The sequence below is a fragment of the Rhizobium sp. 11_C7_N12_5 genome, assembly GCF_051811145.1.
In the GTDB taxonomy this organism is placed as follows: Bacteria; Pseudomonadota; Alphaproteobacteria; order Rhizobiales; family Rhizobiaceae; genus Rhizobium; species Rhizobium lusitanum.
The window spans coordinates 56,854-287,539 of the sequence record NZ_JBPWPY010000002.1 but is presented as its reverse complement, the minus strand read 5'-3'; the positions used below and the strand labels follow the sequence as shown (position 1 = coordinate 287,539).

Sequence of the window (230,686 nt, the reverse complement as noted above, 5' to 3'; positions counted from 1 at the left end):
GCATGTCGAAGACTGGCTCTCATCAATTTTCCTGGACGCCGGAGCCGGAACTGATGCCTTGCCGCTTGCTCGACAAATCATGCTGCTTCTTGATGGCTCGTTTACGATCGTCCTGCTTCATCGCGATCCAAGCTATATGGAGACCGCGGCAGACGCTGCGGCGCGGCTTATCGATGAGCGTTTAACAAACGCAAGAATGCCTTAGCGCGGCGGTCCCGGGCCGAAAATGTCCCCAAGAATGGCCATTGTTGCTGCGGGCATGGCATGTATCAGTAGGTGCAGGTTTTTCTCAAATAGACAGAGACGGGAAAATGGGGTTCTGGGAGTTGTTTACCGGAAAGACGTATCCGGCGAAGGGTGTGCCGCGCCGATCGGTCGACGCGCTTCGCGACGCCTTGCTCTCGGTCAATCATGACTCCGCACCCTTCCTCGTTCGCGATGGTGCGGCAGAGGGCGTGGACCTGGTTGCGGAGTGGAAAATCGTCGATGCGCAATGGTACGAATTCTTTGCCAAGGCCGGCCTCGAACGGGTCTTCAAGGTGCTGATGCGCTTTGACGAGGCCAAGGGAGAAGTCCGCTCCGTGGACCAGGAATGGTCCGTCGCGTGGCGCGCAGGCATCCCGACAATTGCGCTGGCGGCATCCGCCTTTCGTGGTCAAACCGCGGAGAAGAGCTTCGGGAAGTCCTATGGCTTCCGGGAGGACGGCTCCTTCGGCGCGATCTATGACTATGCATTCGACACATCAGTGATCAAGAAACCGCTGCGGAAGGCCGCATTGGACGCCGGCTGGATCTGGCGAAGTGTGGCCTTCGCCAAACTTTAGGAACGAGGCTCCGTCTAGCCTTGATGCATCGGTTCGCCCTGCAAGCCTTCTGGCGATTGTGATCGAGGGTCTGCGTCCACCGAAAGCCGTTCAGCCGATGGGATCAGTACATTCGTGTTGCACCGTGATCGCCATCCACCCCCGATTGCGTCCCCTACGCGAAAGCAGGGGTTTATTAAGCTGTCGCGCTCAAACTGCTGACTTATGCGGCGCATTCTGCTCTTGGACATCGACCCATTCGCATCGACAGCGTCGTCGAAATGGCGCTCATATCCGCGTAGATGAGCTGCGTGGCCGCAAACGGATGGAAAACCCCGGTCGCCCACGCCGGCCCGCCGCTGGGCATTTAGAATAGTTTCATTTCCGCGGCGCGATGCCGTAAGGGCCTTGTAAAAAGGGAACTTCGAGTTTGACTCGCTCCAGGGAACCGTGGCTACCCGATCAGGATAGTGCCGTATCCTCGCAACTGTCGGCGGATGCCCGATCCTCGGCAACTATCCTCGCCATGGACGGCGAGATCCTGGCTGCCAGTGACGGCCTGAGCGATCTGCTAGGACTTCCCTCATCATCGCTTGCGGGACGCAATATCCGCGATTTCCTGGAGGTACAGGATACCGGCGCCTTCGAAACGCAGTTCCTGGCAGCGATCGCAGCTCCAGACCGGAGCCAAAGGGTCCAGCTCCGCTTGCGCGCCGACGGCGGCATGTCCAAGCCTGTCGCGGTCGCTTTGATGGCCGAACACGATGGCACGCTGGCCTCGGCGATCGTCTCCGCTGCGTTCACGGAAGCTGGCGTCGCGAACGACCGAGACGGCGAACAGCCAGGCACGGACAATCGCGCCAGCCTCGCCCTGGTGGCTGCCAAGACCGCTATTTGGGATCACGATCTCGAAAGCCAGGAGACATTCTATTCGGACATGTGGCGGCAGATCAGAGGGCTCGCCATCGACGACCCAGTTCCTCGAACCATGGACGAACTATTGGAATTCGTTCATCCGGACGACAGGCAAACCGTGCTCGATCGCATTCACCAGCAACGACAGCCGAACCTGAACCCCACAATCTTCCAGTATCGCTACCGGCATCGGCTCGGGCACTGGATCTGGATCGAATGTCGCGGCAGTTGCATCAAGTGGGATCGGCACAATCATCCGCTTAGGGTTCTGGGCACCGACAATGATATCACGGCCAGGAAAGCCTGGGAGGAATCACTGGATCGCATGTCACGGCGTCTGAAGCTGGCGCTGGAGGCCTCGAAGATCGGCGTCTTCGAGGCGGACTTTGATCGGGGAACGGCGGAGTGGGACGACGGCATGTTCCGCCTCTATCACCTCGAATCGCAGGAGACCGTGAAAATCGGCGGACTGTGGGAATCGATGCTTCATCCCGATGACATGGAGCGTGTCTTCAGGAATGTCGATCATCATGTCGCCAACCTCATTCCATTTTCGGACGAATACCGGGTGATTTTAAACGACGGCAAGGAGCATTTCATCCGAACCAGAACATTGCCCTTCATCGACAGCGATGGCCATCGCAAGATGATCGGCGCCAACTGGGATGTGACCGCGGACCTCGCCCTTCAGCGCGATTTGGCGCAGGCTAAGACCCTCGCTGAAGCGCGCAATCAGGAGCTCGAGGCCGCCAGGAAGCAAATCGAATATGTGGCTCTCCATGACGCGTTGACGGGGCTTCCGAACCGTCGCTTCATGGATCGGATGATCCTGGAAATCGAGGCTGAGTGCAAGTCGAGCGGCTCCGGCCTTGCACTTCTCCATATCGATCTCGATCGCTTCAAGCAGATCAACGACATATATGGACACCATGCCGGCGATGCGTTGCTGCAGCATGTCGCCAAGCTTCTGAAGGAAAGCGTTCTCGAAAGCGATTTTGTCGCCCGCATCGGCGGTGACGAGTTTCTGGCGATCGTCGGCTACGACGGATCGACCGAAGAACTGCGGGTGACCGCCGAGCGCATGATACAGAACATGCGTCAGCCTGTTGTCGTCAACGGCATCGAATGCCGGTCAAGCGCAAGCATCGGCATAGCCCACGAAAGAGGGAAGAATGTCGATGTCGGCCAAATGCTTCTCGACGCCGATATCGCGCTCTATCAGGCCAAGGCGCAGGGGCGCAGCCGCTACCAGTTCTATTCCGCCAATTCGCGCAGCCGCTTTGCGAACGCACAACAGACGACGGAAGACATTCTCATCGCCCTGGAACGGGGCGAGTTCGTGCCCTTCTACCAACTGCAATTCGACGCAAAGACGCTCGCGATCGCCGGCGTCGAGGCGCTGGCCCGCTGGCAGCACCCTTCGCGCGGGCTGCTGACACCGGACAAATTTCTGCCGATCGCCGAAGACCTGAATATCGTCAGCGAGATCGATCATCTCATCTATCGAAAGGCGATCTCGGATCTCGATATCTGGAAGGCGGAAGGGCTGAACATCCCCAAATGCTCGGTAAATGTCTCCTCTCGGCGGTTGCGCGACCCTAACCTCAAGCAACTATTGGATATCCAGCCGGAGAAGGCACGATGGTTCTCGTTCGAACTGCTGGAGTCGATTTTTCTCGACGATCTGGACGAACAAATTGCTGAAAATCTGGCTCATCTCCGCCAGCTCGGCATCAGCATCGAGATCGACGACTTCGGCACCGGCCACGCCTCGATCATGGGCCTGCTTCGCCTGCGCCCGAGCGCATTGAAGATCGACCGTCAATTGACCAAGACCCTGGACACGTCAGCAGAACAGCGCGAACTGGTCGGCTCGATCATCAGCATGGGGCATTCGCTCGGCGTCAAGTCCATTGCCGAGGGCGTGGAGACCGAACGGCACGCCGAGGTCCTGCGCGACCTTGGCTGTGATACGCTGCAAGGCTTCGGTTTGGCGATACCCATGTCGTGTTCGGACCTGATCGAATTCGTCAGCCGCTTGGTCGCCAGCAGATCGGACGTACGGCATGATCACGCTAACTCCCCGGAAGCCAGACGGGCAAAAAAGACCGGTCTCCACCGCATGGGGCGCGGCGGAGGCAAGCGCGATCAGTGATATTTCAAGCGTTCCCGGCCGAGGATAGCGGAAGCGTCGACCCCCGCAATGGGCTGGGAGAGATCGCCCGAAATGTCACCGGCGAGCTGCAGGTCGAGATAGCGTGCGCAGCAGACGCGCAGGAACGACGTGAAATTGCCGAGGTCGTGGCCGGCATCGATCGATTCGTGATGCAGCCTGGTAATCAGCTGCACGACATTCATGCCGTCACGCCGGGCGATTTCTTCCAGTTTCGACCAGAAGAAATTTTCCAACCGCACGCTGGTTACCATGCCGTCTATGCGCAGAGAACGCGTCGTGCTTTCCCAGAGTTTGGCGTCAGCCTTGATGAACAATTCGCACATGGATGCCTCCCCGCTCAGCCTCAGGCTGCGTTGGCTTTCGACAGGGCGCCGGCATCGAGGACAGCCATGAACTGGCGCAGCCACGACGGATGCGCCGGCCAGGCGGGCGCGGTGACGAGATTGCCATCGGCAACGGCATCATTGATGGCGATATCGGCATAGATGCCGCCGGCAAGCTCGACTTCGGGACGGCAAGCGGGATAGGCCGAGCATGTGCGCCCTTTGAGAACGCCGGCCGCCGCCAGCAATTGCGCACCGTGGCAAATGGCTGCAACGGGCTTGCCCGCCTCGAAGAAGTGCTGCACGGCCTTGATGACTTCTGGGTTCAGGCGCAGATATTCCGGTGCGCGGCCGCCGGGTACGACAAGCGCGTCGTAATCTTCGGCGCGGATGCTGGCGAAGGTGGCGTTCAGCGCAAAATTATGGCCGCGCTTTTCGGAGTAGGTCTGATCACCTTCGAAATCATGGATCGCGGTTGCCACCGTCTCGCCGGCATTCTTGCCCGGGCAGACCGCGTGCACCGTATAGCCGCAGGCAAGCAGCGTCTGGAACGGCACCATGGTCTCGTAGTCCTCGGTGAAGTCACCGGTGATCATCAGAATCTTTGCTGCTGGCATTGTCTTCCTCCCTGAAAACCAATGGAACGACTTTAGCAAAGGACCGCGCCGCGTGGGTATTAGGCCAATACTACAAACATCCCAAGGATGCTTTATCCGGCGGGCCGGCGACCAATATCCGGAAGCGCGCAGGCCTCGCCGCCGCCGAAGAGGCGGGAGCGGGTGAGAAACCGTTTCTCCCGTCCATTGTCGAGGGAAAACATGCCGCCACGGCCGGGCACGACATCGATGATGAGCTGTGTATGCTTCCAGGCCTCGAACTGGCTGCCGCTGATATAGACTGGCACGCCGCCGATCTCGCCGAGCTTGACGTCGTTGTCGCCGATCATGAAGTCATCCGTCGGATAGCACATGGGCGAGGAGCCATCGCAACAGCCTCCGGACTGATGGAAAAGGATATTGGGATGATCCTTCTGGATTTCCCGGATGAGGTCGAGCGCCTTGTCCGTCGCCAGAACCCTTGGCTCTGTGCCTATGTCATCCATGTTGATCTCCCATCGTGGTGATTGAAATGCACGAAAGCCCCCAGCTTCCGCTGGGAGCCTCGTTGGCTTCTTTGGGAGGTCTCAGAAGAAACCGAGCGCCTTGGGGCTGTAGCTCACCAGCATATTCTTGGTCTGCTGGTAGTGATCGAGCATCATCTTGTGCGTCTCGCGCCCGATACCGGACTGCTTGTAGCCGCCGAAGGCCGCATGCGCCGGATAGGCATGGTAGCAATTGGTCCAGACGCGACCCGCCTGGATCTCGCGGCCGAAGCGATAGGCGCGGTTGCCGTCGCGGGTCCACACGCCGGCGCCAAGGCCATAGAGCGTATCATTGGCGATTTCGAGCGCTTCCTTCTCATCCTTGAAGGTCGTCACCGACACGACCGGGCCGAAGATCTCCTCCTGGAACACACGCATCTTGTTGTGGCCCTTGAAGATGGTCGGCTTGATATAGTAGCCGCTCGACAATTCCCCGCCGAGATCGGCGCGCACTCCGCCCGTCAGGACTTCAGCACCTTCCTGCCTGCCGATGTCGAAATAGGAGAGAATCTTCTCCATCTGCTCGCTGGAGGCCTGGGCACCGATCATCGTTGCGGAATCGAGCGGATTGCCCTGCTTGATCGCTTCGACGCGCTTGATGGCCTTCTCCATGAAGCGGTCATAGACCGATTCCTGGATGAGCGCGCGGCTCGGGCATGTGCAGACCTCGCCCTGGTTGAGGGCAAACATGGCGAAGCCTTCGAGCGCCTTGTCGAAGAAATCATCGTCCTCCGCCGCAACGTCGGCGAAGAAGATGTTCGGCGACTTGCCACCCAACTCGAGCGTGACGGGGATGAGGTTCTGGCTGGCATATTGCATGATCAGCCGGCCGGTCGTGGTCTCGCCGGTGAATGCAATCTTGGCGACGCGCGGGCTGGTGGCAAGCGGCTTGCCGGCCTCCAGACCGAAACCGTTGACGATATTGAGAACGCCGGGCGGCAGGAGATCGCCCACCACCTCGGCCCAGACCAGCAGCGAGGCCGGCGTCTGTTCGGCGGGCTTGATGACGACGCAATTGCCCGCGGCAAGCGCCGGCGCAAGCTTCCAGGCCGCCATCAGGATCGGGAAGTTCCACGGAATGATCTGCCCGACGACGCCAAGAGGCTCATGGAAGTGATAGGCGACCGTGTCGTGGTCGATCTCGCCGATCGAACCTTCCTGCGCACGGATGCAGGAGGCGAAATAGCGGAAGTGATCGATGGCAAGCGGAATGTCGGCGGCCATGGTTTCGCGGATCGGCTTGCCGTTGTCCCAGCTTTCGGCCTGCGCCAGCACCTCCAGCTTATCTTCCATGCGCTGGGCGATCTTCATCAGGATGTTGGAGCGCTCAGCGGCGGAAGTCCTGCCCCATTTGTCCTTTGCCGCATGGGCGGCATCGAGCGCGGCATTGATGTCCTTTTCGTCGGAGCGCGGAATTTCGCAGATCTTGCCGCCGGTGATCGGCGTGAGGTTATCGAAGTATCTGCCACCGATCGGCTCGCGCCAAGCGCCGCCGATATAGTTGCCATATTTCAGTTTGAACGGAGATTCGACGATCTTCTGATGTAGCATGCCATCCTCCCTTGGTCGGCAGGTCCGGTAGATGGACCCGATGGGAGGAACCTGCGCCCATATGCGCCAAGGCGAAACCACCGCCCAGCGATGCCGCAGCGCACAGTGTCGCAACTCTGCGACATCTGCAGCGCGCAAATGCGCATCGCGGGGGCATCAGTGCAGATTGAGCCGGTTCATCTTTCGATGCAGGGTCGAGCGGCTCATGCCAAGCGCCAAAGCAGCCTGCGACACATTGCCGTTGGCGCGGAAAAGGGCTCGCAGCAGGGCGGCGCGCTCGGCTTCCAGCAGGTCTTCGCCCGCTTCCCCTTGCTGCTCGCTCAATACATCGCAGGCGGGAATTCCGGCGGCGATACGACGATCGTCCAGCTTCAATGCGAGGCGGGCGGCTTTCGTCGCGCCGAGCACGAGATCATTGCGGTCGACCGCCAGAAGCGCCGAGGTGGAAGCCGTATCCGTCGGAACCATGACGAAGCGGGCGCCGGCAAAGGCGCTCCTGAACAGATTGAGTTCGATACGCAACGCCGCGTCGCGAACAGTTTGCGACAGGATTGCCAATGTCGCATCGTTGACGTCGTCGCGGCGGGTGGAAATGTCGAGCGCGCCAGCCAACTGACCGCGATGATCCCGGATCGGCGCGGTCGTGCAACTCAAGTCGATGTTGGAGCAAAAGAAGTGCTGATCGCGGAAAATCGCCACGGCCCGCTCGTCGGCAAGCGCAGTGCCGATGCCGTTCGTGCCGATACTTGCTTCCGTCCAGACCGAGCCGGTCCAGAGACCAAGATCGCGAAACTCCTTGTCGTCGCCGGCTGCGCCGCGGCGATCCAGCGCTATACCGTCCCGGTCGGTCAACAGCAGGCAGCATCCAGCTTTGCCGACAGCCAGAAAGAGGCGATCCAGTTCATTGGAAGCTTCCGCGATCAGTCGCTCCGAGCGCTCCACGGCAGTCGCGAATTCCTGCCCTGTCAGACTTACCGGCAAACGTTTCTCTTCCGGCGCGAGACGGTGCATCATCATGCATCGGCGCCAGGAAGCAACGACCGAAGAACTGGCCGCGGCCGACTGCGCTGACGCGTATACCTGGTCCGCATGCGCGGAATATTCGTGCATCTGGCTCCTCCCACCGAACGCAACATCGATTGTCGCTAAAAAAACACGGTAACGCAATCCTCCACTGGTTCTTTTACCGTCCGCCAGCTGCGCGCTCTGCCACCCTCTTGACGACGAAGCCCCTTTCGGCCTCGCGGTGGCCGACCTTTCATGCAGGATCACCCGGATACTGAGCGCCATTGCCCGATAATCCCCCTCGAGCGTCGGATTTCGGGTGCTCCGATCCGCCGTGTCATGCGCAGGCAATCTCGAGGCCCCTAACATCAGTCATGCACTATAGCCGCCCCTTTCAGGCGGTTGTCAGCGTGCTGTTGTAGCGATGACGAAGTGAGAAAGCGGAGTTTGAGGCGCAACTTCATGAGTGCCAGTTTCATCAGTAAGCGTGTTGCCTGTGATGGCAAGCTGGACTTCCGCGCGCGGGCCTACAGGGTTCTGACCCCATGAAGAAAACCCTCGCAACGGCTACCGACACCTGTCGCGCACGCTGCATCAATGGCCTTCGACGATTCTTCGCAGCACCGACGCTCACCCCCCCTGCAAATCGAGCGTTTCTCGAACGTCCGATCGTGATCATCTCCATCTTCCTTGCCCTGTCTTTGCTGGTCATGATGACCGCCGACTACCCCTTGGGCGTCTGGATGAAATCATTTCCGGAGCAGCTTCGTGGAACGGCGAAATGGATCAGCAGCTTCGGCACCGGCCTCCTGGTTCTTTCGTTCAGCGGTGCTCTGCTAATATTCGCTATCCTCGCGCCCGCCCACAAATTGAGGAAATCGGCACGAACAGGCGCCGATCTTGTTGCCACCGCCGCGGCATTCGTCTTCTTATCGGTAGCAGGCGGCGGCCTTGTCGACTCGCTTGCCAAGAACATCATCGGCCGGGCTCGGCCGGAGCTGCTGCAGACGAACGGCGCATTTTATTTTCGACCCGTCGCCTTCCACGCGGACTTCGCGTCCTTTCCGTCCGGACACTCCGCGACAGCGGGCGCCATGGCGATGTCGTTGGCACTCGTCTTTCCGCGCCTGCGTCCCATATTCATGCCGGCCGGCATACTGATCTGCCTGTCGCGTCAATGGGTCGGCGCCCATTGGGCGAGCGACACCTTGATGGGCTGGGGCGTCGGAATAGCCTTCGCCTTGTGGCTGGCCCACGCTTTTGCCCGCCGCCGGTTGCTCTTCACCTATGGCTCCGATGGCCGCCTGTGCCCGGGAGAGCGGTATAAAACAGTCCTCATGACCCTGCGCGCGCTCCTGCGGCGCAGGCCGGTAGCCGCGAAAGAAGAAGCAACCTCCGTACCGGCGACGGCATGCCCATCACAGTCAAACCTCGCCTCCCACACCTTGGAAATCCGATCCTGAGCCGGCGGTGAGCGCCGACACATCGGCCCCCTACGGAGAAATGCAAATATCGGACATGGGCAGCGACGGATTTACCGATCTCCGCCGTTTAAGCGCTGAAGGGACAACAACTAAGTTCTTTGGGAATAGAGGCTACATCATGAGAAAGATTACTTTATTGGCCCTGGCGGCCGCAGCTTGCTTTGCCGCCGTTGCACCGGCCGAAGCCCGTGACGGATGCGGTATCGGCTTCCATCGCGGCCCTTACGGCGCATGTCGCCCCAATCGCGGGCCGGTTGTCGTCGTGCCCGCCGGCCCACGCTATGGCGCCTTCTATCCGGGACGCGGCTATTGGGATGGGCGCCGCTACTGGATGCACCGCGAGCGGTGGCATGGCGGATGGCGCTATCGCTAAATAGATCCTGCAAGATTAGCGTGGCCCAACCCGGAAAGTAGGGCCACGCGGCCTTAAATGACAAGGCATGGGGGCATCCAAGCCACCCCTGGTCTTATGGCACGAGCAGTAGTTTTCCTGTCGTTTTGCGGCTTTCCATGTCCTCATGCGCACGGCGCGCATCCGCCAATGAATAGACGCCGCCTATGTTGACCCGCAGCTTGCCGTGCTCGATCCATTCGAAGAGGCGGGAAGAGCGGGCAAGAAGAAGCTCTGGCGTATGAACGTGATCGAAGAAGGTGGCGTAGCCGATCTTGATGCTGCGCGGCAAGCTCATGATATCCAAGGGGCCTGGGCCGCCAAGAACTGGCCCGAACCAGCAGAATGTCCCCGCCCGCCTCAGGGAATCGAGCGATCCTTGAAATGTCTTCGGGCCGGAGCCGTCATAGACGACATGGACTCCCTCCCCTCCGGTGATGCGCATCACCGTATCGGCGAATTTGCCTTCCGTATCTACGATCACATGGTCGGCACCCACGGATTTTGCGATACTGCTTTTGTCTTCGCTGGAGACGCGGCCGATCACCTGCCCTCCGCGCAGCTTGATGATCTGCGTCAGCAGCAAACCGACGCCGCCGGCAGCGGCGTGAACGAGCGCGATATCGCCTTGTCGCACGGGATAGAAGTCGGTCGCGAAATGGCTGGCGGTCAGCCCCTGCATCATGACGGCCGCCGCCGTCCGGTCGTCGATGGCTGCCGGTATCGGTACCAGCGCGCGCTCAGGAATGGCGATGCGTTCGGCATAGCTTCCCGGCGCATAGACCCAGGCAACGCGATCGCCGACCTGAAAGCTTTTGACACCCGCGCCAATGGCCAAAACATGACCTGCCCCCTCGACGCCAAGCGGCTTGGGATTGGGCATATCGGTCCAGGCCATGCCCTGTCGCACGCCAATATCCATGAAATTTACACCGGCCACATGCACCTGCACCAAGACTTCTCCCTCGCCGGGAACGGGATCCGGTCCGTCCACATGTTGCAGGACGTTCGAGCCGCCAACTGCGGTCATGACGATCGATTTCATCTTCATCTCCTTATTTGAACAATCATTCCAAAACTGGGCAAAAAAATTCCTTATCGCAGGCCCCGAAGCGCAAGGCGGGCAAGGGCGAGCAAACTATCGCCTCCGACCCCAGCTCGGGCAGCCAGACGGATCGCGGCGATGTTGGACGTCAAGAACTGCGCGGCCTGCTCGGGGTCGATGTCCCCGGCAATGCTGCCTTCGCTCTGCGCCTCACGTACACGCTCGATGACCGCTGCATGCAACCTGCGGCCGGCGGCTTCGTGAATCGTCGTCAACTCAGGCTGGCTTGTCCCAAATTCGCAGATCGAACCGACACCGAGACAGGCCTCGGAGGCCGTCGCCACGACGCGCGCCAGCAGGGCATCGATGCCGTCTATAGACTGTGGTCCCGTTTTAAGCGCAGTAAGGTGCGCCTCAGTCTCCTGTGCCGCATAGCGGCGCACCGCTTCGAGATAGAGGCGCCACTTGTCGCCGAAAGTGTCGTAGAGGCTTTGCCGCCCGATATGAAGGGCTTCCACAAGCATGGTGGCTGAGGTCGCTGCATAGCCTTTGTCGCGGAAGACCGAAATCGCCGCATCCAGAGCCGCCAGTTCATCGAATTCCTTTGGTCTTGCCATGAGCGGTACATAGTAATTATTGAATGATCAGTCAAGAATAATATTGTTTCCGTAAAGCCTGTCTTCTGAACGCATGACGATACGCCTCTCGCGTTTGGAAACACCCGACCGTTGCAAGCGACATCACAACCTTTTGTAGGTTCTGGCGGCGAGCGTGGAAGGCTTGCAATTGACGTATCGTCGACGAAAGGACAAAGCTGCCGCTAAAGCAGGCTTTGGAAGACACCGATGCACGCATGAGCGAGAGCAATACCATCGAACATCAAGGCCCCATCATCGTCTTCGATGCCATGTGTGTCCTTTGCTCGGCCAACGCCCAGTTCGTGCTGCGCCACGACCGCATCGGCCGCTTTCGCCTCGCCTCCATGCAGAACGAGACGGGAGCCAGGCTCTATCGGCTGTGCGGCATCGATCCCGCCAATCCGGATAGTTTGATCATCGTGGACGGCGAGAAGGTGTTGCGGGACAGCGACGCGGTGCTTTCCATCTATGCCGGCCTCGGCTGGCCCTGGAAAGCGCTCGCCCTGCTGAGCGTCGTGCCCCGGATGCTGCGCGATCCAGCCTATCGCTGGCTCGCCCGCAATCGCTACCGCTTTTTCGGCAAGCGGGAGACTTGCTGGCTGCCGACGCTGGAGCAGGCAGACCGTATCCTTTAAACAAGGTTCTCGTTTTTGGTCGGTATGGCGGGTTCGGCTCGCGCCTGTCGCGACAGCTGGCCGGTGACGGTTTCGAGGAGCGCCCTATCCTCTCTTCAATTCCTCTTCCGCCCCCATCGCAAACGCCGCCACCGTTCTGTTGCGCCCGCTCAGCTTTGCCTGGAGCAAGGCGCCATCAGCACGATTGATCAACGTCGTCGTCGGCCCTGAAACAGGAGACGAGGCTATGCCGACCGAGATGGAAAGAGGCCCGACGATGCGTCCGCGATAGGAGAAGGGTGTGGTGAACACACTGGTGCGCAGTTTCTCGGCGAGCCCGAAGCCTTCCTCGTCCGCAATATCGGTGGCGATCACCGTCAGTTCCTCTCCGCCGAACCGGTAAGCCGTGCCGGCGGCGCCGACCGTATCGGAGACGATCTGCGCGACATGGCGCAATACCTCATCCCCGGCATCATGACCGAATTCGTCGTTGAAGCGCTTGAAGTGATCGATGTCGATCATGATGCAGACGACCGTGCGGGCGGACTTATCCCTGTGAAGATTGTTCAGCGCCTCGTCGAGAGACCGCCGATTGAACAGGCCGGTCAGGGCGTCGCGCACGGCAAGGCTCATCAGCTTGTCGCGCAGCCGCAGGTTGGCGATGGCAAGGCCGATATTCTCGGCGATCAGTTCAAGATAGAGCCGCGGCGCGTCGGCGGCGGTTGCATCCTTCGAGCGGTCTTCGAAATAGAGGAGCCCGATCGCCTCGCCGAGCGCCGTCAAGGGAACGCAGAGCCCCGGCACACCGGAATCATCCAGATGCTGACAGGGAATATCGTTGTCCGCGACATGGCTCACATGCGGCCGTCCGCGGCGCAGCCCCCAGCAAGCAGCCGCCGGGAAGGAGGGTTGGGTATGGGCGGGATCCAGCCATCGGCTGACCTCGGCGAGCGCGGTCCGGCTTTCGTTCATCGTGTAGAGGCATCCGGCGATCCCCGGAAAGATTTGCGGCACGAAAAGGGCGACGACTTCCGCCAGTTCGTTCTGGGCGTAGCAGGCCTGAAGACGGTGCATCATCTGCAGGATGAGATCCTTGGTCCGCTGGTCCTGCTTGCGCTCGTCATCGAGCCGATTGCGCTCCAGGCCGTTCTCGCGGAAGATCTGGATGGCGTCGTTCATCTCCCCGATCTCGTCGCGCCGGCGATCGGGCGGCACTTCGAAGGTAAAATCCTGCTTGGCAAGCCGGTTGACGATTCCCGTCATCCTCATCAGCGGAATGGCGACGCGGCGCCGCAGCACGAAATAGAGCACGGCGAGGAACACCGCAGCGGTCAACGCCAGAATCACCTTGGCGATATCGGCCCAGAGGTCACTGCGTGCTTGAGCATTGCGCATCGCCGCCTCCGTGCGGGCGGTTGCCAGCGCGCGGAACTGAGTGACAGCGTCGAGGAGCGCCGTCTGCACACGCTCGTGTTCCGGTCCGAACAGAGTGTCGCGTGCACCGGTCTGGTTGCCCCCACGGTAGAAGGCCACCGCAGCTTCCTCTATCTTATCAAGTGCTTCAGCGTTGACCGCAACCTGCTCCACGACCTGAAGCTCACGATCGGGAACACCGAGCCCACGCAATGTGCCGACGGTGGCATCGCGACGGCGCTCCTCACCCTCGTCGACAGTGAAGGCATCAAGATGCCTGGCCTCGCCGCGCATGACATAGAGACGCGCCTCGTCCGTCGTCTCCTCCGCGCCCAAGGCAAGTTCTTCTCCGAGGCTGTTCAGCAACAGATGTTGCTCGATGGCTTGCCTTTCCTGGGTGGCGCTTCGAGCCGACAGAATGAAAGCCGCGGCGGACAGCACGGTCAGGACCACGGTAATGCCGTAGGCCCAATTCGTAATTGTCGTGATTCTCATATGCCGGCTTCCTTTGCAGTTAGCTCTCGCGGCCTTAAACTATTCTTTTTCGGAGCTTTAGCTATGGCATTTGCTTATTAAGATAAAGCTTGAATGAACTGCTGAAAGAGCCCGCTGGAGCGCATTGATCAGGGAGCGATGCGGTCGCCAGTCCCCAAGCGCTCAACCACCATCATGAAAAACAGCGTACATAGGTGATTGCGTAGGGCTGACGGGAATCCTGGCTCCGGCTATTAGGTCGGTTCCAAGACTCCCGGCTGTCGTCAGGGGTGAACACGACAGCGCGGTCACCAAATCGAGTTTCGGATTTGCAATCCATCTACTGAGCAAAAGCTGGAAAACACAAATTTAAGCTCCACAAGCGACTGCTTCATTTCGAGGCACTCGCCGCGTGATCAGGAAACCGATCAGCCGCAACAAGATTGTCTGCTGATAGACTTAGGCTGCCAGGACCAACCCAACCGTGCAATTCCTGAATAGCTCCTTGAGCTCTGCACAGATTCTGCAAATACGCGCGCCATCCTCGCGCCATGAACAACGCACCCGAAGAAACCGTCGCTCCACCCGTCCGCCTGCCCCATAGCCTTCTCAAGGAAGGCTGGTGGCTGGTGGAAGATCCTCAGCCTCAAACCGACCTCCCGGCTCGGACACCAAGGGTCATACCCTTTATCGCTGCGGGGCGAACCGTAGGGGGCCTATACGCATGAGTGCCTCGGATATACCGGCGCAGCCGGCTAACCCCACACGTAACGTCAGCCGCAAGCTCTTGATACTGATCGTTCTCGTAGCACTCGCCGACCTCCTCCTCTTCGGCAGAGAGCCGGGCCTCAACTTTTTCCTCTTCGTCAATGCCATCGCCGCGGGCGTGCTGCTTTGTTCGAGAAAGCCACAGTCTCTTCCAAAGGCTACAGGGCTTCCGGCTCTCGCTTTTGTCCTGTCGGCGCCGCTTCTCGAGACCACATCCTGGATGGGCATCGCTCTCAGCTTGCTCGGCATCACATGCGTCTCGCTTGCCGCCACGGGACTTTTTCCACGAAGACTGGTCCGTTTGCCGGTCGTGCTGTTCCGCTTTCTTCTGGACCTGCCGCTGCGGCCGTTCCGCCGAGCGACCTACGGTCGTCTCCGGCACTCCCGAAGGCCGACGCCGGAGACGATCTGGCATCATCTTCGCGGCTGGATCATGCCGCTCAGCTTTACAGCCGGATTCGTCGCCCTCTTCGCAATGGCCAATCCGCTGATCGACAAGGTACTACGCAGCTTCGATCTTGCGTATTTTCTGCAATTTCTGGATGCCTGGCGCATCGGCTTCTGGCTCATCGTCGCCGCCTTCGTATCTGTCTTGCTTCGCCCGCGCCTCAAACGCCTCGCTCGGCGTCGCCCAGATCAGGCCTCCGATGCCGTCAAACCCGAGAGCGCGTTTTTTGGACATGCGGCCTTGCTGCGCTCGCTCTTTGTGTTCAACGCACTGTTTGCAATGCAGTCTCTGCTGGATCTCACCTATCTCTGGGGCGGAGTAAATCTGCCTGACGGTATAAGCCACGCCGAATATGCGCATCGCGGCGCCTATCCATTGATGGTGACGGCACTTCTGGCCGCGGCCTTCGTGCTCGCCGCCATGCGCCGCGACGGGCCAGGTAACAGGAGCGCCCTTGTTCGCGGCCTCGTGCATCTGTGGATCGCGCAAAACATCTTGCTCTGCTTCTCCTCCATCCTCAGACTCGATCTCTACGTCGAATCCTACTCGCTGACGGAGCTGCGGGTCGCGGCCGGCATCTGGATGGGTCTCGTCGCCATGGGTCTCTTTCTCATCCTCCTGCGTATCCTGCTGCAGCGCTCCAACGAATGGTTGGTCGCGCTCAGCCTGGCGACGCTGGTTGTGACGCTCTACGCCATTGCCCTTGTCGACATTCCCGCCTTCATCGCCCGCTTCAATGTCGCCCACAGCAGCGAGGTGGCAGGCGAAGGTATGCCGCTCGATATCGATTATCTGTCGACGCTTGGGCCATCCGCAATACCTGCGCTCGATACTTATCTGGCATCGCTACCCGCCGAAGCGGAACGAGCCGCTCCTGCGAGCAAGGTCCGGAGCGCACTTGTAGTGGACGAATGGCAGCGATCGCGCGACTGGAGAAGCTGGACTTTCCGCGCCGCCCGCCTCGATCGCTATCTTCGCGACCACACAACCCTTGCAAGATGAGGCCGAAACGAAGAAAAACGAGCAAGAGAACCAAAGCAGGCATCGCATGGTCAAGCGTATCCTCGTCGTCGACGATGAACCCAATATTCGCGACGTGATTTGCTTCGCGCTCGATCGCGCCGGCATGGCGACGACAACAGCCCGCAACGGCACAGAGGCCATGATGGCTTTTCATCGTGGCGATCTCGATCTGATCGTGCTCGATGTCGGCATGCCCGAGATGGATGGTCTGGAAGTCTGCCGCCGGATCCGCAGGACATCCAATCTCCCGATCCTGTTCCTCTCGGCGCGCGACGAAGAAATAGACCGCATCCTCGGCCTCGAGATCGGCGGTGACGATTACGTCACCAAACCCTTCAGCCCGCGTGAACTGGTCGCCCGGGTCAAGACCATTCTGAAACGCTCCGGGCATGGCACGGGACCGGACGCCAAGGAAAACTCCATATCCGCCGGCTTGTTGCGCCTCAATCGCGGCGGCCGGACCGCGACCTTCGCCGATACGCCGCTGGCTCTGACGGGTCTTGAATTCGCTATCCTCGACACGCTGCTGTCACGTCCGGAGATCGTCTTCAACCGCGATCAGCTCATGGAGGCAGCTTACGGGGCCGATATCCAGGTTGCCGACCGCACCATAGACAGCCATATCCGCAATATCCGCGCCAAGCTTTCAGCCGCCGGTGGCAAGGGCATCATCGCCACGGTACACGGCATTGGCTTCAAATTGACATCAGGCGTGGAGGGAGGCGCATGATGCGCAGCCCACTGGTGAAGCCGAAGTGGCGGCCGCCGCTCTACCTCATCGTCTATGCCGTGCTTCTAACCGTAATGACGCTCCCTGTGCTGACCGTCATCTGGTTTCGCGCGGTGCGAGCCGCGTCCGGCGCCATGGCACCGGCCGAAATCGCTACTCTGGCCGTCGTTCTGGTCCTGACACTCGTGGTCGCCTATGTGTTGACGCGAACCCTGACGGTGCCCATTAACGCCCTGATCGCACGAACGGAGGAAATCGCCCGCGGCGGCAGAGCCGCTATCCGGCCGCTCGACAATTACGGCACGCGGGAGGTGGCGACACTTTCGCAAAGTTTTCTCGACCTTGCCGGCAAGCTGGTCGATCATTCAGACCACGTCCGCTCCTTCGCAGCGCACGTCTCGCACGAGCTGAAATCACCCCTCACCTCGATCAAGGGTGCTGCGGAGTTGTTGCGCGACGATGACGACGACAATCCGATGAGCCAGGCACAACGCAATCACTTCCTCGCCAATATCATCGCTGACACTGAACGCTTGGACACGCTGTTGTCACGCCTGCGCGATCTGGCGAAGGCCGAACTGCCGTCCGAGCCGGGCCTGACCAACATCGAGGATATCGTCGCCCAGCTGGCCAGAAACTTCCGCCAATTGGCTGTCATCGATGATGGAAATACCGAAAGCGCGATTGCTCTGCCCAGCGAGGTCGCCGGCATCATTTTTGCCAATCTGGCCGAAAATGCCTCTCAAAACGGCGCGACTATACTCGGGATCAAGTCGGCGCCCGACGGGCGTAAGCTGACGATCGAAATTCGCGACAATGGCTCCGGTATTGCCGAAGGCAATCGCGAGCGCATCTTCGAACCGTTCTTTTCGACGCGCCGGGAAGAGGGCGGCACCGGCATGGGCCTTGGCATCGTCCGGGCAATGCTCGCCTCGCATGGCGGCAGCATCGAGTTGCTGGAGAGCGGCGATGACGGCACGACCTTTCAGATTATCCTGCCGCATGTCTCGTAATGCTTGAACGACGCAGATTAAAAAGGGGGCGACGGTTGGATCCGCCGCCCCATTCGTGGGGTCATGAAGCGTTAGGCCGCTTGCGATTCCGAAATGCTTTCCAGCGCCATCGCCCGCGCCGTCACGAAATCGATCTTGCCGGAACCGAGGACGGGGACCTTGCCGACGGTCACCTCGGCCGGGACCATCATCTCGGTGGCGCCCTTCGCCTTGGCAAAGGCCAGGAACTCGCTTCGCGTGGCATTCGGCTGATCGGTCAGGAGAACGACGCGTTCACCCTTCTTGGCATCAGGCACGGCCGAGACCACGCTGAGCGCGCCGGGCCAGAGCTGGGCGGCAAGCGTCTCGACCGCGGCAAGCGAGATCATCTCGCCGCCGATCTTGGCGAAGCGCTTGGCCCGGCCGCGGATCTTCACGAAACCGTCTTCGTCGATGATGACGATATCGCCGGTATCATGCCAACCCTCCGGCAGCGGTTCGATGACACCGGGATTGTCGGCGCGCATATAACCGGCCATCACATTGGCGCCGCGGATGAGCAGACGCCCGCCCTCATCGATACCGGCAACCGGCTCGAGCTTCCATTCCATGCCCGGCATGATCTTGCCGACCGTCCCAGAGCGGTTGTACATCGGCGTGTTCAGCGAGATGACCGGGGCCGCCTCGGTGACGCCATAGCCTTCCAGGATGCGCAGGCCGAACTTTTCCATATAGACCTCGCGGGTCGAGGCCTTCACCGGTTCGGCGCCGGAGAAGATGTAGCGGATCGATCTAAGATCGTAGGGATGAGCGCTGCGCGCATAGCCGTTCAGGAACGTATCCGTGCCGAAAACGATGGTGGCGTTCGAGACGTAAATCAGCTCCGGCACGATGCGATAGTGCAGGGGCGACGGATAGAGGAAAATCGGCACGCCCGAGACCAGCGGCAGGATGGTGCCGGCCGTCAGACCGAAGGAGTGGAACATCGGCAGGATGTTGAACACCTTGTCGCCCGGATGGAAATCGATGCGCGAGGCCGCCTGGGCTGCGTTCGACAGGATGTTGCGGTGGGTAAGCACCACACCCTTCGGCGCACCTTCCGAACCCGAGGTGAAGAGGATCACGGCCGGATCATCGGCACTGCGCTTGACCAGCGGCCGATATTTGCGGATGAGGCCGAAGATCTTGTCGAGGAAGGTAATTTGCGTGCGCAGCTCGTCGAGCCAAACGAACTCGACCTGCTTTTCAAGCTCCTCGACAATGGGGCCAAGCTTGGCTTGCGTGACGAAGGCGCGCGAGCAAAGGATATGCCTGACTTCGGCGGTCTTGCAGGCGGACAGGATATTGGCGGCGCCTGCGGTGAAGTTCAACATGGCCGGCACTTTGCCTGCCGACATGACGCCGAGCACGGTCGCAGCCGTACCATTGGCGTTCGGCAGCATGACGCCGAGGGTCTTGTCGGCCGGGAACATCTTCTTGAATTTCGCACCCAGCACCGCGGCACCGGTGAGCAGCTTGGCATAGGACAGCTTGCCGGAGAGCGGATCCTCTACGGCCAGTTTTTTGCCACCGTATTCATGGGCGCTTTCGATGACGCGACCAAGCACGGTATTATCGGTATCCGCCGTGCGGAACATCAGCGCCGACATGATCTGGTAGAGTGCAGCACCGGCCGCGATGCGCCGCTTGCGGCCTTTCAGTTCCAGGGGAACGTCGAGCTTCACCGGCTCAAGGATCGTTACCTTGACCTTGGGGAAGAGGCGGCGGCGGACATGGCTCGAGGTGAGATAAGAGGCATAGCTCTTTTCCAGACCGTCGATACGAACGGGCACGATCATCGCGCCCGTCTTGTCGGCAACCATGGCAGCGCCGTCATAGACCTTCATAAGCGTGCCGGTAACCGTCAGGCGTCCCTCCGGGAAGATCCCGACCGGGCTGCCGTCCTGGATGACCTTGATCAGGGAACGCGTCGCCATCGGCTTGGTCGGATCGAGCGGCAGGAACTTGCACTTCGTCAGCAGAGGACGCACCCACCACTTCTTGGCAAAGGCATAGTCGATGGCGAAGACCGGCTCTTCCTCGGTGATGGCGAGCGCCAGCGCGCCGTCGAGCAGGCTCACATGGTTGAGGGCGATGATCGGCGCCGGGCCGGCCTTGCGGATGTTTTCCAGGCCCTCGACTTCCAGCCGCATGAACGCGCGGAAGATGATGGAGATGAGATCGCGGAAGGCATTGGTCGGCAGCGTCTTCAGCATCACCCAGGCGATCACGACGTTGAGCGCCGAGATGCTGAGGACGATCACCGGGATCGACAAGCCGACGGCCTGCAGCACAGCCACCAGCGCCAGGCCGACCGCTATGAAGAGTGCGGACAGCACGTTTGCCGCGCCGATGACGCGGGCGCGGCGGTCCTCATTCGCCCAGCTCTGCATGGCGGCAAAGGTGGGAACGGCGAGGAAGGCGCCGCCGATTGCCATGCCGGCCAGATCGACCGCGACACGGATTGTCTTCGGCCCTTCGAAGAAGGCGAGAATGGACTCGGCATGCGAGCTGGACTGAAGACCCCAAAGGTTCCAGGCGAGATCGAGACCGAAGAGCGCGACGATCAACATGCCCACGGGCGCCGGCAGGAGCACGATGCGGCCGGCGGCCATCCAGCCGGCGATGGCCGAGCCGATGGCGACGGATATGGCAAAGATCGCCAGATAGGCGGGAACGACGATTTCCGAACCGCCGAGAATGTCAGTCACCATGATCGGCAGCATCGACATGATGAAGGCTCCGACGAACCAGAACCAGCAATTCATCAGCGACGCACGCCAGATACGGCTGTCTGCACGAAGCTCATTGACGAGCCGATAGCTGGAGCGGATGACGTTCCTATCGACGACAAGATCGGGCGCCTTGGAGCCGGTTGAGGGGATCATGCGTGCGGCAAACCAGCAGAGGACGGAAAGCCCCATCATCATCGGGCCGAAGATCCAGACGTTGTCCCCCTGCCGGAAGGCGACGGCCGAGACCATCGTGCCGGTGAGAATGGCGATGAAGGTTCCGCCCTCGATCCAGGCATTCGCCTTGGGAAGGTCCCTGCTTGCGAGGTGATCCGGCAGGATGCCGTATTTGATCGGCCCGAAGAGCGAGGAGATGACGCCGAAGCCGAAAAGGGCGAGCATCAGGATCCAGATGGAAGAGAAGGCGATGCCCACCACCGAGATGGCTGCGACGACGAGTTCGCAGCGCTTCAGAAGCTCGGCTATCTTGGCCTTGTCGTATTTGTCGGCGAGCTCGCCGGCAATCGCCGAAAGCAGCAGGAACGGCACGATAAAGATGCCGCCCGCCAGCGTCACCAGCGCGGCACCCTCGGCTGCCATCTGCGCGAGAATAACGAAAATCAAAGTCTGCTTGAGAAAATTATCGTTGAAGGCGGTGAGGAACTGCGTCCAGAACAGCGGCGCGAATTTCCTCGATCTCATCAAATGGGTTTGCATGACGTTCCCCTTGTTCAGTGAACAAGACGCCACAGAGTGGTTACGCAAAGGTTGAGCGCGAATACAACTCTATGGCGTCGTTAATAAAGGTTAGTCTTGACCGTCACGATTGAACTTAACGAGAAGCTTCTCGGTGCGGGCATCCTCCACCTTGCGGATCAATTTGTCAGCCTCGGAATTATCGCGAACCGTCTTGGTAACGTTGACCGTCGTCTGCACCAGCATCAGGATGCCCATGGCGAGATAGCCTTTGCCCCATAGGTCGATCGGCATCATGTAAAGGCCGACGAAGAGCATAAATGCGGCGGCGGCAAAGGAGACATAGGAAAAGCTGACCCAAGCCTGGGAATGTTTCTGGAAGCTGTCGTTCATGATCGTACCCTCTCTAATATGTTTGGTGTGTTCGGTTTCAGGCTGCTGAATTCATGCGCTCGCGCAGGCGGGCAAGCACGTCGTCGGCCGAGGGACCGAGCGGTGCACCGAAGCCGGCATTGGCGAGCTTTTCGATGATGATTGCGGGCCGGTTTGCGGCGTCCATTTCCTTCAGGGCTGACGTGGCAATTTCGCATCGATCCTGATAGGCGCGAAGACGGGCCAGCGTCTCCTCGGCTTCGTCCAAGTTCGCCAAACCTGAGCCATCATTGCAGACTGCATTGAGCTTCTGTGTCTGCTCGGTCGCACGCGCCAGGCGCTCGCCGCGCTGTAACCCCTGCAGGCGCGCCTCCGAGGACCGGACCGTCGCCTTGAGCTTGGCGATCGTCGTGGCGAATTGCGCCTGTGCCTTCTCGGAGGAATCGCGCTCGGCTTCAAGCTCGGCAATCGCCTCGGCCGCTTGCCGGGCGAGTTCGTCATTGCCCTTCTGCAGGGCCGCGACGGCCCGGGTTTCCAGATCCGCGATGCGACCGACGATCGCCGCGTGCTGGCTGTTTTCCTGCTCATTCTGTGCGACGGCGATTGCCACCGCCCGCCGCGCCGACTGAATGGCGCCGGCTGCATCGCGGATCTGCTGGGCAAGCAGAGGCATGGCGTTGCGATCGATGAACGCCTGCTCCGTATCATAGGCCCGACCGCGGATGAGCGTCAGAATTACATTGAACATTTGTCGTCTCCCGTTTATGAACGATGTTCACGAAGAGAGATATGCCAGACTCATGAACGTTGTTCAAGGATAATTTTGAACAACGTTCAAAAAATCGGATCGGAATGGTTAATGGCGAGAAAAACCCAGGAAAAGCGCGAGGATCTGAAGCTGCGGCTGATCGAGGCGGCGCGCCATCGCATCGCGGCCGATGGCCTCTCCAACTTGCGAGCACGCGATGTCACGCAGGATGTCGGCTGCGCTCTCGGAGGGCTCTATACCGTCTTTGCCGATCTCGACGATCTCGTCATCCACGTCAATTCGGCGACATTGAAAGCGCTGGAGGCTTCTCTTGCTCTGGCTGAGGTCAAGGACCGAACGCCGGCGGATCGGCTGCGCAACCTTGCACGCGGCTATTTGCGATTCGCAGTCACCAACCGCAATCTATGGAAGGCGCTCTTCGACCATCGCCCGCCGGACGAACGCCCTACCCCCGAATGGCATCTGGAAGAGCATATGTTCCTGATGGGCATCATCGCCGAACCGCTTGCCGAGCTGCAGCCCGCCATGTCCGAGACGGCCCGCGCCATTCGCGCCCGAACGCTGTTCGGAGCTGTGCATGGCGTCGTCAGCATCAGCCTTGAGGGACGCTTCGTCGGCCTGCCCGTCGAAAGCCTGGAAAAGGAACTCGACGACTTCATCCTGACGGTCGCGGCAGGGGCCGCGGCGCGGTAGCGCTATGCGTGTTTGGGGCACTCACGGATTTGACGGCGCGTATGTCCTGATATCGCCGAAGGCGTAGCCGCGCTGACGAAGCGTGCGGATAAGCGCCTGCAGGTTTTCCTGTCCATTGAATTGATCCTGAAACATCTCATCATGCATGAGCAGGATCATCTTGCCGGGCTGGGTAAAGCGGCCGTACTGAAAGAGGTGATCGATTTCGTTGATCAGATGGTCCACCGATTGCACCGGCTTGCCGTCATTGCTGTGCACCCATTCGAAATCCCAGCCATAGAGATAGAAGCCGGCTTCGGCGACGAGCTCGTAATCCAGCCATTCGCGCTCCCATTGGGCGACGTTGATGGAAAGATCCTCCCTGGAAACAGTCGGAAGCCGAAAGACGTCCCTGCCCGGCAATCGCGCATTCACCATCGGCGTGAGGCCGAGCACCTGGTTGGCGTGAAGCATGTCCGCGACGACAGCCTGGGTGTTGGAGTAATACTGCCTGTAGCGATTGTTGGCGTGGGTGTAGCTGTGATTGCCGACCGTCACCAGCGGCATTGCCTTTGCCTCGGCCAGCAAATCGCGGCCCGCAGGGATGGTTTCCACATGCAGGCCGACCATGAACATGGCTGCCGGGACATTTTCCTTACTCAACACGGAAAGGACGTTTTTCGTCCCCGGCAAGGGGCCATCGTCAAACGTCAGGTAGATCGTCCGGTCGGCGGCCGAGGCGCCGATGGCGCAGGCTGTGAGGAAGAAGCCCGCAAGCAGCCATCTGAACACCGCATTCCACAGGGAATTCAATCCGCCCAAGCCTGCAACCTCCCGCTTCATTGCAGCAAACTGGCATATCGTTTCCGACAAGGAAAGCAGCATGGCGCCCCGAAAAGCAAAGGGCGCTCGACCCATTTCTGGGGAGCGCCCTTGCTTTTAACCCGGACAGCGAACACCGCGTCGACACAGAAATGTCAGCGCGGCAGGCCATCGATACAGGTGATGGCGTGCAAATAATAGCGAATCGCGCATTTTGCAAGAGCGAACTTCAGGGAAATGCTCAGGGTCCGCCAAAAGGGAGAATCCTTCGGCTTCGTCCTCGCATAACCGCGATATCGCGCTTCAATCAGGCAGCCTGAAGGGCTGCGTCCCTGGGAATCTCGACATCGATCTCTAGCATGGAGACATGCTCGTCGCGATCCATCTTGACCTGCACCTTATCGCGATCGACCTGAACATGCTTGGCGATGACGGCCAGGATTTCCTCGCGCAGAATGGATACGAGATCAGAGTCCACCGAGGCACGTTCATGGGCAAGGAGAATCTGCAGGCGCTCGCGCGCCATGGGTGCAGATTGCTGCTTGCGGAACAGTCCGAAAATGTTCATGCGGCCCTCCTTGCGAAGATCTTGCCGAAGATGCCCCGCTTTTCGCCGGGGATGGTGATCGGCAGCTGCTCGCCGGCAAGGCGACGTGCGGCTTCGAAATAGGCGAGAGCCGGCGCGCTGCGGGCATCCGCGAGCGTGACCGGTGAACCGATATTGGAAGCACGAAGAACATCCATGCTTTCCGGAATGATCCCGAGCAGGGGAATGGAGAGGATCTCCAGCACGTCATCGACCTTCAGCATGTCGCCACGCTCTGCTCGGGCGGCATCATAGCGGGTCAGCAGCAGGTGCTTCTCCATGCGCTCGCCGCGCTCGGCCTTCAGCGTCTTGGAGTCCAGCAGGCCGATGATGCGATCGGAATCGCGTACCGAGGATACCTCGGGATTGGTGACGACAACAGCGACGTCGGCGTGCCGCATCGCAAGCGTTGCGCCGCGCTCGATCCCGGCCGGGCTGTCGCAGATGACCCAGTCGAAGTGGTTCTTGAGCTCATTGATGACGCGCTCGACACCCTCGGGCGTCAGGTTGTCCTTGTCGCGCGTTTGCGAAGCCGGCAGCAGGAAGAGCGTTTCCAGCCGCTTGTCGCGGATCAGGGCCTGCGGCAGCCTGGCATCGCCATGGATGACGTTGACCAGATCGTAGACCACGCGCCGTTCGGCTCCCATCACCAGGTCGAGATTGCGGAGGCCGACGTCGAAATCGACGACGACAACCTTTTCGTTTCTCTGCGCCAGAGCCGCCCCCAATGCGGCAGTCGAAGTCGTCTTCCCAACTCCGCCCTTGCCTGATGTGACGACGATTACCTTGCCCATCTCGCTCTCCTGTTTTGGCCCGCTTCGGCTCAGATTAGTTTTTCTGCCATGATCGTCTCGCCATCCAGCCAGAGCTGGACGGGTTGTCCGCGAAGGCCGGGTGTGACGTCTTCCGCCATTTTGTAGATGCCATCGATCGCCAGCAGCTCGGCCTCGAGCTTGCGGCAAAAGATTCGCGCCGATGCATTGCCGATAGATCCGGCCATGGCCCGGCCGCGCAAGGTGCCGTAGATATGCACGGACCCTCCGGCGATGATTTCCGCGCCTGACGCCACCGATCCGATGACGGTGACGTCCCCCTCCGGAAAGATCACCGACTGGCCCGAACGGACCGGCTCGCGGATGATCAGCGATTGGGTCACCGGGCGAACCTCGGCGGGCGCCGGCTTGCTTTCGCTGTTTCGCCGTTCGACGACCGGGTCGGTCTCGGTCACCTCGAAATCGGCTGCCGGACGACCGCCCTTCAGCACCGGCGGCATGCCGGCCCCGACGATGGACGGACGTCCGCCCTCGATGCCCATGATGCTGACATTGCGGGCGGCAAGCTCGCCGATCAGCTCCTTGAGCTGCGCACGATCGATCGGCAGATCGGTTATATCGAGCACGACCGGCCGCCCCAGAAAGAAGCCGGCCGAACGGGCTGCAAGGTCATCGAGCCTTATCAACCACTGGTCCAGCGGCAGATCGGGCGAAAGCATGACCGCAAGAAAAGAGCGGCCCTTGATACGGATCGAGCGAGCGTCTGTTAGCACTTTGGTCATCTATGTGAATAAATCGTTGACCTTGTGTACCGTTGACATGGTTAACAGTTGGTTAACGTCCGCTGTGATTTAGGCTTGATCCGCCCCATACGGCAGCAATGCTCGCAAGCGGCGAAAGCTCTTTCGAACCAGGATCGTAGACGCACGGCGCGGCAAATATGGCTGCTGCGGCGAGAAGAAGAATAATTGGTCTCATGAGGCTCTCCAGATGCGGGGCCGGAACCGATCCGCATCATCCCGCGAACGCGGAGGCGGCCCCGCAGGTTAAATTTTGCGGTGTCGACAACGACATTGCGCGCCGCGCATTCAAGCGAGCGGCGCGCAATATCAACGCTTAAGCGATGCTCAGGCGAGCTTCAGTTCGACATTGATGTTGCCGCGGGTCGCCTTCGAATATGGGCAGGTCTGGTGTGCTTCTTCGACGAGCGTCCTTGCCAGGTCGGGTTCGATGCCGGGCATGCTGACAGTCAAGCGTGCCTGCAGGAAATAGGCACCTTCCGTAGTCCCCAGATCCACTTCTGCATCGACCGCAAGATCGGCCGGGAGCTTGATCTTCCGCTTGCCAGCGGCAAGGCCCATCGCGCCGATGAAGCATGCCGACCATCCGGCCGCGAAAAGCTGCTCGGGGTTGGTGCCGGCGTGGGCGCTGCCGGGAGGCGAAAGCTGGACATCCAGTTGGCTGTCATCGCTGCGCGCGGAGCCATCGCGGCCACCGATGGTATGGGTTTTGGCGGTGTAGAGAACCTTGTCGATCTTCGTCATGGAACACTCCTTTTGTTGCGTCGCCCGCTTTGTTGTGTCGTCTGGGGCGACGTCCGTTGACGGAGTGGTTTTTGATGGACCGACGTATCCTGCATGTTTCCGAAATCGCCGGAAATGTCACGGAACGTACACCCATATCGGCCGGACACAATTGCTTACAAAGACGCTGAAAATCTTTTGGCAGGACATCAGGCGATCGCGACTTCAGCAGCCAGTCCGCCGCCGTCGCGATTGTAGAGCCTGACGGAGCCGCCAAGCGTCTGGGCCAATTGCTGGGCTATCGCAAGGCCAAGCCCTGTGCCGCCCGTATTGCGGTTGCGCGATTGCTCCAGCCGGAAGAACGGCTGCATGGCCGATTCTATCTGGTCTGGCGGAATGCCCGGGCCGCGATCGAGGACCGTTATGACGACGTCGCCTGTATCCCTGCGTTCCACGGAAATTTCCGCTGCCCCGGCGAACTTCAGGGCATTGTCGATGAAGTTGGTGAGGATGCGGCGAAGGGCATGCGGTTTTGTCGCCACTGTTCCCTGAATCAGGCCGAGAATCTCGACCGATTTGCCGGTATCCTGATAGTCATAACAAATGCTTTCGATGAAGGAGGCGAGATCGATGCGGGAGCTCTTCTCGCCGTTGCCGTGGGCGCTGCGCGCATAGGCGATGCCATCCTGCACCAGCCGCTCGATTTCGCCGAGATCCTGCAGCAGCTTCGTTTTCTCGGGCGATTCGTCGGCGATGTCAGCGCGCAGGCGCATGCGGGTGATCGGCGTCTGCAGATCGTGGGAGATCGCCGCAAGAATCTGCACGCGCTCTTCAAGATAATGCGCGATTCGATCCCGCATCGCATTGAAGGCCTTGGCGGCATGGGCGACCTCGCTTGGCCCCCGATCGTTCAATGCCTCTCCCTTCTTATTGGGATCGAGCGCGTCGGCGGCTGCAGCGAGCTCGGCGAGCGGGCGGATCGCCAGACGAACGGCAAACCACGTACACAGCACGATGACCAGCATCTGCACCACGAAGACGTAAGGCAGCCAGGAAGCGATCGGCATGATGCCCTTCGGCGTGACGTCGATCGTCAAAGGGCTGCCGTCGCTCAAATTCAGATGCGCCTGCAGGCGTGCGATCGGGCCAGGTATCGATTCGATGTGAATCGGAAAACGGTGGCCGACGGCATCCTCGATCTTGGCGGCAATTTCTGCGCCATGACCCGAGGTATCCGGCACGCCCGGTAGCCCCGGCCCCAGCTCGAAATGGTAATTGCCGCGGCTGAGCCAATCGACGAAGCCGGCCCTCTCGTCGGCCGGCAAACGGTCAAGCACCGCGATCGACGTCGCGACATCGCTCTCCAGCGTACCGAGCATGACGGCCTTTGCCGACATGTAGCGCTCGAGATAGAGCACGCTGAAGGAAAGCCCGTAAGCGATCGCAAGTCCGACCAGCAGAATCATTGAAATGCGCGAGCGCAGGGTGCTGGGCCACGATAGGCTCCGGCCCAACAGGGCCGCCGTGCTCATGGGCGCAGCTCCGCGATCTCGACCGGAACGGAGAAGACATACCCCTCGCTGCGGACCGTCTTGATGTAGGTCGGTTCGCGCGCATCGTCGCCCAAACGCTGGCGAAGCCGGCTGACGAGCAGATCTATCGACCGATCGAACAGATCGGCATCCCGGCCCTGGGTGAGGTTCAGCAGCTGGTCGCGATTGAGCACCCGCTGCGGGTGATCGATGAAGACGCGAAGCAGGCGGTATTCGGCGCCGCTCAAGGCGATTTCCGTTCCGTCCCGATCGAGAAGGTGGCGGCCGACTGTATCGAGCCGCCAGTCGCCGAAGGCGAGCAATTGCCCGGCTTCGCTGATCTGCAGGTTGGGTGGCAGCATTCGCGTGCGCCTGAGCACGGCCTTGATGCGGGCGAGAAGCTCGCGGGCGGCGAACGGCTTGGGCAGGTAATCGTCGGCGCCCATTTCGAGCCCGAGGATCCGGTCCATCTCGTCGCTGCGCGCCGTCAGCATCAGAACAGGCGTCGCCTTATGCTTTCCCGAGCGAAGCTCACGGCAAAGCACCAAGCCATCGTCACCCGGCATCATGACATCGAGCACGATCAGATCGACCGAATTGGCCTCGAGAAAACTGCGCATCTGGCGGCCATCGGCCGCTGTCGTCGTCCTCAAGCCGTTCTTCGTCAGATAGCTCGACACCAGCTCGCGGATTTCACGGTCGTCATCGACGATCAGGATGTGGTCGATATGCTCCATTTGTCTTCTCACTCAATCACTATCGTAAGTGTCAGCCTACGAACATTCTTCGAGGCGCCGGCATATGCCAGCGCCTCCCCGCACACTATCGCCGAACTAGAAACGATCAACATCTATCACAGCCTGCGCAAACGCCTGCGGCGCTTCCTGGGGAAGATTGTGCCCAATGCCGCCGGTGATCGTGCGGTGCTCGTACTTGCCCGAGAACTTGGCCCGATAAGCTGACGGTTCCGGGTGAGGTGCGCCGTTCGCATCGCCTTCCATGGTGATGGTCGGGATCGAGATCACAGGTCCGGCGGCCAGTGTCTTTTCATAGGCATCGTACTTCGCCTCGCCTTCGACGAGGCCAAGGCGCCAGCGGTAATTATGGATGACGACCTCGACATGGTCGGGATTGTCGAAAGCCGCAGCCGACCGGTCGTAGGTCGCATCGTCGAAGGCCCATTGCGGCGAAGCGGTGCGCCAGATCAGCTTTGCGAATTCGTGCCGGTTTTCCTGGTAGCCGAGGCGGCCGCGCTCGGTGGCGAAATAGAACTGATACCACCAGGCAAGCTCGGCCTTCGGCGGCAGGGGCTTGCGGTTGATCTCCTGGCTGCCGATCAGATAGCCGCTGACCGACACCAGCGCCTTGCAACGCTCGGGCCAGAGTGCCGCCATGATGTCGGCGGTGCGAGCGCCCCAGTCATAACCGGCAACGACGACCTTTTCGATCTTCAAAGCATCGAGAAGCGCGATCATGTCGGCAGCAAGAGCAGCCTGCTGGCCGTTGCGCGGGGTCTGGCTCGAAAGGAACCTGGTGCTGCCATAGCCACGCAGATAGGGGATGATGACACGATAGCCGGCGTCGGCCAGCACCGGCGCGACATCGACGAAGCTATAGATATCGTAAGGCCAGCCATGGAGCAGCAATACGACCGGACCATTTGCCGGGCCGGCCTCGGCATAGCCGATATCGAGTACGCCCGCATCGATCTGCTTCAGCGCACCGAAGGACGTGTGAGTGCCGGCCTTGACGGCGGGTACGGCAACAGAAGCCTTCGGCTGCTGCGCGGCGGCGATGGTCGGGAGGCCGAATTCGGCGGCAGCAACGGCGACTGCGGCGACGCCAAAAAAGCGGCGGCGATTATGGTTGATTTCCTCGTACATCAGTCTCTCCTGTGGAATGGATGTTGAGGGCAAGAAAGCCGGCCGCATGTATCGCCGGTGTGTCGTTAGCCGCCCGATTTTGAATGCCCATGTAGCTTCCGGCGGCGCAGATACAGTCTGATACAATCGGCCGCCCCTGGCCGCGGGGTAATCGCTTATGAAATGAAGTCGTTGCGGCGCGACCCCTTCTCCCCAGCGGGGAGAAGGGGCTTGCTGCGCTGGCATCGTTTCGTTTGTATCGCAGTGTATCGAAGCCGAAGACATCGACGTTTCGGTACATTCTCCCCTCCAATCAGACACACTCGAGATACGTCGCCAGCCGCAGATAGCGTCACTGCTGAGCACGGCACGTCGCCGTCCGCAGCCGGTCAATCCGTTCTAAAGGAACAAAGACGATGACGCTCCTCATCATTGCCTATCTCGGTGGCGCGCTGACGATCCTCAGTCCGTGCATCCTGCCTATTCTCCCCTTCGTCTTCGCCCGTGCCGGGCAGCCCTTCGCCAAGAGCACGCTGCCGATGCTTGCGGGCATGGCGATCACCTTTGCCCTGGTCGCAACGCTTGCCGCCGTCGGCGGTAGTTGGGCCATTCGCGCCAATGAATATGGTCGCCTTGTCGCGATCTTGCTGCTTGCACTCTTCGGCCTCAGCCTGCTGTCGCCGCGCGTGTCGAGCCTGCTTTCCCGGCCGGTTGTCGACCTCGGCAACAATCTTCTGAACGCCGTAGGCAAAGGCGGCGCCACATCGAGCGTCCGGAGCTCCTTCGTGCTGGGTATTGCGACGGGGCTGCTATGGGCCCCCTGTGCCGGGCCGATCCTCGGGCTTGTGCTCACCGGAGCTGCCCTGAAGGGCGCCAACCTGCAGACGACATTCCTTCTGCTTGCCTATGGTGCCGGTGCGGCAACTTCGCTCGCCGTCGCCCTCTTCGCCGGCGGCAAGATCTTTGCCCGTATGAAGCACTCGCTCGGGATCAGCGAGCGCATCCGCCAATTGGCCGGCGCGGCCGTCCTGGCAGGGGTCGCAGCCATCGCTCTCGGCCTCGACACCGGCCTTCTCGCCCGGCTGTCCTATGCAAGCACCGGCTCGTTTGAGCAGGCCTTGCTGGAGCGGCTGCATGCGAAGTCCACAGATAGCGCGCCGACCGAGATGGCCAGCAATATCGAAGTCGGCGATGCGGCGCGACCGTTCCACAGCAATCTTCCGATTGAAGGACCGGCCCCCTCGCTCGACGGCGCCGTGACTTGGCTGAACTCGCCGCCGCTGACCACTGCTGAGCTTAGCGGCAAGGTCGTGCTCGTCGACTTCTGGACCTATTCCTGCATCAACTGCATCCGTACCATCCCCTATGTTCGTGCCTGGGCGGAAAAATATAAGGACCATGGCCTCGTCGTCATCGGCGTCCATGCTCCCGAATTCGCCTTCGAGAAGAATGTCGATAACGTCAAGAAGGCGATCGCCGACTTCAAGATCGGCTACCCGGTCGCTATCGACAACGACTATCGCATCTGGCGTGCCTTCGAGAACAACTACTGGCCTGCCCATTACCTGATCGATGCCAAGGGACAGATCCGCTACCAGCATTTTGGCGAGGGCAACTATCCCCAGACCGAGCAGGCGATCCAGGATCTTCTGCGCGAGGCAGGCAGCGACATGGCGCAGAGCGCCCCTGTCGTACCGGATGCAAAGGGTGCAGAGGCCAGCCCCGATCTCGGCGACATCCGCTCCGGCGAAACCTATGTCGGCTACAGGCAGGCGACGGGTTTCGTCTCCCCCGAGAACCTGAAGGCCGATACCGCCGCCGACTATTCGATTGCCAATCCGGGCCTCAACCAATGGGGATTGGCAGGCACATGGACAGTCGGCCCCGAGCAGGCATCGCTCGACAAGGCAGGCGGCGGCATAAGCTACCGCTTCAGCGCCCGCGATCTGCATCTCGTTCTCGGGCCGGCGGCGGACGGCAAACCGATCCGCTTCCAGGTGACCGTCGATGGAAAGGCGCCGGGTGCTGACCACGGCTCGGATATCGATGCTGCCGGAAACGGGACCGTTACAGGAACCAAACTCTACCAGCTCGTTCGCCAGTCCGGCGACGTCATGGCACGCAACTTCGAAATCCGCTTCCTCGATCCGGGGGTCCAGGCCTACGCCTTCACCTTCGGATGAACCCTCCCCAACCCCGCATCAACCTTTACCGACAGGAGTCCTACCCATGAACAACCGCTTTCTTTCCGTCGTCGCACTTGGCCTCGCCGCAAGCACCATGGCGTTTGCAGCCCAGGCTGCCGAGATCAAGAACATCGTCATCGTCCACGGCGCGCTCGCCGATGGATCCGGCTGGCGCAAGACCACCGAGATCCTCGAAAAGCACGGCTTCAACGTCTCGATCGTTCAGGAGCCCATAACTTCACTTGCCGACGACGTTGCGGCAACGAACCGCGTGCTCGATCTGCAGAACGGGCCCAGCCTGCTCGTCGGCCACAGCTATGGCGGCATGGTCATCACCGAGGCGGGGAACCGGCCCGATGTCGCGGGGCTCGTCTATGTCGCAGCATTTCAGCCTGAAAAGGGCGAGAGCCTGATCGGTCTCGCGAGCTCCAAGCCGGCGGGCAGCATGAATATCCGCGAGACGAAGGACGGCCAATATCTCTATCTCGACCCGGCAACTTTCGCTGCCGATTTCGCCGCGGACCTTCCCAAGGATGAAGCCGACTTCATGGCGAAATCGCAGGTGTTTGCCGCCAAGGCAGCCTTTACTGCAAAGGTTGATGATCCGGCCTGGCGATCGAAGAAGAGCTGGTCGATCGTGGCAAGCGACGATCGCTCCATCAATCCCGAGCTTGAGCGGGACATGGCAAAGCGGGCGGGCAGCGAGGTGACCGAAATCAAGGCGAGCCACGCCGTCTTTGCCTCCCAACCTGAGAAAGTCGCCGCCGTCATCGAAAAGGCGGCCAAGGACGCAAGCAAGTAAAGCCAAACCGGCGGCCGCCTCATGAACGGGGCCGCCGCCCGCTCTTTATACTGGATCGTATCGGCTGACTTCGATCCCTGAACCGACAGGCAGGAGCACGGAGGTTATTCCCGGCTTGGCGCGAACGGCCTCGCCATAGCGTTTTACGTCTTCGTTGCCCGGCATCAGCATGTTGTCGGCAACGATGATCGCGCCGGGATTGAGCTTGGGATAGAAAGCTTCCAGGCAGGGGACGTAGAGATCCTTCCACAAGTCGACGAGGACGAAGTCGACGCCCGAAGGCAATGCCTTGATCATCTCGACCGCGTCGCCGATCTGGAAATCGATATGTTCCGACAGGCCTGCCTTGTCAGCCATTTCCTTGGCGAACTCGGTCTTGTAGGCGTGGAATTCCATTGAGATAAGCCTTCCGCCGCTTGCGCGCGCAGCGTCGGCGAGCCAAATGCCGGAATAGCCGAAGGAGGTGCCGAGCTCCAGAATGGTAGGAGCTTTCAGGCTTTTCGCGACTATGTTGAGAAAGCGGCCGGTCTCCGGTCCAACGGCCCTCAGCCGGCGATCTTGACCGCCATCTCGCCCGCCCGGCGGCATCTCTCTCGGCTTGCTTTGCTCTTCGCGAATAAGGACGTGGTAGCTCTCGAGAACGGCTTTGATCTTCTTGTCCATGACAAACTCCTGCGTGAGTTGATTCTTCGCCAGCGGTCGCCGACGTGTTCTAACAGCGCGCCATGGTGCAGGCCGCCTCATCCAAAGCGGCAACGATCGCGTGAGCAGCAGTCGCTCGCCGCAGTCAAAACAGCTGCTTGCCGCCCGTCTACTATGGTGATGCTTGTGTCTGCGACGCTTGAGGAACTCGCGCTCATCCTCAGAGGGATCGTCGTGATGATGTTTCAGGCGATAGGGATATATTTCTATATATCCGCACTCAAGATATATCGAGATATATGTCTGAAATTTAATCTTCCAACCGCGACCCACGAGAGAGATTCCGCTCACGAATGAGATCTATCAGGACACGAAGCCTTGCCGGCATCTGGCGCCGCTGGGCGAAATAGGGGCTGTGCCCCGGATAGGGCGGGCTCCAATCCTCCAGAACGGTGATCAATTTGCCTGTCGTGACATGAGCGGCGGTGACTGCTTCGCTGATATAGGCGAGCCCCGCCAACCGCGGCGGCCGCCACCATGGTCATCAAGCTCATCGGAAATGAGCGCGATCGAGGCGGGCCGCGTCGTCATCAACGGTGCACCGCATGAACCGCTCGCACCCTTTGGCGGCTTCAAGCAATCCGGCATGGGCCGCGAATCCGGCTCATACGGCCTGGAATCGTTTCTCGAACCTCGTGCCGTCTTGAGTTGATACCGATGCGGGCGTCGCGGATGGCAACCGCGGGTCAGGTAGATCGCGTTCAGGTTCCTGTTATAATCATGCTCTAGTCGTAGGGTAATTCCAATCTAAGGGAATCTGATGCCTGCCCGATCCGCTTATTCCGTTCCGCAGCGCCTGCTCCATTGGCTTGTTGCCCTACTCGTTTTTTTCAATCTGCTGTTTCCCGACGGCATGAATGCATGGCGTCACCTGGTCCATCGTGGCCAGACGCCCTCGCCTGGCGACATCGCCAGCGCCAATATCCACGCCTATGCCGGCATCGCGGTCCTGTTGCTCGCGATCGTTCGGCTGGCTGTGCGCTTCTCCTCCGATGCTCCCGAAAAGCCGAATGGTCAGCCGGCATTCCTGCATCACATCGCGCACGTGACGCATGTGTTGCTCTATGTCCTGATCTTCGCGATGCCGGTGTCGGGGATTGCGGCTTACTATCTCGGCGTCGACACGGCAGGCTCCGTCCACGGCGGACTTATGAAAATGTTGCTTTGGATCGTCGTCGTCCTGCACATATTCGGCGCGCTCGTTCAGCACTTCTATTTCAGATCGGACGTCCTGCGGCGGATGACGATCGGCGAGAGCAATTCCAGGAAAAGTGCGTAGCGGTTTTCCGCCCGGAATTGCGTAAAAACAATAGCATAGAGCGGTCAGGCGATCCCGTGAAACGCGTAACCGCTCTGGAATCCTCGGGATGGCCGCTTATATCATGCGGCCGCCAAAATGCTTCTCGAAAGAGAACAAGTCCGTCGGCAATGCGCTTGCGCCCTGAAGCGCCAGATCGGCGAGAATCTCGCCGACAATGCTTGTAAACTTGAAGCCGTGACCGGAGCAGGCCGAGGAAACCACCACGTTCGGCTGCCCCGGCAGCGTGTCGATCAGAAAGTCTTCGCTCGGCAGCATGGTGTAGCGGCAGGTCGTCGCCCGCACCCGAAATGATGCTGCATCCGGCAGACGCTTGGCGACGAAGCCGTCAAGCAGCGCCGTATCGGTGTCGTTGACAGCCGGATTGGGCGCCTCGGGATCGATAGGTTCCCTGAAATGCGCATGGCGGCCAACCTTGACGCCATCGATGCCGATCGCCGGAAAACCGAAGAAGGAACCGTTGGCGCCCTCGTCCCGCAGAAAGCAGGGCATGCGCTGCGGCTCGGCGACGAAGCCGTCCCTGGGCTGATACCAGGCGACCACTTGGCGGATCGGCTGGGCATGGGGCCTCAGTTGCGGCACAAGTTCGGCAATCCATGCGCCGGTCGCGACGATCACCTTGCGAGCGCGATATCGTCCTGTCGTGGAAACAATCGTCACGCCTGCATCGTCAGGCTCAATGGCAACGACCCGCTCGCCGAAATGTAGCGCCGCTCCGTCTTCGGCCGCAAGCTTCAGATAGCCCATGATCGCGGCCTCGGGTCTGACATAGCCGCCCTGCGGGTCGAGCAGGCCGACTTCACCATCCTCAAGCTCGAAGGCCGGGAAACGGCGTTTCATGGCACCCTTGTCGAGCAGTTCATGAGGCAGTCCATGCATCTCGCAGGAAGCGCGCGTGCCGCTGACGATCTTGCTCTCGGGCGCTCCGATCTGCAGGACGCCGGTAACAGTCAATATTTCGGCGCGCAGCCGTGCCGCCAGCGAGCGCCAGTTTTCATAGGCGCGTTTTAGCAAGGGGACATAGGACGGATCCTCGAAGTAGCCGAGGCGGATCAGCCGGCTGTCGCCATGGGAGGAACTGAGCGCATGCGCCGGAAAATGCGCTTCTATGCCGATCGCCTTTGCGCCACGCGCAGCGGCAGACGACAATGCCGCGCTCCCCATCGCGCCAAGACCGATGACGGCGACGTCGAATTCCACGGACATTCTATGCTCCAGTTTCACTGTCAGCGGGCGGTGCGGTCTGAGCGATCAGATCCCGCAAGCTCTCCATGTCAGCATTTAGCGGCCGATCGTCGCCATAGAGAGGAACGCGCGAACGGACCACAGTGTAGAGGCGATCCGTTCCCGGCGCTCTTGTACCCTCGGAAACGAGGAAATCATGCGCCTGCGCCGCCGCCATGAGTTCGATCGCCAGGATATATTCGGCATTGTCGAGGATGGTGAGCAGCTTGCTGGCAGCAGCCGTCGGATGCGCAAGAAAATCCTCCTGCTGGCCGGAGGTGAGGCCGCCGTCGAGCGATGCGGGGGCGGCCAGCCGCCGGTTGTCGTTGCTCAGGGCCGCAGCCGTATACTGGGCGATCATGAAGCCGGAATGGCTGCCGGCATCGCTTGCGAGGAAGGGCGGCAGGCCGCTGACCAGCGGATTGACGAGGCGATCCATCCGCCGCTCGCTCATGGCGGCAATCTGCGCAATCGCGATCGCCAGACTGTCGGCCGCCTGACCGAGGGCCGGTGCGACGGCATGCGCCTCGGAGGAGACGACGGGTTGCTCCGGCGTGCCCGAAACAGCCGGATTGTCCGTAACCGAAGCCAATTCCTGATCGACGATGCGGGCGGTCTGTTCGAAGACATCCCAGGCCGCGCCATGCGCATGCGGAACGGCTCTCAAGCTCAAGGCATCCTGCGTTCGCCTCCCGAAGGCTGCGGCGACGAGACCGCTGCCGTGCAAGCGGCTGCGCAGCCTGCGGCCGACCTTGGCAATGCCCGCCGATGGGCGAAGTGCCAGCACCGCCTCGTCGAAAGCCGCGATCTGGCAGCCGGCCGCCTCCAGCGTCAATGCGGCGATCGCATCGGCCCAATCAAGCAGGCGCTCGGCTCGGCAAACGGCAAGCGCCGACAATCCCGTGGCGCAGGCCGAGCCATTGACAAGGCTCAGCCCCTCCTTGGCGCCAAGCACCAATGGGCTCAGACCGATCGCGGCAAGCGCCTGCGCTCCGGTCATCGACTTCCCCTTCACGACTGCGCGGCCTTCGCCGATCAGCACGAGGGCGGTATGGGCGTTGTGGGTCAGATAGCCGGCAGAGCCTTTGGAGGGGACCTCGGGAATGCAGTCCCGCTCGAGAAATGCTGCAAGATGGCTGACGATCTCGGGCCGCACGCCGGAATGACCATGCGCGAAATTGGCGATCTGCGCCGCGATGATGGAGCGGACCTCGCGGACCGGCAGCAGAGGTCCGACGCCGCAGGCATGGCTCATGATGATATTGCGCGAAAGCCGGCTCTGCGAGGCGCGGTCGACGACCGTGTCGGACAAGGCGCCGACGCCGGTATTGACGCCATAAGCACGCACGCCCGTCTCGACGATGCGCTCGACGATGCGGCTTGCCTGCGCGACACGCTCCCAGGCGGCCTCCGATAGGGGCAGCGGTTCGCCGCCACCGACGCGCGCGACATCACGCCAACGCAAAGACTTGTCGATGGTGACAGTCATTGTCCGGTTCCGAAATGGCCGATGAACTGACGGAAGGCCGGCGACGCGCCGCCGCCGAACATCTCGTCCGGAGCGCCGCTGCTTTCGACGAGCCCTTCTTTCATGAAGACGACGCGGTTGGAGACGTTGCGGGCAAAGCTCATCTCGTGAGTGACGACCAGCATGGTCATGCCCTCCTCGGCAAGCGCGCGCATGACGCGCAGCACTTCCCCGACGAGTTCGGGATCGAGCGCCGACGTCGGCTCGTCGAACAGCATGACCTTGGGCTTCATGGCAAGGGCGCGAGCGATCGCGGCACGCTGCTGCTGACCACCGGATAGATGCGCGGGATAGGCATGGCGCTTGTCGGCGATGCCGACTTTCTCGAGAAGCGCTTCGGCTTCGGCGATGCACTCGGCGCGCGGGCGCTTCAAGACGTGAACTGGTCCCTCGATCACGTTCTGCAGGATCGTCATGTGGGACCAGAGATTGAAGCTCTGGAAAACCATGCCAAGCTCGGAGCGGATGTGATCCACCTGCTTGTGGCTTGCCGGGCGGCTGTATCCGTTCTTGTGGATCATGCGGATCTGCTCGCCGTCCACCCAGATCTCGCCGTCGGTGGCGATCTCAAGCAGGTTGATGCAGCGAAGGAAAGTCGACTTGCCCGAGCCGGAGGCGCCGAGCAGCGAAATGACGTCGCCGTCCTGGGCATCGAGAGATATGCCACGCAAAACTTCATGGGTGCCGAAGCTCTTGCGGATGTTGCGGACTGAAAGTCGGGTGACACCTGGCATGATTTGCCTGCTCCAATGAAGTTTTTAGGCCTTCAACGCCGGCGGGATAGCTCGGTGATGGCGGGACAGCGAATATTCCAACAGGGCCATGCCCTGCAGAATGATGAAATTCAGCACCAGGTAAATGATCGCCGCGCAGAGAAAGACTTCCATCGTGCGATAGGTGTGCGAGATCAGCCGTTGCGCAACGCCTGTCACCTCCCAGACCGTGACCAGGCTGGCGAGCGCGGTCGACTTCATCATCAGGACGATTTCGGTCGAATAGGCCGGCAGCGCGTGTCGGAAGGCGATCGGCGCGATGATGCGGCGCACGAGAAGGAGGCGAGACATGCCGATCGAGCGCGCCGCCTCGATCTCCTTCGGCGAAACGGCCCGGATGCCGCCGCGAAATATCTCGGCCGTATAGCCGGCGGTGCACAGCGCGAGCGAAAGGATCGCACAGACCACGGGCTCGCGCAGAAACGGCCAGAGAAACGAATAACGGATGAAGGAAAACTGCGCCAGGCCGTAGAAAATGAGGAACATCTGGATCAGCAATGGCGAGCCGCGGAAGACGAAGATGTAGCCCTTGGCAAAACCCATCAGGATCGGATTGCCGCTCACACGCATGGCGACGATGACGAGCGCCAGAACACCGCCTGACACGATCGACAGAGAGAACAGCAGCAACGTCATCGGTACTGCCTGCAACAGGGTGATCATGGTGCTCGAGAGGAAGGTGAAATCCATGTGCCGCTCCTCAAGCCTGGCCGATGGTCGCGGCCGGCATGCTGCGATTGGCGCGTCGTTCCGCCCTGTTGAAGACGCGATCCGACAGGCTGGTCAGGATCAGGTAGAGCGCGCCGCCGACGATGAAAAACAGGAAATACTGGCGGGTGGATCCGGCAGCGACCTGGCTGGTACGCATCAGCTCGGCAAGGCCGGTAACGGAGATCAAGGCGGAATCCTTGAGGCTGAGCTGCCAGACATTGCCGAGGCCGGGGATGGCGAAACGCACGACCTGCGGGATGATGACACGGCGCAGGCGCAGGCCGCTGTGCATGCCGATCGCCGACGCCGCCTCCAGCTCACCCTTGGAAATGGCAAGATAGGCGCCGCGGAAAACCTCGGCCTGATAGGCTCCGGAAATGATGCCGACGGCAAGCGCCCCCGCTGCAAAGGAGGGCAGGCCGAGAAAACCCTCATAGCCGAGCCATTTGCCGACCGAGGTGACCGCTGAAGAGCCGCCGAAATAGATGAGATAGATGATCAGCAGTTCCGGCACGCCGCGAAAGACTGTCGTGTAGACATTGCCGAGCGTTTTCAAGAGCAGATTGCCGGAGAGCTTTGCGGACGCGACGATTGCGCCCAACACCGCCCCGATCGCCAGCGCCGTCGCCGTGACGGCAAGCGTCACCAAAGTAGCAACGAGGAGCAGAGCGCCCCACCCGTTCGAGCCGAAGCCCAGCAATTGCAAGCTTGCCATAGCGTCCATTCCCCGTCCGTGGCAGTTTCAGGCGTCAGGATATCATACGGTCTCCAGCCGCAAAGCCGGAGACCGATGGCAACGACCCGAAGGTCGTTGTGTTTATTCCGGGCTGACGTCGACCTTGAACCATTTCATCGACAGGTTCTTGATGGTGCCATCGGCAAGTGCGGACTTGATCGCTTCATTGAACTTGTCGCGCAGATCGGTGTCGGCCTGGCGGATGCCGAGACCCTCACCCTCGCCCCAGATGGAGCCGGCGACTTCCGGGCCGGTGAAAGCCAGCGTGTCGTTTGCGCTGGCGAAGGCATTGCTGAAATAGACAGCATCGTCGAAACCGAGATCGATACGGCCGTTCTGCAGATCGAGATCGCGGTCGGCGCCGGTCTTGTATTCACGGATCGTGGCGATCGAGCCGAAGTTGTCATAGACGAACTTGGCATAAACCGTTGCTGCCTGGATGCCGATGGTCTTGCCCTTGAAGGCTGCCTTCAACGCATCGATTTCTTTGACGCCGGTCTGGCCGGGCGTCATCTTGATGGTGGTGCCGGTGCCTGCAGCATTGGCAAGCGGGCTGTCCTTGGCGGTCGCGAAAGCGGCCGGCGTTGCAGCGTAAGGAACGGTGAAGCCGATGACCTGCTTGCGCTCATCGGTGATCGAGAGCGCGTCCATGATCACGTCGAACTTGCCGGCATTCAGCGCCGGGATCATGCCGTCCCAATCGGAGGCGACGAGTTTGCAGTCGATCTTGGCCCGCTCGCACAGGACCTTGGCGAGTTCCGGCTCGAAGCCGCCGAGCGATCCGTCGGCGTTCGTCATGTTCCAGGGTGCATAGGCACCTTCCAGAGTGATCGTCGCCGTCTTCCAGTCCTTGGCGACAGCCGGCGCACCGAAAGCGGCGGCGGCCATGGCGCCAGACAAGAGAATTGCACTGAATTTCATAGTGTAGAGCTCCTCTGAGGTTGAAACGGGCCTTGCGGCACTTCCTACCGATCTGCGCCGGCTTGCTCGCCTCTCCTATTTAATTTTTAGGATTGATTGCGAGGTTGTATAGGGTACCATATGAGATAATTTATGATATGCAAGTGGGAAAGTTGTTTTTGAGGCAGATTCAGTCCGTGCAAAGGGAATAGGCAATGAAACATTCCGGCGAGATGAAACGCGAACTGGCGGAAAACGACGCCGCGCCTCTCTATGCTGGGGTCAAGCAGATGATACTCGATCGCATCCATAGCGGCGAGTGGCCTCCCAAATATCGCGTTCCCTCCGAAAACGAGCTGGTCACCGAACTTGGCGTCAGCAAGATGACGGCCAATCGCGCGCTGCGCGAACTCGCCAATGAGGGCGAACTGGTCCGCATTCAGGGCGTCGGCTCCTTCGTTGCCGAACGCAAGGGCGCATCCGCCTTGTTCGAGGTGCGCAACATTGCCGAGGAGATCGCCGAGCGCGGTCATTCCCATGAGGCAACGGTGATCGTACTGGCGCAGGAGGCAGCATCACCTGAGGTTGCCGACGCATTGGGGCTGGCTATCGGATCGCCCGTTTTCCATTCGCTGATCGTTCACAGCGAGAATGGCGTGCCCGTGCAGATCGAGGACCGCCATGTCCATCCGGAGGCCGCGCCCGACTATCTGCAACAGAACTTTACGGGAATGACACCGAATGCCTATCTTTCGGACGTCGCCCCGCTCAGCGGCTCGGAACATGTGGTCGAAGCGGTCATGCCGCAGGCCTGGGAATGCAAACTGCTGACGATCCTGAAGACCGAGCCCTGCCTGACCATCAGACGTCGGACATGGTCGGCGCGCGGCGTCGTCTCCGTGGCGCGTCTCGTTTATCCCGGAAACCGATACCGATTGGAAAGTTACAACGGCAAGACTTCGGATCGTTAGTTGTATATGGAACAGCGGTGGTTCTTTGCGGCAGCGCTAGGAAACCAGGTGCGTGAACTGCACGAGCAACGCGCCCACCAGCAGGCCTGAAACCGTCGCAAGCACTTTCAGGAGCGCGCGCTCGATCCGCAAATGCCGTCCGGGCAGGACCAATGCCAGCGACTCGCTTGCCGCTGCGGTCACTATGCATAAGAGAGCAACGACGCGGCGATCCTCAGGGTAAGCCATGACGAACAGAAGTCCGAGCAGGCCAAACGGGATCACGCTGTCGATATTTGCCATTGCCATGAACGGATGCTTCGCCCCGACCGGGACGACCGTCGTAAACGCGACCAGACCAAGGACGATCCAGCCAAGAGCGTAGGCTAACAGAGTAAGTTCCATACGAAATCATAACAACAAGCAACGCGTTTTCAAGCTGCCCCGTACAGCGCGCGATGGGTCGTTGCTCAGCCTATCTGAATGTTGCCATCAACCGGGTTGCCCTTGCCGAAAAGAACCCAATAATGGATCCTGAAACCGGCTCCGTATCCACGACGTTCAGCCTCCTCCCTCATTGACAAAGCGCTCCTGCAAACGAAGATTCATGCTCGGCTCGGTGATTGTCGACGCGCTCTCGCCGCTATCTTTCAAAGACACGAGGAAATCCGATAATGCCTGACACAGAAGCCGTGAAGCAGCCAGCCACGTGGCGCATCGTAATTGCCGCCATCTTTGACTTTCTGACTGCCTTTTTTGTTTTCGGCTACATCATTGCCTCGATCTTCGGCGGGAGGACGGAGGACGGTTTTAAGCTCAACGGTCCGCCGGCCCTCCTGCTTTTCGCCCTCATCTTTGCCTATTTCATCGTGTTCAACCGATATCTGGGCGGCACGATCTGGAAGCGCATACTCCGCGCCCGGCGCCCGTAAGCCGGGCGAACGCATGCCAGGCCATCGCGATCGGCCGCGCGGGTAAAGCAAACCCTCAAAGGCTGCTGAGCAGCAGACTGGTTTCGCTGTTCGCAACGCCATCGATCATGCGCACCTCGCGCAACACCCGATCGAAATCCGACAGGCTGGTTGCCCTAATATTGGCGACGAGATCCCAATTGCCGTTCGTTGTGTGAAGCGAATAGATTTCTGGCAGACCGCGCAGCTTGCGTATGACCTGCGTCGTCGATTTTCCCACCACTTCGATCATCATGACGGCATGTACCGTCTGCTCGTCATAATCCTCCCGCACCCGAATGGTGAAGCCCAGCAGCGTGCCGGTTTCGATCAGCCGATCCAATCGGTTCTGCACCGTGCCGCGAGCGACACCCAGAACATCCGACAACTTGGAGAGCGAAGCACGACCGTCCGCGCGCAGATGAGCGATGATGCGCCGATCGAGATCATCGGGAATATATTTGGCAGGGGCCATTGCAAAATCCGGACTCTGTCATTTTCACAATAAGTGCTATACAATTTGTATAATAACATACCAGAACTGGCACAGTTTTGCGATTTCAGTCAATCGGCCCGCTTGTTACCCTATAGGGAATAATCTGATCGAGGACACCAGAATGCCCGCACTGCTTCCGTCGGAAAAAGCCTTCATCCCCTTCGTCAGCGTCGAAAACATGATGCGGCTCGTACACCATGTCGGCATCGAAACCATGCTGATCGGGCTGACCGAGGCCGTCGAGGCGGATTTTCGTCGCTGGGATCTTTTCGACAAGACGCCACGCGTGGCCTCCCATTCCCTTGACGGGGTCATCGAGCTGATGCCGACCTCGGATGGCGCTGTCTACAGCTTCAAATATGTCAACGGGCACCCGAAGAACATGGCGCAAGGGCTTCAGACCGTGACCGCCTTCGGCCTGCTGGCTGAGGTGTCGACCGGGTACCCCGTGCTGCTCACTGAAATGACGCTGCTGACCGCGCTGCGCACCGCCGCCACCTCGGCCATGGCCGCACGCCATCTCGCGCCGGCAAAGGCTCGCTGCCTGGCGCTGATCGGCAACGGCGCGCAAGCGGAATTCCAGGCGCTGGCGATGAAGGCGGTTCTCGGGATCGAAGAGGTCCGTCTCTATGACATCGATCCGAAGGCAACGGAAAAGACCATGCGCAATCTCGCTAACATGGGCTTGCGATTGGTTCCCTGCGCATCGGCGCAGGCGGCCATCGAAGGAGCCGACATCATCACGACCTGTACGGCCGACAAGCAGTTCGCCACGATCCTGACAGACAACATGGTCGGTGCCGGCGTCCACATCAACGCGATTGGCGGCGACTGCCCCGGCAAGACGGAGCTTCATCGCGACATTCTGCTGCGTGCCGACACCTTCGTCGAATATCCGCCGCAGACCCGCATCGAGGGAGAGATCCAGCAGATGGATCCCGATTATCCGGTCACGGAACTGTGGCAAGTGGTGAGCGGCCGAGCACAAGGGCGCCGAAGCGAGGCACAGATCACCCTGTTCGACAGCGTCGGCTTCGCCATCGAGGATTTCTCCGCCCTGCGCTACGTCCGCGAAAAGCTGGTGGGCACGGACTACTTCCAGAAGCTTGATATCATCGCCGATCCGGACGATCCGCGCGACCTGTTCGGCATGTTGCAGCGCGCCGGTTGAGGGAAGGCCGATGACCCATGCAGCCTATTCCGCGCAGGCGCCGTCTGCCGTCGTCATGGTCCGCCCGCATCATTTCACCGTCAACACCGAAACTGCTGCCGACAATCGCTTCCAGCTTTCGACTGATTGGAGCGACGAACTCGCATCAAGGGCTTTCGACGAGATCACGCTTGCGGCGGAGACGCTCGAAAGCCATGGGGTGACGGTCCATCTATTCGAGGATAGCGGCAGAGAGACGCCTGACTCGGTCTTTCCCAACAACTGGTTCTCCACCCATGCCGGTGGCCATATCGCGATCTACCCTATGAAGGTGCCAAGCCGGCGTCGCGAACGGCGCAGCGACGTCATCGAGATGCTGAAGCAAAACTATCGCGTCCAGGACGTCATCGATTATTCCGGGCTTGAGCCGGACGGTATCTTCCTCGAAGGGACCGGCGCTATGGTGCTCGACCATATCGATCGCGTGGCCTATGCCGCGCGTTCGGACCGGACCGACCCGATCGCGCTCGAACGCTTCTGCACGCATTTCAATTTCGAGCCGATGGTGTTCGACGCCCGTGACGGAGACGGCGTGTCGATCTATCATACCAATGTGCTGATGTGCGTAGCGACAGGTTTCGCCGTGATCGGAACCGGCATGATCACGGACGCAAGACGGCGTAACGAAGTCGTAGCACGCCTGCAGCGCTCCGGCCGCGACATTGTGCACTTGAGCAACGCGCAGATCGACAGTTTCGCAGGCAATGCCATCGAACTGCAGGGCAAGGAGAGCCGAATTCTGGCACTTTCGACGACGGCGCTGGCCGCGCTCGGCGATGACCAGCGCGCTACGATCGAAGCAGATGCCAGGATTATCGCCCTCGATATCCCCACAATCGAGCGCGCCGGAGGCTCGGTGCGATGCACCCTTGCGGGCATCCATCTCACCCCGAGAAACTGATATTTTAAAGATCGGCCGATGGGCAGCGACGGCGGCCAAATTCATGACCGCCATCGAATTCGTTGGCTACCGCTTCGGACGATTTCAGCCCTTGCTGCCTGCAACCACAAGTTCCGGCTCACGCACTCGGCCATTCAACGAAAAGGCCAGCAACGCGGACAACAGCATCAGACCCCCCACAATGAACATGGGCAACTCGTAGACGCCGGTCGCATCCTTGATGAGGCCGGTCACATAGGGTGCCGCAAACCCGGCGATGTTGCCGATCGTGTTGATGAGAGCGATGCCAGCTGCCGCAGCCGGTCCCGCCAGAAAACGCGACGGAATGGCCCAGAAGTTCGGCAGAGCCGCGAAGATCGCGCACGCCGTCAGCGTAATCATCGCGATCGTCGCCTCCGGTGACCCCATGTAGAGCGCGGCGGGGATGCTGAACGCTCCCACCAGGGCCGGGATGCCGATGTGCCACGGCCGAACGCCGCGCTTCGATGCATCGCGGCTCCAGAAGAACAGGACGACAGCCGCGGGCAGATAGGGGATCGCCGTGATCAGGCCCTTGTCGAAGACATCGAACTTCGTGCCGAACTTCGTCTCGAAACCACCGATGATCGTCGGCAGGAAGAAGGCCAGCGCATAGAGCCCGTAGATCAGGCCGAAATAGATGACCGACAGCAGCCATACCCGGCCGTCGGTCAGCGCCAGACCCGTCATCTTGCCATGCGCCGCGGCCTTGGCCTTTTCTTCACCGGCAAGTTCACGGTTCAGCCAATCCTTCTCTGCCTGGGTCAGCCACTTGGCATCATTCGGCCTGTCGGCAAGATAGAACCAGGTGATGATACCGATGACGACGGCAGGCACCGCGACACCGAAGAACATGACGCGCCAGCCCTCGAGGCCGAAAAGGCCATGCATCTGGATCAGCATCGCGGCAAAGGGAGCACCGATCACCGTCGTCAACGGCTGGGCAAGATAAAACAACGCTAGGATCTTGCTACGATGCCTCGCCGGCACCCACATGCTCAGAAACAGGATGGCTCCGGGGAAGAAGCCGGCTTCGGCAACGCCGAGCAGGAAACGCAGAACGTAAAGCTCCGTCGCGCTCGATACCCAGGTGAACAGCAGCGCGACGATGCCCCAGCTGACCATGATGCGGGCCAGCCACCGGCGCGCGCCATATTTGTGCAGCGCCAGATTGCTCGGGATTTCGAGCACGATATAGCCGAAGAAGAAGATACCGGCCGCAAAACCGAACTGCGCCGCCGTCAAGGCGAGATCGGTCGTCATGCCATTCGGGCCGGCAAAGGAGATCGCTGTGCGATCGAGGAAGTTGATGAAGAACATCAAGGCGATGAAGGGCACCAACCGCTTCGACACCTTGGCGATGGCCGAACGCTCGACCTGTGACATTTCCTGATTGTCGGGCTGCAATGAAGCTCCTCCCCCGTTCTAGACTTTTTCCGGCGCGACGATCCGTCTGCGTCGTCGGCAGAATGGAAACTCCTACTTCCCCTCCAGGAATTGCCTCCGACCGCATGCGCCTTCCAATAGCCTCGATCTCTAACGGGATGGACAAGTAGCGAGCAAACGATTTAATCTCTCCGTCATGTGAAGAAAAATCACATCACTGGTTAATTGGGATCCTGAAATGAGCGGCCCTCTGCCATCGTTGAATGCGCTCAAGGCGTTTGAAGCGACCGCCCGGCACCGCTCGATGACGCTCGCCGCCGACGAGCTCTGCGTGACCCATGGTGCGATCAGCCGCCACATTCGCGGCCTTGAGGAGACGCTTGGCGTCATTCTCGTCACCCGCAGGGCGCATTCAACGGAGCCGACGCCGGAAGGATCGCGGCTGGCCGAGGGACTTGCAAGCGCCTTCGGCCTGATGCAGGCAAGTGTCGAGCGCGTGCGGCCGAGCCCGCTGACGCTATCCTGTTCATCGTCGATCATGATGGGATGGATCATTCCGCGCATCGGCCAATTCCATGAGCGTCATCCGCAGATCGCTCTGCAGTTCAACATGAACTACGACCAGATCGACTTCGTCCGGGACAAGATCGGCCTTGCGATCCGCTCCAGCGTCATCGAGCCGCCGAAGGACGCAATCATCCGGGAGCTCGGTGGCGAAGCGATCGGCCCGGTCTGCTCGCCGGAATATTTGAGCCGGGCCGGCATCCATTGCCCCAAGGATATCGAGGGCGCCACGATCCTGTCGACACGGACCCGGCCGGAGGCATGGCGCGATTGGCAGGCGGCCGCAGAGAAGACGGAACTGGATCTCCCCAACCATTCGGCTTTCGACCACTTTTACCTGCTGATACAGGCTGCAGCCTGCGGGCTCGGCATTGCGGTCGTGCCACAGATGCTGGTGCTCGATCAGCTGGCCTCGGGGCGACTGGTGGCGCCGTTCGGCTTCCTGCCCGGACCGCGGCGCATGGTGCTCTGGATCGCGCCGCACATCGCAGGCCGGCCGGACGCGCTGGCACTTGAAAAATGGCTCACGGCTGAAATGCGAGCAAGGCCCGACAACTGAGGAAATCCAGCCGGAAAACGTCCATGCCGCTATCGAAAGGTGCACCCCGATAGCAGTAACTCGGTCAAAGAACTTCGGCGGCGCATGGAGGCACGTACGATCCCGGAGCGGACGCCAAAAATATTCAGAAAAATCAGTCTATGTTGCTTAAAACGCATAGAAATTAGTAAATTTTAACGCTGCACTTCGTCACAAAGAATATGCTATGAATCCCGCCCGGAGAACATGAGTGAGACGGGACGCTCCGTAGTAGAATTGTCATCGTTCAAGAGGGAGGATAGTACCCTGAATATCGTGCCCGAACTTGCAGGCAATACCGGCGAGATGGCAGCGCGTATTTTTGGCTTCGACTGGGAGAAGACCAGTCTGGGCCCAAGGTCGGCCTGGCCGCATTGCCTGGTATCCGCAGTCGATATCATGCTCCCCGCCCAAGCCGAGATCGTCATGTTCTGGGGCGAGGATTTTGTCGCGCTTTACAATGATGCCTACGCGCCGACCATAGGCGACAAGCATCCGCAGGCGCTGGGCCGCCCGGCACGCGAAAGCTGGGCTGAAATGTGGAGCGACCTCGAGCCGCTTCTGCGCGCTGTCCTCGAAGACGGCAAGACAATCGTCGCCAAGGATCGGCCCTTCTATATCGAGCGTCACGGCTATCCGGAGACGGCCTATTTCGACATCTCCTACTCGCCTGTCCGCGACAGCGACCGCAAGGTGCAAGGCGTCCTTTGCATCGTCAACGAAACGACGAAACGCGTGCGCTCCGAGGAGATATTGCGGGAGAGCGAGGAGCGGGTTAGCGCAATCATTTCCCAATCGGCGGCCGGGATTGCCCAATATGACCTCGATGGCTGCTTCTCCCTCGTCAACAGACGCTTTTGCGAGATAGTCGGTTACTCGGAAAGCGAACTTCTCGGCATGCGGATGCAGGACATCACCTATTCGGACGATCAACACGACACAGCACGGCTGTTTGAAACGATGTTGGCGACCGGCGAAAGCTTTGAGATCGAGCAACGATATGTCCGCAAGGACGGCAGCCTCGTCTGGGTGACAAACTCAGCTTCAGGTGTGCGCGATAGTTCTGCCGGCAGGATCCGGCGAGCTGTGAGCGTCGTCATCGATATCAGCGAGCGTAAGCGGGCGCAGGAGGTCGAGCGACGCCTGGCCGCCATCATCGCTTCCTCCGACGACGCGATCCTCAGCACCGATCTCAACATGGTGATCACAAGCTGGAACCTCGGTGCAGAAAGGCTCTACGGCCATTCGGCCGAAGAAGCGATCGGCGGATCGGTGATGATGGTCGTCCCCGACGATCGACGCGAAGAGGAGCCGGCGATTCTCGCGAAAATCCGCGCCGGGCAGAAAGTCGAACCGTACGAGACCAAGCGGCGATGCAAGAATGGCCGGCTCGTCGATGTGCTGCTGAGCGTCTCCCCGATCTACGATACCTATGGCCGGATTGTCGGGGCATCGAAGATCGCCCATGACATCAGCGCGAAGAAGGAGGCCGAACGCCTGCAGACGGTTCTTGTCGGCGAGCTCAATCATCGCGTCAAGAATGTGCTGGCGACGGTCATGGCCATAGCGCGCCAGACATTGGGACGCAGCGATGTCGACAGAACGTCCGTGGAGACGTTCGACGCGCGGTTGACCTCCATGGCGAGAGCCCATGACCTGCTGATCCATGGCAATTGGGAGCAAGCTGAACTGACGGCGGTCGTGCGCCAGGCTCTTTCTCCATATCCGAAGGAAAAGTTCGAAATCCACGGCCCAACGATGCAGCTTGCGCCTCGGGCCGTCGTTTCCATATCGCTTGCGCTGCATGAGCTGGCGACGAATGCCGCCAAATATGGAGCACTCTCCGTACCAGATGGCCGCGTGGCCATCGTATGGTCGCTGGAGGGTAACGGGTCCGATCGCCTCAGATTGCGCTGGCAGGAAGCGGGAGGACCGACCGTCACACCGCCCACGCGCAAAGGCTTCGGCTCCCGATTGATCGAAAGTCTTCTGGCGGCCGAGTTGAACGGCGAGGTTCAAGTTAGCTATGAACCAAGCGGACTTATCTGCGAGGTTCGCGCCGCCGCCGGCGTCAGCTGGGAGCAGGCGCGAGACTGAGGCAGTCTCTCATATCGGGTTGGTGTTGAGCCCCTCAACGCTGCCCTTTCGATCGCGTCGCAAGCACATTGCGGATCGAGAAGCTCGAATGAATTCTCAGCACCCCCGGCAAGGTCGAGAGAATATCCTTGTGGATACGCTCGAAGTCGCCGGGGTTGGCGACCTCCACGCGCAGGAGGTAATCGGATCCACCCGTCATCAGAAAGCATTCGCGGATCTCCGGGTGCTTACGCACCGCCGCCTCGAAACGGTCGAGATGATCCTCCGTCTGCCGTTCGAGCGTGATGTTGATAATGACGGCGATCGCCGTTTCGGCCTGGGAGGTATCCACGAGCGCCGTGTAGCCCCGAATTACGCCCGCCTGCTCCATCAATCTGATGCGCCGCAGACAGGCGGACGGCGAGAGCCCTACCTCGCTTGCCAGCCTTGCATTGCTGAGGCGGGCATCGAGGCGAAGCAAGCGAAGAATATTGCGATCGATCGCATCAAGCGCCGCCATGTGGATTCTTTCAAAAATTCGCGGATCGTTTCAATATCTGCCCAACTACACAATAATCAATCACTGTTCGATGAGCAATTTCACGATCATATCAATAATCTCACCTCAGGAAAACGAGGGTGAATATGGACAGCGGCATAATGGATTCCCGTGGGCCAAAACTGGCGATCGATAGCGGAGCTTGCGGTTACCTCACGATCGACCTCAAGGCCCTGCGCAGGAACTACGACAAGCTTTCCTCCATCGTCGCGCCCGCACGAGCGGCGGCTGTCGTCAAGGCCGATGCCTACGGGCTTGGCGCAAACCAGGTCTCCAAGGCACTTTATGGGCACGGCTGCCGCCATTTCTTCGTTGCCCATTTTATCGAAGCTTTGCGGCTGCGGCCGCAATTGCCGCGCGATGTATCGATCTTCGTGCTGAACGGCCTGTTGCCGGACAACGAGATCGCTTGCGCGGAAGGCGGCATTATCCCCGTCATCAATTCGCTCGATCAGCTGCGACAATGGGTCGAGGTTGCACGCTCCTTGCACCGCAAGCTTCCGGCGGTCCTCCAGTTCGACACCGGCATGTCGCGGCTCGGCATACCCATGGAGGACAGAAGCGCCGTTGCTGCCTGCCTTAAGACATGCAGCGACATCGACATTCTGTTCATCATGAGCCATCTCGCCTCCGCGGACGATGGCGACAGCGAGCAGAATGCCGACCAGCTTGCGCGGATGCGTCGCGTTGCCAAGGACTTCCCCGGCTACGATATCTCCTTTGCGAACTCCGGCGGCATCTTCCTTGGCAGCGACTTTCATGGCGTACTCGCGCGGCCGGGCATCGCCCTTTACGGTGGCGCTGCGACCGGCGGCGTGGCCAATCCGGTGGAACCCGTCGTCCGGCTTGATGTGGCCGTGGTACAGACCCGCACGGTTCCAGCAGGCGCTCGCGTCGGTTATGGCGGCGTGCATGTGACGAAGGCACAGGCCCGGCTTGCGACGATTGCCGCCGGCTATGCAGACGGTCTTCCGCGCAGCCTCAGCGATCGAGGCGCGGTCTACTATGACGGTGTACGGTTGCCGATCGTCGGCCGCGTTTCGATGGACAGCACGACAATCGATATCAGCGCCCTGCCGGAAGACGCGCTCTCCTTCGGAAGCCTGGTGGAAGTACTGGGGGATCATCAGACTTTGGAGGATCTTGCGCGGGATGCCGGCTTGATTTCCTACGAGATCCTCACCAGTCTCGGCCATCGCTTCCATCGCCAATACGTCTGACCTCCTTACCGCTCAATTCACTGGGGACATCATGAAAGTCGTCGTTCTGGGTGCCGGCATCGTCGGCGTGACATCCGCCTATCAGCTCGCCAAGGCGGGCCACGAGGTCACGGTCGTCGACCGGCAGCAGGGGCCGGCGCTGGAGACAAGCTTTGCCAATGCCGGCGAGGTCTCCTTCGGCTATTGCTCGCCCTGGGCGGCTCCCGGCATTCCCATGAAGGCGCTGAAATGGCTGTTCATGCACCATGCGCCGCTCATCCTGCGCCCGAAGGTCGATGCCGCCATGCTGTCATGGCTCGTGAAGATGCTGTCGAACTGCACCTCGGAACGCTATGCGATCAACAAGAGCCGCATGCTGCGCCTTGCCGATTATAGCCGCATCTCGTTGGCTGCGGTTCGCGAAGAGACTGGTATCGCCTATGACGAGCGCATGCAGGGCACGCTGCAGCTCTTCCGGACGCAGCAACAGCTCGATGCATCCGCCAAGGACGTCAAGGCCCTGGCCGCCGACGGCGTCCCCTATGAAGTTCTCGACCGCGACGGCTGCATCCGCGTCGAACCGGCGCTACGGCATGTCCGCGACAAGCTCGTCGGCGGTCTGCTGACGCCGAAGGACGAGACCGGCGACTGCTTCAAGTTCACCAATGCGCTCGCCGCAAAGGCGGTGGAACTCGGCGTGCGTTTCCAATACGGCACGACGATCAAAGGCCTCGACATCCAGGGCGGACAGGCACGCGGCGTCGTTACCGAAGGTGGACGCCTGGACGCCGATGCTGTTGTCGTCGCACTCGGCAGCTATTCGCCGCTGCTGCTCAAGCCGCTCGGCATCAAGCTTCCGGTCTATCCGGTCAAGGGCTACTCCCTGACCATCCCGATCACCGACGCGTCGCGCGCGCCGGAATCGACCGTGATGGACGAAACCTACAAAATCGCCATCACCCGCCTCGGCGACCGCATCCGCGTCGGCGGCATGGCTGAGATCTCCGGTTACACCAATGATCTCGGCCTTCCCCGGCGACGAACGCTCGAACATTCCGTCACCGATCTCTTCCCCGGCGGCGATGTCGCCAAGGCCTCCTTCTGGTCGGGCCTGCGGCCGATGACCCCGGACGGGACGCCGGTGATCGGACCGACGAATATCAAGGGGCTGTTCCTCAACACCGGGCACGGCACGCTCGGATGGACCATGAGCTCCGGCTCCGCGCGGGTCATCAGCGACCTCGTCAGCGGCCGCAAGCCTGATATCGACGCGACGGACCTTGCCATCAGCCGGTACGCCTGATCCAAGCCCTGTGCTGCAGTTGGTGGCTATAGCCTGATCATCCGCGCCTCACCCTCCAGCTCCTAACCTCGAATGGCAGGATATCGGGGCCGGCATCGCGTGTCTGCGGCTCTTCCATCAGCGTGATGGCTTCGCCGATCTGCCAACCCTTTGCCGCGGTGACGGTCAAGCCACCCCGACGGCCGGCCGGCTCGTAGACGCGCAGGACAAGTCCGTCCCCATCTTCAGCCGGCTTGACGGTCGAAAGCGCGACCGGAGTTCCCGTTAGATCGAGTGCGGCAAATGAGGCTTCGGCCAGGTTCGAGGCAGCCGCAACAATCAACGGCTGGTTCAGATCTTCGGCTTCCTCGCGTACACCGCCGCTATGCCACTCGCCGGTATGCGGCATGAGCGCATAGGTGAAACGCTGCTCGCCTTCATCGGCCAGGGGATCCGGATAGATAGGTCCGCGCACCAGGCTGATGCCGAGCACATTGTCGCGGGCGCTATGGCCGTATTTCGCATCGTTGAGCAGGGCGACCCCGAAGTCTGGCTCGCTCATGTCGATGAAGCGATGCGCGGCCGCCTCGAACATCGCCGCATCCCAGCTGGTGTTGGTATGCGTCGGCCTGCTGACGATGCCATAGGCGCATTCGAAGGTCGCCGTGCGCGAGCGGATCGCAACCGGGCTCAGCGACCGCAGCAGCGCGCGGCGGTCATGCCAGTCGACGCTGGTTTCAATATCGAGCCTTCGCGAATTGGCCGTCAAAACATAATGCAGCACGATGCTGGAATCGCGATAGCGATGCACGACCTTGATGGAGGCCCGATGCGGCCCTTCTTCGACAAGCTCGATGCTTTCCGGCTTGTCGAGGCGAATGCCGACCTCGGCATAGTCGGCATCGATGTCCCAGGCATCCCAGTTGCGCGGCTTGTCGACGGGGTAGACCCAGAGCTGGTTGGCCGGTTCCGCCAGCGCCTCGCGCCCGCTCGCCTTGTGAATGAGGCTTTGGACAGCACCATCGGCTCCGATGACAGCGGCAAGATGCTCGTTCTCCAGACGATCCACCGTTGCTCGCAACCCTGTTGCCGGCTTCAATGCGGCACGGTCGAACACGCGGGCTGACAGAGGCTCGATGCTGTCGGCCGTCGAAAGTATGGTGCCATCGGCAAGCACGGCGTTGAACGACCGACGATCGAGAGAGGGATTGACGACGACGAGGGCATCCGCGAGATCGCCCCTCGGCAAGAGGGACGCGATCGCGTCCATGGCTTGCCGCTGAACCGTCTTGGCATGGTCGATGACCTCGGAAAGCTCCCGCTCCGCATCCTGATAGACTTCGCGAATGCTCGATCCCGGCAGGATGTCGTGGAATTCGTTCTTCAGCGTCAGGCGCCAGTCGGCTTCCAGGCTCACCGGTGCCGCCGCCCCGGCCATATGGGCAATGGACGCCAGGGTCTCGGCCGTGATCAAGGCTCGTTCGGCCCGGCGATGCAGCCGTTTCACCCCGCTCTGGCTCGTCAGCGTGGCGCGATGCAGCTCGAGATACATTTCGCCGGACCAGGTGGGAAGGCGCTTTTCGCTGGCGGTCAAATGGGCGCTGGTAAAGAAATCCCCGACCTTGCCCCAACGCGCCTTCGGGATCGCCGGGAATGCGCGTAATTGCTCCTCACGCTCGACCATCTCCGGCGTCACGCCACCGCCACCATCGCCATAGCCGACCGCCAGCAGCGACGTGTCATGCAGCGTCTTGGCGCGAAAATTCTTCCAGGTCGGCAGGAAACAATCCGCCTGCACGAAGCCGTTATAGCCCTCCATCGGATTGTTGAAGACGTGGCTCAGGACACGGCTGCCATCCAGGCCTTCCCACCAGAAGAGATCATAGGGGAACCTGTTGGTTTCACTCCAATTGACCTTGATGGTGAAGAAGCTTTCGATGCCGCCCTGGCGCAGCAATTGCGGGAGAGCGCCGGAAAAGCCGAAGCAATCCGGCAGCCAGCATATTGTGTGGCGCACGCCGAAGGTCTTCTCGAAATAACGCTGGCCGTAGAGGATTTGGCGCACCAGGCTCTCGCCCGTCGGCATGTTCGTGTCGGGCTCGACCCACATGCCGCCGATCACCTCCCAGGAACCGTCGGCAACCCTCTCCTTGATCCGGGCAAACAAGTCCGGATCGTCGGCTTCGATCTGGGCATAGTATTGCGCGGTCGATTGGTTGAAGCGGAAATCGGGCGAACGCTCCATCAGTGACAGGGCCGTGTGGAAGGTGCGACGCATCTTGCGGCGCGTCTCGTCATAGGGCCAGAGCCAGGCGAGATCGATATGGGCATGGCCGGTCAGCAGCAACTCACCGTTTTGCGGGTAGCGCTGCTGCAGGGTGCGAAGGCGAGCGAGCAATTGCTCATGGGCTTCCGCCACGCTTTCCCGCTCACGGTCGGAAAGGGCTGCCGGGTTCTGGACGAGCTCCGGCAATTCCCAGATTTTCCGTTGCCACTCGGCATTGGCCGTGCGCGAGATATAGGGCTCGGTCGCAGACGGCCAATCGAGGCTGCGGAGCGCCGCTTCGGCTGCATCCAAAATGTGCGGCACAGCCTCGTGTTCGCCGAGCGCACCGACCGCTTCAGCGATCTGTCGCAGCAGAAGATGCAACCGGTGCACCGGCATATCCAGCCAGGCGAGCTGCGCACGGTTCAGTTTCGGTTGCCGGTTCGGCTCGCCAAAGGGGAAGCGGGCAACGCTATCGGTTGAAATCGCGAGATTGCGGCCCTTCAGCGGAAACTCCTGGTGGTAGGGATCAAGGCCGAAGCGTTCTTCCTGTCCCTCCCCGAAGCCCAGCGTGATCAGGCTCTCCCCGCCGAGATCGAGCTGCAGGCGCGTTTCGTCCAACGGCCAGCCGGCGGGCGCGCTCGCCCGTGCCGCGAAATGCACCACCCCCTTGCGATGCGGCCAGGCCTGGCCGATCGCAATCCTTTCGCCGTCGAAGCTCCAGTTCTCGATGGCGAGCGTAGCGCGTTCGCGCCAATGGCTGAGCTCTGCCGTACGTACCTTGAGGCGGTCCAAACGCTGGGCGGTCGTAAGATGCATGGCATGTCCTACATGGTTTGATGTCGACGCGGACCGGATGATGTGCGGCCGTGGTTTCGAATATGTGGCGCAGTTCAACGAAAAATAGGGTGATGGCGGCAGGGGTTAGCCCCCAAACGCTCGATCAGGCCGTCAAGGCAACGAGACGCGAGGCCGGCATGGGTTCTTCAGCCCCTCGCGATTGGAAACGATGATATCGCCAGCCATATATCCTCCCAGGCCGACTTCGATTTCAGCGCGCATTCAACACCCTCCTCCGGCATGAAACTAGTGTAACTTAAGATGAAGGTGCGTCGGATGGCCAGCGCCAAAAGACAAAAATCCACCGCATGCGACGAAATTGCCGCAGCCAGGAAGTAAAAACGTAAACGAGACACGACCAGGCTGTCACGATTTCGGCCGGCGACCGGGCTTCCCCGATCATCCGGCCGGCCAATTATGCCGCCATAACGAGAATGGCGCATTTTCCATGGAGAGCGGCAAGGCAGGATGCCCTGCCGTCCAGCGTCAATGCCTCGGTATTCGCGGCAGGAAGATCGTGAATAGGCCAAGCAGCGGCAGATAGGAGCAAAGCGTGTAGACGAAGGGGATGCCATGCGTATCGGCAAAATCACCCAGGGCCGCCGCGCCAAGTCCGCCCGCTCCAAAGGCGAAGCCGAAGAAGATGCCGCCGATCAGCCCGACGCGGCCGGGGATCAGCTCCTGAGCGAAGACGACGATCGCAGGGAAGGCCGAGGCCAGCACCAGGCCGATGATGACGGTCAAGACACAGGTCCAGAACAGGTTTGCGTATGGCATCATCAGCGCGAAGGGAATGACGCCAAGGATCGAGAACCAGATCACGAAGCGCGCGCCGAAACGATCGCCGACCGGGCCACCCATGATCGTTCCGGCAGCAACCGAGCCCAGGAACAGGAACAGCATCAGCTGCGCATCACGAACATCGAGATGGAACTTGTCGATGACATAGAAGGTGAAATAGCTCGATATGCTCGCCATATAGACGTTCTTCGTCGCCGTCAGCAGGATCAGGATCGCAAGCGCCCACATCGCCTTGTTGCGCGCGATCGGCAAGGTGCGGCTGGGTGCTGGACGTGCGGCGTGCTGGCGGCGGTGATTGACATACCAGGTGCCGACCCAGCTGAGCACGATGAAGCCGATGACGGCCAGCACCGAAAGCCAGGCGACGCTCTTCTGGCCATGCTGAAGGACGAAGAAGGCGGCAATCAGCGGGCCGATCGCCGAACCGGCATTGCCGCCGAGCTGGAACAGCGACTGGGCCAGACCATGACGGCCGCCGGAGGCCAGACGCGCCACCCGCGAGGCTTCCGGATGGAAGACGGCCGAACCGAAGCCGATGAGGCTGGCGGCAACCAGCAGCATGCCGAAGCTTCCGGCATAGCCGAGCAGCAAAAGGCCCGAAAATGTGCTGACCATTCCGACGGGCAGCGAATAGGGCATCGGCCATTTATCCGTGACGATGCCGACCACCGGCTGCAGCAGCGACGCGGTGATCTGGAACATCATCGTCAACAGCCCGATCTGAACGAAATCGAGCGCGTAGTTTTCTCGGAACATCGGATAAAGCGATGTCAGCAGCGATTGCATGATGTCGTTCAACAGGTGGCAGGTGCTGACCGCCACCACAATCGAGATCGTCGTCTTTTCAAATCGGGCTTGCGCACCCGAAAATGCCGCAACCATTGGGATTCCTTCCTGCGCCGGCGACTCCTTGCCGACCATATTGTTTGATCCGCCTTTTACACGGCTTGCGGGTGACCTTCTTTCGTGTTTTGGTCCAATAGTTTCTCGATTGGGCCAAAATGGAAAAACTCTCAAAACAATTGCTGGCAACGCTCGACAACAGCCACGTGCAACATCTGCGGTGGATAGAAGACGCGAACGCCGACGTCGTCGTCCATAGTTCGGAACCACCGCAGGGCTATACCGTGCCGTGGCATCATCATCGCCGCACGCAATTGCTCTGCGTCTTTGCCGGCGTTGCGCTGATCGTCACGGCCCGAGGACGATGGATGGTGCCGCCCGGCCATGCTCTGTTCATCCCCGCCGGTCTGGAACATTCGATCGAGATCCAGAGCGATGTCAGCATGAAGTCCGTTTACGTGACGCCACGTGGCGAAATCCCGACGGATGAGGTGCCGCGCGTGGTGGAGGTGACGGATCTCGCCCGCAGCCTGTTGCTCGAAGCCATCCGGCTCAGGGAAGCGCCGGTCGGCCACCGCAAGGCCGAGCTGGTTCTGTCGCTGCTCGTCGAGGAAATCGCGACACTGCCGGAGCGGCCGCTAGGCCTCCCCTTCCCGTCCGAACGGCGGCTGACCGCGCTCTGCCGTGACTATCTCGCAAACCCGACACCGAACGCCAGATTGGACGACTGGGCCGAAAAGCTGGCGATGAGCCGCCGGACATTCACAAGACAGTTCCGCAAGGAGACCGGCATCAGCTTTACGACCTGGCGTCAGCAGGCGAGCGTCTTCGCGTGCCTGCCACAACTCGCCGAGGGCCAGCCCGTCACCAATGTCGCGCTTGAAGCCGGATATGAGAGCGTGGCCGCCTTTACCACCATGTTCCGGCGCATGCTCGGCACTTCGCCGCGCACCTATATGGTCAACCGCTGAACCTTCGCGCCTACGACAGACAGGGCGATCGACTTGGGTGACCTCCCCCTTGAAATCATCGGGCGCTTCCGGCAAACAGCGCTGAGAGCGAGGACAAGCATATGCGGCATATCCATATCGTCGGCATCGGCACGGGAAATCCCGAGCATCTGACCGTGCAGGCGATCAACGCGCTGAATGCGGCCAATGTGATCCTCGTTCCCAGCAAGGGTGCCGCCAAGACGGAGCTCGCCGATGTGCGCAGGGATATCTGCCAGCGTTACATCACCAACAAGACGATCCGCTTTGTCGACTATGACGTGCCATCGCGCCAGATTGCCGATCGCAGCTATGTGCAAAGCGTCGATGACTGGCACGAGGAGATTTCGGCGACCTATGAGCGGCTGTTTCTCGAGCATCTGGCGGAAGACGAAAGCGCGGCCTTCCTGGTCTGGGGCGATCCCGGCCTCTACGACAGCACGCTGCGCATCATTGAACGCGTCACGGCGCGCGGCAAGGTCCCACTCGACTACAGCATTATTCCCGGCATCACCAGCATCCAGGCGCTGACTGCGAGCCACCGTATTCCCCTCAACCTCGTCGGCAAGCCGGTGCAGATCACCACGGGCCGGCGGCTGGCCGAGAGCTTTCCCGGCATCGCCGAAACAGCCGTCGTCATGCTCGACGGCGAACAGGCCTTCAGCAAAATCGTCGATCCCGACGCCTATATCTATTGGGGAGCCTATCTCGGCACGAAGGACGAGATTATCATCGCCGGCAGGCTCGCCGACGTATCGGAGCGCATTCTCGCGACGCGCGCGCAAGCCCGTGCCGAGCACGGGTGGATCATGGACATCTATCTCTTGCGCAAGGGGCAGGATTTCGACGACCGCGCATAAGCACCGTCCGGGCCAAATCGTTTGCTCGCAGAAGGGGATTGTGCGAGGAAATGTCCCCTTATGTAAAGGCAGTTTCATGGTTGTGACAGACGGACAAAGAATGGAAGGGCAAGCGTGCTTCTCGCAAGAGAACATCGATCGGCTTGTCGGTGCATCGCCCCTGCCCTCCATGGTCCGTGGTGCCTGCCCATCGCTGAGCACGCCGATGCAGACGGGCGACGGCCTGCTCGTGCGGCTGCGCCCGACAACGCCTGGATTGACCGTTGCGCAAGTTCGCGCGCTGGCCGAAGCCGCCGAGATGCATGGCAACGGATTGATCGAGATCACGGCGCGCGGCAATTTTCAACTGCGCGGCATGCGCCCGCAGAGCGTGGACGGGCTCGCTGCCGATATCGACCGCGCCGGCATCATTCCGGAGAGCGGCGTTACCATAGAGGTCCCGCCGCTCAATGGGCTTGATTCTCTCGAGATCGCTGACGCCCGCGATATCGCCACCCGCCTGCGAAAGGTGATCGATGCGCTTGCACCAGCGCCGCTGCTGGCGGCCAAACTCGCCATCATCATCGATGGCGGCGGACGACTGACACTGGACGGGCTTTCGGCCGATATTCGACTGCGCGCAGGAATGTCCGCCGATGACGCGCACCTTTGGACCCTTTCGATAGCGGGCACCGCCGCAACGGCAAAGCCGATTGCGGCGGCACTCTCGGACGAACAGGCGATCGCAGCCGTGATCGCGCTGTTGCAAACCCTTGGAGACGTCGGCCCTCGCGCTCGTGGCCGTGACCTTGATGCCGAGGTCCTGCGTGAGCAATTTCAATTCGATGAAGCCAAGATGGGCGACGCGCGCGGTCCATCTGTCTCCCCCGTCGGCGTCATCCAGCTCGATGAGACGCGCAATGCGCTCGGGCTGCGCCCATCCTTCGGCCAGATCCATGCAGCAGATCTTCGCCGCTTTCTTGCCGTCGCAGAGATGGCAGGCGTCAGCGAAATCCGCACCGCATGGGATCATACGCTGCTGTTGCTGGGGCTTACGCCGAGTGCGATGGAACATGTGCGCACGGTGGCGGCCAGCTGCGGTTTTAGAACCCGCGCCGACGACCCGGCAAATTACGCCATTCCCTGCTCTGGGGCAGGTGCTTGCGCATCCGCCCATTATGCCACCCGGCAAGCGGCAACGGATCTCGTTGATATCGCCCCCGAACTGCTCGACGGTTCGCTCAAGGTGCATTTGTCAGGCTGCGGAAAGGGCTGCGCCCATCCGGGCCAGACGACGCTTGTGATCGTTGGAGCTGCAACAGGCTATGGGATTGTCGTAAATGGGTCAGCATCGAGCGAGCCCGTGGCTTACATCGGTAAGGAAAAGCTAAAATCAGGACTGGCCGAGCTCGGCAGGCTGGTGCGGAACAACAAAGCTGCTGGCGAATCGGCGCAGCAGTGTCTTAAACGGCTCGGCCGGGACGCAATCGCGACGGCTTTACGACAGGAATAGAAATGCCTGACTATGACTATATCCGCGAAGGGGATGCGATTTACGAACGCTCCTTCGCGATCATCCGCAGCGAAGCCGATCTCTCGCGCTTTTCCGAGGCGGAGGCCGATGTCGCCATCCGCATGATCCATGCCTGCGGACAAGTGGAAGCAGCGCGGCATTTTCTGTTTTCGCCTGATTTCGTTATTGCAGCACGCAAGGCGCTGTCTGACGGCGCACCGATTTTCTGCGATGCCGAAATGGTCGCCCGTGGCGTTACTCGCGCCCGCCTGCCGGCTGCCAATGAGGTGATCTGCACGCTGCAGGATCCGCGCACGGCAGACATCGCAAAGTCGATCGGCAACACACGCTCGGCTGCCGCCATGCATCTTTGGACAGAGCGCCTCGCCGGCGCCGTCGTTGCCATCGGCAATGCGCCGACTGCCCTTTTCCATCTGCTGGAGATGCTGCGCGACGGCGCTCCGAAGCCCGCCGCCATCATCGGCATGCCCGTCGGCTTCGTCGGGGCAGCCGAATCGAAAGATGCCCTTTCGGAACATTCCTACGGCGTTCCCTTCGCCATCGTGCGGGGCCGGCTCGGTGGCAGCGCCATGACGGCAGCCGCTCTCAACGCCCTAGCGAGGCCAGGCCTATGAGCGCGCCTTCGAGCGGCCAGTTGATCGGCGTCGGCACTGGCCCGGGCGATCCGGAACTGTTGACCGTCAAGGCCGTCAGGGCCTTGGAGCGCGCCGACGTCGTCGCCTATTTCGCCAAGCAGGGCAGAGGCGGCAACGGAAAGGCCATCGTCGGCGAACTGCTGAAAGCGGATGTAACGCTGCTGCCGCTCTACTATCCGGTCACGACAGAGATCGATAAGGACACACCGGAATATGGCAGGCAGATCACCGCCTTCTACGACGCTTCGGCCGAGATGGTGGCGTCACATCTGCAGGAAGGAAAGACCGTTGCCGTCCTCAGCGAAGGCGATCCGCTCTTTTACGGCTCCTACATGCATCTGCATGTCCGCCTTGCCGATCGCTTCCCGACCGAGGTCATCCCCGGCGTGACCGCCATGTCCGGCTGCTGGTCGCTCGCCGGCCTGCCGATGGTGCAGGGAGACGACGTTCTCTCCGTTTTGCCGGGAACGATGAAGGAGACCGAACTGGTCCGACGCCTCGGTGACACCCAGGCAGCCGTGATCATGAAGGTCGGCCGCAACCTGCCGAAGATCCGCCGCGCCCTTGAAGCCACCGGACGCCTGGAGGAAGCCATCTATGTCGAACGCGGCACGATGACGAACGGGGCGATGACGCCGCTCGCAAGCCGCGACGACGCCGAAGCTCCCTATTTCTCGCTGGTGCTGGTTCCGGGTTGGGAAAGCAGGCCATGAGTGGGCGCCTTTATGTCATCGGCACCGGCCCCGGCAATCCCGCGCAGACGACGCCGGAGGCGCTGGCCGCAGTCGCGGACGCCACCGAATTCTTCGGCTACGGCCCCTATCTCGATCGCCTGACGCTGCGCGCCGGCCAGATCCGCCATGCCTCGGACAACCGCGAGGAGCTGGACCGCGCCAAGGCGGCGCTGCAGCGGGCGGCGACCGGAGCCAATGTCTGCGTCGTCTCGGGCGGCGACCCCGGCGTCTTTGCCATGGCGGCGGCAGTCTGCGAAGCGATCGATCATGGGCCGGAGGAGTGGTGTGCCATCGATCTCGTCGTCGTGCCGGGAATTACCGCCATGCTCGCCGTTGCCGCACGCATCGGCGCCCCGCTCGGCCATGATTTCTGCGCGATTTCGCTGTCGGACAACCTGAAGCCCTGGCCCATTATCGAAATCCGGCTTCGTGCGGTCGCAGAAGCCGGGTTCGTCATCGCGCTCTATAATCCGATCAGCAAGGCACGGCCGTGGCAGCTCGGCGCAGCCTTCGAAATCCTGCGCGCCATACTGCCTGCTGATACGCCGGTTATTTTCGGACGTGCCGCCGGCCGGCCTGACGAGCGCATGGCGGTGGCGCGGCTTGCCGATGCCGAGGCATCTCAGGCCGATATGGCGACCTGCGTCATCATCGGATCGGCCGAGACGCGCGTCATTGCCCGCAAAGGACGCGCGGATCTGGTCTATACGCCGCGTTTCATCAGGGAAGATGCGAAATGATCGACCCGATTGAGCCCAGCTTCGAGTGTTTCAACGGCCCGCAGGCCGGTTGCCTCGGCGCGTTGGATCATGATCACCTTGATGCCGAGCTGCCGCGCCGCCTCAATCTTCGCATAGGTCGCCGCGCCGCCACTGTTCTTGGCGATGATCACCTCGATGCCATGCCTGCGCAGCATCTCCAGCTCGCCCTCCAGGCGAAACGGCCCCCTGCTATGGATGTAGCAGACATTGGGCGCCGTCAGCGGCGGCTCAACGGGATCGACGCTACGGACCCAATAGTGGTGTTGAGGAGCAGTATCGGCATAGTGAGCCTCCTGCCGTCCGGTCGCCAGGAACACCCGCAACGAGGTCGCACCAAGTGCCGCGATGGCTTGCGGGACACTCTGCACGGAAACCCAGTCATCTCCTTCGACAGGCGTCCATGCCGGCCGGCGCAGGGCAAAGGCTGGAACACCGCTCTGAGCCGCCGCTTGTGCGGCATTGGCCGAGATGCGGGCCGCGAAAGGATGGGTCGCGTCGATCATCAGATCGATGGCTTCGTCACGCAGATAGCGGGCAAGACCCTCTGCGCCGCCGAAGCCGCCGCTGCGCACTGGAACCGGCTGTGGAGCCGGATCCGCGGTTCGGCCGGCGAGCGACAGGACGACATCGAGATCGGCGCGGGAGGCGAGTGCCGCCGCGAGCGAGCGGGCCTCGGTCGTGCCGCCCAGGATCAGAATGCGGGTCTTGCCCATGGCTGAGACACCTTCAATTCAACGCTGGCTCACTCTTATCGGCATCGGCGAGGACGGTCCAGCCGGCCTTGGCGACAAAGCCAAGCGTCTGATTGCTTCCGCACCGGTCGTCTTCGGCGGTGCGCGCCATATCGAATTGATGCAGCCGCTGATCACAGGCGAGGCGCATACGTGGCTGAGCCCCTTCGAGAAGTCGGTGGAAGCGGTGCTCGCACGCCGCGGCATGCCGACCGTCGTTCTCGCCTCGGGTGATCCCTTCTTCTATGGCGTCGGCGCCACGCTCTCGCGGCATATTCCCGCCTCTGAAATGAGCGTCATTCCGGCACCCTCGTCTTTCAGCCTTGCCGCTTCGCGCCTCGGCTGGCCCTTGCAGGATGTCACCGTTCTTTCGCTGCACGGACGCCCGATCGACCTCATCCGTCCGCATCTGCACCCGGGTCGCAGGATCCTGGCGCTGACATCGGATGGCAAAGGCCCGGTCGATCTGGCTGCCCTGTTGCTTGCGGTGGGGTTTGGTCAGTCAACGCTAACGGTTCTCGAGGCGCTCGGCGGCCCGCATGAGAAGGTCTCGCAGCAAAAAGCCGCCGACTTTGCTCCTGTCGATATCAACGATCTCAATATCTGCGGCATCGAGGTCAAGGCCGACGCGAACGCCCGCATCCTGCCGGTAAGCGCCGGTCTCGCAGATGAGCTTTTCGAACATGACGGCCAGATCACCAAGCGGGAAATCCGCGCGATGACCCTATCGGCGCTGACGCCACGGCGCGGCGAACTGCTGTGGGACATCGGCGCGGGCTCCGGCTCGATCGGCATCGAATGGATGCTTGCCGATCCCTCGCTGCGCGCCATCGCGATCGAGGCCTCGGGCGAGCGTGTCGCTCGCATCCGCCGCAATGCCGAGGCTTTCGGCGTACCGGGTCTGACCATTATCGAGGGAGAGGCGCCGGGTGCCCTTGCGGGATTGCCGACACCGGATGCCATTTTCATCGGCGGTGGCGGCAGCGATGCGGGCGTGCTCGATGCTGCCATCAGCCAGTTGAGACGCGGTGCACGGCTGGTCGCCAATGCAGTCACGACCGAAATGGAAGCCGTCCTGCTTGCCGAGCATGCACGGCGCGGCGGCTCCCTGACCCGCATCGATATCGCCCGTGCAGCGCCCGTCGGCGGCATGACCGGCTGGCGGCCGGCCATGCCGGTGACGCAATGGTGCTGGATCAAGCCATGAATAGAGACGAGGTAGAGCAATGACGGTGCATTTCATTGGCGCAGGCCCAGGTGCTGCGGACCTGATCACGGTGCGCGGCCGCGATCTGATCGGCAAATGCCCGGTCTGCCTCTATGCCGGCTCGATCGTTTCGCCGGAATTGCTGCAATATTGCCCGCCCGGCGCACGTATCGTCGACACGGCACCGCTGTCGCTCGACGAGATCGAGGCCGAATATCTGAAAGCTGCCGCCGCCGGTGAGGATGTCGCCCGCCTGCATTCCGGCGACCTTTCCGTCTGGAGCGCTGTCGCCGAACAGATCCGCCGGCTTGAGCAGCACGGCATCGACTATACGCTGACCCCCGGTGTTCCGGCTTTCGCAGCCGCTGCCTCCGCGCTCGGACGCGAGTTGACCATCCCGGCCGTTGCGCAGAGCCTCGTTCTCACCCGTGTTTCCGGTCGTGCCTCGCCGATGCCGAACAATGAGACTCTGGAAAGATTCGGCGCCACCGGCGCGACGCTCGCCATCCATCTGGCGATCCATGCGCTCGCAAAAGTCGTCGAGGATCTGACGCCGCTTTACGGTGCCGATTGCCCAGTTGCGATCGTCGTCAAGGCCTCCTGGCCGGACGAGCGGATCGTTCGCGGCACGCTCGCCACGATCGAGGCGCAGGTGGCGGCAGAGCCGATCGAACGGACCGCGCTCATTTTTGTCGGCCCATCGCTTGGCGCCAGCGATTTTCGCGAGAGCTCGCTCTACGACCCGACCTACCAGCGCCGCTTCCGTGGTCGGCAATAGAGCGCTTCCCTCGCTCCGTTAAGACCGAAGCGCTCGAGAGCGCCGGGACACCGTTGCAATCTCCGCCGAAATTTCCTCTAGTCGATCCCAGGCGAACGAGGATCAAGAGATGCAGCGTATTACCATCACGATCGATGACGATCTTCTCGAGACAATCGACAAGATCAGCACGCAGCGGGGCTATGCCAGCCGTTCGGAAACACTGCGCGACCTCGTTCGCGACGCCGTCACGCGCGCGCAGCCGACCATCGATGGCGAGGCAAAATGTTATGCAGCACTTACCTATGTCTATGAGCACGAAACCCGCGACCTGTCACGCCGCCTGACGACGACGCAGCACAACCACCATGATCTTTCGGTTTCGACGCTTCATGTCCATATCGACGGACATGATTGCCTTGAGGTCTCCGTGCTGAAAGGCAAGGTCGACGAGATAAAGACCTTTGCCGACAGCGTGATCACCCAACGCGGCGTCCGCTTCGGAAACCTGCATCTCATCCCTTCAGAACATGGCACGCATCACCCCGAGGGGCATTCGCATGACTGAGCGACCAGGCCAGTTGCCCGCGGACAACTGCGGCCGTCAGAGCTGACCCGTGATATAGGCCATGCTTTCCTTGATCGCCGCCACCGGATCCTTCAGGGCGTGCACCTCCGGAGCAAAGGCTTCGAAGGAGGCAGGACCGGCATAGCCGGCTGACAGCAGCGCCCGCAATTGCCCGACATTGTCGAGACGGTCACTGGCATCGACGAGAACCCGATGCGGATCGCGCATGTCGGCAACCGATACAGCGGGATCGCTGACGCCGGAAATATGGACCAATCCGGTCAATTCAGGGAAAATCGCTGGCTCTCCTGCCAGATGATGGTGGAAGGTGTCGTGAACCAGGCAGAAGGTCGCCTTTGCACCCAGCTCCTCTATCGCGTCAGCCGCTTCGCTCTTCAGGCGCAAGGAGCAAATCTCGAAGCCAAGCGGTTCGACGAGGCCGACAATGCCGGCGGCTTCCAGCATCGGCTTCAAGGCCGACAATGCCTTGCGGAGATTGGCGCGGCGCGCCTCCGGCTCGCGACCGCTGCCGTCATTGACGGGAACCAGCACCAATGCCCTGGCGCCGCAATCGCGCGCATAGCCGATCAGTTCAGCCGCTTCCCGCGCCCGCTCCTCAGTCCATTCGTTGAACCGCTGCAACGCGTTGATTGAGATGATGGCAAGCCCGTGGCGCGCCGCAAGCTCTCTCACGGTCGCTGCCGGCGTGCCATCCAGGATCGCGTTTCCAGCCAAGTCATTGCGGATCTCGACGCTTTCGATGCCGAGCTGCTTTGCCGCGGCAAAGAACGATTCCAGGCCGAGCGACGGCGCGCACATATGATTGAGCGCAAAACGAATGGAACTCATGGTGGGCACTCCTCCTCAAGGCGACCGGCTGTAAAAGACGTCCCAATCCGCCGCGCCTGCCAGCGAATGACTAGCGAGATTCATGCCAGCGATCTATCGGCCTTCGCCATCATTCCTGATAGAATTATCAGCGCAATGATGGAATTCCATCATTCGCGCTAGATGTTTTCCGAGACGAAGATTTCGAAGGGCAGAAAGCTTTGTCCAGGCACAGCCGTCTCGTCGCTTTCAACGGATTTGATCATCAGGCTCATCAACTCCTTGCAGAGCGCGGGCAGTGGCGTGCCGATCGCCATGGCGACGACATCGTCGGCGAGTGCTGCCTTGGAATCCGGCGTCAGTTCGTTGACGACGACGATCAGCTTGCCAGATAATCGCTCCTCGCGGATCGCTGAAATGGCGCCCTCCATACCGCCGCCGCAGACATAAAAGCCAATGAGATCAGGGTGCTTCTGGAGAAGATCGAGCGTCGCCTCATGGGTAATTTCAGGCGTATCCAGATTGATCAGCGTATCAAGCACCTCGAACTCGGGCGCATTTTCGCGGAAATAGCTTCGAAAGCCGATCTCGCGCAGTTCATGACCATGAAAGCGATGGCTGCCGACGAAGCAGGCGACCTTGCCTGGACGACGGGCCGAGCGGGCGATGACCCAGGCGGCGGTACGCCCGACCTTGCGATTGTCGACGCCGATATAGCCTTGACGGACGCCGGTCGAGAAATCGGAAAGCAGGGAAAAGACCGGAATACCCCTTTCCTTCAGCTCTTCGATCGCAGCCGTCACGGCCGGATAATCGGGCGCAACCAGCGCAATTGCCTGGCTGCGCGCGGCCATCGCCTTCAATTTCTCGACGATCGCCGTCGGCGTCGAGGCGGCGACGAAATCGACCTGGGCGTTTATGCGCGCCGTGGTGACCGCCTGTGCCGCGACGACGATTTCCTTGGCGAAGGTCTGATAGAAGGATTGAACCGGCTTCTGCAAGACGAAGCCCAAACGATACTGCGGCAGATCCTCAAAGACGCGCTGACGCAGCAGGCCGATGGCGTGATAGCCGATCTCCTGCGCTGCTTCAAAGACCCGTCTTGCCGTTTCCTCTCGAACGCGATGACGTCCGTTCAGCACGCGATCGATCGTGGCGACACTGACGCCTGATGCCTTGGCGAGATCTGAAATGGTCGGGCGACGCATGGTTGCTCCTGAGATATGCCATCATTTATGACATCAGAATTTGATATGTTTTGATAGATTCCATCATTCCGGCATTGAGGCAAGCGAAAAGTCGATCTATCGTTTTCGGCATGAGGGCGGCGCGCTGTTGCGTGCCGCGGGAGATAGCGATGACCGAGACAAAGAAACGGGACTACAGCCTGCTTGGCGCCAGCGGCAAAATGGCGGTGGAAACCGGGCTTGCCGCTGCCGAATGGTATCACACGGATGTCACGCGCAAGGACATGAAGGCGCTGATGCAGCGTTCCGACGCGCCGGCCATTCGCGACACGATCATCTGGCTCGGCAGCATGGTGCTTTTTGCCGGCCTGGGCGTCTATTTCTGGGGATCGTGGGCCTGCATTCCCTTCTTCCTGGCTTACGGTGTGCTCTACGGCTCCGCCTCCGACAGCCGCTGGCATGAATGCGGCCATGGCACGGCGTTCAAGACCCGCTGGATGAATGATGCGGTCTATCAGATCGCCTGCTTCATGATCATGCGCAATCCGATAACCTGGCGTTGGAGCCATGCCCGCCATCATACCGATACGGTCATCGTCGGCCGCGACCCGGAGATTGCCGTCATGCGGCCGCCGGATCTCCTCCGCCTCATCCTCAATTTCTTCGGAATCCTGGACGCCTGGCATGCTGTGATCGATATGCTGCGCAATGCCGCCGGCATCGTCAGCGCCGAAGAAAAGACCTTCATTCCGGAGATGGAGCAGCCGAAGGCCGTCCGGATCGCCCGCATATGGCTGGCAATCTACGTCGCCACCATCGCAGCGGCGATCGCCATGGGCTCGATCCTGCCGCTGATGCTCGTCGGCTTGCCCCGGCTTTACGGTGCCTGGCATCACGTGCTCACCGGCCTGTTGCAGCATGGCGGCCTCGCCGACAATGTCATTGATCATCGGTTGAATAGCCGCACCGTCATGATGAACCCGGTGAGCCGCTTCATCTATTGGAACATGAACTATCATGTCGAACATCACATGTTCCCGATGGTGCCCTACCACGCCCTGCCGAAGCTGCATGCGATGATCAGGCATGATCTGCCGGCCGCCAACCCATCCATCTGGTCGGGCTATCGCGAGATGATCCCGGCCTTCCTGCGGCAGTTGAGCAACGAGGACTACTTCCTGAAGCGCGAATTGCCGCCGACGGCGCGGCCCTATCGCGAGGAGTTCCATGGCGGCACGCTCGCCGAGGCCGCGCAATAATCACCGAACATGCAAAGGGAGGAAAACATGAGCAGCAACTGGATCGAGGTCTGCGCCGCCGACGCGATCGACGAGGAGGATGTCATCCGCTTCGACCATGACGGACGAACTTTCGCCGTCTATCGCAGTCACGAAGACGATTATTTCGCCACCGACGGCCTGTGCACGCATGAAAAGGTTCATCTTGCCGACGGTCTGGTCATGGACAACATCATCGAATGTCCCAAGCACAATGGCCGTTTCGACTACAGAACCGGCGAGGCCAAGGGCGCACCCGTCTGTGTCAATCTGCAGACCTATCCGGTCAAGGTCGAAGACGGCACCGTTTTCATTGGACTGTGAGGAAGAGGCCATGCCGCATTTCGTCATCGTCGGCGCCGGAGAATGCGGCGCACGCGCCGCCTTCTCGCTCCGAGAAAAGGGGTTCGACGGCGACATCACCCTGATCGGCACCGAACCGCTTGCCCCCTACGAGCGCCCGCCGCTGTCGAAGCAGGCCCTTGTCGAGACCATCGAACCGAAGTTCGTGGCTGCGCTGGAGCGATACCAGGAACGAACGATCGATCTGCGGCTCGACACGACGGTGGCCGCTATCGAGCCCGTTTCCAAAACAGTCGGGCTCGCTGACGGACAGACGCTCGGTTATGACAAGCTGCTGCTCGCAACCGGTGCCTCGCCGCGCGTCTTTCCAGGCATTGACGGCACAGCCCAGCGCATCCGCATGCTGCGCACCCATGCCGATGCCCTAACCCTGCGCACCGCTCTTCATCCCGGCCGACACATCGCCATCATCGGCGGCGGCTTTATCGGCCTGGAGCTGGCAGCCACTGCACGCAAGCTGGGCGCCAACGCCACCGTCATCGAAGGTTTGCCGCGCGTGCTGAAGCGCGGCGTGCCGGAGGAGATTGCCGAAGTGATCACCGCGCGTCACCGGCTGGAAGGCGTCGACATTCGTTGCGGCCTCGCCATCGAGGCCGTGCGGGAGGAAACGGAAGGGGCCAGCATTCATTTGGCGGATGGCCAAGTGATTTCGGCCGACCTCGTGCTGATCGGCATCGGCGCCTCGCCGAATATCGCGCTTGCCGAGACAGCCGGCCTCGCGATCGACAATGGCATCGCCGTCAACGAGCGGCTGGAAACCTCCGCCGCCGATATTTACGCGGCGGGCGATTGCTGCTCCTTTCCGCTGGCGCTTTATGGTGGACGGCGCGTCCGCCTCGAATCCTGGCGCAATGCGCAGGACCAGGCAAATCTGGCCGCCGCCAACATGCTCGGCGAAGGGATGGAAATCTCGGCCGTGCCGTGGTTCTGGTCCGACCAGTATGACCTGACATTGCAGATCGCCGGCCTCGCCGAAGGCGCGGCCAGCCATGTGCGGCGCGATCTCGGCGACGGGTCGTTCATCCTCTTTCATCTCGACGCAAGCGGCAGACTTTTCGCCGCCAGCGGCGTCGGCCGTGGCAACGCTGTCGCCCGCGACATCCGCCTTGCCGAGATGTTGATCGCCGCCCGCGCTCACCCGGCCAGCGATGCCTTGGCGGCAAGCAGCGTCAAGCTGAAATCCCTGCTTGCCGCATGAAGCGGGCTGAGCTCGCCGTCAGCCCTTGACGAACAGCCGCGAACCATAAATGTCTCCTCCTGAGATAAACAGGGGGATGCGATGAAGATACTCGGCATATCGGGCAGCCTGCGCAAGGGCTCCTTCAATACGGCTTTGCTCCATGCCGCCGTCGAACTTGCGCCGGCCGGCGTCGAGCTCGTCGCGCGCACCATTCATGGCGTGCCGCTTTATGATGCCGATCTCGAAGCAGCCGAAGGCATTCCGGAGAAGGTGCAGGAGCTGAAGGAGCTCGCCATATCCGCCGATGGGCTGATCCTGTTTACGCCGGAATACAACAACTCGCTTCCCGGCGTATTCAAGAACGCCATCGACTGGATGAGCCGGCCATCCAGCGACATCGCCCATGTCTTCGGGGCAAAACCGATCGCCGTGCTCGGAGCCTCGCCCGGCAATTTCGGCACCATCCTCAGCCAAAATGCCTGGCTGACGGTGTTGCGCACATTGGGCGCCGATCCGTGGTTCGGCGGCCGGCTGATGGTGTCGCGCGCCGGCAGCGTCTTCGATGCCGAAGGCCTGATCGTCGACGAGAAGGTGAAGCAAAACCTCGCCAAATTCATCGAAGGTTTCGCTGCCTTTGTCGCGGATCACAAAAAGAGCTGACCCCGCCTGCGGCGCATGGGCAAAAGACGAAAGCAATGCCTATGATTGCGAAAGCGGATAGCCTAGTGTGACCGTTGCGTCGGGCGACCGGCGCCTCCGGGGTCCGCACATCTTCTTCGAACCGAAATGAAATCCAATACCGCAGGTTATGTCTTCACGCTGTTGGCGATCAGCATATTCGCGATACAGGACGGCATCTCCAAACATCTGGTCAGCGCCTATCCGCCGCTTCTGGTGGCGATGATCCGCTATTGGGCCTTCATGCTCTTTGCCGTCGCGATGGCCTCGCGCTCGCCGGGCGGCCTGCGCTCCGCCGTCAGAACCAAGCGGCCAACGCTGCAGCTTGCCCGCGGCCTGTTGCTTGCCGCGCAGATCGTCGTGGCCATCTCGTCCTTCGTCATCGTCGGCCTTGCCCATTCGCAGGCGATCTTCTCATCAGGACCCTTGATGGTGGCGATGCTGTCCATACCGATCCTCGGCGAAAAGGTCGGCTGGCGGCGTTGGCTGGCGATCTGCATCGGCTTCGTCGGCGTTCTGCTGATCCTGAAGCCGGAAAGCGGCCTCTTCGACACACGCTTCCTCGTGCCGCTTGGCGGCGCACTGCTATTCTCGTTCTATGTCGTCCTCACCCGCTATGTCAGCCGCGAGGATAGCGCCATGACCAGCTTTTTCTATACTGGCGTCGTCGGCGCGGTTGCGATGAGCTGTATCGGTCCATTCTTCTGGACGACCATTGCACCACATGACTGGGTCTTCATGGGCATCCTTTGCCTGACCGGCGTGTCGAGCCACTATTTCCTCATTCGCGCCTATGATCTGCTCGACGCGGTGGTGATCCAGCCGCTCACCTATCTACAGCTCGTCTTCTCCGCCATCATCGGCGTCGCCATATTCGGCGAAAGGCTGAGTGCCACGATGATCGCAGGCGCAGTCATCGTGGTGGCGGCAGGCATCTTCACGATCTGGCGTGAACATGCCCTGGCCAGAACTCGCCTCAAGATGGAGAGGACATAAAGGTTACGCGTCCACCTGAGCGGGTGGCTGTGCTTCGGTGTAGTAGCTTACATATTTCTGTCGGTAGCGTTCCGTTCCGCCGAAATCGCTATAGCGCGGCAGTTCCGACATGTCGGTCTTATTCAGGATAACGCCGAGAATGCGAGAGTTAATCTGGGGCTCCTGCTCCAGAACATCGCGCACCAGGTTGGTTGGCGTCGCACCCCATTCCGTCACGAGTATGAAGGCATCGACCTGCGGCGCAAAAGCCTTGGCGTCGATGACGGGTCCAAGCGGCGCAAGATCGACGACGATATAATCGAACATCTTGCGCGCATGTTCCATGAGATGCTGCATGCCCTGCGACGATAGAAGCTCGCTGGTGTGCAACAGGTGATCGCGCACGACGACCGGCAGGATGGCAAGCTTGGTGCGCGGATCGACCTTGACGACATTCGTCCAGGGCACCTCACCGAGCACGGCCTCGATCAGCCCGGCTTGCGGCGGCGATTTCAGCGTCCGGCTCAAGCCGGGATTGCGCAAGTCGGCATCGATCAGCAGCGTACGTTTGCCGCTGCTGGCCAAGAGGGCGGCGAAATTGGCTGCCGTCGTCGACTTGCCCTCGCCCGGCAGTGCCGATACGACGCCGATGACGCGGTCGGGGCGGCCCTGCAGCATGACGTCGCTGGCGAGCTTGGCGTTTCGCAGGGTCTCGGCGAAGATCGACCGCGGTGCTTCGACCGAAACACGCATGATCCGTTCAAAGGCGACACCAGGCTCGACATCTTCAGCGGTTGCCGGGTCAGACCCGATAATGCCCTTGCGCCGTCTCTTCTTACCGGTGCTCTGCTGGCCGAGCAGCGGCAGGTAGCCGAGGAATTTCAAGCCGAGAGCGGAGCGCACATCGGCTTCGACGCGGAAAAAGCGATCGCGGAATTCCTGGAAGGCGGCGAGACCGGCGCCGGCCATCAGGCCGAGGATCACCGAAAGCGCTATCACCAGCGTCTTCTTCGGGCTCGACGGTGCAGTCGGGACGCCGGCGAGCGAGATGACGCGCGCCTTGGCGATCGGGAAGGATCGCTGCTGCGACGCCGCCTCGAAACGGCCGAGATAGGATTCATAGAGCGTCTTCAGCGCCGTCGCCTTCTGGTTTAGCTCGTTGAGATGCACCAGCGATCTATTGGCTTCCGAATTCTTGCCGACCACACCCTCGATGCTTTCGCGGAGCGACGCCGAACGCGACTGCGCGACATCGAGCTCGTTCTTGTAGCTGGCCGTGAGCTGCTGAAGCTCCTGATAGATCTGCCGGGTGATGTCCTGTCGCTCAGCCCTCAGCGCAACGGCCTGAGGATGTTCGGCACCGTAATTCTGCGTGACATCCTGCTCTCGCTTTTCGACAGCGAGGTAACGCGTCTTCAGGTCCTGCAGGACCGAGTTGTCGGTCTGGCTGGACGAGATGGTGGCGTTCTTGACCGCATTGTCCGGCCCCTGGTCGATAATCGACTTATATTGATTGTAGCGCGCCGATGCGCTGGCCGTATCGGCCTGGGCAATGATCAGCTGCTTGTTGAGATCGGAAATCTGCTGTTCCGACATCAGCTCGCCGCCGGTCGAGGTCAGGCCGTTGTCTGCCTTATATTTCTCGACTTCGAGCGAAGCCTCCTGCGCGCGCTGGCGCAGATCGTTCAAGCGTTCCTGCAGCCAGACGGAGGCGCGTTCGGTCGCGTCGAAATTGGCGTTCAACTGGTCGGTCAGATAGGCGTCGGCATAGGCGCGCGTGACCTTTGCGGCCAACAGCTTGTCAGTCGAGTTGAAGGACACGGCGACGACCGAACTTCGCGTGACGCGCTCCACCTTGAGGCCATCCTGCAATACGGCGGCGACCTTTTGGCGCTGCGCCTCCCGCATCTCTTCCGGCGTCATCGGCGGACGCCCCGGCGTGAATATGCCGACAATCAGCCCCACACCCGATTTGAGCAGGGCAGCCGGCGACTGCGGCGGATTGAGCAGGGTGTTATTATTGGCAAGATCGGCCGTGTCGACGACGCGCAAAGCCATCTCGTTCGATTTCAGGATTTCGACCGCGCTGGCAATCTCCATGTCCGCCTGCTGGCTGCTGGCAGCCGGCGGCTGATCCTCCGCATATTTCGTCATGCTTTCGTCGAGCAATATCTGTGTCATCGACGTGTAGCTGGGCGTGGCGATCAGCAGATAGGCAACGGCCAGAATGACAAAAGCAGCCATGGCGAAGATGATGGTGCGGATGCGACGTGTCACGATCGCCATCAGCCGATCGAGATCAATGAAACTGTCCTGCGCTTCACCCTGGGGAAGAGCGCTTTGGAAAGTGAAGTTCTTCTGATACATGGCGACCACCTTGTCGGAGAGGCCTGAATGAATATGGCTTTGGCCCGCAGTCGTGTCGACCACGGGCCAGAACGTGAACAGGCTTAAGCGGCGGTCATCTGCGCTTCGTGCGAGACGACCAGGTTGCGGATTGAATCATAGACCAGGCTGCCGATATCGGCGCGAGCGAGCGCAAATGCGACGTTCGCTTCGATGAAGCCATGCTTGGATCCACAGTCGAATGTGCGTCCGTTATAGACCTGGGCATGGAAGGATTGCGTCTCGGAGAGGCGCAGCATGCCGTCAGTCAGCTGGATTTCATTGCCGGCGCCGCGTTCCTGACGGGCCAGAATATCGAAGATTTCAGGCTGAAGAATATAACGACCATTAAGGTAAAAGTTTGAAGGCGCTTCCGAAGGATGCGGCTTTTCGACCATCTTGGTCACGGCGAAGCCGTGCCGGACGGCCACTCCCTTGCCGATGATACCGTATTTCGAGGTCTCCTCCGGCGCGCATTCCTCGACAGCGACGATATTGCCGCCGACCTCGTTGTAGAGATCCATCAGGCCGGCCATGCAGCCGCGCATGCCGTAGCAGAGCATATCGGGCAAAAGCAGCGCGAATGGCTCGTTGCCGATCAGGTCGCGAGCACACCAGACGGCGTGACCAAGGCCGAGCGGAGCCTGCTGGCGGGTGAAGCTGACCGAGCCCGGCCGCGGCAAGAGGCGCTCGAGTTCACTCACCTGATGGCTCTTGCCGGCCAGCCGCAGCGAGGAAATCAGCTCCGGTGTGTCGTCGAAATGATCTTCGATCGCCGATTTGTTACGGCTTGTGACGAAGACGATGTGCTCGATGCCGGCTTCGATAGCCTCATCGACGGCATATTGCACGACCGGACGATCGACGATCGTCAGCATTTCCTTCGGCATTGCCTTGGTGGCAGGCAGGAACCGGGTTCCGTTGCCGGCAACCGGAATGACTGCTTTTCTCACACGATGCTTGGGGTCCATGGCTCTATCATCCTTTGTTAGAGTGAGGGCCTGCGCCCATATTGGGCAGGGGCGAGGAGAGTTGAGAGGTGGGCGCAGACTGGCGGCCGCCGCGCAGGAAGGCGGCCAGACGGCGGAAGCGGACTGCAATCGGCATGCTCAGGTGACGGACCGCGCGTGGATTGCGGCACGCGATTTTCAGCACACTCGGCAGTTCGCGCTCCTTGATGCTGTCGACCAGCATCAGGAAGGCTAGAATATCCTTCAGGTTGCGCGTCCGCTGCCGTTGGGCGGCAAGAGCGGCGGAGCCGAAAGAATGCTCGGCGAAGAACTTGGTATCTGCGGCCAGCATGGCCTCGACATGTTCTCTCTTCAGAACCCGTGAGATCGATCCGTCTCGAATGTAATAGAGATAGCCGACCGTCGGCTCGACCGCGCAGACACCGCCTCTGGCAAGTGCGGAGGCAAGGAAGATGTAATCCTCGCCGATCCTAAGCGTCTCGTCGAAGCGCAGGCGATGCTTCTCGAGAAAGGCGCGTTCGAAGACCGGCTTCATATAGCCGAAATTATGTTCGGACCGGAAAATCATGTTCGAGGCAATGAACTTCGCCAGCGTCAGCACCGGCAGACGCGCCAGCGCCGCTTCTGGAAACATGGGAGTGATCGTGCCGACATCCTCGCGGACGACGTCGAGATTGTCGACAACGATCTGCGCCTCCGCCTTTTCGGCTCGCGCAATCAGGCGCGCCATGCGGTCCGGGCGCAACGCGTCGTCTGAATCGAGCACGGCCACCCAGCGACCACGAGCGGCGTCGAGGCCGGCATTGCGGGCCGCGGCCGGACCACCGTTGCGGGCCATGGCAACGAGGCGAACGCGCGGATCGGCATGATTGCCGGCAATCTCGCGTGTGCCGTCGGTCGAGCAATCATCGACGACGATGACCTCCATGCTGACAGCACCTTGGGCCAAGGCGCTGTCGATGGCACGCGCAAGGGTGTCCTCCGCATTATAGGCAGCGATGACGAAGCTGACATCGGGGATGAAATCCGTCATTGCGGTGCTTTCTCCAGGTTTCCGTATTGCTCGATTTCACGAACTCCTAAGAGGCCGCTGACGACGCCGGCGTGCATGATGCCGCGCAGGCCATAGCGGTGCCGCTTGACGGGAGAGGCGGCGAGCAGCGCGGCGGCAACAAAGCAATAGGCGGATTTGGTCCCGGCAAGCGCAATCGCGCGCCAGCGGCCCAGGCCGGTTGCGGCTTCCAGCAGCATGCGCCCATGCGTCTGGCCCATGCGGAACCGGCGCTTGGCAAGCCAGGAAACCGTTGCGCGTCCACTGGGGACGGGTTCGTAGACCAGGGCATCCTCGGCAAAGGCGATCTGGCCGCCCGCGTCGTGCATATGGGCAAAGAATTCGGTGTCCTCGCCGCCGCTGCGGCCGAGCGCGATATTGAACCGGCGGCCGGCAAGCGAAGGCGCGCTGCGGCGCAACAGGACGTTGCAGGTATAACCGGTGCGGATCTCATCCGCGACCCAGACCGGCAAGGTCGAATGAAAATCGCCGCGCTGCATCCAGGCAGGCGCGACATTCGCATAGACAGCCTTGACGGGACCGAGAACGGCATCGGCGCCGGTCGTGTCGGCTATGGCGAGCAATTCCGCCAGCCAGTCCTGCGAGGCCGTCTCGTCGTCATCGATGAAGGCGACGAAATCGCCGGTCGCATGGTCGAGGCAGGCATTGCGGGCGATGGAAATGTTCGAGGCCGGGCAATGCACATAGGCGATTTCAAAGGAAATGGCTGAACGCATGGCATCGACACGGTCGCGGGCGCTTGGCGTCACATCGTTGTCGGCAACGATGACGCGGACCTGCACGCCGGCAGGAATGGTAAGCACAGCAAGCGATAGCAGCGTCTGATCCAACTCGGCACGGCGGTAGGTGCAGACGGCAACGTCAATCTTTGTAGTGCGACGGTGGGTTTGCGTCATGCCGCAACCCTGCGATTGCGAAAGCTGAAGACTTCCATCCAAAAGCCCATCGACCAGGCGAAATGCATGACCATGGCCGAGATGGCGGCAAGCGGTCCATAGGGGTTCCTCTCGCCGAGCGCGATCCAGAAGCCGTAGGCGATGCAGGCGACAGCCCAAAGACTGATCGGAATGACCGCGATCCAGTTGATGATCGCCAGGAAAGCACCGATGAAAATCGGCACCACGGCAAGCGGCAGCATCTGGCGCAAGCTCGGCACGCTGCGATGCTTGAGGATATTACGGGCACGGCCGCGCCCATAACCGAGATACTGCCGGAAAAGCGTCGGGACACTGGAGCGCGGATAATAGGTCATGGCGGTCTTGTCGGTGAGCCAGATGCGGAAACCGGCCTTGTGCAGCCTGTAGTCGAGCTCGGCATCCTCATTGTGGCTGAAGGTCTCGTCATAGCCGCCGGTGGCGCGGAAGGCTGCGACGCGCATCAGCGCATGGTGCCCGTGCTCTGCCCAGTGCCCCTTGGCTCCTTCGCGATGTTTCGAACCGCCATTGCCGAGTTTGGAATTCTGCGCCACCGCCGTTGCCTTCTGAAACGCGCTGAAGCCCATGGTGCGCATGGCGACGACGACGGAATCCGCGCCGGTCGCGACGGCTTCCCGCACCAGCGTCTGGCAATAATCGGCCGGATAATCGCCATGGGCATCGATGCGAATGAAGAACTCATAGCCGTCGCCCAAGGTCTCGATGGCGAGATTGATGGCGGCGCTCTGCAGCCGCTTAGGGTTGTCGAGCAGGAGGACGCGCGGATCGTTGGCGGCGATCTCCCTGACAATGTCACGCGTGCGATCCGTGCTGCCGCCATCGGCGACGGCGATCCTGGCGTCGAGCTCATCGAGAGCACGGCCGAGCTTGCCGATCAGCGGCTCGATATGCTTCTCCTCGTTGAGGCAAGGAATAACGATCAGGCAACGCATATCCATGGGACTTACGGTCGTCATTGCAATCCACCTCTATTGCGATTCAGTTGCGGGAGGGCCTGTAGTTCGGTGATCTGTTCATTGGCACGCGTCAGGGATGCCAGTCGGAGCACCAGCCCCTGACAGTCGGCGCGATCGATCATCCATTGCTTGCGATCCTGGGCTGCCACGGCGTCGAAAGCGGCGAGATAGCGTTGTTCATCCAAGTCGCCCAGAAGGGTGGCAAGATGGGCGGCGTCGGCTTTGTCGAGCGTGAGCCCGATCTTCCGGCCGGCCAGGAACCTTGCCGTCTCGGTGCCATCCATGGCGATCGGGACGGCGCCGTAGAGACCACCCTCATAGAGGCGGTTGGGCAGGAGCCAGCTTGAGTTCAGACCCTCTTCGAAGAAATCGATGGCCCAGGAGAACTGGACGTCGTGATAGATCGCGGAAAGATCCTCAGGGTTCTTGTAGGCGCCGCCGAAATGCATGAAGGGCGCGTCGTGCACGATGCCGTCGAAATCGTCGAACTCCGAATAGGCCGGCCGGCCGCGCAGCACGATCTGGAAACGCCCTTCCATCCGGCGCGAGAATTGATCCAGCAATGTCAGCGACTTGCGGCAACGAAGCGCACCGAACCAACCGATCTTCCAGGGCTCGCCGCGGGCAGGCACCCGCGCGGCCGGCGCAACATTGCTCGCCGCGGCAACCTCGAGCGCCAACACCTTGTTTTCGAGCAGCATGATTGGCAGATGCAAGCCGGAACGCGGCTTGAAATAGCGCTCGACGAAGGCCGGCGAACTTGTGATGAGCAGCGCTGCTTGCGCGCCGAGACGACGCTCGGCACCACGGAGCGTACCACCCAGCACATCATCTCGAAGCAAGAGCCGGTGAATATCCAGGGATTCGTAGACAACAGGCATGTCGCCTCCGAAAACGGACTTGGCGCGATTGGCCAGAGCCAGCATTTCAAGGTTGCGGCCGATGATGACATCCGGCCTTGGAACCGAACGCAACGCGTGGCGCAGCTTGAATGCCGATTTGGCGACGGCCGCGATACGTTGCGCAAACTGTGCGTCACGCGTGCGACCGAGCTCGATCGGCTCGATGCCATCGATGGCGGCGAGCGCATTATCGTCGCGCCGGAAGCCCGCGAGCGTCACCAGAGCCCCGCCAGCCTGCAGCATCAGGACCCGCCTGCGCACGGCAGGATCGGCAAGATCGTGGACGAAATAAAGAATATGCAGCATCAAGATTTCCGCTTTCGCGCCCGGTCGAAACCGGGCGCCTGGTATGGTTGGTGTTGCATCATGGCATCTTCACCGGCCGCAGAATGCGCTTGGCGGACGGCATGGTTCAGTCGAGCTTGCAGGTGATCGATTCCGGAAACAGGCATTTTTCTCCTGACGCGGTGAAGGCAACGCGCTTGACCTGCATGGTTGCCGGCTGGCCGCTATAGGCGAACTTGCCCATCCAGCCGCTCAGCGTGTCCGTGCCCCAAAGGCTGAAGAAGATTTTCTGCGCGTTCGTCGGTATCTTCGAAGGATCGGTCACCTCCTGAACGAGCTTGCCGTTCACATAGTAACGCAGGCGGTCCTTCTCCCAGACGAACGCGTAGTCGTTGAAACCCTGGTCAGCACCACCGACGACCGGGACCAATTTCTCATTGCCACCCTTGGCGGAGATATATTGGTTGACCTGCACCTGCCCGGCATTCTTGCCGAGCACTTCGAAATCGATCTCGTCATGCGGCTTCTTGTCGGTCGGGCCGATATAGGTGAAGAAGGCCGAGTTCAGGCCAGAGCCGGTCGCGGTGCGGTAGCGCGCCTCATAGGTGCCGTAGCCATAGCGCTTGGTCGTCTGGATTTCGCCGCAGGCGTAATTGCGCTCGCCTGTCTTCGACTGGATGAACTGCAATTGCAGCACTCCATCCTTGATACCAACCTGCTTTCGCGACCAGGTACAGTTCTGGTGCGGTCCGTTGTTCCAGCCGTCGGAGACATACCAGCGGCTGGTGTCGAGGCGCTCGAAATTATCGACGAAAGAGCCGCCCGTCGGCTGATCGTCCTGTGCGGACGCAGCCTGTGGAATGAAGCAGGCACCCAGGAGAGCGAGGGAAACGAGGCCCAGTTTTCGTGCATGGTTTGTCGATGTCATCATAGCATCACCTTTGCTCGCAACGCACCCGCCGGTCTTCGGCGGCACGGTTTCCGGCCATACGGAGTTCGGCCTGCGGCCTTGTCCGGCTGCCGGTCAGCAGATTGTAGAAGGACGGCAGGGCGTGACGCGCCATACCGTTGGTCAGGGGCAGCAGCAGCAAAGCAAGAAGCGCTGCCATGAGGTAGAAAATCGGATAGAGTTCGCTGCCGCCGCGGTTCCACAGGACCCAGAGACAGAACAGCAGCGGGTAATGGGCGCAGAAGATCCAGAAGCTCAATCCGCCGGTTTCTGCCAATCCTCGTCCGATCCGGCTGCGTATCAAGATCGCCGACAGTGCCCAGAAGCCCGGAATGCCGACGAGCACCATCAGATTGCGACTGACCTCGAGCCATAGCGGCAACCCGGGACCTGTCATGTAGGCGGCGGTTGCCAGGAGGGCTGCAAGCGCAATGAAGGCGGGACCGATCAGGCCGGCATAGCGGTCCGTGACCGTGACGTCGACGCGATACAGGCTGAGATAGATGCCGAAGGCGAAGCTGAAGAGAACGGAATTCCGGAGTACGATACCGATCGGCACCGGCAATACCGCGAGCAGCAACAGGAACGCCAGCGTTGCCAGCGGCGCGCGGCGGATGAGGAAAGCCAGCAGCGGCGACAGCAGGATGCAGACGAACAGATCACGCAGGAAATAGAGCGGCAGATTGATCGGCGTGCCGTCGATCGCGAACAGAAGCGTGGAAAGCGTGTGCAGGTTGGCGCCCGACAGATCAGGCAGATAGCCGTCGCCGATGCCGTAACTCTGCAAGACTAGGACGAACAGAAAGAAAGCGCAGTTCCACAAGGCGAATGGCAGGAGGATCGTCTTCGCCTTGCGCCGGATGGTCTTGCCGTAGTCCAATGACGCTGCTCCATGACGGAACAACAGATAGCCTGAGATAACGCTGAGGCAGGGAACGCCGACACGAAACAGACTCTCGCGCAAAAAAACCCGAACCCAGTCAAACAAACCGTAGGCGTCGCTGAACGGGCTACTATCCGCATCGAATGGAATATGAACAAATATGATGCCCGAGATGAGCACAATCCGCATGAGGTTTATCCGCGAAGACACGTTGGCAGTCACGTTCACGATGTCTGTCACCCTTTTTTTCGGGCCGCTTCCCCCCTCGCAGCCATTTCAATCAGAGTCGAGCAGAGCCCGCAGACGATAACCTAGGGCGCTCTTGGGAAAGGGAATATGGCACTGCAGCAAAAATGAGGGTCAAGCGACGTTTGACTGGGTCGCTACGCCAAGGTTCCAAACCACGCAAAAGATCGAAACAAACGATTTAGATGCCGGAAAACCTATGGAACCAAGGGTATTAAAGCAAATTTAAATATTTTGGCCGCGACGCGCGACACGCCCTTTGCGCGGACTCGATTTTTTTGCCGGAAGGTGAAGATTTTTTGCATTGCGGTAGGATTTCGAGATGAAGCATGACCAAAATACGACAACGTTTCAATCATGATGGGAAAGTCGTGCAGGCGCACTCCCCTTATAGCTGTAGTTTTACCAAGCTTGCGGCGCCGATGCCGCCTGGGAGCTTGACCACAATCATTCTCGGATCGTGCGGCTTTCACCGTCGTTCGACAGGAGGCGTCTATCACGCGCTTCACACTATCCGAGGACAATCTTCGATAAAACGCCGTCTTTGACATTGCTCCTCATCGAATTAACGCTACCTGTTGGCAGCATGGCAGCATCCATCACCGAGCAAACTGCCCATGAATGGTGAATGGAGACAGCCGAAAAGCCGATGGTTACGTCCCCGGGGATGAGCCGAAAACTCTTGGATTGAAAACCGTAAAGGCGGGAAAATGGCGTCAATAACGATTGTTATTCCGTTCTATCAGAAGCAGACGGGTGTTCTGCAACGCGCTTTGAGGTCGATATCTCGGCAGACGTTTCAGGATTTCGATATTCTCATCGTCGACGATGAATCACCGCTTGCCGTAGAAGGCGACCTGCAATCGCTGAGCAGTGAAGAGCGGGCGCGCATCAAGGTGATACGCCAGGCAAATGCCGGCCCGGGCGGGGCGCGCAACACCGGTCTCGACAATGTGCCGGCCGAAAGCCGGTTCGTGGCATTTCTGGATTCCGACGATGAATGGGCGCCGGATCACCTGCACAATGCATTCGAGACGCTGACGCGGCACGATGCCGATTGCTACTGGGATTCCATCGACGGAGGCGACGAATTTTCCTACCATTTCGGTATCGCGGAACTCGCCAAATCGGCTAGGAGCGTGCGGCTCTCCGAAAGGCCCTCGGTGATCGAGATCCCCGATATCGCCAGCGTCATGTTACAGGACTGGAGCTTTCTGCACATGTCATGCATGGTAATCGGGCGCCCCCTCTTTGAGAAAATCCGCTTTGAACCCACGTTGCGGCTGGCAGCTGAAGACGTTCTTTTCTTTTGCGACTGCGTTCTGGCGGCCAAGCGCGTGTTGTTGTGCGAGCAGGCCGGTGCGCTGCGGGGCGAGGGCGTGAACATCTTCCACAGCATCGACAATGATTCACCGCAGTTCTTGCGTCAGCAGTTCAACACGTGGACGGCGCTCAATACGCTTGAGCAGAGATTTTCGCGCCGGCCGCAGGACGTCGCCACCATTCGGCACTACAAGAATCGTGCCCGCCGCCAGGCGCTCTGGAGCCAGGCGCGACAGGTCAAGCGGCGGCAAATGCCGCAATTCGGACTGCTGGCGAAATGGGCCTTGCGCGACCCTGTCATTTTACAAAGCGCGATGAAGCTTGCCGTGGGCAAGCTCGCGCCCTAGATTTTGCAGCGCAGCATGAGCTGCGCATGCCGCATTGAAAGAGCCATGGCATGCCCCGCTATCGTTTGGATCAGCAAGGAGTCCTGCATGAAGCCGTTCCACTGGGAATCTACCCATGGCAATTTCGGTGACGATCTCAATCTCTGGCTCTGGGATTTTCTACTTCCCGGCCTCCGCGACGTTCATGAAGAAACATTGCTGGTCGGTGTTGGTACCGTTCTCAATACGGAGATATTGCCGACCGACGGCCACAAGCTCGTCATCGGCAGCGGCTTTGGCTACGGTTCGCTTCCCGATACGAGCGACAAGTCAAAATGGGATATCCGCAGTGTGCGCGGCCCGCTGACGGCGCAGAAAGTTGGCCTACCGGTTGAAATGGGCATTGTCGATCCGGCCGTGCTCGTCACCGAGATGCCGGAATTTCAGAACTTGCCGAAATCAGGCAAGCGCACCTTCATACCCCATTGGGAGTCGGCCGCCGCCGGCCTCTGGCCTGATATCTGCAAGACGGTCGGCCTTTCCTATCTCGATCCCCGCGGCGAGGCCAAAGCCGTGATCCGCGAGCTTGCGACATCCGAACTGATCGTCGCGGAGTCCATGCATGGCGCAATCCTTGCCGATGCCTTCCGCGTGCCGTGGATCGCGGTCAGCTCGTCGCGCTCGATCAACAGCTTCAAATGGAACGACTGGGCGCGCTCCCTCGGGGTCACCTATGCGCCGAAGCACATTCCAGTCTCCACCCGGGCCGAGGCGATCGCCAAGGGCGCCCGCTTCTGGGGCGTCGGTTTCGAGCGCGATCAACAGGCGGCAGCCGAGCTTGAAAAGCAGCGGTACGGGGGAACCGTGCTGCTTGCCGACCCTGAACAGACCCCGCTTCGGGTAATGGCCAAGCAGGCGCTTGCCATGCCTTCGGCGCTCGCGCTGTGGCAGGCGAGCAAGGCAAAGCCACAGCTGAGCAAGGATAGCGCGCTCGCCTCCTGCAAGGAGCGCCTGCTGGACGTGATCGAAGGCGTGCGGCGCGACTACCTGTAAATCTGGTGGATCCCTATTCCGGAGCGGCCTGCAAAAGATAACGCAGGCCGTTCGCTCCCGAATGGGCGATCGGCGCACCGCCACCCTTGCGGAAGCGCTCGGTTTTATCGGCGAGGATTCCGCCCGCTATGGCCGGAACGGCGAAGGGATGGCGAAGCGCGTAAGAGGCCGCGGCACCCAGGCCCGATTGCGATTTGATGTCGAGGAAATGCCGCAGTTCGTAGCGGTCGCGAATATGGCGCTCATGGCGGCGGAGCGCGTCCGCGTCGACCGGCGAGAGGCCGCCTTTTGCCAGAATCGCCCGATCGGCCTCGTAGAGCCGCCGCAAATCCTCGGTCCTGTGCCGACCACTCAGGGAATCGCTGCGCACGACTGCGCCATAACCGCAGCTATGAATGATCTTGTAGCGCGCCGCACTGGCGAGCGCGCGCGCATAGAGATCGTAATCCTCGCCCAGGCGCAGCGTTTCATTGTATCGCAAGCCGTGAGCATCCAGAAAGGAGCGGCGCATGAGCGGCTTCAGAAAGCCGATCTCACCGCGACGGACGCCCCGCTTGGAGATATTGCCCTCGACGAAGGCAACGAGATCGAGAAAGCGTGGCTTCGCATCGAAATGATCGAGCCTGGTATAGGCATCCGAAACCCCATCGGCATTGACGAAAGCGATGTTGTCGGCAACGAAGTCCCAGTCATCAGCGGCAAGCAGCGACTTGAAGCGTCCGGGGAAGAAGAAATCATCCGCATCGAGGATGCTGATCAGCGGGGCACGCGAGACCTCGATGGCATGATTGCGCGCTGCCGCCGGACCGCGATTCTTCTCGAATTCGCAAATCATCAGTCTGCCACTGCCGTCATCGGCCTTGCTGGCCGCTGCAGCGGTACCGTCAGTCGAACCGTCGTCAATGACGACGACTTCGGCCACCTCGGGCTCTCGAAGCGCCGACGCGACGGCCAAGCCAATAGTGTCGCCGGCATTCTTTGCCGCGATGATTACACAGACGCTTTTTCCGGCACTGTCAGTCACATCAGTCTCCATGGTTCTGCCGAAGACTTAGGACATGGCTGCGATCCGACAACCGTTCGGTCGCCAAAAGATATCTGATATCCCGGTGTCAGGGATTGAACGGCTCGGACCGATTGAGGCTGGGTGCCGGCAGGCCGCCGACCTTGGCATCCTCCGCAACCGGCATCGCCACCTTGTCACTGTTCAACAGCGCATCGCGCTCCCTGCGCTCTTTCCAAACAAGATAGAGCACGCCCAGGAAATATCCGATCTGCAGAAGCACGGCGCAAATCGCCGTTTCGATTAGTGTCGTCGAAAGAGAATTCGTCAGGAAGTAGGTCGCGACAGCAAAGACGACCAGCGTACCCAGCATGCTAATGAAAACGCGCGGCGCATACATAGTGCTACCTCGCCCGCTCAAACATTACAAAAAATGCGATCAAGGTCTTTCCTCCCTTATCAGACCTGAATGCCAAATATATTTTATGATTCATTGAAATTCAACCAAGTGTCAACGATCCGTTACGAATTGACACGATCCTAACCCCGCGCCCGTTAAAACTACACCTCGATTATAATTACAATTGAATTTGTTCTTTTTCTTCGATGCAACCGAGGGAAGACCGGCCAACAATCCGCAATCTTTTGGACACAAATTGGCCGTCTTCATCATGCCGGCTGTCCGACAATTCAATCAACTTTTATTACAAAGTCCCGAGATAGCCCGCACCGGCATGTGCATCGCAATATATTGCTGCAATGCAATATTCCCTACGGAGAATCAAGTTAGCGGACGGCCAGGCAAGAGCGCTTAGAGGCTAGCCATGCGTCTGACAATGAACAAACTAACCCTCGCACCTATAACATTCTGCAAAATAGCGATCGATTGGGCGAGAGAACTACCGATAGGGCAGTTATACGGAGTTTGGCACAGTATAAGGCGCACATAAATAATCACTAAATTAAACATGCGCATCGATTGAGCGGTAATTAAATACCTCCATACCATATCGCTACAAAAGTTTGGCGCAAAAAGTCAAAATCCCGGCCTACACTCCCGCTATCTTAGCTCTAGTTACGCGTCCGAGAATTCCCGACCAATCGCCAACATAAATGGAGCTTTCTCTATGAAGTCTGCGACGAGATCGGCCACACCGGCTTTTTTCAGCGCCGCGGAAAGCGACGTCTTTCCGCCAACTGGTGGAGTGCTGAAACGCATTTTCGACGTCTCTGCCGCTCTAACCGCTCTGATCCTCATCAGCCCGCTTTTCCTGATGCTGATGCTACTGGTAAAGCTTTCTGATGGCGGTCCAGCCTTCTATGGCCACCGCCGTATCGGCCACAGCGGCAAAAGCTTCCCCTGCCTCAAATTTCGGACCATGGTCGTCAACGGCGACAAGGTGCTGCAGGCATATCTGCAGGCCAATCCGAAAGCGATGGAGGAGTGGCGTGCCACCCGCAAGCTGCAGAATGATCCCCGCGTAACCCTTGTCGGTGCGGTGCTGCGCAAGCTCAGCCTCGATGAGCTGCCGCAGCTCATCAACATCATCCGCGGCGAAATGAGTATCGTTGGCCCACGCCCGGTCGTGGAAGACGAACTCGAACTCTACGAGACAGCTGCGATCTACTATCTGCAATCCCGCCCTGGCCTGACAGGCCTCTGGCAGGTCAGCGGCCGCAACGACGTCTCCTATGCCAGCCGTGTCGCCTTCGACACGCATTACGTCAAGAACTGGTCGCTCGGCAGCGACATGATGATCATTGCCAAAACCATTCCTGCAGTCTGCCTTTCTCGTGGCAGCTACTGAAAACGACCGGCAGATACCCGCAGGAGGTTTCCTGCGGCATTCCCGCACTTGGCGGGACTGCGATCCAATAACAGGGAAGATCCTGCATGATTGAATTTCGGCCTTTAAAGAGGCTTGTTCGCGTAAACACATCTTTTCGGCGCGTAGCTTTCGCCGCCGTCTGCCTCTGCGCGGCATCGGCCGCGGCCCACGCCGACAATATTCCAGGATATCACCTGGGCGTCATGGACAAGCTGCATGTCCGCGTTGCCGAATGGCAGACCGCCGAGGGCACCATTCGTGACTGGGCGGTCGTCTCGGGCGATTACACGGTCGGCCCTTCCGGCTCGATCTCCATCCCTTTCATCGGTGACATGCCCGCCATGGGCAAGACGACGGACGAGATCGCCGAAGCTATCGGCATCGGCCTGCAGAAACAGTTCGGCCTGCGCGATCGCCCGTCGGCCTCCGTCGAAATGTCGCAGTTTCGACCGATCTACCTTTCCGGAGAGGTCCAAAATCCGGGTGAGTTTCCCTTTGCGCCCAATCTGACCGTGCTTAAGGCCGTGAGCCTCGGCGGCGGCATGCGCCGTGCAGATGCAGGTCAGCGCTTTGCGCGCGATTTCATCAACGCCAAGGGTGATGCGGTCGTCTATATGGCCGAGCGCGGACGCCTGCTGATGCGCAAGGCACGTCTGCTTGCCGAATTGGCCGGTAAGGACGAGATCGAGGTCCCCGCAGAACTTAAGCAATTGCCACAAGCATCTGCCCTGCTCGCAAGCGAGAAAGCGCTGATGGATACACGCAGCCAGCGCATGAAGACGCAGCTGCAATCCCTGGAAGATCTGAAGACGCTCTTGCAGAACGAAGTCGAAGCTCTTGCGAAGAAGAACGATACGCAGAGCCGTCAGCTGGAACTGGCGAAGGCCGACCGTGACAAGGTCGAAAGCCTTGCCGAACGGGGGCTGGAACTTGCGTCTCGCCGGATTTCCGCCGAGCAGCGCGCATCCGATCTGGAGGCAACACTTCTGGATACCGAGACGGCGTCGCTGAAGGCCAAGCAGGACATCAACAAGGCCAATCAGGACGAAAACACGCTGCATAACGATTGGCAGAGCTCGCTGGCGAAGGATATGCAGGACACCGACACGGAGCTGGAAACGCTGCAGCTGAAACTTTCCACCAGCCAGTCCCTCATGCAGGAAGCGGTCGCCCAGTCGGCCGATGCCAGCAACCTCGATCCCAGCGGGCAAAGCGTGAGCATCACCTATACGATCATTCGCGACGACAAAGGCCAGACGAAGGAAATTACGGCCCAGGAGAATACCCAGGTGCTGCCCGGTGACCTCATCAAGGTCAGCACCGGTCTTGCAATACGATAGGGAGAGCTGATGCGGATCGCCAAATCGGTCTTCGTCCGTCCGGGAAGCAACGCTACCTACGGTATGGTGGCGACTGCCCTGTCTTTATTCGTCTTTGCCTATTCCCCTCGCTTCGGCCAGCCGTCCATTCTGCTTTACTACACCCTGTGGTTTCCGCTCGTTCTGATGGACTATCGCAACGTGCTGGGCAACTATCGGAAGCAGCTCTGGCTCTTCGCGTTCGGCGTCCTGACCTGCCTGTCGATCTTCTGGTCGGCTGCCCCTCCGGTGACCGCGCGCGCAGCGATACAATATATGACGCACATCATCTGCGCCCTGATCGCCATGCGCACGCTGGATATCCGCACGCTGACCCGCGGCGCGATCGCCGGCACCGGCATCGTGCTTATCTATTCGATTCTATTCGGATATTATGCCTATGATCCCATCGACGGGAACTACAGCTTCGTTGGCGCCTTCGATTCCAAGAACCAGCTCGGCTTCTATGCATCGCTTGGCATCTATTTCGCTTTTGCGGCCGTGTTCATCCTCGGCGAACGCCGAATCTGGATGGTCGGCGCGGGAATTGCCGGACTGCTGTCGGCCTATTGTCTGCTTGCCTCGCAATCAGCGACTTCGGTCCTGACCACGGGATTGGTCGTGATGCTCGGTCTCAGCATGCGCGTCATTCTTTTCCTGTCGCCGAAGCAGCGCAAGACGCTGTTTGCTGCGGTCGCCATTTCCGTTGTCGTCCTTGCAGTTGCCGGCGTCTATCTCGGCGCTGTCGATCTCGTGCTCGGCGCCTTCGGCAAGGATTCGACACTGACGGGCCGTACCTATCTCTGGCAACAGGGTATCGCAGCAGCGCAATTGAACCCCTTCTTCGGGGTCGGCTATCAGGCCTATTGGGTCCAGGGCTTTTCCGAACCGGAGCGCCTGTGGGAAGAATTCTTCATCGCTTCGCGCACGGGCTTCCATTTCCACAACACCTATATCGAAACGACAGTCGAAACCGGGCTGGTCGGCGTCCTCTTGCTTGCCTCGATACTGCTGACGACGGTCATCGGCCATATCAGTCGCTTCTTGAGCGACAACAGGAATGACGAATCCTACGTGCTACTGGGTGTAGCAATACTGCTTCTGATCCGCTCCTTCGTCGAGATCGACATTCTCAACCCGTATCATGTCGGCTCTTTCCTGTTCTACTTCTCGGCAGGAAAGCTATCGATGCGGACGCGCGTGCCGAAGGCCGATCCTCTCGTTTCCTACGACCGGATGGAATTTGCGCCACCGGCGAACTGGGAGCCGCGAACCGGCCGATGAAAACGCTTTACGGAATCCAATATCTTCGCGCCTTTGCCGCCCTCGCCGTGGTGCTGTTCCATGCGGCGGAGCGCAGCGGGAGCCATTTCCGCATCGGCGCGGCTGGCGTCGACATCTTCTTCGTCATCAGCGGCTTCATCATGTGGACAATGAGCGAGCGCAGGCCGGTGACGCCACTGCGCTTCCTGCTCGACCGCCTGCAACGGATCGCGCCATCCTATTGGATCGTCACGGCGATCATGATCGTCGGCGCGATCGTCGGCCTGTTCCCGAACATGAAGCTGACGGCAGGCCACATCGCCGGCTCGCTCCTGTTCATTCCGGTGCGCTCTCCGAGCAACGGCGAGATCTGGCCGGTGCTGGTGCAGGGCTGGACGCTGAACTTCGAGATGTTCTTCTACGTCCTCTTTGCAGCCTGCCTGTTCCTGCCGCGGCGTCTGCGCCTTGGCGGCATGATAGGCATCTTTGCCGCCTTCGTCATTGTCGGCGCCATCTTTGCCCCGCAATCGCCGATGCTTGCCACCTATACAAGGCCGATCATCCTGGAATTCGTGGCTGGCGCCGTCCTCGGACAGCTGTGGCTCAAGGGAAATGTTCCCGGCGCCGGTCTCGGTCTTGCCCTGATCATCGCATCGATCTCGGGCTTTGCCGCAATCGAGATATTCGGCCTCGAGTTCAACGAGATTACCTGCGGCCCGCTCGCCATCGCGCTCGTGCTGGGCATGGTTTCGGTGGAGCGCAGTGGCAGGCTGCCGGAAATTCCGCCGCTCACCTATCTCGGGAACAGCTCCTATTCCATCTATCTCTGGCATACCCTGGCGATCTCGGTGATCGCAAAGCTCGTGGCCTCCACACCGATCCCTTCAGACGTCACCGCCTTCATCGGCGCGATAGCGGGTACCCTGCTCGGCATCTTTGCCTATGAGCTTGTCGAAAAGCCGATGCGCAATCTGTTGCGAAACGTCAGCTGGCGAAGAGCGCGCCCTTCGCCAGCGTGAAGGCATGATCCAACCTCACATGCGCCGGCGGCGCAACTGATCGAAATAGACGATGACGATGATCAGCACGCCGGTGATGATGCGCTGCCAGAAAGAGTTCAGATTCAGGAGATTGGCGCCGTTGTTGATCGTGGCCAGAATGAAGGCGCCGATCAGCGGGCCATAGACGGAGCCGACAGCGCCGAACAGGCTGGTGCCGCCGATAACGGACGATGCGATCGCCTGCAGCTCCCAGCCATCCGCCTGCGTGGCATTGCCGATGGCAATGCGCGAAGCAAGCAGCACGCCGACGAAGGCGGCGCAGGTTCCCGACAAAATATAAGCGAGGTAGATCATCCCGTTGACGTTGACGCCGGAGAGCCGCGCCGCCTCGCGGTTGGAGCCGACGGCGAAAAGATAGCGGCCCCACCGACTCAAATGCAGGAAGACGACGGCCGGGATCGCCACGAAGATGACCATCCAGAACAGGCTCGGGATGCCCAGGAAATCGGCGACAGCGAAATTGGTGAAATCGTCATTGACGATGTTGATGGTCGAGCCGTTGGTAATGAGCAGGCCGATACCGCGCAGGGACGTCAGCGTTGCCAGTGTGATGATGAAGGGCGGCAGACCCATGCGCACGATGCCGAAACCATGGAACGCGCCGATCAGCACACCGAACAACAGGGTGATCAAGATGGCAGCCCAGACCGGAAATCCGGCTTGAAGCAGCCAGGCGACGATGACGGTACAGAAGCCGACGATTGCTCCCACGGAGAGATCGATACCCGCGGTGATGATGACGAAGGTCTGGCCCAGCGCAAGAATGGCCGTCATCGATCCCTGGCGCGCCAGGTTGGTGATGTTGAGCGGCGTCCAGAACTTATCGGTCCAGAATCCGAGCACAACCCAGAGAGCCAAGAGGAGCAGGATCAGCGTCAAGCTGAAGAGGATATTCATCTTGCGTCGCGGCGCGACGGCGGGGCCTTCTGTGGTGTTCGCGGCCATTCTTGTTCTCCCTCTTTCGACTTGTTTATCGTTCAGACGCAATCGCCTCGCCGAGGACTTCCTCATGCGTTGCGGCGTGAAAATCATGGCTGGCAACCAGCTGGCCGTGTCGGAAGACATGCAGACGATCGGCGAGCTCATAAACCTCGGGCAGATAGGACGAGATGACGATGATGCCCGCCCCGTCGCGAAGCAGCTTTGCGAAGAGCCGGTAGATCTCCGCCTTGGTGCCGACATCGACGCCGACGGTCGGCTCATCGAAGATGAACAGCTTGGCGCCATGGCTCAGCCATTTGCCGATCACGACCTTCTGCTGATTGCCGCCCGACATGGCGGAGACCAGGACCCGCCTGCTCGGCGTCTTGATGCTGAGATCGCGGATCTGCTTGTCGGCGTTTACAGCCTCATTCCTATTGTTGATGATCGGACCGTGGCTCAGCCGTTTGAACACGGGCAGATTGATGTTGAGGCCGATCGGCAGGTTGAGGCAGAGCCCCTGATCGCGACGGCTCTCCGGCGCGAGTGCAATGCCGAGCTCCATCGCGTCGCGTTCGTTGCGGATTTCGACCTTGCGTCCCTTCCAATGGATTTCTCCTGCCGTGACCGGCTGGCGGCCATAAAGGCCAAGGGCAAATTCGCTGCGGCCGGCACCGATCAGCCCATAGAGCCCGACGATCTCGCCAGCCCGGACAGACAAGGAAATATCCTCGAAACCGGGGCCGGAGAGGCCGCGCGTCTCCAGGATCGTGTCGCCGATCGGGATCTTTTCCTTGTGGTAGATCTGCTCGATCGAGCGATTGATCATCAGCTTGATCAATTCGTCCTCATTGGTCTCGCTGATCGTGCGCGTGCCGACATGCGTGCCGTCGCGCAGCACGGAAACGCGATCGGCGAGCTCGAAGACCTCTTCCATGCGGTGGCTGATATAGACGATCGTCACGCCTTCGCTCTGCAGACGCCGGATCAGCTTGAACAGTTGCGCCGATTCCTTTCGCGTGAGATAGGCGGTCGGCTCGTCGAAGATCAGGAACTGGGTGCCACGCATCGCGGCCCTTGCGGTCGCGACCAACTGCTGCTGACCAATGGTGAGAGAGCTCAGGAGTTCGGCGGCGGGCAGTCCGAAGCCGAGGTCGTCAAGTACCGTCTGGGCCATAGCGACCATCTGCTTCTTGCGCATCAGGCCAAAACGATTGACCTCGTCGCCGAGAAAGAGATTGGCCGCAACCGTCAGGTGCGGACAAAGGACGACCTCCTGATGCACCGCATTGATGCCGCGGGCAATCGCTTCATTAGGATTGGCAAGGGCGACCGGATGGCCGCACCAGAGTATCTCGCCGGCCGTCCTGGTGATGACGCCGGTCAAAAGCTTGATAAGCGTCGATTTTCCGGCTCCGTTCTCGCCGACAATGGCATGGATCTCGCCCGCCAGGAACGTGACGGTCGCCGGTTTCAGCGCCTCGACATAGCCATAGCGCTTCTGCAACCCCTTGAGCTCGAGAATGGGCGAGCCGGCCGGAATGCGGCTTGCTTCCGTCTTGGTCGTGTCATCGTGCCGATGGCTGATTTCTTCGAGGCTCGTCATGGGGTCTCCTCCCTCTCGCATCGCCGCGCGACCGCCCATGAGGCGGACAGAGCGCGATGCCAAAAGTGTGAGCGGTTTTCGACATCACGCTCTAGTTTTTTGATTCTAGAGCGGATTCAGATTTTAGGTCGAATAGACCTAAAATCATCCGGCTCTGGACGAAAAGGCTGCGCCCGACGGATCGGGCGCAGTCTCCAAGCCTTACTTGACCTTCGGGTTCAACAGGGCGTCGATCTTCGGATCGCTCATGTTCGCCTTGGTGACCAAGTTGGCGCCGGTGTCGACATTTGCCGCAACCTTTTCCTTCTTGGAGGCGGCAAGCGCCGTCTTGATGCCGTCGTAGCCCATGCGATACGGATCCTGCACCACGAGACCGGCGAGAACGCCCGACTTCAGGAAGCCGACTGTTTTGTCGTCATTGTCGAAGCCGATCACCTTGATCTTGTCGCCGAGCTTGTTTTCGGCGATTGCCTGGCCGACGCCCTGCGCCATGATCAGGTTGGAGGCGAAGACGCCGACCAGCTTCGGATTGGCAGTAATCAGGTCAGTCATCATGTTAAGACCCGTGGTGGCCTGACCGTCCGCATACTTATCGGCGACGACTTTTAGGCCCGGATACTTGCTCTTGACCTGTTCCAGGAAGCCCTGACGACGCTGGTCGAGAGAGCCGACGCCCGGCAGGCTGGTGATGATGGCGATCTCGCCCTCTTCCTTGCCGGTCATGCCCTTGATTGCTGCGGCAAGACCATCGGCGGCGATGCGGCCGCCCTGCGTGTTGTCGGTTGTCAGGAACGAGATGAAGGATTTGGAATCGGCAGCAGAGTCGATGCCGACCACCGGCACGGACTTAGCAGCTTGATCCACCGGCTTGCCGAGCGCCTTGAATTCGGTCGGCGAAATGACCACGGCGGCCGGCTTGCCGGCAACCGCGTTTTCGAGAATGCTGATCTGACCGTTGATATCGGATTCCGACTGCGCACCCAGCTCCGGCACCTTGACGCCGAGATCCTTGCCCGCCTGGCGTGCGCCGGCAAGAACGATCTGCCAGTAGAAGGACGTCGTGTCCTTGACGATGATGGGAATGGTCACATCGGCCGCGAAAGACTGCGCCGGCATGGCCATTGCGATGAAGGCAGCGCCGGCAAGACCGGCAAGGCTGCGACGGGTCAGAAGTGACTTGGCAATATTCATCTGCTTCTCCTCTCAACGCGCTCTGTTCTCCTGCACACCCGCCGTTGAACGCTTACGGCTCGGTATCGTGACGCCCTGAGGCATCACACATCGCGCAGCGGCATTGGCCACCGACGCCAAAACAGGCTTTCCTCCTCCTCGAAGCCGCCTATCCCGGCGGCCCGATAGCTCCTATCTCTGCCTACACCCGGACGGCCTCGTCTCCCAACGGGGGCGCAACCAGGGTCAATCCTTCAAATTCCGCATAGAGGCTGTCGGGAAGCCGAGGCTCCACGAGCTGCATATTGCGGATAAGACTTGTCGCTTTCGCCGTGCCGATCAGGACCGAGGCCACGCAAGGATGGCGCAATGGGAACTGCAGCGCCGGCTGGGCAAGCGGCAGGCCATGCTTGCGTGCGATTTCCTCCATCGCACCAACCTTGGCCACTACGTCCGGCGTTGCCGGAAGATAGTCGAAATGCGCGCCGGGCACAGGGCCGGTTGCAAGAATGCCGGAATTGAAGACGCCACCGACGACCAGCGACGTGCCCTTCTTCTCGCAAAGCGGCAGCAGCTCCGCGACTGCGGAACGGTCCAGCAGGGTATAACGGCCGGCAAGAAGAATACAGTCGATATCGGCTGCATGCATGACATCGAGGCAAACCGGCACCTCATTGACGCCGAGACCATAGGCCTTGATCGTGCCGGACGATTTCAGCTCCTCCAGCGCCCTCAACCCGGATCCCAGGAGCTGGCCGAGATAGCGCTCGTTCAGCGCCTTGCCGTGCGTATAGCCGCCAATGTCGTGGACGTAGAGCATGTCGATGCGGTTGAGGCCGAGGCGGGCATAGCTGAACTCCACCGACCGCATGATGCCGTCATAGGAATAATCGTAGTCGGCATCGAACGGCAGCGGATCGACATAGCCGTAATTCGGCACCTTGTCGCTTGGCACCGGACGCATCAGGCGTCCGACCTTGGTCGAGAGGACATAGCTGTCTTCCGGCTGGTCGCGCAGGAAATCGCCGACGTAACGCTCACCGAGGCCGAAGCCATACCAGGGCGCGACATCGAAATAGCGGATGCCGCTGTCCCAGGCAGCCTTCAAGGTTTCCATCGCCTGGTCGCGGGGGCAAGCGCGATAAAGGCCGCCCAATGCCGCAGCGCCGAAGCTGACTTCGGTGACCTCCAGGCCCGTCCTGCCGATCGTTCTTTTCTTCATCACCTCTCCCTTGTGATGACGCTATTTCAATTTCCATCGCATCCGGCCACTGAAGCCCGAACACTTATGTCCTGCAATATCCATCGATGGTGACAAGGCCGGAACCATAGCTGACCGCTGCCCTTTGGCAGAAGGATCCGAGACCGGTCATTCACTTCTCTCCCTGATCATTGGCGTAACGGGAAGTTTTCAACATTCCATTCGCCAATTGCTTTTGTTTTTTATCTACAATAAACATTTTGGAGTCAACGAGGAAATCGCTGCCGCCCTGGACGAAGGCGGGCAAGACGGTTCGGGCAATACTCCTGCAATCGACTGCCATTCGATAATGGTTTAGACAGCGCCGCCAACAAAGAGCGGTGACAGTAAGCGAGGGAGGAAATGGCGAGACAAAACACGCTCTTCAAGGAAGCATATAACCGTTATGCGGCCGGTCTAAAGGCCGATACCGCGCTGCCGAGCGAGCCCGAGATCGCCGCCGAACTCGGCGTCAGCCGCAGTACTGCGCGAGCCATCCTGATGCGTCTAAGTGACGCTGGCATCATTCTTTGGAACAAGCGGCAAAAGACCGTGCTCCGTCAGCCGACGCAGGACGATTTCTTTCCGGAGGAAGAAACCAATTCGCTGCACGATATCATCGAGCGCAGCTTCATGCTGCGCATCATGTCCGACGAAGCGCAGCCCGGCATGCAGATCAACGAGCTCGAACTGGCGCGCGAGATCGGGACCGGCACTTCCGTCGTGCGCGAGTTCCTCATCCGCTTCAGCCGCTTCGGCCTGATCGAAAAGCGGCCGAACAGCCATTGGATTCTCAAGGGCTTTACCAGGGAATTCGCGCTGGAACTGGCCGATGTGCGGGAAATGTTCGAAATGCATTCGGCCGCCGAATTCGGTCGCCTGCCACCGGATCATCATGCGTGGAAAGCGCTCAAGGCGATCGAGCGGGAACATCACGACCTGATCGAGGATTTCGATGTTCGCTACCGTGACTTTTCGCGCCTCGACGAGAAGCTTCACCTGCTCATCCATCGCGCTTCGAACAATCGCTTCATCGCCGATTTCTACGATGTCATCGCCATCGTGTTCCACTATCACTATCAGTGGAACAAGACGTTCGCCCGCGAACGCAACGCCCGTGCCATCGCCGAGCATCTCGCCTATATCGAAGCGCTGCAATCGCGCGACCCGCAGCGGATCGACGCCGCCTGCCGCAGCCATCTCGCCTCGGCGCGACAGACGCTGCTGCAGTCTATCCCGCAGGCCGCAACCGAGCTCGCCGGGTCGGCCGCCTGAAAGCAGGAAGTCGGCCCGGCCTTCTTTCGCCGGGCGTCCCCGGGATCTCACCGACCGAGGCGATCGCGATCGCCCCTTCCGTTGGTCACTGCGCCGTCAGCGTCAGCTTACGGTTCGCGAAACGTGAAGAAGAGGCCTCGATCGTGATCGCGCCGACTTCACCCGTTGCCTGAAGCCAGAATCCGGTCGTGCCTCCTTGGAAGGCGATCACCTGCGGACCGATCATCCGTGCCGGGCCATCGACCTTGATGGTGACGATATCGTTGAGGAAGGGCAGACGCGAACCCGCCTGGTCGAGCGCGCGGACGATGACACGCACCGTATCCCGTTCCCCAGCGCGCAAGATATCGGCATCGGCCTCGACCTGAAGCGTCGTCGGAAGTGGATTGGCGACCATCTTCAGCGCCGCCACCGGCTTGCCGCCGATATAGCCGGTGAACTGCACGTCCTCCCATTCCATGCCCCACACACCCAGCTCGTCGGGAGTGAAATTGCGGTGATCGAAAACGACGGGCGGATGCGGCAGATGCGGGAAGGTCTCGCGATCCGGGCCAAGCCGCTTGGTAAGCGAACCATAACGCAGCTCGACCTCATCGCAATTGGTCAGCACGATGAGCGGCAAGGCGCCGCCGATATTGCGCTCGCCGCGCGCCCAGATCGTCACCGGCTTCATGACGACCTCTTCGGAGGGTTCGCACTGGCTGGCATAGGCGTAAGCGGCGAATTTCGGTTCGCGGAACATGTCCATGACGCCGTGGTAGCAAATGCGGTCGCCCGAACCGAAATCGCTATGAGTATTGTAATCGAACATGCACCATCCGATGGCGCCGGAGATCGAGGGGTCGCCATAGGCGGCATTCAAGACCTCCAGATGACGGCGCACATGCTCGGCCTGGCGCTGCTCCTGATCGTAGATCTTCGTCGGATACATATGGCCGCCGAATTCGGTGATCAGATAGGGCACGTCCTTGGAAAGACCGGTGTTTTCCTGCTGGGGCCTCAGCGGCGTGCGCGGCCGGTTGGCGCCCGGCAGTTCCTCGTTGCCGAGAATGAAATCGTTCATCGTATAGACGTCCTCGAGCATTTCGCTCTCGGTGATGTAGCGAACGCCGCCGGTCTGGCGCGTCGGATCGAGTTCGCGCGCAAGCCGGTTCGTCTCGGCGTAAAAATCATGTGAATCCTGGGATTCGTTGATGCGCACGCCCCAGATGATGATCGAGGGATGGTTCCAGTCACGCTCGATCATGCGCCGCACGTTGCGGATCGATTCCTGCTGCCATTCCTTACCGCCGATATGCTGCCAACCTGGGATCTCCTCGAAAACCAGAAGGCCGATGCGGTCGCAATGCTCGAGGAACCACTTCGACTGCGGGTAATGCGAGGTGCGCACGATATTGCACTTCAGCGTTTGCTTCATGATCTCGGCGTCACGCTCCTGCGCCGACCGGCCCATGGCGTAGCCGACATAGGGGAAAGCCTGATGCCGGTTCAGCCCGCGCAATTTCAGTTTCCTGCCGTTCAACAGAAAACCTTCGGCAGTAAAAGTTGCAACGCGGAAGCCGAAGGTTGCGGTGAGGCTATCCGAACCATGATCGGTCGCAAGCTCGACTTCAGCCGCATAGAGCGCGGGATTGTCGAGGTCCCAGAGCGAAATATCCGCCAGACGATCGAACGCAACCGTCACGCTCCCGCCGGAGGTTTCGCCGCGCGCAGAGGCCAGCACTGTGCCGTCGGGGCCGCGCAACGTGACGGTTGCCGTGCCCTTGAAAGCGAGATTTTGCGGATTGGCGAAATCACAACGCACGGTCGCGGACTTGAGATCGGCAAGCACACTGCCGGTCTCGACCTTGATGTTGGCGATCGATACCGGAGCCGCGAGCTTGAGCCAGACGTCGCGATAGATGCCGGCATAGGTCAAATAATCGATCCGGCCGCCGAAGGGCGGGATTTCCGGGTTCTCGCTGCCATCGATCTTGACGGTGAGAAGATTCTCGCCGTGCTGCAGGCGGCCGGTCAAGCGCGCCTCGAAAGGCGTATAGCCGTCCTTGTGGGCGACGATCTCCTCGCCGTTCAAATAGACGACGGCATCGGCCATGGCGGCGTCGAAGATCAGCGACACCTCCCGCCCGGCAAAATCGTCGCTCCAATTCAATATCTTCTGATAGGTGAAAGCGCGCTGATAGGATTTCTCGTCGAAATAGTTGAACGGCAGTTCGACTGCATTATGCGGCAGCGTAACGATCTGCCCCTCTTGCGGGCGGCCGGCATCTGCGGGCGAGAACCCTTCACGGAACGTCCAGGATTCGTTGAAGGCGACAACAGAACGCATATTCAATCCTATCGATAGAGCCCGTCGCATCCGGGACGAACATATGTTGGCTGGAAAAGCAGACGCACGGCGACGCTGGCTGGTCACCTCGGGGCGATATGTATACAGGCTCGCAATATCAGCGCAATGCGACCGGTTGGCGGATTTCGATTTCCAGACATTGCCGGCCGCAGCGCTGGTGGCGTTGCCTGCCACCGGTCTAGCGGCCTCGTCCGCTCTTCGTCTCCTCGGTGGGGCTGCGCACCGCGGCATACATGCCTGTCGTGCGGAACTCTGTCGGGTTGATGCCGTAAATGCGGCGAAACACCTTGGAGAAATAGTTTGCGTCGTCGAAGCCCGACATGATCGCCACTTCCTTGACGGGAATGAAGGCGGCCTTCGTCAGGAGCTTCGCCGCCCGCTGCATGCGCTGCTGCAGCACGAATTCTGCCGGCGGCACGCCTTCGCTTTCGGCAAAGACGCGAGAGAAATGGGCGCGGCTGAGGCCGCTCGCCTTCGCGAGCTCGCTGACCGGCAGCGGCTTGTCGAGATTGGCGCTGATATAGTCGATGACAATCTGCATGGCGGAGCGATCGGCGGCAAAGGCGTGCGAGCCGAAGACGTCGTCATAAAGCACCATGGCCGCTTCATAGGCGATGGCCGAGGCCGAGGCCGGTGTCTTGGCACTCCCGATAAGCCGCAGGCTGCAATCGGCAAGATGATCGATCGTAGCCTGCTGCAATCGCAGGATGGGACCTGCTGCTGCAAGGATCAGACGATGGATGCGCAGAGCCTCCTCGCCGTTCATCGATATCCAGAAATATTCCCAGCGCTCGCCCTTTTCCAGCCAGTACCGATGATTGTGCGGCACGAGCACCAGCAGCGTATCGCCGGCGCCAAGGCGATAGTTGCGGTTTTCATAGCGCAGCCGGCCGCTGCCGCTGATAGTATGCTGCAGCACCGTAAATGGCGTCTGGCCGCGTCGGCGCCCGTCCCAATCGTAGAGTTCGTTGTCCCTGATTTCATAGCCGGCGCTGGTCGGCATGGCATGCAGCCGGTGGCGTCCGCGCGGCAGAGAAACCGTCCGCATGACCTGTCCATTATCGATCAATTCCTGCAGCACAAAATTACCCTTGAAAGCATAATTGTTCTCTGGTCGGCCCGATGATTATAGGCATAATCCCGCCAGAAAACAGCACTTACCCGCCGAAGAGGATCGGCGGACGGAGGAAACCCCACGATTTCGACCGTGTCTCGCAACCGTTGTGACCATGGGACGAAAATGCTGTCGTCTTCCCTGCTGCTGCTTGTTCGATCGACCTGAAGGTGAGGATCATGAGTTTCAAAATCGCCATTATCGGTGCCGGCAGCGTCGGCTTCACGAAAAAGCTGTTTACCGACATTCTCTGCGTACCGGAGTTTCGCGACGTCGAGTTCGCGCTGACCGATCTCAGTGAGCACAATCTGATGATGATCAAGGCGATCCTTGACCGGATCGTCGAGGCCAACAAGCTGCCGACACGCGTCACCGCCACCACGGACCGCCGCGAGGCGCTGGATGGTGCGCGCTATATCATCAGCTGCGTGCGGGTCGGCGGCCTGGAAGCCTATGCCGAAGACATCCGTATTCCGCTGAAATACGGCATCGACCAGTGCGTCGGCGATACGATCTGTGCCGGCGGCATTCTCTACGGCCAGCGCAACATTCCGGTCATTCTCGATTTCTGCAAGGACATCCGCGAGGTCGCCGAGCCCGGCGCCAAATTCCTGAACTACGCCAACCCCATGGCGATGAATACCTGGGCGGCGATCGAATACGGCAAGGTCGACACGATCGGTCTTTGCCACGGCGTCCAGCATGGCGCCGAGCAGATCGCCGAGGTGCTCGGCGCAAAGGACAAGAGCGAACTCGACTATATCTGCTCGGGCATCAACCATCAGACATGGTTCGTCGACCTGCGGCTCAACGGCCGCAAGATCGGCAAGGACGAATTGATTGCCGCCTTCGAGGCGCATCCGGTCTTTTCGCAGCAGGAGAAATTGCGCATCGACGTGCTGAAGCGGTTCGGCGTCTATTCCACCGAAAGCAACGGGCATCTGTCCGAATACCTGCCATGGTATCGCAAGCGGCCGGACGAGATCAACAAATGGATCGACATGTCCGACTGGATCCACGGCGAGACCGGTGGTTACCTGCGCCATTCGACCGAGACCCGCAACTGGTTCGAGACGGAATTCCCGCAGATCCTCGAAAGCGCCTCGCAGTTGATCGATCCGGCCAGGCGTTCCAACGAGCATGCGAGCCATATCCTGGAGGCGCTGGAGACCAACCGCGTCTATCGTGGTCATTTCAACGTCAAGAACAATGGCGTCATCACCAATCTGCCTGACGATGCCATCATCGAATCCCCCGGTTTCGTCGATCGCTTCGGCATCAATATGGTGGCGGGCATCACATTGCCGGAAGCCTGCGCGGCGACCTGCATTTCTTCCATCAACGTCCAGCGCATGTCGGTGCATGCCGCGATCAGCGGCGATATCGACCTGCTGAAGCTTGCCGTTCTGCACGACCCGTTGGTCGGTGCCGTCGCCACTCCGGAGGAGGTTTGGCAGATGGTCGATGAGATGGTTGTGGCCGAAGCCCGCTGGCTGCCGCAATATGCGCACGCGGTTGATGGAGCCAGGGATCGGTTGTCGCGCGGCAAGGTCAAGACGCGCGACTGGAAGGGTGCGGCAAGCCGCAACGTCCGTTCGATCGAGGAACTGCGGGCAGAAAAGGCCGCCCTGAAACAGGCTGGCTGAGGCAGATGGAATTCGGGAAATAAGCCATGCGGCGGGGATTTCAGGGGAGGCCCACCGCCGCAAGACGGCCATGTCCCGCTGTGCTGGAGGAATGCGGCGCCTCAAAGGAAGCGCTCGCGATAATGGGAGAGAGAACAAGATGAGACATATTCGACCGATCGGCCTTCTTGCCGCGTTGACGATTGCCACATCCGCAATCGCCATCAGCGCCTATGCAGCCGAACCGACAGTGCCACCCGTTCCACCGGTCTTTCCGGCGGAAGGAAAGATCAAATATGTCGAGCGCAGCTCCATCCTGGAGTTCAAGGCGTTGCCGGAATATCACGAACCCGCCTGGGTCACTGACAACTTCGTCAAGACCGGCAAGCTGCCGCCGGTCAAGGATCGCCTGCCGAAGGAGCCGCTTGTCTTCAAGACCGGCAACATGCCCGACGGCATCGGTGTCTACGGCGACACGCTTCGCCATGTGATCGGCGGCCGGCCGGAAGGCTGGAACTATGGCGCCGGCCAGACCCAGGGCTGGGGCGGCATCGATATCGGCCTGTCAGAGTGCCTGACACGCACCGCGCCGCTGTTCCAGGTCGAGGCGAAGGATACCGAGCCGCTGCCGAACCTCGCCAAGGGCTGGGAATGGTCGCCGGACGGCCATAAGCTGACCATGCATCTGATCGAGGGCGCGAAATGGTCCGACGGCGCACCCTTCAACGCCGACGACATCATGTTCTATTGGGAAGATGAAGTCATCGATCCGAACGTCTCGCCGCTCGGCGGCGGCGCTTCGCCGGAAGCTTTCGGCGTCGGCACGACCTTGAAGAAGATTGACGACTATACGATCGAGTGGATTTTCAAGGATGCCTTCCCGAAGCAGTACCTCTACACGATGGCCTATCCTAATTTCTGCCCGGGTCCGTCGCATATCCTGAAGCCGCAGCATCCGAAATATTCGAAAAATACCTACGACCAGTTCAAGAACGCTTTCCCGCCTGAATATATGAACATACCGGTCATGGGCGCCTGGGTGCCGGTCGAATATCGCTCCGACGATATCATCGTCATGCGCCGCAACCCCTACTACTGGAAGGTCGACGAGAAGGGCAATCAGCTGCCTTACCTCAACGAGCTGCACTACAAGCTTTCGACCTGGGCGGATCGCGACGTGCAGGCCGTTGCCGGCTCCGGCGATCTGTCGAACCTCGAACAGCCGGAAAATTTCGTCGCCTCGCTAAAGCGGGCCGCGCAGCCCGATTCGCCTTCACGTCTGGCCTTCGGCCCTCGCCTTATCGGCTATAACTTGCAGATGAATTTCTCCGCCAATGGCTGGGGCAACCCGGATGCGCGCAGTCAGTCAGTCCGCGAGCTGAACCGCAACGAGGACTTCCGTAAGGCCGTCACCATGGCGCTCGACCGCAAGGCAATCGGCGAGTCGCTGGTCAAAGGGCCGTTCACGGCGATCTATCCGGGCGGCCTGTCCTCGGGCAGCAGCTTCTATGACCGCAATTCCACCGTCTATTACCCGTTCGATCTTGCCGGGGCGAAAGCCGAACTGGCAAAGGCCGGGCTCAAGGACACCGATGGCGACGGCATCGTCAACTTCCCGGCCAGCGTCAACGGCGGCAAGGATGTCGAAATCACCCTCCTGGTCAACAACGACTACACCACCGACAAGAGTCTTGCCGAGGGTGTCGTCGCTCAGATGGAAAAGCTCGGGCTCCGCGTCATCATCAACGCGCTCGACGGCCCGAAGCGTGACGACGCCAATTATGGTGGTCGCTTCGACTGGATGGTCCGCCGCAACAGCACCGAGCTGGCGTCGGTCGTGCAGAATACCGAGCAGCTTGCCCCGGTCGGCCCGCGCACAAGCTGGAACCATCGCGCGCCCGAAAGCGGCGAGTTGGACCTGATGCCCTTCGAAAAGGACATGGTCGATATCGTCAACAAATTCACCACTTCGAAGGATAACGACGAGCGCGTGGCTCTGATGAAGCAATTTCAGAAGATCTCCACCGGGCATCTCTACAATATCGGTCTGACCGAATATCCGGGTGCGCTCATCATCAACAAGCGCTTCTCGAATGTTCCCCCCGGCACGCCGATCTTCCTCTTCAACTGGGCCGAGGACTCCATCATTCGCGAGCGCCTCTGGGTAGCTGCGGACAAGCAGGGCAAATACGAACTGTTCCCGCAGGAGCTTCCGGGTGCGCCGGGCAGCGCCGGTCCGATCAAATAGGGGCGACCGGCAACCACGATTGGCAGCCGGCCATCCACCGGCTGCCAATCGGACATCAAGCATTCCGGCGGCTCGCCCGCCGGCCGAACTGAACACCGCCGGCGTCTGCCGTCCCTGACGGATCGGGGCAGCCGCCAGCATCAAGAGAAGCGAACCGTCCCATGTTACGATTCCTGCTCGTCCGCATAGCCTCTGCCATCCCCGTGCTCTTCATCCTGAGCGTGGTGACTTTCGCCATCATACAGGCGCCGCCGGGTGACTATGCCGATTACATCCGCTCGCAATTGATGAACCAGGGCGGCGCATCTTTCGCACAGGCCGACGCGCAGGCGCAGGTCTACCGCCGCGAACACGGGCTCGACAAGCCACTGGTCGTCCAATACGTCAACTGGATCGGCGGCATCGTCACCAGGGGCGATTTCGGCTACAGCATGTTCTACAACAAGCCTGTCGCGGACGTTGTCGGCGAGCGCCTGCCCAGAACGCTGGCGCTGGCCCTGGTGTGCCACATCCTGGCATCCGTTCTCGGCATCGGTTTCGGCATATGGGCAGCGACGCGGCAATATAGTTGGGTCGACAGCCTGCTCTCAGGTATATCCTTCCTCGGCATGACGGTGCCGCGCTTCCTGATGGCGCTGATCATCGTCTATATCCTCGTCTTCCAGCTCAACGTCTCGGAAATCGGCAGCTTCTTCTCGCCGCAATATGGCGGCGCACCCTGGTCCTGGGGAAAGTTCGCCGATCTCGTCAAGCATGTCTGGCCTGTCGTGGCGATCGCCACCTTCGGTGGGCTCGCCTACAATATGCGCATCATGCGCGGCAACCTGCTCGACACGCTGAACGCGCAATATGTCGAGACCGCGCGCGCCAAAGGCCTTTCCGGCAGCGCCGTCGTCATGCGCCATGCCGTGCCGAATGCGCTGCACCCTTTGGTCATGTATCAGGGCGTGGTGCTGCCCTACATGCTGACGGGCGAAATCGAGACCGCAATCATCTTCACCTTGCCGACCGTAGGTCCGGCGATCGTCGGCTCGATGGCGGTCGGCGACGTCTATGTCACCGCCACCTTCATGCTGGTGCTTTCGGCAACCCTCATCATCGGCAACATCATCGCCGACATGCTGCTCGCCCTGCTCGATCCGCGCGTGCGCCAACAGGGAGGGATCCACTAATGCTCGCCTTCAGCAACTCCCCGCCCCCGCCTGGCGAAACGATCAAGCACAAGCGCGGCAATGAGAGCTACATGGCGCTGGTCTGGCGCCGCCTGAAGCGCTCCTGGACCGGCATGGGCGGCCTCATCCTCGTCATCCTGCTGCTGTTGATGTCGATCTTCGCCGAATTCATCGCACCGCTCGATCCGAAGGCGACCGATAGCGGCTTCGCGCCGCCGCAGGTCATCAGCTTTCATGACAAGGACGGCAATTTCGTCTTTCAGCCCCGCGTCTACGCTCTCGTCGAGACGAGCGATCTCGACCCGGTGACGTTCCAGCCGATCGTCGGCCCCGACTATGACAATCCGCGCCCGCTCGGCCTTTTCGTCAAGGGCGCGCCCTATTATCTCTTCGGTCTGATCCCCGGCGACCGGCACCTCTTCGGCACGACCGACGGCGGGCCCGTGCATTTCCTCGGCACGGACAAATTCGGCCGGGACATCCTGTCGCGCGCCATCTACGGCTCGCGCATCTCGCTGATGATCGCCTTGACGGTGGTTACCATCGTTACCATCGTCGGCACGACGGTCGGGATGATCTCCGGTTATTTCGGCGGCACGCTGGACGCCTGGATCCAGCGCTTCGTCGAAGTCGTTCTGGCCTTCCCGCAACTGCCGCTCTACCTGGCGCTGACCTCCCTCATCCCGGTGACGGCGCCGACCAATGTCTTCCTCGCCTTCGTCATCGTCGTCATGTCGGCGCTCGGCTGGGCGCAGATGTCGCGCGAGGTCCGCGGCAAGACGCTTGCGCTGGCGAGGATCGAATATGTGCGTGCAGCCATGGCGGTCGGGGCAACCGACCGGCGCATCATCCTCCAGCACATATTCCCCAACGTCATGAGCCACGTCATCGTCGCCGTGACGCTCGCGATCCCAAGCGTGGTGCTGCTCGAATCCTTCCTGGGTTTCCTCGGCTTTGCCGTCAAGCCGCCGCTGATCTCGTGGGGCTTGATGCTGCAGGACACCTCGACCTATTCGGTCATCGGCTCCTACCCCTGGATCCTCTCACCCGTCGCCTTCGTTCTCGTCACCGTCTTCGCCTTCAACGCACTCGGCGATGGCTTGCGCGACGCGATCGATCCCTATTGAGAGGAAAACAGTTATGGCTCTCGCACTCGTCAATACCTTCGCTCCCGACACCCGCCTCGACGCCGCCGACAAGGCTGTGGCTCCCGTCATCGACGCCCGCAATGTCGCCGTCAAATTCAAGGTCGAGGATGGCATCGTCGATGCCGTCAAGGATATCTCCTTCCAGCTCTATCGGGGGGAAACCATCGCAATCGTCGGCGAATCCGGCTCGGGGAAATCCGTGACGGCACGCACCGTGATGGGGCTGCTGACCAAGCGCGCCGTCGTCTCGGACAAGTCCACCATCCATTACGACGGCAAGAATGTGTTGAAATTTTCGGAGCGTGCCCGGCGGCAGCTGCGGGGCGATCGCATCTCGATGATTTTTCAGGAGCCGATGAGCTCGCTCAACCCGATCTATACGATCGGGGGCCAGATCGTCGAAGCGATCCGTGTCCACCGCAAGATCGGCCGCCGCGAAGCCCAGAAAAAGGCGCTGGACCTGCTCAAGCAGGTCCGGATCCCCGATCCCGAGGCCCGGCTGATGCAATATCCGCATCAGCTGTCGGGTGGCCAGCGTCAGCGCGTCATGATCGCCATGGCGCTTGCCAACGATCCGGACGTGCTGATCGCCGACGAGCCGACGACCGCGCTCGACGTGACCGTGCAGGCGCAGATCCTGAACCTGATCCGCGACCTGCAGAAGCAGCTCGGCATGGCGGTGATCCTGATCACGCACGACCTGACGGTCGTGCGCCAATTCTCCGATTATGTCTATGTCATGCAGCATGGCGAGATGCGTGAGCACAACAGGACCGAAGAGCTGTTTTTACATCCGCAACATCCCTACACGCAGCATCTTCTCTCGTCGGAGCCGCACGGACAGGCGAAGCCGCTGCCTCCGGATTGCGGCACGGTACTCGAGGGCAAATCCGTCAAGGTCGCCTTCATGCTGCGCCACGGCACCTTCTTCAAGCCTGACATGCGCGAGTTGGTCGCCGTCGACGGCCTCAACCTCGAACTGCGCCGCCATGAAACGCTTGGCCTGGTCGGCGAATCCGGTTCCGGCAAGACCACCTTCGGCCAGGCGCTGCTGCGCCTCATCGATGCCGATAGCGGCGAGATCTACTTCGACGGACAGGCGATCCACGACCGCTCGCGGGCCGAGATGCGGCCGCTGCGTTCCCGCATGCAAGTCGTCTTTCAGGATCCTTTCTCTTCACTCAATCCGCGCATGACCATCGGCCAGATCATCGGCGAAGGGCTGGTGGTCAACAACATCGGCCAGAGCAAGGCTGAGCGGCTGGAACGCGTGAAGGACGCGCTCGTCAGCTCCGGCATGCCCGCCAATATCCTCTCGCGCTTCCCGCACGAGTTTTCCGGCGGCCAGCGCCAGCGCATCGCCATCGCCCGCGCCATCGCGCTCGAGCCGGAATTCATTCTACTCGACGAGCCGACCTCAGCGCTCGATCTTTCCGTTCAAGCCCAGATCATCGACCTTCTGCGCAAGCTGCAGGACGAGCGGGGCCTGAGCTATCTCTTCATCTCACACGACCTCAAGGTCGTCCGCGCCCTTTGCCATCGCGTCATCGTCATGCAGCACGGCAAGATCATGGAAGAAGGGCCGGTCGAAGAGGTTCTGTCCCATCCCAAGACCGCCTACACCGAACGCCTTGTCAGAGCGGCGTTCGAGGTAGCTTCCTAGCATCCAGGAGATTTTTACATGACAGGCACTCCCAAGATCACATTCATCGGCGCCGGCTCCACCGTCTTCATGAAAAACATCATCGGCGACGTCTTACAGCGCCCTGCCCTTGCAGGCGCAAGAATAGCACTGATGGACATCAATCAGCAGCGACTGGAAGAAAGCGCCATCGTGGCCCGCAAACTGGCCTCGACGCTCGGGGCCCCTGCCACGGTCGAGATCTTCACGGACCAACGCAAGGCGCTGGAGGGCGCGCACTTCGTCGTCGTCGCCTTCCAGATCGGCGGCTACGAGCCCTGCACCGTCACCGATTTCGAAGTTCCGAAGAAATACGGCCTGCGCCAGACGATCGCCGATACGCTCGGCGTCGGCGGCATCATGCGCGGCCTGCGCACCGTGCCGCATCTCTGGAAGATCTGCGAGGACATACTCGCCGTCTGCCCGAACGCGATCATGCTGCAATATGTGAACCCGATGGCCATCAATACCTGGGCCATCGCCGAAAAATATCCAACCATCAAGCAGGTCGGGCTCTGCCACTCCGTGCAGGGCACGGCGATGGAACTCGCGCACGATCTCGACATTCCCTATGACGAGATCCGCTATCGCTCGGCCGGCATCAATCACATGGCCTTCTACCTCGCATTCGAGCATCGCCAGCCGGATGGTTCCTATCGTAACCTCTATCCGGATCTCGTCCGTGCCTATCGCGAGGGACGCGCGCCGAAGCCCGGCTGGAACCCGCGCTGCCCGAACAAGGTGCGCTACGAGATGCTGACGCGCCTCGGCTACTTCGTTACCGAAAGCTCGGAGCACTTCGCCGAATACACGCCCTACTTCATCAAGGAAGGCCGTGAGGATCTGATCGAGAAGTTCGGCATCCCGCTCGACGAATATCCGAAGCGCTGCATCGAGCAGGTGGCTCGCTGGAAGAACCAGGCAGAGGAATATCGCACGGCCGACAAGATCGAGGTCAAGCAATCGAAGGAATACGCATCCTCGATCATCAACTCGGTCTGGACCGGCGAACCCTCCGTCATCTACGGCAATGTCCGCAACAATGGCTGCATCACGTCGCTGCCCTACAATTGCGCCGCCGAGGTTCCCTGCCTGGTCGATGCCTCCGGCATCCAGCCCACCTTCATCGGCGACCTGCCGCCGCAGCTGACCGCGCTCATCCGCACCAATATCAACGTGCAGGAACTGACGGTGAAGGCCCTGATGACTGAAAATCGCGAGCACATCTACCACGCCGCGATGATGGATCCGCACACGGCCGCCGAACTCGACCTCGACCAGATCTGGTCGCTGGTCGATGAACTGCTGGCAACCCATGGCGATTGGCTGCCGGAATGGGCACGCGGCAATCGCAAGGTTCAGGCCGCCTAAAGCCACTCTCTCCCGGCTAGCGGCCAAAAGGCCCCGCGGCGCTGCCGCGGGGCCCTACGTCTTTGACCGGGCTGGAGAAAGTGAAAATCCAAAACGCAGCGGATGGCGCATCGATAACCGATGGCAAAGCACAATCGATTGCGTTAAAAACGGTCGCAGTTTGGAGGAGACGAACGACATGGCCAGCTCGGAAACATTCGCCACCGGAACATTCGTCGGACGTATCTGGCGTCCTGATGTCGGTGGCCCTGCCCTCGTTACTGTCCGGGATGGCACCGTTTACGACATCACCTCGAAGGAAGCGCCAACGACGCGTGATCTTCTCGAGCGCGACGATCCGGTCGCTTTCGTCCGCGCGCAGAAGGGTGAAGCCGTTGCCGGTGTCGACGCCCTGCTGGCTGCCAAGGCCGACCTCTCGGCCATCCATCTTCTCGCTCCCATCGACCTGCAGGCGATCAAGGCCTGTGGCGTCACCTTCGCTCGCTCGATGCTCGAGCGCGTCATCGAAGAACGCGCGGCCGGCAATCCGGATCTTGCTGAATCCATCCGCGGCAAGGTTACCGCTCTGATCGGCGACAGCCTGCGCAATCTGAAGGCCGGTTCCGCTGAGGCGGCCAAGGTCAAGGCGGCGCTGATCGAGGAAGGTGTCTGGTCGCAATATCTGGAAGTCGGCATCGGCCCGGATGCCGAGGTCTTTTCCAAGTCGCAGGTGATGTCCTCAGTCGGACCAGGTGCCGATGTCGGCCTGCATCCGATCTCCAAGTGGAACAATCCCGAGCCGGAAATCGTGCTCGCCGTCGACAGCCAGGGCCGGGTCAAGGGCGCGACGCTCGGCAACGACGTCAACCTTCGCGATGTCGAGGGTCGGTCCGCCCTGCTGCTCGGCAAGGCCAAGGACAATAATGCCTCCTGCTCGATCGGCCCCTTCATCCGCCTGTTCGACGAGAGCTATGGGCTGGACGACGTGCGCAACGCCGATCTCGACCTCAAGGTTGAAGGCGAGGATGGCTATGTGCTGCATGGCCGTTCGTCGATGAAGGAAATCAGCCGCGATCCCCTCGATCTCGTCTCCCAAACCATCGGCCGCCATCATCAGTATCCGGACGGCTTCGTGCTGTTCATGGGAACGCTTTTTGCACCTGTGGAGGACCGTGACACCCCCGGACAAGGCTTCACCCATAAGGCCGGCGACGTCGTCACCATCTCCAACGACAAGCTGGGCGCCCTGCGAAACCGCGTGCTCCTGTCGACGGAATGCCCGCCCTGGACCTTCGGCGCATCGCACCTGATGCGGAACCTGGCGCGGCGGGGATTGATTTAAGCCCATGCAGGAGTCGACGGTTGCGTGAACGTGCCGTTGATCAATCTGACCGGTCGTAAAGGGACGATAGCTTCGCCACCAGCACCCTAGCATCGATGCCGGCGAGATTGCCTCCGGTGAAGAAGGGGTCGTCCGTGACTTCCCGTCGTACCCAGTCCGGAAACACCTGCGATTCAAGCTCGGCAACAGATGCCGTTTCGACCTCGCACAAGATCAGGCCTGAAAGCTGCCCTTCGAAGACATCGAGACTGAGCGACTTTGCCGAAGAAACGATACTGTACCGCCTTTTCCGGATGTTTCTGCCGGGCAGTTCGGACAATACGGCGTGTTCGTCCGCGGTCAGATAGGTGTTGACGATTGGGACGGAGAGTCTGTCATCCGAAGGATATTTTTTACACAGCTTAAATTGAATATCCCGCCCGTCGCCCAAGGTTATTTTCCGCAGGCGTAATCGACTTCCTATTATGTAAAGATCCTCGATCAGCCGAAATGCCACTCCGGATAGTTCCGGGGCTTGGGTGATCAAAAAACGGCGCTCATGTTCAAGCTGAGCATATTTTGGGATTTTGCGCGGCATCTCTTTGCAAAATACACTCAACCGCCAGGCCGAGATAATCCAAACCTCAATGTGTGGACATCGAATGCGGCTGGTTCAGGCGACTGCGAACGGCAGTCAGTTCCGAGGTGGTGTGATTGAGGCGGTCGGCGAGAACGCGCATGATTTCGACGGCCATTTCGGGGAAATCGCTGAGCAGCTTCAGAAAATGCTCTTTGCTGATCTTCAGCGCCTCCAGCCTTGAGGTAGCCTTGACCGTTGCCGTGCGGGAGACGTCGCAGAGAATGGCGATTTCACCAACGATGGAGTTGACGTCAACTTCGGCAACCTTGATCTCGCCAGCCGGACTATCGACGAGAATATCAGCAGTTCCGGAAAGAACAACGTAGGCGGCATCGCCCTGATCACCCTGAAGAAACAGGGTTTGGCCAGCATTATAACTGACGCGATCCGACGTAAACGCCAAAAGCTTCAACTTCGCGGGCGCAATGCGCGAAAAAATCGGCACGCGCTTGAGCATTTCAACTTCATCCTTCAGAAGCATGAGCTTCAAAACCCCCAGTGTTCGGCCCCAGACGCCACTGCCGAGATAGAATATTACGATAACAGTTCTTTGAACATACCGTTTTTCTCTAAAAGATCGGTACTGGAGCCGCTTTCGACAAGACTGCCGTGGTTGAAGACCAGCACACGATCGAACAACTCGGCAAAACTCGGGTTAGACAGAACCCAAACGATCGCCGGCGCATATTCGTTCCGATCAAGCTCGCTCAACATGCTCCTTGCAATCTGGTCCTGGACGCGGTGGTCGAGCGCCGGCAGCGGCCGATTGCAAATAATGTAATCCGCCCGCTTCAAAAGCGCGCGACCGAGATTGAGTTTCTGTCGCTGCACGTTCGTCAGTCGCTTGCCGCCCGAGCCGACATCGAAATCGAGGCCGATCGACAAGACGCTGTCATGCATGCCCAGACGCCCGAAAACATCGTACATGATGCGATGAATCCGCTCAGGCGCATTGGCCTGCTGATGCGCGATACGGCCGAACAGAACATTATCCATCAAGGTCGCGGAAGCGGTGAAGCGCTCGGCATCGTAGCGCTCGATCACGCTGGCAAGATCCGCCGGAATGTTCTCATAGAACTTGGAACGCGCGCCGACGATCTTTTCCATGAGCATCTGCGTCAGAAGACCGAAGCGGTGACGCGGTTCGATATAGGAGAAACTGAGGCGGATGATCGCCGCGCGCTCGTCGGCCGTAGCGGCCTCGTAGCCCTTGCCGTTGAGCTTCTGCAGCAGCGCCTCGTAAGTCGGAATGTCTTCCGCCGTCATGAAGGTCAGCTGCTGGAAGAAGGGGTGATCCGGTGGCAGGTCGGTGAAGAGTTCAACGGCGTTCTCAGCAATCTCAAGGCCCATATCGTAGAGATCGGAAACAAGCCCGGTCTCGGAGAATACTTTCTGGAAATAGGGATGAGCGGCAAGCTTGCGATTGGTCATCTGCGGCCGCTTCAACGTGCCGAACACCATATTTTCGCCGACTGTCGCCTGCAAGTTATAGGCGTCGAACTGGAAGGGAACGACGAGCTCTTCGAGCTTCTCCTCATGGAGCGCCAGCCGCAATGCTTGTCGCAGTTCGACGATCCGCGATGTCAGCTCCCCGTGCGCCGCCGTATCGACATTCGAACGCAGCGCCATGTCGAAGATGTCCTGAGACATGGCTACCGTATCGAGAACGGGGCGGATGACCGAATAGATGTCGTGCGGCCCGGTAGCACCGGCCGCGGCATAGTCGACCCAATCGCTGTTGAGATCCAGCTCCGGGTTGGCAGAACGCCGAGCCTCGATCATCTGCCACTTGACCCTGCTGGCCGTCTCTTCGTCATAAGTTGGCGGGATCAGGGGCGCATGCTTCAGACCGTAGAGCAGATTGCTGCGCAGGGTGCCATGGAAGAAAAAAGTCTCCGAGGACGCATAGGCGATGCGCCGCCCGATCAACGATTCCGGCAATTCCAGTAGGTCCCGGCCATCGATGCTGACGCGGCCGGTATCTGGCCAGACCAGGCGGCCGAACGCCTCGGCAAGATATTCGCCGCCGGCACCACTCTCGCCGACGATCGCCACCCTCTCACCCGGCTGGATCTCCACCGAAACATGATCGAGCACGCGCGCGCCGCTGTCATCGACAACGGTCAGATTGGTCGCGACCAGGGAATGCGTTATGCGGCCCGCGGGTGCGTGGGAGACGACCTGAATCTTCGGATCGATCAGGTTTTCGACGCTGAACTGCTCGACCACCTGATTGTACTTGACCTGAACGTCCTGGCGCGACTGGTCCCAGTCGATCAGCTCCTTCAGGGGCCCGGGCAGATCCTTGTAGGCGTTGATTACCGCAACCAGCTGGCCGATATCCAACCGACCCTGCAACGCCAGGAAGCCGCCGATCAGGTAAAACAGGAACGGGGTGACCTGGGCCAGGAAGTTGTTGATGAATTTCACCATAAACTTCCATTGATAGAGATCGTAGCGGATCGAGAAGATCAGGCCGAGCCGCTGCGCGATGTCGGCGCGCTCCAGATTGGTGGTGTCGTTGGCGTGGATGGTGCCGATGCCTTCGACGATTTCGCCGACGCGGCCTGAAAGTTCACGCGCCGTCAACTGCCGCTGGCGGCCGAGTTCCAATAACCGCTTGCGCATGCGTGGAATGACGATCGCCTGCACGGCGACGATGGCGGCAGCGATCATGCCCAGCCAGAAATTCTGCATGATGATGAAGATGAGAGCGGTGACCGCCTGGCCGCCCAGAAGCGCTGGCTGCACGAAGGCATCGCCCGTGAAGCCGCCCATCGGCTCCACCTCGTCCTTGATCATGGTCGCGATTTCGGCAGGCTTTACCCGCTTGAAGTGCAACGGCGGGAATCGCAGCACGCGATCGATGAGTTCGAAGCGGATGCGGCGCAGCATGCGCTCTCCGAGCCGACCCTTGTAGGTATTGATATAAAGCTTGAAGAGACCGTTGAGCACGACAAGCGCCAGGAATATCAGGCTCAACGCTACCAGCATCCACATACGGGTAAGCTGCAGGCCCTGGAACACTTCGATATGCCCGATCAAAGGCGGGTCGAAAGCGATATGCATGAAGGTTTGCGTATCGCCGGGATGTTCGAAGCCCTTGCCCTGAATCGGCCCGTTGACGATCTGCTTTGGCAGATCGAAAGACAGGAAGTAAGGGATCATCGAGGCCGCGACAACCAGCAGTATCCAGATCTGCTCCAGCCGGGTGTTCGACCAAATATAACGCGCTAGGCTTTTTTCCATCGCTTATTGCAGACTTCCAAATTCAACGCTCAGCACCGGCAAGTGCCGGCACCGATGTTGCAGAGATGCGGGATAAGTTTGTTGCGGATGCGTGGCCCCATGGTGAAAAGGGACGCCGCCCGGTCTTTCGTCCACGCCCCCTCCCGATTCATTGATTTTTCAATTTATATCACAACATTGCTGAAATCGAGGGGGACAAACGACAGGGCGCGGTCACGAGCGCAGCACTTCATTTCTCACGCGATACCTTGAATTATGGCGGAGGTTTTTGCAGCGCCGTTAAGGTCGATATCGGGGCTGCGCGGCTTGGGCCGCGACAGCGCCGTCTCGATTGCCTCGACGAGCAATTTCGTCGTCAATCCCGCTTCGGGCAGGGCAAGCGCCAGGCCCAGCTTCTCCAGGCGCTCGGCTCGGACCGACTGCTCGGTCTCTCCGCCGGTGGTGAAGGGAACCAGGATGGAGCGGCAGCCCGCTACCAGAAGATCGCCGACCGTATTATAGCCGGCCTGCGAGATCGACAGCTCCGCGCCTCTTAGAAGAGAAGTGAAGTCCTTGCGGAAACGGATGAGTTCGACATTGCCGGGCGCGTACCCAGCGAGATCGGCGAAATCCCGCTCCGGCAGGTTGGGCCCTGTCACCAGCAGCCAACGCCGGTCGACTGCCACCCGGCTTGCCGCCTCGAGCGAGGCGCGAATAAGGTCGCGGCCGACGGCACCCCCACCCGCGGAAACGACGATGTCGAATATCTCTGCCGGTTCAGCCGGCAGCATCGGGGCTACGAGGCCCGTATAGGCGATCTTGTCGGCTATGGCTTCGGTTAGCGGAAAGGTCTCCTCCAGCCGAACGAAATGAGGATCGCCGTGGACGAGAACGCCGTCGAAGTGGTCGCGAAGCAGCGCCACCGTCTCCTCGTCGCGCCCGGGCTTTTTCTGCTGCTGCAGAATATCCCGCACCGATGTATAGAGCCTCGGCTTCGGATCGGCCTTGGCGATGGCATCGAGCAGCGGCAGCAGTTCGAAGCGCATCTGCCTGCGACCGAAGGGGAAGGCCTCGATGATGACGACGTCCGGGGCAGCCTGCTTGAAGGCATCGAGCAACAGATCACGCCGCCTCGATAGAAACGTCTCGTCGACGGCGTTGCCGGATTGGTCTGCAAGGCCCGAAAAGCCGGCACTGCTGGCAACGACCGGCGGCAGCGTCACGGATGTCACATCTTGACCGGGAAAGCCGTTGACCGGAACGCCACCGGTGACGACGGTCACCTGGCAGCCATCCCTAGCCATGGCGCTGGCGATACGGCTGGCCCTCGCCAGATGGCCGATGCCAAGCAGATGCTGGACGTAGAAGAACACGCGCGGAGAAGGGGAATGCGCGGCCGTCATGCGGATTTCCGCCATTGGTCTTCCTTTTGCCACTGCTCTTCGAACAGCCCGGTCAATTGCCGAATGCTGGCATGATAGTCGAAATGCTCGCGCACCCGCCTTTCCGCCGCTTCCCCGAGCCTGTGGCGCAGCGCCGGATCGCGGATCGCAAGCTCCAATGTCGCGGCAAGGGCCTGTGGATTCTCCGGTGGAACGACGAGGCCATTCTCGCCGTCTTCCAGCAACTCGGGAACGCCGGAAATATTGGTGGAGAGGCAGACGAGGCGCTGGCTGGATGCCTCGACCAGCACATTCGGCAAGCCGTCCCGATCGCCGTCGGCCGCCACGCGGCATGCCAGCGCGAAGATATCCGCCTGCCGATAATGCGCGAGCACATCCTCCTGCGCCAAGGCGCCCTTCCAGGTGATGCGGTCGGTTATGCCAAGCGTTTCGGCGAGCTCCTTCAGTTTCGCCAGCCCGTCGCCACCGCCAATATGGGTGAAACGCCAGTTGAGATCACCGGGCAACAGCGCCAGCGCCTTCAGCAGCACGTCATAGCCCTTCTTCTCCACAGCCCGACCAACGCTGAGAACAAAGACAGGGTCTGAGACCTCAGAACCATCGCGCGCCGAATGTTCGCCGGCAAAGGGACCGAAGCGATCAAGGTCCAGGCCGTGATAGCTCAGATGGACATTATCGCGCATATCGGTCAGATCCCGCATATGGTCGAAGCCGGTGCGCGTGCAGGTCACCGTCCAGCGGGCCCGGCCGAGCTTTTCCGAAAGCTCCCAGTCCGGCGATGTCCAGATGTCCTTGGCGTGGGCCGAACAGGTCCAGGGAATGCCGGTCATGATGCTGGCATAGGCGGTAACAGAGGCCGGCGTGTGGATGAAATGCGCATGCAGCCACTCGCCGTTGTCGGGCCACTCATGCGCCAGCACCAATGCCTGGCCGAAGCGACGAAAGCGGTTGGGGGTGATATCCCGTTTGAGATCCGCCCAGAACTGCTTCAAGAGCGGCTTGAAGCCGGGCTTGCCGATGCCGGCGAAGAAAGCACGCAGCACCCTGAGCGGTTCGTTGTGCAGATATTCCGGCAGATAGACCACGCGCGCCTTGATCTCGTCGTGGACGGGATGACGCTTCTTGTCCGTCGGCTTTCGCATCGAAATCAGCGTCAGGTCGAAGCCCGCCCTCTCCAGGCCGAGCAGCTCCTGCGCGATGAAGGTCTCCGACAGGCGAGGGTAGCCCTTGAGGACCACCAGTATTTTTTTCCGCATCGACAGGTTCCGATGGTCTATTCGGCAACGATCGATAGCGGCGTATAGCGCTCGCGATCATCGAACCATTCGCCGACGGTGCGCGAAATATGCACCAGCCCTTCCAGGCGCATGATGCTGCTGCTCGCCGACGGCGGCGCGCGGGTCGGCAAGCGCTTCAAGGCGGCGGCAAGCTGCTTGGGATCCGCAGACTCCTCCGGCAGCAGCATGTCGACGAGACCGAGCTCGCTTGCCCGCTGAGCGCGGATCAGCTGCTCCTCGCGCGGACGCGTGCGCGGAATGATCAGCGCCGGCTTGTCGAAGGACAGGATCTCGCAATAGGTGTTGTAGCCACCCATGGCGACGACGGCCTTGGCGCCGGCGATCAGCTCTTCCATCTTGTTGTCGAACTCGATTACCTGCAGACAGGCGATCTTACCTGCACGTTCCAGCAGCTGATTGCGCTCCTTGGCAGGCATATAGGGCCCAAGGACGATCAGCGTCCTGTGCGTGAGCGAGCTGTCCTGCTCGAAGGCGCTGATGACATCATCGACCAGATCGGCGCCATCGCCGCCGCCACCGGTCGTCACCAGGATATAGTCCTCGTCGGGCACGTGTTCCGACTTCGTCCCCAGCGATGAAACGCTACGCTGCAGAAAGCCAACGAACTCCATCTTCCGGCGCACGCCCGCCGGCACGTCGAGACCGACGAGCGGGTCGTGAAAGTCCGGCGGGCCGTAAACCCACACTCGATCGTAGTACTGATCTATCTTCTGCAGGACGTTGTTCTTCTTCCACTCCGCCTCCAGCAGGTGCGGGGCGTCCATGACGTCGCGCATGCCCAAAACGAGCGTCGTGCCGCGTGCCTTAAGATAGGTCAATGTCTCCTCGACCTCGCCCTTGAGCCCCATCGGCTCCTTGTCGACGATGAAGACATCGGGCTGAAAGGTCTCCGCCGTATGGCGGATGATCGATTGCCGCATCTTCAGCGTCTCCTGCAGAGCGACGTGACTTGCCATCGACGTATACTCGCCGTCCCGCAGCTTGATGACGCTCGGTACCTTGACGAAATCGACGCGCGACCGATAGTCGAAAGCACCGGCGATCGTCGCGCCGGAGATAATCAGCACGTTCAGCCCGCGATAGTCCTCCACAAGGGCATGCGCGATGGTCCGGCATCGTCTGAGATGACCAAGACCGAACGTGTCGTGGCTATACATGAGGATTCGAGCATCTTCTAAGCGCCGCTTCATGGGCAAAACCTCTAGGGGATTAAAGTCATGTACGCGGCTTGTCAGCAAACAACAACCGCGGCCGCTCCTTGAATTGCAATCCTGTCTTGGCCTTGCACCCTGCTATTTGTAGGGATCGGCGGCATCGCGCAAGCCGTCTCCTAAAAAGTTGAACGCCAGAATGACCAAAATTACCGGAACCATGGGGAAAAGAAGCCATGGATAGAAGGCAATCACGCTGACGCTCCGAGCTTCAGTCAAAAGAATCCCCCAGCTGGTGATCGGAGGGCGAAGGCCCAGCCCCAGGAAGCTCAGCGCCGTTTCGCCGAGAATCATGCTTGGAACGGAAATGGTCGCGGTGGCAATCAGATGCGACATGAACCCGGGCACGAGGTGGCGACCGATGATGCGCCGGGTGGGCGCACCCATCAGCTGCGCGGCCAGCACATAGTCCTCCTCGCGCAACGATAGAAGCTTGGAGCGCACGGCGCGCGCAAGCCCTGTCCAGTCGAGAATGCCAAGGATGATGGTGATGCCGAAATAGATGAGGATCGGGCTCCAGCTCACCGGCATGATCGCGGCAAGCGCCATCCAGAGCGGCAGGCTCGGCAGTGACTGAAGGATTTCGATCACCCGCTGCACCAGCAGATCGAACAGACCGCCATGATAACCGGCCAAGCCGCCGATGATGATACCGAGCACGAAGCTGACGGAGATGCCGATCAGCCCGATCGTTAGGGAGATGCGCGCGCCATAGATGATGCGCGACAACACGTCGCGACCCAGCCGGTCGGTCCCAAGCAGATACATCTGTCCACCGACGGCCGGGCAAACCAGATGAAAGTTCGAATCCAACAGCCCCCAGAAGCGGTAGGCATCGCCACGACAGAAGAAGCGGATCGGCTGCACGTCGGCGGGATTCTCGGTGTAGTTCCGGCGCAGCGTATCGATATCGAGCGCCATCTTGCGACCATAGACGAATGGACCGACGAACTCGCCTTTATTGAAGAGGTGAATCGCCTGCGGTGGCGAATGGATATAATCGACGTTTCGCGTGTGAAGCCCATAGGGCGCGAGGAATTCCGCAATCACGATCATGCCGTAGAACAGCAGCAGGAAAATACCTGATGCAAGTGCAAGCTTGTGCTTCTTGAACTTCCACCACATGAGACGCTTCTGCGAGGCCAGATAATAGCGCGTCTGGCCGGCGGACATGGCTTCGAACTGGTCCGGATCGAAATCCGCCTTCGAGACATAATGTTCGAGGGGCGCCCCGGGGCGCGGCAGGGGTGCGGTCACTTTGTGCTCCTGCCTTGCAAGCGGATGCGCGGATCGAGAAAGCCGAGGGCGATATCGGAGATCAGCACCCCGATAACGTTGAGGAAGGCCAGAAACATCAGGAATGAGCCGGCAAGATACATGTCCTGGCTCTGCAACGCCCTGATCAGCATCGGACCCGTCGTTTCAAGCGACAGAACAATGGCGGTGATTTCCGCGCCCGAGATGATTGACGGCAGGATCGAACCGATATCGGCGACGAAGAAGTTCAACGCCATGCGCAGCGGATATTTCACCAGCGCCCTCAAAGGATGCAGACCCTTGGCGCGCGCGGTGATGACATATTGCTTCTGCATCTCGTCAAGCAGGTTGGCGCGAAGACGGCGGATCATGCCGGCCGTCCCGGCCGTGCCGACGATGATAACCGGAATCCAGAGATGCGAGAGGATCGAGCGCGCCTTTTCCCAGCTCATCGGCTGCGACAGATATTTCTGATCCATCAGATGGCCGATGGACACACCGAACCAGACATTGGCGAAATACATCAGGATCAGCGCCAGCATGAAATTCGGAATGGCGATGCCGAGCAGCCCGAGGAAGGTGAGGCCGTAGTCGCCCCAACTGTACTGATGGGTGGCGGAATAGATGCCGATCGGGAAGGCGATCAGCCACGTCAGAAGGATCGTCGTCATCGACACGAGGATGGTCAGCCACAACCGGTCGCCGACCACATCCGATACCGGCAGCTGATATTCGAAGGAATAGCCGAAATTGCCATGCAGCATGCCGGCGACCCAACGGACATATTGCACCGCGATCGGCCGGTCGAGCCCGTATTCGTGGCGGAGATCCTCTATTTCCTGCAGGTTTGCAGTTTCGCCCTGAGCGCGCAACTCGGCAATCTGGCTTTCGAAGAAATCGCCCGGCGGCAACTGGATGATGGTAAAAACCAGCATCGAGATCACGAGCAATGTCGGGATCATCACCGCGATACGCCAGATAATATACTTAAGCATTGGGTCGATCCTCCTTCATCCAGAAGGTATCCGGCATGTAGACGCCGAGATAACAGGTTGGATCGAAACCATAGAGCGCTTTTTCGGGCACATTCTGCATGCGCGCCGAATGCACGATCGGCTGGAGCGTGGCATTGATCAGGCCGATGGAGAAAACCTGATCGCTATAGATCGCCAGCATCTGGTGCCAGATCTCGGCGCGCTCGAAGGAGGAGGCTGCCGTTTCCCATTCGCCAAGCAGTTTGACCAATTTTGCTGCTTCCGCCACGTCGGGCGCCGCCCCCTGGGTCTGACGCGACAGATAGTACATGCCCCAGAGCGGCCATTGCATCTGGTCGTCCATGGTCGGTGCGAGTTCGCCGGGATTCATGTCGGCCGTGGGCACGCCATTGTCGAGGCCGTACCAAAGTGACATCAGAATCCGGCCGCCCATGGCGCGGCTGCGAAAGATATCGCGCTGCGACACGCGGGTATAAAGCGCGATGCCGACCTTGCGCCAATGATCGGTGACCAGCTCCAGAACGTCGGAATCCAGCGTGCTTTCGCCGGGCGTCTCCACGGTGATCTCCATTCGCCGGCCGTCCGGCAAAAAGCGCGTGCCATCCTCGTCACGCTTGTCGAGACCAGCCGCATCGAGCAACGCATTGGCCTGATCCGGATCATGGGAGATCCAGGCCGAGGCATATTCCGGTTTGTAGAGGGGGCTGTCCGGCAGAATAGTGTCGGCACTTTCCGTCCCGAGGCCGTAGAAGACAGCCATGTTGATCTCATGGCGATCGATCGCCAGCGACAGCGCCCGGCGCACTCTCACGTCGCGAAGAACATCCCGCCAGACCGGATCGGCGCTGTTCAGGTTCGGAAACAGCGCAACGCGCGAACCGCGCGCCATTTTCCATAGATTGACCTTGATCGGATAACGCTTCTCCGCATCCTTCAGGAAGGTATAGTCGTTGAAGTCGATCCCGGTCGCCTGCAGATCGCTTTCACCCGCACCGGTCTTGGCGGCAATGATTGCCGACGAGCTGATGTTCAGGATGAAACGGTCGATATAGGGCAGCTGCCGGCCGTTTTCATCGACGCGGTGGAAATAGGGATTGCGCTCGAAGACGAACTGCTCGGCCGGCGGCGGCGTCGTGTTTCGCCAAGGGTCCAGCACCGGCAGATTGGGATTCTCGGGCCGATAGGCCCGGCCCATCTTGATATGGAGATCCTGCCATTTCTTCACCCGGTTTTCCTGTATCAGCGAAGAAAGACGAATGCTGTCCTGATATTTCTTGTGGAACTGCTTCAGATAATGGCCGGGGCCGAGAATGACGAGAGGCTGCGGCGCGGCCAGGCTCGGCAGGAAATCCGGATTGGGATCGTCCCAGGAATAGCGTACCGTCAGCTCGTCGAGCACCTCGAAACGCGGCAGGTTGCCGTGCGGGCGCAATTCCAGAGCGCCGCCGCCGGGCGTCAGCTGCTTGTTGAGGATGACATCTTCCCACCAATAGCGGAAATCGTTCGACGTCAGGGGATGGCCATCAGACCATTTGTGCCCGTCACGCAGCTTGAAGGTGAAGACCGTATCGTTGACCGCGGAAAAGGACTCGAGAATATCCGGCTGGAGCGACAGGGTGCGGTCATACCCGACAAGGCGGGCATAGCCATAGATCGTCATGAAGCGGATATCGTTCTGGCTGCCGATGATGGTGCGCACGGAACCGCCATAGCGGCCCGGCGTACCACCCATGGCGGCGACGCTGACAATGCGCGGAAATTTCGGCAGGCGCTTGGCAAGATGCGGCATCTGGCCGGCCCTCAGCCAATCGGCGAGATAATCCGGCTCGTTGTCGACATCCGCCGCCATAAGAGGCTGCGGCAGTACGGTAGAGGCCAATAGGCCAAGGAAGGTTCGACGAGTTACCACGTGCGCAACTCCTGAACGTCGACGCCGCGGCGAGCGCGAACGAAATGGCCGCCGCCGAGATCCGCATAGGCAAGCTCCCCATCCGCTCCCTCCGAGAATTGCGGCCCCCATTTCTGTCTGGCGGCCGGACCCTCGCTGTTCAGGGCGGAGAAATTGAGCGGCCGGTCGAGATCGGGGAATGGGACGGCCGCAAGCAGCGAGCGGGTGTAGGGATGGACGGGTTCGCGGAGGATGATTTCGCGCGGCGCGATTTCGACGATGCGACCTCGCGCCATGACCGCGATGCGATCGGCCATATAGTCGACCACGGCGAGATTGTGCGAGATGAACAGATAGGTAAGCCCAAGTCCCCTTTGCAAATCCTTGAGAAGATTGAGGATCTGCGCCTGCACCGAAACGTCGAGCGCCGAAACGGGCTCATCCAGGATTAGGAGTTGCGGCCCAAGAGCCAGGGCGCGTGCGATGCCGATACGCTGGCGCTGTCCCCCGGAAAAGCTGTGGGGATAACGGCTCAGATAATGCTTATCGAGCCCGATCGCCTGCATCAACGCCTTGACCTTCTCCTTGCGGTCGGCGCTATCGCCATGCCCGTGGATCTCCAAGGGTTCGCTCAAAATATTGCGGATCGTCATGCGCGGCGAAAGAGACGAAACCGGATCCTGGAAAACCATCTGTATCTTTGTGCGCAGGTCCATCAGCGCATCGCCCTTGGCGGCGAGCACATCGATCTGGCCGTCGCCACCGTTGAAGCTGACCGATCCGCTGTCTGCTGTGACGGCCCGCATGAGGATCTTGCTCACCGTCGTCTTGCCGCAGCCGCTCTCGCCGACAAGGCCCAGACACTCGCCGCGGCGGATATCGAAACTGACGTCATCAACAGCGCGGAACTTCGTGCCATCCCGCCGGCCGAACAGCCCGCCGGCCTTCGTGCCATAGGTCTTGGTCAGATTGCGCACGCTGAGCAGGATCTCGGGTGCTGCCTTGCCGGCCGTGCTCGAACCGCCGCTGATGAGCTTCTTCTTGCCGGAGAAGGTGCCGAGATTGACGGGAACGTCCCGCAGGGATTTCAGCCGTTCGCCTGGCTTCATGTCGAAATGCGGCACTGCTGCCATCAAAGCCTTCAGATAGCGATGCTGCGGCTGGCGGAAGATCGTCTCGACAGGCCCTGCCTCCATGATCTCGCCGTGATAGATGACGACCACCTCGTCGGCCATGTTGGCAACGACGCCGAGATCATGGGTGATCAAAAGCATCGCCATGTTGAAGGTCTGCTGAAGATTGCGCAGCAGGCCGAGGATCTGCGCCTGGATGGTGACGTCCAACGCCGTCGTCGGCTCGTCGGCAATCAGCAGGGCCGGATTGCAGATCAGCGCCATGGCGATCATCGCACGCTGACGCATGCCGCCCGAGAGCTCGAAAGGATAGCGGTCGAAGGTGTGGAAGGGATCCTGGAAGCCGACAAGGCTCAGCATTTCCTCGGTCTTCTCGCGCTGCTCGGCCCAGCTGATTCCTGGGGTGTGGATGCGAAGCGCTTCGCTGATCTGGTTGCCGACGGTGTGCAGCGGCGACAGCGAGGTCATCGGCTCCTGAAAGATAGTGGCCATGCGCGCGCCGCGCAGCTTGCGCATCGCAATGCCATCGCGCGGTAGCTGAAGGAGATCGGTGGTCTGGCGGTCGAGCGGATCGGTAAAGAGAATGCGGCCGGTTGCCTGCGCCGCATTCGGGAGGATTCCCATGATCGACTGACTGATGATCGACTTGCCGGAGCCGGATTCGCCGACCAAGGCCGTGACCTTGCCGGGAAGCACCCTCAGATTGGCATTTTTGACGACACGCAGTTTGTCCCCATAAAGCGAGAACGAGACGTCGAGGTTCTCAATACGCAGCAGATCAGTCTCAGACGCCATACCAAATTGCTTCCCGCTCACATGACCTTTGTGGCCTTATACGGCACACTAACGTAGGCCATAACGGGTGTCTAGCTGGTCAAAGTGCTGGCGAGACTGTTAAAAAACTGTCGTGTTTCCAGTGATGTATCGGCTTGTGCTGACCTAGCCAGCCGCGGAGATCATGGAGCGAGCTTTTCGACTTGAAGACGGCTTTCGAACTTCTTGGCATCCCTGTGCAGCAGAATGACCTGCTCGGCCTCGGACAAGGCATCGATTGTCGCATCATGGAAGATCTCCGTCGTGCCGTTGGCAATGGTGCTGGCCTTCGGGGAAACGACGGTGAAGCGCTGGCGCACGCCTCTTAGCTTCTCTTCGCCGAGCGTGCCCCATTCGCTGCCGGTGTAGCCGGAGAATGCCTGGCTCGCGACCACTTCGGTCCCATATTTCTTGGTGAGGGACTGCAACCGTTCCACTTCGTTGACGGCGGCACCGAAGGCCGAGAAGGTGAGGCGATCCTTCAGCCCGACATTGCCGAACATAACGTTGCCGACATGCAGGCCGATGCCATAGCGCACTTCGCTCAGGCTGCGAGCCTGACGATCCTTGTTCAGCGCGGCAACGCGGCGCTGGGCCTCGAACACCGCCGACAGCGCCGCCTCGCAGGCGACTTTGGACGGATCCTTATGCCGTCCGCAGGGATAGACGGCGAGAAATCCATCGCCGAGAAAGCTCAGGATTTCGCCGCCGTTGCGGTTGAACGGCGCGGCAATGGCATCGAAGAATTCGTTCAGCGTATCGATATAGGCCTGCCGCCCTTCCTTTTCGGCATAGACGGTCGATTGCCGCATGTCCCCCATGACCAGTGCTGCACGGATCGTCTCGCCGTCGCCGCGGCGGATCTGGCCGTTGAGCACGCGTTTGCCGGCATCGCCACCGAGATAGGTGGTCAGCATGTTGTTGGCGAGTTTGCCGAGAACCGCCATCTTGGCGGCCATGGCAAGATGGTTCTGCATGCGCATCAGCGCGCCGATCATCTCTTCGCTGAAGCCGCCGACGCTGTCTGTCGACCAGGACCCCATCATGCCCTGGACTGAGCCGGCGCCGAAGGTCTGCACGAAGGCCAGGTAGTCCGTCACCTTCTCCTTGCGCAGGTCCTCGAAAACCGGAAACTCCAGAGGACCGTCGGTGTCGATCCGGCGGCGCAGGTGCAGGAGACCGTTGGACAGAAGATAGTAATAGGGGCTCTGCATGAAGCGTTCCGGCTTGTCGTTCACATGCCGGTAGCCCTCGATCGTCAATCCGCCGGCCCGACGCCAGGTGAAGCCAAGCGCGTCATAGAGGGGATGCAACATCGAAAAGGTCAGATGCACGCGCGCGACCGGAAGGCCGGAAGCCGCCATGCGCTCGCAGAAACCGCGAACGATGCTCTCCAGATTCTCGCCCGTCAGCGCCGCCTGGGTCAACCATTCAGCAACCTTGTCGAGAAGAATATCGGAAACAGTAGAATGAACGGTCATTTTTTCCGCGGCCTATCCTTGCGATTCCCAATGCTCCGCCCCGGCAATACGCCGGACGCCATATACTGCGGGCTGATCGCCAGCGGCAACACCGGCCCATCGGCTGAGGTCGGATGAAATAATTATGCGACAGACGACGGCGCTCTCCCCCAGAAACTCTGGATAGCGCCGGCGCCATAAAAGATTTGGCTGCACTTTTTCCCTCGCGCCAGACGCATAAAGGTGCAGCAGAAGACAGCCGGCAAAACTACCGACTCTCGTTTTGTTCCCCTTCAGATAGGGCGAAAATGCGGCTCAAACAATGGGCGAGACCGACATGGGCCGATAAAATCACTGTCGCGCTGACATGCTCGGCATGCAAACGCGGCAGCAGGACCTGCTATCGCCGCGCGCGGCCGGAATCATTCGCCGGCTGCAAGTTCGGATGGTTGCTTGCCTCGCAACGCCATGGCCGCCATTGCATAGCCGCCACTGGCGCCATCGATGAAATGCATATGATCACGCATCAGCGGCGTTGGCACGAAGCAGGTCATCAGAGCACTGTCCTGGCGATGCAGCCCGTAGCGGCAGATGCCTTCGGCCTCGGCTTGACGCAGACGCGCCTCGATGCGCGAGAGCTGCGCCGCATCGACATCGATGGTCATCTTCAGGCCATCGTCAAACTTACGAAAATCGGAGTTCGCGGCGAGATCGCGCCTGTAGACCTTGGCGTCAAAAGTCGCCACACGGAGCCCGAACTTGTCGAGGATGTAAACGGCAACGATCTGCAGGGCAACAGCAATCTTGCGGCGCCAGCGATCGGCGGGCGCAGCCGAGGCACGCGCCTCGATGTCGGCACCGTCGAAGATCAGCGACGGCGTCGGTCCCTCGACCGGCACGGGATGGGCGTCACGGCTTTGCTCTCTGGAAATGGCGATGATATCTGCGACGAGCTGCTGGAATTTCGCGCTGTTGCCGCTATTGCCGGGGACCGCGATGATCGAAACGATCTCGCCATTATGGGCCTTGATCGGATTCCAACGACAGGACAGGCCTGTGAGGTCCGGTCGCGCCTCCGCTGCTGCCGCCTCGACGATGAAATTTCCCGCCTTCATCTGCCTTTCCGCCCAGCTCGTGCCGCCACCGAAGAACATGGCGTAGGAGACATACTCGCTCGGATTGAAACGAGCGACCATAACGTCCAGCCCCTCGCCACGAACGGCCGACATGGGTACGAGCGCCGTGCGCAGATCGAGCTGCAACTCTTCCTTGACCCACGCCCGCACCGCTGCAAGCGCCTGCCGCACCCGCGCTTCTCCCGATGGCGGTATGGCGACCAAGGCGCCATCGCCACCGAAAACGAAGGGATAGTCGCCCTTGTCCAACGCGTTGAGCACAGCGGAAATCACGCTGGCGCCGGCCATGTTGACGGATTTGTAGTGACCGGAGGCAATGGCCTTGGTCGAGCTGACGATATCCGCGACCGCCAGCAACCAGCCATCCGGAAGGGGTCGGTAGTTGGCGCTGTCGGTAACGCCCTCGAAACGAGTGAAACCCGTCAATTTATGAAAGAAATCATCGTTGGATGGTTCGGCCATGACGGTTCCCCCTTTCACGAGCGCCGCGACAATCTATCCCTACAGCAAACACGCCGAAAAGCCAGTCGACGGTCGACGCGGCAATGCTGGCCGTGCTACGTCGACTAGGTAAGAGGCACCCAAAAGCCAAGGATAAGACAGATACGATGAGCCGCCTGGATAGTTTCATTCGCCGCCTGAGTGCGCAACGCGACATCCTCAATGCCGTTGCCGACGAGGTCAGAGCGCTCGATGGTCCAGTGCTGGAACTGGGCCTCGGCAATGGCCGCACCTTCGACCATCTTCGCGAGCTTTTCCCCGATCGCCGCATCATCGCCTTCGACCGGGCGATCAACGCCTACGGCCCGTCCATGCCGACGGCCAGCGACCTCATCCTGGGTGAAATCAAGGATACTGCCACGGATTTCATCGGCGCAGGCGCCTCGCTTGCCCATGCCGATATCGGCACCGGCTACGAAGACAAGGATGCTGTGACGTTGACATGGCTGCCCCAGACCATGGCCGGCGTGCTTGTCTCAGGCGGGCTTGCGGTCAGCGGCCTGCCCCTCGACCACTCCGATCTCGAAGCGCTGCCCCTGCCCGACAGCGTCAAGGAAGGACGCTATTTCATCTATCGGCGCAAATAGCTTCAACGCAAAAAGAGAACATCGAACTGGTCGCCTTCAGTCGGCAGATCGACCACCTTCATGGCTTGCTCGCGGTCTTCGAAGAAGGCCAGGCACTCGCTATAGTGACCGGCCAGGTCCGCAATGAAGGCCTTGGTCTGGTCCTTGCCGTAGAAAGCCGGCGTGAATTCCATATAGAGCGGCACCTTGCGGGCCATCAGTGCCTGCATCGATCGGCAGGCGACGGGCTCGTAGCCTTCGATATCCATCCAGATCAACCCGACATCGGTGGGGTCGGCTTCGGCCTGCGCAAGAATATCGGCGACCGGACGGACGGGAACCAAAATCTTCTCGTCGCTTGCGCTTTGGCGCAAGGCGCTGCTTTTGCCATGGTTCTTGTGGTTCAGATAGAAGTCGAGCTGCCCGCCGCGGTCACCGGCGGCGCAATTGACCGCAGTCACCATCTCCTGAAAGCCGTTGTCGGCGATATTGGCGGACAACAGGCGAAAATTGCGCGGATCGGGCTCGACGGTGACGATGCGGTCGTAGGCACCGCTAAGGGCAAAATAGCAGGTCTGCGTGCCGATATTGCCGCCAAGCTCCAACAGGACCTTTCCCTTGTGCAAAAGGCCGCGCTCGCGCAGCACGCTCAGCAGCCGGTCGACATGATCGCGCTCGAAATGCCCTTTGCGAAAGACCTTGCGGCCAATGTAGTCGGCCGGCGAAAAACTTAAGACATGATCGCCGCAGTCCACCGTCATCGTCTTGACGCGCGGGCCGAGCGCACTGATGAGGATATCGCGGCCAAGGCGCGTGTCGAAGAGGCGCGTGGCGATCGCGTCGCGCTTCCTGCGAAAGGCGCGCCGCCAGTATTTTCTCGTGAGGATATTGTGGTCGAACATGGGTGCAATCCCTACACCACGGCTTTCCCGTTGCAAACCGGGGCGTCGAGCAGCGCGAGGCTGTCGGCGAGGCGGCTCGAAAAATCAGGCAAAGCGGCTGCTCGCTTCTTTCGAAACGATATAGACCCGCAAAGGCTCGCCGCGGCCGCGAACGGCAATCTCACGGCTTTCGACGCCTGTGATATCGACCTCGGAGAGCTGGGCCACCGGCTCCGAAAAGACCAGCGTGCTGTTGAATTCCTTGGCAACGCTTTCGAGGCGGCTGGCGACATTGACCGTATCGCCGATCGCCGTCACGTTCTTCACACTGCCATATCCCATTGAGCCAACCACCGCCGAACCAGCGTGGATGCCGATGGCGATCTCCAGCGGCGCGGCCAACTCATCCGCCAGCTCCGCGCTGAGCTTGTCGATTTCCCGGACGATCGCCGCCGCCGCTTTCAAAGCCTGACGGTTCGCTTCCTTCGGTGTCGTACGCAGGCCGAACAGAGCCATGGCACCGTCGCCGATGAACTTGTCCATCCGGCCGCCATTCTCCTCGATGATGCGACCGACGATGGCGAAATAGCGGTTGAGCAGGAAGACGATGTCGAAGGGAAGGCGCGCTTCCGTCAGCGCGGTGAAATGGCGCAGATCGCAGAAGAACACGACGATCTCGCGCTCACGGCCCGGGCTGGCGGTTTGGCTGTAGACCGGCATCGTCGCTTCGGCCATCGGCGTCAGAAGCGGCACGACGCTGACGTTTCCGGTCGGGCGCAACTGGCAGGCGAGACGGATATCCGGAGTGGCGCCGATGCGGTTCAGCGTCTTCTGCTCCAGTGCCTCCGGCGGCGGCAGATTTTCGGCGCCCTCGATGATCTGCACGCGGCAGGTGGAGCATTGGCCCTTACCGCCGCAAACGGAATAATGCGGAATGCCGCCGAGGCGGCTTGCCTCGAGCACGCTGAAACCACGCGGCGCATGCACGACCTCGCCGCCCGCATAGCGGATGGCGACCTGATATTGCCGCTCGCGCAATCTGCGGTGAGCGCGAAAACCGAAGAGACCGACGATCGACAGGCTGAAGGCACCGTAGAATGCGGCGCGGTAAGGCCACAGGGCATCGGCCATCTGGCTGCCCGGTACGGAGCCCTTCTCGCCAAAGCTTCGCATGTCGCTGTAATAGCCGCCAGCATAACCGCGCTCGTCCTCCTCGGCTGCTTCATACGCTACGGTCTTGCCCATCGCCGCGAAGCCAAGCAGGGCGAGAACCGGAAGAACGATGGCGAAGGACAAGAGGACAGGGCCAACCGCCGTATACCAGGGGCGATAGCGCAGCCAGAAATGAACGCCGATACAACCATGAACCCAGACGATGATCAGCAGGAATGACTGGCGCAGGCCATTGGCGGGCGTTGTCAGCCATAGGCTGTGGACTATCGCCTTATACGTATCGTGATAGCCGTAAACATCATGCACGATACGCGTGGCAACGATGTGATCGATCAAAAGGAGCGGCACCAGCAGACCTGTGACGATCTGAAACGCTTCGCCAGCCGGCATGACGAGCGTGCGACGCCGATAAAGAAGCCTCAGCACAAGCAGGATGTGCACCAGCAGCGCACCATAGAGAAGCACGGTTCCAACCGGATTGCGCCAGACGGTCATGAACCAATGCTGTGCACGCTCGGCGGTGCCGAGAGAAATCAACCCGAGGGAGTGATTGGCCAGATGCATGATCACGAAAGTAAAAACGATCAAGCCGGAGCCAAGGCGGAACTTTCGCACGAGACGGTCGGAAATGATTGGCTTTCTTGCCTCGATAGTCATCAAACCCAATGTATATTATCCGTTCACAACAGAAGCGAAAACGGTTATCGCCTATCATCTAGCTGCAGAGCCGCATGCTGTCGAGGATGCGGCTTTTTGAAGCAGGGATTTTATTGTCACGCAACCGGTCGGAATTCGGGCAATCCTCTCACAATTCAGGCTTTTACCATCACTTAATCGTCAACCCCTACCGGCACCATGAAGATCGCATTCTACGCCCCGTTGAAATCACCCGACCACCCGGTGCCCTCGGGCGATAGGTTGATGGCGCGGCAGATCATGACAGTTCTCAGGATGGCGGGACACCAGGTCGATGTCGCCTCCGAACTGCGCAGCTTCACCCCGACCCCGGAAGCGGGATTGCGTGCGGAGATCGCCCGACAGGCCGAGGGCGAGGTGACGCGATTGCTCGGCCGATCACACAGCGAATCGCCGCCCGATCTCTGGTTTACCTATCACCCCTATTACAAGACGCCCGATCTCATCGGCCCGCCGGTCTCCCGGCAATTCGGCATCCCCTACGTCACCGCCGAGGCCTCCTATTCCAGACGCCATGACGACAACGGCTGGGGCGAAAACCAGCGTCTGATCGCCGATGCCGTGCGGTCGGCGGCCGTCAATCTGTGCTTCACCGAGCGGGATCGGATCGGCCTCGTCGACGCAATACCGGATGGCAGATACGAACGCTTTCTGCCCTTCATCGATGCAACGCCTTTCGGGTCGCCCAGGGGTGCCTCTGCCTCCAACAGGCTGATCACCGTTGCAATGCTGCGGCGCGGCGACAAATTCGACAGCTACGTCATGCTGGCCGAGGCGCTCAAACTGATCCGCGATCATGACTGGACACTGACCGTCATCGGCGACGGGCCGATGCGTGCGGAAGTAACGGCACTGTTTTCCACCTTCGACGGAGACCGCATAACGTGGCTCGGAGAGCGCTCGACGCCGGAGATCGCGGCGGAGCTTGCGACTGCCGGGATCTACGTCTGGCCCGGCTGCAACGAAGCCTATGGCCTGGCCTATCTCGAAGCGCAGGCGGCCGGGCTGCCCGTGGTCGCGCAGGCAACGGCGGGCGTGCCGGAAGTGGTGATGGACGGTATTACCGGGCTGCTGACACCGGCGGGCGACCTGAAGGCCTATGCCGATGCCATCGCACAGCTTCTGAACGACGAGGAGCAGCGGCGGATCATGGCAGAGGCAGCGCATGGATTCGTTCACAGGGAGCGCTCTTTGAGCGCGGCGGCAAAGCGGCTTGAAATCATTCTTCGAAAGCATCTGGGAGATACCTATTATGAGCGATAGAGCCGATTGGCAGCCCTTGCGCGACGAGTTGCGGCGTTGGACCGCGGCCGGGCGAAAGGCGAAATTCTGGTTCCGCGACGACGACGCCATCGAACCGACCCCCGCGCTTGACCGGCTGCTGTCGCTTTCGGATCGTTTCGACGTGCCGATGGCATTGGCCGTCATCCCGGGGCCGACCGGAGAGCCGCTGGCGGAACGCCTGGCGAGCCAGAGCCGTGTCACTGTCACCGTGCACGGCTGGACGCACCAGAACTATGCTCCGGATGAAACAAAGAAACAGGAGCTCGGCCTGCATCGCCCGCAGGCGATCGTGCTCGACGAACTGCATCGCGGCTTCGACAAGCTGAAGGCGCTCTATCCCTCGCAGTTTCTCCCCATGCTGGTGCCGCCGTGGAACCGTATCGACGACGCGCTGCTGCCGGAGCTTAGCCCCTTCGGCTATCGCGCGGTGTCTGTCTTCGGGTTGGCAAAGCAGGCGCCGATCACCCTGGTCAACACCCATATCGACATCATGAATTGGCACGGCGTGCGCGGCGGCCTCCCGCATGCCGGATTGATCGGACGCTTGGTAGAAGAACTGAAGAATCGCTTCGACGGCAATGACGAGCCGATTGGCGTGATGACGCATCATCTGGTGCATGACGACGTCGCCTGGGGTTTCGTCGAGGCGCTGTTCGAGGAAACGGCCGGCCACGCCGCCATCGAGTGGCGGCCGGTCGGCAATTTCTTAAGTTAGCGGCTCCGCCCCGAACGAAGCCGCTGCAACGGCGCCTTAGAGCTGCAGCGATTGTCCGTCGAAAGCGGCGAAGGCGCCTGGAAAGCTCTTCTGCGCGTCGCGCTGCATCTCGTCCAGCTCGCGATCCGCGCGCGCCGGTGCATGATGAAACAGGGCCAGTCGTTTGACACCGGCCTTCTTGGCGAGCTTGACGCCTTCCTGCCAGGTGGAATGCCCAAAGCCCAGATGCTTCGGCATCTCCGCTTCCGTATAGGTCGTGTCATAGATCGCGAGATCGGCATCGGCCATCAGGGATAGCGCGGCCTCGTCGAGATACCCGTTATGGTGCTCGGTATCGTAGACCATGGCGATGACGCGACCGGACCATTCGATGCGGTAACCGATGCAACCGCCGGGATGGTTCAGCCGGACCGTATGGATGACGATGCCCGGATGAGGCTTCAGCGTATCGCCAGCGGCGAAATCGCGAAAATTCATCGCGGCACGACAGATGTCGGGCTCGACCGGGAACCAGGGCGGCCGCATGAACTGGCCGATCAGCTGCCGCGTCGTCGTCTTGCCGGCCAGATGGCCCGACCAAAGATCGACGCTCACCCTCGGATCATAGATCGCATTGAAGAAGGGCAGGCCGATAATGTGGTCGTAATGCGAATGGGTGAAAAAGAGATCGATGTTGCGGACCCCTTCTTTTGCAAGCGACACCGCCGCTTCGCGTAACCCGGTGCCGGCGTCGAATAGGATATGCCTGCCGTCATGCCGCAACTCGATGCAGGATGTATTCCCGCCGTAACGCTCAAATTCCGGTCCAGATACGGGTATACTCCCCCGCACGCCCCAGAATTTCAGCTCGAAACTATCGTTGTTCATGGAAGTTTTTACACCATTCCCCTTTCCGTCAAAAAAAGCACACTTTTGCTATCGTGCGAAGCCAGCAATTTCCAAAAGTCGTGCGCTGGTAAAAAACTGGATCCCATCGTTCGGTCGATGCAGATCATCTGGCGAACATTCGCCAACGGATCGCACAGACCTAATATAGGTATGTCATGACAAAATAGATAAGACCCCGTTACTTGCATATCGGTGCGGCGTCCTGGCAGGTATCGGTTCGCGATGGAGCGCGAGAGCTCGCAAGGGACTTTCGTCCTCCTTGCCATCCTTACAGCGTGGCAGCCGACCGTGCCGCCTGCTCATAGTAGCCAGACAGCGCCCTGAGATGCGAGGCGATATCGGAAAGGCCATCCTGCGACAGGCCGGAGACCTTGGTGGCCTCCACCAACAGACGCTCGCGGATTTCGGTGTAACGCGCCAAGGCGTCCAGGCCCTTATCGGTTACCCGGATGGTCTTTTCCTTGCCGACCTTGCCGCTCTTGACGAGACCGGCCGCCTCCAGCTTCTTGATGGCGTAGTTGGCGACATGGGTGTCTTCGATATCGAGCACAAGACACAGATCAGCGAGCGTCTTCGGCCTGTCACGGTGCCGCACGGAATGGATGATCAGGATCTCGACCGGCGAAAGGCCGGGGATGCCGGCGGCCGCCATGCAACGCACTAGCCACCGATTGAACGCATGGGAAAACAGGATCGATCCGTATTCGAGCTCGGACAAGGCAGGCGAACTGCCGTCCGCAAGATGCGCAGACGATACGATCAGTTCACGCGGTCTACTCTTTTCCTCAGACGTCACCAGAGAACTCCTTCCGATCCGGATCAAGGCACTACAGACTTGGCAACGCGTCTATTCGTCCCGCTTTCCATAGCCGCCGCCCGTGGGAGTAACGACGGTGAACGCTTCGCCGGCCTCGAGCACCGTATGGGCAGAGCCGATCAGTTCCTCGACCGTACCGTCATTGCGCCTGACATAGTTGCGCCCGGTCTGGCCCGGCTCGCCCCCCTTTATGCCGAAGGGCGCTACGCGGCGATGGCCTGACAGTACGGCGAATTCCAGCTTTTCGCGGGTGCGGATGGTGCGCTGCGTGCCGTTGCCGGAATTCCACTTGCCTCGCCCACCCGAGTTGGGGCGGATGTGGAAGTCCTCGAGCACAACAGGGAAGCGCGTCTCGAGAATCTCGGGATCGGTAAGACGCGAATTGGTCATATGCGTGTGCACCGCATCGGCGCCATCGAAGCCGGGGCCGGCCGGCGCGCCGGAGCAGATCGTCTCGTAATATTGATAGACATCGTTGCCGAAGGTGAGGTTGTTCATGGTGCCTTGAGCGGCCGCAAGCGCCTCGACCGCGCCGAACAGGCAGTTGGTCACGGCCTGGCTCACCTCGACATTGCCGGCGACGACGGCAGCCGGATATTTCGGCGTCAGCATCGTGCCTTCGGGAATGACGATCCGGATCGGCCTGAGGCAACCGGCATTCATCGGGATATCGGCTTCGACCAGAACGCGGAAGACATAGAGCACGGCAGCCCGCGTCACCGGCTGCGGGGCGTTGAAATTATCGGCACGCTGCGCAGACGTGCCGGTGAAATCCACCGTCGCCTCGCGCTTGTCCTTGTCGATCGAGATCTTGACGACGATCTTGCAGCCCTGATCCATCTCATAGCTGAATTCACCATCCGGAAGGCGGTCGAGAACGCGTCGCACGCTTTCGGCGGCGTTGTCCTGGACATGCCCCATATAGGCATCGACAACCTCTTCGCCGAAGTGGACGATCATCTTCTTGAGCTCGGCGACGCCCTTCTCGTTGGCGGCAACCTGGGCCTTCAGATCGTTGACGTTCTGGGCGAGCGTGCGCACAGGATAGCGCGCGCCCGTGAGAAGCTTCGCCAGCTCCTCCTCGCAGAACCGCCCCCGATCGAGCAGTTTGAAATTGTCGATGTAGACGCCCTCTTCCTCGATATGGGTCGCGAGCGGCGACATCGAACCCGGCGAGATGCCGCCGATATCGGCGTGATGGCCGCGGCTGGCGACCCAGAAGCGGATCTTCTCGCCGACATCGTCGAAGACGGGCGTGCAGACGGTGAGATCAGGCAGATGCGTGCCGCCATTATAGGGCGCATTGATCAGGAACACGTCGCCCGGATGGATAACGGGGTTTTCACGGATCGCGGTTGCGACCGACGCATCCATGGAGCCCAGATGCACGGGCATATGCGGCGCATTGGCGACGAGATTGCCTTCGGCGTCGAAGACGGCACAGGAGAAATCCAACCGTTCCTTGATGTTGACGGAATAGGCGGTGTTCTGCAGCGTCATGCCCATCTGCTCGGCGATCGACATGAAAAGATTGTTGAAGATCTCCAGCATCACCGGATCGGCCTTGGTGCCGATGGCGCTGCGCTCCGGCAGGGCCTTGATGCGCTTGAGGACGATATGATCTTTGGCAGTCAGCTGCGCCTGCCAGCCATCCTCGATAACGATCGTCTGGTTCGGCTCGATGATGATGGCCGGGCCGGTGACAGTCTGGCCGGGCACGATCGCCTGGCGCAGCACGACCGCGGCATCATGGCTTGCGCCGCCGGAATAGAAGATCGCGCGCCTTGCCGCTTCTGCTTCACCTGTGCCAGTCTCGTTGCGCTGGACCGCGATATCGGCGGCAGCACCGCCGATGGTCTCGATCTCCACTGCCTCGACGACCAACGGCTTGCCCTCGGCAACGAAGCCGAAGCGGCGCTTGTGCAGTGTCTCGAACTCGCGGCGCAGGCGCGCGGGATCATCGATTTCGGGAAATGTCGTTTCGACCGCCAGTATGGTGTCGGTACCGGCGTAACGGATATGGGCGCGCTGGACCGTCTTGATTTCGTTTGCGGGGACACCCTGCGCTTCGAGCTCGGGCACGCATTCCCCACGCAGTTCGCTACCAAGTGCGGCGATGGCTGCGGGTGCTGCCTCATCAAGGGGAACGCCGAGCGCCTTCTGGCGCGTTGCCCGGATGTCGGCAAGCCCCATGCCATAGGCGGACAGAAGGCCGGACATCGGATGCAGGAGAATGCTCTTCATGCCGAGCGCATCGGCAACCAGGCAGGCATGCTGTCCGCCGGCGCCACCAAAGCAGTTGAGGGCATAACGCGTCACATCATAACCGCGCTGCACTGAGATCTTCTTGATCGCTTCGACCATGTTGGCAACGGCGATGCGAATAAAGCCGTCGGCGACATCTTGCGGGCTGCGGCCATCGCCGATCCGGGCGGCAAGCTCGGCGAACTTGCCGCGCACCGTATCGACATCGAGCGGCTGATCCTGATTGGGGCCGAAGATCGACGGGAAGAACTCCGGCAACAGCTTGCCAGCCATGACATTGGCGTCGGTCACCGCCAGCGGCCCGCCGTTGCGATAGCAGGCAGGCCCCGGAAAGGCGCCTGCCGAATCCGGACCGACGCGGAAGCGGTCGCCATCGAAATGCAGGATCGAGCCGCCGCCGGCGGCCACCGTATGGATCAGCATCATCGGCGCACGCACGCGCACGCCGGCCACTTCCGTTTCGAAGGCGCGCTCATACTCGCCGTCGAAATGGGCGACATCCGTCGAGGTGCCACCCATGTCGAAGCCGATGACGTTGGTAAATCCGGCCTGCTCGCCGGTTTTCGCAAGGCCGACGACACCGCCGGCCGGGCCGGACAGAATAGCGTCCTTGCCCTGGAACATATCGGCTGCCGTCAAACCGCCGGATGACATCATGAACATGACGCGCGCGCCGGTGCGCGCGACATCGAGCTCGTCGCAGACCTGGCCGATATAGCGTCCGAGCACCGGCGACAGATAGGCATCGATAACGGCTGTGTCACCCCGGCCGACAAGCTTGATCAGCGGCGACACTTCGTGGCTGACGGAAACCTGGTCGAAGCCGATAGACCGAGCGATCCGAGCAACCGCCGCCTCATGCGCGGGAAATTTGTAGGCATGCATGAAGACGATCGCGAGCGAGCGGTAACCCCTAGCAAGAAGCTCACGCAACGCCGCTTCCGCCGCCTTCTCATCAAGAACCAGTTCGACCGTGCCATCGGCCAGCACACGCTCCTCGATCTCGACGACCTCTTCGTAAAGCGCTTCCGGCTTGACGATCTCGGTCGCGAAAATCTTCTTGCGCTCCTGATAGCCGATGCGCAGCGCGTCACGAAAACCCTTCGTCGTTACGAGAGCCAGGCGCTCGCCCTTGCGCTCGAGAAGCGCGTTGGTGGCAACCGTGGTGCCCATGCGCACTTCGCCGATCGTATCGGCGGGGATCGGATCGCCCTTTCCAAGACCGAGATGCAGGCGAATGCCGTGAACGGCGGCGTCGCGATAAGCATCGGGATTTTCCGACAGAACCTTGCGGGCATGGAGAACACCAGATGGGTCGCGCCCGACGACGTCGGTAAAGGTGCCGCCGCGATCGATCCAGAAATCCCAACGACCCGAAATGTTCTCCGACAAATCCGCCTCCAGCAGAACGACGCCTATAACGATAACAATATATCGTTAAATTATCAACGTTTTGTCGTCAACATGAATTGATCAAGCGACGCTCAGCTTCAACACCGTGCGATGTGGTAATCGCTGATAATCTGCGGCAAGAAGCTACGCCTGCTCGGACACGGCCATGTCCAGCGTGTCAACTGACACGCAAGAGGTCGTTCAATTGCATTGTAAAGCCGCGCCACCGTTGACGCATGTCCTAAAAGCGGATGCGCTAGTGCAATCCGCCGACGCCGAGGAAGCGCTCGACGGCTTGGTGATCCTGAGCAAGGGCCTCGGGCGTCCCCTTCCAGGCAAGGCGGCCGCGCTCCAGAATGATGACGTCGCTCGCGAAATCGAGCGCGCTTTGAATGCGCTGCTCCACCAGAAGAATAGTCATGTCGCCTGTTTTGGCGAGCTCGGCGAACGCCGTCATCAGTTCCTCGCAGATGACGGGCGCAAGCCCTTCCAGCGGCTCGTCCAGAAGCAGGACGGAGGGGCGGCCGAGGATCGTGCGGGCAGTCGACAGCATCTGCTGCTCGCCGCCGGACAGCTGACCACCGAGGTTCTTGCGCCGCTCCTTCAGGCGCGGAAACATGTCGTAGGCTTCCTGTATCGCGCTTTTGGGCCGCCCCTTCAGCCCAACGGAGAGGTTTTCCTCCACCGTCAGCGTCGGGAAGACATCGCGCGTCTGCGGCACATAGCCGAGACCCTGATGGGCTCGTTTGGCGCTCGGCAGCCCGGCAATCTCGGCCGAACCCAGTCGGATGTGGCCATCGTAACGGCGCGTCTGGCCGGCAAGCGTTGCCAGCAGCGTGCTCTTGCCCATGCCGTTGCGGCCGAGCACGGCAAGCCTGCCGCCGGCCGGCACGGAAAAGGAAACACCTTCAAGCACCCGTGTCGGTCCATAGCCGGCCGACAGATTTTCCACTTCAAGCGGCGTGGCGGGCATGGGCATAGCTCCCGAGATAGGCTTCGCGCACACGCGCATCCTGCGTCACGTCTTTCGGCGAACCGTCAAAAATGATGGTGCCGGCGGCGAGTACCACCACGCGCTTGGCGAACCGGAAAACCAGATCCATGTCATGCTCGATCATCAGCACGGCGAGATCGGGCGGCAAATCGGCAAGCGCCTGCTCGATGCGGCCGGTATCGCTTTGCGGCACGCCGGCGGCAGGCTCGTCGAGCAGCAACACCTTAGGCTTCAGGGCCATGGCGACAGCGATCTCAAGGAGCCGCTGCTGGCCATAGGCAATCTCGCTGACCTTGCGATGCGCCAGGCCGGCAAGACCGAGCGTGCCGAGCAGTTCTTCCGTCTCGGCCATGACGTCGCGCATGGCAAGGAAGTTGCCGAACATGCGGCCGGAGCGACCCGTCCGCTGCAGGACCGCCATGCCGATATGTTCGGCCGGGGTCATGTCCTGAAACAGCCGGGTCACCTGGAACGAGCGCACCAATCCGCGCCGGACCCGGCCGATGGCGTCGATCCGGTTGACGTTGTGACCGGCGATATGGATCTCACCGGCATCCGGCCGCAGATTGCCGGTGACGAGATTGACGAAGCTGGTCTTGCCGGCGCCGTTCGGGCCGATCAGCGCGACGCGATCCCCCGGCGCCATGGACAGGCTGACGTCATTGGTGACAGTCAAGCCGCCGAAAGCCTTCCTCAGATTTGTGACCTCGAAAATCGCGTTCATAACCGCGCCTCCCTACGGCGAGCGACATAGGCGGCGGCCGTGCCGTAAATGCCCTTAGGCGCGAAGAGAACGACGAGGATCAGCAGTGCGCCGACGATCGTCAGCCAATGGAAGGGATTGGCGGCCGAGATATAGTCTTCGAAGAGCATGAAGATCAGCGTGCCGACAAGCGCGCCGAACAGCGATCCGGTGCCGCCTAGCACGAGCATGACGAGCGCCTCGGCCGACTGCGTGAAGGACAGGCTGTCGAGACCAACCACCTGCGTCGAAATCGCGTTCAATGCGCCGCCGACACCGGCAACGGCGCCGGAAATCACATACATCTTGATCAATGCCGCCTTCGGCGAGGCGCCCATGGCGCGAATACGCAAGGGATCCTGCCGGATGCCGCGACAGAGCATGCCGAACGGTGAGCGCACGAGAAAGCGCAGCAGCACGAGCACGATCAGCAGCAATCCGACGCCATAGATGTAGGCCGTATGCCCATAGAGATCGAATTCGAAACTGCCGAACAGCGGGTCCGGGGAAATGCCCGACAGGCCGTCGCTGCCGCCGGTCCAGCTCGAGGCCTTGTTGGCGAATTCATGGAAGAGGTAGATCAGCGCGATCGACAGCACGAGCTGCGGCAGGCCATGGGCTCGCAGAATGACGATGGAACAGACCAAGCCAGCGACCGCGCCGCCCAGGATGCCGGCAAGCGTCATCAGCAGGGGATCGTTGATGCCGTAATGCGCAGACGCGATGCCGGCGGCATAGGCGCCGGCGCCGAAGAGGGCCGCGTGACCGAGCGTCGCCACACCGCAATAGCCGGTGACCAGATCGAGCGACAGAACCAGAAGCCCAATGGCGATCAGGCGCGTCAGAAGCGCGAGATTGTCCGGAAACAGGATGTAGCCGACGGCGGCCAGCACTACGATAACAGCGACCGCAATCATATCCTGTCCAACAGTACGATGTCTGGTCACGGCGGGGGTGGCCTCTTTTTCCAGTGTCAGCGCCATCTTACTTCATCCTCCCGGCAAAACCGCGCGGGAAGACGCAGACGATAGCAATGACGGCCAGATAGAAGAAGAAGTCGCCATACTCGGGCATAAGGTAGCGGCCGGTCGTATCAATGCAGCCGAGGACGAGACAGGCAAGCAACGCGCCGGAGATGGAGCCAGCGCCGCCGACCGAGACGACGACAAGGAAAGTCACCATGTAACGCAGGGCATAATAGGGCTCGACGGGCAGCAATTCGGCGCCCACCACACCGCCAAAGGCGGCAAGCCCGACGGCTATGGCGAAACTGACCGCATAGACGATCTCGGTCCTCACCCCGAGAGCCGCCGCCATCGAGGCATTGTCGACCGAGGCGCGCAGCTTGACGCCGAAAGACGTCTTCTCGATCGTGTACCAGAGCGCCAGAGCGACGATAAGACCGCAGACGATTGCGAAAATGCGATGCGTCCCGATGGTGCGGAAACCGAGGTCGACAGAGCCTTGCAGGCTGCCGGGCAAAGGTATGGTCTTCAAGGTCGGGCCGAAGACATAGTTGGCGATGCCGATGATGCAGAAGGTGATGCCGATCGTCATCAGCACCTGTGTCAGTTCCGGCGCACCGTAGATACGCCGGTAAAGCAGTCGCTCGATCGGGATGGAAATAATCACCGTGCCGATTACGGCCAGCAAGACGGCAGCGGCATAACCCAATCCCAGATCGTGCGCCGCATAGGAGGCGATATAACCGCCGATCATGGCGAAGGCGCCATGGGCCAGATTGACGACGCGCATCAACCCCATGGTGACGGAGAGGCCGATGGAGATCACGAACAGCACCATGCCGTAAGCGAGGGCATCGACTGCTATGCTGAGCACGGTTTGCATTGAAATCACTGGTCCGGTTATTGCGGCGCCGACCTTTGGGTCTCTATCTGAGCGGAAACCAATTCTGCTCAGATAGGAGCTATCGGTTAGAGCGTCCTACTTCGCTGCCGCGAGGCCGGGATCGCCCTGCTTTTCGAAGGTCTGAATCTCCTTGTTGTAGTACTTGCCGTCATCGCCCTTGGTGACCTCGCGCAGATAGATGTTCTGCGTGATGTGACGGCTTTCGGGATCGATGGTGACCGGACCGCGGGGGCTGACCCAGGAAAGACCCTTCACGGCATCGACAGCCTTCTGCGCATCCTGCTTGCCGCCGGTCGCCTCGATCATCTTGTAGATGACATGCATGCCGTCAAAGGCGCCGACGGCCGGGAAGGTCAATTCGGCTGGATTGCCGATCGCCTTGTCGCCAGCCGCGACGAAAGCCTTGTTTTCAGGGGAATCGTGCGAAATCGCATAATGGAACGTCGTCTGCATGCCGAGGGCCGCATCGCCAAGCGCCGGCAGGTCGGATTCCTGCGTCAGGTCACCTGGGGCGAACAGCTTGATGCCGGCCGTCTTCAGGCCGTTTTCATTATAGGCCTTGACGAAGCCGAGCGTCGTCGGGCCGGAGGGCAGGAAGGCGAAGACGCCCTGCGCGCCTGAATCCTTGATGCGCTGCATGATCGGGCTAAAGTCATTGGTCGACAGCGGCATGCGTATGGCCTGCACCACTTCGCCACCCTGCTTCTCGAAACCGGCCTTGAAGGCATTTTCGGCATCGACGCCGGGGCCGTAATCGCTGACGACGGAGATGACCTTCTTGACGCCGGCGTCATAGGCGACCTTGGCGATCGGGGTCGATGTTTGCCAGGTTGTGAAAGAGGTACGAACGACAAGCGGGCTCTTGGTGACAATCGCCGATGTCGCGGCGTTGAAGATCACCATCGGCACATTGGCCTGCTTGAGGATCGGCGTCACCGCCATGGCGTCCGGGGTGAAATAGAAACCGGCGAGGTACTGCACATGCTCCTTGACGACCAGTTCCTGGGCCAGCGCCTTCGATTGCGCGGGATCGGCCTGCGGCACGTCGCGGTAGATCACCTCCACCTCATCATTGCCGACCTTCTTGCCATTGACAGCCATATAGGCATCGATGCCGGCCTTGAAATTCTTTCCCTGCAGCGCAAACGGCCCCGAAAAGGGTCCGATGACCCCGACCTTGATGGTATCGGCATAGGCAGCGCCGCCAAGGGCAACGGCCGCGATGGCGGCCAAGACAAACCGTTTCATTCTTTCTCCTCCCGGCGGCGCGGATTCCGAGCCGCCCCTGATCTTCAAATCTCGATCATCGCCAATTTCTCATAGGAAATAGTGATGTAAAATGAAATAAATATCATAACCCATAATTCATGGGTTATGATTGAAGGCCAATACCTCGCTCATGCTGCCGTCCCCAACCGCTTGATCATACCGATCAGCTCCAGCGCGTGGCGTAGCGACGCAGCCGTCGCCACCGCCATTTGGGGCAACAGGAGCCACTCCAACGTCCAGGCGGCCCCGGAACGCTCCTGTTCATGAACAAGCGACTGATGGATACCGGAGAGTTGGACCGCGTTGAAGCGAGCGAGCGTCACCAGCATCTCCGCCGCAACCGGATTCTGCTTGTGCGGCATGGCGGAGGAGCCGCCGCCGCCGGCAAGCTCGATCTCATCGCCGGCCTGTGCCAGAAGCGCGACGTCCTGACCGATCTTGCCGAGACTGCCCGAGATCATCGACAGCAGCCCGGCCAGTTCGGCGATGCGCCCACGCTGGCTCTGCCATTGCGGCTCATCCGTCAGACCGAGCGCCTGCGCCAGCGAGGCACGGATGTCTTCCGCCCTCGGCCCGAACTTTTCCAGCGTGCCGGCCGCACCGCCGAATTGCAGGGCGAAGCTCTCCTGCGTCAGCCGGTCCCGATATTGTTCAAGCGGATGGCGCCAGGCACGCAGCCGGTCGGATACGGTAATCGGGATTGCGGCCTGCATGCGAGTACGGCCCATGAGCCTGTTCGAACCGAACTGCTTGTCAAGCTTTTGAAGTCCTGCAGAGACGGTAAAAAGGCGGCCGCTCAAGAGGAAGGCCACCGCCTTCAGGCGCATCATCAGGCTGGTATCGATGACGTCCTGGCTGGTGGCGCCGAAATGGACATGAGTACCGGCATCCTCGCCGACGGCTTTGCGCAGCTGCTTGACGAGATCAGGCACGACAACCCCGTCCGTTGCCGTTGCAGCCTTCAGGCTCGAGAGATCGGGCTCGAAACTGGCGCAGATCTCCTCGATACGCCGCGCGGATGCCTGCGGGATCAACCCATGCTGCGCTTCCACCCTGGCAAGCGCCGCTTCGAAGTCAAGCATGGCGCGGATGTCGGCCGTGGCCGAAAAATAATCCGAAATCTCCGCGTCACCGAGGAGGCCGGACAGAAAAGGGTGATCGAAGGGAGAAATGCTCATAGCCTATATATCGAGGAAAACCGTTTCCCTGTCTCCCTGCAAATGCACATCGAAGGTATAGACCGAACCCTCCTTGGTGGCGACGAGCGTCGCCAGGCGATCCTTGTGTTCGATGCGGGCAAGCAAGGGATCCTCGGCGTTGGCGCTCGTCTCTTCAGGAAAATACATGCGCGTATGCAGGCCGATATTGATGCCGCGCGCCACGATCCAGAATGTGATGTGCGGCGCCATCTTGCGTCCGTCCTTGAAGGGAACGCGACCGGGCTTGATCGTTTCGAAACGGAAAATCCCATCGTCCGAACTCGTCGGACAACGACCCCAGCCGGTGAAATTCGGATCGGCCGTGCCGCGCAGTTCCGAAGGACTATTGTAAAGTCCGGCACTGTCGGCCTGCCAGATCTCGATGACCGCGTCCCTGACCAGCCCGCCGGCGCCATCGAGGATGCGGCCCGTCACCGTGATGCGCTCGCCATGCGTCTTGTCATTGACCATGGAGGCACCGAGATCCGCGTCATAGACGCCGCCTATTTCGCTGTAGTTCGGCGTGAGGCCGATATGGACGTAAGGGCCTGCCGTCTGCGAAGGTGTTTCCTTCAGATAGCCGAGTTCTTGTACCATCAGTTGCCCTCCAGCCGGTTTTCGAACAGGGTCGAGCGACGACCGCGCAACACGATATCGAACTTGTAGGCGCGCGCATCCATCGGGATCGTATTGCCCCAGTCGAGCGGTGCGATCAGCTGCTCGATGGCTTGCTTGTCAGGGATCGTGCCGACGATCGGACATTTCCAGATCATCGGATCGCCCTCGAAATACATCTGCGTGATCAGTCGCTGGGCAAAGCCATGGCCGAAAACGGAGAAATGAATATGAGCCGGGCGCCAGTCGTTGACGCCGTTCGGCCAGGGATAGGCGCCTGGCCGGACCGTGCGGAAGGCATAGTGGCCTTCGTCATCGGTGATCGCGCGGCCGCAGCCGCCGAAGTTCGGATCGATGGCGGCGAGATAGGTTTCCTTCTTGTGGCGATAGCGCCCGCCGGCATTGGCCTGCCAGAATTCGAGCAGCACGCCCGGCACCGGCCGGCCACGCTCGTCGAGCACGCGGCCATGGACGATGATGCGCTCGCCGATCGCGCTTTCGCCGTGCTTGGCAAAATTATGGATCAGGTCGTTGTCCAGCTCGCCTATAATGGAGTGGCCGAAGACCGGTCCGGTGATTTCAGAGATCGTGCCGTCGAGCGAAAGCAATGCGCGCTGCGGCGAACGCAGCACGGAAGTCTTATAGCCGGGCGCAAAGGCCGGCGGATGCCAGGCGCGATCCCTGGCAAAGAAGGCGCCCGTTTCGGGCTTGCTGTTGGTTCTGTCGGACATGTCTGCCTCGCTTCAAGCCGCCCTTTCGGCGTCCATCTGTTCAAAAACCTGCTTGGCGATCTTGATCGCATGGTTGGCCGCCGGCACGCCGGCATAGATTGCCACATGCAAAAGCGCCTCGCGGATATCGTCGCGCGTCGCGCCGGTATTGCTGGTGGCGCGCACATGCATCGCGACCTCTTCGTCCTGGCCGAGCGCCGCCAGCAGGGCGATTGTCACGATGGAGCGTTCGCGCCGGCTGAGCGTCGGGCGCGACCAAACGTGGCCCCAGGCCGCTTCGGTGATCAACTCCTGAAAAGGCCGGTCGAACTCCGTCACTCCCTGCTGGGCACGATCGACATGGCCGTTGCCGAGCACCGCTCGTCTCGTCGCCATGCCCTGCAGATAGCGCTCGGATGGCGTGGTGGGGTCATTCATGGGGCTTGTTCTCCACGCAAAACGACGTCGATGAAGGCACGAATGACTTCGGTCAACGCCTCGGGTTGTTCGACGCAGGGGATATGGCCGGCGTCCTTGATGACTTCATAGCGCGCATTTGGAATGAGCTTGGCCGTCGAAAGTACCAGCTCGGGCGGCGTGGAACCATCCTGATCGCCGACGATGCAGATGGTCGGAACCGCTATCCTTTTTGCCGTCTCGGTCAGATCGGCGTCGCGAAGGGCGGCGCATGTTGCGGTGTAGCCCGCCACCGGCTGACGGATCAGCATGTTGCAATAGCCGCCGAAGGCAGTGTTTTCCGGGCGGCGGAAAGCCGGCGTGAACCAGCGCTCCATGATCGCATCGACGATCGATTCGATGCCCGCGGCCTCGACCTGCGCGATGCGGGCGTTCCAGCTGTCGGCCGTACCGATCTTGGGGGCCGTGTCGCACAGGATCAAGGCCCGCACGAGATCCGGCCGCCGCTGATAGAGCGACTGGGCGATCAGCCCGCCGACGGAAAGACCGCAAATGACGGCATCCTTGACCGAGAGGAAATCGAGCAGGCCGGCAAGATCGGTGGCATGATCCTCGATCGAATAGGGCATCTGGCCGAGATCGGACAGGCCGTGGCCGCGCTTGTCGTAGAGTACGATCGCGAAATCGCCGGCCAGGCGCACGATCACGTCGCGCCAGATCCGGAAGTCGGTGCCAAGCGAATTGGCAAAGACAAGAACCGGCTTGTCGGGCGATCCGCCGATGATCTGATAGTGGATCGTGACGTCATTGATGCGGGCAAACTGCACTGGAAAATCTCCTCGAGCGCGAGATTGGAACTATAATCCGGTTAGGTAAAATGATATTTCTTTGCTCTACGATAACTCCTGGGTTATGAATGAGCATGCTCGACGCCCGCATCAAATTCCGCCATCTGCAGACCTTTGTCGAGGTTGCGCGCCAGAAAAGCGTGATCAAGGCGGCGGGGCTCCTCCATATAAGCCAACCGGCGGTGACAAAAACGATCCGCGAGCTGGAGGAGGCGCTTGGCGTCTCCGTCTTCGAGCGCGACGGGCGCGGCATTCGCATCACCCGCTACGGTGAAGTGTTTCTCCGCCACGCCGGCGCAGCACTCTCGGCCTTAAGACAGGGGCTGGATTCCGTATCGCAGGAGCGCTCCGGCGAGGCGCCGCCGATCCGCATCGGCGCGCTGCCGACGGTGTCGACACGGATCATGCCAAGGGCGATGGAATTGTTTCTCCGCGAGGAGACCTGGAGCCGCATCAAGATCGTCACCGGCGAGAACGCCGTATTGCTGGAGCAGTTGCGCATCGGCGATCTCGACCTCGTGGTCGGTCGGCTGGCAAGCCCGGACAATATGGCCGGTTTCTCCTTCGAGCATCTCTACTCCGAGCAAGTGGTCTTTGCCGTCAGGGCTGGTCACCCGCTGCTTTCGGCAAAGCAATCGGTGTTTTCCGATCTCAGCCGCTATACGATCCTGATGCCCACGCGAGGCTCGATCATCCGCCCCTTCGTCGAGAGCTTCCTCATCGCCAATGGCGCCGGCCGCCTGCCCAACCAGATCGAGACCGTGTCCGACTCCTTCGGCCGCGCCTTCGTTCGGGCCAGCGACGCCATCTGGATCATTTCGGCCGGCGTCGTCGCGGGTGATGTCGATGACGGTCTGCTGGCGCTGCTGCCGATCGATACCAGCGAGACGAAAGGGCCGGTCGGATTGACTGTGCGTACCGACGCCGTCCCCACCCTGCCACTGTCTATCCTAATGCAGACGATCCGCGAGGCGGCGAACGAGGTCGCCAAGAAGCTCTAGAATCGGCTCAGAACGGAAGACCGACATAATTCTCCGCAAGCGCGGTCGAAGCAGCGCGGGAATGGGTGAGATAATCGAGTTCGGCCTCCTGGATCTTCTGGTCGAAGTCGCTGGTATCGGGAAAACGATGCAGCATCGTCGTCATCCACCAGGAAAAGCGCACGGCTTTCCAGACCCGGGCAAGCGCGCGAGCGGAATAGGCCTCCAGTCCGGCGTCCGAGTGAACCTGATAATGCTCGGCAAGTCCCGAGAACAGATAATACACGTCACTCGCCGCCAGATTGAGCCCTTTGGCACCGGTCGGCGGAACGATATGGGCGGCATCGCCGACGAGGAAGAGCCGGCCGAAGCGCATCGGTTCGGCCACGAAGGAACGCAGAGGCGCGATCGATTTCTCGAAGGACGCCGCCGTGACCAGGGCTTCGGCATGATGAGCCGGCAAACGGCGGCGCAATTCGTCCCAGAAGCGATCGTCGCTCCAGTCCTCGACCTTCTCGTCGAGTGGGCACTGGATGTAATAGCGGCTGCGCGTCATGGAACGCATCGAGCATAGGGCAAAGCCGCGCGGATGATTGGCATAGATCAATTCGTGATTGACCGGCGCTACTTCGGCCAACACGCCGAGCCAGCCGAAGGGATAGACCTTCTCGAAACTGCGGATCGATTTTTCCGGAACGGACTTGCGGCTGACACCGTGAAAGCCGTCGCAGCCAGCAATGAAATCGCAATTGATGCGATGGGAAATGCCGTCCTTGTCATAAGTCAGATAAGGCGTATCGCCATCAAAACCGTGTGGCTGAACATTGGCCGCATTGTAGATGGTCTGAGCGCCGCTTTGCTCGCGATGGGCCATCAGATCTCGGGTCATCTCCGTCTGGCCGTAGATGAGAACGCGCCTGCCGCCTGTGAGCCCATGAAGGTCGATGCGATGATCGCGACCGTTGAAGGCGAGCGAGAAGCCGTCATGCGGCAGGCCCTCTGCATGCAGGCGCGCGCTGGATTTCGCCTTGTCCATCAGCGAAACGGTGCCTTCCTCCAGCACGCCGGCGCGGACGCGGCCGAGGATATAGTCCTTGCCGACGCGGTCGAGAATGACATTGTCGATCCCGGCTTCCGTCAGCAGCTGGCCGAGCAGCAGACCGGATGGCCCTGACCCGATAATGGCGACTTGGGTGCGCATCGTTTCCTCCCATGCACGGTCTTTTGCCTAAGTCTGTCCGGCTGGCAGCAGGCTCGCAATGGACATTTCGGTCAAGAAATTGCACAAACCGAACATGGTGGAGGAGAAGAACCATGACGAGGGCCGTGCCGACCTATGAGCTCTACGGCGAAAATACCGGCCAAAAGCCGGATTTCTGGCTGCATTGTGAGACGATTCCCTCGCGCAGCAGCCTCCATCACTGGGAGATTCGCCCGCATCGGCACGAGAGCTTCTTTCAGATCTTGTACATAGACGCCGGCTCGGGCGACGCGATCTTCGATGGAATTGCCCATCCCATCACGCCGCCCGCCATCATCACCGTGCCGCCACGCCTCAATCACGGCTTCCGGTTCTCCAAAGACATAGACGGCTTCGTCATCACCGTGCTGATCTCGCACCTGAAAGCCGCCCCCGGCGACCGCAGCCGGCTGGGGTCGTGGCTCGCCGACCCGCATCTGACCTTGCTCGATACCGACGATGAGGATGCCGCCTATGTTGCGCGCACCTTGCGGCGGCTCGGCGAGGAATTTGCCAGCCATCGCAACGGCCGCAACGATCTGCTCGAAGCCTATCTCACCTCGGCAGTCCTGCTGACGGCGCGCATCGCCCAAAAGACGGATGAGGGGTCCAGTCTCGGCGACGAGAGCGAGCGGCGGACGGAAATGCTGCAGGGCCTTATCCAGCGCCATTTCCGCTCGCACAAGCCGGCCGCCTTCTATGCCGAAAGCCTCGGCATCTCGCCAGCCCATCTCAGCCGCATCGTGCGCAGCAAGACCGGCCACGGCGCCCACGAGCTGATCACGCGCAAGCTGCTGGATGAAGCCAAGCGCGAGCTGGTCTTCACCTTCGCGACCGTCCAGGAAATCAGCTATCGCCTCGGCTTCGCCGACCCCGCTTATTTCTCGAGATTCTTCGTAAAACAGACCGGCGAGACACCGCGCGCCTGGCGCATTGCCGAGCGGGCGAAGCTTGGGATGTGAGCAAGATAATCGCCTATGCCGATGGGCGGAAAATAATGGCCAGCCATCCACCCTCGAAGGACGAGGATGGCCCGGAGGAGCGTGAAGGTTACGGAAGCACCAGCCTCAACGCCTTCTGCGTTTCTTTCAGCAATGGCAGAAAGCGCTCCACCATGTCGGCGGCGGCGACATAGGCGGCCGGGGCGCCGATATTGATGGCCGCCACGGTCTGGCCCCGATCGTTTTCGACCGGGACGGCGATGGAGCAAAGGCCTATTTCCAGCTCCTGGTCGATGACGGCATAGCCCTGCGCCCTCACCCGGCGAAATTCGGCCATCAAGTCTTCCGGATCGGTCTTGGTGTTCGGCGTGTTCGCCCTGAGATCGGTCCTCGCGAGGACGGAGCGCGCTTCGCTTTCCGGCAGGGCGGCGAGCAGGACGCGGCCCATCGAGGCACAGAAGGCCGGAAGGCGGCTGCCGGGCGTCAGGTTGATGGACATCACCCGGCGCTGTGAGGCGCGGGCGATATAAACGACTTCGGTGCCGTCGAGCACCGAGGCCGAGGCATTCTGGCTTGCCCGCTCGGAGAGCTGATCGAGATGAGGCTGGATGATGATCGGCAGGGGCGTCGCCGCTAGATAGGCGTGACCGAGCCGCAGGACCTTCGGCGTCAGGGTGAAGAATTTTCCGTCGTAAACGGCATAGCCGAGCTCGGAGAGCGTCAGCAGCGAGCGGCGCACGGTGGCGCGGTCGAGCCCGGTCAGTTTCGATGCTTCGGCGATCGTCAGACGCTGCCGCGTCTCCCCGAAGGCTTCGATGACTTTCAAGCCCTTGGCAAAGCCGCTGACGAAATCCGTCTCTCGCATCATTCACTCCAAATTTTCGACCATTTTTGTGCGATATATGAACAAATGTCAAATAACGCACAAATTTATTGACGATGTCAGGCCAAAGGCGCTTATTGACGCCCGCAGGACAGCATTTGTTGAGGAGGCCCTATGGCGAAGATCCTATCGCTTTCGCAGGCGGTGGCAGAGAATGTGCATGATGGCGATACGGTCGCCATGGAGGGGTTCACCCATCTCATTCCCTATGCCGCCGGCCACGAAGTCATCCGACAGGGCAAGAAAGACCTCTATCTGGTCCGTATGACGCCGGATATTCTCTATGATCAGCTGATCGGCGTCGGCGCGGCGCGCGGCATGAAATTTTCATGGGGCGGCAATCCCGGCGTCGGCTCGCTGCACCGTTTCCGCGATGCCGCCGAGAACCAGTGGCCGCGACCGCTTGAGATCGAGGAGCATTCGCATGCCGCCATGGCCAACGCTTATGAGGCGGGCGCGGCAAACCTGCCCTTTGCGATGCTGCGCGGCTATATCGGCGCCGACCTGCCGAAGGTCAATCCGAACATCAGAAACGTGACCTGTCCCTTCACCGGCGAAGTGCTGGCTGCCGTCCCGGCTATCCGGCCGGATGTCGCCATCATCCACGCGCTGCGTGCTGACCGTAAGGGCAATGTGCTGCTCGAAGGGATCGTCGGCGTGCAGAAAGAGGCGGTGCTTGCCGCCAAGCGCTCCATCGTGACAGTCGAGGAAATCGTCGATGAGCTGAACCCGCCGTCGCCGAACTCGGTCGTGCTGCCGACATGGGCGTTGACCGCGGTCGCTCTCGTGCCCGGTGGGGCATTCCCCTCCTATGCGCAGGGCTATTATGCCCGTTCCAACGCCTTCTACATCGCCTGGGACGAAATCGCCCGCGATCGCGACAGCTTCCTGGCCTGGATCGACGAGCATGTGATGAAGGCGGGTCCGGAGGATTTCGCCAAATATGCCGGCAAGAAGCCGGTCAAGTCGGCGTGAGGAGGTCAAGATGAGCGATTTTACGCCAACCGAAATGATGACCATTGCCGCCGCCCGCGCACTGACCAACGACGATGTCTGCTTCGTCGGTATCGGCGCGCCATCGGCTGCCTGCAACGTCGCGCGGCTGACGCATGCGCCTGATATCACGCTCATCTATGAGAGCGGCACCGTCGGCACCAAGCCGGATGTGCTGCCCTTGTCGATCGGCGATGGCGAGCTCTGCGACACCGCACTCTTCACCGTCGCGGTGCCGGAGATGTTCCGCTACTGGCTGCAGGGCGGGCACATCACGACAGGCTTCCTCGGCGGCGCGCAGATCGATAAATTCGCCAATCTGAACACCACCGTCGTCGGCCCTTATGACCACCCCAAAGTCCGTCTTCCGGGCGGCGGCGGCGCACCGGAAATAGCCAGCAATTGCGGCCAGATCTTCATCACCATGGCGCTCTCCAAGCGCGGCTTCGTCGAAAAGCTGCCCTTCATCACCTCGATGGGCCATGGCGAAGGTGGCAATCACCGCGAACGCTTGGGCATGAAGACGAAAGGCCCGACTCGGGTTATTACCGATCTCTGCATTCTCGAGCCTGATCCGGTGACCAAGGAGTTGACTGTCGTGTCGATCCACAAGGGCGTTGCCCGCGAGCAGATCATTGAGAATTGCGGCTGGGCGATCAAGTTTGCCGATGAGGTGATCGAGACGCCGCCACCGACCGACACCGAACTTTCCGTCCTGCGCGACATCAACGCCCGCACCAAGAAAGCCCATGAGGCAGCCTGATGACCGAAGCCTTTATCTGTGACTATATCCGCACGCCGATCGGCCGCTTTGGCGGATCGCTTTCCTCCGTCCGCGCCGATGATCTGGGCGCCGTGCCGCTGAAGGCGTTGATCGAGCGCAATGGCTCGATCGATTGGGAAGCCGTCGACGACGTGATCTTCGGCTGCGCCAACCAGGCCGGCGAAGACAATCGCAACGTTGCCCGCATGTCGCTTCTGCTTGCCGGCCTTCCCATTTCTGTTTCCGGCACGACGATCAACCGCCTTTGCGGCTCCGGCATGGACGCCGTCATCGCAGCAGCCCGCGCCATCCGCTCCGGCGAGGCCGATCTGATGATCGCCGGCGGCGTCGAGAGCATGTCGCGCGCGCCCTTCGTCATCCCCAAGGCCGAAAGCGCCTTTTCGCGCAATGCCGAGATCTATGACACCACGATCGGCTGGCGCTTCATCAATCCGCTGATGAAGAAGCAATATGGCGTCGATTCCATGCCGGAGACCGGCGAAAACGTCGCCGAGGACTACAAGGTCAGCCGCGAGGATCAGGACGCCTTTGCCGTTCGCTCGCAGGCAAAAGCTGCAGCAGCCCAGGAAAACGGCCGGCTTGCCAAGGAGATCACGCCGGTAACGATCCCGCAGCGCAAGGGCGACGCGATCGTCGTCGGCAAGGATGAGCATCCGCGCGCCACGACGATCGAGGCGCTTGCCAAGCTTGGGACGCCCTTCAAGAAGGAAGGCGGCACCGTGACGGCCGGCAATGCCTCCGGCGTCAATGATGGCGCCGCCGCCCTCATCATCGCTTCGGAAGCAGCCGTGAAGAAATACGGTCTGACACCGATCGCCCGTATTCTCGGCGGAGCCGCCGCCGGCGTCCCCCCGCGCATCATGGGCATCGGCCCGATTCCTGCCTCCCGCAAGCTGATGGCGCGCCTCGGCATGCGCCAGGAGCAGTTCGACGTCATCGAGCTCAACGAGGCCTTCGCCTCGCAAGGGCTTGCTGTCCTGCGCGAGCTCGGCATCGCCGATGACGACGCCCGCGTCAATCGCAACGGCGGCGCCATAGCGCTCGGCCATCCGCTCGGCATGTCAGGCGCCCGCATCACCGGCACCGCCGCCCTCGAACTGAAGGAAACCGGCGGCCGCTATTCGCTGTCGACCATGTGTATCGGCGTCGGCCAGGGGATTGCGATCGCGCTCGAACGCGTCTGATTTTCCCGTTGTCCAAGGTCCGCCGCCCCACGGTCGGCGGATCGAAGCTTATGCCCACGGTGCATGCGTCGATTGCTTCGTGGCACGCGGCGATTATCAACCTTGCCGGGAACGGCAAGCACTCTGGCGCGTTTTTCCTGCTGCTCAGCGGGATCAATCCATGCAGTCACGCCAGAAATTTCCAAAGCTACCCCTCTCGATCGCCTTCGTCATTCTCATCACCGCCATCCTGTCGCTATCGACTGCGCAGGTCGCATTCGCAGCCGAGGGCCAGAAGGCGGCCCATCCTTCCGAAGGGCTGTTTCTGGTTCAGATCATCGTCCTGGTGGTTTCAGGCCGCCTGCTCGGCGAATTGATGGTTCGGATCGGCCAGCCGTCGATCATGGGTCAGATCATCGCGGGCATCATCCTGGGTCCCTCCTTATTCGGTCTGGCGTTCCCGCATCTGCAAGCGAGCCTTTTTCCTTCGGACGGCGCGCAGAAGAGCATGACGGATGCAATCGGCCAGCTCGGCATCCTCTTTCTCCTGCTGCTTGCGGGCATGGAGACCGACCTAAGTCTGGCCAGGCGCCTGCGCAAATCCGCAGCCGGTGTCTCCTTGACGGGGATCGTGATCCCCTTTGCGGCGGGCTTTGCGCTGGGCGAGTTCATTCCGGACGCCTTGCTTCCCGATCCCCAGAAAAGGCTCGTGACATCCCTGTTCCTCGGAACGGCCCTTTCGATCTCCTCGGTCAAGATCGTCGCCACGGTCGTTCGCGAGATGGGCTTCATGCGTCGCAATGTCGGCCAGCTCATCGTCGCCTCCGCCATCATCGACGATACCGTGGGCTGGGTCATTATCGCGGTGACGTTCGGTCTGGCAGTGAAGGGAACCGTCGATCTCGCGACGCTCGCAACCAGCGTCATCGGCACGCTGGCTTTCATGGCCGTCAGCTTCACGGTCGGCAGGCGGGTCGTATTCGAGATCATCCGCTGGACCAACGACCATTTTCGCAGCGACCTGCCGGTGCTCAGCGCCATCATCGCGATCATGGGCGCGATGGCGATCATCACCAACTTCATCGGCGTTCACACGGTCCTCGGCGCCTTTGTCGCCGGTATTCTGATCGGCGAATCGCCGATCCTCACGCGCCAGATCGATGTTCAGCTGCGCGCGCTGACGACGGCGCTCTTCATGCCTGTTTTCTTCGGGCTGACGGGCTTGCAGACCGATCTGACCGTGCTCGCCGATCCCTCTATCCTGCTGCTGACGGCCGCCGTCGTTGTCATCGCCAGTATCGGCAAATTCGGAGGCGCTTTCGCCGCCGCGAAAATCGGAGGCTATTCGGCGGCGGAAGCCCTGGCACTCGGTTGCGGCATGAATGCGCGGGGGTCGACGGAAGTGATCGTCGCGACCATAGGCCTATCCGTAGGCGTTCTCGACGAAAAGCTCTTCTCCGTCATCGTCGCCATGGCCGTCATCACCACCATGGCCATGCCGCCGACGCTGCGCTGGGCGCTTAAACGCCTGCCGTTGCGCGAGGAAGAGCGCGACCGATTGGAGCGAGAGCAGTTCGAGAGCGAAAGTTTCCTGGCTAATTTCGAACGCATTCTTCTCACGATCGACGGTTCGCAAAGCAGCCGTCTGGCGACGTGGCTCGCCGCCTTCTTCGCGGTGACGCGCAAGATGCCGGTCACCGTTCTCGACGTGCGGGAAGCAGACGACGACAGGAGCGAAAGGGATGCGACGGCCGCCGTATCGAAAACCTCGCAGGCCAAGTCCTCTGCCGATGATCTGCGGAAATGCGCAACCGATCTCATTTCGACGGCACCGACGGACAAGGACACGGCGTCCGAAAGCGATATCCATGTCACGGTTCGAGAAAAGGATGGCGAACTCGACACAGTGCTTGGCGATATCTCAAGCACAGGCCATGATCTCCTATTCACCGGCATCGAGCCGTCCATGGGGGAGGATGGCCGATTTAGCGCTTCCCTGCAGGTCATGACATCGGCGTTCGCGGGAACCTCCGCCATCGTAACGGCGCGCGGCTTGCTTTCGGAACGACCTCAGGATCTGCGAATCCTGCTCCCGGTCAGCGGCACGGAACGCTCCGTCAGGGCGGCCGAATTCGGGCTCGCGATCGCGAAGGCGGCGAATGCTCATTGCGCGCTGCTGCTGATCGTGGAACCAAGGCAAGCCCGAGCCATCCCGCGCATCAGTGATCATCCCGACGACCATTGGGATATCTTGAAGAAGGTCGGCTCTATTGCGGACCACTATGGCGTCAAAGTCGAGAAGGTCGTCCAGGAGGGACCGTCGCCGGAGCTGTCGATCCTGCGCCACGCCCGCAGCGGACAATATAACTTGATCGTGCTCGGGGTGAGCAAACGGGCAAGCGGCAGCCTTTCCTACGGAAGCGTTGCCGATACGCTGCTGCAAACGGCGGACCGGTCATGCATCTTCATCGAAACCGACGTGGCCCCCTCGCAGGCAATCCGTGAATAGGCAAGTGCGCAGAATGCGGGGATAGATCAAGGGAATCAATGAAGGGCATCAATGCTATTCATTTCTCCCGCGCGGTGCCGTAAGCCATATTGGGTGACAGCACAATTCTATCGAGATCGATGATGTCCGAACTTGCCGTCTTGCGTGAATATGAAGAGGCCGATACGCGGGAGGGATGGAAGGTGGTCGCCGCCACCCATGTGCTGACGGCCGTGACCTTCGGAGCGGCCTATTCCTTCTCCGCTACCTTCCCAGGGCTTGCTGCCGAATTCAGCGCGTCCCGCGGCGAGACTGCCTTGGTCTTTTCCATATCCGCTTTCCTGTTCTATTCGCTGGGCGCGATTGCCGGGCCGCTTGCCGACAGACGGTCACCGCGTAGCCTGGTTGTGCTGGGGTTGGCGGCGATGATCCTCGGCTATATCGGGGCCAGTCGCGCCGGCTCCCTTCTGTCGCTTTACATCTGGTATGGCTTTGGCGTCGGGTTTGGGATTGGCCTGTCCTATGTTCCGGCCCTCGGGGTTGTGCAGTCCTGGTTTATCCGCAAACGAAGTCAGGCGTCTGGTATCGCCACGGCCGGTCTGGGGCTTGGTACGCTGATCCTGCCCTTTGCCGTCGGCCAGGCCCTTCCATCGATCGGCTGGCGGGGATGTTTCGTCGCGCTCGCATGTGTCTTTGCCGGTCTCGCCCTGCCGGCTGCAATGTTCATCCGCAAAAGGCGTGACAATACGAGCCGGCCCTCGGTCCGTGACGGCCATGCAGATGCCCTCACACTATGGCGCGACAGCAGATTTTGTCTTTTCTACATCGTGCTTATTCTGTCCTCCTTCTGCACCTTCATCCCTTACGTCCATATCGTCGCGGCCGCCCAGGACATGGGTCTTTCGATTCAGGACGGAACCGCCCTTGTCGGCCTTATCGGCGTCGGCAATGTCATCGGACGCTTTTTTCTGGCCGGCCTCGGGGATCGCCTCGGTCGCCGACGGTTGCTGGCATCGCTGACATTTGCAGTCGCCGGGTCGTTTGCCCTATGGGCATCGGCAACGGGCATGATCCAGCTGGCATTGTTCGCATTAACGTTCGGCATGAGCTATGGCGGCTGCGTCGGCCTGTATCCGGCCGTCGCAGCCGATCTGTTCGGCACGCGTCGTATCGGCGCGGTCCTCGGATATCTCTATACGGCGGTGGGCATAGCAGCCTTGATCGGCCCCACTGCCGCGGGCTTCATTTTCGATCGTACCGGCAGTTACTTCGGCCCTATCGTCGCAAGCGGCGTCGCCGCCTTCATCGCGGGATTCATAGCCCTTCGCCTTGAACGCAAGAGCGCAATTGCCCTATAGCTGGGCGGCGATAGCAGCCTTGTCTATGATCGACCAAACCTGACGGATCCGTCCGTCCAGGAACTCGTAGAAGACGTTTTCGGTAAACTGCACTTTCCTTCCGTTCACCGGCAGGTCAAACAGCATCTCCGTCGGCGTGCAATCGAAATGCAAACGGCTGGCGACCCAGGGCGGTTCGCAAATCAGCAGGCGGATGTCGAAATGAAGATCGGGAATGGCACGAAAATCTCGCTTGAGCATCTCGCGATAACCTGACAACCCGATGCGGCTGCCGTTGTAGTCAACGTCCTCATGGACGAAGTGACCCAAATTCGACCAATCCTGTTCGTTCAGGCAATCAATATAGCCTCGGTAAATGTCAGATAGGTCTGCGCTCGTCATGATCCTTGCCTCCGCTGGCGCTGCGGCGCGGCATCGATACTTACGCGGATAGCTGCCGACGACGACGGCCTGCGATCATGGCCATCGAATGCTTCAGCAGCGGTGCCGGCCGCCCGATATGGTATCCTTGAACGGCATCGATACCAAAGGATTTGACGAGGTCGAGCTGTTCATCGTCCTCGACACCTTCGATAAGGATCTTATGTCCGCGATTTCGCACCAAGTCGACGATATCCTCAAGAAGAACCCTGGCACTGGTGCTGTTTACGGCATCGTGGAGGAACGATTTGTCGATCTTGACGGTTTCGAATTCCATCAGGCGAAGCCAGGATAGCCCGGCAAATCCCGTCCCGAAATCGTCCAGCCAGAATTTGATGCCGAGCTTCTTGAGATCGTGGATGCCGCTGAGAACGTCGGGACGTATCTCCAAATCGACGCCTTCGGTAATCTCGAACGCAACCCTGTGTCCCGAAACGCCCGTCTCGGCAAGAATGGCGGCAACCTGCGCCGCAAAGGTTGGGGCCCTCAGCTGGATCGGAGAAACATTGATGCTCACGGTCTCGACGACATCACGCGACAGCAACTCCCGGCATGCCGTCCTGATCGCCCAATATCCCAAATCGATGATGGCTCCCGTGCGCTCCGCTATGGGAATGAAGACGCTGGGCGGAGAGCTCGAGCCATCGAGCAATTGCATGCGCATCAAGGCCTCGTAAGCGCCTATCTCGCCGGTCTCAAGATACTGGATGGGTTGATAGACGAGGGAGACGAGGTTTTGCGGAAGGGCGATCTTCAGTATGGCCGCGATATTTTCGCTGGCATCGCCACCCGGAAGCTCGTTCGGATCAAACAGCCGGGCACAGTTCCGCCCGCTTGCCTTTGCGGAGTAAAGTGCCCGATCGGCTTCGTTGATGACGTTTTCAAGCTTTGCGCTGGCGATTTCTCTCGTGACAGTCGCCCCCACGCTCACCGTTACATGCGGAAAACCGTCGAGCCGCTGGGCATGGACTATGTCGAGGGCTTCGATCCCCCGACAAATGGCTTCCGCCAGGCCCAATGCATCAGCACCATGCTCCACATCGAGGATAACGATAAATTCTTCACCCCCATATCGCCCGACGGTCGCGCCCAAGGGGGCAACAATGTCCGCCAATGCATTGGCAACGGTGACGAGGCAATGATCGCCCTCCTGGTGACCATAATAGTCGTTGTACTTCTTGAAGAAATCGACGTCGACGAGCAGAACGGCAAATCCAGCCCTCTCCTCGCGCCAGCGGTCCCAAAATTGCTTCAGCCGGATATCGGCGGCCCTTCGGTTTTCCATGCCGGTGAGGGAATCGGTAATGGACAGGCGCAGAAGGGCTTCACCGCGCTCGGTGGCCTGGCGCTGCTGCAATTCGGCCTCCCTCGCATTGAGGAAGACATTGAAGCGCTCCTTGTTCAACTTCCAATTCACATAGGATGTGAAAACGAAGCAGCAAAGGTAAAAGGTGGTGAAAGCCAGGCAGTAAGCGGGGCTGTAGTGAAAGACGATCAGCGACAACAGAAAGCTGACAAAGATCAGACCCGACGACGCTATCGCAAGGCCGAATTCGAGACTGAAGAACAGATTGACGCCCATCATGAAAATCGCGCCATACGCGGCATAATAGGAGAACGCTTCGGCATGGAAGGTGCCTAGCGCAGGCACGAGCCACACGATGCAGCCGAAAACCACGGCAGCGGCACAGGTCGCCTCCAGCTCTCCCGCGCGACGTTGAAGCGAAAACTGGATTTCCAGAACCAGGAGCGAGACGCCGCCGATGAAGAATCGGGCCGGAATGGTCACGTGCGAGACGTCGGGAATAAAGATCAGATCCGTGACCACGAAAAGAAGATAAACGGGCACGGCAAGCCACAGGCCGCTGCGCGCCAATGCGCGACGCGCCTCGTTGCTGTAATCCTTGTAGAGCGCGCGAAGTCCGGTGGGGGGACTCGACCGGCGGGCGTCTCCCTGCTCAAAATCGCCTCCTCCCCACAATCGACGCATGCTCATCATCACCCGAGTTAGCCAAGACCTCATGTCTACCGCTTGACCTTTGCGTCTCGCGACGGAACGAATCGGCCGCCACGACTGGCAGCCAATCTAGTCCGTTTGGTAGCGACAGCGTTGACCCAGCGAAATTAACAAAACCATAGCGCTCAAATTTTATGTGCGATATGGTTTGCATAGTCTTCACGGAATCATTTAAAATTGAAACAATTTCAAACTGCTCTCGACGGCTATAGCCTTGTTACCGCGCAGTCCATCTCGGAACACACGAGATCATCGGTTAACAATCTTACAACCGAACAACTCAAAGAGGGCGAAGCCGAACTCGCCCTTATTCTGTCCCTGACACAGCAGGCATTCGAGGCCAATTCTCCCGTTCAAGGCATCATGAAAACCTTGACGGAGCGGCTGCAGGCACTGAGGAACAAGTCGACGCCTGTAGTCTGGGAACGCCTTGCGTCCCTTGCGCAGACACACCCCGTCACGTCATTTTTGCTCCAGGATCCCCTGACGCGATGGTCCTTCGAGAAGCCGCGAGGTTACAGCGGCGACGCCTATCTGCTGGATTTCATCTACGAGCACCCGACCGTTGCCGCACAGGTGAAGGAAGCATCGGCGCTCGGCGCCGAAGTTTACGATTTCACCCGGAGAGCGGCATCCGCGGTGGCCGTGCGCGAGAGACGTGACATTCTTGCGGCTCATGTCGATGAGCTGGCTGCCGCAAACAGCGATGCGGAAGTCCTGGCAATCGCCGCCGGGCACCTTCGCGAGGCAGAGCTTTCCCATGCCCTGCGGAGCGAGAGGCTCAAGCGCTGGGTCGCGCTCGATCAGGATCCCATCAGCGTCGGGACCGTCAGCTCGAACTACCACGGAAGCCGTGTCGAGGCGATCAACGGCTCCGTTCGCACGATCCTCGGCCGGGCGCAGAAGCTCGGAACATTCGACTTCATCTACGCGGCCGGGCTCTACGACTATCTGGCGGAAAACGTTGCCGTGAAGCTGACGGAACGCTGCTTGCAGATGCTGAAACCCGGCGGCAAGTTTCTTCTCGCGAACTTCGCAAAAGACATCGGCGTTGAAGGTTATATGGAAACCTTCATGAACTGGCCGCTGATATGGCGAACCGAAAGAGACATCTTGGCGATCATCGACAAGCTCAAGCACCCGCTTGCCGATAGTTCCGTCACGCGCGGCGAAAACGGCGGCGTCATCTACGCGGTTCTGACCGTGTAGAACGCCCGATTCTTTGAATGACAACCCCAGGCTTGCGCGCCGAAGGTTCCAAGTCATTCAGTCAATGTGTGGGCTAGGCCGCTTTGTGGATTAGTCGACACAGGCGAGATGCCAGGAATAGCAGGGGATGGGCCAGGAAAATTGCGGCTGGTGTCGCAAGTATCGCTGTTTCCCGATCGAACCCGTATTCGCGCAGCAGGTAACCCGACAGCAAGAACGGCCCATTCCAAAAAGCGGCGCCCATATAGGTCGCGATGATGAAGCCGGTTGATGGCATGGCGAGAACCCCGGCGGGAAATGCCGCATAGACCCTGACAGCGGGGAGAGTCTGACTGGCAAGGGTCAGCCAGAATCGGTGACGACGATACCGATCCTTAAGCTGCCAGTATCGTTCGCTCCGGACGCGTAGAAGGCTCCCCGCGCGCAGAGCAAGAGCGTCGCCGCGATCGGGCCCGAACCATCGTCCCAGCCCGTACCAGAACAATGAACCCGCGGTTGATCCGGCTGCGGTGACGGCGATCGCCCACGGCAAAATGGGCAAGGCAGGCACGCCGTATATTCCGAGCATGATGAACATGCCGCCGGACGGTATGATAGGCACGAGCTTTTCCATCGTTGAACATAGCGCGAGGCCAAGCAGCCCCCACCCGGCCAGAGCGGGCATGAAATTGAAGAGTTGGGATGGGGCATTCATCTTGGAGCCGCCGATAGTCTTGGCGGCCTGCGCCTGATGATTTTATAGACCCTGGCGGGCGGAAAGTTGCGCAAGACCTGGCCATGCAGCGTTGCCTTGAAACCGAACCGGTCGAGCAACCGGTACGAAACAGGACAGCGAACCCCGTAGGTAAACTGATACAGAGCGCCGCCTTCGCGCAGTCGGGACGAGACGCCAGTCAGAATTGCGACGACCGCTTTTGGCGACATGTTCAAGAGCGGCAGTCCGCTGATTGCGCATCCGAACAACACGTCCTCGGGCAAGTTGTGCGCGCCGAGCCTTGCCGCATTCGCGCAGAGAACGTGAGCTTCAGGGAACCGCACTCGAAGCATGCCGGCAAAGTCGGAGGCGAACTCCACCAGCGTCAGGTCCTTCTGATGTACGCCGCGAGCGAGCAGGGCCTCCGTAAAGACGCCGGTCCCGGGTCCGAGTTCGAGAACGGGGCCATCGGAAGGATCCACCTCATTCGTGATGAGATCAGCCAGCATCGCGCCTGACGGTAGCATGGCACCGACCATCCGCGGGTTGGATAACAGCGTTCGTAGGAACAGCAATGTATTGGACATGAGATTCCGCCTGCGTGACCGAGAGATTCGGCCTTTCCGGACACCGTCTAGGCGCATCCGATTGCAAGAACATTGCACCGAGAACCTGGCACCCTGCCCTATTCGGCCAAGGGGAAACTCAGCCTGAAGACTGCGCCGCCTCTGGGACCTTCCATGACGTAGACCTCTCCCCCGTGCAGCAGGGCGATTTCCTGAACGAGATTGAGACCGAGGCCAAACCCCTTGCCGCGACTCTCCAGGCGATGAAACGGCTCGAAGATGCGGCACCGTTCATCCGCCGGAACACCCAGGCCTTCGTCGGTCACGGTGATGCCGGTCGCGCGGCCGACATGCACCGTTATGCCGCCGCGCCGGCCCCCGTGGTGGATCGCATTCTGCACAAGGTTAGTGACGGCGCGTTCGAGCGCCACGCGATCGCCGAATATTTCGACCGCATCTTCGTCTGCCTGGAAGCAAGGTTCGTAATTGGCGGCAATGGCAAGCGGCGCCAGTTCGGAGACGACGTGCCGCGCGACATCCACGAGGTTGATCAAAGTCGGCTCGAACCGATAATTGAGACGCTGCAGATCGAGAAACTGTTCGGCAAGCGTCGCAAGCCGGACCGTATCCTCGAAGAGGCGTTCCTTCAGCGGGCTTGGCGGCAAACCGTCCAACCGCGCCTGCAGGATTGCAAGGGGAGTGCGCCACTCATGGGCAAGATGGGCAAAGAGGCGCTTCTGCCGTTCATAGCCTTCGTCCAGCCGGGCAAGCGCATCGTTGACGGCGCCGACGAGCGGTAAAATCTCTCTTGGAACATCTTCGTCCGGCAGGCGCGTCCCCTGACGATTGATATCGATTTCCTCCGCACGTGCCACGGCACTGTCGAGCGAGGAGAATGCCCGACGAACCACGAGCGGCGCCGCGACGAGAGTGGCGATCGCGGTGACGACGAGCAGCGGCAGGAGAGCGCTGAAAAACACGATGCTGGCCGCCGCAATAACGCGGGACGTCGACACGCTGCCATCGACGCCTGTCAGGATTTGCACCTCGCCGACCGGAGAGTGCACCCATTGGAGCCGGGCGGCGGGCACGAGGTTTCCTCCAAGATTGCTGCCGAAGCGCGCCTGGCCGATGCCATCAAGCGCACCACCGATGCTCGCATAGGCCTGCGGTACGACACCGGCGGCGATCGTCGCACCGCTGCGATCCCTTACGACGAACCAGAGACCCGGCAGTTCGGCGCGTCGCGCGGCCAGCGCCGATGTCTGGCTGAGCGTTAAAGCGCCGTTCTCTCCTCGTGCAATGGACTGTGCGATTGCGTCGATTGTCTCGTCTTCCGGCTGGAGCGAGACAAAGCTTCCGGTCACCCAGAGCGCGGCAACGATGAGGATCGCAAGCACGGTCAAAAAGACCGCCTGAAGCGAGGAAAGGCGCCAAACCAGCTGCCATCGCAATGAAGGCTGACGGAGGCTCATGACGTCTGCTTCATGAGATAGCCGATGCCTCGAACGGGATGGATCTCAAGGCCGGCGCCAACGGCGGCGAGCTTTCGACGCAGACGGGAAATATGCGCATCGAGCGTGTTGGACTGGATATCATCGATGAAACCATAAACGGCCTCTTCGAGCATATGCCGCGGAACCGTGCGGCCGATGCGGCGTGCCAGCGCCTCGAACACAAGCAGTTCCCGGCGCGGCAATTCGAGCCGGCGGCCATCGACCTGCGCTTCATGGCATCCGAAATCGTAGGACATCCGGCCGAGGCTCACCACGTCGGCCCGGATGTCACCGGGTCGGCGCATAATCGCACGCAAGCGTGCCAGGAGTTCTTCAATCGCGAAAGGCTTGACGAGATAATCGTCAGCGCCAATATCGAGGCCGTCGATGCGGTCGTCGAGCTGGCCGCGTGCCGTCAGTACGATCACGGGTGCACTGATACCGCTCGCACGAAGTTTGGGAATGAGCGAAAGGCCGTCTCCATCCGGGAGCTGACGGTCGAGCAGGACGACATCGTAAAGAATGTTTCTTGCTGCCTCCTCCGCATCGCCCAGCGTCGACATATGATCGACAACGGCATCGCGGGCTCCCAACGCAGCACACAGCGCCGACGCCATTTCAGGCTCGTCCTCAAGCAACAGAATCCGCAATGCTCCACCCCTGCGCAGAAATCAATGCAATTGCATAGGCGCATTGCAGGAACATTGCGACCGGTACTTGGCGGACACAAACGGGTGCGATGCAAAGCTGGTCCATATGGGGAAGTGCAGATAGCTCTCCCCCGCATGGTTCTCGGTAAGCCGCGATGCACGGTCTCATTCAATGACCTTCTCGGCATGGCCTCGCCTGCGGTTCAGGTCTAACCGAAGCGGCGCAGATGCAGCGGCAGGAAATTGGGATGGCCCAGACTATCCTCTCGCTCGGGAAGGCCTATGTCGCGAAGCTGGGAATTCGAAAGCTCCGCAACCTGCATGCGTGTTTGCCTCTGCCTCCAGGCGACAAGCAACAAGGCACGCGCGGTTCTCCATGCGCCGAATTTCTGATACAGTTCGTTGACCGTCGCCGTTAAGTTATCGGCAACTAATAATTGTGATTGCGTCATTGTCTTTTCCTGGCGCGATCGTACGGCCAGGTCCTCTTGAAGCTCGACCAGCTTGAGGAGCAGGCGCGCGGAAAACGCGCCGAACCATTCCGTCAGCAAGTCACATCGGTTTAACGGGAAAACGCCTAAGGGGCGGCAGATAAAGCTTTTTACGGCTTTAAATAAGTGATCGTCGTGCCATTGGTGCTGCACACACCGAGGCCATCGAGATCAATCCGCCAGAGACGTAAGTAAACATTCGCATATGATGCATTTGACGCCTCCTCTGTTTGATTTGCGGATAAGTGTATCATACGCAAGATGTTCGAATCGGCAACCCCACAATTTCGAATTGCAGGCATCCGGCTCTATCTGTTGCATCGATGCAACAGATAGAACGCTAATTATTTAGTCGGCTAATTAATCTAACTGGAGATCATGAAGCAATCGCAATCTTCAGATCGGGAATCTTTGATCTCCAGGTTCCGCTAGAACGAATTGACGATACCGCCGCCGGTGCGCATCTGCTGAACCATGATATGAGCATGGTAATGCATCGCGCACTTGATCGCATAGATCTGCAGGATCACCGGAGAGCGGCGATACCACAGCAGCTTGAGAAGCCGCCGCCGGTAAGTGGCGCGCAGGTCCGCCTCCTTCACCCGCCGCATCAATCTTATGAAGATGCCGATTGCCTCCAGCGCCCATGTTGCGTTGAGAGCAAGCAGGCGCAGCGGATGACGACGCAGATGACGTAAGCGGGTACTTTCCGGCTCGATGCGGGCATCGATATAGAGCGCATCCAGGCGGTCGAAATAGGCGCCCGGCTCATGCAGGTCGCTCAAGACGGACAGATATCCATCCCGCAGCGTTTCGCGGGAGAGATTGAGGGGAATGACATTCGTGCCGAAGGCAGGCGGATCGTCGTGATCGAGCCGCCCCTCCTTGGCAAGGCGCGCGTAGAGCGGCGTCTTCGGAATAGCGGCGAGCATGCCGATCATGGCGTTGACGATGCGCGCATCTTTGATGAAGACGCGCTGCGCATCGAAAATCGTTGCATCGTCACTGTCGAAGCCGAGGATCATGCCGCACCAGACTTCCATGCCTGTCTGCTGGACAGCGTGGATCTTGTCCAGCATCGTTCCGCCCTTGCGCAGGTTCTGCAGCTTCTTGGTTTCGCGCAATGCCTCCTCGTTCGGCGTCTCGACGCCGATGAAGACCACCCGGATATTGGCGTCGACCATCAGCTGCATCAGCTCCGCGTCATCGGCCAGATCGATCGACGCTTCGGTCAGAAACGTCATCGGATAGTGATGTCGCTCCTGCCAGGCGACGACATCACGCAAAACCTCCTTGATCGCCTTCTTGTTGCCGATCAGATTGTCGTCGACGATAAAGGCCGTATCCATGCCGGACGCCAGCAAAGCCTCCATTTCGGCGATGACCTGGGCGCTGGTCTTGATGCGCGGCTTACGCCCGAAAACGACGATGATGTCGCAGAAATCGCAGGTAAAGGGACAGCCGCGCGAGAACTGGATGCTGCCGACGGCATACTCATCCATTTTCAGCAAATCGAAGCGCGGCACCGGCACCGTGCTCATATCCGTCTTGTCGGTCTGTTCGTAGCGTCGCGCATGAGAGCCTTGCTGCCATTCGAGCAGGAATCTCGGCCAGGTCTCCTCCGCCTCGCCGATGAAGGAGACATCGACGAGATTGCCGAAATAGTCCTCCTTGACCGTAACCCAAGGCCCGCCGACGACGGTGAAGCAATTGCGTCGTTTAAGCTCGGTCAGGATCTCCGTCATGCGGAAACGCTGGACGATCATCCCCGTCAGCGCGACGATATCAGCCCTCTCGCACAGGCCGTAATCGATCGGTTCGATATTCTCGTCCACCAAGGTGATGATATGCTCCGCAGGCGTCAGTGCTGCCAAGAGAGGCAGGCAGGCCACCGGAAGGTTAGCCTTCACATCAAACAGCGGCAGAGCGTGTTCCATGCCCCAATAAGAGGTTTCGAAACGCGGATTGATGATGACGATATGAGCCATTGAATGGTCCGCTCCACGATTTTGAAGATCCGGTTCGGTATGCACTAGGGCCGTATGTCATTCGCAGCTGCCTTCGGTTGCCTTGGGCGTGGAAAGCAGGTTCTTTCGGCATTAAGACGGTAGTATTAGCAGTCCTATATGAGCTCAGGATTAATTTCTCGGCGACATGCCAACGGCGACGGGCCGCGATTTTTGGCTGCCATTGGTCCGAGGATCGGCATATTTTAAGGGATTTCGTCACCGCGCGCTCCTCGCCTGAACCCTCCAAATCCCATTCAGCTCGCCAATTGAAAGAATTCAGGCACGGCAATGTCGAAATCGCTAAGGCTCGATCGTCTTTATTCCAAAGGTGACGCGAGGGATAAATGTGAGATCCTTGACGTCGCGGGTCGAGCTGAAGGAGTTGCGAGAGATGAATTCCTCCTATCGTTGGGTGATCGTCGGCGCCGGTGCACTGATGAGCTGCGTCGCACTCGGCGCGATGTTTTCCTTGGCGATCTTTCAGGTGCCGATCGCTGCCGACACAGGCTGGTCGCATGCCGGTATCGCCGCTGCGATGACGCTGAATTTCCTGGTCATGGGGTTGGGTGCCTTTGCCTGGGGTGCGGCAAGCGATCGCTTCGGGGTGCGGATCGTCGTCCTCGTCGGGGCGCTGCTGCTCGGGCTTGCGCTCGTATTGGCAAGCAGAGCCGGCTCGCTTCTTCAGTTCCAGCTGACCTACGGCATTCTGGTCGGTCTTGCCGCCAGCGCCTTTTTCGCCCCCATGATGGCAGCAACGACCGCGTGGTTCGAGGAGGGCAGAGGCCTCGCCGTATCGCTGGTGTCTGCCGGCATGGGCGTCGCGCCGATGACCGTATCGCCCTTCGCCCGCTATCTCATTTCGGCCTACGACTGGCGCTTTGCCATGATGGTGATCGGCATCATGGCATGGGCGCTGCTGATACCGGCCGCGCTGCTGGTGCAAAGCGCACCTGTGCCTGCAGACGCCGGCGCCAGCTCCGAGGGAGGACCGACGGAGGAAAAAAGCCTGCCGCTCGGCCGGATCTTCCGCTCGCCGCAGTTCATCGTCCTTGGGGCAACCTTCTTTGCCTGTTGCGCGGCTCATTCCGGCCCGATCTTCCACATGGTCAGCTATGCGACGATCTGCGGCGTGACGCCGATGGTCGCCGTCAGCATCTACAGCGTCGAAGGGCTGGCGGGTCTCGGTGGCCGCCTCCTTTACGGCACGCTCGCCGACCGGCTGGGCGTCAAGCCGGTTCTGGTCGCCGGCCTTCTGGTGCAGGCGGCAGCACTCGCCACCTACCTTCTGGTCAGCGAACTCGGCCAGTTCTATGCGCTGGCGGTGATCTTCGGAAGCGCTTATGGCGGCGTCATGCCGCTTTATGCGGTGCTGGCGCGGGAATATTTCGGGCAGCGTGTCATTGGAACGGTCTTCGGCGCCGCCTCGATGTTATCGAGCATCGGCATGGCCGCCGGGCCGCTGATCGGCGGCTGGATATTCGATACGTTCGCCAACTATTCCTGGCTCTTCATCGGCTCGTCCATGGTGGGACTGGGCGCGGCGGCCATTGCCCTTGCCTTCCCGCCCATGCAACGCCTGCGGATGCAAACCGCATGATATAGGCCGACATTCACGCTGTGCGGAAATCACCAATAATGCACGCGGGAACGGCGCGCCGCCGAGCCTAGCAGGCCCCTTGGTCCGCCTCTCCGCATTTCGAGAGAATCTCGTCGACAACGACGTCGAGCGGCGCTGTGGCGTCGATTACGACACCGCACGCCGGAATATCCTCTTTCGTTGCATGCAATCGCGCAATCAGCTTCCGTTCGCCCGGCTTTCCGCCAAACTCGTCTTCTGGTCTTTGGACAAGCCGTCGGTTCAAGGTGTCGAGATCGACGTCGAGGACGAAGACCCCATCAAACAAATCGATAAAGCGGGCGAAATTTCTAGAGCCGCCGCAGAAAAAGGAGATCGCGTTGCGTTGATCAGCGATCATGGATTCGACCTTGCCTACATCCCAAATATGGTGCTCGTGCCCCCATCTGGCACTGTCCGTCATGGTGTCGTGGGCAAGCCCATCCAGGGGTTCACCAGTCTCGGGATCGCCTAGATAGGATAACTCCCGGTCACCGTGGATGACGTGGTAGCCGCGCCGTTGCAGTTCTTCAGCCACCGTGGTTTTGCCGGTGCCGGAAACGCCTTCAATCAAATAGTTTTTGATGCCCATTACCTGCCGCCGTTCCGGCAACCGGTGATCAGCCATGCGCGCGAATCGAACTGAATTCCGTGGGGCGTCTGGTGGGCCTCAAGCATATCGAGCAGCCGCGCCCGTATTTCGGCCGTCTCGACGGGACGATTGAGAGCCTTCTCGACATTTTCAAATGTCTGAACAGTCGCCAATGCGGTCTCAGGATTCGGACCGTAGAACACAGGCTCGTTGATTTCACGAAACTCGATGGCGGTGAACCCGGCCGTTTCGAGCAGCCCCGACGTCACGGAGGGTTCGCTCAGCGAAAAGGCTTTGCTGGCCGCAACCGGACGAGTTGAATTCGGGTTAAGCGCCTCATGTATAGCCGTGGCCCACTCATTGCGGTCTCCGCCCTGCCAGACCATGAAGACGAAACGCCCACCCGGCCGTACGGCGTTGGCGATGTTGGCGAAAGCCGCCGCCGGATCGGCGAAGAACATGACGCCAAATCGACTGATGCAAAGGTCGAATTCCCCTTCTGCGAAGAAATGGTTCTGTGCATCCGCCACTTCGAACGTAGCATTGGGTAACCCCTCCTCGGCGCTGCGCCGGCGGGCAATCTCCAGCATCCTGACGGACAGGTCGATTCCGTGTGCTCGTCCTGTCTCAGCAGCGCGGGCGGCGTCACGTGTGGTTTGTCCGGCGCCGCAACCGATATCGAGCACACTATCAGACCGCCCAACCGCGGCGGCGACCCGAAAATGCGCGTTGTGGCGAGCAAGCTCGGCATCATAGAAATCTGCGAAATTCAACGCTGCTTCTTCAGCCATCACCTATCCCTCCAAAACGAAATTCATGATGGCCGCCGGTGGAGGCCGTTCGAGGTAGCCGCCGAGCCGCACCTCTCCGTCGCTCGTCTCGTATTCAACCGAACCATCCGGCCTGACTGTAAGCACCGGATCTGGAACCGTATGCCAAGCAACCTCGCCCATGCCCGCTGGGATGCGGGTGAGGCGGACGCGGGACGCCTGACGACTGGCCGAAACCTCGAACGGCACTGCAACGGGGTGCACCGACCTCGTCGTCGTCGGCAATTCGACTTCGTCGAAATGCGACTCGCCATCCGGGGTGGCATAGATGCGCAGGCACTTCATTGCAGCTGACTCCTTTTGGTTCGCCATGCTGAAACGATCCGCTATTGGCGGATATTGTTGAATAAGCCCAAAATCGGGGCTCGCCGAAAGCCCGCCATTTTGCGATTTGAGCGAATGTTGCCGTTCGATGCTATCCCGACCCTGCTACACCTTGCCCGCCATCTCAACGATCAGCCGGGAAAATGCCTCGGGTATAAAAGCACAGCTGAGGTATTCATGGCAAAGTTGCAAGAGGAGCTTTGACCCCCTACCCTAAACGGCGGCGTGATGCACTTGGGTTAGCTTCTCCAAATTCGGCCTCGTATGTCCGACAGCAAATCGCCACAAAGAACGATCTGGTTGGCAGGGAGCCCTATGACCGAAACCTTTGACGCCGGACTCCGACGCACCGTCCTTATCGTTGCTCTTCTTAACCTCGGATATTTCGGGGTAGAGTTCGCCATCGCACTCAAAATTGGGTCGGTGTCATTGTTTGCTGATAGCGTCGATTTTCTCGAAGACGCTTCGGTCAATCTGCTGATTGTTCTTGCAATGGGCTGGTCCCTCAAAGCTCGGGCTAGGGTCGGCATGGCGCTTGCCGGTATCCTTCTTATTCCAGCCCTCGCGATGGTGTGGGCGCTGTGGAGCAAGTTCAATACGCCGGTGCCGCCTGAGCCGTTCGCCTTGTCGATGACAGGCGGCGGGGCGCTGCTCGTCAATCTGTCATGCGCCTTCATGCTGGCACGATTTCGCAGCCATAGTGGAAGCCTCACGCGAGCAGCTTTTCTATCCGCCCGCAATGACGCTTTCGCCAATGTCGCAATCATCCTTACAGGCCTTGTCACAGCCTATACATTGTCGGTGTGGCCTGACGTCGTTGTCGGGATCGGCATTGCAATCATGAACGCTGATGCCGCCCGTGAAGTCTGGGAAGCTGCGCGGGAAGAACACAAAGCCGCCGACCTGGTCCCATAATGGGGCGTATGCGTAAAACGTGCAGATGAGCGCTCCAGGCGCGATCCCGGCAATCTCATAGTCGCTGGGCGGGTTGACGGCATTTGCTACACAATTCCGCGCGTTTCCTGATGCCTTACGCACAGTTTTCCATAAGCGACTGCGGTTGCAGGCATTGCAATTTTCAATTTTTAGCCAACACTCGCAAATGCATCAGGTGCGTGCTCTCCTGGGGGAGGAAATCCGGAGAGCACCCACTGGCGCGACTTTCCGCCGCGAGCCGGCTGGAAGGTCCTGCGGAATGTCATCGTGGGGGACATGAGACGGGTCTTTTGACTGTGTCCCTGGTGCAATTGGGAGGATTGAGTAATGGCAACCACATCCGTGGCTGAGACGACTGGTCGAGGAGGCATGACCAGGGAAGAGAAGAAGGTCATCTTTGCCTCTTCGCTCGGCACAGTGTTCGAATGGTATGACTTCTATCTCTATGGATCCTTGGCCGCCTTCATCGGCGCCGCCTTCTTCAGTGACTATCCGGAGGCAACCCGCAACATCTTTGCCTTGCTCGCTTTCGCCGCAGGGTTCCTCGTCAGGCCGTTCGGTGCCTTGGTCTTCGGGCGGATCGGCGATCTCGTCGGCCGCAAATACACCTTCCTGGTCACCATTCTCATCATGGGCCTCTCGACCTTCCTGGTCGGTATCCTGCCCGGCTCGGCCAGCTGGGGCGTCGCTGCCCCGGTCATTCTGATTGCGCTGCGCATGCTGCAGGGCCTGGCGCTCGGCGGCGAATATGGTGGTGCGGCGACCTATGTCGCCGAACATGCACCCAATGACCGGCGCGGCTTTTACACATCATGGATCCAGACCACGGCAACGCTCGGGCTCTTCCTGTCGCTCATCGTGATCCTGGTGGTGCAGAATTGGCTCGGCAAGGATGCGTTTGCTGCCTGGGGCTGGCGCATTCCCTTCATCCTGTCCTTTATCCTTCTCGGTATTTCGGTCTGGATCCGGCTATCCCTCAGTGAATCGCCAGCCTTCAAGAAGATGAAAGAAGAGGGCAAGGGCTCCAAGGCGCCGCTGTCGGAAGCCTTCGGACAATGGAAGAACGCCCGGATTGCCTTGCTTGCCCTGTTCGGCCTCACCGCCGGTCAGGCTGTCGTATGGTATGCGGGGCAGTTCTATTCGCTGTTCTTCCTGCAGAACGTGCTGAAGGTCGACGGTCAGTCGGTCAACATCATGATCGCCATAGCGCTTCTGATCGGCAGCGGCTTCTTCGTGTTCTTCGGCTGGCTGTCCGACAAGATCGGCCGCAAGCCGATCATCATGGCAGGTCTTGCCCTGGCAATCCTCACCTATTTCCCGCTGTTCAAGGCATTGACCCACGCGGCAAATCCGGCGCTCGCCCAGGCTGAACAAACCATCCGCGCCGTTGTGACGGCCGCCCCCGGCGATTGCACCTTCCAGTTCAATCCGGTCGGCACGGCCAAGTTCAACAATTCGTGCGATATCGCCACGTCTTTCCTGTCGAAATCATCGGTTCCCTATACGGTTGCCGATGGGCCGGCCGGGCAACCCGCAACCATCAAGATCGGTGACGCGACCGTGACATCTTATGATGCCACCGCAGCCGGGACCGGTGCGACGGCCAAGAGCGCCTCATTCGCACACGATATGAACCTTGCCTTGCAGAAGGCCGGTTTCCCGCTGGCACGCGATCCCGCCAAGGTGCCGGATGCCAAGCTCGATGGCTTCATTGCCGCAAACCCCGAACTCGGGCTCAATGCGGCAACGGTTCGGGCTGGCGACAAGACCGTCACGCCCGTTGCCGATCTCGTCAAGGCGAAGCTTCTAACGGCGGACCAGGCCGCCGGCGCAACCGAGATGCCGGTCTACACCGTACCCAGTGGCGGTGCCTTCAAGATGGTCGCCGATCCCTCGGCGATCAACTGGCCTCTGACCATCGCCATTCTGACCGTTCTCGTCATTTACGTGACCATGGTCTACGGCCCGATCGCCGCAATCCTGGTGGAGATGTTCCCGACCCGCATCCGCTATACCGGCATGTCCTTGCCCTATCATATCGGCAACGGCTGGTTCGGCGGCCTGCTTCCGGCAACGGTCTTTGCGATGAGCGCGGCCAAGGGCGATATCTACTATGGGCTGTGGTATCCGATCGCGATCGCCGCGATGACCTTGGTCATCGGCGTTATCTTTATCCGCGAAAGCAAGGGCGTCGATCTCAACGCCATCAAGTAGCGGCACGGAGAGCAATAAAAGAAGGCCCGACCTCCACCCCAAGTCGGGCCTTCCTCGCCGGTTCAATTTCGGCATGAAGCGAGTCTGCGAACGACGCCCCCGCCTGCTGGAAAGGATCACAATCCGGCAGCCACTTCCTGGACGAAATCCAGAAAAGCCCTGACCTTCGCCGGCGGAAGATGGCGGGAGGGGTGATAGGCATAGAGCGGAAAGAGCTCTTCCGACCATTCAGAGAGGATCGGCACGAGTTCGCCCCGTGACAGGAAGGGCGCCAGGCCGATCGCCAGACTTTGAAAAATGCCGTTGCCCGCCAGGCATGCGGAAATGGCAACCGAAGGGTCGTCCAACACCAGGCGACTGCGCAGCCTGATCTCAACCAACTCGTCTCCTCGCTGGAATTCCCAAGGGAAGGGAACGCCGGTTTGCGGATCGCGAAAGAGAAGCGCCTCGTGATGGGCAAGATCGTGCGGCGAGCGCGGTTCGCCCTGCCTTTCAAGATAGGCCGGCGAAGCAACCGTCAAAACGCGGGTTTCCAGCAGCTTGCGCACGATCAGAGACGATGCGTCCGGCGGCCCGAAGCGCACCGCCACATCGACACTCGCCATCATCTCCTCGCGGTAGTTGCTGGTCGAGAAATCCACTGACAGCAGGGGATAGCGGCTCAGGAACCGATGCAGCTCGGAGGCAAGCGCCATGCGCGCAAACCATGGATCCACCGAAACGCGTAACCGGCCGCCTACGACCGCAGCCGCGTCTGCCGCCTCGGCGGCGGCCTCGTCCAGCCCCGTCAGCAGCGGCATGACCCGTTCGTGAAAGCGTCGTCCCTCTTCGGTAAGGCTGACCTCGCGGGGATTGCGATCGAAGAGGCGCACGCCGACCCGCGCCTCCAGGCGCGCTACCGCCCGGCTCACGCCCGATGGCGTCAGGCCGAGGATCTCGGCGGCGCGCGCAAAGTTTCCCGCTTCGGTAACCGCCGCGAGGACGCCGACGCCGGTCAGAAGCCGCGTATCGAAAGCCATTCGATGCCATTCCTTTCATCGCGTATTGCTCCCATAGTTGCAGGGCGCTTACAGTGACTGAATATCATCATAGCACTGATCTTAATGCGCACGAATCACGTCGTGCCCTAGCTTACAACCGATGTCCTGGTGACGACATCAGGACATAAAACATTGCGTAGCGGCCAAGATGGAGCGATCGTGAGGAGCGGTTTGCGGCAATTATGTCCGTCACAACGCTCTCACAGCTCCATGCTAAGCCTGCACAATTTCGAAGAATGCCCCACCGTTTGAACAAGGGAATTTCCTGCCATGACACCTCCTCGCCGCGTCACGGCTCTTGCCGCCTCATTCCTTCCCCTTCTTTTCGCTCCGGCCTTTGCCGACTCGGATGTGCTGTGGAAGATCGTTCATGACAGATGCGCGGTGCAAACCGCTCCGTGCCTCTCGGTAAACACCGCCGAACACTATGCGATGCTGAAGGACCTGAATGGTATCGCGCAGTTTCTTCTGATCCCCACCGACAAGATCACCGGCATCGAAAGCCCCGATCTCCTCAATCCGGCGACGCACAACTTCTTTGCCGATGCCTGGGCCGAACAAGGTGATGTCGATTCCAGATTGCCGCATGCGATCCCTCGCGACGGTCTGAGCTTGGCCGTCAACGCGCAGCAGGCCCGCTCGCAGAACCAGCTTCACATCCACATCGACTGCCTCAGCACGGATGCCCGCGCTGTCCTGAAGGCCGATGCCGATCGCGTCGGGACCGATTGGGCGCCGCTGCCGGATGCTATTGCCGGTCATCAGTTCACCGCGATCCGCGTCAAGGGCGAAACACTGGGCGACTTCAATCCATTCCTGGCGCTTGCCAAGACCCTGAAGGACCCGGCAAAGGACATGGGCGGTCACAATCTCGTCGTTGTCGGCGCCAACTTCGCCGAAGGCCCCGGCTTCATCGTTCTGACTGACGTCGCTAAACCCGGCATGGGCGGCGAGGATGTGCAGGATCACAGCTGCGCCATCGAGCATTGATGACGATAGCGGATGACCTCTGCGCGGCAACGCTAAAGATTTGAAACATGGGCCGTTTCCTTGCATGATCCGCTGCCTGCCGGTGGCAGGATGCGAAACCCACAGCCTGGAAACGAGCCCATGCCGAAGCCTACCGCCGATCAGATCGATGCCGTTCTTGCCCATGTCGACCGCACCATCGATCAAAGCCTGGGTCGGCTCTTCGACCTTATCCGCATTCCCAGCATCTCCACCGATCCTGCCTATGGCGATCATTGCCGCCGGGTCGCGGAATGGCTTTCCGCAGATCTGACGGCCATGGGCTTCGATGCGTCCGTCCGGGACACCACCGGCCACCCCATGGTGGTCGCTCACGACAAGGCGGCATCCGGGGCGCATGTGCTCTTTTACGGCCACTACGATGTGCAGCCCGTCGATCCCCTGGCGCTCTGGAACACCGATCCCTTCGAACCGGTATTGCAGCCGCTCGAAAACGGCGACACCGCCATCGTCGCGCGCGGCGCATCGGATGACAAGGGACAGCTGCTGACCTTCGTGGAAGCCTGTCGCGCCTGGAAAGCCGTGACAGGCGCCCTACCCATCCAGGTCAGCATGCTGTTCGAGGGCGAGGAAGAGGCAGGCAGCCCGAGCCTGGCTCCATTTCTCGATAGGACGGCCGCCGAGCTTGCCGCGGATACGGTTCTCGTCTGCGATACCGACATGTGGGACCATGACACGCCGGCCGTCACAACCATGCTGCGCGGCCTGGTCGGCCAGGAAGTCGAGGTGACCTGCGCCGATCGCGATCTGCATTCCGGCATGTTCGGCAATGCCGCGCGCAATGCATTGCAAGTCCTTGCGGATGTCGTTTCCAGTCTGCGCACGCCGGATGGCGGCGTGGCCATCGCCGGCTTTTATGACGGCACGCGGGAATTGCCGGATGCGGTTCGCAAGCAATGGCAGGCGCTACCCTTCGATGAAGAAGGCTTCCTTCGCGATATCGGCCTCAGCATCCCCGCAGGCGAGAAGAACCGCTCGATCCTCGAGCAGATCTGGGCGCGTCCGAGCTGCGAGATCAACGGCATGAGTGGAGGTTATACAAGCGCTGGTTTCAAAACGGTCATCCCGGCAAAGGCGAGCGCCAAGATCTCCTTTCGCCTGGTCGAGGGCCAGGATCCGATCGCCATCCGTGACGCATTCCAGGCGCATGTGCGTGCTCGTATTCCGGCCGACTGCTCGGTCAGCTTCAAGGACCATGGCTTGGCGCCCGCAACGACGATGCCGCTCGACAGCGCGTTTCTGCGCAAGACACTCGAAGCATTGAGCACGGAATGGCAGCGCGAGGCGGCACTGGCGGGAACTGGCGGATCGATCCCGATCATCGGCGAGTTCAAGCGGCGGCTTGGCTGCGATGCGCTATTGGTCGGCTTTGCCCGCTTCGACAACCGCGTCCACAGCCCGAACGAGAAATACGATCTCTCGAGCTTTCACAAGGGGATCCGATCCTGGGTCCGCATCCTGGCGGCCTTCGGCGATATATGATGCGAAGCCGCTATCATCGTGTTGCTCAGCCAATGATTTATGAATCTGGCTTCTAACTTCTATCGCGATTCACATACTAATCTTTTTGATGAGACAGCTTAAATATTGTAGGCTGGGGTTGTGAGCCTGAGCTATGCGTCATCCGGTTGTTGAGCATTCAGATCATCAAACGACGCACGGCGTTGAAGGTTCGCAATCGAAAGCCGCAGGAGGCATTTCATGAATCTTCAGATCAATAGTCAGTCGTACCAAGTCACCTCGGACGGAGACACGCCGCTCCTTTGGATCATCCGCGATGAACTTGGCCTGACAGGCACGAAATACGGCTGCGGGCTGGCGCAATGCGGTGCCTGTTCCGTCCTGGTGGATGGAGAAGTGGTGCGCTCATGCGTGACGCCACTGGACAGCGTCGTTGGTCGCCAGATCACCACGATCGAGGCCATCGAGAACGATCCCGTCGGCAAACGGGTGGTCACCGCCTGGGTCAAGCACCAGGTTCCGCAATGCGGTTACTGTCAATCGGGTCAGGTCGTCGCCGCAACGGCACTCCTCAAGGAGACACCCAATCCTTCCGACGAAGAGATCGCCGCGGCGATGATCAATCTCTGTCGATGCGGGACCTACAACGCGATCAAGGCGGCCGTCAAAGACCTCTCCTCGAAAGAAGGAGAAACGCTATGACCGAGTCCAACCGCAATCTTGTTCCCGAAGATGAATTCCCGACCGGATCTCCGGTCAACATCTCGCGGCGGCGCTTTCTCCTTGCCTCCGCCGGGGCTGCAACGGGCGCATTTGTCCTCGGCTTCGGCGTTCCGATCGGCACCGCACGAGCGCAGCAGGCCGCCGGCCCCATGCCTCCGGGCACGCGCGTCCCCGCGTTTCTGGAAATCCGCCCCGACAACACGGTCCGCTTCATGAGCCCGTTCGCCGAAGGCGGCCAGGGCGTCTTCACGGCGATGGCCCAGATCGTCGGCGAAGAGCTCGATGTCGATCCGAAAATGTTCGTGGTCGAGAACGCACCGACGGGTAACGACTATCTGGTCGTGCACGGCAAGATGCGCATCACCGGCGGCAGCATGTCGGTGCGCACGAGCTATGAGACCATGCGCAAGCTCGGTGCGCTCGCACGCAACATGATCCTGCAGGCCGCCGCCAAGCGCCTGGATGCGCCGATCGGCGAACTGACGACAGAGCCGGGCCGGGTGATCCATGCGGCGTCCGGACGCTCCCTTGCCTATGGCGAGGTCGCGACGGAGGCATTGGATCTTCCCGTGCCGGACCCTGCGAGCGTGGCGCTCAGGGACCCGAGCCAGTTCCGCTGGATCGGCAAGCCGGTCGAGCGTCTCGATGTCTATGACAAATCGACGGGCAAGGCGGTCTACGCGATGGACTGCAAGGTCGACGGCATGCTGCATGCCGCCGTCCAGCACGCCCCGCGCCTAGGCCTGATCGTCGGCCGTATCCGCAACGAAGACCAGCTTCGCGCGATGCCGGGCGTCCACTCCGTTCATAACCTGCAAGGCGCTGTTGGCGTCGTTGCCGAGCGGTGGTGGAATGCCAAGCGCGCCGCCGAAGCGGCTCAGGTCGATTGGAAAGAGCCCGGCCCGGATGCCGATCCCGCGTTTCGCCAGATGCCGGCGGATTTCTCTACCGCAGCCTTCAGCGATCGGCTGGCAAACGAGCCGGGCACCGGCAAGGACGCGGAGAATGTCGGCGATACCGCCGGGACTCTCTCGAGCGCTAAGACCGTCGTTTCGGCCACCTACAAGAGCCAGTATGTGCATCACGCACAACTGGAGCCGCCCTCGACCTTGGCACGCTTCAACCCGGACGGCACTCTAGAAGTCTGGATGCCCAACCAGGCGCCGGAGCAATTCCAGGCCGACATTGCCAAGCTGACCGGGCTCGACGCTTCGAAAATCACGGTCCACAGCCCGCTTCTCGGCGGCTTCTTCGGGCGCCATTTTCTCTATCCATCCGCCAACCCCTATCCCCAGGCCATCCAACTTGCCAAGGCGGTGGGGCGCCCGGTCAAGCTGATCTGGAGCCGCGAGGAGGAATTTCTGCGCGACCCGCTGCGCCCGATGGCCGCGGTGCGTTTCCGGGGCGCGCTCGACGCCAGCGGCATGCCCGTCGCGCTCGAAGCCATCAGCGCTTGCGAAGGGCCGACGGAAGGCGTTTTCGGCCATAAGGAGGACTCGCTGGATCCGACAGCCCTGGAGGGCCTGACCGGCAAGTCCTATGCCATCCCCAACTACCGCATCGCCCAGATCTACGTGAAAAATCCGACGATGCTCGCCTATTGGCGTTCGGTCGGCAATTCCATGAATGACTTCTTCTATGAGACATTTCTGGACGAACTGGCCGACAAGGGCGGGCAGGATCCATACGAACTGCGCCTAAAGCTGCTGCAGAAGAATGAGCGGCTGAGCAATCTGCTGAAGGCCGTCGGCGATCTCTCCGGCGGCTGGAAGCGGGGACCGTTCACCGCGGAAGATGGCTCGCGCCGAGCGCGCGGCCTCGCAATGGCGTCTCCCTTCGGCAGCCATACGGCGGCGATAGCTGAAGTCTCCATCCGCAACGGGCAGGTCGTCGTTCACGACGTCTGGGAGGCAATCGACCCCGGCAGCATCGTCAATCCGGCAATCATCGAAGCACAGATCAACTCGGCAACCGCTCTCGGATTATCGCAGGTGCTGATGGAGGAAGCCGTTTACAAGAACGGCGAGCCCGTGGCGCGCAACTATGATCTCTATCCGATCCTGCCGCCCGATCGCATGGCCCGCGTGCATGTTCGCATCATCGAAAGCGGGGCCGAGATGGGCGGCATCGGCGAGCCGGGTCTTCCCGCCATTCCTCCGGCGGTCGCCAATGCGGTTTCGACGCTGACCGGCAAGCGGATCCGCAGCATGCCGCTCTCCAACTACACGTTCGAAAGCTAGAGCGCAGCTCTCGCTGCGCAGCGCACGTTTCCGGCTCCCGGTCCATTTATCGGACGGGGAGCCGGAAATCAGCAAGCTGATCCGGTCTGTTCGGCGAAGCAGTCAATCGCGACTGGCTCCCGAATAGCCGAATACGAAACCCTCTAGCAAAGACGTGAGGCACCCTTGCGGAAATTTCTTCTGGTTCTTCTTTTGATCGTCGTGCTTGTCGCTGGCGGCCTCACATGGTTCGTCACCCGGAAACCGGCCTCCCCCTTCGACAATATCGCCGAGGCGCAGGCTCCAACGGAGCAGCTGCTTCAACAGGGCGAATATGTCGCGCGTCTGGGTGACTGCGTTGCCTGTCACAGCACTCCGAAAAGCGCCCCCTTTGCCGGAGGCCTCGAGATGGGGACGCCGCTAGGTTCCATCTTCACCACGAATATAACGCCGGACAAGGAAACCGGCATCGGCAACTATACGCTCGCCGATTTCGACCGCGCCGTTCGCCAGGGCGTGGCGCGCGATGGACAGCGTCTCTATCCGGCGATGCCCTACCCGTCTTACGTGAAGATGAGCGACGACGATATTCGGGCGCTCTATGCCTACTTCATGAACCGGGTCGAGCCGGTTCATCAGGCAAGCAGGCTTTCGGACATAAAATGGCCGCTGAACATGCGTTGGCCGTTGGCTCTGTGGAACGCGGTTTTCACAGAGGGCGGAACCTATCAACCCAAGACCGCCGGCGATAGCAGCTGGAACCGGGGTGCCTATCTCGTCCAAGGGCCGGGGCATTGTGGAAGCTGTCATACGCCGCGTGCGATAACCATGGCGGAAAAAGCGCTCGATGAAAGCAGCCCGCTCTACCTTTCCGGCGCTCTTCTCGACGGCTGGTATGCCCCGAGCCTGCGGGGCGATCCCAATACCGGTCTCGGCCGGTGGACCGAGGAGGACATCTACGCATTTCTCAAGAACGGCAGGAACGAGCACGGCGTCGTCTTCGGCTCGATGGCGGATGCCTTCAACAATTCGACGCAGTTCATGACCGACGACGACCTGAGGGCGATCAGCCATTATCTGAAATCATTGCCTGGGGATCCTGCCCGCGACGGGACGCCCTGGCAATATGTCAAGGCCGCCGCGGATAGCGCTTCCCTTCCTGCCCATCAAGACAACCCCGGCGCACAGACATTCGTGGCGAAATGCAGTTTCTGTCATGGTGTCGACGGCCGCGGAAAGGCGCCGTGGATTCCACCTCTGGCCGGATCGACCTCGTCGCTTGCGAAGGAAAACGCGTCCCAGATCAATGTCACCCTGAACGGCTCCGGCCGCGTCGTGGCGAATGGTATTCCGGACGCCTATCGCATGCCTCCGTTCAGACAGCAGCTTTCGGATCAACAGATCGCCGATGTCCTGACTTTCGTGCGCTCCTCCTGGGGAAATCAAGGGGGACCGGTTGTGGCAAACGACGTGAAAGCCCTGCGCACGCACACCGATCCGGCAAGCAGCAGTCCCATCGTGCTCCAAATGCGATAGATCTGCCGCCGAGCCCTCAAACAAGGTTGGGCGGAAAGGTCCGGTGAACTTTCCGCCTCATGTTGCTGTTCCGCAAGCTTGGCAGGCCGCGCTCGCCTCATTCGTCTGCTCACCCTTGAGGACGCCTCCACATGGCCCCTCCTGCGGCAATGAGATGATTGCCCTGGGGCCGGGATTGTTTGGCTGAAGGAGGATGTCGCCACCATGCTGCCGGGCAACGCCCCGGGGCAATCGACAGGCCGAGCCCGACGCCGCCAATGCCTCTCCAATTCTATGGCATGCGTTTCTCCGCGCCAAGCAGATCAGGAGGTCAGGTCATCCGCGCTCAACGCTAGAGCATATCGTCCAGGCTCCAATGGTTGTTCCATCGTGCGTCGATTTCGTCATTGACGTTCTGGTACCTGATATCGGTGGACAGGCGCAGCCGCTGACTCCTGTCCTGATTGGTCGTCGACGCGTGGATCATAAAGGGCGAGTGGAGCATGATGTCTCCCGCCTGGTAGTCCGCGGCCAACCAACGCGTATTGAAACGCTCCGCCATGTCGGGCAAGTCCTTTGAAACCCATCCGCCTTCCGTCATGTTTCGATTGTAGGCGCTTATGCGTTCCTCAGGGCTCAGATCCCCGTTCTGCTCGCTGAATTCACGTTCCATTCTGAGGCCGATCGTGTGCGATCCTTCGAGATAGACCAGGCCGCCCATTTCGACCGGAATATCGCCAAGGGGAATCCATGTGGTCACAACCCGGCTCGTGCCGCCGCGGAGATAGACGAGATCGTAATGCGCCGGCGTCACGGTTGTCGTGCCGGGCCGGACATGGCGCATGATCTTGCGCTTGTGCAAATAGGAGATGCCCGACAGAAATTCGTCCATGAAACGCGCCATGCGTGGCTGTGCGCAGAAGCCTTCATATGCAACCGACCGGACCAGAGACATGAGATATCGGTCCACTGCCCTGTTGTCCGTCACAGCCGCGCCTGCGATCCCTTCTCGCGGATCCGTTCCCTGCTCGATCAGTCCAACGCTGGCCAGATGGCCGAAAACCCAGCCGCGGAATTCGATGACGTCGTTGCGCGGCAAAAAGCCCTTCAGCCATACGTAGCCGTTCTCCTCGTAAAGACGGCGGATGGCCCCGACACCGATCGCCGGATCGGTCGGCGTCAGATATCCGAACCGATCCGGTGCCGTCGACAGGATCTTTCCGTTAGCAGTAAGGGCGGGCGTCTCCTCGCTGGATTGCGTCGTCTGTGCGGAAACCGACATTTCACTCGTCCGAAGCTTGCGTTGATAGTGTCCAGAATGTAGCGGATAAGGACACTCTCCTACATAGAGGAAAGCCATACTGGACTTTTCGCTCAGATGAGAACAGCCGAAGCAGTCTATCGATCCCCTCTCGCAGCAGCCGGCGGCCTTGCAGTCACCGGTAGTGGAAAACAGCAGGTGAGGCACGCGGTCAGGGACCGGAAGCTGCCAAGTTATGCGGTGGTTCTGGTGGAGCAAGGCCAGGGCTTTCTCGAGACCGGTGCCTGTGGCCGGCAGAGCGTGGAGGGGCCGGCGCTTTTCTGGCTTTTTCCGGGCCGACAGCATTCATATGGGCCGGATGCTTCAGGCTGGAGCGAACGGTGGGCGCTTTTCGAAGGTTCACTCGTGCGCGACTTCGTGCGACTGCGGCTCATTAGCGAACAATCCCCAATCGTGACCCTGCGCAATCTCGACCGGGTGCAGCGCCTCTTCACCAGTCTCCACGCCGATCTGCTCGACGATACGAACCTCGCCAGAGCCTCTGCCGCCGCAATTCTTCACCAGATCGTCGTGTCGGCGGCCCGGCAGGCAAGCCATGCGACACCGTCACGCCGTGACGGATCTGATATCGCCGCGATCGTCGAAGCGCTTCGCAAAAGAGCCATGCAACCACTCGACATGGCCGCATTCGCCGCCGAACATGGAATGTCGGCTGCCACGCTGCGCCGAAAGGTCACGGCAGAAATCGGACTGTCGCCAAAGGGCTTCCAGCTTCGGGTGCGCATGGATCACGCCAAGGAGTTGCTGGCAACCACCGACGACAAGATCGAGATCATTGCCGCTGGGGTCGGGATCGGCGACGCCTTTTACTTTTCGCGGCTGTTTCATGAAAGGGAAGGCTGCACGCCGCGCGAATTCCGAGCACGCTACAAGAGGACTTGAAGCGTCAATCAAAATTATTGGCGAGGACCGCTGGTTAGAATGCGAGCTTCGCTAGTTCGCGTACATATGATAAGCCTATCTTAGAAGATAATCTTTACAGTTTGCCTTCATATATGGTATGAAGTGCGTATGAGTGATCAATCGGATAAACCTCACATGGCGGATGCCGCCGCCCTCGCACAGGATCTCCGCGGCATCATGAGCAAGCTCAAACGCCGGCTGCGTGAACAGGCTAATGTCGGAGACCTGACGCCGACGCAGATTTCTGTGCTTCTGCGCCTCGATAAGGACGGGCCGGCGACGACATCAAACCTCGCGCGCGCCGAAGTCATGCGGCCGCAGTCGATGGGGGCGGTCGTCAGTGCGCTGGAGGCGGCCGGGCTTGTCGATGGCGTGCCGGACCCGGCGGATGGGCGGCAAACCATCCTGTCGCTCACCGACACCTGCCTTCGATTGATTCGGGAGGGCCGTGCCGCGCGGCAGGATTGGCTGCATCGCAAGATCGAAGCGCGACTTTCCCTGGAGGAGCAAGAGCAACTCCGGACATCCCTCGAGCTGCTGCGGCGGCTGGTCGACGATTAACAATCGACATCAACGGTTCCTCCCCCGAAATCTGCGAACAATCCGAAAAAGGAAATCCCATGGCGCTGACCGCGCTTGACGCAAAGACCGCACTTATCGTTGTCGATCTCCAGAAGGGCATCATCGGCTCACGCTTCATCCACGCCATCGGCCCGATCGTGGATAGGACGGTCGAGTTGATCAGTGCATTCCGCAAGCATCGGCTTCCCATCGTGCTCGTCAATGTTGCCGGCGTGGCGCCCGGCCGCACGGAACGACAACGACAACATGCGAGCGTCCTTTCCGAGGACTTCACCGATTTCATTCCGCAGATCGATCGACAGCCCGATGACATCGTCGTGACAAAGCGAACTTGGGGTGCTTTTGCCAGTACCGATCTGGATAGGCAGTTGAAGTCGCGAGGCGTCACACAGGTCGTCATCACCGGCGTCGCGACCGGCACGGGCGTCGAGTCGACAGCTCGACAGGCCTACGAACAGGGCTTCAATGTGACGCTTGCCATCGATGCCATGACGGACGCGCGCACCGAGGCGCACGAATACAGCATCAACCAGATCTTCCCGCGGCTCGGCGAGACCGGGACTGCCCACGACGTCATGCAACTGCTTGCAAGCCGGAGCGAATAATATGTCGATCTCTCATCTCATATCCTATTTTTTCGGCGGCGCTTTCCTGATGAACGCTGTGCCGCATGTCGTCAGCGGCGTCATGGGCAAGCCGTTCCAAACCCCCTTCGCCAGGCCGCGGGGTGAAGGACACTCGTCCTCGACGACGAACGTGGTCTGGGGCTTCTTCAATCTCTTCATTGCTTATCTGCTCCTCGTACATATCGGCGGTTTCGCACTCGATGATGTGGGAGATGCCGCCGTTGCCAGCGTGGGCGCCTTCCTGCTCGCAGTGATGATGGCGTGGCATTTCGGTCGCTTCAACGGCGGCAATACGCCCAGCCGTCCATGAAGAAGAGCCCGCTCGCCGCCACCTTCCGGTCGATGCGGCATTTCAACTATCGCGTCTGGGCAGCGGGCTCGCTGGTCTCCAATATCGGCACCTGGGTTCAGCGCACGGCCCAGGACTGGCTGGTCTTTGCAGAGCTCACCCATCATGATGCCTCGGCCGTCGGCACCGTCATGGCGCTGCAATTCGCGCCGCAGCTGCTGCTGTTGCCCTGGACGGGATATGCGGCGGACCGTTTCAACCAGCGCAAACTCCTCATCGCCACCCAGGCCACGATGGGCGGCCTCTCCCTGGCGCTCGGCGCCCTAACCGTCCTCGGCATCGTGCAGCTGTGGCACGTCTACATCTTCGCCTTCCTATTCGGCAGCGCGGCTGCCCTCGATGCTCCCGTTCGCCAGACCTTCGTCGCCGAACTCGTCGGCGACGAGAACCTGTCAAATGCGGTTGCGCTCAATTCGACCTCCTTCAACGTCGCGCGCATGGTCGGTCCAGCTGTCTCCGGCGTTGTCATCGCAGCGATCGGTACGGGCTGGGCCTTCCTGATCAACGGCGTGTCCTTCGTGGCGGTGCTCGTCTCGCTCGCCTTCCTGCGCGTCGACCAATTGCGCTCGAATGCCAGGGTGATCCGCGCCAGGGGAAACTTCGTCGAAGGGCTCCGCTACGTCCGGAGCCGGGCGGACCTCAGGGCAATGTTGCTCATGCTGTTTCTGATCGGAACCTTTGGCCTGAATTTCCCGATCTTCATATCCGCGATGGCGGTCGGCATCTTCCACGCCGACGCTGCGGGATACGGCCTCCTGTCATCAATGATGGCGATTGGAACGATTACCGGCGCCCTCCTGAACGCCGGCCGTGAAAAGGTACGCTTCCAGGGCCTTCCTGTCGGCGCCGGTGTTTTCGGGATCGGCTGCACGCTGGCGGCGTTTGCTCCCGGCTATTGGCTATTTGCCGCCGCTCTCATCGTCACCGGCATTGCGGCGCTCACCTTCACCAATACCACGAACAGCCTCATGCAGCTTTCAACAGCGCCGGCCATGCGCGGAAGAGTGATGGCGCTGCGCGTCAGCATTGCACTCGGGGGTACGCCGATCGGCGCCCCGATCGTCGGCTGGGTGGCCGATCATTACGGCCCTCGCTGGGCGCTCGGCATCGGTGCCGCTTCAGGCTTTGCCGCCGCTATCGTCGGACTTTACGCCACGATGCGACAAGCCCGACGTGAGCGAACGGATGACGACATGCAGCCAACGCCAGATAGGCCAGGTTTATGACAGTGGCAATGAAAGATCGCCATCACGCTGACACGAGCTTGGTTATGCGTCTCTCGATCACGGCTGCGCCAAGTGCCGCCAACAACGCTAGCGACGCGGATGCCAGCATTGTTCCGAGAAGCACATAGGTCGCGCCCGAGCGATCGAGCAACAAGCCGGCAGCAGAGGCTATGAGCGCTCCACCGGCAATCCTCATCGCGGTGGCTAGCCCCATGGCCGTGCCGGAAAGATCGGCACGTATGGACAGTACACTGGCGTTGGCCGCGGGCATGGTCAGGCCGTTGCCTATGCCGATGAACATGCACGGGCCGAAGAACGCAAGAATATGCGTCGTGCCCAACATCGATAAGGCGAAGCCGATCAGCAATCCCAGGCAGGTCAAGAGACGTGCGACGATAACTGTTGTGCTCAGCGCATAGCGAGCGGCGTAGCGGCCGGTCAAATAGCTGCCGAGGATAAAGCCGGCCGGCGTCATGCCCATGTAAAAGCCAAGTTCCGCGCCGGACGCCCCAAGCGACTTGGCGACAACCAGCGGCGCACCTCCGAGAAAGATATAGAACGTCCCCATGGAGCAGGCCATGCACGCGGCATGGGCCCAGAACCGCGCCGAGCTTGCCAGCGTCCCATAGGCAGCGAGGTAGTTACCCCGCGGTCTTGTGGAACGTAAGGCCGTTTCCCTGACATCGCGCATCGACAATGCGAAAATAGCCGCGCCGAGGATAGCCAGAATAAAGAAATTCGCTCGCCATCCGAATAGTTCGTCCAGCAACCCACCCAACATCGGGCCAAGCATCGGCGCGACGGCCCAGCCCATGGCAAGATAGCCGAACCTGCTTGCGGCTTTGCGATCGCTCGAGGTTTCCCGGATGATGACGAGGGCAATGGAGAAGCAGGCATCGATGGACGCCTGCATCGCCCGACACAAAAGGAATACGCCGATATTGCCGGCAAGAGCACAGCCGGCAGAGGCGGCTATGAAGATGGAGACCGCGATCAATACGACCGGTCTGCGTCCATACCGATCCGACGCCGCGCCTGCTATGAGCGCGATCAGGGCGGTTACGATCGCGTATCCTGCGACCGAAAGATTGACGAGGGCGCGATCCGCCCGGAACTCAGCAGCGATATTCGGCAGCGACGGCAGGATCATGTTTACCGGCAGTACCGCAAGCGCCGAAAGCAATATGAGAGTTGTCAATCGCGGCGGAGCGGCAGCCGGAATTTTGTCCGTTTCTCCGGTCGATTGCGTGCGCGAAGTCTCAATGGAATGATTGCCCGTCATGGCTATGTCCGTCTTGTCAGTGGGGGGAGCGTGAAATCTGACGAGGCGCGGCCCGAATTGCGGGCATAAAAAAAGGCCCCGTCAGGAGCCTGCTTACCGCGCATGGGTGCTTTCGCCGGATGGCTACACCATCCTGCCCATGCGCCCTCTTACCACGACAAGAACCATTGCGATCTTCATGACATCACAGCTAACCAGAAATCCGCACGTCGTCAATGTACCATCCATGGCGGCTGCCGTTCAGGCCGCTGACACCTTGTTCAGCCAGGCTCTAGGAGCGCTGCCGAAGCATGAAAATTCTCGTCGTGGAAGACGATCAAAAGACCGCCGAATATATTTCGCGCGGCCTGGGAGAGGCGGATTTCTGTATGGTGTATTTCACCGAAACCCGCTCGCCGACCTTGAAGGTCTCAACCTCGATGTTTTCGGGCAGTTTGATGGTCGTGCCCGTGGACAGCGTGATCTGCGCGCTGTTCTGACGAGCAGCAGATCAACACCAATTGGGAAGATAGATCACGAGGAGGTCGTGAGCCTGGGCGAGCACATCATCTCATGCGGCCTCGTGGCCGCAACGACCCGCGTTCAATCGTCTCCTACCGATCGTCTTCAGGCGGCATTCGCCTTCTCCACACGATTTCTCCCGCCGGCCTTCGCACGATAGAGCGCCTTGTCGGCAGCCTCCAGCACATGTTTGAAGTCGGTGGCGGGTTCATCCGAACACGCAACGCCGATGCTTACGGTGACATTGATGGCATTGTTATCGAACGTCAGCACCGTCGCTTCGATATCCTTGCGGATCTTTTCGGCAACGATGGCAGCAGCCCTTGTGTCTGTATTTGGTAAGAGGACGACGATCTCCTCGCCGCCGTAGCGGGCAGCGATATCGGTCTTGCGCACGGTCTGCCGTATTATGTCCGCCACCCGGGCAAGGACCGTATCGCCAAAGGAGTGCCCGTAGCTGTCGTTGATCTTCTTGAAGTGATCGATATCGAGCATGATGATCGAAAAAGGGATACGCCGGGTTCCCGCTTCCTTGCTGCAGCGATCGCCTTCACGCTGCAGCACGCGGCGATTTGGCAGCCTTGTCAGCGGATCGACGCTGGCTTCGTTCTCGAGCACGCGTTGAATGCCGATACGATACCACTCCCGCTCAAGCAGATCCGACAGCAGGAGGACGCCGAGGAAATTGGTCGCCATCGCAGGAAGCGTCGCCGAAACGAGGAGCTGATGCGCGAGCGGCGAAGGCAGGAAAGCGAGAACAATAAGCGATGCGCCGGTCGCCAGGCCAAACAAGGCAGATCGTTTCCAGCCAGTCCCGATCCATTGGCGCGGCAGCAGCGTCAAGACATATCCGGTGGTCGCAACGGCCATGATACCCACCACGCCGCCGACAGCCCCGATGCCGCCGGCTGCGAAACGAAACAAGGCCATCATGATCACCGCCACCACAGTTCCGACCGGACCGCCATAGATCGGCGTAAGGACGAGCAGAACCGAGCGGCCGTCCTGAAAGACGCCAGGCATCCAACGAATGGGATCGCTCATCGACAGGATGCCGCCCACGCCGAACAGCAACCCGACAGCGACGGATTTCAAAACGCCGCGTTCGACCGTCCGGATGACCCAGGAAAAGGCGTAGACGATGACAGCCACTTGGCCCAGGACACGCACGAAAGAGGCAAAATGCGACTCGATTTCCACAATATTGATTTCCAGCCAAAACCGACCTGTTTGCTATCTATGTTTCCCGTCTGGCGCGGTGGTCAAGCTTCGCGTTCACTTCCTTATGACATTAGCTTCAGCAGTGGATTCGCATGGGCCACGGAATACACGGCGACCGCGGCTGTGTTTCAGAACGAATTGCAACTTCAACGACATACTCCCCTCGACGGCAATCAGCCGGGAGGTGTTTCCTCCGCGTCGAAACGCACGGACCGGGCATTCTGCTCGCCTGCAGCAGCCTGCCCCGATAATGGAGGCTTCCACGCAAGCGCCCGCTCAATCCACAGGCATGAGTTCATCTTTCATCGACCCGGAAGTAATACCTCCTCCTCGCCTTCGATCAGCCTGAGGCTGCGCCGCAAGCTCTGCGGCGGTTGGCCAAAGAAGCGAAGGAATGCGCGACGCATGCGGTCGCGATCGGCAAAACCAGTATCGCGCGCCACGACATCCATGGAGTGACGGCCTTCTTCGAGCATGATCTTGGCCGCCTCCAGCCTCAGCCGTTCGACGGCCTTGGCGGGCGACTGGCCGGTTTCCTCGCGAAAGATGCGGCTGAACTGACGCGCGCTAAGGCTTGCCGCCTCGGCTAGTTCCTCGACCGTCAGGGGATTGCGGAGATGCTCCTTGGCATGGACCAGGGCGCGACGAACCCGATCCGAACGCGGCTCCAGTTCCAACAGGGCCGAGAACTGCGACTGCCCGCCGGGGCGCCGATGATAAACAACCATTTTACGGGCGATCGCGCGGGCGAGTTCTACCCCGTGGTCGTCTTCGATCAGTGCCAGCGTCAGATCGATGGCGGAGCTCATGCCGGCCGAGGTCCAGATATTGCCATCGACAACGAAGATCCGGTCTTCATCCACCTTGATCGAGGGGAAGCGCTCCTGGAGAGTGCGGGCATGTATCCAGTGCGTGGTGGCAGTCCTGCCGTCGAGAAGCCCGGCCTCCGCCAAAAGGAATGCGCCGGTACATACGCCGGCGACACGACGCGACTCCAGGCCCGCAGCCGCAATGTAATTCCGAAGGGCGGGAGTGATGGGACGAGGCACCATTTCCCCGATCACCATGAGCGTATCGGGGAAGTCGCCCAGCGCCTGTGTCTCGATACCTATGCCGAGCGAAGAGCGGATCGTGCCTCCCCTCTCCGACATGACGCTCAATCGATAGGCTTCATGGCCGAGATCGGCATTGGCAAATTCAAACGCCGTCAGCGCCGCCATCCCCATCACTTGAAACCCGTCTTCCATGATGAAGCCGATCTGTCTCATGCGCATCTCCAGACGTTTGTCCGTTTTTGCCGGTTATATGACATTTGAGACATTGCCGTCCAGCGTTACCATTCTGTCATTCTTAAAAACAAAAACCCTTCGAAGCAGGACAAGGACAGTACAATGATCACCTCCCATGGAACCGTTCTCATCACCGGCGCATCGTCTGGCATCGGCGCCGTCTATGCTGACAGATTCGCAGCACGCGGCCACGATCTCATCCTCGTCGCACGCAATAGGCAAAAGCTCGACGCCGTCGCCGACAGGCTTGCCGGCCGGTACGGAGTGAAGGTTCGCACGATCGTCGCAGACCTGACCGATGGCGCCCAGCGCGACCAAGTCGAAGCGACCCTGAAAACGGACAGTACGATCACCCATCTCGTCAACAATGCCGGCTTCGGCAGCGCCGCACCGCTCGCCTCGGCATCGGTCGACGACATGCAAAGCATGATCGACATCAATGTTACGGCACTCACACGATTGACCTATGCCGCCGTGCCAGGGTTCGTTGCGCGTGGCAAAGGCACCATCATCAACATCTCCTCCATCGTCGCCATTGCGCCGGAGTTGCTGAACGGTGTTTACGGAGGGACGAAGGCATTCGTATTGTCTTTCAGCCATTCGCTGCGCAAGGAACTCAAAGACACCGGCGTTCATGTGCAGGTCGTGATGCCCGGCGCTACGGCGACTGAATTCTGGGATGTTGCCGGCTTGCCGTCCAGCAACTTGCCGAGCGAGTGGGTCATGTCAACCGAGGATCTCGTCGATGCGGCCCTCGTGGGCCTCGACCGGGCCGAGTTTGCAACGATACCCTCACTGATGGACGCGGCAGAATACGATGCCTGGGAAGCGACACGACAGGTTATGCTACCGCATCTTTCAAGCGCTGTTCAGGCCGAGCGCTACCGGTCAAAGTGATAGGGCCTAAGTGCATGGAGTGACCGATCGAGAAGCGCCGGATAACACCATGGCGCTTCAATATCGGGCTCACTCCTTCCGAATGAACTGGACAGGTTGGCATCCGGATTTCCGCGTCAACCTGGACTGCCTATTTGGTCAGAACGACATGGGTCGCATGAGCGGTTGCGACATGCTCGCTGACGCGGAAGCCAAGGGCGGGCAGGTCAATTCCCTCGAACATAGCCTCACCCTTGCCAAGCACGACCGGCGAGATTGCAAAATGGACCTCGTCAATCAGACCGGCACTCAGATATTGGCGCACTGTGCTGACGCCGCCGCCGATCTTCACATCCCTGCCACCGGCAGCAGCCTTTGCTTGCGCAAGCGCCGCCTCAATGCCGCCCGTGACGAAATGGAATGTCGTGCCGCCCTCCATCTCGATTGATGGGCGAGGATAATGCGTCAGTATGTAGGTTGGGGTATGGTATGGAGGATTATTTCCCCACCATCCTTTCCAGCTATCATCCGGCCATTCGCCGCGGATCGGGCCAAACATGTTTCGGCCAAGAATGAAGGCGCCGAAATTGGCCATCCCCCGCGCGGCATAGTCATCGTCCACATCGGTCGAGCCCTCCTCCTTCCCGAACATCTGCTGGAACGTGCGCGTGCGGAAAAACCAGCTGTGAAGCTCCATTCCACGCTTGCCCAGCGGATCATTGAGGCTCTGCTCGGGTCCCGCACCAAAACCGTCAACGGAGAGGGAAAATGCTGCAACTCGCACCTTGCTCATGACGTCCTCCATCTGATTGCATTTCGCAACTGACTATGATGTCGCATATCTGATGCAATAACGCAACTGGTTTTATTATCGAGACAGTTTTTTGAACTTCGTATATTTTTCTCGCTTCTGATGTTTTCGACATCAAAGCCGTTGCCCGGAAGAGCATAGGAACCGCTGCGGCGCTTGCTCAACACATGACGCACAGTAAACATGCGGCACGTTACCTAGGATTGTTCGCGCCCGCTCCGTAACGCAGGCCATCGATGAGCAGCGCTACCATCCGCCGCGCGTGATCAGGCCCGACATTATGGGCTGGCGTGCAGAGCCTTGCGACCGCATGCAGCAGGTCGTTCGGCTCGACCCCGGCCCGTATCTCGCCCGCCGCAGCGGCGGCATCCAGCAATGATTCCAGCGCTGGACGCAGCCGCTTGTCGAAATAGGCCGGCAAGGCTTCGTAGGCCGGATCGCCGGAATGAAGTGCAGCGGCCAATCCACGCTTGGCCGAGATGAAGTCGACAAAACGCTGCATCCACCGCGCCAGCGCTTCGCCGGGATCGTACTCCCCGGCCAAAACGGATGCCGCGTCCGCACAGGCATCGATCTCGCGACGGAAGACCGCCTTGATGAGGTCGGAGCGCTGCGGAAAGTGGCGATAGACCGTGCCGACGCCGACGCCGGCAGTCTTTGCGATTTCACGCACGGGAGCGTCCACCCCGGAAGCTGCGAACACCGCCATGGCCGCCCGCAGCAGCCCGTCGAGATTGCGCTGGGCGTCAGCGCGTACGCGCCGATCTGTCGAGCCCGTTGGCTCCCCGACATCATCCCGCTCGTCGATTTTATCGCTCATGCATTTTTCCATTTGCTAAACGGAACATTGTTCCGTATAAACCGGAATAGCGTTCCGTTTATCTTTCTAACACAGGACAGTGGCGCTTGCCACAGATCGCTGCGCCAAAGGAGAATGATTGTGCAGGACAAACCCGTCGCCCTCGTCACCGGGGCCAACCAAGGGATCGGTCTTCAAATCGCCAGGGAACTCGCGGCTAACGGCTACACTGTGCTCGTCGGATCGCGAAACCTCGAGCGTGGTGAAGAGGCAGCCAAAAGCATCGGAGCGGATGCCCGTGCCCTCCAGCTCGATGTCACCGATCAGGCCTCCATCGCCGCAGTAGCGGAGCGCATCCGGATCGAGCTTGGCCGCCTTGACCTGCTTGTCAACAACGCGGCCATCTCGCATGCGGGAAGGCCGGGCAGATCGCTCGCCGAGATACTGCAGTCGAGCCGCGCCAGCGTTGCGTCACTCGACGAGGTGCGCGCTGTTTTCGAGACGAATGTGTTCGGGGTCATTGCCGTCACACAGGCGATACTTCCTTTGCTGCGTGAAGCACCTGCAGGGCGCATCGTCAATGTAACGAGCGGCGTCGGCTCGCTGACGTTGAACGCTGACCCGAACTTTCCCTATCGCTCGGGATTCGGCGTCGTCTACGCCGCATCGAAGACTGCCCTCAATGCGATCACGCTTTCCTTCGCGATTGAACTCGAATCGACAAACATCAAGGTCAATGCCGCAGGTCCGGGCTTCACCGCAACCGCCCTCAACAACTTCGAGGGCATCGAGACGGTCGAACAGGGTGCCCGCAACCCCGTGCGCGTCGCCCTCGACGTGAACGGCCCGACGGGCACGTTTACGAGCGCGGAAGGCCCGCTCCCTTGGTGATGCGCGCGCGGGAAATTTGACGCAGCAGGTGGGCACCGCCCCGGATCACTGAACAGAAGAAGGAATAGACCATGCAATATCGCACGCTGGGAAAAACCGGCATCAAAGTCAGCCCTTATTGCCTCGGCGCGATGATGTTCGGCGCCGCCGGCAATCCCGATCACGACGAAGGCATCCGGATCATCCACAAGGCCCTGGATGCAGGCATCAACTTCATCGACACCGCCGATGCGTATAGCCGAGGTGAATCGGAAGAGATCGTGGGCAAGGCGCTCAAGGGCAGGCGCGATAATATCGTGCTGGCCACGAAGGCGCATATCCCGATGGGTGACGATCCTAACCAACAGGGCAATTCGCGGCGCTGGCTCATGCGCGCCGTGGAGGACTCCTTGCGCCGGTTGCAGACCGACCACATCGACCTCTTCCAGATCCATCGGCCGGCACCGGATACCGACATCGAGGAAACCCTTTCCGCCCTCACCGACCTGATGCGGGCGGGGAAAGTGCGCGCCATCGGCTCTTCGACATTCCCGGTCTCGGAGATCATCGAAGCGCAGTGGATCGCGGAACGGCGCGGGCTGGCGCGCTTCCGCACCGAACAGCCGCCCTATTCCATCCTGAACCGCGGCATCGAACGCGAGGTACTGCCTGCCTGTGAGCGCTACGGAATGGGTGCGATGGTCTGGAGCCCGCTGGCGATGGGCATGCTCACCGGCCGCTACCGCAAGGGCGAACCACAGCCCGATAGCGGACGCGCCAGACGTTTTCCGAAGCAGATGTCCGACGAACGCAGGCTGGACGCGGTCGAGCAGCTTATTCCCCTGGCGCAGGAAGCAGGGCTGCCGCTGGCGCATATGGCCTTGGGTTTCGTGATGGCACATCCCGGCGTCACATCCGCAATAATCGGTCCTCGCAAGATGGAGCACTTCGACGATCTGCTCGCGGCCTCCGAGGTCCGATTGACCGACGAGATCCTTGATCAGATCGACGCGATCGTCCCACCCGGCACCGATATCGGGCCGCTTGAGGCGAACTACAATCCGCCGGCGATTTTGAAGGCGGCGTTGCGCCGCAGGTCTATGACCGACCGCGCCGCCGCATAGGCAAGGCAAAGACCCCGTGTCCTGGAACCTTAGGACACGGCTGCCGGCCGGAGGAATACCATGAGGAGGAAGCTACATCGCTTGACATAAGCAGCACGGCCGAGAACATGGCGCGACTTTGTATTTGCCGATCTCCTCAATCAGAGAACCGTAAAGATGCGCTCCTTCCTGCTGTTGCCTCTCCTCTTCTCTTTCGCCCCTCTTTCCGCTGCGGCGGCCGGAACCCCATGTGCCGAGCTTGTCGACAGCAGCGCAGTCGTCCAACATAGGGATGGCTTTGCCATCTCCGAACTGCACGATGGCTGTGCGGTGACAAACGGACTTTTCAAGTCCGGCAACAGAATGGGATGGACTTTCGATCGCGCGGAATTGAAGGGCGACGACCTTGTCGCCTTCCTCAAGACCATCGCCAGCAAGCCCAACCATGTTCCCACCTGGGGACGATTCTCCGTCGAAGGCATGCGCTTTACACCGCTGTTGGACAATGCGCTTGCCAACTACATCGCCACGGCCCAGCAATGGCCGATGGATATTTCGGGCGCATTTCGCTTCGACCCCAAGGACGGCTATCTGGACATTCAGGAGTTGGACCTCACCAATCTACGCCTCGGCAAAGCGTCCCTATCGGCTGAGCTCACCCTGCCCAAAGACACGAATGTGCAGACATTGACCCAAGGCGGTTCTGTCGGCCTGACGCATCTGCGCTTCCGGCTCGATAATCAGGGTCTGTTCGAGGGAATGGCCGTCCCGTCGCTTGCCGCATTTCAACAGCAGCTGACGGGCGCGGACGATCCCGAGCAGGGCATCAACCAATTGCGCGGCAACGCCGTGGCGGCCCTACAGATTCTTCCGGACAACCAGATCGACGCGGAATCAAAAAAGGCCCTACTTCGCTTCGTGCAGGATCTGCCGCATCCGACGGGCTTCTTTACCCTCGATCTCGCCTTCGACAAACCCTTGCAAATCGGCTCGCTCGGTCTCGACGCCACACAACTGGCCCGGACCGCTTTGGCAGGTGCAAAGATTTCGGTCAGCTACAAAGCGCGCTGACGCCAAGCGGCGATCGGTCTTCAGATGGACTTCACCTCGCCGCCATCCATGTGCAAGGTCAAGCTGGTCATCCAACGCGCAGCCGGCGAGACCAGAAAGGCCATCAGTTCGGCAATCTCCTCTAGTTCGCCATAACGAGCGATGCCCGCCTCCTGCGGAAACCGGGTGGTTGCCTCCTCAAGGGTGACAGCGTGCAAAGGCGCTCAATGCTCGAGATAGGACCGGCGCCGACCGGTCATGACGGCTTTGGCCGTATGCGCGACAAGCACCAGCGCGGAAAAGTCTTTCCCGAGGCGGACGGCGCTTGCCTGGCCAATGCCCTGGCTGGCGTCCGTGATGATAGCGACTGAATGAGACATATCATCGTTCCCTATAAACGAAGGCTGGACGCACGCGATCACCCGCCGGCAGCGCGCCGGCGGGTGATCGTTCAGATCTCAGCCGAGGAAATCGCGGATAGCGGCGGCAATCTCGACCGCATGGGTTTCGAGCGCGAAGTGGCCGGTGTCGAAGAATTTGACGGTGGCGTCCGGAATATCCCGGCGGAAGGCTTCCGCTCCAGGCGGCAGGAAGAACGGATCGTTCTGGCCCCAGACCGCCAGGAAACGTGGCTTGTGGGTGCGGAAATAGGTCTGAAAGGCGGGATAGAGTGCCACATTGCTCTTGTAGTCGCCGAAGAGATCGAGCTGCACATCCACCGCACCCGGCCGCGTCATATAGAAACTGTCGAGTGAATAGCCGTCAGGAGAGACCTTGGCGATATCCGGGGCACCATGCGTGTACTGCCACGCTATCGATTCCGGTTCGAGGAAAGGCTTCAGCGCATTGCGATTTTCTTCCGACGCATCCTGCCAATAGGCCTGGATCGGGTTCCAGCCTTCGCTCAGGCCCTCTTCATAGGCATTGCCGTTCTGCGAAATGATCGCCGTAATCCGCTCCGGATGCTTTACCGCCAAGCGGAAACCGGTCGGCGCGCCGTAGTCGAAGACATAGACGGCATAGCGATCGAAACCGACGATCTCGGTAAAGCGATCGATTGTTTCGGCGATGCTGTCGAAGCTGTGGCCACGTCCCGGCAGGTCGGACTGGCCGAAACCTGGAAGGTCCGGCGCGATGATGTGATAGCGATCGGCGAGCAGGGGGATGAGATCGCGGAACATGTGGCCGGAGCTCGGGAAGCCGTGCAGCAGCAGGAGCTTCGGCTTATCAGGCGAACCCGCCTCGCGGTAGAAGACTTTGACGCCGTCGACGTTGATGGTGCGATAGCTGACGTTGGTCATGACAAGGTCCTTTCGTTAACCTTCTAATTCAATTTTTACCGGTTACTTTTCCCGCGTTCACGCGCCGGCCACTGCGGCGGCAGCATCGCGGATGACCTCGACGACAGCCTCGGGTGCTGTCGTCATCGGCGTATGATCGACCGGAAACGAGCGCTGCGTGGCCTGCATGCGCTCGGCCATGAAGTGTTGATTGGCAGCGCTGATCATTCGATCCTCTTCGGCGATCAGGAACCAGGCCGGACGGCCCTTCCAGAGCGGGCGCGGCACAGGAACGGTAATGCAGGCGGGCGATATCGGCCGCTGGGCGGCGGCGAGGACGGCCAGTTCCTCGCCCCTCGCATTCTGGGCATAGGCCGCTGCAAAGGCCTCATGGGGAAGGTAGATGAAGCCGTGGCTATCGGGCGCCAGCTTCGGCGCCTGCGGATGAGGTTCGCCGCGATAAAACACATCGGCCACAGTCTCGCCCTCCTCCGGTGCAAGCGCGGCAACATAGACCAGCGCCTTGACCTTCTCGCTCCGCACGCTGGCGATGACCGCTCCGGCATAGGCGTGGCCGACCAGAACGACCGGAGCCGTCACACGCTCCAAGGCGCGCTCCAGGGCGGCGATATCATCAGCAAACGAGGTCAGCGGCAGCGGGGCGGCAGTCACCGCAAAACCGCTGGCCGAAAGCGGAGCAATGACCTTTGCCCAACCCGAACCATCGCCCCACGCACCGTGGACGAGAACAATATCGACATTCTGCAAGGATATCTTCTGCGGTGACATCGGCCTTCTCCCTATGACCTGAAATTGAGTAACCATTTAAGATGCTCCAATGGGGTTACGCTCGACATGCGTAACTTGTCAAGAGCCTTTTAGCAGGTTATATGCTATTCATGTTTTCGAGAGGCAGCCTGGCGTCCATGCCCGGCCACCAAAACAGGAGCCGCAATGGACAACCACTCTCCGGCCATTTTCGTCGGCGACACGCTGGGGCTGGATTTTCTGAATTCAGTGGCGACACCCCTCGATGTCCAGGTCGACTGGATCGAGGACGGCGAAGGCCTGCTTCGCTGGCTGGAGCAGGCGGGGCTGGTGCCGCGCGAGACGCTGGAGGTGATACGCAGCCAAGCCCTGCCGGGCGAACTCGACAAGATCGCCGATCAGGCAAGGAGCCTGCGCGAGTGGTTCAGAACCTTCGTGCACGCACATAGGGGGCGGCCGCTGACAGCCGCAGCGCTGGACGAACTTGAGCCGCTGAACCGCTTGCTGGAGCGTGACGAAGGCTTCAGCCGGATCACGGCAAAACAGCCGGGCGAAGGCGGTGGCCTTGATTTTCAGTCGATGCGCAAGTGGCGCTCGCCGGAGGCGCTGCTTCTGCCGATCGGCGAAGCGCTCGGGCGCTTCGTCTGCACGGAGGATTTTTCAGACGTGAAGGCCTGCGAGGGGCATGCCTGCACCCTGCTCTTCGCCGACCATACGCGCGGCCACCGCAGGCGTTGGTGCAGCATGGCCATGTGCGGCAATCGCGCCAAGCAGACGGCCCATCGGCATCGGCTGAAGCAGGGTCAATAGGCGGCAAAGGGCCGATCGCGCCGCCTCTTTGCATGCCACAGATCGGGTCGAGCCGAACCCTGTTCGTCCCGGCGTGACGTCATCCCTGTGCCTGCCTCAAGCAGGTGGATCCGGGGCTCGGCAAGTGAAAACCGAACGAGATCCCCCTCCTTCGGGCTGCCTGCCGCCTTGACGAAAGTACGGACTTCGTTGCCGTACTTCGAACTCAGCGGAAGAGGACAGCAATTCCAGAAAGATGAATTTCGATTTCGGGGTGATAGTTCCAGGCGTTTCGCTCCCAGGGATAATCGTCCGCACGCCACAGGAAGGTCTCGTTCGCGTTCGTCACAATATGTTCGACGGCCGGGAGATTTGCTGACATTGCGGGCGGCTTCGCTCCCGATACACGCTTGCCTGCAGTAGGCCCAATGCTGAATCTCCTCGCGCTGTCGTTGAGATCTGTCAACATGGAATCCCAAAGATGCGGTGTTGCGACGGATCGCCAGGCGCGGGACGACCGGGCGGCGGTCCGGCCATATCGATTGTGTGGGAAAGCAGAGCTAACGGCACGACTGTGACCGCAAGAGCGGCCGAGACACGAAGAAACTATCAGTCTCCGGCAAAAACGATGCTGGCGTCGCTGACGATGGCGACATGCGAATAAGCGGCCTGGCTGGCAGCTGCAGCATCCGCACGCATGATTGCGGTCACGATGACATCATGCTCGCTGAAGGATTTGGCAAGGCGGCCCGGCAGACGAAACTGGGCACGACGGAAAGGTGCGAGCCTGGCGCGGGTCTGCGTTACCAGCTCGAAAATATGATCGTTGTGAGCGCCGCGATAGAGCTGGCTGTGGAACTCGGTATTGTAGGTGGCGTAGTCCTCCTCGGCGCCGGTACGCACGAGCCGCGCCGACGCACGGTGATCGAGCTCCAGTGTGCGGCGCTCATCAACCGTCATCCGCTCGGCGGACAGGCGCGCGCAGATCGCCTCAAGCTCCGCCATCGCCTCGAACATCGAATGCAGATAGGTGCCACTGACATTCGTCACCACGGCGCTGCGGTTCGGCTCCCGTCCGACCAGGCCCATGGCGCCAAGCTCCCGCAAGGCTTCCCGCACCGGCGTGCGCGACACCTCGAAACGGCCTGCCAACGATATTTCGTCGAGCTTCTCCCCCGGCAGAAGCACGCCCGTTACAATCATATCCGCAATGGAACGCACCATCTGCTCGACGGTCGTTCCGGCTCTGATCACTTCTCTGCGCTTGACTTGCTTCAAGGGGACGAATCTGCCTTCCAATTCTTGCATACAGATTTATGCCAGCGGTCCTCAAAGTCAATTGTTGAGTTAAACATATGTTTTTAAATAGTATTTATACGCTTTCTGCCGCTAGAGAAGCGGGATATCGGCTTAGTCTCTCTTTCTAAAGATTAAAAAAAGAGCATCACTTTCCGGAAAGCCTATTTTGCAGCAGAAATCTGCATACACTTTTCGCACGCCTTTTTGCTGCAGGAATTTATGTCATAAAAATCAATATTTTAAAATCTGGCATGGTGATTGCATACACTTTTTCGTAACCCTTTTTACGAACCGGCTACCGCCCCAAGGAGCATGCCCATGACCAGCCTCCTTTCCATGAATCGCCGCAATTTTCTCCGCACCTCCGCAGCCGGCGCTCTCGTCGGCGCCGTGCCGGGCCTCCTGTCCTCCCGCGCCTTTGCCCAGAGCGCGCTCACCGTCGGCTTCATCTATGTCGGCCCCAAGGACGACTATGGCTACAACCAGTCCCATGCCGAGGGCGCGGCCGCCGTCAAGAAGCTCGCCGGAGTGACTGTTGTCGAGGAGGAGAACGTTCCCGAGACCGTCGACGTGCAGAAAACGATGGAATCGATGATCAATCTCGATGGAGCGGCGCTGCTGTTTCCGACCTCCTTCGGCTATTTCGATCCGCATATGCTCGCGATGGCCGCCAAATATCCGGAGGTGCAGTTCCGCCATTGCGGCGGCCTCTGGCAGGCCGGCAAGCATCCGGCGAATACCGGCTCCTATTTCGGCTACATCTTCCAGGGCCAGTATCTGAACGGCGTCGCGGCCGGCTATGCAACCAAAAGCAAGAAGATCGGCTTCGTGGCCGCCAAACCCATCCCGCAGGTTCTGCAGAACATCAACGCGTTCCTTCTCGGCGCCCGCTCGGTCGATCCCGCCATCACCTGCCAGGTGATCTTCACGGGCGAATGGTCGCTGGCCGTCAAGGAAGCCGAGGCCACCAATGCGCTCATCGACCAGGGCGCGGATGTCATCACCTGCCACGTCGACAGTCCGAAGGTGGTTGTCGAGACAGCCTCCGGACGCGGCGCTTTCGTCTGCGGCTATCATGCAAATCAGAGCCCGCTTGCGCCGGCGAAATACCTGACCGGCGCCGAATGGGCCTGGGGCAATGTCTATTCGGATTTCGTCAAGAAGGCGCAGGCCGGCGAAAAGCTCGGCAATTTCGTGCGCGGCGGCCTGAAGGACGGCTTCGTCAAGATGAGCCCGCTCGGCCCGGGCGTTTCCGATGAATCCCGTAAGAAGTTCGAGGCGACGCTCGCTCAGATGATGGCCGGCAGCTTCTCGGTCTTCAAGGGTGCGCTCAAGGACAACAAGGGCAATGTCGTCATCACCGCGGACAAGAGCTACGCCGAAGATGCGATCGAGCTCGAGAGCATGAGCTATCTGGTCGAGGGTGTCGTCGGATCGACCGCCTGATCACAACGGGAGAAGCGTCATGACGGCAGAAATTGACGACCGCACCCTGTCCATTCCGGCCGAAAGGCAGGCTCTTCTGCGCCCGGCGCTCGAGTGGCTCGCGCGAAAAGCAGAGCCGGTGGCAATCACGCTTGGCGCCATATTGGCAGGCACGGCGCTCTTCTCCCTGTTCATCCTTTCGGTCGGCAAATCGCCGGCCGACCTCTATCGCTTCATGTATACCGGCGGTTTCGGCAGCTGGTTTTCCATCCAGAACAGCCTGAGCCGCGCCTCTCCCCTGCTGCTCACGGCGCTTTGCGTCGCACTGCCGGCAAGGCTCGGTCTCGTCATCATCGGCGGTGAGGGTGCAGTCGTTCTCGGCGGCGTGGCGGCGGCGGCGATCGCGCTGCCGATCGTCGGCCTGCTGCCGCCAATCGTCACCCTCCTCCTCATGGCGCTGGCCGCCATGGTGATCGGCGGCATCTGGATCGGTCTTTCCGGCTTCCTGCGCCACTATCGCGGCGTCAACGAAACCATTTCGTCGCTTCTGCTCGCCTATATCGCCATCGCCCTGATGAACCAATTCGTCGAAGGGACCCTGCGCGATCCGGCAAGCCTCAACAAACCCTCCACCAAACCGCTGCCGCACGACTATATGCTCGGCAACATTCCGGGCATGGATGTGCATTGGGGTCTCGTCATCGGCATCGTCGCCTGCATCCTCTCCTGGATCCTCATCGAGATGACCAGCTATGGATTTGCCGCACGCATCGCCGGCGGCAATGTCCGGGCCGCGCAGATCCAGGGCTTGCCCGTCGGCCGCCTCATCGCCGGTTTCACGGCGATCGCCGGCAGCTTCGCGGGTCTGGCCGGCATGATCGAGGTCGCCGCCGTCCAGGGCAGCGCCAATGCGTCGCTCGCCGCCGGCTACGGCTACACCGGCATCCTCGTCGCCTTCCTCGCCCGGCACAATCCGCTGGCGATCATCCCGGTCGCCATTTTGCTCGGCGGCATCGATGCCTCCGGCGGGCTCATCCAGCGCCGCATGGGCCTGCCCGACGCGACTGTTCTGGTCCTGCAGGGCACGCTCTTCATCGTCATTCTGTTTTGCGAAACCTTCTACGGCCGTTTCAAGATCTTCAATCCCGACCTCTGGAAAAGGAGCGCATGATGGACGACACTGCCATCGGTCTTTGGGGCGTGCCCCTTGCCATCTTCGCCGGCGCAATCCGCGTGTCGACCCCCTTCATCTTCGTCAGCCTCGGCGAGACGATCACCGAGCGCTCCGGTCGCATCAATCTTGGGCTCGAAGGCACGCTCGTCTTCGGCGCCATGACCGCCTATGCCATCGCGGTCCTCAGCGGTTCAGCCTGGCTCGGCGTTCTGGCTGCCATGGCGACCGGCGCGGTCTTCGGCGCAGTGCACGGCTGGATATGCAAGTGGCCGAAAGTCAATGACATCGCCATCGGCATCGCGATGATGCAGTTCGGTCTCGGCCTTGCCTTCTTTCTCGGCAAGCCCTTCATCCAGCCCGTCGCGCCGCATCTGCCGGCAATCCCCTTCGGCTTCTGGTCGAGCCTGCCGCCGGTAGAGGCCGCGCTCAACATCAATATCCTCTTCATCCTCGGGGCAGTGCTTGCCGTCGGCTTATGGTGGGCGCTGAAGAACACCCGGATCGGCCTCGTGCTGCGCGTCGTCGGCGACAGCACGGATGCGGCGCGCGCCATGGGCATCAATCCCGACCGCGTCCGGCTGCTGGCAACGGCCGTCGGCGGTTCGCTGGCGGCAATCGGCGGCGCCTATCTCTCGCTCTACTATCCGGGCTCCTGGAACGAGCGCATCTCGTCGGGCCAGGGCCTGATGGCCGTGGCGCTGGTGATCTTCGCCCGCTGGAACCCGATCGGCTGTTTCGTCGCGGCACTTCTGTTCGGTGGCGCCGGCGCACTCGGTCCGGCCCTGCAATCAGTCGGCGTGACCCAGGGATATTATCTTTTCTACGCCGCTCCCTACGTGCTCACGCTCGTCATCATGATCATCACTTCCTCGCCCACGCGCGCGCTTGCCGGCGCTCCCGGCGCACTCTCGCTCACCAAATAGGGAGATCAGCCATGAACCATCCCGCGACCGCCACCGCAGACCAGACGCTGAACTATATCGATGCCGACCCCTATGTTTGGCCCTATAACGGCGCCTTGCGACCCGACAATACCGCCCTCATCATCATCGACATGCAGACGGATTTCTGTGGGCCGGGCGGCTATGTCGACCACATGGGCTACGATCTGTCGCTGGTGCGCGCGCCGATCGAGCCGATCAAGAGAGTTTTGGCCGCCATGCGCGCCAAGGGCTATCACATCATTCACACCCGCGAGGGCCATCGCCCGGATCTTGCCGACCTTCCGGCCAACAAGCGGTGGCGGTCGCAGCGCATCAATGCCGGGATCGGCGATCCCGGCCCCTGCGGCCGCATCCTCGTGCGTGGCGAACCGGGCTGGGATATCATCGATGAGCTGAAGCCGATCGAGGGCGAGACGATCATCGACAAGCCGGGCAAGGGTTCGTTCTGCGCCACCGATCTGGAACTCATCCTCAATCAGAAGCGCATCGAAAACATCATCCTGACCGGCATCACCACCGATGTCTGCGTCCATACCACCATGCGCGAGGCCAACGACCGCGGCTTCGAATGCCTGCTCCTCGAAGACTGCTGCGGCGCGACCGACTACGGCAATCATCTGGCCGCCATCAAGATGGTGAAGATGCAGGGCGGCGTCTTCGGCTCTGTCTCCAATTCTACGTCCCTCGTGAGCCAGCTGCCATGAGCGTCATCCGCGACACGCCCCTGCCTCAAGCGGGCAAAGCCGTCGGCATCGAAACGCTTGATATGACCATGCGCTTCGGCAGCTTTACCGCGCTCGACCATGTGTCGGTCAGCATTCCGGCCGGCAGCTTCCACGCCCTGCTCGGCGAAAACGGCGCGGGCAAATCGACCCTGGTCAAATGCATCATGGGCTTCTACCAGCAGACATCCGGCTCGCTGTCGGTCGACGGTCGCGAAGTGACGATCACCTCGCCAAAGGATGCCGCCGCCTATGGGCTCGGCATGGTCTATCAGCATTTTACGCTTGTGCCGTCGCTGACGGGCGCCGAAAACCTCGTCATCAGCCGCACGGAAGTGCCCGCCGTCATCAACTGGCCCAGGGAGCGCAAGGCGCTCGCCGCGTTCATGGAGCGCATGCCCTTTCAGATTCCGCTGGACCGGCCTGTCAGCCAACTGGCCGCCGGCGAAAAGCAGAAGCTGGAGATCGTCAAGCAGCTCTATCTCGGCCGCAGCTTCCTCGTTCTCGACGAGCCGACCTCGGTGCTGACGCCGGCCGAAGCCGACGAGATGCTCGGTCTGGTGCGTGGCATGACCGAGCGCGGCGAGCTTACCGTATTGATGATTTCCCACAAATTCCACGAGGTGACCAAGTTCGCCGACGCGGTATCGATCCTGCGCCGCGGCAAGTTGATCGGCGGTGGCAAGGTGGGGGAATTATCAACAGCAGAGATGGCCGCGATGATGATCGGGGACGTCAAGCTCGCCGAACTCGACACCCGCATCCCCGTGACCGAAGCGGCGAAGCCGGTGCTGCGCATCGAACAGGTCAAGGCCCCGGACCGCTCCGGCCTGAAGACCATAGAGATCGACAGCCTGACGGTGCATGCCGGCGAGATCGTCGGCATTGCGGGCATATCCGGCAATGGCCAGAAGGAGCTCACCGAGATCCTTGCCGGTCAGCGGCCGACACAAGCGGGCTCCGTCACCGTCAAGGGGGCCGCCTATGGTGCCACGCGACCGGAGACACGCCGCAACAATGTCCGCTTCATTCCCGAGGAGCCGTTGCAGAATGCCTGCGCGCCGCGCATGAGCGTCAGCGAAAATCTGGCCTTTCGGACCTTCGATCTCAAGGAGAGCGGTGCGGATGCGATCTGGCTCAACAGGAAGAAGATCAGGAAGGGCGCAACTGCGCTCATAGCCGATTTCAAGGTCAAGACGGCTTCGCAGTCCTCGCCGATCGCGGCCCTGTCCGGCGGCAATGTCCAGCGCGCCGTGCTGGCGCGGGAGCTGACGGGTGAGGTCGATCTCCTGATCGTCTCCAACCCCTGCTTCGGCCTCGACTTTTCCGCCGTCGCCGAAATCCGGGCCCGTATCATGCGCGCCCGCAATGCGGGGGCTGCCGTGTTGCTGCTGTCGGAGGATCTGGATGAGCTGATGGAAATGTCCGACCGGATCATGGTGATCTCCGAGGGCAAGCTCGTCTATGAGACCGCGGCGCGAAGCGCCGATATTTCGGTGATCGGCGCACATATGGCGGGGCATCACTGATGAGAGAGATCCCCGCCCAACCCTTCGCCTTCCCCCTGCAACGCGATGCTGTCGCGCTTGTAGTCATCGACATGCAGCGCGATTTCGCCGAGCCGGGCGGCTTCGGAGCAAGTCTTGGCAATGATGTCAGCCGCATCACCAGGATCGTCCCGGATGTGAAGCGGCTGATCGAAGGCTTCCGCAAGGCCGGCCTGCCGGTCATCCATACGATGGAATGCCACAGGCCAGACCTTTCGGATCTGCCCGCTGCCAAACGAAACCGTGGCAATCCCACGCTCAGGATCGGTGACGAAGGCCCGATGGGGCGCATTCTTATTGTCGGCGAACCCGGCACCGCGATCCTGCCCGAGCTCGCACCGATCGACGGCGAGACCGTCATCGAAAAGCCGGGCAAGGGTGCTTTCTACGCGACCGAACTCGGCGATATCCTTGGGGATAGGGGCATACGGCAGCTCGTCTTTGCGGGAGTGACGACAGAGGTCTGCGTCCAGACCACCATGCGCGAGGCGAACGACCGCGGCTATGAATGCCTGCTCGCCGAAGAGGCCACCGAAAGCTATTTCCCTGAGTTCAAGGCCGCCACCATCGCGATGATCCGCGCACAAGGCGCGATCGTCGGCTGGACAGCGCATGTCGATGACATTCTGGAGACCATCAATCATGCCTAGGACGACGCGCGAAACCCTGACGACGGGTGGCTGGAAGGATCTGGCCTTTGGTCCCTTTCGCGAGGACGTCACCATTCATTGGATCCAGCCTTTCGAAGGAGACAAGCCCGGCATCGCCCTTTTGAAATACGAAGCCGGCGCTTCCGTGCCCCGCCACAGGCATGAAGGGCTTGAAACCATTCTCGTGCTCGAAGGCATACAATCGGATGAAGCCGGCGATTATGCCAGGGGCTGCTATATCGTGAATGCTGCGGGTACCGAGCATTCGGTTTGGAGCGATACGGGCTGCGTCGTGCTCATCCAATGGGACCGACCGGTGACCATATTGGAGGATAGCTGATTGGCCCTGTGTGCCTCCTCCATACATGCGTCGGCACCGCATTCTTCCTATTTCTTCTTCGGTGCCAGTTCCCACTTGCCCTGGGCGTTCTTCACGAAGCGACGATCTCCTTTGTAGAACGTTACGGCGCCCGTCCGATCGACCTTGATCGCGGTTGGCAGCGGCTGGGCCGCCGCCTTCAGCCGTTCGACCAGCTCAAATGCCTCTTCCCGCTTGCCTGCTTCGATGAGCGTCATCAGCTTTGACTTGTATTCCATCCTTATACTCCTATTCATGGAGGACTGGGGACCGACGAATTAGGCGGTCAGTTGTCTCTACATATTGATCAGCCAGTACGGCGTTGCATGAACAGCGAACGCAGTGCCACAACCACCACGCAAGCACTTGAAACCAGGAAAATGGCGCCCGACATCGCGTAAATCGTCGGGGAGGCGCCAGCATTCATCTTGCCGAACAGCACAACCGGCAGCGTGTTTTGTCGGCCTGCGAGATAGAAGGCGCGTGTAAACTCGTTGAGCGACAGCAGGAACGAAAAGATGAACGCGCTTATGAGACCCGGTCGGACAAGCGGCAGGGTGATATCGTAGAATTGCCGGAAACGGCTTGCGCCGAGATCATCCGCCGCCATCAGATAGGTGCGCTTGACGGCGGCGAAGCTCGTCAGAATGACGATGAAGGCGAACGGCATCGCCCAGAGCAGATGGCCGGCGATCACAGTCAATGCCGATGCTTTCACGCCGGCCCGGCTGAGGACCGTCGAAAGCGCCAGTCCCTGTATGACACCCGGCACGAACATCGGCAAAAGCACCGTCAGAAACCATGCGGTGCGGCCACGATGAAGCTGGCGGTAAGCAAGTGCTGCGGCCAGCGACAGGGCCGTCGCGATGACCGCCGTCGCAAGTGCGATGATGAGCGATTGGCCGAGCGCGGCGATGAGCGCATGCTCCGAACCGAGCGCTTCGTACCACTTCAAGGTTACATCGGAGAGACGCGGCAATCCCGGCTGCAGCGACGGATTGAACGAGACGCCAAGCAGATAGAGCGGCGGGGCATAGATCACCGCAAGGCCGACCACGGTCAGCGCCCAGATGACGATGCGAGGAGTCGTTCCTTCCCTGACGATCATTGGCCGCGATCCTCAAACAGCGACGCCAAGCCGAATATGGCGTCCCCGATCAGGACCAGCCCGAAGACGACGACCAGCATGAGTGTCGAGATAGCGAAGGCGAGCGGGAAATTGGCGACGCGCATCACATCATTGATCATGACCGAGACGATGGAAGCACCGGCGCCACCGAGCATCTGCACCTCGGTCGAAGAGCCCGCGACCATGACAAAAACAAACAGAAATCCAGCAAAGACGCCGGAATAGGTCAGCGGCAGCAACACCGTGCGCGCCATGGTCCAGAAGCCGGCGCCGAGGTCCCTCGCCGCCACCATCGCAACCGGATCGACGCGGCGCATGGAGAGCAGGATGGGGAAGGCCGCAAACGGCAGATAGGACGCGATCAGCCCGACAATCACGGCGAAGTCGCTGAACAGCAGCCAGTCGAGCGGCGCATCCGTTACCCCAACCTGCTGAAGGAGCGTATTGATGACGCCGGTGCGGCCAAGCAGGAGCCGCCAGGAGAAGGAGCGAATGAGATAGGAGGTGAAGAACGGGATCGTCAGAAGCGCCGCGAGCGCAATTGACAGCCTTGGCCCGGCGAGGAAATACATCGCATAGGCAGTGGGGTAGGCGATCACAAGGCAAATGCTGGCCGTCAAAAACGCCTTCCCGAGCGTGGAGAGGAATACACTCCAGCGCCCCGCCTCCAGAATAGAGCCATAAGCGGCAACGCTGAATTCCGGCTTGATCCAATAGGTTGCGGAATCCCAGGCACAGAAGCTCCAGACCACGACCAGGATCAGTGGTGCAAGGCCAAGCACAAGGATGGCTGCGAGCGGCGCTGCCAGCAATAGACTCGGTGTCTTCATATCCTCGGTCCGCTTCTAAGAGCATCCATCGGCGTTGATCCCCGTCGGCTCGGGGCCGGTCGTCCTCTTTGGAAAGACAGGCCAGCCCCGGTCCATCGCATCACATCAGGCGTTGCGCAGCTTCTGCCACCATTCTTCGTAGAGTTGGAAATTGTCCGGGCGGCAATTCTGCCAGTAGACCTTCCCGGAGAACTTGGCCTTCACATGGTCGGCAAGCTTGGCCACATCGTCCGCCTTGTATTCGTCCGGATGGGCCTTGGCGTAGGCAAGGTTGTTGTCGGTCGGCACGAGGTAGCCGCGCGCCTTGCCCAATTCGCACCCGTAGAGACCGGCGAGCAGACCATCGACGAACTTATGGGCAACGTCGGCCTTGCCGCGCCCCGCGGCACCCTTGAGCAGCACCGTGTTGTTGCCCCAGCCTTCATAGCCTTCCACCGGAGCGGCATATTCCACCTGAAGTCCGCGCTTGCGGCCCTCGTAGACGATCGGCTCCCAACCGGTCATCGCGTCGACTTCCTCGTTGGCCACCAGCTGTACGCCCTGTTCCCAACCGTTCCAGAAGGTGCGGAACTGGCCGTCCTTCTTGTGCTTGATCAGGAATTCCATGACGAGGCCGAGCTCGGATTCCGAAAGGTTGCCGGGATCCTTGATCGGCTTGTTTTCTGCACCCTTGAGGTAGATGGCGGTGAAGATGGCGCTGTTGATCCAGGCGTCTTCCATGGCGACCCGGCCCTTGAGCTTGGGATCGAAGATCACGCCATAGCTGTCGACCTTGCCGAGCTTATCGGGGCGATAGATGATGGAGTCGGCGTTCACCACGGTCGGAATGCCGTATTGCTTGCCCTCGTAGGTCAGTGTCGGAATATCCTTCGCCCACTGCCAGATGCCGGCAAAGTTCGGGATCTTGGAGAGATCCCACGGAGCTATCAGCCCCTGCTTGGCGAGCTCGCGTTCGGCACCGCCCTGAAAGCCACCGACATCGAAAAGATCGTTGGCGTTGCCGGCGGCAAGACGGGCGACGACGGGACCGACATCGTTGCCATTATCGGTGAATTCGGGCGAAACACCACTCTGGCTTGCAAATTCTTGCCATTTGTCGCCGATGTCGAGCGTCGCGGTGGCCCAGAATGCAACCGACGCCTCATCAGCCATGGCGCGGTTGGCACCGAGCCCACCAACGGAAAGCGCGGCCGCACCCGCGCCCATGAGCTTCAGCATGTCGCGGCGTTGCAGATTGCTCCTCAAGGCGGAGGAGGCGGAATTACTGCCTTTGTTCATCGTGTTATTCCCTTCCCTTTTTTCTGAGTATTTCAGCCATTTGGGTTTTACTCATCGCCTCCAGCCAGCGCCGGCGTTCCGGAGCGGTCAATCAGAAGTGCTGCACCCGGCTTCAGCCGCACGCGCACCCTCTCGCCCGGCATGGGGGGGGCGGTATCCGCACTTGTCGTCACCACCATGCGCTGGCTGTCGGCGAAGGCAAGGGCAACGTCATGACTGAGCCCGCGATAGACGCTTTCTACTACTTTAAGTTCAATTGTATCGGGCTCGCTTTCAACACTCGCGAGAAGTTCTATTCGGTCTGGTCGAATCGCCACGAGGGCATCGGCGGGCTTGGTCCCGGCAAACGTAGCGGTCAGTTTTTGACCTGCGATGACAACCACCGCCCGGTTGTCCGAAATCGAGATGCTCTCCGGCTTCAACAAGGTATCGATGCCGACGAAACGTGCGACGAAAGCATTGGCCGGAGCCTCGAAGAAGCGTGCCGGCGTGTCGACCTGTTCGATGCGGCCGCTGTGCATCACCGCCATGCGATCCGAGAGGCTGAGCGCCTCATCCTGATTGTGGGTGACGAGAATGAATGTCGCGCCGGTGCGCTTGTGGAGCCGCCCGAATTCGTCCCGCATCTGTTGGCGCAAGCGTTCGTCAAGCCCGGTCAGGGGCTCGTCGAGCAACAGGATGCCGGGCTCCATGACAAGCGCGCGGGCAAGCGCCACGCGCTGACGCTGACCGCCGGAAAGGAGATTGACGTCGCGATCCGCGAAACCGGAAAGTTCGACAAGGTCCAGAGCCCCCTCGACCTTGGTCTTCAGCGCAGAACCGGACAGCCCCCGCAATTTCAGCCCGTAGCCGATATTCTGCGCGACATTCATATGCGGAAACAGCCCAAGCGACTGGAAGACGGTGTTGACCGGCCGGCGATTGGCCGGGACGCCGGCCATGTCCTTGCCATCGAAAAGGACACGGCCTGATGTCGGCTCGTCGAAGCCACCGATCAGTTTCAACAGCGAACTCTTGCCGCAGCCCGACGAGCCAAGCAGAGTGAAAAACTCCCCCGCGTTCACGTCGAGCGTCACGTCATCGACGGCGCGAACCGGACCGTAGCTTCTGACGATATGGTCAAGACCGATCGCTATCGCCACGTCAGATACCTCCCCCATCGCGTTCACGAATGAGGAGCAGGCCCTCCTCGCTCACCTCGAGCTCCTGCCCGGCGACCACCAGCGACGTCGAGGTCGGTTCCTCGACGAGGAGCGGGCCTGAGATCTTCTTCAGATACGGCAATTTTGTGCGCTCGTAGACCGGGCAAGGCGTCCATCCGATCGCTCCGCCGAAATAGACCTCTCGCTGGCCCTTTAAGGCAGCGTCCAGCGAGCGGCCGTCAGGCTTCAATTTCGGAATGGCGATGACCGGGCCGCGCAACACCGCCTCAAGATGGATCATGGTGATCTCGATCGCCGAGGCCGGAAGGCGGAAGGCATAAGCGCGCTCATGAGCGGCATGATACCGCTCGGCAAAACTTTCAGTGTCATCGCCGGGTTCGAACAGGGCGAAGACGCCGTGCTCCTGGCCACGATAGCGGGCTTCGACGCGGCAGGTGTACCGTATGTCGGCCGCAGCGCCCTTGGCGAAGTAGGTGACCGCCTCACGCTTCAATCCATCGAAACGGCGCTTCAGCTCATTGATCGCCTCCGGTTCAAGGGGCGAGAACCAGGTACCGCGGAAATCGGCGCGCGGTTCGGCCGCCAGCATTCCCCAGGCCGAGAAGATGCCGGGATGCGGCGGCACCACCGTCACTTTCACCCCGAGATCGCGCCCGAGGCGGGAGGCAAGCGCGGGTCCGGCGCCGCCGGAAATCACAAAGGCAGCGTCGCGCGGATCATGTCCGCGTTGGACCGTCACGAGTTTGAGCGCATTGATCATCGAAGCGTGGGCGATCTCGACGATGGCGAGCGCTGCATCCTCCACGGATAACCCAAGCGGCTCAGCCACGGTTGCGATTGCCGCGACCGCCTTGTCCTTGTCGAGCTGCATCTGCCCATCCGCAAAGCTTGCCGGATCGAAAATGCCAAGCGTGAGCAGGGCATCGGAGAGGGTCGGCTTATCTCCGCCCCGACCGTAACAGGCGGGCCCAGGCATCGAGCCTGCGCTTTCCGGCCCCACGCAAAGCGCGCCGCGCTCGTCGATACGGGCGATGGAGCCACCGCCTGCGCCGATTTCGACGATATCGACGACCGGCACCTGCACGGGGTAGCCGGGTGCAATGCGGGTATGCTCGAGCTTGTATTCGCTATCGAGCGTCGGGCGGCTGTCATGGATCAATGAGCATTTTGCCGTCGTACCGCCGACATCGAGCGAAAGTATTTCCGATTCGCCAAGCACCGCGCCGATGCGCGCCGCTCCAGCCACCCCGCCGGCCGGGCCGGATTCGACGAGCGTCAACGGGCTCATCTGCGCCTGATCGAATGTCGAGATGCCTCCGTTGGATTGCATGGCGTAATAGGGGCAGGTGAGATCGCGCTCGGTCAATGCGCTTTCGAGGCGCGCGAAGTAGCGCTTGATGATCGGCTGCACATAGGCGTTCAGCACAGTCGTATTGGAGCGCTCATACTCACGCCACTGACGGGAAACCTCATGGCTCGCGCAGACGGTCGCATCCGGCAGGGCTTCGGCCAGTGCCCTGGCACAAAGAATCTCGTGTTCGGGATTGACGTAGCTATGCAGGAAGACGACCGCCACCGCCTCCACATTACGGGCGCGGCATTCGCGGATGATGGGCTCGAGATCGTCAAGCACGATCGGGGTCAATACCCGGCCCTTGGCATCCAGGCGCTCACGGACTTCGAAGCGCAGGCTGCGCGGCACGAAGGGCTCCGGGCTCTTGAAATGCAGATTATAGAGATCGGGCCGATTTCCACGGCCGATTTCCAGCACATCGCGAAAACCGGCTGTCGTCACAAGCGCCGTCTTGACGCCCTTGCGCTCAGTGATCGCATTGATGACCGTCGTCCCGCCATGGGCGAAGAAGATCACGTCGCGGGTGGAAAGCCCGTCCTTCTGTTCAGCAAGCTCGATGGCCGAGAGCACCCCTTCGGACTGATCGGGAATGGTTGTCAGGCTCTTGGCGGTGAAAACCTCGCCGGTGCGCTCGTCGTAGCCGACGAGGTCGGTAAAGGTACCTCCCACATCCGTCGCCAATCTGATCATACCGCCACCCTCTCTTCAAATCCGTACCGGCTTTTCGCCTCCTCCTTCGTGATGTAGCCGTTCTCGACATCGCGCCGGACGCTCTCGGCCTCACGAGCGCCTGCCTCGCCCCAGCCGCCGCCGCCGCCGGTGATGATGCGCACGAGATCGCCACGCTTGAGCGCGATATCCGGCTCGCGGCCAAAATTGCGTATCAGCCCGTCGCGATCCTCCACCTGCAGGAGATTGGGAGTGCCGGGTGCGCCTCCTTCAACTCCCCAGGGGGGAGTTTGTGTCCGCCCGAAGCTGCAATAGGCGGATGCGCCGTCTTCGAGCACTTCATAGTCGCGGATGACTCCGAAGCCGCCGCGACGGCGGCCCGCGCCTGAGCCACCCTCGACATTGAGGGCATAGCGGCGCACGAGCAGCGGGAAACGCGCCTCGATGACCTCGACCGAGTAATTGTAGGTATCGCCGTCGGTGAGGGCGATCAAGGCATTTGCACCATCCGCATCCTCGCTCGCGCCCCAGCCGCCATGCTGCGGCTCGATATGGATGAAGGGTTGGCCCCCCGCATCCTTGCCGGCGAGATAGACGACGCAGAGGCTGGTATAGGACCCCGCCGAAAACCGTTCCGGCATGAGCCCGGCAAGGGCCTTCCACACAAGTTCGGAGGCATGGACCGAGCCTTCGTAATACCAGCCGGTCGGCGACGGCTTTTCCGCCGTGAAGACCGATCCCCGTGGCGCAACGACGGTGAGCGGCCGAAACCAGCCTTCGTTGGAGGGGGCCTGCGGCGCCACCAATGCCTTGAATATGGTACGCACAGCCGATTGCAGCGCGCCCGCCGCACAATTGATCGGACCGGCAACGGCCGGCGGGCAACCGGTGAAGTCAGCGGTCAGTTGGTCGCCCGCAATCGTCACCGCAACCCTGACTGCGATGGGATCGGTGGTCACGCCATCCCCATCGATGATGTCCTCGGCTTCATAGGTCCCGTCAGGCAAGGCGCCAATGGCGGCGCGCGCCTGCTTTTCGCTCACCGTCAGGAGATGATCGAACGCGGCCTCGACGACATCGACGCCATATTTCCGGGCAAGTTCATCCATGCGGCGCGCAGCGACCCGAACAGTTGCCACCTGTGCCGTCAGATCGCCGATGGCAATGTCGGGCAGGCGGACGTTTTCACGGATGATGCGGAGGATTTCGCCGGAGAAGCGGTCGCTACGCACCACCTTGACGCCGGGCAATCTCAGCCCTTCCTGAAAGACCGAGACGGCATTGGGCGCAAGCGAGCCGGGAACCGAGCCGCCGACATCGAGATAATGGGCAACATTGATGGCATAAGCCAAAATCCGACCATCGAAGAAGATCGGCTTGACGATGGCAAAATCGCAGGCATGCGTGCCGCCGGAATAGGGATCGTTCGTGAGCAGGATGTCCCCGTCTTCGAGATCCTCGCCATAGAGTGCGATCAGCGATTTGACCTGCGTGCCGAAAGTACCGGTGAACAACGTGATGCCGTTCATCTGCGCGACCAGTTCCCCGGTGTGCGTCAGGAGACCGCAGGCGAAATCGAGCACCTCGTAGATCACCGGGCTCATCGAGGTTCTGGCCATCACCACGCCCATCTCATCGACGGTTGCAGTCAGCTTGCCTTCGATGATCTCCTGGGTCACGGGATCGACAGTGGTCACGAAGCACCCCTCAACGCTATGTTATTAAAACATAGATTAGGGATGAATTGATCACCTCGATAGCCTTCCTGATGGGTGGGCGAGCCGCAATCCATATCCTACCCATTCGGGTGGGTTAACGGCTTAGGATACCTTTGTCACGCGCCACGGACACTGCCGCAGTCCGGGTCGAGACATTGAGCTTGGCGAAGATATTGCGCAGATGGAACTTGATCGTGTTGTCGGAGAGCTTAAGGGCGCGGCCGATTTCCTTGTTGGAAAGTCCGGCGCTCAGCAGTTCCATCACCTTGCGCTCGCGGCTGGTAAAGCCGGACATATCCTCGCCGGCCGATGCCTGCTGCGCCTCATCGGCGATCACAAGCAAGGATTCGAGCCGCTTGCGGGTAATATCCGCGACGGCCGGATGATCGGCGAGCACACGAAGATCGGCGAGCCGCACCGCGTGCTCGAGATGGAGGAGCGTGCGGTAATCAGCAAGCGGCATCGTCAACACGAGATCGGAAAGGCGGGTCGCGGCCAGATCGGCACGGCCCTCGGCTGTGAGAAGCCCGATCTCGATGAGCTCGAGCTCAATGGCGCGCAGGGTATGCGGGCGCTGAGCCTGGCGCGTGATCAGCCGATTGAAAACGTCGCGTGCCTTCGAAGGTTCGCCGAGCGCCAGGTACGCGCGTGTCCAGAAGAGCGATGGGGTCACGCCACGCAGATGGATTGACAATGCATTGGCACGATCCGAGGCCCCAGCCTGCGCGCCGAAGCCGTTGGCCTCGGCATGGCGGATCGCCTGAGCCAGATCGCCCGACGCCAACAAAAGCAGGGCCCGCTCGCCATCGACCAAGCGGATGAGCCTATCGAAGCCACGGCGGCGTGCAACCGCGCGAACGCGATCCATGGCCGCATGGGCGGCAAGATGGTCCCCGCGCATGCGCAGGATCCGCTGTTCAGCCATGAAGCCGGCGGCAAGAAGATCAAACCAGGTGTCGTGACGTTCAAGATGCGGCAACGCCCAGCCCAGCGTTTCCGCTGCCGCTTCCGTATCGCCGCGGATGGAAAGAAGTTCGGCCTTCAGCACCTGGCCGACGGCATCGAGGTCGCTACCGGGGCCGATATTGGTCTGCGCTTCGCGGATCAGCTGGTCATAGGCCGAAATCGCGCTCGCGCAATCTCCCGAGAGAAAGGAGGCCTGACCGACATGGGTGTAGAGATGCATCGCGCCGAAATCGGCACCGCCGTCGCGAAAGGCGCGGATGGCAAGCTGACCATAGTGCAATGCGCGGTCGAGCTCGCTGCGGATCAGGAAATTGTATGAGAGCATGTTCAGCGCGAGCGCCCGATGGATAAGCTCCACGCCGTCCGGCCGCTGCAAGTCGTCCTCGAGTGCCGAAAGATCGGCCGCACTTGTCCAACGATCCATGTAGAGCGCCATGAGAATGCGCACGACACGGAGATCCTTCGCCAGCGTCTCGTCAGCGGCAACAGCACGCTCCGCTATGGCGATATAATGGTTGGCGGCGTCGAGCTGCGCCGCCTTGGCGCAGAAAATCGCAAGCCCGAGGGTCGCAAGCGGAAAGCGACCAAGATCGATCTCGGCAGCGCGCCCGCTCAGCGCCTGGAAGAGCGTCGCGCCGCCGCGTGTGGTGGCGTAGATGCGCCGCCAGCCGCCGGCAGTTTCGACGATGCGCGCCGCGAGATTGGCGTCATCCGCGAGAAGCGCGTGCTGGACCGCCCGCTCGATATCACCCTGAGCTTCGAACCAGCGCGCCGCCCGGTTCAGCGTGCGCTTGGCGTCAACACCCCTGCGGCTGGCGGTTTCCTTCAGGAACGCGTTGAAGACCGGATGATAACGCATCCAGTTGCCGGGTCCGGCAAGCAGGGTGACGGGAAGGGCGTGCTGGTTCAGCCGTTCGATGAGGCCCGCGCGCGCTCCCCCTTCCAACACCGCCTCGAGCAGACCACGATTGAAGGCAGGCAAGGCGGCGGTCTCGATCAGAAACAGACGGATGTCCTCAGGCAAATGTTCAAACACCTGCTCCGAGAGATAGGAGCCCATGTCGGCACTCCCGCCGTCGAACGAGGCCAGAATGGAATACCCTTCGTCCGCTTCCGAAACCAGCAGGCTCACCATCTGCAGCGCCACGGCCCAGCCCTCCGTCCGGCGATTGAAGGAGCCGACCTGCTCTTCGGTCAGATGGATACCCTTGCCGGCAAAGAATTCCCGCGCCTCGGAATCGGAAAAGCCGAGTTCGGCAATACCAAACTGCTTGAATTCGCCGCTGAGCCGCAACGCAGAAAGGGGAAAGCGCGGCGGGCTGCGGGTCACCAGCACCAGTTTGACGTGGCTGAGCGAGGGATCGGCGAGGATCTTCGCCATCAGCGCCTCGGTCGCATCCGTCTGAGCGAAATGATAATCGTCGAGGAAGACGATGACGGGGCCCTCGAGCTTGCGCAGGCGCGTCGCAAGAACGGAAAGAAGCGCGCTTGCCGGCAGATTGCCGGCGTCGCCGCCGTCCTCGGCCAGAAGCGGCTCCAGCGCATCGATGAGGGCAAGAAGAAAGGTGGCCTGATCCATATGCTCGGCATCAAGCGAGGCCCAGCAGAGACTGACACCTTCCTCCTTCAGCAGCTCGTACCATTGCGCCGCAAGCGAGGTCTTGCCGTAACCGGCAGGCGCCACGATGGTCGTCAGCCGACGCAGTCCGGCGCGCTGAAGCTGCCGCAACAGATCGCCGCGCTTGATGGTTTGCTGTCCGCTTGTTGGAGGAGCAAATCGGTTCTGTCCACTCATGGGGCGCGATGATGCGGACTTGGCAGGCTCTTGGCAAGTCAAGCTAAACCTCGTCTCTTAGTTGTCCCCTGTGGGGCAAATCTGGAAACGATTTCAGTCATTGCGCATGCTTCGAGGAAGACGACCGACAGAGATCGGTCTCGCTTACCACACAGCGGGCTTCGATGGCGGACCCGCCGAAACGGGACCGTCATCGCTTCATCGTATCAATAGATCTCCGGCACGTACATTTCCAGCGGCACCGGCGTGCGATGATAGTCGGCATTGCGCATGCGCTCGGGCAGGATGATTTCCGGCTTCGGCACATTTTCATAGGGGATCTGGGTGAGGAGATGCGCGATGCAGTTGAGGCGCGCCTTCTTCTTGTCGACGGCGTGCACGACCCACCACGGCGCTTCCGGAATGTGAGTACGTTCCAGCATCTCTTCCTTGGCCTTGGTATATTCCTCCCAGTGCACGCGGCTCTGGAGGTCCATCGGCGACAGTTTCCATTGTTTCAGCGGATCCTGAATGCGCATGCCGAAACGGAATTCCTGCTCCTCGTCGGTGATCGAGAACCAGTATTTGATGAGGATGATGCCAGAGCGCACCAGCATGCGCTCGAAATCGGGAACAGAGCGGAAAAATTCTTCGAGCTCCTCCGATGTGCAGAAACCCATGACGCGCTCGACGCCGGCGCGGTTATACCAGCTGCGGTCGAACAGCACCATTTCGCCGGCGGTCGGCAGATGGGCCGTGTAGCGCTGGAAATACCATTGATGACGCTCGCGCTCCGACGGCGCCGGCAGCGCGACCACGCGGCAGACGCGCGGATTGAGGCGCTGCGTGACCCGCTTGATGGCGCCGCCCTTGCCGGCGGAATCGCGGCCCTCGAACAGCACGACAACCTTCAGCTTCTTGTATTGCACCCAGTCCTGCAGGCGCACGAGTTCGTGCTGGAGGCGAAAGAGCTCGCGGAAATAGATCCTGCGGTCGAGCGAGGGGCCGGTCTCGTCACCCATCCCCTCGGCAACCAGCTCGTCCAGGCGATCTTCCTCGAGCTGCATCTCCAGTTCTTCGTCGAAGCTATCGACAATCTCGTCCTTGATGCGGTTGAGCCGATCCTGGGTCTCTTCGGTCATTGCGCGCTTCCTGCTCTGTTTTCCTATTGATGTTGAAATATTCGACCGGAAGGAGCCAGCGCGCTCGCGCTCACTCAAGTCGCGGTATTACTCGGCAGTCCAGCCGCCATCGACGGAAAGCGTCGTGCCGGTGATCTGCTTGGCGGCGTCGCTGCACAGAAATACGGCGACAGCGGCAATTTCATCCACGGTGACGAATTCCTTCGTCGGTTGGGCGGCGAGCAGCACGTCGTGCTTGACCTGCTCTTCCGTCATGTTGCGTGCCTTCATCGTCTCTGGGATCTGCTTTTCGACCAGCGGCGTCCAGACGTAACCCGGCGCGATCGCATTGACGGTGACGCCATCCTGCGCAGCTTCCAAGGCGATCGTCTTGGTCAGGCCGGTGATCCCGTGCTTGGCCGAGACATAGGCCGACTTGAAAGGCGAGGCGACCAGCGCATGCGCCGAGGACGTGTTGATGATGCGGCCCCACTTGCGGGCCTTCATGCCGGGAATGGCGGCCTTGATCGCATAGAAGGCGGCCAGAAGATTGATGCGGATGATCGCTTCCCATTTGTCATCCGGGAATTCCTCGATCGGGGCGACAAACTGGACGCCGGCATTGTTGACGAGAACATCGAGGCTGCCAAAGGCTTCCTCGGCATCGCGCACCATTGAGGTCACTTCCTCGCCGTTCATCATGTTGGCGCCGGAATAGCGGCACTTCACGCCGAAATCGGCTTCGATCGCTGCGCGTTCCCTCTCGATCGCGTCGGCATCGCCGAGACCGTTGATCGTAACGTTCGCACCTTCGGCGGCAAAGGCGCGCGCAATCGCAAGCCCGATGCCGCTCGTCGAACCAGTGACCAGCGCATTCTTCGAAGTCAACGAACCCATAATGCAACTCCCGCAATCTCTATGACATGGTTGAGTAAATGGAAAACGCCGAGATGAGCGCACACTGCCAGTGTCATATGTCGCTTTGATAACAGATCCGACGGCCAGTCGGCGGCAACTATCCGGCAACTGACATTTCACTGTCATGCAACCATGCAAGTTTTCGCCGCTGCGCCCGGCGGTTTTCTCCAACTGTGGAAAAATGCGATGAAGGTCGAAGACATTCTGAAGCATGCCTATGCGATGCCGCTGACCAATCCTTCCTATCCTCCCGGACCCTATCGGTTTTTCAATCGCGAATACATCATCATAACCTATCGCACCACTCGCGAGGCACTGCAGGCCGTGGTGCCGGAGCCGCTCGAAATCGACGAGCCGCTGGTGAAATACGAATTCATCCGCATGCCCGACTCCACCGGCTTCGGCGACTATACGGAGACCGGGCAGGTCATCCCGGTCAGATATCGGGGCCAGGCTGGCGGCTACGTCCATTCCATGTATCTGGACGACGATGCGCCGATCACCGGCGGCCGCGAGATCTGGGGCTTCCCGAAGAAACTCGCCAATCCAAAGATCGTCAACGAAGGCGAGGTCATCGTCGGCACGCTGCATTACGGCAGCGTGCTGTGCGCGACGGGAACGATGGGCTACAAGCACAAGCCGGTAGAGCAGGCACCGTTGCTTGCCGCTCTGTCCGAGCCCAATTTCCTGATCAAGATCGTGCCGCATGTCGACGCCACGCCGCGCATCTGCGAGCTCGTGCGCTACTACCTGACCGATATCACCATCAAGGAAGCCTGGACTTCGCCCGCCGCCCTCGATCTCAGGCCGCATGTGATGGCGGACGTGGCACGGCTGCCGGTTCTGGAAGTGGTCTCGGCCGTCCATTTCACCGCGGATCTGACGCTCGGGCTCGGCGAAGTCGTTCACGACTATCTCGCCGAGCGCAGGTAACAGAGCCTTATCTTTCCCTTTGCTGGAGATGCACCGTGCTCGAACGAAACGCCAAAGCCGCAGTGCCGACAATCCCGGAAATTGCCGCGCAATATGATCGTGTCGCCCTGGTATTTCAGGGCGGCGGCGCGCTCGGTGCCTATCAGGCTGGCGTCTATCAGGCTCTGGCGGAGGCGGGATGCGAGCCAACATGGCTTTCCGGCGTGTCCATCGGCGCCGTCAACGCGGCCATCATCGCCGGCAACGAGCCGCGCCACCGCCTGCAGCGCCTCGAACAGTTCTGGCAGATCATTTCCGGCCGCAAGATCTGGGCCTACACGCCGGAAGGCGACGTCTTCCGCGACATCCGCAACCGCACCAGCTCATGGATGACCATGACGATGGGGCAGCCCGGCTTCTTCAAGCCGCGCTTCCCCAATCCATGGCTCGAACTGCCGGGCGCAGAGGGCGCTACCAGCTTCTATGATTCCGCCGACCTGAAGAAAACGCTGGAGATGCTGATCGATTTCGACGTGCTGAACGACGGCAAGAAGCGCTTCAGCGTCGGCGCGGTCAATGTCAGGACGGGCAACTTCGTCTATTTCGACACCGACAATCTGCGCATCGAACCGGAACACATCATGGCGAGCGGCGCGCTGCCGCCCGCCTTGCCGGCCGTCCGCATAGAAGGTGAATATTATTGGGACGGCGGCATCGTCTCCAATACTCCGCTGCAATATCTGCTCGACCAGGACGAGGATCGCAGCTCGCTGGTATTCCAGGTCGATCTGTTCAGCGCCCGCGGCGTGTTGCCGCGCAGCATGCCGGACGTGCTGTCGCGCCACAAGGACATCATGTATTCAAGCCGCACCCGGCAGAACACCGACAATTTCAAGCGTATCCACGGGCTGAAGATGAAGCTGCTCGGCGCTCTGAAGCGCGTCCCGAAGGACCAGCTGACCCCGGAAGAGGAAGAGTTGATCATCGACTATTCCGATGCCGGCGTCGTCAACATCGTCCACCTGATCTATCAGCACAAGAACTACGAGGGCCACGCCAAGGACTATGAATTCTCCGGCACCTCGATGCGCGAACATTGGGACATGGGCCTCGAGGACACCAAGCGCACACTGCGCCATACCGAATGGCTGCTGCCGCCCCTCGGCGACGACGCCGTTGCGATCCACGACCTGCATCGCGAAGACCCAGTCTGAGACGGCACCGTTTTGGTGCCTATGCGCTCGTGAGCATCACGACTTCCGTTCTGATCCGGGCGTCATCGATTTCCACGATCCGATAGCCGAACGCGTCGGTATCCACCCGAAGCGGGTCGGAATGCCTAATGATTTGGTAGGAAACAGCCGGCGTGGCGAACTGGCTGATATTCGCTTGGCGGACCTCGTCTATCATGTGGTAATGACCGCAAAATACCGATAGCTCGCAATCGGTGCGGGAAAGAAGCAGCGTCTTAACCTCATCCCGGTCACGCAAGGCGACGCCAGCCTGCTCCAGGGGCGTATCGATCGCAAGGACCGGATGATGCACAAAGAGCGCTGCCTTGCTTACGCCATCGAGTTCACGGGCAAGCCAGGCGCGCTGATCGTCGCCCAGCACGTTATCGGACGAATCAAGAAAGATGCGTTTCAGATGTCCGTTATTGTGTGAAAAGCACATCTTTCCTTCGACGGCACCATCGTCCATGCGACAATGTTGCACGACGTTGGGATAGGTATCGTGGTTGCCGAGGATGATGGACACTTTGAAATCATAGCCGCCCAGAATCTCGAAAAAACCCCCAACCGATTCCTGCGTCCCGATATCGCCACCAAATACGACATCAGAGATGCCCTTGCCGGCGATATCGTCGAGAACTAGCCGAAGATGGTCCTCATGCTCTCGAGGCTCGTCGAGATAGCGCATTTTGGTGCCGGCCATTTCGGCTCCCATCGTCAGTTTCTGGCCGAGGTGAGCGTCGGTTAAGTGAGCGATAACAGTTCTGGTCATTGCCGGACCTCAATTCGAGAAGATGCTGTGGTGTTCAGAGTCGTGATCTAACACCGCAACCTATGATGCCGACCCAACTCGATGCTTCGACCCGTGTCGAAGCGTGCGAACATCTTTCCTGCTAAGATGGCAGCTGACCTCAGGAGCCATGATGATGAACCAACAGCCGAATATTGCCGCCGCAGCCTTTCTGATTGCTGATTCCGCTCGCGCCGTCATGCTCACCGCATTGCTCGACGGACGCGCGCGGCCGGCTGGTGAGCTCGCCTATTGCGCCGGCGTGACCGCGCAGACGGCCAGCTCGCATCTGAGCAAACTGCTGGCGGGCGGCATGCTAACGGTCGAAACGGAAGGGCGTCACCGTTACTATCGCCTGGCCGGCTCTCATGTGGCCCTTGTTCTCGAAAACCTCGCCTCCATAGGACCGAGGGAACCTGTCCGCCGAAGAGCGCTCACGCATGACGCACAAAAACTCCAGTTTGCGCGCTGCTGCTACGACCATCTGGCCGGCCGCGTCGGCGTGGCGGTCGCCTGCGGGCTGCAAGAGCGAGGCTTTCTCGTTGCGGCATCCGATAAACAATTCGAGGTAACGCAAGCCGGCGCGGAATGGTTTGCATGCGTTGGCCTCGAGGTCGCGGCGGTCAAGCCGGGCCGACGCGGTCTCGCCCGGCAATGCCTCGACTGGACGGAGCGGCAATACCATCTCGCCGGCCCGCTCGGCGTTCGATTCACCGATCTTCTTTGCACCAAGGGGTGGATACGACGCGCAAAGTCGTCCCGCGCCGTCGAGGTCACGCCTATGGGATGGACAGGGCTGAAAAAGCATTTCGGCATTGAGGAGCAGATATTGAGGGTATCCGGTGATCATACCGTATAGCGGGCGGAGCCCAGGCTCCGCCCTTGCCGCCCTATATCAACCCGCCGCTAGAGAAGTTTTTCCAGCGTAATGGGCAGGTCGCGGATCCGCTTGCCGGTCGCATGGAACACCGCATTGGCGATGGCAGGCGCGACGCCGACAATGCCGACTTCGCCCACACCCTTGCCGCCGAGCGCCGAGGCATTGTGGTCAGGTACACCGACCGAGATCACCTGCAGATCCGGTATGTCCGAATTCGTCGGCACGAGGTAATCGCCCACATTGTTGTTGACGGTTCGCCCGTTGCGCATGTCGACCAATCCTTCCTCGAGGAGTGCCTGACCGATGCCCATGATGATGCCGCCCCGCCACTGGCTCTCGACCAGCCGCGGATTGTAGAGCCGGCCGCAATCGAAGGCCGATACCATGCGGGACACCCGCACCGTGCCGAAATCCTCGTCGACCCGCACCTCGGCAAAATGGGCGCACCAGCTGTGCATGGAATAATCGCCCATCGTCGGTCCCTGCACCTTGGCCATGGTCGTCCAGGCCTGCACCTGCTCCTGGGCGCTCGCGCCTTCAGGCAAGGTATTGCGACGAACCTCGATCTCCTCGCGCTTGAGCGCGAACATCAGTTCCGCCAGCGTGAGTGAAGGGGCTTCGCCGCGCGGCGCGGCGATGCGACCTTCGACGAAGTTCAGCGTATTCGCCCCCGTATCGCGGAACGGCGAATTGGCATCGCTGAGCGCAAGGCCGATAAGCTCATCGCGCGCGGCAACTGCGGCCTTATGGACGGCCCCCATGATCGAGCCGGCCAGCATCGAGCCACCGGCAATTGCCGAACCCGGCAGCCGTGAATCGCCGAGATGGACTTCGACCTGATCCACCGGAATGCCGAAGACTTCAGCCGCACTCTGGGCAAGGATCGTATAGGTCCCCTGCCCCATATCGATGGCGCCGCTGATGACCTCGACCTTGCCGCTGGAAAGAATGCGGATCATCGCCTCGCTCGGTGCCCGAATGACGGGGAAGGTTCCGCAGCCGATACCCCAGCCGATCAGGGTCTTGCCGTCGCGCATGGACCGTGGCGCATGGCTGCGCCGCGACCAGCCGAAGGCCTCAGCTCCTTTGGTCAATGCCTCGCGCAGCTGCCGAGTCGACCACGGCTTGCCGGACTGGTAGTCGTGGTCGGCATAGTTCTTCAGCCGGAGTTCAAGCGGGTCCATACCGAGCTTGTAGGCAAGCTCCTCGATCGCGCATTCGATGCCGTAGGCACTCGGATTCTTGCCCGGCCCGCGCAGGGCGCCTGGCGTCACGCTGTTGACCGGCACGATGCGATGCTGCGAGGAGAAATTCTCGACCTTGTAGAGGATCGAGGTTGCCGCCCCCGTCTGCTCCGGCCAGTCCGCGTAGACGGACGTCTCGCTGGCGCCGCGATGAACGATCGCCTGCAGGATACCATCTTCGGTGGCGCCAAGTGCGATCTGCTGTTTCGTCCCAGCACGGCCGCCATAGCTGGTGAAATTCTGCGGACGCGTGACCGCGAGCTTCACCGGCCGGCCGAGCTTTCTTGCAGCCGCGACCGCGACAGCGCCATAGGCAAGCGGCTGCCCCTTCGATCCGAAGCCGCCGCCGATGAAGGGCGAGATGATCCGCACATTTTCATAGGGCATGTCGAACCATTCGGAATACATGCGCGCCATGCCGTGCGACCATTGGCTCGGCTCCCAGATGGTCAGCTGCTCGCCATCCCATTTCGCCGTCAGGCCGTGCGGCTCCATCGCGACGTGATATTCGCGCGGCGTGGAATATTCGGCCTCGATCCGGACCGGCGATGCGGCAAGCGCCGCCTTGGCATCGCCCCAGGCGGAGGAGAGCGCGTCCATGAGCTTGCCCTCGCCGGCATTCGGGTCGTTGAGGTTGGCGACGTATTTGCTTTCCTCGTAGGTGACCCGCACAAGCCCGGCTGCTTCCGTTGCCTGTTCACGGCTCTCGGCCACGACGGCGGCAATCGACTGGCCATTGAACTGCACCTCACGCGGCAGCGGATAGTATGGTCCTTCCGCGGGCTTGTTACCGCCCCAGTCTGCCCCGAGCTTGAGACCCAGATCATCCTCCGGCGTCAGCACCAGGAGCACGCCCGGCATCGCAAGCGCATCCGAAATGTCGACCTTCAGGACACGACCGGCCGGGATCGTGCTCTGGATGAGAACGGCATAGGCCAGGTTCTCGAACGGGTATTCCAGCGCGTAGGTCGCAGTACCCGTGACCTTCATGCTGCCTTCGAAACGTGACTGACGGCCGCCGACGGTGCCATCTGAGGCATCGCCGTGTTTGCGAGGTTCCATCATGGTCATGCAAGACCTCCCATTTTCAAAATGGCGCGGGTAACGACGCGCGGCGCGAGTTCGATCTTGTAGTGGTTGCCGCCATGCGAGACGGCGCCCTCCATGGCGAGCCGGCTTGCCTTTTCGACGATATCAGCGTCGAGAGCCTTGCCGATGAGCGCCTGTTCCACGGAGCGCGCGCGCCACGGCTTGGTAGCGACGCCGCCGAGTGCTACGCGGATATCGCGGACGGTCTTGCCATCCGCCTCCAGTTCGAGGCCGACGGCAGCGCTCGCGGCGGCGAATTCATAAGACTGGCGATCGCGGACCTTGATGTAGGTCGAATTCACGGCGGCAGCGGAGGCCGGAATGCTGATGGCGGTGATCATTTCGCCGCGTTGCAATACGGTCTCCCTATCCGGCGTATTGCCGGGCGCAAGGAAGAAATCGTCGACGGCCACCTTGCGGCCATCGAGCTCGACAACCGCATCGAAGGCAACCAGAGCGACCGCAAGATCGCCGGGATAGGAAGCGATGCAGGCCTCGCTCGTGCCGAGCACGGCATGATTGCGCGTGATGCCGCCGATCGCCGCGCACCCGGAACCGGGATTGCGTTTGTTGCAGGCCGGAAAGGCGCCGGGATCACGGAAATAGGAACAGCGGGTCCGCTGCAAAAGGTTGCCGCCGATCGTCGCCATGTTGCGGAGCTGGGCGGAGGCGGCAAGCGAAAGCGATTGCGAAACCGCCGGGAATGCTGCCTGAATATCCCCGTGGTCGGCCACTTCGCTCATTCTGGCGAGCGCGCCGATCCTGGCACCGGCCGTATCGACGGTGATGCCGCTCATGCCGGAAAGATGGGTGATATCGATGACCGTTTCAGGCTCGCTCACACCGCATTTTGCAAGATCGAGCAACGTCGTCCCGCCGGCCAGAAACATGGCACCCGACTGCTGCGCGGCACTGCCGGCCTGGCTGGCGGATGCGGCGCGAATATAGGAGAAATCCCGCATTACGCTGCCTCCGCCGCTGCTTGGCGCACCGCCGCGACGATGCTGTTGTAGGCCCCGCACCGACAGAGATTGCCGGACATGTATTCGCGGATTTCGGCGTCGGAACCCGCATGACCCTCGCGGATGCAGGCAACTGCCGACATGATCTGGCCCGGCGTGCAGTAGCCGCACTGGAAGGCATCATGCTCGATGAATGCCGCCTGCATCGGGTGCAGATCGCCGGCTTCACCGGCCAGACCCTCGATCGTGGTGATCTGGCGCCCCTCCACCTGTGCGGCGAGCGTCAGACAGGAGAGAACACGCCTGCCATCGACATGGCAGGTGCAGGCCCCGCACTGGCCCTGGTCGCAGCCCTTCTTGGTGCCCGTCAGCGTCAGATGCTCACGCAGCGCGTCGAGCAGTGTGACGCGCGGCTCGACGTCGAGCTCGTGTCGCTGCCCGTTAATATCGAGCGCAATATGAATGGATCGTGTCATGATAAGCTCCTGCCATCGTCACGAGAATGAGACGTTCGAAATCTAGACGAGTCCGGTCGGCCAGCTACTCCATCATTTTCATGGAAAACGACGCCGATGCATTTCGGCATGACATCTGGCACTCATCTAGATTAAGAAGTGGAAGGCGCTCCAGATAAACGGAGGCGCCTCCGATTAAACTAGCGGCTTGTTTGTTTTCGTCAAGCCCTGATGCGATGGGAGCTTCACCTGGCCTTGGCCGAGCAGAGGACAATATCGTTGGCGCCGACCAAGCTGCGTGCGGATGCTCGCCGCAACCGCGACAGGTTGATAGAAGTCGCCGCCGACGCCTTCGCGCAAAAAGGAGCGGAAGCCTCGCTGGAATATATAGCCCGGCAGGCCGGCGTCGGCATCGGCACGCTTTATCGGCATTTCCCGACGCGGGAACATCTGGTTGAGGTCGTCTATCGACGCGAACTCGAAGGCCTTGCTGCTGCGGCCATCGAGCTTTCCCAAAAATATGCGCCGGACGCGGCACTGGAAGAATGGATGCGGCGGTTCGTGAACTATATCGCCACGAAGCGGGGGATGTCGAACAGCCTGCGCATCCTGATGACGTCGAATTCGTCATTGTTCGCGGACAGCTCCGGCCTGCTGCGCGGCGCTTTGGGCAGCCTTCTGGAGAAGGCAGCCGAACAGGGCCTGATCCGGAAGGACATGGAAACCATGGATGTGCTGCACGCACTCTCCAGCATCTATTCCATCCCCGATGCAGCCGATTGGCGCGATCGCTCCCACCGGCTGATCGGATTGTTGATGGACGGATTGCGCTGCCACAAATAGGCAGCCGGCCACATCAAGCGGCCGGCCGCGGTCCGCC

The 230,686-nt window shown here is 60.6% G+C and carries 207 protein-coding genes and 2 pseudogenes (1 of these 209 cut by a window edge); 90 read left to right on the top strand and 119 right to left on the bottom strand.

The annotated features are described in order from the left end of the window. From AB8B29_RS20495 to AB8B29_RS20485, 3 genes are all read left to right on the top strand, one after another. Positions 1 to 205, top strand: partial view of a TetR/AcrR family transcriptional regulator gene (locus AB8B29_RS20495; RefSeq protein ID WP_037192594.1) — the 3' end only. Its footprint begins 389 nt before the window's first position; only the last 205 of its 594 coding nucleotides appear in the window; its start codon lies beyond the left edge, outside the window; it ends in the stop codon at positions 203 to 205. A gap of 106 nt (positions 206 to 311) precedes the next feature. Next, entirely contained in the window at positions 312 to 824 is a 513-nt protein-coding gene (locus tag AB8B29_RS20490; protein ID WP_037192596.1) for a hypothetical protein, read from the top strand. Between the two features lie 409 nt (positions 825 to 1,233). Beyond that, positions 1,234 to 3,873 carry a sensor domain-containing protein gene (locus AB8B29_RS20485; RefSeq protein ID WP_141694060.1) on the top strand — a complete coding sequence of 880 codons (2,640 nt, stop codon included), beginning with the start codon at positions 1,234 to 1,236 and terminating at the stop codon, positions 3,871 to 3,873. On the opposite strand, the gene AB8B29_RS20480 is transcribed toward AB8B29_RS20485, so the two are convergent. The 5 genes from AB8B29_RS20480 to AB8B29_RS20460 form a co-directional block, all read right to left on the bottom strand. Beyond that, on the bottom strand, positions 3,867 to 4,217 hold the full coding sequence (locus AB8B29_RS20480; RefSeq protein WP_037192598.1) for a ribbon-helix-helix domain-containing protein: 351 nt from the start codon (positions 4,215 to 4,217) through the stop codon (positions 3,867 to 3,869). The genes AB8B29_RS20485 and AB8B29_RS20480 overlap by 7 nt on opposite strands. A gap of 20 nt (positions 4,218 to 4,237) precedes the next feature. Next, on the bottom strand, positions 4,238 to 4,834 hold the full coding sequence (locus AB8B29_RS20475; protein WP_037192600.1) for a DJ-1/PfpI family protein: 597 nt from the start codon (positions 4,832 to 4,834) through the stop codon (positions 4,238 to 4,240). 92 nt (positions 4,835 to 4,926) lie between these two features. Next, entirely contained in the window at positions 4,927 to 5,319 is a 393-nt protein-coding gene (locus AB8B29_RS20470; protein WP_037192602.1) for a DUF779 domain-containing protein, read from the bottom strand. An 81-nt stretch (positions 5,320 to 5,400) separates the two neighbouring features. Continuing rightward, positions 5,401 to 6,909 (bottom strand): aldehyde dehydrogenase, encoded by a 1,509-nt coding sequence (gene adh, locus AB8B29_RS20465; protein WP_037192604.1) that lies wholly within the window; start codon positions 6,907 to 6,909, stop codon positions 5,401 to 5,403. Between the two features lie 156 nt (positions 6,910 to 7,065). Beyond that, a complete protein-coding gene (locus tag AB8B29_RS20460) occupies positions 7,066 to 8,019 on the bottom strand; it encodes a GAF domain-containing protein (RefSeq protein WP_037192607.1) in 954 nt (317 codons plus the stop codon). 440 nt (positions 8,020 to 8,459) lie between these two features. Here AB8B29_RS20460 and AB8B29_RS20455 point away from each other — a divergent pair, with 440 nt between their 5' ends. Both AB8B29_RS20455 and AB8B29_RS20450 read left to right on the top strand, forming a co-directional pair. Continuing rightward, on the top strand, positions 8,460 to 9,377 hold the full coding sequence (locus AB8B29_RS20455; protein WP_037192609.1) for a phosphatase PAP2 family protein: 918 nt from the start codon (positions 8,460 to 8,462) through the stop codon (positions 9,375 to 9,377). Between the two features lie 139 nt (positions 9,378 to 9,516). Further along, positions 9,517 to 9,771, top strand: a complete 255-nt coding sequence (locus AB8B29_RS20450) for a GCG_CRPN prefix-to-repeats domain-containing protein (protein ID WP_047554547.1) — start codon at positions 9,517 to 9,519, stop codon at positions 9,769 to 9,771. Positions 9,772 to 9,865: 94 nt separating this feature from the next. Here AB8B29_RS20450 and AB8B29_RS20445 read toward each other — a convergent pair whose 3' ends face one another. Together AB8B29_RS20445 and AB8B29_RS20440 are read right to left on the bottom strand one after the other, a co-directional pair. Next, positions 9,866 to 10,834 (bottom strand): quinone oxidoreductase family protein, encoded by a 969-nt coding sequence (locus AB8B29_RS20445; protein ID WP_037192615.1) that lies wholly within the window; start codon positions 10,832 to 10,834, stop codon positions 9,866 to 9,868. 50 nt (positions 10,835 to 10,884) lie between these two features. Further along, on the bottom strand, positions 10,885 to 11,451 hold the full coding sequence (locus AB8B29_RS20440) for a TetR/AcrR family transcriptional regulator (protein WP_047638400.1): 567 nt from the start codon (positions 11,449 to 11,451) through the stop codon (positions 10,885 to 10,887). A gap of 236 nt (positions 11,452 to 11,687) precedes the next feature. Between AB8B29_RS20440 and AB8B29_RS20435 the strand changes: the two genes are divergently transcribed. Further along, positions 11,688 to 12,107 carry a thiol-disulfide oxidoreductase DCC family protein gene (locus AB8B29_RS20435; protein ID WP_439006702.1) on the top strand — a complete coding sequence of 140 codons (420 nt, stop codon included), beginning with the start codon at positions 11,688 to 11,690 and terminating at the stop codon, positions 12,105 to 12,107. 84 nt (positions 12,108 to 12,191) lie between these two features. On the opposite strand, the gene AB8B29_RS20430 is transcribed toward AB8B29_RS20435, so the two are convergent. Next, on the bottom strand, positions 12,192 to 13,994 hold the full coding sequence (locus tag AB8B29_RS20430) for a diguanylate cyclase (protein ID WP_037192620.1): 1,803 nt from the start codon (positions 13,992 to 13,994) through the stop codon (positions 12,192 to 12,194). A gap of 703 nt (positions 13,995 to 14,697) precedes the next feature. On the opposite strand from AB8B29_RS20430, the gene AB8B29_RS20425 reads away from it, so the two are divergent. The 3 genes from AB8B29_RS20425 to AB8B29_RS20415 are packed head-to-tail and all read left to right on the top strand — an operon-like array spanning position 14,698 to position 17,955. Beyond that, entirely contained in the window at positions 14,698 to 16,191 is a 1,494-nt protein-coding gene (locus tag AB8B29_RS20425) for a DUF4153 domain-containing protein (RefSeq protein ID WP_037192622.1), read from the top strand. 46 nt (positions 16,192 to 16,237) lie between these two features. Then, positions 16,238 to 16,942, top strand: a complete 705-nt coding sequence (locus AB8B29_RS20420) for a response regulator (RefSeq protein ID WP_037192624.1) — start codon at positions 16,238 to 16,240, stop codon at positions 16,940 to 16,942. Beyond that, entirely contained in the window at positions 16,942 to 17,955 is a 1,014-nt protein-coding gene (locus AB8B29_RS20415; protein WP_037193252.1) for a sensor histidine kinase, read from the top strand. Before AB8B29_RS20420 ends, AB8B29_RS20415 begins: the two co-directional genes overlap by 1 nt. 71 nt (positions 17,956 to 18,026) lie before the next feature. On the opposite strand, the gene AB8B29_RS20410 is transcribed toward AB8B29_RS20415, so the two are convergent. The 3 genes from AB8B29_RS20410 to AB8B29_RS20400 form a co-directional block, all read right to left on the bottom strand. Further along, positions 18,027 to 21,422, bottom strand: coding sequence for an acyl-[ACP]--phospholipid O-acyltransferase (locus tag AB8B29_RS20410; RefSeq protein ID WP_037192627.1), 3,396 nt, complete (start codon positions 21,420 to 21,422; stop codon positions 18,027 to 18,029). Between the two features lie 90 nt (positions 21,423 to 21,512). After that, the gene (locus AB8B29_RS20405) at positions 21,513 to 21,794 is read right to left on the bottom strand and encodes a YiaA/YiaB family inner membrane protein (RefSeq protein ID WP_034506376.1); all 282 of its coding nucleotides are present in this window, start codon (positions 21,792 to 21,794) and stop codon (positions 21,513 to 21,515) included. Between the two features lie 37 nt (positions 21,795 to 21,831). Next, entirely contained in the window at positions 21,832 to 22,521 is a 690-nt protein-coding gene (locus AB8B29_RS20400) for a PspA/IM30 family protein (RefSeq protein WP_037192631.1), read from the bottom strand. A 111-nt stretch (positions 22,522 to 22,632) separates the two neighbouring features. Between AB8B29_RS20400 and AB8B29_RS20395 the strand changes: the two genes are divergently transcribed. Further along, positions 22,633 to 23,235: a TetR/AcrR family transcriptional regulator gene (locus AB8B29_RS20395; RefSeq protein ID WP_037192633.1), complete on the top strand. Its 603-nt coding sequence runs from the start codon at positions 22,633 to 22,635 to the stop codon at positions 23,233 to 23,235. A 21-nt stretch (positions 23,236 to 23,256) separates the two neighbouring features. On the opposite strand, the gene AB8B29_RS20390 is transcribed toward AB8B29_RS20395, so the two are convergent. From AB8B29_RS20390 to AB8B29_RS20355, 8 genes are all read right to left on the bottom strand, one after another. Then, positions 23,257 to 24,036: a polysaccharide deacetylase family protein gene (locus tag AB8B29_RS20390; RefSeq protein ID WP_092573631.1), complete on the bottom strand. Its 780-nt coding sequence runs from the start codon at positions 24,034 to 24,036 to the stop codon at positions 23,257 to 23,259. A gap of 307 nt (positions 24,037 to 24,343) precedes the next feature. Beyond that, complete coding sequence (gene minE / locus AB8B29_RS20385) at positions 24,344 to 24,604, bottom strand: cell division topological specificity factor MinE (RefSeq protein WP_037192635.1); 261 nt, start codon at positions 24,602 to 24,604, stop codon at positions 24,344 to 24,346. Further along, positions 24,601 to 25,416, bottom strand: coding sequence for a septum site-determining protein MinD (gene minD / locus AB8B29_RS20380; protein ID WP_037192637.1), 816 nt, complete (start codon positions 25,414 to 25,416; stop codon positions 24,601 to 24,603). Before minD ends, minE begins: the two co-directional genes overlap by 4 nt. Positions 25,417 to 25,445: 29 nt before the next feature. Continuing rightward, positions 25,446 to 26,177 (bottom strand): septum site-determining protein MinC, encoded by a 732-nt coding sequence (minC, locus tag AB8B29_RS20375; RefSeq protein WP_037192639.1) that lies wholly within the window; start codon positions 26,175 to 26,177, stop codon positions 25,446 to 25,448. Positions 26,178 to 26,522: 345 nt separating this feature from the next. Then, positions 26,523 to 26,939 (bottom strand): organic hydroperoxide resistance protein, encoded by a 417-nt coding sequence (locus AB8B29_RS20370; protein WP_037192642.1) that lies wholly within the window; start codon positions 26,937 to 26,939, stop codon positions 26,523 to 26,525. Positions 26,940 to 27,127: 188 nt separating this feature from the next. Then, positions 27,128 to 28,450 (bottom strand): sensor histidine kinase, encoded by a 1,323-nt coding sequence (locus tag AB8B29_RS20365; protein WP_037192645.1) that lies wholly within the window; start codon positions 28,448 to 28,450, stop codon positions 27,128 to 27,130. Next, positions 28,447 to 29,187, bottom strand: coding sequence for a response regulator (locus AB8B29_RS20360; RefSeq protein ID WP_037192647.1), 741 nt, complete (start codon positions 29,185 to 29,187; stop codon positions 28,447 to 28,449). The genes AB8B29_RS20365 and AB8B29_RS20360 overlap by 4 nt, the downstream gene beginning before the upstream one ends. A 96-nt stretch (positions 29,188 to 29,283) precedes the next feature. Beyond that, complete coding sequence (locus AB8B29_RS20355; RefSeq protein WP_037192649.1) at positions 29,284 to 30,333, bottom strand: alpha/beta fold hydrolase; 1,050 nt, start codon at positions 30,331 to 30,333, stop codon at positions 29,284 to 29,286. Positions 30,334 to 30,728: 395 nt separating this feature from the next. Here AB8B29_RS20355 and AB8B29_RS20350 point away from each other — a divergent pair, with 395 nt between their 5' ends. Further along, a complete protein-coding gene (locus AB8B29_RS20350) occupies positions 30,729 to 32,495 on the top strand; it encodes a cytochrome c biogenesis protein DipZ (protein ID WP_037192651.1) in 1,767 nt (588 codons plus the stop codon). A 46-nt stretch (positions 32,496 to 32,541) separates the two neighbouring features. After that, positions 32,542 to 33,300, top strand: coding sequence for an alpha/beta fold hydrolase (locus AB8B29_RS20345; protein WP_037192654.1), 759 nt, complete (start codon positions 32,542 to 32,544; stop codon positions 33,298 to 33,300). Positions 33,301 to 33,345: 45 nt separating this feature from the next. Here the strand turns inward: AB8B29_RS20345 and AB8B29_RS20340 are convergent, their stop codons facing one another. Continuing rightward, positions 33,346 to 33,963: an O-methyltransferase gene (locus AB8B29_RS20340; protein ID WP_037192656.1), complete on the bottom strand. Its 618-nt coding sequence runs from the start codon at positions 33,961 to 33,963 to the stop codon at positions 33,346 to 33,348. A gap of 547 nt (positions 33,964 to 34,510) precedes the next feature. Between AB8B29_RS20340 and AB8B29_RS20335 the strand changes: the two are divergent. Beyond that, positions 34,511 to 34,654, top strand: a pseudogene (locus tag AB8B29_RS20335) (aldehyde dehydrogenase family protein); the annotation flags it as partial. A gap of 108 nt (positions 34,655 to 34,762) precedes the next feature. After that, positions 34,763 to 35,281, top strand: coding sequence for a cytochrome b (locus AB8B29_RS20330; RefSeq protein ID WP_037192662.1), 519 nt, complete (start codon positions 34,763 to 34,765; stop codon positions 35,279 to 35,281). 96 nt (positions 35,282 to 35,377) lie between these two features. Here AB8B29_RS20330 and solA read toward each other — a convergent pair whose 3' ends face one another. The 6 genes from solA to AB8B29_RS20300 all read right to left on the bottom strand — a co-directional run bounded on the left by solA (position 35,378) and on the right by AB8B29_RS20300 (position 41,213). Next, entirely contained in the window at positions 35,378 to 36,526 is a 1,149-nt protein-coding gene (solA, locus tag AB8B29_RS20325; RefSeq protein ID WP_037192664.1) for an N-methyl-L-tryptophan oxidase, read from the bottom strand. Position 36,527: 1 nt separating this feature from the next. Next, complete coding sequence (locus AB8B29_RS20320) at positions 36,528 to 38,033, bottom strand: HAL/PAL/TAL family ammonia-lyase (protein WP_037192668.1); 1,506 nt, start codon at positions 38,031 to 38,033, stop codon at positions 36,528 to 36,530. Next, complete coding sequence (locus tag AB8B29_RS20315) at positions 38,030 to 38,806, bottom strand: ABC transporter ATP-binding protein (RefSeq protein ID WP_037192671.1); 777 nt, start codon at positions 38,804 to 38,806, stop codon at positions 38,030 to 38,032. Before AB8B29_RS20315 ends, AB8B29_RS20320 begins: the two co-directional genes overlap by 4 nt. A gap of 24 nt (positions 38,807 to 38,830) precedes the next feature. After that, positions 38,831 to 39,535, bottom strand: coding sequence for an ABC transporter permease (locus tag AB8B29_RS20310; RefSeq protein WP_037192674.1), 705 nt, complete (start codon positions 39,533 to 39,535; stop codon positions 38,831 to 38,833). Positions 39,536 to 39,545: 10 nt separating this feature from the next. Continuing rightward, positions 39,546 to 40,271 carry an ABC transporter permease gene (locus AB8B29_RS20305; protein WP_037192677.1) on the bottom strand — a complete coding sequence of 242 codons (726 nt, stop codon included), beginning with the start codon at positions 40,269 to 40,271 and terminating at the stop codon, positions 39,546 to 39,548. Positions 40,272 to 40,373: 102 nt separating this feature from the next. Continuing rightward, positions 40,374 to 41,213 carry a transporter substrate-binding domain-containing protein gene (locus tag AB8B29_RS20300; protein ID WP_037192679.1) on the bottom strand — a complete coding sequence of 280 codons (840 nt, stop codon included), beginning with the start codon at positions 41,211 to 41,213 and terminating at the stop codon, positions 40,374 to 40,376. A gap of 194 nt (positions 41,214 to 41,407) precedes the next feature. Between AB8B29_RS20300 and hutC the strand changes: the two genes are divergently transcribed. Next, complete coding sequence (gene hutC, locus AB8B29_RS20295) at positions 41,408 to 42,163, top strand: histidine utilization repressor (RefSeq protein ID WP_037192682.1); 756 nt, start codon at positions 41,408 to 41,410, stop codon at positions 42,161 to 42,163. Between the two features lie 36 nt (positions 42,164 to 42,199). Here the strand turns inward: hutC and AB8B29_RS20290 are convergent, their stop codons facing one another. Continuing rightward, positions 42,200 to 42,547, bottom strand: coding sequence for a hypothetical protein (locus AB8B29_RS20290; RefSeq protein WP_037192685.1), 348 nt, complete (start codon positions 42,545 to 42,547; stop codon positions 42,200 to 42,202). 269 nt (positions 42,548 to 42,816) lie between these two features. Here AB8B29_RS20290 and AB8B29_RS20285 point away from each other — a divergent pair, with 269 nt between their 5' ends. Continuing rightward, the gene (locus tag AB8B29_RS20285; RefSeq protein WP_037192688.1) at positions 42,817 to 43,074 is read left to right on the top strand and encodes a hypothetical protein; all 258 of its coding nucleotides are present in this window, start codon (positions 42,817 to 42,819) and stop codon (positions 43,072 to 43,074) included. A 55-nt stretch (positions 43,075 to 43,129) separates the two neighbouring features. Here the strand turns inward: AB8B29_RS20285 and AB8B29_RS20280 are convergent, their stop codons facing one another. Further along, positions 43,130 to 43,567 carry an Lrp/AsnC family transcriptional regulator gene (locus AB8B29_RS20280; RefSeq protein ID WP_037192690.1) on the bottom strand — a complete coding sequence of 146 codons (438 nt, stop codon included), beginning with the start codon at positions 43,565 to 43,567 and terminating at the stop codon, positions 43,130 to 43,132. A 142-nt stretch (positions 43,568 to 43,709) separates the two neighbouring features. Here AB8B29_RS20280 and AB8B29_RS20275 point away from each other — a divergent pair, with 142 nt between their 5' ends. Further along, positions 43,710 to 44,759, top strand: coding sequence for an ornithine cyclodeaminase (locus AB8B29_RS20275; protein WP_037192693.1), 1,050 nt, complete (start codon positions 43,710 to 43,712; stop codon positions 44,757 to 44,759). Between the two features lie 10 nt (positions 44,760 to 44,769). Beyond that, the gene (gene ctlX, locus AB8B29_RS20270; RefSeq protein ID WP_037192695.1) at positions 44,770 to 45,699 is read left to right on the top strand and encodes a citrulline utilization hydrolase CtlX; all 930 of its coding nucleotides are present in this window, start codon (positions 44,770 to 44,772) and stop codon (positions 45,697 to 45,699) included. An 84-nt stretch (positions 45,700 to 45,783) separates the two neighbouring features. Here ctlX and AB8B29_RS20265 read toward each other — a convergent pair whose 3' ends face one another. Continuing rightward, complete coding sequence (locus tag AB8B29_RS20265; protein WP_037193256.1) at positions 45,784 to 47,103, bottom strand: MFS transporter; 1,320 nt, start codon at positions 47,101 to 47,103, stop codon at positions 45,784 to 45,786. Positions 47,104 to 47,341: 238 nt separating this feature from the next. Between AB8B29_RS20265 and AB8B29_RS20260 the strand changes: the two genes are divergently transcribed. Next, positions 47,342 to 48,226: a LysR substrate-binding domain-containing protein gene (locus tag AB8B29_RS20260; protein ID WP_037192696.1), complete on the top strand. Its 885-nt coding sequence runs from the start codon at positions 47,342 to 47,344 to the stop codon at positions 48,224 to 48,226. A 324-nt stretch (positions 48,227 to 48,550) separates the two neighbouring features. Further along, the gene (locus tag AB8B29_RS20255) at positions 48,551 to 50,341 is read left to right on the top strand and encodes a PAS domain-containing sensor histidine kinase (RefSeq protein ID WP_037193258.1); all 1,791 of its coding nucleotides are present in this window, start codon (positions 48,551 to 48,553) and stop codon (positions 50,339 to 50,341) included. Between the two features lie 34 nt (positions 50,342 to 50,375). Here AB8B29_RS20255 and AB8B29_RS20250 read toward each other — a convergent pair whose 3' ends face one another. Further along, positions 50,376 to 50,840, bottom strand: coding sequence for an Lrp/AsnC family transcriptional regulator (locus AB8B29_RS20250; protein WP_037192698.1), 465 nt, complete (start codon positions 50,838 to 50,840; stop codon positions 50,376 to 50,378). 125 nt (positions 50,841 to 50,965) lie between these two features. Here AB8B29_RS20250 and alr point away from each other — a divergent pair, with 125 nt between their 5' ends. Both alr and AB8B29_RS20240 read left to right on the top strand, forming a co-directional pair. Continuing rightward, positions 50,966 to 52,099 (top strand): alanine racemase, encoded by a 1,134-nt coding sequence (gene alr / locus AB8B29_RS20245; RefSeq protein ID WP_037192700.1) that lies wholly within the window; start codon positions 50,966 to 50,968, stop codon positions 52,097 to 52,099. Positions 52,100 to 52,130: 31 nt separating this feature from the next. Beyond that, positions 52,131 to 53,381, top strand: coding sequence for a D-amino acid dehydrogenase (locus AB8B29_RS20240; RefSeq protein ID WP_037192702.1), 1,251 nt, complete (start codon positions 52,131 to 52,133; stop codon positions 53,379 to 53,381). 37 nt (positions 53,382 to 53,418) lie between these two features. On the opposite strand, the gene AB8B29_RS20235 is transcribed toward AB8B29_RS20240, so the two are convergent. Both AB8B29_RS20235 and AB8B29_RS20230 read right to left on the bottom strand, forming a co-directional pair. After that, a complete protein-coding gene (locus AB8B29_RS20235) occupies positions 53,419 to 56,445 on the bottom strand; it encodes an alpha-mannosidase (RefSeq protein WP_037192704.1) in 3,027 nt (1,008 codons plus the stop codon). A gap of 507 nt (positions 56,446 to 56,952) precedes the next feature. Next, a complete protein-coding gene (locus AB8B29_RS20230) occupies positions 56,953 to 58,149 on the bottom strand; it encodes an MFS transporter (protein ID WP_037193261.1) in 1,197 nt (398 codons plus the stop codon). 119 nt (positions 58,150 to 58,268) lie between these two features. On the opposite strand from AB8B29_RS20230, the gene AB8B29_RS20225 reads away from it, so the two are divergent. The 6 genes from AB8B29_RS20225 to AB8B29_RS20200 all read left to right on the top strand — a co-directional run bounded on the left by AB8B29_RS20225 (position 58,269) and on the right by AB8B29_RS20200 (position 63,581). Then, positions 58,269 to 59,081 (top strand): AraC family transcriptional regulator, encoded by an 813-nt coding sequence (locus tag AB8B29_RS20225; RefSeq protein ID WP_037192706.1) that lies wholly within the window; start codon positions 58,269 to 58,271, stop codon positions 59,079 to 59,081. Between the two features lie 101 nt (positions 59,082 to 59,182). Further along, the gene (gene cobF, locus AB8B29_RS20220; protein ID WP_037192709.1) at positions 59,183 to 59,959 is read left to right on the top strand and encodes a precorrin-6A synthase (deacetylating); all 777 of its coding nucleotides are present in this window, start codon (positions 59,183 to 59,185) and stop codon (positions 59,957 to 59,959) included. Between the two features lie 100 nt (positions 59,960 to 60,059). Continuing rightward, complete coding sequence (cobG, locus tag AB8B29_RS20215; RefSeq protein ID WP_244655265.1) at positions 60,060 to 61,451, top strand: precorrin-3B synthase; 1,392 nt, start codon at positions 60,060 to 60,062, stop codon at positions 61,449 to 61,451. Between the two features lie 2 nt (positions 61,452 to 61,453). After that, the gene (locus AB8B29_RS20210; RefSeq protein ID WP_037192711.1) at positions 61,454 to 62,086 is read left to right on the top strand and encodes a precorrin-8X methylmutase; all 633 of its coding nucleotides are present in this window, start codon (positions 61,454 to 61,456) and stop codon (positions 62,084 to 62,086) included. Continuing rightward, positions 62,083 to 62,820 (top strand): precorrin-2 C(20)-methyltransferase, encoded by a 738-nt coding sequence (locus tag AB8B29_RS20205; RefSeq protein ID WP_037192713.1) that lies wholly within the window; start codon positions 62,083 to 62,085, stop codon positions 62,818 to 62,820. The genes AB8B29_RS20210 and AB8B29_RS20205 overlap by 4 nt, the downstream gene beginning before the upstream one ends. After that, entirely contained in the window at positions 62,817 to 63,581 is a 765-nt protein-coding gene (locus AB8B29_RS20200; protein WP_037192715.1) for a precorrin-3B C(17)-methyltransferase, read from the top strand. The genes AB8B29_RS20205 and AB8B29_RS20200 overlap by 4 nt, the downstream gene beginning before the upstream one ends. Here the strand turns inward: AB8B29_RS20200 and AB8B29_RS20195 are convergent. Beyond that, a complete protein-coding gene (locus tag AB8B29_RS20195) occupies positions 63,545 to 64,315 on the bottom strand; it encodes a cobalt-precorrin-6A reductase (protein ID WP_037192716.1) in 771 nt (256 codons plus the stop codon). The two genes, AB8B29_RS20200 and AB8B29_RS20195, sit on opposite strands and share 37 nt — an antisense overlap. Here AB8B29_RS20195 and AB8B29_RS20190 point away from each other — a divergent pair. The 3 genes from AB8B29_RS20190 to nikR all read left to right on the top strand — a co-directional run bounded on the left by AB8B29_RS20190 (position 64,299) and on the right by nikR (position 66,865). Continuing rightward, complete coding sequence (locus tag AB8B29_RS20190) at positions 64,299 to 65,540, top strand: bifunctional cobalt-precorrin-7 (C(5))-methyltransferase/cobalt-precorrin-6B (C(15))-methyltransferase (RefSeq protein ID WP_037192718.1); 1,242 nt, start codon at positions 64,299 to 64,301, stop codon at positions 65,538 to 65,540. The two genes, AB8B29_RS20195 and AB8B29_RS20190, sit on opposite strands and share 17 nt — an antisense overlap. A 19-nt stretch (positions 65,541 to 65,559) precedes the next feature. Next, positions 65,560 to 66,318 carry a precorrin-4 C(11)-methyltransferase gene (gene cobM, locus AB8B29_RS20185; protein ID WP_037192720.1) on the top strand — a complete coding sequence of 253 codons (759 nt, stop codon included), beginning with the start codon at positions 65,560 to 65,562 and terminating at the stop codon, positions 66,316 to 66,318. Positions 66,319 to 66,427: 109 nt separating this feature from the next. After that, positions 66,428 to 66,865 (top strand): nickel-responsive transcriptional regulator NikR, encoded by a 438-nt coding sequence (nikR, locus tag AB8B29_RS20180; protein ID WP_037192723.1) that lies wholly within the window; start codon positions 66,428 to 66,430, stop codon positions 66,863 to 66,865. 36 nt (positions 66,866 to 66,901) lie between these two features. On the opposite strand, the gene AB8B29_RS20175 is transcribed toward nikR, so the two are convergent. Together AB8B29_RS20175 and AB8B29_RS20170 are read right to left on the bottom strand one after the other, a co-directional pair. Continuing rightward, positions 66,902 to 67,714, bottom strand: coding sequence for a TIM barrel protein (locus AB8B29_RS20175; protein WP_037192725.1), 813 nt, complete (start codon positions 67,712 to 67,714; stop codon positions 66,902 to 66,904). Between the two features lie 158 nt (positions 67,715 to 67,872). Continuing rightward, positions 67,873 to 68,901, bottom strand: a complete 1,029-nt coding sequence (locus AB8B29_RS20170; RefSeq protein WP_037192727.1) for a LacI family DNA-binding transcriptional regulator — start codon at positions 68,899 to 68,901, stop codon at positions 67,873 to 67,875. A 149-nt stretch (positions 68,902 to 69,050) separates the two neighbouring features. Here AB8B29_RS20170 and AB8B29_RS20165 point away from each other — a divergent pair, with 149 nt between their 5' ends. The 5 genes from AB8B29_RS20165 (at position 69,051) to AB8B29_RS20145 (ending at position 73,374) form a co-directional block, all read left to right on the top strand. After that, positions 69,051 to 70,139 carry a fatty acid desaturase family protein gene (locus AB8B29_RS20165; protein WP_037192729.1) on the top strand — a complete coding sequence of 363 codons (1,089 nt, stop codon included), beginning with the start codon at positions 69,051 to 69,053 and terminating at the stop codon, positions 70,137 to 70,139. 27 nt (positions 70,140 to 70,166) lie between these two features. Continuing rightward, positions 70,167 to 70,481 carry a MocE family 2Fe-2S type ferredoxin gene (locus tag AB8B29_RS20160; protein WP_037192731.1) on the top strand — a complete coding sequence of 105 codons (315 nt, stop codon included), beginning with the start codon at positions 70,167 to 70,169 and terminating at the stop codon, positions 70,479 to 70,481. 10 nt (positions 70,482 to 70,491) lie between these two features. After that, positions 70,492 to 71,718 carry an NAD(P)/FAD-dependent oxidoreductase gene (locus AB8B29_RS20155; protein ID WP_037192733.1) on the top strand — a complete coding sequence of 409 codons (1,227 nt, stop codon included), beginning with the start codon at positions 70,492 to 70,494 and terminating at the stop codon, positions 71,716 to 71,718. A gap of 81 nt (positions 71,719 to 71,799) precedes the next feature. Next, complete coding sequence (locus AB8B29_RS20150) at positions 71,800 to 72,360, top strand: NADPH-dependent FMN reductase (RefSeq protein WP_037192735.1); 561 nt, start codon at positions 71,800 to 71,802, stop codon at positions 72,358 to 72,360. 126 nt (positions 72,361 to 72,486) lie between these two features. Further along, the gene (locus tag AB8B29_RS20145) at positions 72,487 to 73,374 is read left to right on the top strand and encodes a DMT family transporter (protein ID WP_037192737.1); all 888 of its coding nucleotides are present in this window, start codon (positions 72,487 to 72,489) and stop codon (positions 73,372 to 73,374) included. A 3-nt stretch (positions 73,375 to 73,377) separates the two neighbouring features. Here the strand turns inward: AB8B29_RS20145 and AB8B29_RS20140 are convergent, their stop codons facing one another. From AB8B29_RS20140 to AB8B29_RS20105, 8 genes are all read right to left on the bottom strand, one after another. Next, positions 73,378 to 75,720 carry a polysaccharide biosynthesis tyrosine autokinase gene (locus tag AB8B29_RS20140; protein ID WP_037193277.1) on the bottom strand — a complete coding sequence of 781 codons (2,343 nt, stop codon included), beginning with the start codon at positions 75,718 to 75,720 and terminating at the stop codon, positions 73,378 to 73,380. An 83-nt stretch (positions 75,721 to 75,803) separates the two neighbouring features. Further along, on the bottom strand, positions 75,804 to 76,709 hold the full coding sequence (locus AB8B29_RS20135; protein WP_037192739.1) for a UTP--glucose-1-phosphate uridylyltransferase: 906 nt from the start codon (positions 76,707 to 76,709) through the stop codon (positions 75,804 to 75,806). A gap of 7 nt (positions 76,710 to 76,716) precedes the next feature. After that, entirely contained in the window at positions 76,717 to 77,742 is a 1,026-nt protein-coding gene (locus AB8B29_RS20130) for a glycosyltransferase family 2 protein (protein ID WP_037192741.1), read from the bottom strand. After that, on the bottom strand, positions 77,739 to 78,677 hold the full coding sequence (locus tag AB8B29_RS20125) for a glycosyltransferase (RefSeq protein WP_037192743.1): 939 nt from the start codon (positions 78,675 to 78,677) through the stop codon (positions 77,739 to 77,741). The genes AB8B29_RS20130 and AB8B29_RS20125 overlap by 4 nt, the downstream gene beginning before the upstream one ends. Beyond that, positions 78,674 to 79,672 carry a glycosyltransferase family 2 protein gene (locus AB8B29_RS20120; RefSeq protein WP_439006701.1) on the bottom strand — a complete coding sequence of 333 codons (999 nt, stop codon included), beginning with the start codon at positions 79,670 to 79,672 and terminating at the stop codon, positions 78,674 to 78,676. The genes AB8B29_RS20125 and AB8B29_RS20120 overlap by 4 nt, the downstream gene beginning before the upstream one ends. Further along, positions 79,669 to 80,880, bottom strand: a complete 1,212-nt coding sequence (locus tag AB8B29_RS20115) for a hypothetical protein (RefSeq protein WP_037192747.1) — start codon at positions 80,878 to 80,880, stop codon at positions 79,669 to 79,671. Before AB8B29_RS20115 ends, AB8B29_RS20120 begins: the two co-directional genes overlap by 4 nt. Positions 80,881 to 80,986: 106 nt before the next feature. After that, positions 80,987 to 81,790: a glycoside hydrolase family 16 protein gene (locus AB8B29_RS20110; protein ID WP_037192749.1), complete on the bottom strand. Its 804-nt coding sequence runs from the start codon at positions 81,788 to 81,790 to the stop codon at positions 80,987 to 80,989. Positions 81,791 to 81,794: 4 nt separating this feature from the next. Further along, complete coding sequence (locus tag AB8B29_RS20105) at positions 81,795 to 82,880, bottom strand: acyltransferase family protein (RefSeq protein ID WP_202032808.1); 1,086 nt, start codon at positions 82,878 to 82,880, stop codon at positions 81,795 to 81,797. A gap of 767 nt (positions 82,881 to 83,647) precedes the next feature. Here AB8B29_RS20105 and AB8B29_RS20100 point away from each other — a divergent pair. Beyond that, a complete protein-coding gene (locus AB8B29_RS20100) occupies positions 83,648 to 84,607 on the top strand; it encodes a glycosyltransferase family 2 protein (protein ID WP_037192751.1) in 960 nt (319 codons plus the stop codon). An 87-nt stretch (positions 84,608 to 84,694) separates the two neighbouring features. Beyond that, the gene (locus AB8B29_RS20095) at positions 84,695 to 85,639 is read left to right on the top strand and encodes a polysaccharide pyruvyl transferase family protein (protein ID WP_037192753.1); all 945 of its coding nucleotides are present in this window, start codon (positions 84,695 to 84,697) and stop codon (positions 85,637 to 85,639) included. 13 nt (positions 85,640 to 85,652) lie between these two features. On the opposite strand, the gene AB8B29_RS20090 is transcribed toward AB8B29_RS20095, so the two are convergent. Then, complete coding sequence (locus AB8B29_RS20090) at positions 85,653 to 86,663, bottom strand: glycosyltransferase family 2 protein (RefSeq protein ID WP_037193280.1); 1,011 nt, start codon at positions 86,661 to 86,663, stop codon at positions 85,653 to 85,655. Positions 86,664 to 86,751: 88 nt separating this feature from the next. Continuing rightward, complete coding sequence (locus AB8B29_RS20085; RefSeq protein ID WP_037192755.1) at positions 86,752 to 87,042, bottom strand: exopolysaccharide production repressor protein; 291 nt, start codon at positions 87,040 to 87,042, stop codon at positions 86,752 to 86,754. A 727-nt stretch (positions 87,043 to 87,769) separates the two neighbouring features. On the opposite strand from AB8B29_RS20085, the gene AB8B29_RS20080 reads away from it, so the two are divergent. The 4 genes from AB8B29_RS20080 (at position 87,770) to AB8B29_RS20065 (ending at position 92,111) form a co-directional block, all read left to right on the top strand. Then, entirely contained in the window at positions 87,770 to 88,450 is a 681-nt protein-coding gene (locus AB8B29_RS20080; protein WP_037192757.1) for a sugar transferase, read from the top strand. 86 nt (positions 88,451 to 88,536) lie between these two features. Beyond that, on the top strand, positions 88,537 to 89,811 hold the full coding sequence (locus AB8B29_RS20075) for a polysaccharide biosynthesis/export family protein (RefSeq protein ID WP_037192759.1): 1,275 nt from the start codon (positions 88,537 to 88,539) through the stop codon (positions 89,809 to 89,811). Between the two features lie 9 nt (positions 89,812 to 89,820). Beyond that, positions 89,821 to 91,113: an O-antigen ligase family protein gene (locus AB8B29_RS20070; protein WP_037192761.1), complete on the top strand. Its 1,293-nt coding sequence runs from the start codon at positions 89,821 to 89,823 to the stop codon at positions 91,111 to 91,113. After that, the gene (locus tag AB8B29_RS20065; RefSeq protein WP_037192763.1) at positions 91,110 to 92,111 is read left to right on the top strand and encodes an acyltransferase family protein; all 1,002 of its coding nucleotides are present in this window, start codon (positions 91,110 to 91,112) and stop codon (positions 92,109 to 92,111) included. The genes AB8B29_RS20070 and AB8B29_RS20065 overlap by 4 nt, the downstream gene beginning before the upstream one ends. Before the next feature lie 15 nt (positions 92,112 to 92,126). Here AB8B29_RS20065 and AB8B29_RS20060 read toward each other — a convergent pair whose 3' ends face one another. From AB8B29_RS20060 to AB8B29_RS20045, 4 genes are all read right to left on the bottom strand, one after another. Beyond that, positions 92,127 to 93,098, bottom strand: coding sequence for an ABC transporter permease (locus AB8B29_RS20060; RefSeq protein ID WP_037192765.1), 972 nt, complete (start codon positions 93,096 to 93,098; stop codon positions 92,127 to 92,129). Positions 93,099 to 93,123: 25 nt separating this feature from the next. Then, positions 93,124 to 94,680 (bottom strand): sugar ABC transporter ATP-binding protein, encoded by a 1,557-nt coding sequence (locus AB8B29_RS20055; RefSeq protein WP_037192767.1) that lies wholly within the window; start codon positions 94,678 to 94,680, stop codon positions 93,124 to 93,126. A 201-nt stretch (positions 94,681 to 94,881) separates the two neighbouring features. Beyond that, complete coding sequence (locus AB8B29_RS20050; protein ID WP_037192770.1) at positions 94,882 to 95,871, bottom strand: ABC transporter substrate-binding protein; 990 nt, start codon at positions 95,869 to 95,871, stop codon at positions 94,882 to 94,884. Between the two features lie 181 nt (positions 95,872 to 96,052). Then, positions 96,053 to 97,072 carry an aldo/keto reductase gene (locus AB8B29_RS20045; RefSeq protein ID WP_037192773.1) on the bottom strand — a complete coding sequence of 340 codons (1,020 nt, stop codon included), beginning with the start codon at positions 97,070 to 97,072 and terminating at the stop codon, positions 96,053 to 96,055. Positions 97,073 to 97,453: 381 nt separating this feature from the next. On the opposite strand from AB8B29_RS20045, the gene AB8B29_RS20040 reads away from it, so the two are divergent. After that, complete coding sequence (locus tag AB8B29_RS20040; protein WP_037192774.1) at positions 97,454 to 98,365, top strand: GntR family transcriptional regulator; 912 nt, start codon at positions 97,454 to 97,456, stop codon at positions 98,363 to 98,365. 85 nt (positions 98,366 to 98,450) lie between these two features. Here the strand turns inward: AB8B29_RS20040 and AB8B29_RS20035 are convergent, their stop codons facing one another. Both AB8B29_RS20035 and AB8B29_RS20030 read right to left on the bottom strand, forming a co-directional pair. Then, on the bottom strand, positions 98,451 to 100,694 hold the full coding sequence (locus AB8B29_RS20035) for a glycoside hydrolase family 2 TIM barrel-domain containing protein (RefSeq protein WP_037192776.1): 2,244 nt from the start codon (positions 100,692 to 100,694) through the stop codon (positions 98,451 to 98,453). Between the two features lie 199 nt (positions 100,695 to 100,893). Continuing rightward, complete coding sequence (locus AB8B29_RS20030) at positions 100,894 to 101,796, bottom strand: AraC family transcriptional regulator (protein WP_037192778.1); 903 nt, start codon at positions 101,794 to 101,796, stop codon at positions 100,894 to 100,896. Positions 101,797 to 102,008: 212 nt separating this feature from the next. On the opposite strand from AB8B29_RS20030, the gene AB8B29_RS20025 reads away from it, so the two are divergent. From AB8B29_RS20025 to AB8B29_RS19995, 7 genes are all read left to right on the top strand, one after another. After that, complete coding sequence (locus AB8B29_RS20025; protein WP_037192780.1) at positions 102,009 to 103,475, top strand: alpha-glucosidase/alpha-galactosidase; 1,467 nt, start codon at positions 102,009 to 102,011, stop codon at positions 103,473 to 103,475. Between the two features lie 139 nt (positions 103,476 to 103,614). Further along, a complete protein-coding gene (locus tag AB8B29_RS20020) occupies positions 103,615 to 105,702 on the top strand; it encodes an ABC transporter substrate-binding protein (RefSeq protein ID WP_037192782.1) in 2,088 nt (695 codons plus the stop codon). Between the two features lie 161 nt (positions 105,703 to 105,863). After that, positions 105,864 to 106,874, top strand: a complete 1,011-nt coding sequence (locus tag AB8B29_RS20015; protein ID WP_037192785.1) for an ABC transporter permease — start codon at positions 105,864 to 105,866, stop codon at positions 106,872 to 106,874. After that, the gene (locus tag AB8B29_RS20010; protein ID WP_037192787.1) at positions 106,874 to 108,001 is read left to right on the top strand and encodes an ABC transporter permease; all 1,128 of its coding nucleotides are present in this window, start codon (positions 106,874 to 106,876) and stop codon (positions 107,999 to 108,001) included. Before AB8B29_RS20015 ends, AB8B29_RS20010 begins: the two co-directional genes overlap by 1 nt. A 13-nt stretch (positions 108,002 to 108,014) precedes the next feature. Beyond that, positions 108,015 to 109,685 (top strand): ABC transporter ATP-binding protein, encoded by a 1,671-nt coding sequence (locus AB8B29_RS20005; RefSeq protein WP_037192791.1) that lies wholly within the window; start codon positions 108,015 to 108,017, stop codon positions 109,683 to 109,685. An 18-nt stretch (positions 109,686 to 109,703) separates the two neighbouring features. Continuing rightward, a complete protein-coding gene (locus AB8B29_RS20000; protein WP_037192794.1) occupies positions 109,704 to 111,074 on the top strand; it encodes an alpha-glucosidase/alpha-galactosidase in 1,371 nt (456 codons plus the stop codon). 178 nt (positions 111,075 to 111,252) lie between these two features. Further along, positions 111,253 to 112,395, top strand: coding sequence for a fumarylacetoacetate hydrolase family protein (locus tag AB8B29_RS19995; RefSeq protein ID WP_037192796.1), 1,143 nt, complete (start codon positions 111,253 to 111,255; stop codon positions 112,393 to 112,395). Between the two features lie 40 nt (positions 112,396 to 112,435). Here AB8B29_RS19995 and AB8B29_RS19990 read toward each other — a convergent pair whose 3' ends face one another. From AB8B29_RS19990 to AB8B29_RS19935, 12 genes are all read right to left on the bottom strand, one after another. Further along, positions 112,436 to 112,972, bottom strand: coding sequence for a hypothetical protein (locus tag AB8B29_RS19990; RefSeq protein WP_037192798.1), 537 nt, complete (start codon positions 112,970 to 112,972; stop codon positions 112,436 to 112,438). Between the two features lie 46 nt (positions 112,973 to 113,018). Further along, positions 113,019 to 113,495 carry a cyclic nucleotide-binding domain-containing protein gene (locus AB8B29_RS19985; RefSeq protein ID WP_034507134.1) on the bottom strand — a complete coding sequence of 159 codons (477 nt, stop codon included), beginning with the start codon at positions 113,493 to 113,495 and terminating at the stop codon, positions 113,019 to 113,021. Positions 113,496 to 113,548: 53 nt separating this feature from the next. Next, complete coding sequence (locus AB8B29_RS19980; RefSeq protein ID WP_037192801.1) at positions 113,549 to 116,263, bottom strand: ABC transporter ATP-binding protein; 2,715 nt, start codon at positions 116,261 to 116,263, stop codon at positions 113,549 to 113,551. A gap of 236 nt (positions 116,264 to 116,499) precedes the next feature. After that, positions 116,500 to 117,660 carry a glycosyltransferase family protein gene (locus tag AB8B29_RS19975; protein WP_245297464.1) on the bottom strand — a complete coding sequence of 387 codons (1,161 nt, stop codon included), beginning with the start codon at positions 117,658 to 117,660 and terminating at the stop codon, positions 116,500 to 116,502. After that, positions 117,642 to 118,907, bottom strand: coding sequence for a glycosyltransferase family 4 protein (locus tag AB8B29_RS19970; protein ID WP_197072733.1), 1,266 nt, complete (start codon positions 118,905 to 118,907; stop codon positions 117,642 to 117,644). Before AB8B29_RS19970 ends, AB8B29_RS19975 begins: the two co-directional genes overlap by 19 nt. Before the next feature lie 11 nt (positions 118,908 to 118,918). Beyond that, positions 118,919 to 120,133, bottom strand: coding sequence for a glycosyltransferase family protein (locus AB8B29_RS19965; RefSeq protein ID WP_037192805.1), 1,215 nt, complete (start codon positions 120,131 to 120,133; stop codon positions 118,919 to 118,921). A 102-nt stretch (positions 120,134 to 120,235) separates the two neighbouring features. Continuing rightward, the gene (locus AB8B29_RS19960; RefSeq protein WP_037192809.1) at positions 120,236 to 121,411 is read right to left on the bottom strand and encodes an ABC transporter permease; all 1,176 of its coding nucleotides are present in this window, start codon (positions 121,409 to 121,411) and stop codon (positions 120,236 to 120,238) included. Continuing rightward, complete coding sequence (locus AB8B29_RS19955) at positions 121,408 to 122,406, bottom strand: ABC transporter permease (RefSeq protein ID WP_037192811.1); 999 nt, start codon at positions 122,404 to 122,406, stop codon at positions 121,408 to 121,410. Before AB8B29_RS19955 ends, AB8B29_RS19960 begins: the two co-directional genes overlap by 4 nt. After that, positions 122,399 to 124,315: an ABC transporter substrate-binding protein gene (locus tag AB8B29_RS19950; protein WP_037192813.1), complete on the bottom strand. Its 1,917-nt coding sequence runs from the start codon at positions 124,313 to 124,315 to the stop codon at positions 122,399 to 122,401. Before AB8B29_RS19950 ends, AB8B29_RS19955 begins: the two co-directional genes overlap by 8 nt. Continuing rightward, a complete protein-coding gene (locus AB8B29_RS19945; protein ID WP_037192815.1) occupies positions 124,309 to 126,222 on the bottom strand; it encodes an ABC transporter ATP-binding protein in 1,914 nt (637 codons plus the stop codon). The genes AB8B29_RS19950 and AB8B29_RS19945 overlap by 7 nt, the downstream gene beginning before the upstream one ends. A gap of 161 nt (positions 126,223 to 126,383) precedes the next feature. Next, entirely contained in the window at positions 126,384 to 127,721 is a 1,338-nt protein-coding gene (locus AB8B29_RS19940; RefSeq protein ID WP_037192818.1) for an adenylate/guanylate cyclase domain-containing protein, read from the bottom strand. 401 nt (positions 127,722 to 128,122) lie between these two features. Beyond that, on the bottom strand, positions 128,123 to 129,298 hold the full coding sequence (locus tag AB8B29_RS19935; protein WP_037192821.1) for a DUF3095 domain-containing protein: 1,176 nt from the start codon (positions 129,296 to 129,298) through the stop codon (positions 128,123 to 128,125). A gap of 146 nt (positions 129,299 to 129,444) precedes the next feature. On the opposite strand from AB8B29_RS19935, the gene AB8B29_RS19930 reads away from it, so the two are divergent. Then, a complete protein-coding gene (locus AB8B29_RS19930; RefSeq protein WP_037192824.1) occupies positions 129,445 to 129,924 on the top strand; it encodes a class I SAM-dependent methyltransferase in 480 nt (159 codons plus the stop codon). A gap of 2 nt (positions 129,925 to 129,926) precedes the next feature. Here AB8B29_RS19930 and AB8B29_RS19925 read toward each other — a convergent pair whose 3' ends face one another. Both AB8B29_RS19925 and AB8B29_RS19920 read right to left on the bottom strand, forming a co-directional pair. Continuing rightward, positions 129,927 to 130,805, bottom strand: coding sequence for an FkbM family methyltransferase (locus AB8B29_RS19925; RefSeq protein ID WP_037192827.1), 879 nt, complete (start codon positions 130,803 to 130,805; stop codon positions 129,927 to 129,929). Between the two features lie 84 nt (positions 130,806 to 130,889). After that, positions 130,890 to 132,614, bottom strand: a complete 1,725-nt coding sequence (locus AB8B29_RS19920; RefSeq protein ID WP_037192831.1) for an adenylate/guanylate cyclase domain-containing protein — start codon at positions 132,612 to 132,614, stop codon at positions 130,890 to 130,892. Between the two features lie 198 nt (positions 132,615 to 132,812). Here AB8B29_RS19920 and AB8B29_RS19915 point away from each other — a divergent pair, with 198 nt between their 5' ends. Both AB8B29_RS19915 and AB8B29_RS19910 read left to right on the top strand, forming a co-directional pair. Continuing rightward, positions 132,813 to 133,916 (top strand): glycosyltransferase family 4 protein, encoded by a 1,104-nt coding sequence (locus tag AB8B29_RS19915; RefSeq protein WP_037192834.1) that lies wholly within the window; start codon positions 132,813 to 132,815, stop codon positions 133,914 to 133,916. Next, entirely contained in the window at positions 133,906 to 134,652 is a 747-nt protein-coding gene (locus tag AB8B29_RS19910; protein WP_037192836.1) for a polysaccharide deacetylase family protein, read from the top strand. The genes AB8B29_RS19915 and AB8B29_RS19910 overlap by 11 nt, the downstream gene beginning before the upstream one ends. Positions 134,653 to 134,688: 36 nt before the next feature. Here the strand turns inward: AB8B29_RS19910 and AB8B29_RS19905 are convergent, their stop codons facing one another. From AB8B29_RS19905 to pcaD, 13 genes are all read right to left on the bottom strand, one after another. Beyond that, positions 134,689 to 135,519 carry an MBL fold metallo-hydrolase gene (locus AB8B29_RS19905; RefSeq protein WP_037192838.1) on the bottom strand — a complete coding sequence of 277 codons (831 nt, stop codon included), beginning with the start codon at positions 135,517 to 135,519 and terminating at the stop codon, positions 134,689 to 134,691. 289 nt (positions 135,520 to 135,808) lie between these two features. Beyond that, positions 135,809 to 136,336, bottom strand: coding sequence for a winged helix DNA-binding protein (locus tag AB8B29_RS19900; RefSeq protein ID WP_037192840.1), 528 nt, complete (start codon positions 136,334 to 136,336; stop codon positions 135,809 to 135,811). Positions 136,337 to 136,387: 51 nt separating this feature from the next. Further along, entirely contained in the window at positions 136,388 to 140,014 is a 3,627-nt protein-coding gene (locus tag AB8B29_RS19895) for a hydantoinase B/oxoprolinase family protein (RefSeq protein ID WP_051963313.1), read from the bottom strand. 256 nt (positions 140,015 to 140,270) lie between these two features. After that, positions 140,271 to 140,987, bottom strand: a complete 717-nt coding sequence (locus tag AB8B29_RS19890) for an ABC transporter ATP-binding protein (RefSeq protein ID WP_037192842.1) — start codon at positions 140,985 to 140,987, stop codon at positions 140,271 to 140,273. Next, entirely contained in the window at positions 140,968 to 141,732 is a 765-nt protein-coding gene (locus tag AB8B29_RS19885; RefSeq protein ID WP_037192845.1) for an ABC transporter ATP-binding protein, read from the bottom strand. Before AB8B29_RS19885 ends, AB8B29_RS19890 begins: the two co-directional genes overlap by 20 nt. Then, positions 141,729 to 142,733 (bottom strand): branched-chain amino acid ABC transporter permease, encoded by a 1,005-nt coding sequence (locus AB8B29_RS19880; RefSeq protein ID WP_037192847.1) that lies wholly within the window; start codon positions 142,731 to 142,733, stop codon positions 141,729 to 141,731. The genes AB8B29_RS19885 and AB8B29_RS19880 overlap by 4 nt, the downstream gene beginning before the upstream one ends. A 1-nt stretch (position 142,734) precedes the next feature. Further along, positions 142,735 to 143,598, bottom strand: coding sequence for a branched-chain amino acid ABC transporter permease (locus AB8B29_RS19875; protein WP_037192849.1), 864 nt, complete (start codon positions 143,596 to 143,598; stop codon positions 142,735 to 142,737). 96 nt (positions 143,599 to 143,694) lie between these two features. Continuing rightward, positions 143,695 to 144,867, bottom strand: coding sequence for an ABC transporter substrate-binding protein (locus AB8B29_RS19870; RefSeq protein ID WP_037192851.1), 1,173 nt, complete (start codon positions 144,865 to 144,867; stop codon positions 143,695 to 143,697). 149 nt (positions 144,868 to 145,016) lie between these two features. Then, a complete protein-coding gene (locus AB8B29_RS19865; RefSeq protein WP_037192853.1) occupies positions 145,017 to 146,066 on the bottom strand; it encodes a 3-carboxy-cis,cis-muconate cycloisomerase in 1,050 nt (349 codons plus the stop codon). Positions 146,067 to 146,069: 3 nt separating this feature from the next. Then, positions 146,070 to 146,684 carry a protocatechuate 3,4-dioxygenase subunit alpha gene (pcaG, locus tag AB8B29_RS19860; RefSeq protein ID WP_037192855.1) on the bottom strand — a complete coding sequence of 205 codons (615 nt, stop codon included), beginning with the start codon at positions 146,682 to 146,684 and terminating at the stop codon, positions 146,070 to 146,072. Beyond that, a complete protein-coding gene (gene pcaH / locus AB8B29_RS19855; RefSeq protein WP_037192858.1) occupies positions 146,684 to 147,433 on the bottom strand; it encodes a protocatechuate 3,4-dioxygenase subunit beta in 750 nt (249 codons plus the stop codon). The genes pcaG and pcaH overlap by 1 nt, the downstream gene beginning before the upstream one ends. A gap of 12 nt (positions 147,434 to 147,445) precedes the next feature. Beyond that, positions 147,446 to 147,850, bottom strand: a complete 405-nt coding sequence (gene pcaC, locus AB8B29_RS19850) for a 4-carboxymuconolactone decarboxylase (RefSeq protein ID WP_037192861.1) — start codon at positions 147,848 to 147,850, stop codon at positions 147,446 to 147,448. After that, entirely contained in the window at positions 147,847 to 148,656 is an 810-nt protein-coding gene (gene pcaD, locus AB8B29_RS19845) for a 3-oxoadipate enol-lactonase (protein WP_037192863.1), read from the bottom strand. The genes pcaC and pcaD overlap by 4 nt, the downstream gene beginning before the upstream one ends. 95 nt (positions 148,657 to 148,751) lie before the next feature. Here pcaD and pcaQ point away from each other — a divergent pair, with 95 nt between their 5' ends. Next, positions 148,752 to 149,678 carry a pca operon transcription factor PcaQ gene (gene pcaQ / locus AB8B29_RS19840; protein WP_037193286.1) on the top strand — a complete coding sequence of 309 codons (927 nt, stop codon included), beginning with the start codon at positions 148,752 to 148,754 and terminating at the stop codon, positions 149,676 to 149,678. A 7-nt stretch (positions 149,679 to 149,685) separates the two neighbouring features. On the opposite strand, the gene pobA is transcribed toward pcaQ, so the two are convergent. Then, positions 149,686 to 150,858 carry a 4-hydroxybenzoate 3-monooxygenase gene (pobA, locus tag AB8B29_RS19835; RefSeq protein WP_037192864.1) on the bottom strand — a complete coding sequence of 391 codons (1,173 nt, stop codon included), beginning with the start codon at positions 150,856 to 150,858 and terminating at the stop codon, positions 149,686 to 149,688. A gap of 113 nt (positions 150,859 to 150,971) precedes the next feature. Between pobA and AB8B29_RS19830 the strand changes: the two genes are divergently transcribed. Then, positions 150,972 to 151,859: a helix-turn-helix domain-containing protein gene (locus tag AB8B29_RS19830; protein ID WP_037192866.1), complete on the top strand. Its 888-nt coding sequence runs from the start codon at positions 150,972 to 150,974 to the stop codon at positions 151,857 to 151,859. A gap of 88 nt (positions 151,860 to 151,947) precedes the next feature. Here AB8B29_RS19830 and AB8B29_RS19825 read toward each other — a convergent pair whose 3' ends face one another. Beyond that, complete coding sequence (locus AB8B29_RS19825) at positions 151,948 to 152,703, bottom strand: IclR family transcriptional regulator (RefSeq protein ID WP_037193288.1); 756 nt, start codon at positions 152,701 to 152,703, stop codon at positions 151,948 to 151,950. Positions 152,704 to 152,835: 132 nt separating this feature from the next. Here AB8B29_RS19825 and AB8B29_RS19820 point away from each other — a divergent pair, with 132 nt between their 5' ends. From AB8B29_RS19820 to AB8B29_RS19800, 5 genes are all read left to right on the top strand, one after another. After that, a complete protein-coding gene (locus AB8B29_RS19820; RefSeq protein ID WP_037192868.1) occupies positions 152,836 to 153,696 on the top strand; it encodes a CoA transferase subunit A in 861 nt (286 codons plus the stop codon). A gap of 10 nt (positions 153,697 to 153,706) precedes the next feature. Beyond that, positions 153,707 to 154,477: a CoA-transferase subunit beta gene (locus AB8B29_RS19815; RefSeq protein ID WP_047558896.1), complete on the top strand. Its 771-nt coding sequence runs from the start codon at positions 153,707 to 153,709 to the stop codon at positions 154,475 to 154,477. Continuing rightward, positions 154,477 to 155,682, top strand: coding sequence for a 3-oxoadipyl-CoA thiolase (gene pcaF, locus AB8B29_RS19810; RefSeq protein ID WP_037192873.1), 1,206 nt, complete (start codon positions 154,477 to 154,479; stop codon positions 155,680 to 155,682). Before AB8B29_RS19815 ends, pcaF begins: the two co-directional genes overlap by 1 nt. A gap of 160 nt (positions 155,683 to 155,842) precedes the next feature. Further along, positions 155,843 to 158,170 carry a cation:proton antiporter domain-containing protein gene (locus tag AB8B29_RS19805; RefSeq protein WP_051963315.1) on the top strand — a complete coding sequence of 776 codons (2,328 nt, stop codon included), beginning with the start codon at positions 155,843 to 155,845 and terminating at the stop codon, positions 158,168 to 158,170. Positions 158,171 to 158,292: 122 nt separating this feature from the next. After that, positions 158,293 to 159,507, top strand: coding sequence for an MFS transporter (locus tag AB8B29_RS19800; RefSeq protein WP_051963317.1), 1,215 nt, complete (start codon positions 158,293 to 158,295; stop codon positions 159,505 to 159,507). Here the strand turns inward: AB8B29_RS19800 and AB8B29_RS19795 are convergent. Then, positions 159,502 to 159,888 (bottom strand): ester cyclase, encoded by a 387-nt coding sequence (locus tag AB8B29_RS19795; RefSeq protein ID WP_037192875.1) that lies wholly within the window; start codon positions 159,886 to 159,888, stop codon positions 159,502 to 159,504. The two genes, AB8B29_RS19800 and AB8B29_RS19795, sit on opposite strands and share 6 nt — an antisense overlap. 40 nt (positions 159,889 to 159,928) lie before the next feature. Continuing rightward, on the bottom strand, positions 159,929 to 161,917 hold the full coding sequence (locus AB8B29_RS19790; protein WP_245297465.1) for a putative bifunctional diguanylate cyclase/phosphodiesterase: 1,989 nt from the start codon (positions 161,915 to 161,917) through the stop codon (positions 159,929 to 159,931). A gap of 204 nt (positions 161,918 to 162,121) precedes the next feature. Between AB8B29_RS19790 and AB8B29_RS19785 the strand changes: the two genes are divergently transcribed. Then, a complete protein-coding gene (locus AB8B29_RS19785) occupies positions 162,122 to 163,153 on the top strand; it encodes a class I SAM-dependent methyltransferase (RefSeq protein ID WP_037192879.1) in 1,032 nt (343 codons plus the stop codon). Positions 163,154 to 163,226: 73 nt separating this feature from the next. Here the strand turns inward: AB8B29_RS19785 and AB8B29_RS19780 are convergent, their stop codons facing one another. From AB8B29_RS19780 to AB8B29_RS19755, 6 genes are all read right to left on the bottom strand, one after another. After that, positions 163,227 to 163,766, bottom strand: a complete 540-nt coding sequence (locus AB8B29_RS19780; protein ID WP_439006700.1) for a DedA family protein — start codon at positions 163,764 to 163,766, stop codon at positions 163,227 to 163,229. 77 nt (positions 163,767 to 163,843) lie between these two features. Continuing rightward, entirely contained in the window at positions 163,844 to 164,434 is a 591-nt protein-coding gene (locus AB8B29_RS19775; RefSeq protein ID WP_092573591.1) for a class I SAM-dependent methyltransferase, read from the bottom strand. A gap of 98 nt (positions 164,435 to 164,532) precedes the next feature. Next, positions 164,533 to 165,888: a sensor histidine kinase gene (locus AB8B29_RS19770; RefSeq protein WP_037192881.1), complete on the bottom strand. Its 1,356-nt coding sequence runs from the start codon at positions 165,886 to 165,888 to the stop codon at positions 164,533 to 164,535. Then, on the bottom strand, positions 165,885 to 166,559 hold the full coding sequence (locus AB8B29_RS19765) for a response regulator transcription factor (RefSeq protein ID WP_037192883.1): 675 nt from the start codon (positions 166,557 to 166,559) through the stop codon (positions 165,885 to 165,887). Before AB8B29_RS19765 ends, AB8B29_RS19770 begins: the two co-directional genes overlap by 4 nt. Before the next feature lie 209 nt (positions 166,560 to 166,768). Continuing rightward, on the bottom strand, positions 166,769 to 167,110 hold the full coding sequence (locus tag AB8B29_RS19760; RefSeq protein ID WP_425349993.1) for a DUF1127 domain-containing protein: 342 nt from the start codon (positions 167,108 to 167,110) through the stop codon (positions 166,769 to 166,771). 368 nt (positions 167,111 to 167,478) lie between these two features. Continuing rightward, on the bottom strand, positions 167,479 to 169,038 hold the full coding sequence (locus tag AB8B29_RS19755; protein ID WP_037192885.1) for a radical SAM protein: 1,560 nt from the start codon (positions 169,036 to 169,038) through the stop codon (positions 167,479 to 167,481). A gap of 412 nt (positions 169,039 to 169,450) precedes the next feature. Here AB8B29_RS19755 and AB8B29_RS19750 point away from each other — a divergent pair, with 412 nt between their 5' ends. Then, positions 169,451 to 170,656, top strand: coding sequence for an MFS transporter (locus AB8B29_RS19750; RefSeq protein ID WP_037192887.1), 1,206 nt, complete (start codon positions 169,451 to 169,453; stop codon positions 170,654 to 170,656). A 67-nt stretch (positions 170,657 to 170,723) separates the two neighbouring features. On the opposite strand, the gene AB8B29_RS19745 is transcribed toward AB8B29_RS19750, so the two are convergent. The 3 genes from AB8B29_RS19745 to AB8B29_RS19735 are packed head-to-tail and all read right to left on the bottom strand — an operon-like array spanning position 170,724 to position 172,381. After that, on the bottom strand, positions 170,724 to 171,266 hold the full coding sequence (locus AB8B29_RS19745) for an AAA family ATPase (protein WP_037192890.1): 543 nt from the start codon (positions 171,264 to 171,266) through the stop codon (positions 170,724 to 170,726). After that, positions 171,266 to 172,060 carry a class I SAM-dependent methyltransferase gene (locus tag AB8B29_RS19740; RefSeq protein WP_081999521.1) on the bottom strand — a complete coding sequence of 265 codons (795 nt, stop codon included), beginning with the start codon at positions 172,058 to 172,060 and terminating at the stop codon, positions 171,266 to 171,268. Before AB8B29_RS19740 ends, AB8B29_RS19745 begins: the two co-directional genes overlap by 1 nt. Continuing rightward, a complete protein-coding gene (locus AB8B29_RS19735; RefSeq protein ID WP_081938693.1) occupies positions 172,061 to 172,381 on the bottom strand; it encodes a hypothetical protein in 321 nt (106 codons plus the stop codon). A gap of 354 nt (positions 172,382 to 172,735) precedes the next feature. On the opposite strand from AB8B29_RS19735, the gene AB8B29_RS19730 reads away from it, so the two are divergent. Both AB8B29_RS19730 and AB8B29_RS19725 read left to right on the top strand, forming a co-directional pair. Beyond that, positions 172,736 to 173,335: a cation transporter gene (locus tag AB8B29_RS19730; RefSeq protein WP_037192894.1), complete on the top strand. Its 600-nt coding sequence runs from the start codon at positions 172,736 to 172,738 to the stop codon at positions 173,333 to 173,335. 348 nt (positions 173,336 to 173,683) lie between these two features. Beyond that, complete coding sequence (locus tag AB8B29_RS19725) at positions 173,684 to 175,570, top strand: MFS transporter (RefSeq protein WP_037192895.1); 1,887 nt, start codon at positions 173,684 to 173,686, stop codon at positions 175,568 to 175,570. A gap of 116 nt (positions 175,571 to 175,686) precedes the next feature. Here the strand turns inward: AB8B29_RS19725 and AB8B29_RS19720 are convergent, their stop codons facing one another. Beyond that, positions 175,687 to 176,589 carry a LysR family transcriptional regulator gene (locus tag AB8B29_RS19720; protein WP_037192898.1) on the bottom strand — a complete coding sequence of 301 codons (903 nt, stop codon included), beginning with the start codon at positions 176,587 to 176,589 and terminating at the stop codon, positions 175,687 to 175,689. Positions 176,590 to 176,880: 291 nt separating this feature from the next. On the opposite strand from AB8B29_RS19720, the gene AB8B29_RS19715 reads away from it, so the two are divergent. The 5 genes from AB8B29_RS19715 (at position 176,881) to AB8B29_RS19695 (ending at position 183,578) form a co-directional block, all read left to right on the top strand. Further along, entirely contained in the window at positions 176,881 to 177,600 is a 720-nt protein-coding gene (locus AB8B29_RS19715; RefSeq protein ID WP_037192901.1) for a CDP-diacylglycerol diphosphatase, read from the top strand. Positions 177,601 to 177,720: 120 nt separating this feature from the next. Beyond that, positions 177,721 to 179,121, top strand: a complete 1,401-nt coding sequence (locus AB8B29_RS19710; RefSeq protein ID WP_037192904.1) for a M20/M25/M40 family metallo-hydrolase — start codon at positions 177,721 to 177,723, stop codon at positions 179,119 to 179,121. A gap of 219 nt (positions 179,122 to 179,340) precedes the next feature. Then, positions 179,341 to 179,802 carry a (2Fe-2S)-binding protein gene (locus AB8B29_RS19705; RefSeq protein ID WP_037192906.1) on the top strand — a complete coding sequence of 154 codons (462 nt, stop codon included), beginning with the start codon at positions 179,341 to 179,343 and terminating at the stop codon, positions 179,800 to 179,802. Next, positions 179,799 to 182,063, top strand: coding sequence for a xanthine dehydrogenase family protein molybdopterin-binding subunit (locus AB8B29_RS19700; RefSeq protein WP_037192908.1), 2,265 nt, complete (start codon positions 179,799 to 179,801; stop codon positions 182,061 to 182,063). The genes AB8B29_RS19705 and AB8B29_RS19700 overlap by 4 nt, the downstream gene beginning before the upstream one ends. Before the next feature lie 165 nt (positions 182,064 to 182,228). Further along, positions 182,229 to 183,578, top strand: coding sequence for a c-type cytochrome (locus AB8B29_RS19695; protein ID WP_037192910.1), 1,350 nt, complete (start codon positions 182,229 to 182,231; stop codon positions 183,576 to 183,578). 331 nt (positions 183,579 to 183,909) lie between these two features. Here AB8B29_RS19695 and AB8B29_RS19690 read toward each other — a convergent pair whose 3' ends face one another. Next, positions 183,910 to 184,839 (bottom strand): phytanoyl-CoA dioxygenase family protein, encoded by a 930-nt coding sequence (locus AB8B29_RS19690; RefSeq protein WP_037192912.1) that lies wholly within the window; start codon positions 184,837 to 184,839, stop codon positions 183,910 to 183,912. A gap of 96 nt (positions 184,840 to 184,935) precedes the next feature. On the opposite strand from AB8B29_RS19690, the gene AB8B29_RS19685 reads away from it, so the two are divergent. The 5 genes from AB8B29_RS19685 (at position 184,936) to AB8B29_RS19665 (ending at position 188,564) form a co-directional block, all read left to right on the top strand. Continuing rightward, on the top strand, positions 184,936 to 185,760 hold the full coding sequence (locus AB8B29_RS19685; RefSeq protein WP_037192915.1) for a helix-turn-helix domain-containing protein: 825 nt from the start codon (positions 184,936 to 184,938) through the stop codon (positions 185,758 to 185,760). Positions 185,761 to 185,916: 156 nt separating this feature from the next. Next, positions 185,917 to 186,342, top strand: coding sequence for a MarR family winged helix-turn-helix transcriptional regulator (locus tag AB8B29_RS19680; RefSeq protein ID WP_245297466.1), 426 nt, complete (start codon positions 185,917 to 185,919; stop codon positions 186,340 to 186,342). A gap of 59 nt (positions 186,343 to 186,401) precedes the next feature. Next, complete coding sequence (locus AB8B29_RS19675; RefSeq protein ID WP_037192919.1) at positions 186,402 to 186,968, top strand: isochorismatase family protein; 567 nt, start codon at positions 186,402 to 186,404, stop codon at positions 186,966 to 186,968. 1 nt (position 186,969) lies between these two features. After that, the gene (locus AB8B29_RS19670) at positions 186,970 to 187,299 is read left to right on the top strand and encodes a hypothetical protein (RefSeq protein ID WP_037192921.1); all 330 of its coding nucleotides are present in this window, start codon (positions 186,970 to 186,972) and stop codon (positions 187,297 to 187,299) included. Continuing rightward, complete coding sequence (locus AB8B29_RS19665) at positions 187,296 to 188,564, top strand: MFS transporter (RefSeq protein WP_051963323.1); 1,269 nt, start codon at positions 187,296 to 187,298, stop codon at positions 188,562 to 188,564. Before AB8B29_RS19670 ends, AB8B29_RS19665 begins: the two co-directional genes overlap by 4 nt. A 22-nt stretch (positions 188,565 to 188,586) precedes the next feature. On the opposite strand, the gene AB8B29_RS19660 is transcribed toward AB8B29_RS19665, so the two are convergent. From AB8B29_RS19660 to AB8B29_RS19645, 4 genes are all read right to left on the bottom strand, one after another. After that, positions 188,587 to 189,846, bottom strand: coding sequence for an MFS transporter (locus tag AB8B29_RS19660; RefSeq protein WP_037192925.1), 1,260 nt, complete (start codon positions 189,844 to 189,846; stop codon positions 188,587 to 188,589). 316 nt (positions 189,847 to 190,162) lie between these two features. Next, entirely contained in the window at positions 190,163 to 190,279 is a 117-nt protein-coding gene (locus AB8B29_RS19655; RefSeq protein WP_439006909.1) for a hypothetical protein, read from the bottom strand. A gap of 173 nt (positions 190,280 to 190,452) precedes the next feature. Then, positions 190,453 to 191,547, bottom strand: coding sequence for a diguanylate cyclase (locus tag AB8B29_RS19650; RefSeq protein ID WP_037192930.1), 1,095 nt, complete (start codon positions 191,545 to 191,547; stop codon positions 190,453 to 190,455). 323 nt (positions 191,548 to 191,870) lie between these two features. Next, positions 191,871 to 192,836 carry a GlxA family transcriptional regulator gene (locus AB8B29_RS19645; RefSeq protein ID WP_037192933.1) on the bottom strand — a complete coding sequence of 322 codons (966 nt, stop codon included), beginning with the start codon at positions 192,834 to 192,836 and terminating at the stop codon, positions 191,871 to 191,873. 123 nt (positions 192,837 to 192,959) lie between these two features. Between AB8B29_RS19645 and AB8B29_RS19640 the strand changes: the two genes are divergently transcribed. Then, a complete protein-coding gene (locus tag AB8B29_RS19640; RefSeq protein WP_037192935.1) occupies positions 192,960 to 193,754 on the top strand; it encodes an SDR family NAD(P)-dependent oxidoreductase in 795 nt (264 codons plus the stop codon). Positions 193,755 to 193,884: 130 nt separating this feature from the next. Here the strand turns inward: AB8B29_RS19640 and AB8B29_RS19635 are convergent, their stop codons facing one another. Both AB8B29_RS19635 and AB8B29_RS19630 read right to left on the bottom strand, forming a co-directional pair. Then, the gene (locus AB8B29_RS19635; RefSeq protein ID WP_037193338.1) at positions 193,885 to 194,526 is read right to left on the bottom strand and encodes a dihydrofolate reductase family protein; all 642 of its coding nucleotides are present in this window, start codon (positions 194,524 to 194,526) and stop codon (positions 193,885 to 193,887) included. Between the two features lie 211 nt (positions 194,527 to 194,737). Further along, positions 194,738 to 195,364 carry a TetR/AcrR family transcriptional regulator gene (locus AB8B29_RS19630; protein ID WP_037192937.1) on the bottom strand — a complete coding sequence of 209 codons (627 nt, stop codon included), beginning with the start codon at positions 195,362 to 195,364 and terminating at the stop codon, positions 194,738 to 194,740. Positions 195,365 to 195,478: 114 nt separating this feature from the next. On the opposite strand from AB8B29_RS19630, the gene AB8B29_RS19625 reads away from it, so the two are divergent. From AB8B29_RS19625 to AB8B29_RS19615, 3 genes are all read left to right on the top strand, one after another. Then, complete coding sequence (locus tag AB8B29_RS19625; RefSeq protein WP_197072730.1) at positions 195,479 to 196,234, top strand: SDR family NAD(P)-dependent oxidoreductase; 756 nt, start codon at positions 195,479 to 195,481, stop codon at positions 196,232 to 196,234. A gap of 71 nt (positions 196,235 to 196,305) precedes the next feature. Beyond that, positions 196,306 to 197,337: an aldo/keto reductase gene (locus tag AB8B29_RS19620; protein ID WP_037192941.1), complete on the top strand. Its 1,032-nt coding sequence runs from the start codon at positions 196,306 to 196,308 to the stop codon at positions 197,335 to 197,337. A 156-nt stretch (positions 197,338 to 197,493) separates the two neighbouring features. Further along, positions 197,494 to 198,387 (top strand): hypothetical protein, encoded by an 894-nt coding sequence (locus AB8B29_RS19615; protein WP_037192943.1) that lies wholly within the window; start codon positions 197,494 to 197,496, stop codon positions 198,385 to 198,387. A gap of 20 nt (positions 198,388 to 198,407) precedes the next feature. Here AB8B29_RS19615 and AB8B29_RS19610 read toward each other — a convergent pair whose 3' ends face one another. From AB8B29_RS19610 to AB8B29_RS19595, 4 genes are all read right to left on the bottom strand, one after another. Continuing rightward, positions 198,408 to 198,584, bottom strand: a complete 177-nt coding sequence (locus AB8B29_RS19610) for an SDR family oxidoreductase (RefSeq protein ID WP_234903856.1) — start codon at positions 198,582 to 198,584, stop codon at positions 198,408 to 198,410. 6 nt (positions 198,585 to 198,590) lie between these two features. After that, positions 198,591 to 198,746 (bottom strand): hypothetical protein, encoded by a 156-nt coding sequence (locus AB8B29_RS19605; protein WP_234903857.1) that lies wholly within the window; start codon positions 198,744 to 198,746, stop codon positions 198,591 to 198,593. Between the two features lie 78 nt (positions 198,747 to 198,824). Then, on the bottom strand, positions 198,825 to 199,667 hold the full coding sequence (locus AB8B29_RS19600; RefSeq protein WP_037192945.1) for an alpha/beta fold hydrolase: 843 nt from the start codon (positions 199,665 to 199,667) through the stop codon (positions 198,825 to 198,827). A 57-nt stretch (positions 199,668 to 199,724) separates the two neighbouring features. After that, entirely contained in the window at positions 199,725 to 200,435 is a 711-nt protein-coding gene (locus tag AB8B29_RS19595; protein WP_202032779.1) for an alpha/beta fold hydrolase, read from the bottom strand. 165 nt (positions 200,436 to 200,600) lie between these two features. Between AB8B29_RS19595 and AB8B29_RS19590 the strand changes: the two genes are divergently transcribed. Continuing rightward, complete coding sequence (locus AB8B29_RS19590) at positions 200,601 to 201,224, top strand: CGNR zinc finger domain-containing protein (RefSeq protein WP_037192947.1); 624 nt, start codon at positions 200,601 to 200,603, stop codon at positions 201,222 to 201,224. A 232-nt stretch (positions 201,225 to 201,456) separates the two neighbouring features. Here AB8B29_RS19590 and AB8B29_RS19585 read toward each other — a convergent pair. Then, a pseudogene (locus AB8B29_RS19585) lies at positions 201,457 to 201,585 on the bottom strand (AraC family transcriptional regulator); the annotation flags it as partial. Positions 201,586 to 201,812: 227 nt separating this feature from the next. Further along, positions 201,813 to 202,481 (bottom strand): GntR family transcriptional regulator, encoded by a 669-nt coding sequence (locus tag AB8B29_RS19580; protein WP_037193346.1) that lies wholly within the window; start codon positions 202,479 to 202,481, stop codon positions 201,813 to 201,815. Between the two features lie 339 nt (positions 202,482 to 202,820). On the opposite strand from AB8B29_RS19580, the gene AB8B29_RS19575 reads away from it, so the two are divergent. Genes AB8B29_RS19575 through AB8B29_RS19545 form a run of 7 tightly spaced genes read left to right on the top strand, consistent with a single transcriptional unit; the run spans position 202,821 to position 209,304 of the window. Further along, positions 202,821 to 203,948 carry a BMP family ABC transporter substrate-binding protein gene (locus AB8B29_RS19575; RefSeq protein ID WP_037192951.1) on the top strand — a complete coding sequence of 376 codons (1,128 nt, stop codon included), beginning with the start codon at positions 202,821 to 202,823 and terminating at the stop codon, positions 203,946 to 203,948. 19 nt (positions 203,949 to 203,967) lie between these two features. After that, positions 203,968 to 205,098 carry an ABC transporter permease gene (locus AB8B29_RS19570; RefSeq protein WP_037192953.1) on the top strand — a complete coding sequence of 377 codons (1,131 nt, stop codon included), beginning with the start codon at positions 203,968 to 203,970 and terminating at the stop codon, positions 205,096 to 205,098. Then, complete coding sequence (locus AB8B29_RS19565; RefSeq protein ID WP_037193349.1) at positions 205,098 to 206,024, top strand: ABC transporter permease; 927 nt, start codon at positions 205,098 to 205,100, stop codon at positions 206,022 to 206,024. The genes AB8B29_RS19570 and AB8B29_RS19565 overlap by 1 nt, the downstream gene beginning before the upstream one ends. Positions 206,025 to 206,035: 11 nt before the next feature. Beyond that, entirely contained in the window at positions 206,036 to 206,749 is a 714-nt protein-coding gene (biuH, locus tag AB8B29_RS19560) for a biuret amidohydrolase (protein ID WP_051963325.1), read from the top strand. Further along, entirely contained in the window at positions 206,746 to 208,296 is a 1,551-nt protein-coding gene (locus AB8B29_RS19555) for an ABC transporter ATP-binding protein (RefSeq protein WP_037192955.1), read from the top strand. Before biuH ends, AB8B29_RS19555 begins: the two co-directional genes overlap by 4 nt. After that, entirely contained in the window at positions 208,296 to 208,964 is a 669-nt protein-coding gene (locus AB8B29_RS19550) for a cysteine hydrolase family protein (RefSeq protein WP_037192957.1), read from the top strand. Before AB8B29_RS19555 ends, AB8B29_RS19550 begins: the two co-directional genes overlap by 1 nt. Further along, complete coding sequence (locus AB8B29_RS19545) at positions 208,957 to 209,304, top strand: cupin domain-containing protein (protein ID WP_439006699.1); 348 nt, start codon at positions 208,957 to 208,959, stop codon at positions 209,302 to 209,304. The genes AB8B29_RS19550 and AB8B29_RS19545 overlap by 8 nt, the downstream gene beginning before the upstream one ends. A gap of 47 nt (positions 209,305 to 209,351) precedes the next feature. On the opposite strand, the gene AB8B29_RS19540 is transcribed toward AB8B29_RS19545, so the two are convergent. From AB8B29_RS19540 to AB8B29_RS19495, 10 genes are all read right to left on the bottom strand, one after another. After that, entirely contained in the window at positions 209,352 to 209,561 is a 210-nt protein-coding gene (locus AB8B29_RS19540; protein ID WP_037192961.1) for a hypothetical protein, read from the bottom strand. A gap of 68 nt (positions 209,562 to 209,629) precedes the next feature. Then, positions 209,630 to 210,430, bottom strand: coding sequence for an ABC transporter permease (locus AB8B29_RS19535; RefSeq protein WP_037192963.1), 801 nt, complete (start codon positions 210,428 to 210,430; stop codon positions 209,630 to 209,632). Next, positions 210,427 to 211,281, bottom strand: a complete 855-nt coding sequence (locus tag AB8B29_RS19530) for an ABC transporter permease (RefSeq protein ID WP_037192965.1) — start codon at positions 211,279 to 211,281, stop codon at positions 210,427 to 210,429. Before AB8B29_RS19530 ends, AB8B29_RS19535 begins: the two co-directional genes overlap by 4 nt. A gap of 105 nt (positions 211,282 to 211,386) precedes the next feature. Continuing rightward, positions 211,387 to 212,559 (bottom strand): ABC transporter substrate-binding protein, encoded by a 1,173-nt coding sequence (locus AB8B29_RS19525; protein ID WP_037192968.1) that lies wholly within the window; start codon positions 212,557 to 212,559, stop codon positions 211,387 to 211,389. A 47-nt stretch (positions 212,560 to 212,606) separates the two neighbouring features. Next, positions 212,607 to 213,701, bottom strand: a complete 1,095-nt coding sequence (locus tag AB8B29_RS19520) for an ABC transporter ATP-binding protein (RefSeq protein WP_037192971.1) — start codon at positions 213,699 to 213,701, stop codon at positions 212,607 to 212,609. Between the two features lies 1 nt (position 213,702). Then, the gene (locus tag AB8B29_RS19515; RefSeq protein WP_037192973.1) at positions 213,703 to 215,766 is read right to left on the bottom strand and encodes a hydantoinase/oxoprolinase family protein; all 2,064 of its coding nucleotides are present in this window, start codon (positions 215,764 to 215,766) and stop codon (positions 213,703 to 213,705) included. After that, complete coding sequence (locus AB8B29_RS19510; RefSeq protein ID WP_037192975.1) at positions 215,763 to 217,442, bottom strand: hydantoinase B/oxoprolinase family protein; 1,680 nt, start codon at positions 217,440 to 217,442, stop codon at positions 215,763 to 215,765. Before AB8B29_RS19510 ends, AB8B29_RS19515 begins: the two co-directional genes overlap by 4 nt. 115 nt (positions 217,443 to 217,557) lie before the next feature. Next, positions 217,558 to 220,158: a LuxR C-terminal-related transcriptional regulator gene (locus AB8B29_RS19505; RefSeq protein WP_245297467.1), complete on the bottom strand. Its 2,601-nt coding sequence runs from the start codon at positions 220,156 to 220,158 to the stop codon at positions 217,558 to 217,560. Between the two features lie 272 nt (positions 220,159 to 220,430). Then, positions 220,431 to 221,345, bottom strand: a complete 915-nt coding sequence (gene ppk2 / locus AB8B29_RS19500) for a polyphosphate kinase 2 (protein ID WP_037192980.1) — start codon at positions 221,343 to 221,345, stop codon at positions 220,431 to 220,433. An 87-nt stretch (positions 221,346 to 221,432) separates the two neighbouring features. Next, positions 221,433 to 222,221: a 3-hydroxybutyrate dehydrogenase gene (locus AB8B29_RS19495; protein ID WP_037192983.1), complete on the bottom strand. Its 789-nt coding sequence runs from the start codon at positions 222,219 to 222,221 to the stop codon at positions 221,433 to 221,435. A gap of 207 nt (positions 222,222 to 222,428) precedes the next feature. Here AB8B29_RS19495 and AB8B29_RS19490 point away from each other — a divergent pair, with 207 nt between their 5' ends. Next, positions 222,429 to 223,175 (top strand): acetoacetate decarboxylase, encoded by a 747-nt coding sequence (locus tag AB8B29_RS19490; protein WP_037192985.1) that lies wholly within the window; start codon positions 222,429 to 222,431, stop codon positions 223,173 to 223,175. 35 nt (positions 223,176 to 223,210) lie between these two features. Further along, positions 223,211 to 224,368, top strand: coding sequence for a patatin-like phospholipase family protein (locus AB8B29_RS19485; RefSeq protein WP_037192987.1), 1,158 nt, complete (start codon positions 223,211 to 223,213; stop codon positions 224,366 to 224,368). A 19-nt stretch (positions 224,369 to 224,387) separates the two neighbouring features. Here AB8B29_RS19485 and AB8B29_RS19480 read toward each other — a convergent pair whose 3' ends face one another. Next, positions 224,388 to 225,158: a metallophosphoesterase family protein gene (locus AB8B29_RS19480; protein ID WP_081938694.1), complete on the bottom strand. Its 771-nt coding sequence runs from the start codon at positions 225,156 to 225,158 to the stop codon at positions 224,388 to 224,390. A gap of 154 nt (positions 225,159 to 225,312) precedes the next feature. Between AB8B29_RS19480 and AB8B29_RS19475 the strand changes: the two genes are divergently transcribed. Continuing rightward, entirely contained in the window at positions 225,313 to 226,035 is a 723-nt protein-coding gene (locus tag AB8B29_RS19475; protein WP_208865000.1) for an ArsR/SmtB family transcription factor, read from the top strand. 47 nt (positions 226,036 to 226,082) lie between these two features. Here the strand turns inward: AB8B29_RS19475 and AB8B29_RS19470 are convergent, their stop codons facing one another. From AB8B29_RS19470 to AB8B29_RS19460, 3 genes are read right to left on the bottom strand one after another with little or no spacing between them, the layout of a single operon-like run. Further along, positions 226,083 to 228,371, bottom strand: a complete 2,289-nt coding sequence (locus AB8B29_RS19470; RefSeq protein ID WP_092573594.1) for a xanthine dehydrogenase family protein molybdopterin-binding subunit — start codon at positions 228,369 to 228,371, stop codon at positions 226,083 to 226,085. After that, positions 228,368 to 229,351 carry an FAD binding domain-containing protein gene (locus AB8B29_RS19465; protein WP_092573595.1) on the bottom strand — a complete coding sequence of 328 codons (984 nt, stop codon included), beginning with the start codon at positions 229,349 to 229,351 and terminating at the stop codon, positions 228,368 to 228,370. Before AB8B29_RS19465 ends, AB8B29_RS19470 begins: the two co-directional genes overlap by 4 nt. Next, positions 229,351 to 229,827 carry a (2Fe-2S)-binding protein gene (locus AB8B29_RS19460; RefSeq protein ID WP_037192997.1) on the bottom strand — a complete coding sequence of 159 codons (477 nt, stop codon included), beginning with the start codon at positions 229,825 to 229,827 and terminating at the stop codon, positions 229,351 to 229,353. The genes AB8B29_RS19465 and AB8B29_RS19460 overlap by 1 nt, the downstream gene beginning before the upstream one ends. Positions 229,828 to 230,037: 210 nt before the next feature. Here AB8B29_RS19460 and AB8B29_RS19455 point away from each other — a divergent pair, with 210 nt between their 5' ends. Then, positions 230,038 to 230,649, top strand: a complete 612-nt coding sequence (locus tag AB8B29_RS19455) for a TetR/AcrR family transcriptional regulator (protein ID WP_080760598.1) — start codon at positions 230,038 to 230,040, stop codon at positions 230,647 to 230,649. Positions 230,650 to 230,686: the final 37 nt, after the last annotated feature.

Coding starts and splice junctions, on each gene's coding strand:
- AB8B29_RS19545 (WP_439006699.1), top strand. CDS start 208,957: ATGCCTAGGACGACGCGCGAAACCCTGACGACGGGTGGCTGGAAGGAT.
- AB8B29_RS19675 (WP_037192919.1), top strand. CDS start 186,402: ATGGCGCTGACCGCGCTTGACGCAAAGACCGCACTTATCGTTGTCGAT.
- AB8B29_RS20145 (WP_037192737.1), top strand. CDS start 72,487: ATGAAATCCAATACCGCAGGTTATGTCTTCACGCTGTTGGCGATCAGC.
- AB8B29_RS19830 (WP_037192866.1), top strand. CDS start 150,972: ATGACGAGGGCCGTGCCGACCTATGAGCTCTACGGCGAAAATACCGGC.
- solA (WP_037192664.1), bottom strand. CDS start 36,526: ATGTCCGTGGAATTCGACGTCGCCGTCATCGGTCTTGGCGCGATGGGG.
- AB8B29_RS19770 (WP_037192881.1), bottom strand. CDS start 165,888: ATGAGCCTCCGTCAGCCTTCATTGCGATGGCAGCTGGTTTGGCGCCTT.
- AB8B29_RS19975 (WP_245297464.1), bottom strand. CDS start 117,660: ATGGCGGAAATCCGCATGACGGCCGCGCATTCCCCTTCTCCGCGCGTG.
- biuH (WP_051963325.1), top strand. CDS start 206,036: ATGAACCATCCCGCGACCGCCACCGCAGACCAGACGCTGAACTATATC.
- alr (WP_037192700.1), top strand. CDS start 50,966: ATGGACAGCGGCATAATGGATTCCCGTGGGCCAAAACTGGCGATCGAT.
- AB8B29_RS20445 (WP_037192615.1), bottom strand. CDS start 10,834: ATGAAATCGATCGTCATGACCGCAGTTGGCGGCTCGAACGTCCTGCAA.
- AB8B29_RS19605 (WP_234903857.1), bottom strand. CDS start 198,746: ATGTCTCATTCAGTCGCTATCATCACGGACGCCAGCCAGGGCATTGGC.
- AB8B29_RS20040 (WP_037192774.1), top strand. CDS start 97,454: ATGGCGAGACAAAACACGCTCTTCAAGGAAGCATATAACCGTTATGCG.
- pcaC (WP_037192861.1), bottom strand. CDS start 147,850: ATGAATGACCCCACCACGCCATCCGAGCGCTATCTGCAGGGCATGGCG.
- AB8B29_RS20150 (WP_037192735.1), top strand. CDS start 71,800: ATGAAGATACTCGGCATATCGGGCAGCCTGCGCAAGGGCTCCTTCAAT.
- AB8B29_RS19965 (WP_037192805.1), bottom strand. CDS start 120,133: ATGAAGCGGCGCTTAGAAGATGCTCGAATCCTCATGTATAGCCACGAC.
- AB8B29_RS19995 (WP_037192796.1), top strand. CDS start 111,253: ATGGCCAGCTCGGAAACATTCGCCACCGGAACATTCGTCGGACGTATC.
- cobM (WP_037192720.1), top strand. CDS start 65,560: ATGACGGTGCATTTCATTGGCGCAGGCCCAGGTGCTGCGGACCTGATC.
- AB8B29_RS20000 (WP_037192794.1), top strand. CDS start 109,704: ATGACAGGCACTCCCAAGATCACATTCATCGGCGCCGGCTCCACCGTC.
- AB8B29_RS20420 (WP_037192624.1), top strand. CDS start 16,238: ATGGTCAAGCGTATCCTCGTCGTCGACGATGAACCCAATATTCGCGAC.
- AB8B29_RS19575 (WP_037192951.1), top strand. CDS start 202,821: ATGACCAGCCTCCTTTCCATGAATCGCCGCAATTTTCTCCGCACCTCC.
- AB8B29_RS19870 (WP_037192851.1), bottom strand. CDS start 144,867: ATGAAACGGTTTGTCTTGGCCGCCATCGCGGCCGTTGCCCTTGGCGGC.
- AB8B29_RS20065 (WP_037192763.1), top strand. CDS start 91,110: ATGAAAACGCTTTACGGAATCCAATATCTTCGCGCCTTTGCCGCCCTC.
- AB8B29_RS19705 (WP_037192906.1), top strand. CDS start 179,341: ATGAATCTTCAGATCAATAGTCAGTCGTACCAAGTCACCTCGGACGGA.
- AB8B29_RS20060 (WP_037192765.1), bottom strand. CDS start 93,098: ATGGCCGCGAACACCACAGAAGGCCCCGCCGTCGCGCCGCGACGCAAG.
- AB8B29_RS19940 (WP_037192818.1), bottom strand. CDS start 127,721: ATGACCGTTCATTCTACTGTTTCCGATATTCTTCTCGACAAGGTTGCT.
- AB8B29_RS19905 (WP_037192838.1), bottom strand. CDS start 135,519: ATGAACAACGATAGTTTCGAGCTGAAATTCTGGGGCGTGCGGGGGAGT.
- AB8B29_RS20250 (WP_037192698.1), bottom strand. CDS start 50,840: ATGGCGGCGCTTGATGCGATCGATCGCAATATTCTTCGCTTGCTTCGC.
- AB8B29_RS19795 (WP_037192875.1), bottom strand. CDS start 159,888: ATGACGAGCGCAGACCTATCTGACATTTACCGAGGCTATATTGATTGC.
- AB8B29_RS20195 (WP_037192716.1), bottom strand. CDS start 64,315: ATGGGCAAGACCCGCATTCTGATCCTGGGCGGCACGACCGAGGCCCGC.
- ctlX (WP_037192695.1), top strand. CDS start 44,770: ATGACCCATGCAGCCTATTCCGCGCAGGCGCCGTCTGCCGTCGTCATG.
- AB8B29_RS19525 (WP_037192968.1), bottom strand. CDS start 212,559: ATGAACAAAGGCAGTAATTCCGCCTCCTCCGCCTTGAGGAGCAATCTG.
- AB8B29_RS20305 (WP_037192677.1), bottom strand. CDS start 40,271: ATGGCAAGCTTGCAATTGCTGGGCTTCGGCTCGAACGGGTGGGGCGCT.
- AB8B29_RS20475 (WP_037192600.1), bottom strand. CDS start 4,834: ATGCCAGCAGCAAAGATTCTGATGATCACCGGTGACTTCACCGAGGAC.
- AB8B29_RS20170 (WP_037192727.1), bottom strand. CDS start 68,901: ATGCGTCGCCCGACCATTTCAGATCTCGCCAAGGCATCAGGCGTCAGT.
- AB8B29_RS19490 (WP_037192985.1), top strand. CDS start 222,429: ATGAAGGTCGAAGACATTCTGAAGCATGCCTATGCGATGCCGCTGACC.
- AB8B29_RS19735 (WP_081938693.1), bottom strand. CDS start 172,381: ATGAAGTGCCTGCGCATCTATGCCACCCCGGATGGCGAGTCGCATTTC.
- AB8B29_RS19915 (WP_037192834.1), top strand. CDS start 132,813: ATGAAGATCGCATTCTACGCCCCGTTGAAATCACCCGACCACCCGGTG.
- AB8B29_RS20310 (WP_037192674.1), bottom strand. CDS start 39,535: ATGGATTTCACCTTCCTCTCGAGCACCATGATCACCCTGTTGCAGGCA.
- AB8B29_RS19930 (WP_037192824.1), top strand. CDS start 129,445: ATGAGCCGCCTGGATAGTTTCATTCGCCGCCTGAGTGCGCAACGCGAC.
- AB8B29_RS19890 (WP_037192842.1), bottom strand. CDS start 140,987: ATGCCCGCCACGCCGCTTGAAGTGGAAAATCTGTCGGCCGGCTATGGA.
- AB8B29_RS20005 (WP_037192791.1), top strand. CDS start 108,015: ATGGCTCTCGCACTCGTCAATACCTTCGCTCCCGACACCCGCCTCGAC.
- AB8B29_RS20330 (WP_037192662.1), top strand. CDS start 34,763: ATGCCTGCCCGATCCGCTTATTCCGTTCCGCAGCGCCTGCTCCATTGG.
- AB8B29_RS20115 (WP_037192747.1), bottom strand. CDS start 80,880: ATGCTGCATATTCTTTATTTCGTCCACGATCTTGCCGATCCTGCCGTG.
- AB8B29_RS19690 (WP_037192912.1), bottom strand. CDS start 184,839: ATGTCGGTTTCCGCACAGACGACGCAATCCAGCGAGGAGACGCCCGCC.
- AB8B29_RS19910 (WP_037192836.1), top strand. CDS start 133,906: ATGAGCGATAGAGCCGATTGGCAGCCCTTGCGCGACGAGTTGCGGCGT.
- AB8B29_RS20280 (WP_037192690.1), bottom strand. CDS start 43,567: ATGGCCCCTGCCAAATATATTCCCGATGATCTCGATCGGCGCATCATC.
- AB8B29_RS20190 (WP_037192718.1), top strand. CDS start 64,299: ATGCGGGTCTTGCCCATGGCTGAGACACCTTCAATTCAACGCTGGCTC.
- AB8B29_RS20345 (WP_037192654.1), top strand. CDS start 32,542: ATGAACAACCGCTTTCTTTCCGTCGTCGCACTTGGCCTCGCCGCAAGC.
- AB8B29_RS19620 (WP_037192941.1), top strand. CDS start 196,306: ATGCAATATCGCACGCTGGGAAAAACCGGCATCAAAGTCAGCCCTTAT.
- AB8B29_RS19945 (WP_037192815.1), bottom strand. CDS start 126,222: ATGGCGTCTGAGACTGATCTGCTGCGTATTGAGAACCTCGACGTCTCG.
- AB8B29_RS19480 (WP_081938694.1), bottom strand. CDS start 225,158: ATGACCAGAACTGTTATCGCTCACTTAACCGACGCTCACCTCGGCCAG.
- minC (WP_037192639.1), bottom strand. CDS start 26,177: ATGACCAAAGTGCTAACAGACGCTCGCTCGATCCGTATCAAGGGCCGC.
- AB8B29_RS20130 (WP_037192741.1), bottom strand. CDS start 77,742: ATGACGGATTTCATCCCCGATGTCAGCTTCGTCATCGCTGCCTATAAT.
- AB8B29_RS19925 (WP_037192827.1), bottom strand. CDS start 130,805: ATGTTCGACCACAATATCCTCACGAGAAAATACTGGCGGCGCGCCTTT.
- AB8B29_RS20055 (WP_037192767.1), bottom strand. CDS start 94,680: ATGACGAGCCTCGAAGAAATCAGCCATCGGCACGATGACACGACCAAG.
- AB8B29_RS20285 (WP_037192688.1), top strand. CDS start 42,817: ATGCCTGACACAGAAGCCGTGAAGCAGCCAGCCACGTGGCGCATCGTA.
- pcaH (WP_037192858.1), bottom strand. CDS start 147,433: ATGTCCGACAGAACCAACAGCAAGCCCGAAACGGGCGCCTTCTTTGCC.
- AB8B29_RS20105 (WP_202032808.1), bottom strand. CDS start 82,880: ATGCGGATTGTGCTCATCTCGGGCATCATATTTGTTCATATTCCATTC.
- AB8B29_RS19780 (WP_439006700.1), bottom strand. CDS start 163,766: ATGGAAAAGCTCGTGCCTATCATACCGTCCGGCGGCATGTTCATCATG.
- AB8B29_RS20290 (WP_037192685.1), bottom strand. CDS start 42,547: ATGGAACTTACTCTGTTAGCCTACGCTCTTGGCTGGATCGTCCTTGGT.
- AB8B29_RS20100 (WP_037192751.1), top strand. CDS start 83,648: ATGGCGTCAATAACGATTGTTATTCCGTTCTATCAGAAGCAGACGGGT.
- AB8B29_RS20160 (WP_037192731.1), top strand. CDS start 70,167: ATGAGCAGCAACTGGATCGAGGTCTGCGCCGCCGACGCGATCGACGAG.
- AB8B29_RS20050 (WP_037192770.1), bottom strand. CDS start 95,871: ATGAATATTGCCAAGTCACTTCTGACCCGTCGCAGCCTTGCCGGTCTT.
- AB8B29_RS19600 (WP_037192945.1), bottom strand. CDS start 199,667: ATGACCAACGTCAGCTATCGCACCATCAACGTCGACGGCGTCAAAGTC.
- AB8B29_RS19865 (WP_037192853.1), bottom strand. CDS start 146,066: ATGAGCATTTCTCCCTTCGATCACCCTTTTCTGTCCGGCCTCCTCGGT.
- pcaG (WP_037192855.1), bottom strand. CDS start 146,684: ATGGTACAAGAACTCGGCTATCTGAAGGAAACACCTTCGCAGACGGCA.
- AB8B29_RS20035 (WP_037192776.1), bottom strand. CDS start 100,694: ATGCGTTCTGTTGTCGCCTTCAACGAATCCTGGACGTTCCGTGAAGGG.
- AB8B29_RS20085 (WP_037192755.1), bottom strand. CDS start 87,042: ATGTATGCGCCGCGCGTTTTCATTAGCATGCTGGGTACGCTGGTCGTC.
- AB8B29_RS20400 (WP_037192631.1), bottom strand. CDS start 22,521: ATGTTCAATGTAATTCTGACGCTCATCCGCGGTCGGGCCTATGATACG.
- AB8B29_RS19640 (WP_037192935.1), top strand. CDS start 192,960: ATGATCACCTCCCATGGAACCGTTCTCATCACCGGCGCATCGTCTGGC.
- AB8B29_RS20440 (WP_047638400.1), bottom strand. CDS start 11,451: ATGGCAAGACCAAAGGAATTCGATGAACTGGCGGCTCTGGATGCGGCG.
- AB8B29_RS19880 (WP_037192847.1), bottom strand. CDS start 142,733: ATGGCGCTGACACTGGAAAAAGAGGCCACCCCCGCCGTGACCAGACAT.
- minE (WP_037192635.1), bottom strand. CDS start 24,604: ATGAACATTTTCGGACTGTTCCGCAAGCAGCAATCTGCACCCATGGCG.
- AB8B29_RS19700 (WP_037192908.1), top strand. CDS start 179,799: ATGACCGAGTCCAACCGCAATCTTGTTCCCGAAGATGAATTCCCGACC.
- hutC (WP_037192682.1), top strand. CDS start 41,408: ATGAAACATTCCGGCGAGATGAAACGCGAACTGGCGGAAAACGACGCC.
- AB8B29_RS20135 (WP_037192739.1), bottom strand. CDS start 76,709: ATGGACCCCAAGCATCGTGTGAGAAAAGCAGTCATTCCGGTTGCCGGC.
- AB8B29_RS19595 (WP_202032779.1), bottom strand. CDS start 200,435: ATGTCACCGCAGAAGATATCCTTGCAGAATGTCGATATTGTTCTCGTC.
- AB8B29_RS20235 (WP_037192704.1), bottom strand. CDS start 56,445: ATGCATCTTACGACCGCCCAGCGTTTGGACCGCCTCAAGGTACGTACG.
- AB8B29_RS20070 (WP_037192761.1), top strand. CDS start 89,821: ATGCGGATCGCCAAATCGGTCTTCGTCCGTCCGGGAAGCAACGCTACC.
- AB8B29_RS20125 (WP_037192743.1), bottom strand. CDS start 78,677: ATGACGCAAACCCACCGTCGCACTACAAAGATTGACGTTGCCGTCTGC.
- AB8B29_RS20260 (WP_037192696.1), top strand. CDS start 47,342: ATGAGCGGCCCTCTGCCATCGTTGAATGCGCTCAAGGCGTTTGAAGCG.
- AB8B29_RS20395 (WP_037192633.1), top strand. CDS start 22,633: ATGGCGAGAAAAACCCAGGAAAAGCGCGAGGATCTGAAGCTGCGGCTG.
- AB8B29_RS19465 (WP_092573595.1), bottom strand. CDS start 229,351: ATGCGGGATTTCTCCTATATTCGCGCCGCATCCGCCAGCCAGGCCGGC.
- AB8B29_RS20430 (WP_037192620.1), bottom strand. CDS start 13,994: ATGAGAATCACGACAATTACGAATTGGGCCTACGGCATTACCGTGGTC.
- AB8B29_RS20340 (WP_037192656.1), bottom strand. CDS start 33,963: ATGGACAAGAAGATCAAAGCCGTTCTCGAGAGCTACCACGTCCTTATT.
- AB8B29_RS19980 (WP_037192801.1), bottom strand. CDS start 116,263: ATGGAAAAAAGCCTAGCGCGTTATATTTGGTCGAACACCCGGCTGGAG.
- AB8B29_RS19820 (WP_037192868.1), top strand. CDS start 152,836: ATGGCGAAGATCCTATCGCTTTCGCAGGCGGTGGCAGAGAATGTGCAT.
- AB8B29_RS20365 (WP_037192645.1), bottom strand. CDS start 28,450: ATGAGCACGGCGGCCCTGTTGGGCCGGAGCCTATCGTGGCCCAGCACC.
- AB8B29_RS19800 (WP_051963317.1), top strand. CDS start 158,293: ATGTCCGAACTTGCCGTCTTGCGTGAATATGAAGAGGCCGATACGCGG.
- AB8B29_RS19645 (WP_037192933.1), bottom strand. CDS start 192,836: ATGAGACAGATCGGCTTCATCATGGAAGACGGGTTTCAAGTGATGGGG.
- AB8B29_RS20225 (WP_037192706.1), top strand. CDS start 58,269: ATGGAAAAACTCTCAAAACAATTGCTGGCAACGCTCGACAACAGCCAC.
- AB8B29_RS19805 (WP_051963315.1), top strand. CDS start 155,843: ATGCAGTCACGCCAGAAATTTCCAAAGCTACCCCTCTCGATCGCCTTC.
- AB8B29_RS19495 (WP_037192983.1), bottom strand. CDS start 222,221: ATGGGTTCGTTGACTTCGAAGAATGCGCTGGTCACTGGTTCGACGAGC.
- AB8B29_RS20275 (WP_037192693.1), top strand. CDS start 43,710: ATGCCCGCACTGCTTCCGTCGGAAAAAGCCTTCATCCCCTTCGTCAGC.
- AB8B29_RS20205 (WP_037192713.1), top strand. CDS start 62,083: ATGAGCGCGCCTTCGAGCGGCCAGTTGATCGGCGTCGGCACTGGCCCG.
- cobF (WP_037192709.1), top strand. CDS start 59,183: ATGCGGCATATCCATATCGTCGGCATCGGCACGGGAAATCCCGAGCAT.
- AB8B29_RS19625 (WP_197072730.1), top strand. CDS start 195,479: ATGATTGTGCAGGACAAACCCGTCGCCCTCGTCACCGGGGCCAACCAA.
- AB8B29_RS20470 (WP_037192602.1), bottom strand. CDS start 5,319: ATGGATGACATAGGCACAGAGCCAAGGGTTCTGGCGACGGACAAGGCG.
- AB8B29_RS20265 (WP_037193256.1), bottom strand. CDS start 47,103: ATGTCACAGGTCGAGCGTTCGGCCATCGCCAAGGTGTCGAAGCGGTTG.
- AB8B29_RS19920 (WP_037192831.1), bottom strand. CDS start 132,614: ATGACTATCGAGGCAAGAAAGCCAATCATTTCCGACCGTCTCGTGCGA.
- AB8B29_RS19515 (WP_037192973.1), bottom strand. CDS start 215,766: ATGATCAGATTGGCGACGGATGTGGGAGGTACCTTTACCGACCTCGTC.
- AB8B29_RS19715 (WP_037192901.1), top strand. CDS start 176,881: ATGACACCTCCTCGCCGCGTCACGGCTCTTGCCGCCTCATTCCTTCCC.
- AB8B29_RS19680 (WP_245297466.1), top strand. CDS start 185,917: ATGGCGGATGCCGCCGCCCTCGCACAGGATCTCCGCGGCATCATGAGC.
- minD (WP_037192637.1), bottom strand. CDS start 25,416: ATGGGCAAGGTAATCGTCGTCACATCAGGCAAGGGCGGAGTTGGGAAG.
- AB8B29_RS20110 (WP_037192749.1), bottom strand. CDS start 81,790: ATGATGACATCGACAAACCATGCACGAAAACTGGGCCTCGTTTCCCTC.
- cobG (WP_244655265.1), top strand. CDS start 60,060: ATGGAAGGGCAAGCGTGCTTCTCGCAAGAGAACATCGATCGGCTTGTC.
- AB8B29_RS20045 (WP_037192773.1), bottom strand. CDS start 97,072: ATGAAGAAAAGAACGATCGGCAGGACGGGCCTGGAGGTCACCGAAGTC.
- AB8B29_RS19935 (WP_037192821.1), bottom strand. CDS start 129,298: ATGGCCGAACCATCCAACGATGATTTCTTTCATAAATTGACGGGTTTC.
- AB8B29_RS20080 (WP_037192757.1), top strand. CDS start 87,770: ATGAAGTCTGCGACGAGATCGGCCACACCGGCTTTTTTCAGCGCCGCG.
- AB8B29_RS20315 (WP_037192671.1), bottom strand. CDS start 38,806: ATGCCAGGTGTCACCCGACTTTCAGTCCGCAACATCCGCAAGAGCTTC.
- AB8B29_RS19550 (WP_037192957.1), top strand. CDS start 208,296: ATGAGAGAGATCCCCGCCCAACCCTTCGCCTTCCCCCTGCAACGCGAT.
- AB8B29_RS20095 (WP_037192753.1), top strand. CDS start 84,695: ATGAAGCCGTTCCACTGGGAATCTACCCATGGCAATTTCGGTGACGAT.
- AB8B29_RS20255 (WP_037193258.1), top strand. CDS start 48,551: ATGGCAGCGCGTATTTTTGGCTTCGACTGGGAGAAGACCAGTCTGGGC.
- AB8B29_RS19555 (WP_037192955.1), top strand. CDS start 206,746: ATGAGCGTCATCCGCGACACGCCCCTGCCTCAAGCGGGCAAAGCCGTC.
- AB8B29_RS19565 (WP_037193349.1), top strand. CDS start 205,098: ATGGACGACACTGCCATCGGTCTTTGGGGCGTGCCCCTTGCCATCTTC.
- AB8B29_RS19725 (WP_037192895.1), top strand. CDS start 173,684: ATGGCAACCACATCCGTGGCTGAGACGACTGGTCGAGGAGGCATGACC.
- adh (WP_037192604.1), bottom strand. CDS start 6,909: ATGCTACATCAGAAGATCGTCGAATCTCCGTTCAAACTGAAATATGGC.
- AB8B29_RS19460 (WP_037192997.1), bottom strand. CDS start 229,827: ATGACACGATCCATTCATATTGCGCTCGATATTAACGGGCAGCGACAC.
- AB8B29_RS19825 (WP_037193288.1), bottom strand. CDS start 152,703: ATGCGAGAGACGGATTTCGTCAGCGGCTTTGCCAAGGGCTTGAAAGTC.
- AB8B29_RS19670 (WP_037192921.1), top strand. CDS start 186,970: ATGTCGATCTCTCATCTCATATCCTATTTTTTCGGCGGCGCTTTCCTG.
- AB8B29_RS19635 (WP_037193338.1), bottom strand. CDS start 194,526: ATGAGCAAGGTGCGAGTTGCAGCATTTTCCCTCTCCGTTGACGGTTTT.
- AB8B29_RS20405 (WP_034506376.1), bottom strand. CDS start 21,794: ATGAACGACAGCTTCCAGAAACATTCCCAGGCTTGGGTCAGCTTTTCC.
- AB8B29_RS19470 (WP_092573594.1), bottom strand. CDS start 228,371: ATGACCATGATGGAACCTCGCAAACACGGCGATGCCTCAGATGGCACC.
- AB8B29_RS20370 (WP_037192642.1), bottom strand. CDS start 26,939: ATGACGAAGATCGACAAGGTTCTCTACACCGCCAAAACCCATACCATC.
- AB8B29_RS19955 (WP_037192811.1), bottom strand. CDS start 122,406: ATGCTTAAGTATATTATCTGGCGTATCGCGGTGATGATCCCGACATTG.
- AB8B29_RS19815 (WP_047558896.1), top strand. CDS start 153,707: ATGAGCGATTTTACGCCAACCGAAATGATGACCATTGCCGCCGCCCGC.
- nikR (WP_037192723.1), top strand. CDS start 66,428: ATGCAGCGTATTACCATCACGATCGATGACGATCTTCTCGAGACAATC.
- AB8B29_RS19630 (WP_037192937.1), bottom strand. CDS start 195,364: ATGAGCGATAAAATCGACGAGCGGGATGATGTCGGGGAGCCAACGGGC.
- AB8B29_RS20450 (WP_047554547.1), top strand. CDS start 9,517: ATGAGAAAGATTACTTTATTGGCCCTGGCGGCCGCAGCTTGCTTTGCC.
- AB8B29_RS19540 (WP_037192961.1), bottom strand. CDS start 209,561: ATGGAATACAAGTCAAAGCTGATGACGCTCATCGAAGCAGGCAAGCGG.
- AB8B29_RS20230 (WP_037193261.1), bottom strand. CDS start 58,149: ATGGTTGCGGCATTTTCGGGTGCGCAAGCCCGATTTGAAAAGACGACG.
- AB8B29_RS19755 (WP_037192885.1), bottom strand. CDS start 169,038: ATGGCTCATATCGTCATCATCAATCCGCGTTTCGAAACCTCTTATTGG.
- AB8B29_RS19570 (WP_037192953.1), top strand. CDS start 203,968: ATGACGGCAGAAATTGACGACCGCACCCTGTCCATTCCGGCCGAAAGG.
- AB8B29_RS19535 (WP_037192963.1), bottom strand. CDS start 210,430: ATGATCGTCAGGGAAGGAACGACTCCTCGCATCGTCATCTGGGCGCTG.
- AB8B29_RS20075 (WP_037192759.1), top strand. CDS start 88,537: ATGATTGAATTTCGGCCTTTAAAGAGGCTTGTTCGCGTAAACACATCT.
- AB8B29_RS20480 (WP_037192598.1), bottom strand. CDS start 4,217: ATGTGCGAATTGTTCATCAAGGCTGACGCCAAACTCTGGGAAAGCACG.
- AB8B29_RS19720 (WP_037192898.1), bottom strand. CDS start 176,589: ATGGCTTTCGATACGCGGCTTCTGACCGGCGTCGGCGTCCTCGCGGCG.
- AB8B29_RS19455 (WP_080760598.1), top strand. CDS start 230,038: ATGCGATGGGAGCTTCACCTGGCCTTGGCCGAGCAGAGGACAATATCG.
- AB8B29_RS20350 (WP_037192651.1), top strand. CDS start 30,729: ATGACGCTCCTCATCATTGCCTATCTCGGTGGCGCGCTGACGATCCTC.
- AB8B29_RS20410 (WP_037192627.1), bottom strand. CDS start 21,422: ATGCAAACCCATTTGATGAGATCGAGGAAATTCGCGCCGCTGTTCTGG.
- AB8B29_RS19885 (WP_037192845.1), bottom strand. CDS start 141,732: ATGAACGCGATTTTCGAGGTCACAAATCTGAGGAAGGCTTTCGGCGGC.
- AB8B29_RS19615 (WP_037192943.1), top strand. CDS start 197,494: ATGCGCTCCTTCCTGCTGTTGCCTCTCCTCTTCTCTTTCGCCCCTCTT.
- AB8B29_RS20120 (WP_439006701.1), bottom strand. CDS start 79,672: ATGACGACCGTAAGTCCCATGGATATGCGTTGCCTGATCGTTATTCCT.
- AB8B29_RS20140 (WP_037193277.1), bottom strand. CDS start 75,720: ATGTATCAGAAGAACTTCACTTTCCAAAGCGCTCTTCCCCAGGGTGAA.
- AB8B29_RS20240 (WP_037192702.1), top strand. CDS start 52,131: ATGAAAGTCGTCGTTCTGGGTGCCGGCATCGTCGGCGTGACATCCGCC.
- AB8B29_RS19790 (WP_245297465.1), bottom strand. CDS start 161,917: ATGCGTCGATTGTGGGGAGGAGGCGATTTTGAGCAGGGAGACGCCCGC.
- AB8B29_RS20010 (WP_037192787.1), top strand. CDS start 106,874: ATGCTCGCCTTCAGCAACTCCCCGCCCCCGCCTGGCGAAACGATCAAG.
- ppk2 (WP_037192980.1), bottom strand. CDS start 221,345: ATGACCGAAGAGACCCAGGATCGGCTCAACCGCATCAAGGACGAGATT.
- pcaQ (WP_037193286.1), top strand. CDS start 148,752: ATGCTCGACGCCCGCATCAAATTCCGCCATCTGCAGACCTTTGTCGAG.
- AB8B29_RS20425 (WP_037192622.1), top strand. CDS start 14,698: ATGAGTGCCTCGGATATACCGGCGCAGCCGGCTAACCCCACACGTAAC.
- pcaF (WP_037192873.1), top strand. CDS start 154,477: ATGACCGAAGCCTTTATCTGTGACTATATCCGCACGCCGATCGGCCGC.
- AB8B29_RS20360 (WP_037192647.1), bottom strand. CDS start 29,187: ATGGAGCATATCGACCACATCCTGATCGTCGATGACGACCGTGAAATC.
- AB8B29_RS19710 (WP_037192904.1), top strand. CDS start 177,721: ATGCCGAAGCCTACCGCCGATCAGATCGATGCCGTTCTTGCCCATGTC.
- AB8B29_RS19685 (WP_037192915.1), top strand. CDS start 184,936: ATGAGAACAGCCGAAGCAGTCTATCGATCCCCTCTCGCAGCAGCCGGC.
- AB8B29_RS20210 (WP_037192711.1), top strand. CDS start 61,454: ATGCCTGACTATGACTATATCCGCGAAGGGGATGCGATTTACGAACGC.
- AB8B29_RS19775 (WP_092573591.1), bottom strand. CDS start 164,434: ATGTCCAATACATTGCTGTTCCTACGAACGCTGTTATCCAACCCGCGG.
- AB8B29_RS19530 (WP_037192965.1), bottom strand. CDS start 211,281: ATGAAGACACCGAGTCTATTGCTGGCAGCGCCGCTCGCAGCCATCCTT.
- AB8B29_RS19590 (WP_037192947.1), top strand. CDS start 200,601: ATGGACAACCACTCTCCGGCCATTTTCGTCGGCGACACGCTGGGGCTG.
- AB8B29_RS19475 (WP_208865000.1), top strand. CDS start 225,313: ATGAACCAACAGCCGAATATTGCCGCCGCAGCCTTTCTGATTGCTGAT.
- AB8B29_RS19745 (WP_037192890.1), bottom strand. CDS start 171,266: ATGGGCATCAAAAACTATTTGATTGAAGGCGTTTCCGGCACCGGCAAA.
- AB8B29_RS20155 (WP_037192733.1), top strand. CDS start 70,492: ATGCCGCATTTCGTCATCGTCGGCGCCGGAGAATGCGGCGCACGCGCC.
- AB8B29_RS20455 (WP_037192609.1), top strand. CDS start 8,460: ATGAAGAAAACCCTCGCAACGGCTACCGACACCTGTCGCGCACGCTGC.
- AB8B29_RS20015 (WP_037192785.1), top strand. CDS start 105,864: ATGTTACGATTCCTGCTCGTCCGCATAGCCTCTGCCATCCCCGTGCTC.
- AB8B29_RS20025 (WP_037192780.1), top strand. CDS start 102,009: ATGAGTTTCAAAATCGCCATTATCGGTGCCGGCAGCGTCGGCTTCACG.
- AB8B29_RS20435 (WP_439006702.1), top strand. CDS start 11,688: ATGAGCGAGAGCAATACCATCGAACATCAAGGCCCCATCATCGTCTTC.
- AB8B29_RS19730 (WP_037192894.1), top strand. CDS start 172,736: ATGACCGAAACCTTTGACGCCGGACTCCGACGCACCGTCCTTATCGTT.
- pobA (WP_037192864.1), bottom strand. CDS start 150,858: ATGCGCACCCAAGTCGCCATTATCGGGTCAGGGCCATCCGGTCTGCTG.
- AB8B29_RS19990 (WP_037192798.1), bottom strand. CDS start 112,972: ATGCCGCGCAAAATCCCAAAATATGCTCAGCTTGAACATGAGCGCCGT.
- AB8B29_RS20165 (WP_037192729.1), top strand. CDS start 69,051: ATGACCGAGACAAAGAAACGGGACTACAGCCTGCTTGGCGCCAGCGGC.
- AB8B29_RS20200 (WP_037192715.1), top strand. CDS start 62,817: ATGAGTGGGCGCCTTTATGTCATCGGCACCGGCCCCGGCAATCCCGCG.
- AB8B29_RS20300 (WP_037192679.1), bottom strand. CDS start 41,213: ATGAAATTCAGTGCAATTCTCTTGTCTGGCGCCATGGCCGCCGCCGCT.
- AB8B29_RS19985 (WP_034507134.1), bottom strand. CDS start 113,495: ATGCTTCTGAAGGATGAAGTTGAAATGCTCAAGCGCGTGCCGATTTTT.
- AB8B29_RS19660 (WP_037192925.1), bottom strand. CDS start 189,846: ATGACGGGCAATCATTCCATTGAGACTTCGCGCACGCAATCGACCGGA.
- AB8B29_RS20175 (WP_037192725.1), bottom strand. CDS start 67,714: ATGAGTTCCATTCGTTTTGCGCTCAATCATATGTGCGCGCCGTCGCTC.
- AB8B29_RS20460 (WP_037192607.1), bottom strand. CDS start 8,019: ATGCACGAATATTCCGCGCATGCGGACCAGGTATACGCGTCAGCGCAG.
- AB8B29_RS20020 (WP_037192782.1), top strand. CDS start 103,615: ATGAGACATATTCGACCGATCGGCCTTCTTGCCGCGTTGACGATTGCC.
- AB8B29_RS19875 (WP_037192849.1), bottom strand. CDS start 143,598: ATGCAAACCGTGCTCAGCATAGCAGTCGATGCCCTCGCTTACGGCATG.
- AB8B29_RS19665 (WP_051963323.1), top strand. CDS start 187,296: ATGAAGAAGAGCCCGCTCGCCGCCACCTTCCGGTCGATGCGGCATTTC.
- AB8B29_RS20415 (WP_037193252.1), top strand. CDS start 16,942: ATGCGCAGCCCACTGGTGAAGCCGAAGTGGCGGCCGCCGCTCTACCTC.
- AB8B29_RS20490 (WP_037192596.1), top strand. CDS start 312: ATGGGGTTCTGGGAGTTGTTTACCGGAAAGACGTATCCGGCGAAGGGT.
- AB8B29_RS20355 (WP_037192649.1), bottom strand. CDS start 30,333: ATGTACGAGGAAATCAACCATAATCGCCGCCGCTTTTTTGGCGTCGCC.
- AB8B29_RS20320 (WP_037192668.1), bottom strand. CDS start 38,033: ATGACTGTCACCATCGACAAGTCTTTGCGTTGGCGTGATGTCGCGCGC.
- AB8B29_RS19750 (WP_037192887.1), top strand. CDS start 169,451: ATGAATTCCTCCTATCGTTGGGTGATCGTCGGCGCCGGTGCACTGATG.